This window comes from Citricoccus parietis, from assembly GCF_042433045.1.
Taxonomy (GTDB): Bacteria; Actinomycetota; Actinomycetes; order Actinomycetales; family Micrococcaceae; genus Citricoccus; species Citricoccus parietis.
The window spans coordinates 54730-238859 of sequence record NZ_JBHLWH010000021.1 but is presented as its reverse complement, the minus strand read 5'-3'; the positions used below and the strand labels follow the sequence as shown (position 1 = coordinate 238859).

At 67.5% G+C, this 184130-nt stretch carries 154 protein-coding genes, 1 tRNA gene and 1 pseudogene (1 of these 156 running past the window's edge); 80 read left to right on the top strand and 76 right to left on the bottom strand.

Features of this window, described 5'->3' with window-relative positions; genetic code table 11:
• Positions 1–488 (top strand): AMP-binding enzyme (locus ACFFIO_RS08155; RefSeq protein ID WP_446681840.1); only part of this gene is annotated, 488 nt, incomplete at its 5' end.
• 12 nt (positions 489–500) lie between these two features.
• Here ACFFIO_RS08155 and ACFFIO_RS08150 read toward each other — a convergent pair.
• Positions 501–1007 carry a MarR family winged helix-turn-helix transcriptional regulator gene (locus tag ACFFIO_RS08150; RefSeq protein WP_378041081.1) on the bottom strand — a complete coding sequence of 169 codons (507 nt, stop codon included), beginning with the start codon at positions 1005–1007 and terminating at the stop codon, positions 501–503.
• A 51-nt stretch (positions 1008–1058) separates the two neighbouring features.
• On the opposite strand from ACFFIO_RS08150, the gene ACFFIO_RS08145 reads away from it, so the two are divergent.
• The 3 genes from ACFFIO_RS08145 to ACFFIO_RS08135 are packed head-to-tail and all read left to right on the top strand — an operon-like array spanning position 1059 to position 3942.
• Positions 1059–2177, top strand: coding sequence for an LLM class flavin-dependent oxidoreductase (locus ACFFIO_RS08145; protein ID WP_378041080.1), 1119 nt, complete (start codon positions 1059–1061; stop codon positions 2175–2177).
• Positions 2174–2839: an NADPH-dependent F420 reductase gene (locus ACFFIO_RS08140; protein WP_378041079.1), complete on the top strand. Its 666-nt coding sequence runs from the start codon at positions 2174–2176 to the stop codon at positions 2837–2839. Before ACFFIO_RS08145 ends, ACFFIO_RS08140 begins: the two co-directional genes overlap by 4 nt.
• Positions 2840–2898: 59 nt before the next feature.
• Positions 2899–3942 (top strand): LLM class flavin-dependent oxidoreductase, encoded by a 1044-nt coding sequence (locus tag ACFFIO_RS08135; RefSeq protein ID WP_378041078.1) that lies wholly within the window; start codon positions 2899–2901, stop codon positions 3940–3942.
• Between the two features lie 43 nt (positions 3943–3985).
• Here the strand turns inward: ACFFIO_RS08135 and ACFFIO_RS08130 are convergent, their stop codons facing one another.
• Both ACFFIO_RS08130 and ACFFIO_RS08125 read right to left on the bottom strand, forming a co-directional pair.
• The gene (locus ACFFIO_RS08130; RefSeq protein ID WP_378041077.1) at positions 3986–4663 is read right to left on the bottom strand and encodes a response regulator transcription factor; all 678 of its coding nucleotides are present in this window, start codon (positions 4661–4663) and stop codon (positions 3986–3988) included.
• A complete protein-coding gene (locus ACFFIO_RS08125; RefSeq protein ID WP_378041076.1) occupies positions 4660–6081 on the bottom strand; it encodes a sensor histidine kinase in 1422 nt (473 codons plus the stop codon). The genes ACFFIO_RS08130 and ACFFIO_RS08125 overlap by 4 nt, the downstream gene beginning before the upstream one ends.
• Positions 6082–6247: 166 nt before the next feature.
• Between ACFFIO_RS08125 and ACFFIO_RS08120 the strand changes: the two genes are divergently transcribed.
• Genes ACFFIO_RS08120 through ACFFIO_RS08110 form a run of 3 tightly spaced genes read left to right on the top strand, consistent with a single transcriptional unit; the run spans position 6248 to position 9572 of the window.
• Entirely contained in the window at positions 6248–7396 is a 1149-nt protein-coding gene (locus ACFFIO_RS08120) for an ABC transporter permease (protein ID WP_378041075.1), read from the top strand.
• A gap of 47 nt (positions 7397–7443) precedes the next feature.
• Positions 7444–8124 (top strand): ABC transporter ATP-binding protein, encoded by a 681-nt coding sequence (locus ACFFIO_RS08115; RefSeq protein WP_378041074.1) that lies wholly within the window; start codon positions 7444–7446, stop codon positions 8122–8124.
• Between the two features lie 11 nt (positions 8125–8135).
• Positions 8136–9572 carry a class II fumarate hydratase gene (locus ACFFIO_RS08110; protein WP_378041073.1) on the top strand — a complete coding sequence of 479 codons (1437 nt, stop codon included), beginning with the start codon at positions 8136–8138 and terminating at the stop codon, positions 9570–9572.
• Between the two features lie 158 nt (positions 9573–9730).
• On the opposite strand, the gene ACFFIO_RS08105 is transcribed toward ACFFIO_RS08110, so the two are convergent.
• Positions 9731–10237, bottom strand: a complete 507-nt coding sequence (locus ACFFIO_RS08105) for a prepilin peptidase (RefSeq protein WP_378041072.1) — start codon at positions 10235–10237, stop codon at positions 9731–9733.
• 58 nt (positions 10238–10295) lie between these two features.
• Here ACFFIO_RS08105 and ACFFIO_RS08100 point away from each other — a divergent pair, with 58 nt between their 5' ends.
• Positions 10296–10943, top strand: coding sequence for a rhomboid family intramembrane serine protease (locus ACFFIO_RS08100; protein WP_378041071.1), 648 nt, complete (start codon positions 10296–10298; stop codon positions 10941–10943).
• Positions 10944–11338: 395 nt separating this feature from the next.
• Here ACFFIO_RS08100 and phoH2 read toward each other — a convergent pair whose 3' ends face one another.
• From phoH2 to ACFFIO_RS08085, 3 genes are all read right to left on the bottom strand, one after another.
• Complete coding sequence (gene phoH2 / locus ACFFIO_RS08095) at positions 11339–12637, bottom strand: RNA 5'-3' helicase PhoH2 (RefSeq protein WP_378041093.1); 1299 nt, start codon at positions 12635–12637, stop codon at positions 11339–11341.
• Between the two features lie 418 nt (positions 12638–13055).
• Positions 13056–13823 (bottom strand): YoaK family protein, encoded by a 768-nt coding sequence (locus ACFFIO_RS08090; protein ID WP_378041070.1) that lies wholly within the window; start codon positions 13821–13823, stop codon positions 13056–13058.
• A 117-nt stretch (positions 13824–13940) separates the two neighbouring features.
• A complete protein-coding gene (locus ACFFIO_RS08085) occupies positions 13941–14714 on the bottom strand; it encodes an isoprenyl transferase (protein ID WP_378041069.1) in 774 nt (257 codons plus the stop codon).
• 291 nt (positions 14715–15005) lie between these two features.
• Between ACFFIO_RS08085 and trhA the strand changes: the two genes are divergently transcribed.
• The 3 genes from trhA (at position 15006) to ACFFIO_RS08070 (ending at position 17421) form a co-directional block, all read left to right on the top strand.
• Positions 15006–15653, top strand: a complete 648-nt coding sequence (trhA, locus tag ACFFIO_RS08080; RefSeq protein WP_378041092.1) for a PAQR family membrane homeostasis protein TrhA — start codon at positions 15006–15008, stop codon at positions 15651–15653.
• 106 nt (positions 15654–15759) lie between these two features.
• A complete protein-coding gene (locus tag ACFFIO_RS08075; RefSeq protein WP_378041068.1) occupies positions 15760–16602 on the top strand; it encodes an MOSC domain-containing protein in 843 nt (280 codons plus the stop codon).
• Positions 16603–16755: 153 nt separating this feature from the next.
• Positions 16756–17421, top strand: coding sequence for an NADPH-dependent F420 reductase (locus tag ACFFIO_RS08070; RefSeq protein WP_378041067.1), 666 nt, complete (start codon positions 16756–16758; stop codon positions 17419–17421).
• 42 nt (positions 17422–17463) lie between these two features.
• Here the strand turns inward: ACFFIO_RS08070 and ACFFIO_RS08065 are convergent, their stop codons facing one another.
• Positions 17464–17904, bottom strand: coding sequence for a hypothetical protein (locus ACFFIO_RS08065; protein WP_313818259.1), 441 nt, complete (start codon positions 17902–17904; stop codon positions 17464–17466).
• A gap of 118 nt (positions 17905–18022) precedes the next feature.
• Complete coding sequence (gene mca / locus ACFFIO_RS08060) at positions 18023–18943, bottom strand: mycothiol conjugate amidase Mca (protein WP_378041091.1); 921 nt, start codon at positions 18941–18943, stop codon at positions 18023–18025.
• 307 nt (positions 18944–19250) lie between these two features.
• On the opposite strand from mca, the gene ACFFIO_RS08055 reads away from it, so the two are divergent.
• The 4 genes from ACFFIO_RS08055 (at position 19251) to ACFFIO_RS08040 (ending at position 23712) form a co-directional block, all read left to right on the top strand.
• Positions 19251–19718 carry a DUF4307 domain-containing protein gene (locus tag ACFFIO_RS08055; RefSeq protein ID WP_378041066.1) on the top strand — a complete coding sequence of 156 codons (468 nt, stop codon included), beginning with the start codon at positions 19251–19253 and terminating at the stop codon, positions 19716–19718.
• 244 nt (positions 19719–19962) lie between these two features.
• Positions 19963–20454 (top strand): transcription elongation factor GreA, encoded by a 492-nt coding sequence (gene greA, locus ACFFIO_RS08050; protein WP_378041065.1) that lies wholly within the window; start codon positions 19963–19965, stop codon positions 20452–20454.
• A 264-nt stretch (positions 20455–20718) separates the two neighbouring features.
• Positions 20719–21363 carry a GOLPH3/VPS74 family protein gene (locus tag ACFFIO_RS08045; protein WP_378041064.1) on the top strand — a complete coding sequence of 215 codons (645 nt, stop codon included), beginning with the start codon at positions 20719–20721 and terminating at the stop codon, positions 21361–21363.
• Between the two features lie 381 nt (positions 21364–21744).
• Positions 21745–23712, top strand: a complete 1968-nt coding sequence (locus ACFFIO_RS08040) for an HNH endonuclease signature motif containing protein (protein WP_378041063.1) — start codon at positions 21745–21747, stop codon at positions 23710–23712.
• Positions 23713–23760: 48 nt separating this feature from the next.
• Here the strand turns inward: ACFFIO_RS08040 and ilvA are convergent, their stop codons facing one another.
• From ilvA to ACFFIO_RS07995, 9 genes are all read right to left on the bottom strand, one after another.
• Positions 23761–24981: a threonine ammonia-lyase gene (ilvA, locus tag ACFFIO_RS08035; protein WP_378041090.1), complete on the bottom strand. Its 1221-nt coding sequence runs from the start codon at positions 24979–24981 to the stop codon at positions 23761–23763.
• Positions 24982–25061: 80 nt separating this feature from the next.
• Positions 25062–26831 (bottom strand): AI-2E family transporter, encoded by a 1770-nt coding sequence (locus ACFFIO_RS08030; RefSeq protein ID WP_378041062.1) that lies wholly within the window; start codon positions 26829–26831, stop codon positions 25062–25064.
• Positions 26828–27970, bottom strand: a complete 1143-nt coding sequence (locus tag ACFFIO_RS08025) for an aldose epimerase family protein (RefSeq protein WP_378041061.1) — start codon at positions 27968–27970, stop codon at positions 26828–26830. The genes ACFFIO_RS08030 and ACFFIO_RS08025 overlap by 4 nt, the downstream gene beginning before the upstream one ends.
• A gap of 89 nt (positions 27971–28059) precedes the next feature.
• Positions 28060–28923 carry a Bax inhibitor-1/YccA family protein gene (locus ACFFIO_RS08020; protein ID WP_378041089.1) on the bottom strand — a complete coding sequence of 288 codons (864 nt, stop codon included), beginning with the start codon at positions 28921–28923 and terminating at the stop codon, positions 28060–28062.
• An 836-nt stretch (positions 28924–29759) separates the two neighbouring features.
• On the bottom strand, positions 29760–30308 hold the full coding sequence (locus tag ACFFIO_RS08015) for a hypothetical protein (RefSeq protein ID WP_378041060.1): 549 nt from the start codon (positions 30306–30308) through the stop codon (positions 29760–29762).
• A gap of 33 nt (positions 30309–30341) precedes the next feature.
• Positions 30342–31295 carry a hypothetical protein gene (locus ACFFIO_RS08010; RefSeq protein ID WP_378041059.1) on the bottom strand — a complete coding sequence of 318 codons (954 nt, stop codon included), beginning with the start codon at positions 31293–31295 and terminating at the stop codon, positions 30342–30344.
• A 72-nt stretch (positions 31296–31367) separates the two neighbouring features.
• Positions 31368–32411 carry a hypothetical protein gene (locus ACFFIO_RS08005; protein WP_378041058.1) on the bottom strand — a complete coding sequence of 348 codons (1044 nt, stop codon included), beginning with the start codon at positions 32409–32411 and terminating at the stop codon, positions 31368–31370.
• Positions 32408–32935, bottom strand: coding sequence for a DUF6932 family protein (locus ACFFIO_RS08000; RefSeq protein ID WP_378041057.1), 528 nt, complete (start codon positions 32933–32935; stop codon positions 32408–32410). The genes ACFFIO_RS08005 and ACFFIO_RS08000 overlap by 4 nt, the downstream gene beginning before the upstream one ends.
• Complete coding sequence (locus ACFFIO_RS07995) at positions 32932–33801, bottom strand: hypothetical protein (protein ID WP_378041056.1); 870 nt, start codon at positions 33799–33801, stop codon at positions 32932–32934. The genes ACFFIO_RS08000 and ACFFIO_RS07995 overlap by 4 nt, the downstream gene beginning before the upstream one ends.
• 988 nt (positions 33802–34789) lie before the next feature.
• Between ACFFIO_RS07995 and ACFFIO_RS07990 the strand changes: the two genes are divergently transcribed.
• The 23 genes from ACFFIO_RS07990 (at position 34790) to ACFFIO_RS07880 (ending at position 68332) form a co-directional block, all read left to right on the top strand.
• Positions 34790–35422: a hypothetical protein gene (locus ACFFIO_RS07990; protein ID WP_378041055.1), complete on the top strand. Its 633-nt coding sequence runs from the start codon at positions 34790–34792 to the stop codon at positions 35420–35422.
• A 78-nt stretch (positions 35423–35500) separates the two neighbouring features.
• Positions 35501–35812 carry a hypothetical protein gene (locus ACFFIO_RS07985; protein ID WP_378041054.1) on the top strand — a complete coding sequence of 104 codons (312 nt, stop codon included), beginning with the start codon at positions 35501–35503 and terminating at the stop codon, positions 35810–35812.
• A 34-nt stretch (positions 35813–35846) separates the two neighbouring features.
• Positions 35847–36884: a hypothetical protein gene (locus ACFFIO_RS07980; RefSeq protein ID WP_378041053.1), complete on the top strand. Its 1038-nt coding sequence runs from the start codon at positions 35847–35849 to the stop codon at positions 36882–36884.
• Between the two features lie 52 nt (positions 36885–36936).
• Complete coding sequence (locus tag ACFFIO_RS07975) at positions 36937–38538, top strand: SCO6880 family protein (protein ID WP_378041052.1); 1602 nt, start codon at positions 36937–36939, stop codon at positions 38536–38538.
• Positions 38538–40055, top strand: a complete 1518-nt coding sequence (locus ACFFIO_RS07970; RefSeq protein ID WP_378041051.1) for a putative type IV secretion/conjugal transfer ATPase — start codon at positions 38538–38540, stop codon at positions 40053–40055. The genes ACFFIO_RS07975 and ACFFIO_RS07970 overlap by 1 nt, the downstream gene beginning before the upstream one ends.
• Positions 40052–41932 (top strand): type IV secretory system conjugative DNA transfer family protein, encoded by a 1881-nt coding sequence (locus tag ACFFIO_RS07965; protein WP_378041050.1) that lies wholly within the window; start codon positions 40052–40054, stop codon positions 41930–41932. The genes ACFFIO_RS07970 and ACFFIO_RS07965 overlap by 4 nt, the downstream gene beginning before the upstream one ends.
• A 10-nt stretch (positions 41933–41942) precedes the next feature.
• Positions 41943–42335, top strand: coding sequence for a hypothetical protein (locus ACFFIO_RS07960; protein WP_378041049.1), 393 nt, complete (start codon positions 41943–41945; stop codon positions 42333–42335).
• Entirely contained in the window at positions 42332–42643 is a 312-nt protein-coding gene (locus ACFFIO_RS07955; RefSeq protein ID WP_378041048.1) for a hypothetical protein, read from the top strand. The genes ACFFIO_RS07960 and ACFFIO_RS07955 overlap by 4 nt, the downstream gene beginning before the upstream one ends.
• Positions 42644–42771: 128 nt before the next feature.
• Positions 42772–43656 carry a hypothetical protein gene (locus tag ACFFIO_RS07950; protein WP_378041047.1) on the top strand — a complete coding sequence of 295 codons (885 nt, stop codon included), beginning with the start codon at positions 42772–42774 and terminating at the stop codon, positions 43654–43656.
• A 2-nt stretch (positions 43657–43658) separates the two neighbouring features.
• Positions 43659–44282 carry a hypothetical protein gene (locus tag ACFFIO_RS07945; RefSeq protein ID WP_378041046.1) on the top strand — a complete coding sequence of 208 codons (624 nt, stop codon included), beginning with the start codon at positions 43659–43661 and terminating at the stop codon, positions 44280–44282.
• 132 nt (positions 44283–44414) lie between these two features.
• Entirely contained in the window at positions 44415–45320 is a 906-nt protein-coding gene (locus ACFFIO_RS07940) for a single-stranded DNA-binding protein (RefSeq protein ID WP_378041045.1), read from the top strand.
• A gap of 163 nt (positions 45321–45483) precedes the next feature.
• Positions 45484–46008 carry a hypothetical protein gene (locus tag ACFFIO_RS07935; protein WP_378041044.1) on the top strand — a complete coding sequence of 175 codons (525 nt, stop codon included), beginning with the start codon at positions 45484–45486 and terminating at the stop codon, positions 46006–46008.
• Between the two features lie 71 nt (positions 46009–46079).
• Entirely contained in the window at positions 46080–52547 is a 6468-nt protein-coding gene (locus ACFFIO_RS07930) for a helicase-like domain-containing protein (protein ID WP_378041043.1), read from the top strand.
• Positions 52548–52636: 89 nt separating this feature from the next.
• Positions 52637–52786: a hypothetical protein gene (locus tag ACFFIO_RS07925; protein WP_378041042.1), complete on the top strand. Its 150-nt coding sequence runs from the start codon at positions 52637–52639 to the stop codon at positions 52784–52786.
• Positions 52787–53258: 472 nt separating this feature from the next.
• Positions 53259–53723, top strand: a complete 465-nt coding sequence (locus ACFFIO_RS07920; RefSeq protein WP_378041041.1) for an NYN domain-containing protein — start codon at positions 53259–53261, stop codon at positions 53721–53723.
• Positions 53720–55831 carry an N-6 DNA methylase gene (locus tag ACFFIO_RS07915; protein WP_378041040.1) on the top strand — a complete coding sequence of 704 codons (2112 nt, stop codon included), beginning with the start codon at positions 53720–53722 and terminating at the stop codon, positions 55829–55831. The genes ACFFIO_RS07920 and ACFFIO_RS07915 overlap by 4 nt, the downstream gene beginning before the upstream one ends.
• Positions 55832–55979: 148 nt before the next feature.
• Positions 55980–57956 (top strand): type I restriction-modification system subunit M, encoded by a 1977-nt coding sequence (locus ACFFIO_RS07910; RefSeq protein ID WP_378041039.1) that lies wholly within the window; start codon positions 55980–55982, stop codon positions 57954–57956.
• A gap of 44 nt (positions 57957–58000) precedes the next feature.
• Entirely contained in the window at positions 58001–59221 is a 1221-nt protein-coding gene (locus ACFFIO_RS07905) for a restriction endonuclease subunit S (protein ID WP_378041038.1), read from the top strand.
• Positions 59222–59225: 4 nt separating this feature from the next.
• Positions 59226–62216, top strand: a complete 2991-nt coding sequence (locus ACFFIO_RS07900) for a type I restriction endonuclease subunit R (protein WP_378041037.1) — start codon at positions 59226–59228, stop codon at positions 62214–62216.
• A 31-nt stretch (positions 62217–62247) separates the two neighbouring features.
• Complete coding sequence (locus tag ACFFIO_RS07895) at positions 62248–63309, top strand: 8-oxoguanine DNA glycosylase OGG fold protein (protein WP_378041036.1); 1062 nt, start codon at positions 62248–62250, stop codon at positions 63307–63309.
• A gap of 38 nt (positions 63310–63347) precedes the next feature.
• Entirely contained in the window at positions 63348–64613 is a 1266-nt protein-coding gene (locus ACFFIO_RS07890; RefSeq protein WP_378041035.1) for a hypothetical protein, read from the top strand.
• A gap of 273 nt (positions 64614–64886) precedes the next feature.
• On the top strand, positions 64887–67319 hold the full coding sequence (locus tag ACFFIO_RS07885; RefSeq protein WP_378041034.1) for a GmrSD restriction endonuclease domain-containing protein: 2433 nt from the start codon (positions 64887–64889) through the stop codon (positions 67317–67319).
• An 821-nt stretch (positions 67320–68140) separates the two neighbouring features.
• Positions 68141–68332 (top strand): CsbD family protein, encoded by a 192-nt coding sequence (locus ACFFIO_RS07880; protein WP_378041033.1) that lies wholly within the window; start codon positions 68141–68143, stop codon positions 68330–68332.
• Positions 68333–68456: 124 nt separating this feature from the next.
• On the opposite strand, the gene ACFFIO_RS07875 is transcribed toward ACFFIO_RS07880, so the two are convergent.
• Positions 68457–69044: a recombinase family protein gene (locus tag ACFFIO_RS07875; RefSeq protein ID WP_378041032.1), complete on the bottom strand. Its 588-nt coding sequence runs from the start codon at positions 69042–69044 to the stop codon at positions 68457–68459.
• Between the two features lie 312 nt (positions 69045–69356).
• On the opposite strand from ACFFIO_RS07875, the gene ACFFIO_RS07870 reads away from it, so the two are divergent.
• Together ACFFIO_RS07870 and ACFFIO_RS07865 are read left to right on the top strand one after the other, a co-directional pair.
• Positions 69357–70694 carry an AlbA family DNA-binding domain-containing protein gene (locus ACFFIO_RS07870; protein ID WP_378041031.1) on the top strand — a complete coding sequence of 446 codons (1338 nt, stop codon included), beginning with the start codon at positions 69357–69359 and terminating at the stop codon, positions 70692–70694.
• Positions 70684–72090 carry a hypothetical protein gene (locus ACFFIO_RS07865; RefSeq protein ID WP_378041030.1) on the top strand — a complete coding sequence of 469 codons (1407 nt, stop codon included), beginning with the start codon at positions 70684–70686 and terminating at the stop codon, positions 72088–72090. The genes ACFFIO_RS07870 and ACFFIO_RS07865 overlap by 11 nt, the downstream gene beginning before the upstream one ends.
• Positions 72091–72157: 67 nt before the next feature.
• Here the strand turns inward: ACFFIO_RS07865 and ACFFIO_RS07860 are convergent, their stop codons facing one another.
• The 3 genes from ACFFIO_RS07860 to ACFFIO_RS07850 are packed head-to-tail and all read right to left on the bottom strand — an operon-like array spanning position 72158 to position 76653.
• Entirely contained in the window at positions 72158–72352 is a 195-nt protein-coding gene (locus tag ACFFIO_RS07860; protein WP_378041029.1) for a hypothetical protein, read from the bottom strand.
• A 27-nt stretch (positions 72353–72379) separates the two neighbouring features.
• Complete coding sequence (mobF, locus tag ACFFIO_RS07855) at positions 72380–76069, bottom strand: MobF family relaxase (RefSeq protein WP_378041028.1); 3690 nt, start codon at positions 76067–76069, stop codon at positions 72380–72382.
• Complete coding sequence (locus ACFFIO_RS07850; RefSeq protein WP_378041027.1) at positions 76066–76653, bottom strand: hypothetical protein; 588 nt, start codon at positions 76651–76653, stop codon at positions 76066–76068. Before ACFFIO_RS07850 ends, mobF begins: the two co-directional genes overlap by 4 nt.
• 1030 nt (positions 76654–77683) lie before the next feature.
• Between ACFFIO_RS07850 and ACFFIO_RS07845 the strand changes: the two genes are divergently transcribed.
• From ACFFIO_RS07845 to ACFFIO_RS07830, 4 genes are all read left to right on the top strand, one after another.
• Positions 77684–78850 carry a glutathione-independent formaldehyde dehydrogenase gene (locus ACFFIO_RS07845; RefSeq protein ID WP_378041026.1) on the top strand — a complete coding sequence of 389 codons (1167 nt, stop codon included), beginning with the start codon at positions 77684–77686 and terminating at the stop codon, positions 78848–78850.
• A 1-nt stretch (position 78851) separates the two neighbouring features.
• Positions 78852–79421 (top strand): type 1 glutamine amidotransferase domain-containing protein, encoded by a 570-nt coding sequence (locus ACFFIO_RS07840; RefSeq protein WP_378041025.1) that lies wholly within the window; start codon positions 78852–78854, stop codon positions 79419–79421.
• Positions 79418–79720, top strand: coding sequence for a putative quinol monooxygenase (locus tag ACFFIO_RS07835; RefSeq protein WP_188803796.1), 303 nt, complete (start codon positions 79418–79420; stop codon positions 79718–79720). The genes ACFFIO_RS07840 and ACFFIO_RS07835 overlap by 4 nt, the downstream gene beginning before the upstream one ends.
• A 141-nt stretch (positions 79721–79861) precedes the next feature.
• The gene (locus ACFFIO_RS07830) at positions 79862–80992 is read left to right on the top strand and encodes an NAD(P)/FAD-dependent oxidoreductase (RefSeq protein ID WP_378041024.1); all 1131 of its coding nucleotides are present in this window, start codon (positions 79862–79864) and stop codon (positions 80990–80992) included.
• Between the two features lie 464 nt (positions 80993–81456).
• Here the strand turns inward: ACFFIO_RS07830 and ACFFIO_RS07825 are convergent, their stop codons facing one another.
• Positions 81457–82086, bottom strand: coding sequence for a CueP family metal-binding protein (locus ACFFIO_RS07825; RefSeq protein ID WP_378041023.1), 630 nt, complete (start codon positions 82084–82086; stop codon positions 81457–81459).
• A 161-nt stretch (positions 82087–82247) separates the two neighbouring features.
• On the opposite strand from ACFFIO_RS07825, the gene ACFFIO_RS07820 reads away from it, so the two are divergent.
• From ACFFIO_RS07820 to ACFFIO_RS07800, 5 genes are read left to right on the top strand one after another with little or no spacing between them, the layout of a single operon-like run.
• Complete coding sequence (locus tag ACFFIO_RS07820) at positions 82248–82952, top strand: response regulator transcription factor (RefSeq protein ID WP_378041022.1); 705 nt, start codon at positions 82248–82250, stop codon at positions 82950–82952.
• Positions 82949–84124 carry a HAMP domain-containing sensor histidine kinase gene (locus ACFFIO_RS07815; protein WP_378041021.1) on the top strand — a complete coding sequence of 392 codons (1176 nt, stop codon included), beginning with the start codon at positions 82949–82951 and terminating at the stop codon, positions 84122–84124. Before ACFFIO_RS07820 ends, ACFFIO_RS07815 begins: the two co-directional genes overlap by 4 nt.
• Positions 84125–84182: 58 nt before the next feature.
• Positions 84183–84518 (top strand): heavy-metal-associated domain-containing protein, encoded by a 336-nt coding sequence (locus ACFFIO_RS07810; protein WP_378041020.1) that lies wholly within the window; start codon positions 84183–84185, stop codon positions 84516–84518.
• Between the two features lie 50 nt (positions 84519–84568).
• Complete coding sequence (locus ACFFIO_RS07805; protein ID WP_378041019.1) at positions 84569–86758, top strand: copper-translocating P-type ATPase; 2190 nt, start codon at positions 84569–84571, stop codon at positions 86756–86758.
• Positions 86759–86801: 43 nt separating this feature from the next.
• Positions 86802–87512 (top strand): DUF305 domain-containing protein, encoded by a 711-nt coding sequence (locus ACFFIO_RS07800; RefSeq protein WP_378041018.1) that lies wholly within the window; start codon positions 86802–86804, stop codon positions 87510–87512.
• A gap of 77 nt (positions 87513–87589) precedes the next feature.
• Here ACFFIO_RS07800 and ACFFIO_RS07795 read toward each other — a convergent pair whose 3' ends face one another.
• From ACFFIO_RS07795 to ACFFIO_RS07735, 13 genes are all read right to left on the bottom strand, one after another.
• On the bottom strand, positions 87590–88000 hold the full coding sequence (locus tag ACFFIO_RS07795) for a four-helix bundle copper-binding protein (RefSeq protein WP_378041017.1): 411 nt from the start codon (positions 87998–88000) through the stop codon (positions 87590–87592).
• 1137 nt (positions 88001–89137) lie between these two features.
• Complete coding sequence (locus ACFFIO_RS07790) at positions 89138–89836, bottom strand: hypothetical protein (protein ID WP_378041016.1); 699 nt, start codon at positions 89834–89836, stop codon at positions 89138–89140.
• A gap of 31 nt (positions 89837–89867) precedes the next feature.
• Positions 89868–90578 (bottom strand): hypothetical protein, encoded by a 711-nt coding sequence (locus ACFFIO_RS07785; protein WP_378041015.1) that lies wholly within the window; start codon positions 90576–90578, stop codon positions 89868–89870.
• 9 nt (positions 90579–90587) lie between these two features.
• Complete coding sequence (locus ACFFIO_RS07780; RefSeq protein ID WP_378041014.1) at positions 90588–91571, bottom strand: transglycosylase SLT domain-containing protein; 984 nt, start codon at positions 91569–91571, stop codon at positions 90588–90590.
• A 100-nt stretch (positions 91572–91671) separates the two neighbouring features.
• The gene (locus ACFFIO_RS07775) at positions 91672–93144 is read right to left on the bottom strand and encodes a MinD/ParA family ATP-binding protein (protein ID WP_378041013.1); all 1473 of its coding nucleotides are present in this window, start codon (positions 93142–93144) and stop codon (positions 91672–91674) included.
• A gap of 125 nt (positions 93145–93269) precedes the next feature.
• Entirely contained in the window at positions 93270–93554 is a 285-nt protein-coding gene (locus tag ACFFIO_RS07770; RefSeq protein WP_378041012.1) for a glutaredoxin family protein, read from the bottom strand.
• A gap of 46 nt (positions 93555–93600) precedes the next feature.
• Positions 93601–93843 carry a hypothetical protein gene (locus tag ACFFIO_RS07765; protein ID WP_378041011.1) on the bottom strand — a complete coding sequence of 81 codons (243 nt, stop codon included), beginning with the start codon at positions 93841–93843 and terminating at the stop codon, positions 93601–93603.
• Between the two features lie 471 nt (positions 93844–94314).
• Entirely contained in the window at positions 94315–94551 is a 237-nt protein-coding gene (locus tag ACFFIO_RS07760; RefSeq protein WP_378041010.1) for a hypothetical protein, read from the bottom strand.
• 602 nt (positions 94552–95153) lie between these two features.
• The gene (locus ACFFIO_RS07755; protein ID WP_378041009.1) at positions 95154–95978 is read right to left on the bottom strand and encodes a sigma factor; all 825 of its coding nucleotides are present in this window, start codon (positions 95976–95978) and stop codon (positions 95154–95156) included.
• Positions 95960–96286, bottom strand: coding sequence for a hypothetical protein (locus ACFFIO_RS07750; RefSeq protein WP_378041008.1), 327 nt, complete (start codon positions 96284–96286; stop codon positions 95960–95962). The genes ACFFIO_RS07755 and ACFFIO_RS07750 overlap by 19 nt, the downstream gene beginning before the upstream one ends.
• Positions 96283–97053: a hypothetical protein gene (locus tag ACFFIO_RS07745; RefSeq protein ID WP_378041007.1), complete on the bottom strand. Its 771-nt coding sequence runs from the start codon at positions 97051–97053 to the stop codon at positions 96283–96285. Before ACFFIO_RS07745 ends, ACFFIO_RS07750 begins: the two co-directional genes overlap by 4 nt.
• Before the next feature lie 43 nt (positions 97054–97096).
• On the bottom strand, positions 97097–97348 hold the full coding sequence (locus ACFFIO_RS07740) for a hypothetical protein (RefSeq protein WP_378041006.1): 252 nt from the start codon (positions 97346–97348) through the stop codon (positions 97097–97099).
• Between the two features lie 139 nt (positions 97349–97487).
• A complete protein-coding gene (locus ACFFIO_RS07735; protein ID WP_378041005.1) occupies positions 97488–97691 on the bottom strand; it encodes a helix-turn-helix transcriptional regulator in 204 nt (67 codons plus the stop codon).
• A 701-nt stretch (positions 97692–98392) separates the two neighbouring features.
• On the opposite strand from ACFFIO_RS07735, the gene ACFFIO_RS07730 reads away from it, so the two are divergent.
• Positions 98393–99517 carry a tyrosine-type recombinase/integrase gene (locus ACFFIO_RS07730; RefSeq protein ID WP_378041004.1) on the top strand — a complete coding sequence of 375 codons (1125 nt, stop codon included), beginning with the start codon at positions 98393–98395 and terminating at the stop codon, positions 99515–99517.
• A gap of 65 nt (positions 99518–99582) precedes the next feature.
• On the opposite strand, the gene ACFFIO_RS07725 is transcribed toward ACFFIO_RS07730, so the two are convergent.
• The 17 genes from ACFFIO_RS07725 to ACFFIO_RS07645 form a co-directional block, all read right to left on the bottom strand.
• Positions 99583–99656, bottom strand: a tRNA-Leu gene (locus tag ACFFIO_RS07725).
• A 70-nt stretch (positions 99657–99726) separates the two neighbouring features.
• Positions 99727–101148 (bottom strand): NAD(P)/FAD-dependent oxidoreductase, encoded by a 1422-nt coding sequence (locus tag ACFFIO_RS07720; RefSeq protein ID WP_378041003.1) that lies wholly within the window; start codon positions 101146–101148, stop codon positions 99727–99729.
• A gap of 64 nt (positions 101149–101212) precedes the next feature.
• Positions 101213–102667 carry a S8 family peptidase gene (locus ACFFIO_RS07715; RefSeq protein ID WP_378041002.1) on the bottom strand — a complete coding sequence of 485 codons (1455 nt, stop codon included), beginning with the start codon at positions 102665–102667 and terminating at the stop codon, positions 101213–101215.
• Positions 102668–102744: 77 nt separating this feature from the next.
• Positions 102745–104466: a DUF501 domain-containing protein gene (locus tag ACFFIO_RS07710; protein ID WP_378041001.1), complete on the bottom strand. Its 1722-nt coding sequence runs from the start codon at positions 104464–104466 to the stop codon at positions 102745–102747.
• A gap of 53 nt (positions 104467–104519) precedes the next feature.
• Positions 104520–105437, bottom strand: coding sequence for a septum formation initiator family protein (locus tag ACFFIO_RS07705; RefSeq protein WP_378041000.1), 918 nt, complete (start codon positions 105435–105437; stop codon positions 104520–104522).
• Positions 105438–105645: 208 nt separating this feature from the next.
• Complete coding sequence (gene eno / locus ACFFIO_RS07700; RefSeq protein WP_378040999.1) at positions 105646–106932, bottom strand: phosphopyruvate hydratase; 1287 nt, start codon at positions 106930–106932, stop codon at positions 105646–105648.
• A gap of 116 nt (positions 106933–107048) precedes the next feature.
• Positions 107049–107780 (bottom strand): MazG nucleotide pyrophosphohydrolase domain-containing protein, encoded by a 732-nt coding sequence (locus ACFFIO_RS07695; protein WP_378040998.1) that lies wholly within the window; start codon positions 107778–107780, stop codon positions 107049–107051.
• Positions 107777–109024 carry an adenosine deaminase gene (locus tag ACFFIO_RS07690; protein WP_378040997.1) on the bottom strand — a complete coding sequence of 416 codons (1248 nt, stop codon included), beginning with the start codon at positions 109022–109024 and terminating at the stop codon, positions 107777–107779. Before ACFFIO_RS07690 ends, ACFFIO_RS07695 begins: the two co-directional genes overlap by 4 nt.
• The gene (locus ACFFIO_RS07685) at positions 109017–109673 is read right to left on the bottom strand and encodes a DedA family protein (protein ID WP_378041088.1); all 657 of its coding nucleotides are present in this window, start codon (positions 109671–109673) and stop codon (positions 109017–109019) included. Before ACFFIO_RS07685 ends, ACFFIO_RS07690 begins: the two co-directional genes overlap by 8 nt.
• Positions 109674–109832: 159 nt before the next feature.
• On the bottom strand, positions 109833–111194 hold the full coding sequence (locus tag ACFFIO_RS07680; RefSeq protein WP_378040996.1) for a thymidine phosphorylase: 1362 nt from the start codon (positions 111192–111194) through the stop codon (positions 109833–109835).
• The gene (locus ACFFIO_RS07675; protein WP_378041087.1) at positions 111191–111580 is read right to left on the bottom strand and encodes a cytidine deaminase; all 390 of its coding nucleotides are present in this window, start codon (positions 111578–111580) and stop codon (positions 111191–111193) included. Before ACFFIO_RS07675 ends, ACFFIO_RS07680 begins: the two co-directional genes overlap by 4 nt.
• 236 nt (positions 111581–111816) lie before the next feature.
• Positions 111817–113136: an ABC transporter permease gene (locus tag ACFFIO_RS07670; RefSeq protein WP_378040995.1), complete on the bottom strand. Its 1320-nt coding sequence runs from the start codon at positions 113134–113136 to the stop codon at positions 111817–111819.
• A complete protein-coding gene (locus ACFFIO_RS07665) occupies positions 113133–114581 on the bottom strand; it encodes an ABC transporter permease subunit (RefSeq protein WP_378040994.1) in 1449 nt (482 codons plus the stop codon). The genes ACFFIO_RS07670 and ACFFIO_RS07665 overlap by 4 nt, the downstream gene beginning before the upstream one ends.
• On the bottom strand, positions 114578–116125 hold the full coding sequence (locus tag ACFFIO_RS07660; protein ID WP_378040993.1) for an ABC transporter ATP-binding protein: 1548 nt from the start codon (positions 116123–116125) through the stop codon (positions 114578–114580). Before ACFFIO_RS07660 ends, ACFFIO_RS07665 begins: the two co-directional genes overlap by 4 nt.
• 186 nt (positions 116126–116311) lie before the next feature.
• Positions 116312–117442: a BMP family lipoprotein gene (locus ACFFIO_RS07655; RefSeq protein WP_378040992.1), complete on the bottom strand. Its 1131-nt coding sequence runs from the start codon at positions 117440–117442 to the stop codon at positions 116312–116314.
• A gap of 218 nt (positions 117443–117660) precedes the next feature.
• Positions 117661–118935 carry an amidohydrolase gene (locus ACFFIO_RS07650; RefSeq protein ID WP_378040991.1) on the bottom strand — a complete coding sequence of 425 codons (1275 nt, stop codon included), beginning with the start codon at positions 118933–118935 and terminating at the stop codon, positions 117661–117663.
• A 30-nt stretch (positions 118936–118965) separates the two neighbouring features.
• Positions 118966–120123, bottom strand: a complete 1158-nt coding sequence (locus ACFFIO_RS07645; protein ID WP_378040990.1) for a mannose-1-phosphate guanylyltransferase — start codon at positions 120121–120123, stop codon at positions 118966–118968.
• 209 nt (positions 120124–120332) lie between these two features.
• On the opposite strand from ACFFIO_RS07645, the gene sdhC reads away from it, so the two are divergent.
• From sdhC to ACFFIO_RS07620, 5 genes are all read left to right on the top strand, one after another.
• Positions 120333–120740 (top strand): succinate dehydrogenase, cytochrome b556 subunit, encoded by a 408-nt coding sequence (gene sdhC / locus ACFFIO_RS07640; RefSeq protein WP_313817660.1) that lies wholly within the window; start codon positions 120333–120335, stop codon positions 120738–120740.
• 3 nt (positions 120741–120743) lie between these two features.
• A complete protein-coding gene (locus tag ACFFIO_RS07635; RefSeq protein ID WP_313817659.1) occupies positions 120744–121229 on the top strand; it encodes a succinate dehydrogenase hydrophobic membrane anchor subunit in 486 nt (161 codons plus the stop codon).
• 67 nt (positions 121230–121296) lie between these two features.
• Positions 121297–123084: a succinate dehydrogenase flavoprotein subunit gene (gene sdhA, locus ACFFIO_RS07630; RefSeq protein WP_159549254.1), complete on the top strand. Its 1788-nt coding sequence runs from the start codon at positions 121297–121299 to the stop codon at positions 123082–123084.
• Positions 123084–123875 carry a succinate dehydrogenase iron-sulfur subunit gene (locus ACFFIO_RS07625; RefSeq protein ID WP_159549251.1) on the top strand — a complete coding sequence of 264 codons (792 nt, stop codon included), beginning with the start codon at positions 123084–123086 and terminating at the stop codon, positions 123873–123875. Before sdhA ends, ACFFIO_RS07625 begins: the two co-directional genes overlap by 1 nt.
• Before the next feature lie 211 nt (positions 123876–124086).
• A complete protein-coding gene (locus ACFFIO_RS07620) occupies positions 124087–124668 on the top strand; it encodes a dihydrofolate reductase family protein (RefSeq protein ID WP_378040989.1) in 582 nt (193 codons plus the stop codon).
• Between the two features lie 88 nt (positions 124669–124756).
• On the opposite strand, the gene ACFFIO_RS07615 is transcribed toward ACFFIO_RS07620, so the two are convergent.
• The 6 genes from ACFFIO_RS07615 to ACFFIO_RS07590 form a co-directional block, all read right to left on the bottom strand.
• A complete protein-coding gene (locus ACFFIO_RS07615; protein ID WP_378040988.1) occupies positions 124757–125428 on the bottom strand; it encodes a hypothetical protein in 672 nt (223 codons plus the stop codon).
• 95 nt (positions 125429–125523) lie between these two features.
• Positions 125524–126807: an ABC transporter permease gene (locus ACFFIO_RS07610; protein ID WP_378040987.1), complete on the bottom strand. Its 1284-nt coding sequence runs from the start codon at positions 126805–126807 to the stop codon at positions 125524–125526.
• Positions 126804–127655, bottom strand: a complete 852-nt coding sequence (locus ACFFIO_RS07605) for an ABC transporter ATP-binding protein (RefSeq protein WP_378040986.1) — start codon at positions 127653–127655, stop codon at positions 126804–126806. Before ACFFIO_RS07605 ends, ACFFIO_RS07610 begins: the two co-directional genes overlap by 4 nt.
• Positions 127656–127812: 157 nt before the next feature.
• Entirely contained in the window at positions 127813–128892 is a 1080-nt protein-coding gene (trpS, locus tag ACFFIO_RS07600) for a tryptophan--tRNA ligase (RefSeq protein WP_378040985.1), read from the bottom strand.
• A gap of 10 nt (positions 128893–128902) precedes the next feature.
• Positions 128903–129751 carry an exodeoxyribonuclease III gene (locus tag ACFFIO_RS07595; RefSeq protein ID WP_378041086.1) on the bottom strand — a complete coding sequence of 283 codons (849 nt, stop codon included), beginning with the start codon at positions 129749–129751 and terminating at the stop codon, positions 128903–128905.
• 175 nt (positions 129752–129926) lie between these two features.
• Positions 129927–130517, bottom strand: a complete 591-nt coding sequence (locus ACFFIO_RS07590) for a hypothetical protein (RefSeq protein ID WP_378041085.1) — start codon at positions 130515–130517, stop codon at positions 129927–129929.
• A 180-nt stretch (positions 130518–130697) separates the two neighbouring features.
• Here ACFFIO_RS07590 and ACFFIO_RS07585 point away from each other — a divergent pair, with 180 nt between their 5' ends.
• Both ACFFIO_RS07585 and ACFFIO_RS07580 read left to right on the top strand, forming a co-directional pair.
• Entirely contained in the window at positions 130698–132029 is a 1332-nt protein-coding gene (locus ACFFIO_RS07585) for an MFS transporter (protein WP_378040984.1), read from the top strand.
• Positions 132026–133546, top strand: coding sequence for an MFS transporter (locus tag ACFFIO_RS07580; protein ID WP_378040983.1), 1521 nt, complete (start codon positions 132026–132028; stop codon positions 133544–133546). The genes ACFFIO_RS07585 and ACFFIO_RS07580 overlap by 4 nt, the downstream gene beginning before the upstream one ends.
• Positions 133547–133602: 56 nt before the next feature.
• Here ACFFIO_RS07580 and ACFFIO_RS07575 read toward each other — a convergent pair whose 3' ends face one another.
• Together ACFFIO_RS07575 and glyA are read right to left on the bottom strand one after the other, a co-directional pair.
• Entirely contained in the window at positions 133603–134490 is an 888-nt protein-coding gene (locus ACFFIO_RS07575) for a bifunctional methylenetetrahydrofolate dehydrogenase/methenyltetrahydrofolate cyclohydrolase (RefSeq protein WP_378040982.1), read from the bottom strand.
• A gap of 138 nt (positions 134491–134628) precedes the next feature.
• Complete coding sequence (glyA, locus tag ACFFIO_RS07570; RefSeq protein WP_378041084.1) at positions 134629–135891, bottom strand: serine hydroxymethyltransferase; 1263 nt, start codon at positions 135889–135891, stop codon at positions 134629–134631.
• A 353-nt stretch (positions 135892–136244) separates the two neighbouring features.
• Here glyA and ACFFIO_RS07565 point away from each other — a divergent pair, with 353 nt between their 5' ends.
• From ACFFIO_RS07565 to ACFFIO_RS07555, 3 genes are read left to right on the top strand one after another with little or no spacing between them, the layout of a single operon-like run.
• On the top strand, positions 136245–137543 hold the full coding sequence (locus tag ACFFIO_RS07565; protein ID WP_378040981.1) for a flavin-containing monooxygenase: 1299 nt from the start codon (positions 136245–136247) through the stop codon (positions 137541–137543).
• Between the two features lie 44 nt (positions 137544–137587).
• A complete protein-coding gene (locus ACFFIO_RS07560) occupies positions 137588–138136 on the top strand; it encodes a Fur family transcriptional regulator (protein ID WP_378040980.1) in 549 nt (182 codons plus the stop codon).
• Between the two features lie 48 nt (positions 138137–138184).
• On the top strand, positions 138185–139687 hold the full coding sequence (locus ACFFIO_RS07555) for a catalase (protein WP_378040979.1): 1503 nt from the start codon (positions 138185–138187) through the stop codon (positions 139685–139687).
• Between the two features lie 79 nt (positions 139688–139766).
• Here the strand turns inward: ACFFIO_RS07555 and ACFFIO_RS07550 are convergent, their stop codons facing one another.
• Positions 139767–140312 carry a hypothetical protein gene (locus ACFFIO_RS07550; RefSeq protein WP_378040978.1) on the bottom strand — a complete coding sequence of 182 codons (546 nt, stop codon included), beginning with the start codon at positions 140310–140312 and terminating at the stop codon, positions 139767–139769.
• Between the two features lie 292 nt (positions 140313–140604).
• On the opposite strand from ACFFIO_RS07550, the gene purU reads away from it, so the two are divergent.
• From purU to ACFFIO_RS07535, 3 genes are all read left to right on the top strand, one after another.
• Positions 140605–141453, top strand: a complete 849-nt coding sequence (gene purU, locus ACFFIO_RS07545) for a formyltetrahydrofolate deformylase (RefSeq protein ID WP_378041083.1) — start codon at positions 140605–140607, stop codon at positions 141451–141453.
• Between the two features lie 37 nt (positions 141454–141490).
• A complete protein-coding gene (locus ACFFIO_RS07540; RefSeq protein ID WP_378040977.1) occupies positions 141491–142012 on the top strand; it encodes a gamma carbonic anhydrase family protein in 522 nt (173 codons plus the stop codon).
• Between the two features lie 94 nt (positions 142013–142106).
• Complete coding sequence (locus tag ACFFIO_RS07535) at positions 142107–143555, top strand: MFS transporter (protein WP_378040976.1); 1449 nt, start codon at positions 142107–142109, stop codon at positions 143553–143555.
• 7 nt (positions 143556–143562) lie between these two features.
• Here ACFFIO_RS07535 and ACFFIO_RS07530 read toward each other — a convergent pair whose 3' ends face one another.
• The 4 genes from ACFFIO_RS07530 to ACFFIO_RS07515 all read right to left on the bottom strand — a co-directional run bounded on the left by ACFFIO_RS07530 (position 143563) and on the right by ACFFIO_RS07515 (position 148252).
• Positions 143563–144927: an ABC transporter ATP-binding protein gene (locus tag ACFFIO_RS07530; protein WP_378040975.1), complete on the bottom strand. Its 1365-nt coding sequence runs from the start codon at positions 144925–144927 to the stop codon at positions 143563–143565.
• An 81-nt stretch (positions 144928–145008) separates the two neighbouring features.
• Positions 145009–145938 carry a carbohydrate ABC transporter permease gene (locus tag ACFFIO_RS07525; RefSeq protein ID WP_378040974.1) on the bottom strand — a complete coding sequence of 310 codons (930 nt, stop codon included), beginning with the start codon at positions 145936–145938 and terminating at the stop codon, positions 145009–145011.
• Positions 145935–146945, bottom strand: a complete 1011-nt coding sequence (locus tag ACFFIO_RS07520; RefSeq protein ID WP_378040973.1) for a carbohydrate ABC transporter permease — start codon at positions 146943–146945, stop codon at positions 145935–145937. The genes ACFFIO_RS07525 and ACFFIO_RS07520 overlap by 4 nt, the downstream gene beginning before the upstream one ends.
• Complete coding sequence (locus tag ACFFIO_RS07515; protein WP_378040972.1) at positions 146942–148252, bottom strand: extracellular solute-binding protein; 1311 nt, start codon at positions 148250–148252, stop codon at positions 146942–146944. The genes ACFFIO_RS07520 and ACFFIO_RS07515 overlap by 4 nt, the downstream gene beginning before the upstream one ends.
• A 186-nt stretch (positions 148253–148438) precedes the next feature.
• On the opposite strand from ACFFIO_RS07515, the gene ACFFIO_RS07510 reads away from it, so the two are divergent.
• Both ACFFIO_RS07510 and ACFFIO_RS07505 read left to right on the top strand, forming a co-directional pair.
• A complete protein-coding gene (locus ACFFIO_RS07510) occupies positions 148439–149941 on the top strand; it encodes a glutamate-cysteine ligase family protein (RefSeq protein ID WP_378040971.1) in 1503 nt (500 codons plus the stop codon).
• Entirely contained in the window at positions 149926–150954 is a 1029-nt protein-coding gene (locus tag ACFFIO_RS07505) for a DUF2332 domain-containing protein (protein WP_378040970.1), read from the top strand. Before ACFFIO_RS07510 ends, ACFFIO_RS07505 begins: the two co-directional genes overlap by 16 nt.
• Here ACFFIO_RS07505 and ACFFIO_RS17350 read toward each other — a convergent pair.
• A pseudogene (locus tag ACFFIO_RS17350) lies at positions 150940–151120 on the bottom strand (IS1634 family transposase); the annotation flags it as partial. The gene ACFFIO_RS07505 and the pseudogene ACFFIO_RS17350 overlap by 15 nt on opposite strands.
• 313 nt (positions 151121–151433) lie before the next feature.
• On the opposite strand from ACFFIO_RS17350, the gene ACFFIO_RS07500 reads away from it, so the two are divergent.
• Positions 151434–151685 (top strand): hypothetical protein, encoded by a 252-nt coding sequence (locus tag ACFFIO_RS07500; RefSeq protein WP_378040969.1) that lies wholly within the window; start codon positions 151434–151436, stop codon positions 151683–151685.
• A gap of 304 nt (positions 151686–151989) precedes the next feature.
• Here ACFFIO_RS07500 and ACFFIO_RS07495 read toward each other — a convergent pair whose 3' ends face one another.
• The gene (locus tag ACFFIO_RS07495) at positions 151990–153321 is read right to left on the bottom strand and encodes an NtaA/DmoA family FMN-dependent monooxygenase (protein WP_378040968.1); all 1332 of its coding nucleotides are present in this window, start codon (positions 153319–153321) and stop codon (positions 151990–151992) included.
• A gap of 305 nt (positions 153322–153626) precedes the next feature.
• Between ACFFIO_RS07495 and ACFFIO_RS07490 the strand changes: the two genes are divergently transcribed.
• Entirely contained in the window at positions 153627–154976 is a 1350-nt protein-coding gene (locus tag ACFFIO_RS07490; protein ID WP_378040967.1) for an MFS transporter, read from the top strand.
• An 860-nt stretch (positions 154977–155836) separates the two neighbouring features.
• Here the strand turns inward: ACFFIO_RS07490 and hrpB are convergent.
• Together hrpB and ACFFIO_RS07480 are read right to left on the bottom strand one after the other, a co-directional pair.
• Positions 155837–158563, bottom strand: coding sequence for an ATP-dependent helicase HrpB (gene hrpB, locus ACFFIO_RS07485; protein ID WP_378040966.1), 2727 nt, complete (start codon positions 158561–158563; stop codon positions 155837–155839).
• Positions 158564–158615: 52 nt separating this feature from the next.
• The gene (locus tag ACFFIO_RS07480; RefSeq protein WP_378040965.1) at positions 158616–159572 is read right to left on the bottom strand and encodes an SDR family oxidoreductase; all 957 of its coding nucleotides are present in this window, start codon (positions 159570–159572) and stop codon (positions 158616–158618) included.
• A gap of 111 nt (positions 159573–159683) precedes the next feature.
• Between ACFFIO_RS07480 and ACFFIO_RS07475 the strand changes: the two genes are divergently transcribed.
• The 4 genes from ACFFIO_RS07475 (at position 159684) to ACFFIO_RS07460 (ending at position 166292) form a co-directional block, all read left to right on the top strand.
• Positions 159684–160691 carry an NAD(P)-dependent oxidoreductase gene (locus tag ACFFIO_RS07475; RefSeq protein ID WP_378040964.1) on the top strand — a complete coding sequence of 336 codons (1008 nt, stop codon included), beginning with the start codon at positions 159684–159686 and terminating at the stop codon, positions 160689–160691.
• A gap of 26 nt (positions 160692–160717) precedes the next feature.
• Positions 160718–162736: a glutaminase A gene (glsA, locus tag ACFFIO_RS07470; RefSeq protein ID WP_378040963.1), complete on the top strand. Its 2019-nt coding sequence runs from the start codon at positions 160718–160720 to the stop codon at positions 162734–162736.
• A gap of 78 nt (positions 162737–162814) precedes the next feature.
• Positions 162815–164329 carry an APC family permease gene (locus tag ACFFIO_RS07465; protein ID WP_378040962.1) on the top strand — a complete coding sequence of 505 codons (1515 nt, stop codon included), beginning with the start codon at positions 162815–162817 and terminating at the stop codon, positions 164327–164329.
• 868 nt (positions 164330–165197) lie between these two features.
• Positions 165198–166292 carry a hypothetical protein gene (locus ACFFIO_RS07460; RefSeq protein WP_378040961.1) on the top strand — a complete coding sequence of 365 codons (1095 nt, stop codon included), beginning with the start codon at positions 165198–165200 and terminating at the stop codon, positions 166290–166292.
• A 147-nt stretch (positions 166293–166439) separates the two neighbouring features.
• On the opposite strand, the gene ACFFIO_RS07455 is transcribed toward ACFFIO_RS07460, so the two are convergent.
• From ACFFIO_RS07455 to ACFFIO_RS07440, 4 genes are all read right to left on the bottom strand, one after another.
• The gene (locus tag ACFFIO_RS07455) at positions 166440–168680 is read right to left on the bottom strand and encodes an NADP-dependent isocitrate dehydrogenase (protein WP_378040960.1); all 2241 of its coding nucleotides are present in this window, start codon (positions 168678–168680) and stop codon (positions 166440–166442) included.
• A gap of 154 nt (positions 168681–168834) precedes the next feature.
• Positions 168835–170538, bottom strand: coding sequence for a bifunctional phosphoribosylaminoimidazolecarboxamide formyltransferase/IMP cyclohydrolase (gene purH, locus ACFFIO_RS07450; RefSeq protein WP_378040959.1), 1704 nt, complete (start codon positions 170536–170538; stop codon positions 168835–168837).
• A 147-nt stretch (positions 170539–170685) separates the two neighbouring features.
• Positions 170686–171396 carry a FadR/GntR family transcriptional regulator gene (locus ACFFIO_RS07445; RefSeq protein WP_378040958.1) on the bottom strand — a complete coding sequence of 237 codons (711 nt, stop codon included), beginning with the start codon at positions 171394–171396 and terminating at the stop codon, positions 170686–170688.
• 48 nt (positions 171397–171444) lie between these two features.
• A complete protein-coding gene (locus ACFFIO_RS07440; RefSeq protein WP_378040957.1) occupies positions 171445–173115 on the bottom strand; it encodes an L-lactate permease in 1671 nt (556 codons plus the stop codon).
• 238 nt (positions 173116–173353) lie between these two features.
• Between ACFFIO_RS07440 and ACFFIO_RS07435 the strand changes: the two genes are divergently transcribed.
• The 3 genes from ACFFIO_RS07435 to ACFFIO_RS07425 are packed head-to-tail and all read left to right on the top strand — an operon-like array spanning position 173354 to position 176567.
• Positions 173354–174250, top strand: a complete 897-nt coding sequence (locus ACFFIO_RS07435; RefSeq protein WP_378040956.1) for a (Fe-S)-binding protein — start codon at positions 173354–173356, stop codon at positions 174248–174250.
• Positions 174250–175926 (top strand): lactate utilization protein B, encoded by a 1677-nt coding sequence (locus ACFFIO_RS07430; RefSeq protein WP_378040955.1) that lies wholly within the window; start codon positions 174250–174252, stop codon positions 175924–175926. Before ACFFIO_RS07435 ends, ACFFIO_RS07430 begins: the two co-directional genes overlap by 1 nt.
• Positions 175923–176567, top strand: coding sequence for a LutC/YkgG family protein (locus tag ACFFIO_RS07425; protein ID WP_378040954.1), 645 nt, complete (start codon positions 175923–175925; stop codon positions 176565–176567). Before ACFFIO_RS07430 ends, ACFFIO_RS07425 begins: the two co-directional genes overlap by 4 nt.
• A gap of 47 nt (positions 176568–176614) precedes the next feature.
• Here ACFFIO_RS07425 and ACFFIO_RS07420 read toward each other — a convergent pair whose 3' ends face one another.
• A complete protein-coding gene (locus ACFFIO_RS07420) occupies positions 176615–178294 on the bottom strand; it encodes a CYTH and CHAD domain-containing protein (RefSeq protein ID WP_378040953.1) in 1680 nt (559 codons plus the stop codon).
• Positions 178295–178333: 39 nt separating this feature from the next.
• On the opposite strand from ACFFIO_RS07420, the gene ACFFIO_RS07415 reads away from it, so the two are divergent.
• Both ACFFIO_RS07415 and ACFFIO_RS07410 read left to right on the top strand, forming a co-directional pair.
• Positions 178334–179728 (top strand): MFS transporter, encoded by a 1395-nt coding sequence (locus ACFFIO_RS07415; protein WP_378040952.1) that lies wholly within the window; start codon positions 178334–178336, stop codon positions 179726–179728.
• Positions 179725–180276 (top strand): hypothetical protein, encoded by a 552-nt coding sequence (locus ACFFIO_RS07410; protein ID WP_378040951.1) that lies wholly within the window; start codon positions 179725–179727, stop codon positions 180274–180276. Before ACFFIO_RS07415 ends, ACFFIO_RS07410 begins: the two co-directional genes overlap by 4 nt.
• Before the next feature lie 86 nt (positions 180277–180362).
• On the opposite strand, the gene purN is transcribed toward ACFFIO_RS07410, so the two are convergent.
• Positions 180363–180956 (bottom strand): phosphoribosylglycinamide formyltransferase, encoded by a 594-nt coding sequence (gene purN, locus ACFFIO_RS07405; protein ID WP_378040950.1) that lies wholly within the window; start codon positions 180954–180956, stop codon positions 180363–180365.
• Between the two features lie 52 nt (positions 180957–181008).
• On the opposite strand from purN, the gene ACFFIO_RS07400 reads away from it, so the two are divergent.
• The 4 genes in view from ACFFIO_RS07400 to ACFFIO_RS07385 are tightly spaced (at most 4 nt apart) and all read left to right on the top strand, a layout consistent with a single transcriptional unit that may run on beyond the window.
• On the top strand, positions 181009–181824 hold the full coding sequence (locus tag ACFFIO_RS07400) for an ABC transporter ATP-binding protein (RefSeq protein ID WP_378040949.1): 816 nt from the start codon (positions 181009–181011) through the stop codon (positions 181822–181824).
• Entirely contained in the window at positions 181821–182519 is a 699-nt protein-coding gene (locus ACFFIO_RS07395) for an ABC transporter permease (protein WP_378040948.1), read from the top strand. Before ACFFIO_RS07400 ends, ACFFIO_RS07395 begins: the two co-directional genes overlap by 4 nt.
• A complete protein-coding gene (locus ACFFIO_RS07390) occupies positions 182516–183199 on the top strand; it encodes an ABC transporter permease (protein ID WP_378040947.1) in 684 nt (227 codons plus the stop codon). Before ACFFIO_RS07395 ends, ACFFIO_RS07390 begins: the two co-directional genes overlap by 4 nt.
• A 4-nt stretch (positions 183200–183203) precedes the next feature.
• Positions 183204–184130, top strand: the 5' portion of a protein-coding gene (locus tag ACFFIO_RS07385; RefSeq protein ID WP_378040946.1) for an ABC transporter substrate-binding protein. The gene runs 39 nt beyond the window's last position; only the first 927 of its 966 coding nucleotides appear in the window; it begins with the start codon at positions 183204–183206; its stop codon lies beyond the right edge, outside the window.

Below are 184130 nucleotides of genomic sequence, written 5' to 3'. Positions count from 1 at the left end.
ACTTCCCCGGCGTGTGGCGGCACGGGGACTGGGTCACCGAGCTGGACGGCGGCCAGTTCATCATCCACGGACGCTCCGACTCCACCATCAACCGCGGCGGCATCCGCATGGGATCCGCCGACATCACCCAAGCCGTGGACCGCGTGGACGGGGTGGCCGCCTCCATGGTCATCGGCGCCGAGCTCTCCGGCGGCGACTACTACATGCCGCTGTTCGTGGTGCCGATCACAGGGCATACCGTGGACGAGACCATGCGCCAGGCGATCGTGGACGCCATCCGCACCCAGGTCTCACCACGCTACGTCCCGGACGAGATCATCGAGGCCCCCGCCGTCCCCAAGACCCGCACCGGCAAACTCATGGAAATCCCCATCAAGAAACTCTTCCAAGGCGCCGGACCCGAAACCCTCAACCGCGGAACCGCAGAAGACGCCACCGTCCTCGACTGGTACGCCACCCAGGCCCAGGCCTACCGGCAGGAACGGTAGCGACGCCAGGCGTCACGGCAGGTGGTCCATGGCCTCGCAGGGGTTGGAGCCGGGTTGAGCACGGTGGACGTCCATGGCCAGGCGTCCGACGAGGCTGACGAGGCTCTTCGCCTCCTCGGGCATGAGTCCGGCCAACAGGGTGGACTCAGCTGCGCCGACGCGTTGTTCGTACCGGGCGAGCAGTTCGCGTCCATGGTCGGTGGGCACGACCTTGCGGGCCCGGCGGTCGGAGGGGGCCGGGACTCGTTCGACGACCCCGTCCTGTTCTAGGTCGTCGAGCAGGTAGGTCAGCACGGTGCGGTCAATGCCCAGGTGTGCGCCAAGTGCCTGCTGGTTCGCGGGGTCGCGGTGGATCACCGCAGAGAGGATCTGGAAGCCGCGGATTCCTCCCGGCATTCCCTCGACCGCCTCCTCGAAGCGGGACTGGTAGCCGCGCAGCACCATCCCCAGGTGCCAGCCCAGATCTCCGGGCGGCGCGCTGATCGTGGTCGTGTCGACGGTCCTGTTACCTGCAGCCATAACGCCATGGTACTCCAAAGCACGAGGTTGCACAGATGTTCTGCTCAACATATGATCTGTTTAGCAACATACTTTGGAGACGGGAAGTTGGTCATGGAGCTAGGTGTCTACAGCTTTGGCGACGTACAGAAGGACCCGGCGACGGGGCGGTTGGGGTCAACTGCGGAGGCCATGCGGAATCTGGTCGAGGCCATCCGGATCGCGGACGAGGTGGGCCTGGACTACTTCGGAGTCGGTGAACACCACACCCGGGAGATGCCGGCCTCGGCTGCGGCCGTCGTGCTGGCCGGGGCGGCCACGGTGACGCAGCAGATCCGTCTGGGCAGTTCGGTCACCGTGCTCTCCACCGATGACCCGGTGCGGGTGTTCCAGCAGTTCGCCACCGTGGACGCGCTGTCGAACGGCCGGGCCGAAATCACCGCCGACCGCGGGTCCTCCAAGGAGCCCTACCCGCTGTTCGGGTTCGAGCTGGCCGACTACGACCAGCTCTACGCGGAGAAGCTTGATCTGCTGCAACTACTCAATCAGCAGGAAACCGTGACCTGGTCCGGTCGGTACCGGCCGGCGCTACAGGATGCCCTCGTCGTCCCCCGCCCGGAGAACGGCCAACTCAGACTGTGGCTGGGCACCGGGGGCAGCCCTGGCTCTTCGGTGCGGGCGGGCCGTCGTGGCCTGCCGGTGGTCTACGGGATCATCGGCGGTGAGCCTGCGACGTTCGCCCCATTGGCCGATCTCTACCGGCAGGCGGCGGCCCAGTCGAACACCCCTGCCGAGAATATTCGGGTGGGCATCGCCAATCCTGGATTCGTCGGCGAGGACGGGCAGAAGACTAGGGACGCGTGGTGGGGGCACTGGGCGACGCGGATGGAGATGATCTCCGCGCAGCGCGGATTCCCCATGATGAGCAGGGACCGCTATGAGCGCACTGCCACCGGACGCGGGGCCCTGTTCGTCGGCCATCCGGAGGAGATCGCCGAACGCATCATCGACCTGCACCGGGTGATGGGCCACGACCGCCAGATCCTGGAGATGGATTACGGCCACGTCCCCCACAGGGACCTGTTGCATTCCATCGAACTACTCGGCACCCGGGTCAAACCCCTCGTCGACGCCGAGCTCGGCACCGCCATGGCTTCCACCCCCTCAACCCCTGAAGGAGCTCCCGCATGAGCGCCACCACCACACCCCTGCAGACCATCGGCGTCCTCGGAGCGGGCCGGGTCGGCACTGCCGTGGCCCGCCAGGCCCTGACGACCGGATATGAGGTGAAGATCGCCACCGCCAAGCCCGCCGCCGAGATCGAGCTGATCGTGGAGATCGTCACCCCCGGCGCCCAAGCCGTGGACGCCGCCGAGGCGGCCACCGCGGACCTGGTCATCCTCGCCGTGCCCCTGCACAAGTACCGCACCCTGGATCCGGGTCTACTGGCAGGCAAGGCCGTCATCGACGTGATGAACTACTGGGCCCCCACGGACGGCGAGATCGACGACTTTGAACATGACCCCCGCACCAGCAGCGAGATCATCCAGGAGTTCCTGGTCGGGGCCAGGCTGGTGAAGTCGCTGAACCACATCGGCTACCACGAACTCGAAGAAGACTGCCAGCCAGCCGGAGCAGCGGACCGCCGCGCCCTAGCCCTAGCTGGGGAACACGACGACTCCAAGGCATTGGTCGCCGGATTCATCGACCGCCTCGGCTATGACCCGGTTGACGCCGGACCGCTGGCAGCCGGACGGGCCTATCAACCCGGCACCGAGATCTTCAACGGATCCCATACTGCCCCGGTGCTCCACGCGTTGCTCGCGGCAGCGCCCGCCCCAGCCTTCCACTGATCGGGCCGGCCATTCCGTCCACTGACCACCACTTCTGACAACAGCGAGGAACACCACCCATGGAAATCGGCGCCTACAGCTTCGGCGACACCCCCTTGAACCCCGATGGCTCCTCCCGGGCCACCGCGGAGGCCATCAGCAACCTCCACGCGGCCATCGTCCACGCCGATGCTGTCGGTCTGGACTACTTCGGGGTCGGCGAGCACCACACCGTGTCCATGCCCGCCTCCTCCCCCGGCGCCGTGATCGCCGCCGCGGCCGCCGCCACCCAGCAGATCACCCTGGGCAGCGCCGCCAGCATCATCTCCACCGACGACCCGGTGCGGATCTACCAGCAGTTCGCCATCGCGGATGCGGTCTCCGGCGGCGGCCGGATCGAGATCACCGCCGGCCGGGGCTCCTCCGTGGAGACCTTCCCCCTGTTCGGCCACGACCTGGCCGACTACGACGAGCTCTACGCCAACAAACTCGACCTGCTCATGACCATTAACAACGCGGACTCCGACGAGGTGACCTGGCAGGGCAAGCGTCGTCCCAGCATCCCAGGCCTGGCCGTGGTGCCCCGGCCGGTCCACGGCAGGATGCCGATCTGGCTGGCCACCGGCGGCAACGCCGGCTCCTCCGCCCGCGCCGGCCAGCTCGGCCTGCCCGTCTCCTACGGCATCATCGGCGGAGCACCCCACCGCTTCGCCCCCCTGGCCGATCTCTACCGCCGCTCCGCCGCCCAGGCCGGCCATACCGGTCAGGACATCAAGGTCTCCGTGGCGGCCCTGGGCCTGGTGGCGCCCACCAAGAAGGAGGCCCTCGAACGGATGTACCCGGGGTGGTACAACCTCAACGTCGAGATGGGCCGGTTGCGCGGCTGGCCGGCCCCGGACAAGGACGCCTACCTCGCCCAGGCCGAAGCCCCCGGGGCGTACTACGTCGGCGACCCGGACGACGTCGCAGAACGCATCGTCCACCTGCACGGGTACATGGGCCATATGCGCCACTTCCTTCAGATGGACATCGGCGGCCTGCCCCAGGAGCACTTCCTGGAGTCCCTCACCCTCCTGGCCACCGAGGTCAAACCTCGCGTCCAGCGTCTACTGGCCAAAGCCTGATCTCCGGCCGCGGCCAGAACAGCCTCCGTCGGAGCCCGGCACCTCAACCGCGGATGAGGCGCCGGGCCCGGGCCGCCGTGACCGCCTCGGTGCGATTGCCCACCCCGAGCTTGCCGAAGATGTGGTTCAGGTGGGTCTTGACGGTGGCCTGGGAGATGAACAGCCCCGCCGCGATCTGCTGGTTGGTCCGGCCGAGCGCCAGCTGTTCGAGGATGTCGATCTCTCGCGGGCTCAGCGCCGGCTCCTGCCCGCCCCCGCTGCCCAGGGCACGCCGGGCCAGGTCGGCGGGGAGGATCCAGGTCCCCGCGGCGGCCTTCACCACGGCGTCGCGCAGCTGATCGGGAGAGGCGTCCTTCAGCAGGTAGCCCAGCGCCCCGGCGGCCAGCGCGGCCTGGACATCGGAGACCGCGCCGTAGGTGGAGACGATGAGCACGGGAAGCTCCGGGTGACTCCGTCCCAGGCTCTCGGTGGCCTCGATCCCGGTGGGCCCCTCCCCCAGCTCGATGTCCATCACGACCACGTCCGGACCGTCATCGTGGGAGATCAGCCGGTCCACGGCGGCCAGCGCCTCGGCGGCCGTGGACGCCTCCGCCACCACCTCCAGGCGGTCCGCCGATTCCAGCACGGCGCGCAATCCGGCCCGCACCACCGGGTGGTCGTCCACGAGCAGGATGCGGATCGGTTCGTCCCGCTGCCTCCCATGACCTGTCATGCCCGTCATGACCGTCCTCCCCACCGCGGCACGCTGAGGGCCACCACCGTTCCGGTGGCCCCGTCCCCGCTGCGGGGCGCAAAGGCATCCTCGACGGTCAGGGTACCCGCGGCCGTGTTCGCCCGCTGCCGCATGGTGGTGATCCCGAAGCCCTCGGGCCGATCGCCACGGCCCGCGCCGTCGTCGAACACGTCCAGGGTCACCTCGTCCCGGTGCACCGCGAAGGTGACCACGCAGCGACTCGCCCGCGCATGCTGCAGCACATTGGCCAGCGCGGACTGGGCCACCCGCAGCACGATGGTCGCCGCCTCGGCACCCATGGGCGGATCGCCGGCCTCGCCGTCCGGGCCGGCGTCGGGCCCATGGAACTCGACCGCAAGGTCCGAGCCTGCCGACCGCGCCGTGTCCTGGGTGGCCCGGCAGGCGGCCACCAGCTCGGCGGTCAGGCCCGCGCCGGGACCGCGTTGCTCCACGAGGGCACGGGCCTGGGCCAGGTTCTCCACGGCGGAGCGTTCGATCTGCTGCAGTTGTCCGGCCAGGGGTTCGGCGGGATGCTGCTCCTGGGCGGCGCGGGACAGCAACACCACGGAAGCCAGGCCCTGCGCCAGGGTGTCATGCAGGTCCTGGGCCCAGCGTTCCCGTTCACGCATGGCCCCGGCATGGCGTTCGGAACGGGCCAGGTGGTCGCGGGTGGCCTGCAGCTCGGCCGCGATGCGCCGTTGGGTGCGGGCCTCGGCATAGAACAGCGAGTAGGCGGCGGACATGGCCACGGCCACCACTGCCCCGATGACGGGCCCCACCACCGCTCCGATGCCGAGCCTGCCCTCATGCCACCAGAACCCCAGGAACACCGTCACCGTCAGCAGGACCACCAGGGTGATCGCGACCGGCACGGACCGTGACCCCACCACGTGCAGGTGGAGGAAGAACAGCGGGAACGCGAGCCAGGCGAAGTCCACGTGCACCGCCATCAGGCCCAGCCAGGTGAGGGTGACGGCGGTCAGCCAGGCCAGCTGGGCCCGCACGACGATCTGTCCCTCGGCCCGCAGTGCAGGCTGTCCCCCGGTCTGCGCGCCGGGGCGCCCCGCGGCCGGATCGCCGCGGTCTCCCAGAGATCTGCGGTCGCTGAGTGAACTGTCGCTGAGTGAACTGCGGTCGCTGCGCCGCTTCTCCACCACGGTCCCGGCGAGGTAGATGAGCGCGAACACCGCGGCGAGGGAGACGATCTGCCACACCAGGCCGTGCTCTCCCGAGCGGATCGCGGGAATCAGTGACCGGACCAGGCCGATGGCCAGCAGTCCCGCCACGGTGACGTGCAGGATGACGCGCATGCCTCCGAGCAGTGCCGGGATGCGGGTGTCCTCCGAGGGGCCAGGCAGGGGACGGACGAGTCTCCTGGCCGGTGGTGTCATGCGCTCGGAACCCATGGGTGCAGGGTAGCCCGGTCCCGGCGGCGGCGGATGCCCCCGAATCAACCGAAGGGTTGACCCATCAGTGGCCGGGTGGTCGATGTGCGCTGCCGTCCGGGACGGAAGGCTGGATATCAGCCACACCGGCCATCCATCCACCGTTCCACTCCAAGGAGCCCCTCCCGTGTCCTCTCCAACGTTCCTGTCCCTGAGGGACGTCCGCTTCTCCGCGGGCCGCTTCACCCTGATGGGTACCGTGGTGGGCCTGATCAGCCTGTTGCTGGTCTTCCTCACCGCGCTGACCAACGGGCTGGCCCACCAGAACATCTCCGCCGTCTCGGCGTGGGATGACGCTGCCATCGATTCCACCGAGGTCACGGTGGCCTTCGGTGCCGCCCATGCCTCGGCCCTGGACGACGTGGAGACGGACTTCACGGCCTCCTCCGTCACCACCGACCAGCTCGAGGGCTGGCGCCAGGACACCCAGGTCGAGTGGGCCGAGCCGGTGGGCGTGGGCCAGGCCCGTGCCGATTCCGGCAGTGCCGTGACCGCTGTGACCCTGATGGGGCTGGAACCCGGCTCCCGCCTGGTCCCGGGGTCCTCGGGCGCCGCAACCGGCGCCGACAGCACCGGCGACTCCCTCGAGGACGGGGCCCTGATCAGCAGGACCGCAGCCGAGCAGCTCGGTGTCTCCGCCGGGGACGAGGTGTCCATCAACGGACAGGCCGTTCCCATCGCCCAGACCATCGAGGACAGCTGGTACTCCCACACCCCGGTGCTCTACCTGCCCCTGGAGACGTGGGCCAACCTCACGCATGCTCCCGAAGGAACCGCCTCGGTGCTGGTCGCCGGAACGGAGCCCGACGCCGGCCACCAGCCGGCCGCGGCCGCCGAGACCATCACGGTGGCCACGGACGTGGACGGCGCCCTGGGCGCCCTGCCGGCCTACTCCTCGGAGAACGGTTCGCTCGTCATGATGCAGGCGTTCCTCTACGGCATCTCCGCCCTGGTGATCGCCGCCTTCATGGCCGTGTTCACCCTCCAGCGCACCCGGGACATCGCCGTGCTCAAGGCGTTGGGCGCCACCACCGGGTGGGTCGTCATCGACGCTCTCACCCAGGCCGGGATCGTGCTGCTGGCCGGGGCCGCCCTCGGCGGCGCCCTGGGCCTGGGCGGGATCTCGCTGGCCTCCGGCGCGGTCCCGGTCCAGGTGGATGCGGCCGCCGTCGCCATCCCGGTGCTGATCACCGTGGCGCTCGGGATGGTGGCCTCGGTGGCGGCCGTCTGGCGCACGTGCCGGGTGGACCCGCTCGTCGCCCTCGGCGGCAGCTGAGCACTGCCCGAGACCCCTACCCAAGCCCCACTTCGAAGGAACCTCCCATGCTGCACCTGTCCAACGTCACCCTGACCTACCCCGACGGCGAGAACGGCACCCTCAACGCGCTCGACTCCGTGGACCTCACCGTCCCGGCCGGCCAGATGCTCGCCCTCGTGGGCCCCTCCGGCTCCGGCAAGTCCTCCCTCCTGGCCGTGGCCGGAGCGCTGGTCTCCCCCACCTCGGGCACCGTCCACATCGGCTCGACCGAGATCACCGGGGCCAGCCAGGCCGAGCGGGCCCGGATGCGGCTCAACGAGATCGGCCTGATCTTCCAGCAGCCCCAGTTGATGCCCTCGCTGACGGCCGTCGAGCAATTGCAGCTGGTCGGGGTGCTCCGTGGCCACCGGCCCCGTGCGGTCCGGGACGCGGCCCTGGAGTCGCTGGCCGCCGTCGGGATGTCCGCGGCAGCCCGACGGCGGCCCCACCAGCTCTCCGGCGGCCAGCGGCAGCGGGTGAACATCGCCCGGGCGCTCATGGGCGAGCCCTCGGTGCTGTTGGTCGATGAGCCGACCTCGGCCCTGGACCAGCACCGTTCCGCTGAGGTCATGGAGTTGCTGGCCACCCTGACGAGGGACCGGGGCACCGCGACAGTGGTGGTCACCCATGATCTGGAGTTCGTGGCGGTGGCAGACCGGGCGGTCACCCTGCGTGATGGGCGGTTGACCGAGCACGCGACGGTCTAAAGTGGGGAACCATGACCGATCTGACTTCTTCGCAGCAATCTTCCGAACAGCAGTTCCGCATCGAGCACGACACCATGGGTGAGGTCAAGGTCCCGGTTGACGCCCTGTACCGCGCCCAGACCCAGCGTGCCGTCGAGAACTTCCCGATCTCCGGCAAGACCCTGGAGCCGGCCCACGTCCACGCCTTGGCCCAGGTCAAGAAGGCCGCGGCTCAGGCCAATGCCGAGCTCGGCGTGATCGACGAGGAGCGCCGCGACGCGATCGTGGCCGCCGCGGACGAGGTCATCTCCGGCCAGCATGACGACCAGTACCCGATCGACGTGTTCCAGACCGGTTCCGGCACTTCCTCGAACATGAACACCAACGAGGTCCTCGCCAACCTGGCCACTCAGTCCCTGAAGGCCGCCGGCTCGGACGCCGAGGTCCACCCGAACGACCATGTCAACGCCTCGCAGTCCTCCAACGACGTGTTCCCGACCTCCGTGCACGTCGCCGTGACGGCGGGCCTGATCAACGACCTGAAGCCGGCCCTGGACCACCTCGCCGTGTCCCTGGAGAAGAAGGCCAAGGCCTTCGAGAACGTCGTCAAGTCCGGCCGCACCCACCTCATGGACGCCACCCCGGTGACCTTGGGCCAGGAGTTCGGCGGCTACGCGGCACAGGTCCGCTACGGCATCGAGCGCATCGACGCCTCCCTGCCGCGCGTGGCCGAGGTCCCCCTGGGCGGCACCGCCGTGGGCACGGGCATCAACACCCCGAAGGGCTTCTCCGCCCGCGTCATCGAGCTGCTCGCCGAGGAGACCGGCCTGCCGCTGACCGAGGCCCGCAACCACTTCGAGGCCCAGGCCAACCGTGACGGTCTCGTGGAGGCCTCCGGCCAGCTGCGCAACATCGCGTACTCGTTCATGAAGATCAACAACGACCTGCGCTGGATGGGCTCCGGCCCGAACACCGGCCTCGGTGAGATCGCCATCCCGGACCTGCAGCCGGGCTCCTCGATCATGCCGGGCAAGGTCAACCCCGTGATCTGCGAGGCCGCCATCATGGTCTCCGCCCAGGTCATCGGCAACGACACCACCATCTCGCTGTCCTCCACCAACGGTGCCTTCGAGCTGAACGTGGGCATCCCGGTGATGGCCGCGAACCTGCTCGAGTCCATCCGCCTGCTGGCCAACACCGCTCGCGTCATGGCGGACAAGATGATCGACGGCATCGAGGCCAATGTGGAACGCTGCTCGTTCCTCGCCGGCGCCTCCCCCTCGATCGTGACCCCGCTGAACAAGGTCATCGGCTACGAGGCGGCCGCCAAGATCGCCAAGCACTCCGTGGTCCAGAAGATGACCGTCCGCGAGGCCGTCATCGATCTCGGCTACGTGGAGCGCGGCGAGGTCACCGAGGAGCAGCTGGACTCGGCCCTGGACACCATGTCCATGACGCACCCCGCCTGACCCTGGACCAGAGGACTCCGGTCCCTGTGCCCGGGGCTCCCTGGCCGCCGCCTGCCTCTTGACGCCGGCCTCCTGACGCAGCCCGCCGTGGGGGGCAAAGACGACTAGTCGTCTTTGCCCCCCACAGCGCGTTGAGGACGGGTGTTGAGGCCAAGCGGTCAGAGGAGCAGGGCAACTGCCGTGCCCAGTAGCATCGCCGGCCCGAAGGGCAGATGCGTGGAGCCCGTGGCCCGCCGGGTCAGCACCAGCGCCAGAGCCACCACTCCCCCGGCCACGAAGCCCAGGATGATGGCCCCGAAGAGATGGTCCCAGCCGAGCCACCCGGCATACAGACCCAGGCCGCCGGCCAGCTTCACGTCCCCCATGCCCATCCCGGTGCGGCTGATCAGGTGCAGGAGCAGGATCAGCCCCAGATACGCCACGCCTCCGCCGAGCATGGACCAGAAACGCGACCAGCCGACGTCGTCCACGAGGCATGCCAGCCCGAGCGTGACGGCGGCCCCGGCGGCCAGGGTGCCGGTCCACCAATTGGGCAGGCGGTGCTCGCGCAGATCGGTGCCGGTCAGGACGACCGCGCACACGCTGAAGACGGCCAGGGACGCCAGGGCGGCTGCCAGCAGCAGCCAGTTCCCGTCATGGGCCGCCTCGGCCAGGATCGTCGGCATCCTCCCAGACTAGAACGACATACGCCCACCCCGGGGTTCGGCTCACTAGGCTGTGGACATGTCCGAACCCGTGAAGCGCCCCTCGTCACGCCGCCAAGTCATCGACCAGCTGCGGTCCTACCCCCTGTGGATCCAACGCGCTCTGCCCGTGCTCGGACTCGTGGTGGTCATGTGGGTACTGGAGATCATCGACCTGTTCCTCGGCGGCCGGCTCAACCAGTTCGGGATCCAGCCGCTCGACCCGGCGGGACTGCCCGGCATCCTGTTCGCACCGCTGCTGCACTCCGGTTTCGGCCACCTGCTCTCCAACACCCTGCCGTTCCTGGTGATGGGGGCCATGATCGCCTGGCTGACCCGCAAGTGGTGGTTGATCACGGCCGGGGTCTGGCTCGTGGGCGGGGTCGGCACGTGGTTGATCGGCGGCATGGGGACCAACCACATCGGCGCGTCCGTCATCGTCTACGGCTATGTGGCCTTCCTGGTGACCTACGGGATCCTGTCCCGGCGATTCACGGCGATCGCGGCCGCCGTCGTGGTGGTACTGCTCTACGGAGGGATCGTCTGGGGTTTCCTGCCGATCAACCCGCGCGTCTCCTGGCAGGGGCACCTCGCCGGCGCTGCTGCCGGTGTGGTGGTGGCGTTCGCCGACACCCGGCAGGCCCGCCGTGACCTGCATGAGCGCCGCAATGATGCGCTGGTGCCATAGCCGGTGCCACAGCCGGGACGCCAGCGGAGGGCGGCCAGAAGACTGCCCGATAGTCCCGGTCAAGACTGGCCAGAAGTCGATGGTGTGATTCTCAAGAAAGTGGTAGGCAACCGGGTCAAACGTCGGTATGCTGGAATCGCTTCCATCCGTGCGACACCGACTCATCACTCGTGAACCGTCGTGGAAGCGCTCTGAACTCCATGGCCTCCATCCCGTTTCAAGGGGCCATGGCTGCGGTGGATCATCCCCGGTCCCCTCATCCCCCCTCCGCGGGGACCCGGACGGATTCACCCTCAGGGGCCGCTGCACTCGTGCAGCGGCCCCTGTTTCTTTAACTCTTCTTCAGTTGCCGTCGATTGGCGCTCCACCCGGCTTTGACCCGGACGCCACCCGCGTCAGATGCTGGCGTCCTCCAGCAACTCCGTCACGAGCGCGGCGATCGGGGAGCGTTCCGAGCGGTTCAGCGTGACATGACCGAACAGCGGCTGGCCCTTCAGGGTCTCGACCACGGCGGCGATCCCGTCATGACGGCCCACCCGGAGGTTGTCCCGCTGGGCGACATCGTGGGTGAGGATGATCTTGGAGTTCTGCCCCATCCGGCTCATCACCGTCAGCAGGACGTTCTTCTCCAGGGACTGGGCCTCGTCCACGATCACCCAGGAATCGTGCAGGGAACGGCCGCGGATGTGTGTCAGCGGCAGGACCTCGAGCATGCCGCGGTCCACCACCTCATCCAGGACCTCCGTGGAGACCAGTGCGCCGAGGGTGTCATACACGGCCTGGCCCCAGGGGTTCATCTTCTCGTTCTCGGAGCCGGGCAGGTAGCCGAGCTCCTGACCACCGACGGCATACAGCGGGCGGAACACCACGACCTTGCGGTGCTCCCGGCGTTCCATGACGGCCTCCAACCCGGCGCACAGGGCCAGGGCCGACTTGCCGGTGCCGGCACGGCCGCCCAGGGAGACGATCCCGACGGAGGGGTCCAGCAGCATATCGATGGCCAGCCGCTGCTCGGCGGACCGTCCGTGCAGGCCGAAGACGTCCCGATCCCCGCGCACCACCTGGGTGTTGCCGTGCCGGTCCACGCGCCCCAGCGCCGAGCCCCGCGGGGAGGTGATCACCAGGCCGGTGTTGACGGGCAGGCCGTCGGTCTCCGCCAGGGCCACCGGCTCATTGTCATACAGGGCACTGATCTCCTGCTCCGTGGCCATGACCTCCGCCGTACCGGACCAGCCGGAGTCCTTCACCAGCTCATTGCGGTACTCATCGGCCTGCAGGCCCATGGCGGAGGCCTTCACGCGCATCGGCAGGTCCTTGGACACCACCGTGACGTCCCGGCCCTCGTCCGCGAAGTTCTTGGCGACGGCGAGGATCCGGGAATCGTTGTCCGCGCTCCGGAAACCGTGCGGCAGCACGTCCACGGAGATGTGGTTGAGCTCCACCCGCAGAGAGCCACCCTCCGTGCCGAGGGGGATCGGGGTGTTCAGGGTGCCATGCTCGATCCGCAGTTCATCCAGCAGGCGCAGTGCCTTTCGTGCGTAATACCCCAGATCCGGGTCATCCCTCTTCTTCTCCAGCTCGGAGATGACCACGATCGGCAGGATGACCTCGTGTTCGGCGAAGCGCAGGACCGCCCGGGGATCGGACAACAGCACGGATGTGTCCAGCAGGTAGGACTTCTCACCCACGCTCATCCGCTCGGCAGGCTGCGGGGTGGCCGGGGTGACGGTGGCCGGGGCGGCGATCAGATTCTCCACGGTGGACTCCAGACCGGGGCGCACGCCCCGATGATCGAGGGTGGGATGGGACGGTCCGGCCCGGGGCCGGAACGGCCCCCGCTGCGTGCTGTCTGGAGTGACGGCATACGGCCTGGCCTTTCCGATCAATCCACGGGATGCGGATGCGGAACCAGGTGGCCCGTTCGCTCCCGCCGGTGACTGATACCACCACCGTAGGCCTCCGGCCGGGGAAATGTCGTCAGGAATCCCGGGTGGCGGATTAACTCTGCATGAACCGAGAGAGACCGTTGCAGAGAGCGCCGGATCGGCCCGCGCGAGCCATTCCTACCGGTCACCCCTACCGATTCACCCTTACCGATTCACCCCTACCGATTCACGTCGAGACCCGGACCCGATGGGTGAATCGCGCCCCACGCCCCAGCGCGTCGCGGACTACCGGCGGAAGCGACGCCAACAGGATGAGGCAGGCGCCGACCATGAGGACGTTGAGCCCGAGCCACCAGTACCCGAGGGTCCCGACGACCCCGCCCACGAAGAAGAGCCCGACGAGGGTACTGAGCACGCCCAGTTTCTCCTTGTCGGCCGTGACGCCGACCTGGTCACCGTTGCGGTAGACCAGCCGCCCGAGCTCCACGGCGATATCGGTGACCATGCCGGTGACATGGGTGGTACGGACGGGAAAGTCGCGGATCTTGGTGATGAGGGCGTTCTGCAGTCCCATGGTGAAACACAACGGTGCCACCAGCACCTCCTCGTTCCCGGGACCGTCCACCGTGCCGGCGAACAACCCCATGAGCAGGATCAGCAGCCCCTCGAGGGTCAGGACGTTCGCATAGCGGCTGGACAGACGCCGACGCCGGCCCCACGTGAAGAGCACGGTGCAGCTCATGGCTCCGAGCACGAAGAACACGATGCTCAGCACACCGGCGCCGACCATGCCCCAGTTCGCGGTGACGATATTGTCCGCCGCCGAAGCGGTCACACCGGTCATGTGCGAGGTGTAGAGGCCCACCACCACGAAGCCCACCGAATTGAGGGCGCCGGCGATCACCACCAAGAGGAAGGCCAGGTGGCGATCGAACAGCGGGGTGCGTCGTGGTCCGGAGAGCAACAGGGCGTAGCGGGAGATCCAAGGCAGCATAGGTTCCACCCCATCCTGCCGAGGTGACCAGCAGGTTTCCGGCCGGTCAGCATTTCCCGAGGACTTCCCGAACGTTCCTGGGGCGACCGCCCTCACGGCCGGGGCCGGCGTCGTGCGTCAGGAGCCGAAGCGCCGCTGGCGGGAGGCGAAGTCCCGGAGGGCACGGACGAAGTCCACGCGGCGGAAGTCAGGCCAGAGGGCCTCGCAGAAGTAGAACTCGGAGTAGGCGGACTGCCACATCAGGAACCCGGACAACCGCTGCTCCCCGGAGGTGCGGATCACCAGGTCGGGGTCCGGTTGTCCGCGCGTGTAGAGGCGGCCGGAGATCTGCTCGTCGCTGAGTTCACCGGCCACCTCAGAGGCGGAACGGCCCGCGGCGTCCGCCTCCAGCAGGAGCTCCTTGACGGCGTCCACGATCTCCCGGCGCCCTCCGTAGCCCACGGCCACGTTCACGTGGACGCCCTCGGCGTCGGCGGTCCGAGCCTGGAGGTCGGCCAGGGTGTCGGCCAGCCCGGCCGGCAGCAGGTCTGGGGCACCGACGGCCTGGACCCGCACCCGGTGACCGTTGGCCAGCCCGTCCCCGAGTCGCTTCAGGGTGTTGCCGATGATCCCCACCAGCTGGGACAGCTCCTCCGGGGGGCGGCCCATGTTGTCCGTGGACAGCATGTACAGGGTGACGACCTTGATGCCGAACTCGTCGCACCAGCCGAGGAACTCGTGGATCTTCTCAGCGCCGGCCTGGTGTCCGTCCGCCGTCGTCGCCCCGGACGCCTTGGCCCAGCGGCGGTTGCCGTCCAGCACCACTCCGATGTGCCGCGGCAGCTTCTCCCGGTCGAGGCTGGAGGCCAGGCGGCGCTCATAGAAGCTGTAGAGGACGTTCGGGAGGTTCATGGGCGTCCCCTGTCTGGCTGATGGACGTGCCGCAGATCCGAGCGGCACCTGAAACGTCGTGGTGTGGAAGGTTCGTCCGTTCCTACGGTAGCGAACTGCCAGCCCTGCGGCGCACCAGTGGCCCTCCCGGTCCCGCAACCGACCAGATCTACCCACGGGTAATCCACTGTTTCCGGGAGTAGTCTGGGAGCCATGGTCCATTCCCCCTCGGGCAAACCGTCCGCAGGCCGCGCGGCTGCCGCGCCCCAGCATCACGCCAGACCCGCACGGGCGTGGCGGCTGGACCGGATCATGGATCCCGGGCATCCCGAGTTCAAGCCCCGGCTCCGAGGCATGAGCCACGCCGTCATGGCGCCGCTCACCCTGGTCGCCGGGATCGTCCTGGTGACCCTGGCCCCCACAGCGGGCCTGAAGTGGGCCAGCGCGATCTACGCGCTGACCGGCCTCCTGCTGTTCTCCGTCTCGGCCGTCTACCACCTCGTGCAGTGGTCACCGCAGGTCGCCCTCGTGCTGAAGCGCATCGACCACACGAACATCATGCTGGTCATCGCCGGCACCTACACGCCCTTGGCCCTGGCCCTGCTGCCGGAGGACAAGGCCACGCTCCTGCTGGCCGGCGTCTGGATCGGCGCGCTGGCCGGCGTCGCCTTCCGTGTCTTCTGGACCTCGGCTCCGCGCTGGCTGTACACCCCGGTCTACATCCTGCTGGGACTGGCGGCCCTGTTGTACATCGGCGACTTCTTCGCGGCCCAGGCCGCTGCCGCCGTCCTGGTCTGCGTGGGCGGCGCGTGCTACATCATCGGCGCCGTGTTCTATGCGCTGAAGAAGCCCAACTTCCACCGCGAGTGGTTCGGCTTCCACGAACTGTTCCACGCCTTCACCATCGGCGGCTTCGTCTGTCACTACATCGCGATCGTGCTGGCGGTCCTGCAGGCCTGACGTCCTCACAGCCTCACGCGCGGGCACCCTCCATCCACCAGCCATCCCATCCACCAGCCATCGGCCTGTTCCACCACGAGACGGGCAGTGGTGATTGGATGGGGGCATGCCCACCGGACTCCGCTCGCCCCGGCCCTCCACCATCTCCAGCATCCCCACCACGTCCACCATCCGCACCGGCACGGGAGCCTCTGCTGCCAGCGGAACGATCACCGCCGTGCGGGTGGGCAGCGTCCGCTCGGTGCGGTGGCGGGACGAGGAGGTTCTCACGGGCTCCTTCAAGGAACCGGTGGAGGGACCGGTGGACCTGGGACTCACCGGTCTGGCGGGCGACGAGCAGGGCGATGTGGTCCACCACGGCGGCCCCGAGAAGGCCCTGCTGTGCTACGGACGGGCCCACTACGCCGCCTGGCGGGCAGAGGGGCTCGACCTGCCGGAGGGCGCCCTCTTCGAGAACCTCACCGTGGACGGCCTGACGGAGTCCGAGGTCTGCCTGGAGGACGTCTGGGACGTGGAGGGAGTCCGGCTGCAGGTGACGCAGTCACGGCGCCCCTGCTGGAAACTGTCCTCCCGATGGGGCGTCCCCGACCTGGCCCGCCGCGTGCAGTCCACCGGCCGCACCGGCTGGTACCTCCGGGTGCTGACACCGGGGACCCTGCAGGCCGGTCAGGTGATGAGGCTGGTCGAGCGCAATCCGGGCGCGGTGGACCTGGCCGAGCTGTCCCGCGTGATGAACGTGGACAAGGGTGATATCCCGGCCATCGAGCGGATCCTGGCCTCCCCCGGCGTGCCGGGGCGGTGGCGGACCACCCTGCAGCGGCGCCTGGAAGTACACCGGGCACGAACGAACGGCGCGGGCAGCTCGGACGGTGGGGGCGGCCCGCGCAGCCCAGGCGACTCGGACGGCCGGCTCACGGACGAGGAGGACACCGACCGGTTGCGGGAGTGACCTCAGCCACGGCAGGAATACCCATGCCGCCCGCTTGTGTTTCCTTCAGTGAACTCTGACTCGAGAACCAACTCGAGAACCATCGGTATCGCACGCCGCGCTCCGGCTCGGGCGTGAGCCACCGCATGTGACGTACCCACGGCAAAGGAATCCATGACGACCACGGCAGTCACCCCCGGCAGCATCGGCATCCTCGGCGCAGGCCGAGTCGGGGCCGCAGTGGCCCGCCGGGCGGTCGAATCGGGCTGCGGGGTCCGCATCGCCACCGCCAGACCCGCCCGGGAGATCGAGCTGCTGGCCGAGATCGTCACGCCGGGCGCCGTCGCCGTCGATGCGGCGGAGCTGGCGGAGACAGACCTGACCGTCATCGCCATCCCGTTGCGGAGGTACCGGGATCTGGACCCGGCGCACTTTGCCGGCCGGACCGTCGTCGACGTCATGAACTACTGGGCCCCCACGGACGGCGAGCAGTCGGATTTCGAGCGGGATGCCCGCTCCACCAGTGAGATCATCCAGGACCACCTGCACGGTGCCCTCCTGGTCAAGTCGCTGAACCACATCGGTTACCACGACCTGGAGACCGATCACCGGGCCTCCGGCGCTGCGGACCGCCGTGCCCTGGCCGTCGCCAGCGATCATGAGCCGTCGCGTGCGCTGGTCGCAGCCTTCATCGACCGGATCGGCTTCGATGCCGTCGACGCCGGCCCGCTCGCCGCCGGGCGTGCCTTCCAGCCCGGGACGGAGATCTTCAACGGCAGCCATTCGGCGGTGCAGTTGCGTGGCCTGCTGACCGAGGCCTGCGCGGTGGCCGGCGTCTGACTGGCGCCCCGTCTCCACTGCGGCGCCAGCCCGGCTCGGACCTCAGTCGCGGCCGGAGTCCGGGGCCTTCGGCTCCGGTGCGGGGCTGTCGAGGTAGCCCGGGTACTTCTTCTGGAGCCGGGCCCGCTGGAGATCGACGTCGGAGGCGGCTCGCGAGTCCGGGTCCACCTCGTCGTGGGGATGGCGCACATCTTCTGGCAGGTGCCCCTGGTAGCGCTCGACGAGCATGTCCTCGGCCTGCGAGGACCGGTACTGCACCCGCCGGACCGACCGGACCATGAGGCGGATGACCACGATGGCCATGGCCACCATCAGTGCCGTGAACAGGAATCCCTCAATGCCGGGCGTGACCTCAGTCTGGTCGAGTCCGGGACGCAGCGTCGGTTCCTGCACCCCGGGCAGCGGCTGTTCCGAGGCCTCGCCACCACTGCTGGACGCGGGGGCGGCAGATGGGGATACGGCAAGGGGAAGGAAGGCGATCACGGTCACCCAGTCTACCGTCCCCACACGACGGGCCGGCCCGCGGCAGCGGGCGGCCGCCCTGCGGCAACCGTGCGGCCAGCACGCGGCCGACGCACAGCCGATACCGGCCGGCGTCGGGTCAGCGCAGTCCGGTGAAGAGGTCCGTCTCCGGCAGTGTGGTCTCCACGCGCGAATCGATCAGCACGTAGTCCTCCCACGGCCAGGTCCGCCGCAGCAGGGCATTCGGCGTGGCGAAGAATTGGCCCTCCGGATCGATCTGGGTGCGGTGGGCACGCAGGGCGTTGTCCCTCTGCTCGAAGTAGTCGGCCACGTGGATCTGGGTGGTGACCTGGTGGCGCGTCAGCCGGAATCGAGCCGGGGCGGTGGCGGACGGCACGTCCTGCTCGGCCGCCTGGGCCTCGGCCCGCTCCTGCTCTTCCAGGAGCTTGCGGAACCACTCGAGCCGCTCCGTGTACGGCGATTCCTCGCCCGCCTCCAGGTAGGCCTCGTGCAGGGCCCGGTACTTGTCCGGGTTGAAGGCACGGTCGTAGTAGAGCTTGGAGGGGGTCCAGGCCTCCCCGGTCCCGGGATACCGCTCCGGGTCCCCGGCGGCCCGGTAGGCCTCCACCGTGACCTCGTGGGATTTGATGTGGTCCGGGTGCGGGTAGCCACCGATCTCGTCGTAGCTGATCAACACGTGCGGACGGAACTCACGGATCACCCTGACCAACGGGGCCGCCGCCTGTTCCAGGGGGAGGGTGCCGAAGCTGCCGAAGGGCAGCGGGGGCATCGGATCACCCTCGGGCAGTCCGGAGTCCATGAAGCCGAGCCACCGGTGCTCGATGCCGAGAGCGGCCCCGGCCTCCTGCATCTCGGTCCGCCGCACGCCGGTGATGTCCCGGTCCAGGCGCACCGTGTCCCCGTAGCCCGGGTTGAGCAGGTCCCCCCGCTCACCCCCGGTACAGGTCACGACCATGACCTCGGCTCCGGCGGCCTCGTAGGCGGCCATCATGGCGGCGCCCTTGGAGGATTCGTCGTCCGGGTGGGCATGGACGGCCATCAGCCGCAGACCCTGGGACGCCGGCACTCCCCCGGCCTCGGGGACGGCATGGTGTTCTTCCGGCTCGACCGAGCCGTACGACGTCTGCCCCACGGACACCCCGAATTCCGGCGCAGCGATGCCGTCCCGGTGCTCCGGGTCGTCCAGGTTGGTCGGGTTCGTACTGCTCACGTGGCCTCGGCTGCTTTCCCGTCCCGGAGGTCACCCGCCGGTGTGTGCGGGGGTTCGGGACGGCATGTTCGGGGACCGGTCGGTCCGGGGAATGAACTGCGGTGGACGGTGACGCGCCGGGATACCATGGAGTGATATGACTTCTACACTCCAGACCTCGGCGGAGCCTGCTCCGGTGGACAGCCTAGCGAACCGGTATGGGCGTCCCCAACGGATCCGCCCCTCGTTCGCTCAGCGCTGGGGAAAATGGATCGCCGCCGCGGCCCTCGCCCTGGCCGTGGGGGTCATCGTGTGGTTCACCGCCTCAGCCAACGCCCAGACGCTGGGTTGGAAGGACGTCGGTTTCACGATCGAGTCGCCCACGCAGGCCTCGGTGCGGTTCCAGCTCACCAAGGACCCTGAGGACACGGTCCAGTGCGCCATCCAGGTGCTCTCGGAGGAGAAGGCCGTGGTCGGCTGGCGTACCGTCACCATCGGTCCGGAGCCGGCGTCCGAGGACTCCAGGCCAGCGGGCACCCCGACGTACTACGACGTCGACCTGCGCACCGATGCGCTCGGCGTCAATGGCGGCGTGAACGCGTGCTGGTTCCCCGAGGACTCATGAGACGCACATCACCTCGAATATGACGTATCTGAAACACATCCGTTAGAATCAAGAGCAGTACGTTTCAACCCCGCCTGTCGGGGGCCTCCCGTGGAACACCGGGTGGCTCCGCCGGCGGGGTTCTTGCATGATCGCCCCCCGGGCCGCACTAGGCGGCTCAGCATCATGCGCGCGGCAGCACCGGCAGTCCCTCAGTGGCGTACCGGATGGCCGCTGACGAGCAATTCGAAGGAGACACGCGTCCATGAGCAACACCGATAGCGCTCCCTGGCTGACCCAGGAGGCCTACGACCGCCTGAAGCAGGAACTGGATCAGATCTCCGGACCCGGCCGTCAGGAGATCATCGACCGCATCGAGCAGGCGCGCGAAGAGGGTGACCTCAAGGAGAACGGCGGTTACCACGCCGCTCGCGAGGAGCAGTCCAAGAACGAGGGCCGCATCATCGAGCTCAAGCGACTGCTCGAGACCGCCCAGGTGGGCGCTTCCCCGGAGGACAACGGCGTGGTGGAGCCCGGCATGGTCGTGGAGGCCAAGATCGCCGGCGACCTGGAGGCCTTCCTCTTCGGCAACCGCGAGATCGCCGATGACAAGGACTCCATCACCGTCTACTCCGAGCGCTCCCCGCTGGGTGCCGCCATCCAGGGCTCCAAGGTCGGCGACAAGCTGACCTATGCCGCCCCGAACGGCAAGGACATCGCGGTGGAGATCGTCTCCGCCAAGCCGTACAAGGCCTGATTGTCACGCGGGCGGACCTGGCGCTGACAGCCTGGTCCGACCGGCAGGGCCCGTTCCCTGCACACCGCTTTCCCGACGGCGGTGCACCGGTTCCCCGGTGCGCCGCCGTTCTCGTGGGTGAGGTTGCTGGTGGGTGAGGCTGCCGGTGGGTGAGGCTGCCGGTGGGGCGGGTGGCCTGCCAGGTGAGGCGGCGGGTGTGGCGACGGATGACGTAGCGGCCAGCGGAACGCGACGGCCAGCCCGGTACCTTGTTAGGCTGGTGGCATGCTCATCGTCGAAGAGATGTTCCTGCTGCTCACCAAGGACCACGGGACGGCCAGCCGAGCGCGGGGATACCGCCGCTATGGTCTCGCGGCGGCCGCCCTCGCCGACCTCGCCGAGCTCGGGACGATCGAGATCGCCCGGGAGGGCAAGGACCCGCAGGTCACGGTGGTGCGGGCCGGGATGACCGGCCACGCTCCGCTGGATGCCGTCCTGCCGGCCCTGGACTCGATGTCGGGGCAGAAGATCTCCACCCTGGTGGGCCGTTCCCAGCTCGACCCGGACACGGCCGTGGGCCGGAGCCTGGCCCGGCAGGGCATCGTCACCGAGGAGTCCCGCTTCCTCGGTGGACCTCACTTCATGACCACCAGTCCTGCCCCGGAGATCGCCCTGCGTGAGCGGCTGGGCCAGGTGCTCACCGGCGACCGTCCGGCCACCCTCGCCGAGGCGACGGAACTCGGCCTCCTCAAGGCCCTCAACGTGGCCCACGGTCTATTGGGCCCGGCCCGCGGCCAGATGGATCGGCGCGAGCTGTCCCGGCGCATCGAGGAGATCTCCCATAGCGTTCCGGCCGTGGAGGCCGTCAAGCGCCGAGTGGGCCCCTTCACCGCGTCCACCATGGCCACGGTCGTCACCAACGCTGACTGAGAATCCACAGACCCCGAGCCCGTCCCGCCTCGGTCCTCATTCAGTCCCGAGCCCAGGCCTCATCCCAGTCCTGGCCCCAGGCCTCATCCCAGTCTTGGCCCCAGCCCTCATCCCAGTCCTGACCCCAGCCCTCATCCCAGTCCTGACCCCAGCCCTCGCCCCAGTCCTGACCCCAGCCCTCGCCCCATTCCTGGGCAACCGAGTAAGCCTCTCTTGGTCCGCCTCGTCCTCCACGCTGTCCTCCACACCGCGCAGCTTGAGGCGTGCCAACCACATCTCGAGCCCTCAGCGCTAAACTCGTCCGCCACTCGTGTTCGAATACCAGTACTAGTCCATCATGGCTGGTGGAAAACGGTTCAAGGGCACAGGACGGGAGGGTCGATGGCAGATAGTGATGAGCTGGCTGAGCTGCCCCTGCCCGAACTATTGGCGCAATCCCGCGCCTTGGCCGCCGAACTCTCCTCTCGATTGGCTGACCCAAGACTGGCGGACCGATTGCCCCGCCTCCGGCGGCACCCGGCAGAAGACCGTAGCGCTGACTGGGGCCTCTACGCCCATGCGGACCGTCCCACCCCTGAGGTAGACGGTTCGGGGGACTCAGACGATTCCGGCAGAGCCGGGCAGCGGGGCGGGGACATGCACATCGGCGGAGCTTCAGACTCCGGGGACGCCTCGGTCATCGACGATGAATCGGGCAATCATGAAGATGAGGACTCCCCCTGCAGCGAGAACGTGGCCGGGTCCTTGCCGGAGTTGCATGTGGGCGTGGAGGCGCTGGCGCGCGCCATCGACTCCGCGCGGACCGCCCTGGCCGGGCACACTGACCGGATTTTCGAGGCACATCAACTTCGGGAGGAAGTGTTGGGCATCCCGCCCGGAAAGTGTGCCTTCAGGAACGGCGCAGAATACTTGCGCGACCTCTTGCGGATCGACCGTCGCGAGGCGAAAGCCCGGCTGGCCCGGGCCGCCCACACCATGGCGTCGCTGACACTGGACCGAGCCACCGTGATACCCGCCGATATGCCGGTCCTGTCCGAGGCGGTGCAGAAAGCCGAGCTGGGCGAAGCAGCGGTGGACATGATCGTGGGAACGATCGCCTCCGCCCAACGCGAGGCCGTCCTGGCAAACACGGCTCCCGGAACGGTAGACGGCCTTCTCGCGGACGGTGAACGGCTGCTCGTCGCCCAGGCCCGGGATCTGGATCCGGACACGCTGAGAAAGGTCTGCACTCACTGGCGGCAGCGTTTCGAAGCCGTGGTCAATCCAGACGGTTCCGAACCGACCGACGACCAGCTCAAGGCCATGCAGGGCCTGTTCTACCGCGGCCCGGGCAAGGGGCTGCATCAGTGGACACTGCTGGCCAGCGACGCACAGCATGAAGTCCTCAAGACGGTGATCTCCGCTGCATCCAGCCCCCGGAAGACTCGCTCTGACTGCAGGACGGACCCGAAGGGTCGAAACCATGACCACATCGGCACTGGCACTGGCACTGGCACCAACACCAACGATGCAGACTGTGCAACCGAACTGGCCGCGAATGAGGCCCTCGACGGACGCCGCCGGGCTCAGCGAGAACTCGACGGGCTCGTCAGTGCTTTGACGGGCGCGCTGGCCCTGGTCGGTATCGGTCCTGAGACGGGCATGGACGCGGACGGCCGCAGCATCGGGAACACCAACCCGACGGGCAACGCCCACCCTGGACCCAGGGGCCGGGCCCGGCCCCAGATCATGGCGGTCATCGACTACGAAACCCTGTTCGCCCGATTCGGCACTGCGGACGACGTGCATGTCGACGAACGGACTCCACGAAGCGGCTCGAACGAATCATCCGGACACCTCGGCCCACCCGGCCCATCTAGTCCACTTGGTCCACTTGGTCCACCGAGTCCACCGAGTCCACCGGGACGCCATGATCGGACGATCTCGACCATGTCCTACGTGGGAGACGTCAATCCACAGACGATCCGACAGCTCGCGTGCGAGGCCGATCTGATCCCGGTCGTGCTGGGCGGCAGCGGCGAGGTCCTGGACGTGGGCCGCTCCAAGCGGTTGTTCACGCCTCAGCTCAGGCGCGCCATCACCGCCCGGGACGGTGGTTGCACGGCACCCGGTTGCTCGATTCCGGCACCGTGGTGCGAGGCCCACCACATCCACCACTGGGAGGACGGTGGTCCGACATCGGTGGAGAACGGAGCACTGCTGTGCTCACACCACCACCACGCCGTTCACGCCGGAGCCTGGGAGATCTCCGTCCGCCGGGGCATCCCGTGGTTCGTCCCGGCCCGGTATCTCGACCCCGAACGGCGGCCCCGCCGCAACTTCTATTGGCGTCCCGGTCTGGCGGCTTAGACATGGTGCCCAAGGGTCAGGATGCGTGGGCCGCTCAGAGGAACCCGGCTAATGTTGCACGATCGGCTGGTAGCCGGAGGAGCGCAACCGGCCCAGCACCTGCTCCGAGTGCTCGGGTCCGCGGGTCTCCATGTCGATCGTGATCGTCACGTCCCCCATGCTGAGTGAGCCGCCGATGCGGCTGTGGTCCACCCGGGTGACGTTGGCCTCGGTCTCGGAGATGATCCGGGAGATGTTGGACAGCTCGCCGGGACGGTCTCGCAGGGAGATCTTGACGGTCAGGTAGCGACCGCCCGCGGCCAGGCCGGACTGGATGACCTTGAGCATCAGCATCGGGTCCACGTTGCCGCCAGAGAGCAGTGCCACGGTGTGCTGGGACTCAATCCCGAGCTCGGCCAGCTTGCCCTCCAGCAACGCGGCCACGCCCACCACGCCGGCGGGCTCGACCACCATCTTGGACCGCTCCAGCAGGAACACCAGGGCGTTGGCGATCGCGTCCTCGGATACGGTGACGACTCCGTCCACGAGTTCCTTGATGATCTGGAAGGGAATCTGGCCGGGCTTGCCCACGGCGATGCCGTCGGCGATGGTCGAGACGTGGGAGAGCGGCACCACGGCGTCTGCGGCCAGCGACGGCGGATAGGCCGCGGCGTTCTCCGCCTGGACGCCGATGATGTTGATGTGCCGGCCCTGACGGCGGGCCATCTCCTTGACGGCCACGGCCACGCCGGCGAGCAGGCCGCCGCCACCGATTCCCATCACCAGCGTGTCCACCTCCGGATCCTGTTCGAGGATCTCCAGGCCGATCGTGCCCTGGCCGGCCACCACGTCGGCATTGTCGAAGGGATGGATGAAAACCGAGCCGGACTCGTCCGCATACCGCTGCGCCTCGGACAGGGCCTCATCCACGTTGTTGCCGTGCAGCATCACCTCGGCGCCGTGATCCTTCGTGGCCTGCAGCTTCGGCAGCGCCACGCCGCGGGGCATGAAGATGGTCGCCTTGATCCCCAGCTTGGATGCTGCCAAGGCCACCCCCTGGGCGTGGTTGCCGGCGGACGCCGCCACGACCCCGCGAGCACGCTCGTCCTCGGAGAGCTTGGCCATCCGGACGTAGGCGCCGCGCACCTTGAAAGAGCCGGCACGCTGCAGATTCTCGCACTTGAGGTGAACCACCGAGCCGGTGAGCCGGCCCAGGGCCCTGGAGTGGTCCAGCGGCGTGGGGACGATGACCCCGTCCAGCAGTCGCCGGGCCTCCTCGATGTCCGCCAGGGTGACGGGAAGTCCCGGGAATTCCGCGCGGTCCGCAGCCGTACCCGTCGCGGTATCTGCACTGCTCTGGGGGGTGGTGGTCACTGTGGTCCTCCGTTTCGGTCCGGCCGGCGGCCGGAGTGGTCCATCCCCGTATTGTCCTCCCCCGCGGACCCTCTGCCGCGAAGATTGCCCGCAGTGCCGGTTCCGGGGTCGGCTGGGGCACCGGTATCAGCCTCTGGGCCGACACCGAGTCCAGCAGTGGGGCCACCACCGGGGCCGGCGTCGAGACGGTCCTTGGATCTGGCACCGGGGCGGGCATCAGGGTCAGCATCAGGCTCGGTGCCGGCACTCGCGGCGCGATCCCTGCGGAAACGGCCAGGCAGGAAGCGCGAGCGGGACTGTGACCGCTTGAGCTGGCGGCGAGCCTGACGTCGCCGCTTGGCTGACAGGGCACTCTCGGCGGCGCTGGGAGCGCCGCCACCAGCGCTGCCGGATGCTCCGCCGTCGCCGGCGTCACCGTCGCCACCGGATCTGCTGGATCCGCCAGCACCACTCGTGGCCCGGCGGACCACGCCGTCGATGGTCACGTAGGCCCGGCCCCAGGGCCCCTCGAGACCGGCGGCTCGATCCTTGAGCCCAGCGGCCCGGTCCTTGAGCCGGGTATCACGGTAGTCCGAGGCTGCCGCGGGTTCGGGTTCGTTCTCGAGCCATGGCTTGGCGTGGAGGTATTTGATGGTGGAGTTCAGGAAGGCCATCAACGGCACGGCAAAGATCGCACCGACCAGACCCATCACCGCGGTGCCCCCGGCCACAGCCAGGAACACGGCCAGCGGGTGGAGGCTGACCGCACGCCCCATGACCAACGGCTGCAGGACGTTGCCTTCGATCTGCTGGACCAGGAGCACCACGCCGAGCATGATCAGGGCGTTCACCCAGCCGTTGGCCACGAGCGCCAGCAACACAGCCACCGCGCCGGTCAGGAAGGCACCCACGAGTGGGATGAACGAGCCGAAGAACACCAGCACACCGAGGGGCAGAGCCAGCGGCACGCCGAGGATCAAGGCACCCAGGCCGATGCCCAGGGCATCCACGAACGCCACGAAGATCTGGACCCGGACGTAGCTGCCGAGGGAGGTCCAGCCGACATCTCCAGCGCCGTCGATGGCGATGCGATGGCGGGCGGGGACGAAATTCAGGCAGAACCGCCAGATCCTCCTGCCGTCATAGAGGAAGAAGATCAGCGCGAAGACGGCCAGCACCGTGCCGGCGGCGAGGTTGCCGGCGGTGGAACCGAAGCCCAGGGCACCCGAGAGGATGGTCTGGCTGTTGTCCCGGACCGCCTCGCCGAGGTCCGAGAGGATGTCGTTCCATTGGTCCGTGGTGACGCCGAAGGTCTCCAGCCAGGCGACGATGCCCTGGACGCCCACCACGATCTGGTCCCGCATGTCCGTGAATCCCACGGCGAGCTGCTGGCCGACGAGGGTGAGCAGGCCCAGGACGACGACGATGAATCCGAGGATGACGCCGGTCACAGACAGTCCCCGCGGGAGGCCCCAACCCACGAGCCGCTTGTGGATCGGCGCGAGGAGGGTGGACAACAGGGCCGCCACGATCAGGGGGATGACCAGTAGGGAGACATGGCTCAGGAGCCAGATGCCGGCACCGGCCATCGCCAGCACCAGCAGCACCCGCCAGGACCAGGCGGCGGCCACCGTCAGCCCATAGGGGACGTCGGCGGCCACCCGGTTGGCCTGGCCGGGCGCGGTCAGGAGGGGGTCCGGCACCCGGGCCCCGGGCTGGGGGCCCGGGGTTTCGGGCAGCCCGGGAACCGGAGCGTCCGGCGCCCCGGACTCTGGGCGAGTGCTCAACGGACTGCCTCCTCAGCGTGTGGACGGTCGTGTGAAAGGTGAGAGGAACGGATCAGTGGACGGTGGTGCGAGATGCCCCAGGCGGCGCCCAGGTGCTCCCCCGGATCGATCCACACCAGTCCGTCGCCGCTGTTCAGTGCGTTGGCCGGAGCCGTCATCGGTTCCACCGCCACCGCCCGGTGACGGCCGGGGAACCGGTCCGTGAAGAAGACGTGGACATAGTCGAAGGCCGGGTCCGTCCAGAGCTCCACGCTACGCCCATCCGGCGCGGACAGCGTGTGGTGGTGGCGGCCGTCGTCGCCGGGCTCCAGATCGGTGAACGCCGCGTCGAGGAGGCCGATGCCCACCTGCCGGCCCTCACGGAAGTCCTCGGCCGTTTCCTGGACCGGTACCGTCCCGGTGGGGATGAGCCGATCATCGGACAGCACCCGGGTGGCCGCCCGCAGCGTCAGGACCAGCTGCTCGCTGGGAACGTCTCCGATCCGCAGGAAGGGGTGGGCGCCGAAGGCGACCGGGGCCGGCCGGCCGGAGTGGTTGGTGAGCTGCTGGTGGACGGTGAGGGCGCCGTCGTCGTCCAGGGTGTAGGTGACCTGGTGGGTGAGGCGGAACGGGTAGCCGTGCTGGGGGTGGATCTCGCCGCGCAGGACCACCCGGCGTGCCGTCTGCTCGGCCGGGACGAAGGCGGTGTTGCGCAGCAGTCCGTGACTGGCGTTGGAGCGGGATGGTTCCGTGAGGTCGAGCTGCTGGGTGGCGCCGTCCAGCGCCCAGCGCCCGTCCCGCACGCGGTTGGGCCACGGGGACAACTGGATGCCACAGGCCGAGGGCGGGATCTCGTCCGCGCCGTAGGTCTCCACCAACTGCGTTCCGTCCACCTCATAACGGCGCAGGGCACCGGCCAGCGAAGTGATGATGGCCTCGGCTCCGCCGTGGCGCAGCACATACTGGGTGCCCGTCGCGGCAGTCCCCCCGAACGGCAGCCCGGCAGGCTGGTCGGCAGTCCCCCCGAACTGCTGCTCGACAGCCTGGTCGGACGGCTCACCGGAGGGCTGGTGGGACGGCTCACCGGAGGGCTGGTGGGACGGCTCACCGGAGGACAGGCCGGAAGACAAGCCGGCAGGACGGTTCTCAGACTCGTTCATGGCTCCATTAACCCAGAATCGGCTGGCTCCGCCCGGATTGTTCCTCCCGGACGGAGCCAGCCGATGGCTGTGGACGGTTCAGTGCGTGATCAGTCGTTGCCGCGCAGGATCGCCAGGATGCGCAGGATCTCGACGTAGAGCCACACCAGGGTCACGGTGAGACCGAAGGCGGCGGACCACGAGTACTTCTGCGGGGCCCCGGCCTTGACGCCCTGCGTGATGGCGGTGAAGTCCATGATCAGCGAGAACGCGGCCAGGAACACGGCGAGGAGGCCGATGCCCAGGCCCAGCAGCGGGAACTCGCCGCGGAGGCCGAACATGGCGTCGGTGACGCCGAAGAGCATCAGGAAGAGGTTGACCACGGAGAACAGCGCGTAGCCGATCATCGCGACCATGAAGATCTTCACGGACTTCTTCGAGACGCGCCACTTGCCGGAGGCGAAGAGCGCCAGGGTCACCGCGAACACGCAGAAGGTGGCCAGCACGGCCTGGACGGCGATGCCGGGCCACATCTGCTCGAAGACGCCGGAGATGCCGCCCAAGAACAGGCCTTCGGCCGCCGCATAGAGGAGGATCAGCACCGGCGAGGGCTCGCGCTTGAAGGAGTTCACCAGGCCGAGCACGAGGCCGACGATCGCACCGGGCAGCATGAGGGCCGGCATGTTCCAGCCGACGGCGGCACCGACCACGACGAGCAGCAGGGTGATGACGGTCTTGGCGATGACGTCGTTGTAGCTCATCCGGCCCGTGTCAGCGGGACCTGCGGCGGGCTGGGCGTACATCTGCTCCAGCTGCTCCGGGGTGTACTGCTGGCTCGGCTGGCCCTGCGGCACCCGCTGGCCGAACTGCGGCTGCTGGGTCTGGCCCTGCGAAGCCTGGCCACGGGAACCGCCCTGGTACCAGCCCGGCGCCTGCTGCGTGGCGGCGCCACCCCGGCCGTCACCGGAGTGCATCTGTTCCTGGAAGTTCTTGCTGTTGAAGACGGGGTTGGCCACTGGCCATCTCCTCTGCTGGTCGCGTGCGGTCCACGGTCGTGCTCTCCGGCCCGGGTGGCCCGGCATGGACGTGATGGGGACTGCTGTCAGTCTATCTGCCGAACCTGAAAAGCAACCTGACAACGGACGGCGGCCCCTTCCCTCCGCTGACGGCGTAACAATCATTGGGGGCGAACAACCGTGCCGGTGCCGGGCGGATGTCCGGACAGTGCCCCCAGTGGGACTCGAAACCTCCCCAGACCCTACACTGACGCGGACTTCCGCCTGATTCCGCGGTTTGCGATGCAGTGAGATTAGTGGAAATCGGAGCAATTGTGGGCAAATTGTGGGCAAAACGTGGGCACGACCACGAGCGCAGGTCATAGGTCACGTCGGACCATACGGACGAACCCCTCCAGGTCTCCACGCCCTGGAAGTCCCCTTACCGAATGCCCATCGAGAACCGGGACGGCCGCCTGACCATCCGGGTTCGCACCACCTGGAAGGAGTGAACCACTAACCAGGTTCGACCTGGGTGGGTCGAAGTCGAAGAAGGGCATCCGTACTGTAGTCATGCCGCGCAGCCTGGAGAAGCGGGACGCCGCCCACAGGGAAGTCCGGGTGTCCCTTGACGCTGATCAAGTACGGTCAATTTCTGTACGGTCGTCCGGACGGCTCTCCCCTGCAGGGTCCGTACTTCCAAAGGGAAGTCTGGCAGCCACTGCGGGGCCGCCACGCGGCCAAGGACGCCGTGTCGAGGTACGGGGGCAGATCCGGCCCGGCCCGCAGGACCTACGCCATACCCACGCCTTGGGCTAGGCGGCCTGGCCTCTCTGCCGGCTGTCGCGGGCGGCGCGGGCCTCGGCGCGAAGGTCTTCCTTGTGGATGTCGTAGGCGCGGTTGAGCCGCTTCAGGCACATCATGACCAGCACGAAGATGTGAGCTAGCAGTGTGACGAGGACGCTTCCGAGGAGACCCCAGCCGATGATGTCAAAGAGAAGTGCCAGCATGGTCGATGCGCCGGAGACGATGACCGCGTACTCGCAGTTGATGAAGAGCTCATCGATGAGTGCGGGGGCTCGGAGGTCGGTGAGGGGGCGTCGTGTTGAGACCTGGCGCCGTAGGCCGAAGACGAATGTCGTCAATGCGAGGAAGAAGCCGAAGAGGATGGCCAGCCCTGCGAGGAGGTTGCCGAAAGGGAAGTCTGTGTCAGCGAAGACCTGCCAGACGCCGAAACCTGCGCCCAGCAGGACCGGGGCGATGAAGTTTGCCAGCAGCTCCGGGAAGGGCATGCGGCCGTTGGTGTTCCTCAGGGTCGCGAAGTGGGCCTTGAGAATGGGGCGAACGTCACTTCGGAGTTCCACGAACACCTTCCCTGGTGTGATCCTTGAATCGGTTCAGCGGGTCCACGCGTAGTCATACTGTAATTGCCATCGCTGGTAATAGGAACGCGCGGTTTCGTCGATCGTATCGACCAAGGCGGTCTCGTTAAGCGGCGGTTCCCCGGGTGGCGTGAGCACGACGCGGATCGAGGGTGTCTTGGTCTTGCCGACGATGAACTCTCGGCTCTTCTCGCCATCGCCGACCTTCAGTCGGACTTCGTCGATGTCTTCGTCGGTGGCATCGTCGATGCCGAGATAGGCGAGGGCTGAGTCGGGTTCCTCGCGGAATAGGGTCCAGAGGCGCTTCGGGAGATATCGGTTGCCTTTGACGGGGGCAATGCTGCTGGCATAAGTGACTGGAATGCCACGTAGTGGTGATTCCGCGGCCACGTCCTGTTGATGGTCGTATCGCACGATGTGGATGTCCTCCAGGTTGGCAGCAGCCAACCAGGCTTCGGACTCGGCGACGGTGGGAGTCTCGAGCACGAGGTTGGCATCGGCGCCCTTCTTGCTCTTTCCCGCGACCAGGGTGCGGGCATGCGCTTTGAATGAGTCGATGACTCTCTCGCCGCAATTGTCGTGGCGCTGGCGCTCTGTGAAGAACAACCCGCGGTCGTGACCCGGAGGGAGGAGGAAGGCGCAGCGAGTCCGGACAGTGCTCGCGTCGTCGTCGCGGGTTTCGTATTGGCCTGCGTGGTTGGAGACATCGATGACTTTCTCGCCTGCCATGCCGTAGTGCCCGGTGCGCATCTCCACCAGCACCAGCCGGTTTCGGCGGATGACCGTCGGCTTTGTTCCGTAGGTCTTCTTGGTGCTGTCCTTGAAGTGGTCATCCGGAAGCGATCGTGCCCAGGATTCGAACTCGTGAAGTAAGTCCACCCCCTTCACATCTGAGAGGTTGAGCAGCGGCTTGGGCTGGTGGCTGACATTCCCCAGTACCTCGCGGTAAGTCATCGTGCGGTACGGCATGCTGCTCCTTTATCTATTCGCCCGAGTCTTTGCGAGGCGCCTCATTGATCTTGCTACTGGCCTGCGGGAGTTTTACCGGTCCGACTCAGGACTAGTTTCGTCGTCCGTGGCCTCGTCCTTCTCGTAGAAGTCCTCGGGGATGGCGTTGGCCAGCACGCTGATGGATTTAAGTGTGTATCTGGTGGGCCCGTCCTCGCCGCCCTTCTGCCGGGCGTCCAGGGTCACACGGACGTATTTCTTTAGCGCCGCGTATGAATCATCGAGCAGATTCTTGGGTACCCGTCCGGAGATCAAGGTGCCGTCCTTGAGACGAAGGTCGAAGTTCGTTCGGACGTCGGAGTAGGTCAGCCACTCGCCGTCGAAGTCGGCTTCCTGCTCGTCCAGACCCAGGTACTTGATGACGTGCTTCAGGTGGCGTGCATCGGTGGGGAGAACTGTCACTGGCGGCGTTTGCGGCGTGCGGTCGGAGACCTCGACGGTGGCCTGGAGCTCGTCGCACTGGCTGACGAATCGGTTGATCGCAGACACCGAGTTGCGGGGGAGCGCCAGCAAGGCCTCCTCGAGCTCCCGCTGATGCTCGATCGGAATGTTCACGGCCTTGCTGACCACGTCAAGGATCCGGTCGACGGCAGTCTCGGCCGGTGACTGCACCTCATCGACGATCGGATGGACGGACTGCCCCTCGATGACCTTGCCTTGTCGATGCGGGCGCTGGTCGATATCTCCGGACGGCTGGCACACGAGTTCGACCACGACGGAGCCGGCACTGGCCGGGATCAACAGCATGCCGAAGCGCTCGCGAATGGGATCTGTGATGTCCTTGTAGGGCTTCTCTAGCGAGGAGTTGACCAGGTGGACGACTGCGTCGTTGAGTGCGGTCAGACCTTTGAGGATGGCGCTGGCGGGCCCGGTGTGGCCTTTGATAGCGCCGTGCTCAAAGTGCACGCGCAGGCCCTTGCGTTCCACTAGCCATTCGTCGGTGGCGTGGTCGAGCAGTGAGGACATGGAGCCGCGGAGGCTCTCGGTGAGCCAGTCGTCGGTCTCGGGTAGTTGGTCGTAGCTGTGGCGGAGGTCGCGAACGAAGTCTCCGATGCCGTTCTGCTCGTAGCTGTTCACGGGAGCTTCACCTCCAGGTATCCCTTGGTCGCCATGCCGCTGGTGCGGCTCCTCTGCCACCATTCTCGCCAGTACATCTCGTTTGTCTGACAGTGGTCGAAGTGCGTGTGTCCAGGGCTGACGATCACGAAGCCATAGATGTCTAAGGATACGGTGCGACCCAGCCCGGGCACGGGCGTGGTCTTGTACCGATCCTTAGGATGGATGAAGTTCGCGTGGGCGTGCTTGGCGATCTCGGCATCCGGGCGGGAGGCCTCATAATCCATAACGGGAGAGACGTCGATGTCTGCGGGCACGCGCTTCGTGGTGGTGAAGGACCCGTCCACGAGAACATGGGGGATGACCAAGCCGTGGCCCTTTAGGAGTTCGAGGTAGTCGGCGAGGTCCTGGAGCTGGCTGCTGCGTTCCGGTTGGTCGCTGGCGGCGAAGCACGATTTGAAGTCGTCCCATTCGATCCTGTAGCACCCGGGTGCTAATGCACGATGGTCGCCACCAATGTCGGACCAGGGAGGAGCCCAGCTCACGACTCATCACCGGTTGCTGATTCCTGACCCATCATTACTTTAAGAGCCCGCCAGATCGGATCGACCTCCGCGTCTGCGAGGGGTGGGTACTTTCCCGAAGCCCCAGCCGCGCCTCTTGAACTTGTTGCACTTGCTGCGCTCGCCGATCTTGTCCATGACTGCCGGTGCTCGTTCGTTGCCGGTTCCCATGACCCATCAGGGGCTAGAGTCCCGGGTGCCGTAGTCGATCTCGCCAGGGCCAGCGGGGCGGCCTTGGGATGGGAGAGGGTGCCCATCAGCGTGTGCTTCTCGGCGACTTCCTCGAAGACGGCGATAATGAGGGCGACGTCATGCTCGGCTGGTGGTGTGCCCGGTTCGAAGGTCACCGTCGCGGCTGGTTGGAAGATGTTCACACCGTCGGCCTTCTGTCCTTCACTAGGAGCTGGGACATCCCCTGGCTCCTGATCAGTAGCCAGGCTAGCGACGTGCTCACGGACGTCGTCCACGGTGATGTACTCGCCGTTGGCCTGTTGGCGAGAGGTGCTGGGGTCTTTGGGGTTGTGCTGGGCCTGGGGGCTCTCGATCCGTCGGCTGATCTCGTCGAACAGTTCCTCGTTGGAGACTGCTTCGAGGTCAACGACGTTCACCGTGGTGGGGAGTCTCATCGCCGCGGCGACACTGGCCAGCATTTTCTCGCCATCGGCTCCGAACGTTTTGGCTAGGCCCTGGATGGTCTCCTGGTCCGACCTCTGGTTCAGAGATGGGCGGTTGTCTCGGAGGGTGGCGCTCATGACTCGTCGGCTTGGGCTGCCGTTCCTCCCGACGTTGGACTGCCTCCAGCCCTCCTCTTCCGGCATGCGCTGAACGAACTGTCGGTACTCGTGCATGGCTTCACTCTCGGGACGAATGGGAGCGTGCGCCAGCCGGCAGACTATACAGAGCCAATCGGTGCCAAGGCTGGAGGCGAACAACTTTTGTCAAACAGCGTAGGCGACGAGGGGCGAAAACCCCCATGACAACACGCAACAAGGGGCGTGAGCAGGGCGTCATGACTCCGATTCCACCGTTTGGGGCAGTCGAGTTCGCTGAACGGGTGTCTCTCGTCAGGGGTTCCCGACTTTCCGTTCTGGGGTACCCAGTCGATCCGTTCTCCGATGAAGTGATTGCTCGCGAAGTATTGGGTGGGGAAGTATGAGAATCCTAAGTTCCGGACCCGCACGTTGTCGCGTTCAGGGCCCGACGCGCGGCTTCTTCCCGCCGAAAGGTCTCGAGAGCGACTGGGCATTCGACATCAACAGTGTCGCCGCCGGGAACACTTTCCTTCGTGACGCGGACTACCTCGTCGTCCACCGTCAGGATCATGCGGACTTAGACCGCTTCGTCATCTCCCCAGTTGGTGAAGGTGTAGAGACCTGGCTTCTGCCAGCCACCTTCCCAGTGGACGTTGCTCGTGTCGCCCTGGCGCAGCTCGGCCAAGCCTCGTGGAGTAGATGCCTACTCAGGGATTCACCGCTGACCTCCAGTCCGAGCCTCGGTGAGAGCGCACAGCAGGATGACATAGACGTCCCAGTCTGCGCGACGTTCCGGAACACAAGATTTGTCATCGCATGTTTGGCACCACGGTGCACTTCTCGACGTTCTCCCTGCTCTCGATAACGCTGCTGAGTTTCGGTAAGGAGCGAATTGGCGCACTACGTCGAAGTCCGCCCCGACGGTGCTTCATCACGCAATACAGCTCGTGAGATGAGCTGGGTCGGGCACTTAGCCTGACCGAGCATCAGGACGGACCGCGAAGCGTGCCGTCCATTGACATCTGACACATACCTTCGCGGAGCGGCTCGAACTGTCCTCGAGAACTCACATTCGGAGGACACCATGCTCGACGGAATTGATCCCTGGGGCCTGGACGGGCCGGACGGACTGAACGCAGTGGCCGCCACGTTCTTGGGCGCGGCCATCATCCTGCTGGCCATCGGAATCGCGATTGGGTTGGTCCGTTGGGTGGGCGGCAAGGCCGCCGGTTCGTCGGACAGCTCCCGAAAGGGACTGCAAATGGTGAGCGCGGGCGTGCTCGGTGCGGTGGTGCTGGGCTCGATCGGCGGGGCGGTGCAGTGGGGGTCCTCGATGGGGACTTCCTCGTTGTTGCCCGCGGCCGCTCGTCCCGGCCAGGTCGTCGTCGAGCGCAAGGCGCCCAAGACGACGTGTACCTCCCAGGCAGTCCGGAACTTCCTCAACGAAACCGAGCCGCCGTCCAATGAGCAGCGGTACGCGCTGGCTTCAAAGGTCATCGGTCAACCGATTGACTACCGGATCACCGACGAGGGGCAGCAACCGCAGATGCGGTCCCTGAAGTGGTACCCGCCCGGTCCGGATTGTTCCAGCGAGAACCAGACCGCAGCCGATTGCACTGAGGTGGAGATCGGAATCGAGAGCAACGGGATTGGTTTCGGCGGGGTGGCCGCCACAGACGTCCGGACGGTCACTGCCGGCGACGGGTGCGCTACGTAGTCGCCATAAGGTTCCTGTGCCTGCAAGGGGCATAGGAGTGATGCCCTGTGACGGGGCCCGAGGAAAAGGAAACGAACCATGAATGCACTGACGTCTCTGTCCGTGATGGCCAGCGGCTACGACCCCGGCGTGAAGCCGAACCTGGACGCCCCGTGGATGCCGGAATTGCAGAACATCGGCGGGATGGTGCTGGGCACGGCACTGGTGTTGTTCGTCATCGCGATAGGCGTAGGGCTCGCCGTGTGGCTGTTCGGCAAGATCGGCCCCGGCGGCGGCCGCGCCCAGGAGGGAGGCCTGAGCATCCTGCTGTGGGGCGTCGTCGCATCCATCATCATCGGCTCCCTCGGCGGTCTGATCGCCTGGGCCACCGGCATCCCGGTGTTCGCCTGAGCCTGACTGACCGACACCGAGGGAAGGAGCAGCCATGAACCTGATGGAACCGATGCAGGCGTTCCTGCGCGATGGCATCCTGGGGTTCGCCACGGCGGCCTGGGCCTTCATCCGGGACTCGTTCTCGGCCGGGTCCATGACCGGTGAGTGGTGGATGACCATCGTCGGGGGCACGGTCGTGGTGAACGTGGACGGTCAGGCGGCCACCACGATCGAGCACCCCGGGATGCTCAACGTGATGGTGCTGGCCATGATCCCCTTCCTGTTGATCTTCGTGGCCGTGCAGGTGATCTGGTCGGTGTTCCGGTCCTCCACGGCCGGGGTACTGCGGGCACTGACGGTCGCGGTGGCTTCCGTGCCGGCGGTGTATGTGGTCGCCGGGCTGATGTTCGTGGTCCTGGGTGCGGTGGACCGGATGAGCCTGTGGATCCTGCAGGCCGGGGAGGCCGGCGGGGAGGAAGCCGCACTGGGATCCATCCTGCACCTGTTCGGCCTGACCTACGATGCGGCCAACGGGCAGGTACTGATGGATGAGAACTACGCCCAGTGGCAGATGGCCACGAACACCGAGAATCCGGGCATGGCCATCGTCCCGTTCTTGGTCGGGCTGATCATCGTCGGGGTCTGCCTGCTGTTGATGCTGATGATGATCTTCCGTCTGGTGGCGATCGTGGTGTTGACCGCGATGATGCCCGCTGCCGTGTTCTCCCTGAGCCTGGAACCGGCCAAGGCGGTGTTCTCCCGGTGGCTGTCGGTGGTCTTCGCGTTGATCCTGGCCAAACCGGCGGCAGCACTGGTGGTGAAGATCGGCATGGTCGCCGCCTCGATCGGCACCGACTGGGTCCAGCTGGCCGCCGGAATCGTGCTGATCGTGATGGGCGCAGCCATGCCCCTGCTGATGCTCACCATGGTCTCGTTCCTGACCGGCGGGGCCTCCGACTCCATGGAACGCTCCGCGGTGTCCAGCGGCAACACCATGATGCGCCAGTCCACGAACGTGGTCCGCGGCGGGGCGCGCAAGGCCGGACAGATCACCCGCCCAGCCCGCACGGCCGCCCGACTCGGCCGCTAGCGACCCACCCCCACCAGAGACCGCAAATCTGCGAGAGAAGGACAACGTAGCCATGGCCCAACAGACACTCGAACAGCAATTGGACTCCCCGTGGGACGGGGCACGCTTCGCCCGGGAACGCACCACCGGGGTGCTGCTGGGGCTGAGCTGGTCCCAGGTCATCACCCTCGGGGTGGCCTTGGGGTTGATGCTGCTGCTGGTGTTCACCGGCGGCTTCCCCCGCGGGCTCTTCACCGCCCTGGTCCTCGGTGCGGTGGCCGCCGGGGTCGTGGTGCCCAAGGTGATGGGCCGGCCTTTGATCGGTTGGGCCGGGTTGTGGCTGCGCTACCTGGTCCGTGGGGCCCGGGACCAGCTGACCTTCGTCCGCCGCGAGGACACCGACGATGGCGAGACCCCCACCGAACCGTCCTCCCCGGTGCTCTCTCCCGGGGAAACCAGCACTGCCCGGGATGAGGCCGGGCGGATCAAGCCCGGGTCCGGTTCCCGGTTCCGGTTGCCCGGGGAGGCCAACGAACTGCGCGTGTACACCCTGCCTGGTGGGGCGGGGTTCGTCTACGACCCGCGCCGGGGTGAGGGCATCGTGTGCGCGAAGATCAACACCTCCAAGGCCTTCGCCCTGGAGTCCTTCGACGCCCAGGAGGACCGCACCGCGAACTGGCGCGAAGCCATCTCAGCGATCGCTCGGATGCCCGGGGTGGCCCGCGTCCAGCACGCGGACCAGACCACGCTGATCTCCGGGTCCAAGGTGATGGAGTTCTACAATGCCAAGGGCGCCGAGGCCACCGGCGAGGGCCGACCCAGCGGGGAGGCGGTCAACCCGTTCCTGCACGCGGCCTTCGTGGAGCTGATGGCCGAGGCCCAGGACATGCCGGTGCACGAGACGTGGATGACGGTGGTCCTCTCCCGGGACAAGGTCGCCAAGCGCATCAAGTCCCTCGGCGGCGGCCTGTCCGGGTTCATGAACCTGGCCCTGTCGGTGATGACGACCATTGAGGGCACTCTGCCGGCCTCCGGGACCACCGTGCAGGCCTGGCACTCCCCCCGGTCTTTGGCCGCCCTGGTCCGTTCGGCGTTCGATCCGCGGGCGTCGGTGGTCATCTCGGAGCGTTCCGGGGACTGGGTCGGGGTCGCCCCCGGTTCGGCCGGGCCGATGGCGATGGAGGTCTTCACCGACCATGTGCGCACCGACGGGTACCTGCACCGCACCTATAAGGTCTCGGAGTTCCCCCAGTCCCAGGCCCGCCTCGGGTTCTTGGAGCCGTTGATTTTCGCCGGGGACTTCCGGCACACCGTCTCGGTGGTGTGGGTGCCCCGCGATGCCCGGGGGGCGTTGAACCATATCCAGCGGCGCAAGGCCGACTGGCGGACCACGACCCGGCTGTTGGACAAGCTGGATAGGCCTCACACCCTGGAGCATGATCGGGAACTGGAGGACATCGACCGGGAGGAGACCGAACTGGTCGACGGTCACGCCCGACTGGACCTGGCGGTGCTGATCACCGTTACCGGCGCCGACGAGATGGAGCTGGAGGCCAACTGCTCGGACGTACTGGCCCGGGCGGTCAACGCCAACTGTGAGTTGCGTGTGGCGTATCTGGAGCAGGACTCGGCGCTGCTGGCCGCGGCGCTGCCCTTCGGAATGGTGGATCTGTGATGACTAAGACAACGAGCAAGCGCCAGAAGATCGAGGTCTTCGACGTCTACGAGGCCAACCGGGCGGACAAGCGGGCCTCGGCCACCTCCACCCGACAGGTGATCAAGGACCTCAAGGCCATCCAGGACCAGACCACCGAGACCACCGGGGACTTCCCACGGCCCACGTGGGGTCGCGGCGGTCAACGCCGGCCGAAGTCCCTGCACGGAACCGGGATCCTGCACACGCGTGGGGTGCCGACCACCGCCCACACCGGGGCCACCGCGTACCCGTATGTGGCCGGGACCTCGCTGGGCGCCGACGGGCTGTACATCGGCCGGGATCTCAACGGCGGCGGCGCGTTCTGCTTCGACCCTTGGCGGTTGTATGAGCGCGGGGTCATTTCCGGGATGAGCATGATCCTGTTCGGCCAGATCGGCACCGGAAAGTCCTCACTGGCCAAGTCTTTCGCAGTGCGCCTGGTCCAGGCCGGCCGCAAGCTCTCGGTCGCCTCGGACAAGAAAGGTGAGTGGACCCGAGTGGTCCGCGCCCTGGGCGGGTCGGTGATCCAGGTCGGACCGAGCATGGGAACCCGGCTTAATCCCTTGGATCCGGGTACCCGGCCCTCACTGAATGCCCAGGGTGAGCCGCTGACTGATGAGGGGTGGGCGCTGATGGTCCGCACCCGGCGCATGGCCATCCTGGTCACCCTGGTGCGGATCCTCACTAACCGGGAGTTGTCCCCGGCCGAGCACCACGTGCTCTCTCTGGCCATGGACACTGGAGTTCAGGCGGCACAGGCCAAGAGCACGGTGGTGGTGATCCCCGATGTCATCGACGCCCTGGAGGCCGCCAAGGACCACCCGGATCAGTTGGTGGCCGACGCCTCTTCGGTGATGGCGATGACCCTGCACCGGATGACGACCGGGGACCTGGCCGGGATGTTCGACGGGGAAACCACCGCGTACTTTGACGCCGATGCCCCGGCGACCTCGATCGACACCTCCGCCCTGCAGGGGGCCAGCCCCGAGGCGGTCCGGGTGGTCAACGCCTGCTCGGGAGCGTGGACCGAGGCCATGGTCACCACCAGTGACGGCGGGCAGCGCCTGGTGATCTACGAAGAGGGATGGGACAACATCTCCTCCGAGGCAGATCTACAGCGCATGGTCGAATCGTGGAAACTGGCTAGGGCCTATGGCATCTTCAATGTGCTGATCCTGCACAAGGTATCCGACCTACAGATGGCCGGTGACGTCGGATCGAGGATGGCCGCGATGGCCAAGTCCCTGCTGGCCGACGCCGACGTGAAGGTTATCTACCGCCAAGACCGCTCCACGCTGAAACTCACTACCGACGAGCTCGACCTCTCTGACCGGGAACGGTCTCTGCTCAAACACCTGGGCAAGGGGGTTGGCCTGTGGCGGCTGGGTGGATCCAGCTTCGAAGTGAAGAACGATCTGACCCGCGTCGAGTTGGCGCTGTTCAACACCGATGAACGCCTCGTCACCACCACCGCTGAGAGGCAGGCTCGGGCATGAGCTGGAACGCGCAGAACCGCCAGTCCACCACCGGGGCGGACACCAACGCCCTGCCGTTGGCGATCCTCGGGGTGATCTGCGTGTACGGGGCTTACGTGCTCGTCGGGGCGCTCACCAACCGGGCCGTGTGCGGAACGTTGGCATGGCCGGAGTCCATCGTGGCCCCGCTGGGGTTCGTGGTCACCGGCGACGGGACCGCCTTCGGTTCGGCCGCCGGGTGCTCCGCGCCCACCGGAACCCTCATCGCCGCGTACATCGGCCTGGGGCTGCTGCTGGTGGTGTTGGTCGGGGCCGGGGCGTATGCGTGGATGCGGTACCGACAGTCCGACAAGGCCTTCATCCGGTCCATCCGGTGGCGTGAGGGCATGGCCCGCGGCCCGGAGATCCGCCGGGCGGTCGGCGCGGGCGCGGCCCGGAAGAAGGCCAAGAAGGTGCGGCCGAGTGTGAAGCACCCCAAGCCGGCCGACGCGGCCCTGCTGTTGGGCTCGGCCGAGGGCTCGGCGGTGTGGAGCTGCCTGGAGGAATCCGTGGTGCTGATCGGCCCGCCCCGCTCGGGTAAGGGCCTGCACCTGCTCATCGGGGCCATCTTGGACGCCCCGGGCCCGGTGATCACCACCAGCTCGCGGGCCGACAACCTCGCCGCCACCGCCAGCCTCCGCGCGGCCAAGGGGCCGGTGGCCCTGTTCGACCCCCAAGGACTCACCGGGCAGCCCACCACCCTGAAGTGGTCCCCGATCACCGGGTGCGAGGTCCCCCGGGTCGCCAACCAGCGGGCCACCTCCCTGATCAGCTCGTCTGGGCTGGGGTCGTCCTCGACGAACGCGGAATGGCAGGCCCCGGCGGTGACCATCATGGAATGCCTGCTCCACGCCGCCGCGCTGGGCAACCGGACCGTGGATGACCTGATGCGGTGGGGCAACAACCCGGCCGAGGCCAAGGAGGCGGTCAAGATCCTGGCCGAACACTCCGGCGCCGCCTCGAACTGGAACCTGGTGCTCCAGGGCATCATCGACGGCGAACCCAAGCTGCTGCAGAACAAGTGGTTCGGCGTGGAGGGCGCGGTCAAGGGCCTTTCCGTGCCCGAGGTCCGCGAGGTCCTCAAACCCACGAGGGTCGAGGAGACCCTGGACATCGATAAGTTCCTGTCCGAGAACGGGACGCTGTACATCGTGGGCACCAAGACCGGCGGGTCCTCCGCCGGCCCGTTCTTGATCGCGATGATGGACTCCATCACCGAACGAGCTCGCGAGATGGCGGCCAAGTCCCCTGGCAACCGGCTCGACCCGCCATTGACGCTGGTGCTGGACGAGATCGCGAACATCGCCGGGGCCTGGCCCGGACTGACTCAGATCATGGCAGACGGCGGCGGTGTGGGCATCAGCGCGTTCGCCGTGTTCCAGTCCCTGGCCCAGGCCCGAAACGAGTGGGGCGAACAACCGGCCACCGCCCTGTTCGACGCCGCCACCGTGAAGATCCAGCTCGGCGGGGCCTCCAACGTGACCGACCTGGAGCTGTTCTCCCGGCTGGCCGGTCAACGCCAGATCACCCGGACCTCGACATCCCACGGCAAGGACTCGTCCTCGACCTCGGAGCAGCTGCACGACACCGAGGTGCTCACCGTCTCCGAACTACGCCGCCTGCCCTTCGGCTGGGGGCTGCTGCTGAACCGCAACGGCCGGCCCATCCTGATGCGCATGACCAAGTGGCCCGACCGCAAGGACGCCCAGCAGATCGCCGCCGCCGTCAAGGCCTACAACGCGGAGTTGGCCGCCGAGCTCACCGGCGGGGCCGAGGTGCTGTCCTCCACCCCGACCAGTGCCGATACCGCCGAGGCTGGGCACCTCAGCGACTGGGCCGCTTCCGTGCCGGTGCGATGAGGACCGGCCCATGGCACGACTCTCACTGACCCGCACCGGCTCCACCGACTACCGGGCATACCTGCGATCCCCGCAGTGGGGGTTCCGGCGGGTGCGCTGGTTCCGCGACGCCCGGGCCCGGGGCTGCGAGCCGGCCTGCCCGGTCTGCCAACTCACCCTGACCGAGGCCGGCACCCTGGACCTGCACCATCTGCGCTACGACGGCGTCCGGCGCGAGACATCCACGGGGGCCTGGAAGGCACAGGAGAAAGATGATGATCTGATGCCGATGTGCCGGGCCCACCATGAACAACTGCACGCTTTCCTGGATGCGCGTAAGGAGTACTTTGGCTGGGACCGGCGCCGTGCCACCGTGCTTATCGTCGTCAGGATGATCCGCCGCCACCGAAAGAAGACCCCATGACCACCAGTGCCCCCGTCCCCGGCTCCACCGAGCCGCTGAACTGCGAACTGTGCCAGCGGGTCTCCGTGCTGGCCTTCCACACCACCAGCACCGATCTACTCGACCGCGCCGCATGTCGCCGCGCCGACGGGGACGGGATGTGGCTGTGCTCGATCTGCGAGGAAGCCGTCCACCGCTGGATGGCCGAACACGCGGGCGAAGGCTCCGCCCAGGCCGCGGTGGACGAAATGATCCAACGGCTGCTGAAGCTGATCGACGAACCACCACGGAAGTACCGCCGCCAACGCCGCCCCGACGCCGGCGCCTGACCCTCGAGTGAGCCGCCGCTGATCCCCCTCCCGCGCGACATACACCACTGCGCTCCGGCTCCGAACTGTCTCCGAGCAGGCCATAGGCCTTGCCGGATCAGACAGCAGCGATGAGGAGGGCGACACCGGTGACAGGCAACCCGTGGGTGGACGACGAAGACGACGACACCTGGCTGAACCAGAAGATCCCCGGCCCCGAGCAGACCGACGGTGAGGCAGCGGCTTCCCCGCTGCCGTACCTGGACCCGGAGGTCGAGGCCGCCCTGGCCGCCGAGGGGCCCCCGGAGTGGCTGGGCACCCGGTGGCGGACGATCGAACCCGGACAGCAATGGGACGCCTGGAACTGGCTACGCCGCTGGGTGGACTGGTTCATCCGCGAATACCGGCTGACCACCTCCGATGTCCCGGCGTGCTGGTACCGGCACCCGGATTTAACCGCCGAGCTGTATGCGGCGATGTGCATGGAGTACAAGGTCTGGGAAGAAGGTGCTCCCGGGCTGGCCCCGATGATGATGTGGCACCCCAACGTGGCCCAGCTCCGGACCCGGCTCAAGGAGATGACCCACGAGGCCGGCTGCGTCCAGGCCGGTGGCCATAAGGAACCGGTCGCGTATTCCGGCACCGTGGGCGCCTACGAGCTGGACTACGACGAGGACGACTGGATCACCGCGGCCTCGACCATCCGCACCGAAAAGGTCATCGACCGCCCCACCACCGGGGTGAGGATCATCCGGGCCCGTGCCGTAGACACCGACGGCGTCGAGCACGGGTCCTCTGACCCGTTGGGCCTGCGCGCCCGGTCCGTGGCCGAGGTCGGTTCAGTGCTCCTGGCGTACACCTCCGCGACCCCTGGCCAGGCCGGGGTCGCGGTGAACATCACCGGCGGACCCGAGGACCTGACCGTGGTCTGGGAGGAATCCCCCGACGGGACCACGTGGGCCGACCTGAACACAGCAGAGGACGAAGAGGCCCTCCACCAGGGCGCTGATTTCAGCACCGACGAAAGGCAATGACTGTGACGACTGACCAGCTGGAGCTCCGGGCAGACATTGAATGGTTGAAGAACGTAGCCGGGATGGAGGAGGCTTCCATTGCCGAATGGGACACGGCCGCGTGGGAGCAGTGGTCGAAGGCCATGCACGCCGACCCGCACGGCCCCAATCCCAGCGTCCCGGCATGGATGCAACCGCTGCTGACCCGGTGGCATGTCGACTTCAGCGCACCCTTCCCGGCCGTGGCCCAGCTGTGGCCCACCGGACACGACTGGTTCGCTGAAACCGACGCACACCCAGAGCTGACGCTCACCGTTGACGAAGCCTGGGACGGTCCGGCACCGAGCCTGGCCCAGGTCCGACAAGCGTGGCAGTACGCCGCCTCCCAAGGGGCGACCCCGTTGGTGAATCTCACTGTGGTCCCGGCGGCCCCGTGGGGTGAAGCCGTCGTGGGCCAGATCGAGGCGTTCTACGTCGTCACGCAGACCCCTGCCTTGGACACCGGCGAGGGGCTGGCGCGAGTCCTGGACGCCCCCGGCTCGTCCAGGACGACGCCCTTCCCGGACGTGACGCAGCTGATGCACCATGCCGGTCTGCCCGCCCCTGGCGCTGAGGCCAGCTTGCACGCCTGGGAATGGATCTACTGACCGGCCCAGGCACCACCAGGAATAGCGGGGGCCGGACACCGTGTGTGTCAGCACGGATAGGCGTGATCACTGTCGAACTGAAGGTACGACGTCGGCATCGGGTTGGCGGTGGCGAACAACAGGAGGTCGATCATGGTGGCAGAAGAACGGAACGTTGAAGGCGTGATCGTTGGTGTGGAAGTGGAAGGGGAAGATCGGCAGAGCACGGCGTTGATCGAGACGGACGACGGGCTCCGCGTGGAGGCCGCCTTCAGCCACGATGATCTTGTGGCTCCGGAGTTTTTCTGCGAAGGCACGCGGATCCGTCTGGATGAACCGGTGCAGTACGTGTATGGGGATACGGTGCAGGGCCCAGATGGGGAAGTGATCGACGTGGAACCTCAAGACCGGACACCGTTCGTGCGACCCAAATCTGCCGAGTGGGTCGACGGCATCGGCCAGGCCCACGCCCTGGCCGTGGATTCGCGCCAGGTGGCGACGGCCGAGACCACTCAACGAGACAAGGAGCGAACCATGACAAGCGTGGGGAAGAAGACGGTCCAGGGCAATCTGACGGCGGACCCTCGGCAGGTCCAGACGAAGGCCGGCCAGGACATGGTCGTGTTCAAGATGGCCGAGAATCACCGTCGGTTCAACGAGAGCTCCCGGCAGTGGCAGGACGTCGATCCGACGTTCTACGACGTCGCGGTGGACCGGGACCGGCTCGGAGCCAATGTGCTGTCCTCGCTGCACAAGGGCGACCGGGTGACGGTTTCTGGGAACTATCAGGTGGGTGCCTACTCCACGAGTACCGGCCAGCCGGGGCTCAACCACCGCATCTGGGCTGAGGACGTGGCCGCGTCGATGCAGTACAACCCCGTCACGGTGCTGCCCCGCGAGCAGAACCGGGGCCGGGATTCGCTGAGCCAGTTCGCTGGACAGGCCGTGGATCAGGGTCTGCAGCCGGAGAAGATGACGCCGGAGTCGTTCACGAGCTGGGCGGCACAGAACCCGGTCAAGGTACCGGGCGCACAGCAGGGGGCCGGGGTTTCCCGGTAGCCGGACCGTTCACTCACCGTCGCTCGGCGGCCGGGGGCTTGACTGCTTTCCGGCCGTCGTGCAGTTATGTCAGTCAGGAGTCCTAGCGTGGCGAAGCGAAGCAATCAGGTTGCCGGTCAGATCTCGGTGTTGGACCTGCTGGCCGAAATGGAAGGAACCGAGGATGCAGAACGGGACGATGCGGGAGGACAGGATGCGGGACGGGACGATGCCGGATCCAATCGAGGACCCGATACCGGAGCGAGCCAGCCAGTTCCTGGCCGGGGAGCAAGCCCGGTGGGAGACGGACCGGTCGGTGTGGCAACACCCGCACGAGGCGACGCCGTACGGGCACTCCCTGGTTCAGACCTACCAGACGGCGCACCCGGACGGGGAAGTGACGGTGATCGACCTGATGCTGGGCCTGGACCAGTACCAGGGCGCCAGCCAGGACTTCGAGGACTACCTGATGGGGATCGTGCAGTCCCGGGCGATGCAGCTGGCCCCGGACCGGGTGGAGCCGGCGGAGGCCGAGGCCCTGTTGACGCTGCCGAAGCGGGCCCAGCTGCGGGTCTTCGACCAGTTGACGGTGCTGGCGGAGCAGGTGTTCGACTGGATGCGGTCCCAGGGGATGGACCCGGTACCGGGAGCGAACCGGCTGCCGGAACTGGTGACCGAGGCGGACCGGAAGCGGGCCGAACAGGACTGACCGGGTCCCCGGTCGATTGGACCGGGGGCACCCAGCGCCCGGCCACCGCGACCCGCCGGTTCCTGGCGAACGTGGCGGCCCTGCAGACCGTGGCCGAGCTTGAGGGCGCCGGACGGTACGCCACCATGCAGGACCAGGACGAGCTGTCCCGGTGGTCCAGTTGGGGGGCGCTGCCGGAGTTCTTCGACGACACCGCTGACACCTTCTCCGCCGAGGACCGGGCCTTGGTGCGGGAGTTGCTGGGCCCGGAGGGATGGGAGCAGGCCAAGGCCACCACCCTGAACGCCCACTACACCGACCCCGCCCACGCCCAAGCCATCTGGGGGGCACTGTCCCGGGCCGGGTTCAAGGAGGGAAGGGTGCTGGAGCCGGGGTGCGGGTCCGGGGAGTTCATCGGCCAGGCCCCTGCCGGCACTGACATGGTCGGGGTGGAACTGGATGCCACGACGGCGCGCATCGCCGCCCACCTGCATCCCTCCCACGAGGTCCACGCCGCCGGGTTCGAGCAGGTCCGCCTGGGTGAGGACAGTTTCCACGCGGTGGTCGGCAATGTCCCGTTCGGCTCGTTCCCGGTGGCCGATGCCCGGTACAACGGGCAGAACCTGTCGATCCACAACTACTTCATCGCCAAGTCCCTGCGGCTAACGGCCCCAGGCGGGTATGTGGCGGTGATGACCTCGACCTGGACGATGGACGCCCAGCGGGCCTCGGCCCGCCGGGAGTTCGCCCGATACGCCGACCTGGTGGGCGCAGTCCGCCTGCCCAACGGGGCCATGCAGGACAGTGCCGGTACGGACGTGAAGACCGACGTACTGATCTTCCGGCGCCGCGAGCCCGGGGCCACAATCGACCAGGACGCCATCGCCGCCTGGGTGGAGCCCGCGGTGATCGAGGCCCCCGACCGCGACGGGGAAATCCATCAGGTGCCCGCCTCGGCGTACTTCCGTGACCACCCGGAGAACGTGCTCGGTACCCTGCGGGCGGCAAGTGACCCCTGGGGTGGGATGTCCTACCGCGTGGACCCACCCACCGGGGACCTCTCCGCGCTGCTTGCGGAGCGGTTGGGTGCGGTGGTCGATGAGGCCGCCGCCCACGGCCTGGGCTACTCCCCCGACCCCCGGCCCGTCGAGCACTCCCCGGGGCTGCACTTCCCGCCGGTGGCCGAGGCCGCCGTGGGCCATGTCCGCTTCGACCCGGCCGCTCAGGGCTTCGCCCGGTACGGGGCGCAGCTGGAGTGGGCGCCGGTCAAGGTCCCGGCGTCCCGGGCCGTGGAGGCCCGCGCCCTGCTGGTGCTGCGGGACCAGGCGGTCCAGGTGATGCGCACCCAGTCCGAGGGACAGGGCCAAGAGGCCGCCGAGGCCGCGCGGGAGAAGTTGCGGTCGGGCTGGCAGCAGTACGTGAACGCCTATGGGCCGATCAACCGATCCGAGGACATCTGGAAGACACCGAGTGCGGCCGAACTGCGCCAACGGGTGAAAGAACTCGAAGCTGAGTGGCGGGCCACCCTGCCCGAGGATGGGGAGATGGACCGCTCCGAGGTCCCCATTCCGGACGAGCTGGCCGCCGCATGGCAGGAGCAGGCCACCGAAAAGATCCTGACCGCCCGGCGCCAGCCGCACCTGGAGTTCCTCTCCGGGGATCCCAAGCTCGGCCTGCTGCGCGCCTGCGAGAACTTTGATGAGCAGGAGCAGACCGCCGGGCCGGCCGCCCTGCTGACCCGGGACATCATCGAGTACCGGCCCCGCCCTGAGCGGGCCGAGTCGGTGGAGGACGCCATCGCGATCAGCCTGGACGAGACCCGCACCGTGGACGTGGACCGGGTGGCCGGGCTGCTGAGCGTGGACGCCGACGAGGCACAGACGGTCATGGCCGGGCACGTGTTCACCGACCCCGAATCCGGGGTACTGACCCCGAAGGTCACCTACCTCTCCGGCAACGTCCGGGCCAAACTCGCCGCCGCCCACGAGGCGGTTCAGAACGGCGGGGAGTACGCGGTGAACGTGGCTGCCCTTCAGGCGGTGCTGCCGGCGGACGTGGACATCCGCGACGTGGTGGTCAACCCCGGCGTGCACTGGGTCCCGCAAGACATCTACGAGGACTTCGTCCGGGACACCTTCGAGGTCGCCACCGAGGTCAAGTTCAACCCGGCCGTCGAGGCCTGGGAAATCGCCTCCCCCAAGGGCGGGTTCTCTCCTAGCGTGCGGTACCAGTGGGGCACGAACAAGCGCACCCCGGCGGCCCTGCTGGCCGCGACCATGAACTATAAGTCCGTGGTGGTCCGGGAGAAGGACGCCGACGGCACCTACCGCAAGGACGAGGCCGCGACCACCGCCGCCCGAGAGAAGGTCGAGGCCCTGCGCGAACGGTTCAACGTCTGGGTCACCGAGGACCCGGCCCGCGCCCAACGACTGCAGAGCCTGTACAACGAGGCGTTCAACTCGATGGTCGCCCCCGACTACGACCAGATGGGGCAGGCGCTGGAGTTGCCCGGGCTGGCCGCCGACCGGACCCCGTACTCCTACCAGCGCTCGGCCGTGGCCCGGGCGGTGAACGAACCGGCCGTGCTGCTGGACCACGTGGTCGGGGCCGGCAAGACCGGCACCATGGTCATGGCCGCGATGGAACTGCGCCGCACCGGCATCGCCCACCGCCCCGCCATGGTCGTCCCGAACCACCTGGTGGAGCAGATCAACCGGGAGTTCGTGGAGTGGTACCCGGACGCCAACGTCCTGGCGGTGCCGACCGGGCTGAGCGTGGCTGGTCGGCGGGATTGGATGGCGATGGCCGCCGCCGGGGACTGGGACGCGATCATCATGCCCCAGACCGTGTTCGAACGCGTCGAGATCGACCCGGCCAAACGCGCCGAATGGCTCCAGGAGCAACTCACCGAACTCGATGAGCTGATCAAGGACGCCGAGGCGGGCATGTCGGTCAAGCGGGTCGAGGCCGCCAAAAAGCGGGTGGAGGCCGCCTACGAGAAGGCCACGAGGATCACCGACCCGGGGATCACCTTCGAGGAGACCGGCATCGACTACCTGTTCGTGGACGAGGCCCACCACTACAAGAACCTCGCCCGCACCTCGGATTTGGGCGAGTTGGCCTGCCCGGGCTCGAACCGGGCCACCGACCTGGACTTCAAGCTCCGCGCCCTGCGCGAACGCAAGACCCTGTCCGCCGAACGCGCCGGGGTGGCCACGTCCACGTATCTGCCGGCGGTCGCGACCTTCGCCACCGGCACCCCGGTGTCCAACTCCATGTCGGAGATGTGGGTAATGCAGCACTACCTGCGCCCGGACTTGTTGGAGGCTGCCTCGGTGGACACGGTCACCGTGTGGGGTCAGCAGTTCACCAAGTCCCAGACGACGTTGAAGCCGAAGATGACCGGGGACGGCTTCGACCAGGTCACCAAGATCGGCAAGTACGTGAACATGCCCGAACTGATGGGCCTGAACCGCACCTTCACCGACACCGTGCAACGCGACCAGTTGGAGGCCACTCTGCCCAGTGTCCTCGGCGGGGACCGGATCCTGGTGCGCCGTGAACCCTCCGACCAGGTCCGCGACTACATCACCGACCTCGCGGACCGCATCTACCAGCTCTCCGGGTTCCCCGAACCGGGGGCGGACAACATGCTCAAGATCATGGGCGACGGGCGCAAGGTCGCCCTCGACGGCCGCCTCGTCGGCCTGGACCCCGACTTCGACGGCGGCCGCGCCGTCGCCGTGGTCGAACAAGTCATGGAAGTCCACGAACGCACCAGCGACCGGCAATACCAAACGGCCACCGGGGAGGTCTCCGAGGTGCGTGGCGGACTGCAGATCATCTTCTGCGACCAGTCCACCCCGAGGCCAGATCAGTGGAACATCTACCACGAGTTGCGCGACCAACTCGTGGCCCGCGGCATGAGCCCCGAGCGGATCGCGTTCATCCATGACGCCGACACCGACGAGGCCCGCCAAGAGATGTTCACCCAGGCCCGGGACGGGCAGCTCTCGGTGATCATCGGGTCGACGGCGAAGATGGGCACCGGCACGAACATCCAGCGCCGGGCCATCGCCCTGCACCACGTGGACTGCCCATGGCGGCCGGCCGACCTGGAACAGCGCGAGGGCCGGATCATCCGGCAGGGCAACCAGAACACCCAGGTGGAGATCTACTCCTACGCCACGGAGAAGACCTTCGACGTGGCCAGCTGGGACATGATCGCCCGCAAGGCCCGCTTCATCGGCCAGATGAAACGCGGCGACCTCCAAGGACGTGAGGTCGAAGACGCCGTCGCGGACCTGGAGTTCAGCGCCTCCAAGGCCGCCGCCGAACTCTCCGGCGACCCACGGATCGAGCAGCTGGCCACGCTGCAGATGCGCATCGAACAGCTCACCAGCCTTCAGGCCTCCTGGCGTAACCAACGCTCCGCCACCCGGGCCGAACTGCGCATGAACCAGAACAGGGTCACCCACCTGCAGGGCATGCTCCCGCGACTGGAGGCCGTCACCGAGGCCGTCACCTCCACCGAGGCGGACCGCTTCCGGTTCACCCGCTCCGACGGCGCCGGTACCTCCGACCGGATGGTCGCCGGACAACTCATCGCCGCCGCGTTGCGCCGCCAAGCGGCACGCGCCGACCGCCTGGACTTCCTCGACGCCACCGAGCCCGAACCCCTCGGCACCCTCGGCGGGGTCCAGCTCGGGGTGGTCCGGTCCGGGAACACCGTGCAGCTGATCCCGATGGGCCTGCCCTCGGTGCACAAGTCCTGGCCGGTCCCCAAGCTCCTCGGGGAAGACATGGGACCCCGGTCTGCCGTGCAGTCCGCCGAGGCCTTCGTCGCCGGCCTGGGCGGGGAACTCACCCGTCGACGGGCCGAACTGGCCAAGCTCACCGAGTCCATCCCCGCCGTGGATCAGGCCCTGACCCAGCCCTTCGAGCACGCCGACGAACTCGAGAACCTCAAACGCGAGGCCGCCGGGCTGGCCGAGGACATGGCCCCCACCACCGAGGGGACCGACGAGGTTCCGGTGGAGCTCTCCGGCCAGCAGCTGGCCAAGCTGGGCGACCTGGAACGCACCGACCACCGGCAGGGAGATGTGTGGAACGTCGGCAAGGCGTATTGGCGCGTCGGGGTTCACACGGACGAGCGCACCGGAAGGTCTCATGCGGTGTGCTGGCCGGCCGAGGAAGACCGGCCGGCGGACCTGGCGGCGGCGACCCCGGCGTTCTCCGTGCTGCGGTCCGGGAATCTCATCGCCCGCATGTCCGACCAGCTCAGGCCCGTCGAGCGGGAGATGCTGGAGTTGGACACCACCCGCCACCAGCGCGTGGACCACCTCTGGCAAGTCCCCAGTCAGACCGGAGTCCGGGTCCGCGTGCAGGACCGGGACGGGGGCATCGTCGAGGGCACCATGGACGACCGACAGCACCTCCAAACGGACTCCGGGGAACGGATCCGGGTCAACGACCTGGACACCGGACCGGGCATCATCCTGGTGGACGCCACCAGCCCGGAGCAGATCGCCGCCGAACAGGCCGCCGCGGCCGCCAAGGCCAAGCAGCGCACCGCCCACGACTTCCTCCCCGGCGAAATGCTCGGGGAGGACATCGAGCACTTCGGCTATGCCGGAGACGTCGTCCGTATGGACAACTCTGGCTACGGCAGCTTCCGCCCCGTGGCGGTCAGCCCCGACACCGGGCGCATCCGCGAGTCCACCCCCTGGCGGGTGGAGTCCCGCGAATGGAAGACCACTCCCCCACTGCGGCTCACCGAGGACCAGAGGACCATCCTCTACGGTTCCGCCCGGTTCACGGTGACCATCGAGGACCTGCGCCCCGGGGACGTCGTGGCTGCCACCGACATCGACAACCACGCCCGCACCAAGGAACCAGTCACCATCACCGGCATCAGCGGCGACACCACCGTGAACCTGCGGTACCGCAACGAACAGGTGACCGGGGAGGGCAAGAAACGTTCCGAGAGTGAGGTCACCGTCCTGGACCGCACCCACGGGGCGCTGACCGGCCACGAACTCCTGGCTCTCGCCCGCCCCGAGGCGGACCTGCCGCCACGTATGGCGCTGCGGGAACTGGCCCACCAGGAACCGACCGGACAGCACGTCCTAATCGACCTGCCCACCAAGAGCGAACTGGCCGGCGGACTCATCCCCGGGCGACTGCAGAACGTGGAACAGGAGCAAAAAACCGGGGCAATGGGACGACGGATCACCGTCAACCAACTCGTCATCGAGACCTCCGACGGGGATACCCTGCGCATCCCCGCGCCAAGCGGCGGACATGCCACCGTGGTGGATCAACCGGTGAGCCTGACCGAGTTGCGCCTGGCCCCGGTCCCAGAAGCCACGCCAGAAATTCAGCAGACGAAGACCGTTCCGGCGGGCACCACCGTCACCGGGGACGTCTACCAACGCTCCACCGGCACCGAATCGGAGCCTGCACCGCAGCCACGGCAGTCACCGCAACCGGACCCGGCCCTCGCCTACCAACTGCACGCCACCCCAGCCGTCACCAGCGCCTCGCGGGGTCTGGCATGAGGCCCGGCCGCGCAAATACGCCCCTGAGGTGTCCCTGTGATGGGTGAGGGTGGAGTGGCGGAACGGGAACGAGCCAAGGGGGCACTGGCTTGGGCACCGCAGAACTGATCGGCTGGACAGGACTGGCCGTAGGCTTCGCCGGAGTTTTCGGCATCTTCGCCACGAACCGCGCCCTGCGCAGGCTGATAACCCTGGCGATGAGCGCCTGCCTGATGGTCTTCGCCCTCCGTCGAGCTTAAGTGCTCGCGGGTACGTGTCACCTGGACGGAGCGTACGAAGCTGACCTTCGCTACCACGCCAGTTTGCCCCGCAAGCGCTCTAGCGGGATGAAGTGGTAACTCGATCCATGCCTGTTCTCCGCGCACAGCGTTGTGAGCCAGAAGATCCACCCCAGGTTGGAGCATCCACGATGCGCCGCGAATCCCTTCTCTACTCCGCCACCCCGCGTCACCAATGCGGAACCGAACCCATTCGAGGGTGCTAGAAATGGTCTGTGAATTGTAGCCAGCGACTCGATGCGACACCGTCTAACGTGTGTGAACCCATTCACCTTGCGTAAATCGACTGGATAGGTATAAGCTAGCAAAACTAGATCAGAAGGGAGGCTCGCCGGGAGCCCCTCCATATCGGAAAGGCAAGATCATGATGAGGAACACCTGCCCCTACGGGGCTCCCAACGCCCGCGACTTGTGCGGACGGACTCTTTACTTGGTGGACATCGAGAACATGGTGGGCAGTAGTGCCCCCACGCGTAGCGAGGTCGCCCAGATCGAACGTCGCATTTGCGCTGCAGTGCAGCCCTGTGCGGGCGACCACACCGTGGTCGCGGCCAGCCACCACAACGCATTGGCAATGAGTCTTGGCTGGACCGGAACGGCCCAGCGAAAGTGGCGCAGTGGGATCGACGGGGCCGACTTGGCTCTCCTGGAGGCAGTCGCTGACATCCCTTGGATCGCCGAGCGATATCGCCGGGTCGTCATTGCCTCCGGGGACCACGCGTTCACCTTCGCTGTCGCGTCGCTTCGAGCCGCCGGCGTGGAGGTCATCGTGATTCGCCCTGACATCGGGTTTTCTTCCGCCCTGCGCCGGGCAGCGGGACCCAACGTGGTCTCCCTGGGCTCGCGCCCCCCCGCCAACGTCGTCAACCTGTTCACTCACACGAAGGACGCAGCATGAGCACGCCCGCCACCCTCACCCTCAGCGCCAGCGACATCGCAAAGCTGGCCGACGTCGGCCGCTCCACGGTCAGCAACTGGCGCAACCGTTACCCGGACTTCCCACAGCCTGTCGCAGGAGATACCACCAGCCCCCGCTTTGCAAAAACGGAGGTCGAGCAGTGGCTTGAGGACCACGGCAAGAAGGTCAAGGACATCTCCCTCGGCCGGCATCTGTGGAGTGCGATGAACGGTATTCGCGGCGCTATTGAGGCCGAGGAAGCCGGAGCAGTTGCGGCCGACCTGATCGTCTGGAGATACGTCTCCGACCGTGAAAGCGACGGCTTCGATGACGCGCTACCAGCCGAGACGCAGTGGTCCCAGCTGGTCGGTTCGGGCATGTCCCGGGACATGGCGGAACTGATCCGCAAAGGCATGTGGGCCTATGAGGAATCACATCCAGAACCTGCGCCTCTGTTCAACGCAATTCATTCCAGCTCCCCCGGTTACGATCAGGCACGCGACCAGGAGTTGCTGCTGAGTCTGGCGCTTCCCGTGGTGGATCACCTTGGGCTCGAGCAGTTGGAAGAGGCCTTTGAGAGCTTCCAGGACCAGATCACCCGCTCGGTGCGACGCGGTTACGATTCGGCGGCCACCAGTGACACGTTGGTGAACCTCGTGGCGACCCTCGCCAGTAGCATTCCCGGACCGGTGCATGACCCCGCCGTGGGCTCGGGCCGGATGTTGATGGCCACGGCTCGTCACGGTGAGAATCGGACTGCACTCACCGGTCAAGATATCGATCCCCGTGCCGTCATCCAAGCGAACCAGCGCGCCTTGCTCGCTGAACACGCTCGGGTCGACCTCCGGCACGGTGACGTCTTCGCGGTGAACCACTTCGACCAGGCACTGGCCCAAGTCGTGGTCATGGACCCGCCTTACGGGGTGAGGGGCCACAACACTGAGCACCTCTACCTGGACCCCCGTCTGCCCTATGGCACGCCACCGAAATCCAGCATGGACTTGGCCTGGCTCCAACTGGCCACCTGGTATCTCGGGACAGGAGGACGCGCGTTCGTGCTCCAGCCGGCCGGCAGCGCGTTCCGGGGCGGGGCTGAGGCAAAGATCCGTGCTGCCATGCTGCAGGCCGGAACCATCGAGGCCATCATTGCTCTGCCCGCCGGGTTGGCTTCCCACACGCGGATACCGCTGAACCTGTGGGTCCTTGCGCGTCCCGGAGAGGTCAGCGACGCAGACCGGGTCCTGATGATCGACCACAGCGAGACCAAGGACATCGACCCCGATGCCCTTACCACGGCCCTGCAGGACTGGCGAGAGAACCGTACCGTTCCCACCGCTTTACCCGCCGAAGCCGTCTCCATCGCCGACATCCTTACGGTCGCGGATAAGACCGATGTGAACCCGCGCCGATGGCTCTCCTCTGGTATGGACGCACCGGATTTGGAGAGCGTGCGGTCAACGGTCGAGTCACTCCACCGCGCCGCGGCCAGCACCCGAAAGCTGACCAAGCTCACGGCTGGATCCATAGCAGCCGGCACGCAACCTCCGAAGCTCGTGTCTATCACTGACCTGGAAAAGGCCGGCAGTCTCGAGGTCCTGCGGACCCGCGAAACCATCCGAGATGCCGACCGTGGCACGGACGGCACCCCCATCGTGTCCGGCGCGTGGATCCGTGGGGACGCCGAAACGCGCACGGTCGAGCTCGGCCTGTTCAAGACGACCCCGACTATCACTCAGCCCGGTGATGTCCTGCTGCAGAACACCGGCGGACTGGCCGCCCGGGTGGATGCTGAGGGTGGGCGCGTGCTCACCAGCAACAGCTTCCACCTGCTGCGTCCCCTCAGTGACAACTTGCGCCCTGAGTTCCTCGCGGAGTTCATTGTCAGCGCACACAACCGAAGCCAGGCACAGGGCGCCGCCATCCAACGCATCCGCCTGCAGGATTTGAAGGTTCCGCTGCTCCCGGTGGAGCAGCAGGACAGCATTCTGGAACGTCTCACCGAGGTCCGCACCCTGCAGGAATCCGCCACCGGGATCCTCGACGCAGCTCGCCAATCCCGAGACGCCCTCGTCGATGCAACCAGTGCCGGAACCATCAGCATCGGTTAGTCCCCGGCGGCGACGCCACCTGGCATGCCCGCGCGGGCGTGCCAGGTGTTCACGAGGCCGCCACGGACACCAAGCCTGCCAGCGGCTGGTCTGGAATGTCCTCCCTGACGACTAGGGTCAAGTCGTACTAGCTCAACGAAGGGAAGCAATGGCACCGAAGGGATTCGCGGACAAGGTTTCGTTCGTGTGGAAGGTGGCCGACAAGCTGCGGGGCACTTTCAAGCAGCACGAGTACGGCTCGATGATGCTCCCCTTGCTCGTGCTTCGACGCATGGATGCGGTGCTGTCACCGACCAAGGACGCGGTCCTGGACCGGGCCGTGGCCAGCGGTGCCCTGCAGGCCGACCGCAAGAGCCTGGGGAAGGCTGTTGACGAGGGCGTTGACATGCTCCTCAAGCGCGCCTCGGGCCAGCGGTTCTATAGCCTCTCCCCCCTGACGTTCGCTTCGATGCTGCAGAACGACAAGGAGCTGGCCGAGCAGCTGGCCAGTTACATCCGGCGGTTGTCCCCGGACGCGTACGCGGTGATGGAGGCCTACAACCTCGACGACAAGATCACCCGAATGGACCGCGCGGGCATCCTCTATCCCGTTGTGGCGGACTTCGCCGACCTGGACCTGCGCCCATCGGTGGTCAGCAACGAGGCGATGGGTTACATCTTCGAGGAACTGCTGCGGAAATTCTCCGAGATGAGCAACGAGACCGCGGGCGAGCACTACACCCCGCGAGAAGTCATCGACCTCATGGTCGAGCTGCTCCTGCACGGACGCACCCACGCGGAACTGACCGAAAACCCCAAGCCGGTCCGCACCGTCTACGACCCGGCCGCCGGCACCGGCGGGATGCTCATGGGCGCTCTGCACGGCATCACCCAAGCCAACCCCGACGCCAAGGTGCACGTGTACGGGCAAGAACTCAACGCCGAGACCTGGGCGATCGCCCAGTCCGACCTGATGTTGCAGGACACCAATCCCGAGCAGATGGCCCCGGGGAACTCCCTGACCCAGGATGCTTTCCAGGGGAAGAACTTCGACTTCGTGCTGGCCAACCCGCCCTATGGGGTGGACTGGAAGTCCTACGCCAAACCCATCAAGGACGAGCACGAAAAGCAGGGCTTTCATGGCCGCTTCGGCGCCGGTCTTCCGCGAATTTCGGACGGGTCGCTGCTGTTCTTGCAGCACATGCTGTCCAAAATGAAACCCGGCGGTTCCCGGGTGGGCATTGTCCTGTCCGGATCACCGCTGTTCTCAGGCGCCGCCGGCTCCGGAGAGTCGGAGATCCGCCGCTGGATCCTCGAGCAGGACTGGCTCGAAGGCATCGTCGCCTTACCGGACCAGATGTTCTACAACACCGGCATTTCCACCTACGTCTGGATCCTGTCCAACGACAAGGCCGCTGATGACCGCGGTTTGGTCCGCCTCATCGACGCCCGGCAGATGGGCACGAAGATGCGCAAGTCCCTCGGCGACAAGCGCAAGGAACTCACCCAGGACGCGATCGCCCAGATCGCCCAGCTCTACGGCGGGGCCAAGTCCGAGTTCGCCGATGACCCCAAGGTCAAGGTCCTGCCCCGGGAAGAGTTCGCCTTCCAACGCATCACTGTTGAACGGCCCCTGAAGCGAAGGTGGGAAGTCACTAGCGCGGCCGTCGCCATTGAGCCTTTTGACCAGTACACCCACCTCGTCGGGCGACGCTTCGACACCGAGAAGACCTTGCTCGCCGAGGTCGGGAATCTGACGGCGAAGGAGAAGAAGACCTTCGCCACGGCCTGCGCGGTCACCGACCCCGGCGCACCCGTAATCACCAAGCGCAATGGGACCCTCGAACCGGACCCAGATCTGCGCGACCAAGAGAACATTCCCGTTCCTGCTGGTTTCTTCGACCTCGAAGACGCAGCACGCGACAAGGGACTGCGAGAGTCAGCCGAGGCCCACCTGATCAGGGAAATTCACCCCCACGTCCCCGACGCATGGGTCGACCACACCAAGACCAAGGTGGGTGTCGAGATTCCCTTCACCCGCAAGTTTTACGCCTACGAACCGCCGCGTCCGGTTGATGAGATCGCTAGAGAGATCAAGCAGCTCGAGGAGGAGATCCAGGGTTGGATGACAGGGCTGGGGCTGTGACGACTGTTTCATTGCGTCACGTGGCCGATGTGTGGACCAGCAGCGTGGACAAGCACACGGTCGAAGGCGAGCTGCCCGTGCAGCTCTGCAACTACACAGATGCCTACAAAAGGGACCTCGTGCGGCCAGGGCCCGACCTTATGCGGGCGACAGCCACGGCCGATGAAGTTCGTAAGAACCGGCTCCGGATCGGTGACACGGTTTTCACCAAGGACTCTGAAGATCCCAAGGACATCGGCATCTCAGCATTCGTCGATGGAGAGGCCGACGACTTTGTCTGTGGCTACCACCTTGCCATTGCGCGTCCGTTCGAGGCCACCCATCCGCGCTTCCTCAACTGGGCCCTGAGAGCGCGGCCAGCCCTCGACCACTTCAGCGCCCACGCGGCAGGGATCTCCCGGTATGGCATCTCTATCTCTGATCTGCGTGCCGCACCCGTTCCGCTGGTAGACGTTGAGCAGCAGCAGCGAATTGCAGATTTTCTTGACGACCGCGTCTCCCGAATCGACCGAATCATCGCCGTCCGCCGCGAGCAGGTGAAGTTGGTGAAGGCTGCTCAACTTGAAGCCGTTCGGGTGAGGACCACAATGGGCCGATCGCGCTCAACGCGGCTTAGCGGCGTGGACTGGATGCCGACCATTGGCAGCGATTGGCAACTCTGGCGAATCGGACAAGCGTTTGAAACTGGCAGCGGCACCACTCCCAAGTCCGACCGCCCGGAGTACTACGGCGGAGACTTCCCGTGGGTTACGACCTCCGATCTGCGTGACCGGCCCATCGCCTCGGTCCCACGATCCGTGACCGAGGCTGCCCTTCAGGATTATTCCGCGCTGCGAATCTTCGCGCCTGGAACACTGCTGATTGCCATGTACGGGGCAACTGTTGGACGACTGGGTCAGCTCGAAATCCCGGCGTGCGTCAACCAAGCTTGCTGTGCACTGATCGAACGAGGTCCCGTTTCGGCAGATTTCGCCTTCTACTGGCTCTTGGCCCATAGGCGGGAAATCATGGGCCTCGCCTCAGGAGGCGGCCAGCCCAACATCAGCCAGGAGATCGTTCGCAGTCTGCGAGTCCCTACACCTCCACGCTCACTCCAAGACGACCTGGTGCAGGAACTCAAGCAGCGCCAGAACGAAACGAACGCAGTACTTACCGACCTGAGCGGTTCCATCGACCGCCTCGCCGAGTACAAGTCCTCCCTGATCACAGCCGCTGTGACGGGAGAATTGGACGTGGCGACTGCTGGTTCCACTATTCCGGGGTGATCAGGTGAGCAACACGACTGAGGCGACGTTCGAAGGCAACATCGAGGCGCGCCTGCTTTCGCAAGACTGGGACGCGGTGCCTGCGTCATCGTACGACCGTGATCTCGGCCTGTTTCCGGAGGAAGTGATCGCCTTCGTCCAGGAGTCCCAGCCCAAGGCGTGGGACACCCTTGTTGCCCGTCACGGGGGTGAGGCCACCGCGAGGCAGCGGTTCCTGAAGGTCGTCGCCGACGCCATCGACCACCGTGGGACGATCAGCGTCCTGCGGGGCACGGTGAAGGACTCTGGGGTGACGGTGCGGATGTGCTGGTTCAAACCGGCCAACACCCTCGCCCCCGAGCTGCTGGAGCGGTACGCCGCCAACCGGCTCGCCGTGGTCCGCCAACTGCACCACTCCGAGTCCAACCCCGCCGATTCGCTCGACCTAGTGCTGGTGGTCAACGGAATCCCCGTCGCGACCGCGGAGCTGAAGAACCCCTTGACCGGGCAGGGGCTGGAGCAGGCGATGGCCCAGTACCGCACCGACCGCAACCCCCACGACAAGATCTTCGCCAAGCGCACTCTCGTCCACTTCGCGGTCGACCCGCACCAGGTCGCGATGACGACAAAACTGGCGCGGCAGGACACACGCTTTCTGCCCTTCAACCAAGGTTCAGCCGGCCCCGGGAGTCCGGGGTCGGCAGGCAATCCGGCCAACAACGGCTACCAGAGTGCGTACCTGTGGGAGCAGGTGTGGGACCGCGATGCCTGGCTAGAGCTGCTGGGCAACTTCATCCACACCGAGAGCGGGCGAGTTCTGTTCCCACGCTTCCACCAGTGGCACGCCGTCCGGTCCATTCTCGCCGCCACCTACGCTGATGGCGCCGGTGTCGATCGGCTGATCCAGCACTCGGCCGGGTCGGGCAAGTCGAACACCATCGCGTGGACGGCGCACTCCCTCTCCCGACTGCACGACGCGACTGATCAGCCGATTTTCGACAAGATCGTAGTCATCACCGACCGTCGCGTGCTGGACAGGCAACTGCAGGACACGGTGGCCGGACTGGACCATACGCCAGGCACCATCGTGCGCGTCGACCAGCACTCCTCCCAGCTGAAGGAGGCGCTGGAGGGCAACGCCGCCCGCATCATCATCACCACGCTGCAGAAGTTCCCCGTCGTTGCGAAGATCGCCGCCGAGGAGGCCGCAGAGGGGGAAGCGAAGGGCGTGGCCGGGCGCAGCTTCGCGGTCATCGTGGACGAGGCGCACTCCTCGACCACCGGGGATGCGGTCAAACAGCTGAAGACGGTTCTCTCCAGTGGCGAGGGCGCCCTCGAGGAAGCGGAAGCTGTAGAAGCCGCAGCCGAGGCCGCCGACGAACCCGACGACGTCCTGTTGGAGAGTGCCCGAAAGCGGGGCAAGCAGAAGAACCTTTCCTTCTTTGCTTTCACCGCCACTCCGAAGCCGAAGACCCTGGAGACCTTCGGTCAGGCCGGCCCGGACGGGATCAAACAGCCCTTCCACACGTACTCGATGCGCCAAGCCATCGACGAAGGATTCATCCTGGACGTGCTGGCGAACTACACGACCTACGCGACTTACTACAAGCTCGCCACGGCCAGTCCACGTGTCGATCCGGAACTGGACTCCTCCAAGGGCCGGGCGGCGTTAGCACGGTTCGCCTCCCTGCACCCGTACATGATGGACGCCAAGGCCGAAGTGATCGTCGAGCACTTCCGACAGAAGACCGCCCACAAGATCGACGGACACGCCAAGGCGATGGTTGTCACCCGCTCCCGACTGCACGCGGTACGCACCCAGGCCGCCATCCAGGAATACATCCAGCGCAAGGGATACGACCAAGGACCGCACCCCTTGCGCGCCCTGGTCGCGTTCTCCGGAACGGTGACCGACCCGGACGCGCCCGAGCTGGCCTACACCGAGTCCATGCTGAACGGCTTCCCCGAGTCCCAACTGCCCAAGCGTTTCCGCGAGGACTTCCAGGTATTGGTCGTCGCGGAGAAGTACCAAACCGGATTCGACGAGCCGCTGCTGCACACGATGTACGTCGACAAGAAGCTCTCCGGGGTCAAGGCCGTCCAGACGCTCTCGCGGCTCAACCGGACCCATCCGGGCAAGCAGGACACCTTCGTCCTCGACTTCGCCAACACCGCGGAGGAGATCCAGGCCGCCTTCGAGCCGTTCTACGAGCAGTCGCTAGCCCAGCCGACCGACCCGAACGTGCTGTACACGATGGAGCACGATCTGATGTCCGCCGGCGTGCTCGCCGTGGACGAACTCACAGCGGCCACGAAGGCGCTGCTGTCGAACGAGCCGGCCGAGCAGCCGGTGATCTACGCCAATCTCCATCCCGCGGTGGGGCGGTTCTTGGCGCTGGAGGAAGAGGATCAAGCAGAGTTCCGGGCGTCCCTGACGCACTTCTGTCGGGCGTACGCGTTTGTCGCGCAGGTCATGCCGTGGCCGGACGCGGATCTGGAACGGCTCTTCCTTTACGGCAAGCTATTGCTGCACGAACTGCCGGCGCTGGATTCCGACCCGATGCCTCAGTTGAGCCAGTCGGTGCAGCTGACTCACCTGCGGTTGGCCGTCACCGGTGAAGGAGGCATCGCTCTGGCAGCCTCCGAGGAACCGGGAAGCGCCTTGCCGGGCGAGGGCAAGGGGACAGCGACCGACCCCGTGCTCGACAAGCTGTCCGCACTGATCGAAGTGATGAATGAGAAGTACGGCGCGGACCTTGGTGAGGCCGACAAGGTCTGGATCGACCAGCAGCGGACCGTCGTCATGGAAGACGACGAGATGGCCGTGGTGGCGTTGCACAACGATCGCAACCAGTACCAGCTCGTGCTTGAGGAGAAGGTTAAGGAACTCCTCCTCGAACGCCATGAGAAGAACGGTGAACTGTTCAGTCAGTTCTTCGCCAACCCGGACTTCCAACAGATGTTGCTGGGCTACCTCGGCGGCACGTACGACGAGTTCCGCCGGAGGGCGAGCTGACATGACGGGTATCCCCAGGACACGCGGAGGGGTGGGCACCGAGGCGCAGGTCAGCGACGTCATCGAACTTCTCGAGGGGAAGTTCCCTGGTGGTGCACCAACCGATGAAGACGTGCGGCGGCAAGGTTTCCACTGGTCCCCGGCACAGTGGCGCAAGCGGTGGCCATCAGAACTGGCGCTGCCGGAGCAACTCCGTGACGAGGCACTGACGAGGCCCTACATCACCCGTCAGGACGTCTTCGATCGTGCAAGAAGGGTCGAGACGCCCTCCGATGCTGTCGAGCTATTCCTGCTCATGGCCGCGTGGGGCACCGGCACCAAAGCCCGCAGCATCGCCCGCGTCGCACTCGTCCTGCATCAGGACCGTGCTTTAGAGAAGCTTCTGTCCTCCCACCAAGCAGTCCTAGAAGGAGACGCGGTCGAGGCCTACCGCCGTTTGTACTCCCGGGACCATGACCGCATCAAACACTTCGGGCCCGCGTTCTTCACCAAGTGGATCTATTTCTGCTCCTACGACACCTGGGATTCTCGTCTTGCTCCTCCGCCGCTCATTCTGGACAAGCGGGTGGCCGAGTCGCTGGACTGGCCGACGCATGGATGGTCAGCGGACACATACGGTGAGTACCTCAACCTAGCGACCACCGTTCGTGACGCCTGGGCGCCGGGTGAGCCGACACACGTCATCGAGTACGCATTGTTCCAACCGCAGAAGATTGGTACGCCGATACGGGCCACTACCGACCGCTCTTCGCGAAGGACAACGACCCTGGAACGCGATGAGGACGGAGCCGCCCCTGAGGAAATCGAGTGGGCTTTGGCGTACAACGCGTACGAGCGGTTGGCGAAGAGCCCGAACGATCTGGGGCGTCTTTTGGAGCCGGCGCGGGACGGCTTCCTCACCACTGGCTGTGTGCCGGAGTGGTGTGGAGTCGATCTACTGCGGGGGTGGGCGTTCTACCTGGTGCGCGAAGACTACTTCTCCGGCGGTGGAACACTGGGACGCGAATGGCAGGCCGTCATGACCTCATTAATTAACCACCCTGCAGGACGCGGAGAAGACCTACCGCCCAGGGCCGGCCCTCACAGTGATTGAGAAGGTCGATCCATGGCGCTGTCCGGAACAATGACCACATGGAGACTAGGAGCGAACTTGCCGCTGTCGAGCATGGCGACGTATGGCTGATCAGCGGCGAGGATGCGACCGTCGCGTCAGTGCTAGACGAGATCGGGGTGATGAAGGACGGGTCCGGCGGCATCCTGACGGCATCGGTAGCCCATCGCGTCAGCCAGGCATGCGGACTAACCGCCCAACTCCAGGCGCACAGCGGGCGATGGGTGAAGCTCACGGAAGACAGCGCCGCCCGCCTGCGGCAGCTGGCCGCAACGAATAAGCCCAAGGACGGCGTGCTCAGCGGGGTGGTCCGGGGGAAACATGGACGCATCGACCAGCATGTCCGGTTCTCCATGCCCAACCGCGGCATGGTCAATCCCCTCGTGTTGTCCAACGTGGCCACCCTGGCGGCGTCGTTCGCTGCCCAGGCTGCTGCCGAGGAACTCCAGGACACCCTTCGGGGTATCGAGGAAAAGATCGACGCCCTTGCCGAGGACCGCCGCACCGAGCTGGTCGGAGCCACCCGCGGCGTGACCCAGGTCGTCGCCGAGGCATTCACGCTCTACCAACGCACCGGCGAACTCGGCTCCGCTTCCTGGGACAAGGTACAGTCCCTGCAGCCTGACGTCTTGTCCACGTGGCACCGCGGCTTAGAACGTATCCGCTCCGAAGCCTCTCGTGCCGCCGAGGCCCGCCTCACGGACCGAGACGACATCCTGGACACCCTGGCGAATCAGCTGCTGCCGCTCTGGTTGCCCGTACTAGGCCAATGCCTGGTGACCCTTTCCCGTTTCCGCGTACTGGAGCAGGCCCGCGTGGAGAGCGTGGAACCCCACCTGGCGGAACAACATCGTGCGCTGGTCGTCGAGCGAAACCACCAGTTGCTGGACGAGCTCCAAACGATCCTCGGTGAGGTCCTCACCCATGCGGCTACGGCTATTGACGTTCCCGACAGGCTTCGGGTGGCCCACCCGGTGCAGGTGTCCCGACTCCACGCAGCCGCCAACAACGTCCAGACCCAAATCCGTGACTTCGGCTCTCAGGTCAACTGGTTCGACGACCAGCTCGCCTCTTGGGAAAACAAGGGATGGGCGGCCTCCATCCGGGACCTCGCCCGGACCAGCAACGAATTGGCAAAAGGCGTTGCTGCCCGGTCCTTCGAAACCGCGCGAAAGATCCAATTACCGCGCCAATCCTTGAAGGGCATCACCAATCTGGGGCCGAAGGCCCTGGGGCGGGGTAAGTCTAGGAAGGATGACGCCGGCCGGACAGACCTAGAAACCTAAGGTGCGCTTGTCCGCATAGAACGAGTCTGCGTTCGGCCGCCTTACCGGAGGTGCCCAACCACAGGGTCGGGACGACACTGGCTCAACCTCCGGTTAGAGCACGGACCGGCCCCGGCGCCTCCCACCTGAAGCTCAGACCGGGTGTCATTTCCACGGGCTGCGTGCACCACCGCCCGAACGTCTCACCTTCTCCATGCCCCTGCCTGGCTCGATTAGCGGGGCCGACATCCCGCCCGCGGGTGTGTGCCAAAGCTCCGCCGATACGATGAGTGAATGAAGGGAAGCATGGTCGCTTTATACACGCTGTTCGCATCGGTGGATCGAGAGATCGTCATTCCCGTCTACCAGCGAAACTACGACTGGCAGCACAAGAACTGCGAACGGCTTCTCGCGGACCTCACCGCGGTGATCAAAGAGGACCGGCCCAAGCACTTCTTCGGTTCAGTCGTCGTCAATCCGGAAACGACCTGGAGCTTGGTTGTCATTGACGGCCAGCAACGCCTCACCACCATCAGCGTCCTTATCCTGGCGCTCATCCGACTGGTGGAGGACGGTTCACTCAAGACCGCCGACGATGACCTCGCCACGAAACTGCGCAAGTTCCTCCTCAAACAGGACCACCCCCACGAGCCGACTGTCCGCCTCAAGCCGGTCAAGGACGACGCCACGGCGTACGCCCGGCTCTTCGGAGCGGAGAAGGACTTTATTGCGTCGTCGAACATCACCTCGAACTACCGGTACTTCCTGAAAAACCTTCCCCTGCAGGGCCTCGACGCCGACCAGTTGTGGAAGGCGGTCTCCCGCTTGGAGATCATGCATCTCGACCTCGAGAAGCACGACGCACCCCAGCAAATCTTCGAATCCCTGAACTCCACCGGACTAGCGCTGTCGGAAGCTGACAAAGTACGCAACCTAGTCCTCATGGACCTGCACACGACCGAGCAGAATCACGTCTACGAGCACTACTGGAACCGGATCGAGAAGAACGTCGACCACGCCACCGACGAGTTTCTCCGCTGGTACCTGGTCACCAAAACCTCCACGACGCCGAAACTAGACGACGTCTACGAGGCCTTCAAGACGTTCGCCGCCAAGCAGGGCACCAAAGGCGCCGAGCTACTCGAGGATGTAAGAGACCACTCCGAGCACTACCGGGACATCCGGAACAGCACGGTCGGAACGACAATCATTGATCGCAGACTCCGACGGCTCAACATCCTGCGCGCCGACGTCGTCCTGCCGTTCCTCATGCCAGTCATCGCCGAACTACGAGTCGGGACCCTGACGCCCGAAGACGTCGCGGACGTCCTCAACATCCTGGAGTCCTACCTGTTCCGGCGGATCGTCTGCGATGTCCCCACCAACACCCTGAACAAGCTCTTCGCCGGGATGTACCGGGAAGTGCGCAACCTGCGTGGACCAGCGGATTCCTTCGCTGACGTCTTCGCCTACTCGCTGCTGCGCCGAGATGGCACAGCACGGTTTCCCGGCGACGAGGAGTTCCGCTCCGAGTTCGAGCACCGAAACATGTATCGCATAAATCGTGAGCGCCGCCTCTATCTCTTCGAATGTTTGGAGAACGGAAGCTCTAAGGACGCCCTCGACGTGGCCACCCGCCTGGCCGACGGCGAAATCAGCATCGAACACGTGATGCCGCAGTCGCTGAACGCAGCCTGGCGCGATGCACTGGGCGAGAGCGCGGAAGAGATCCATGGGGAATGGCTCCACCGCATCGCCAACCTCACGGTGACCGGGTACAACAGCACTTACTCCAACCTGCCATTCCCGGAGAAGAGGGACCACCCGGAAGGTTTCGCGGCCTCCCCCTACCGCCTCAATCACGGCATCCGGTCGAACTCCACCTGGGGCCTTACTGAGTTGAAGGCCCGCAGCACGCAACTCGCAATCTGGGCGCTGGATTACTGGGCATCACCAGCCACCACCTTCGAGCCTCCGAAGAAACAGCTTCCCGAGATGCCGCTCGGGGAGGAGACGGACTTCACGAACGCCCGAGCCGTGGCCTTCAACTTCAACGGAGTAGAACGAGCGGTCTCCAGTTGGCGCGACCTCACCTCACAGGTGATTCGACTGCTTGATGAGGTCAACCATGAGGCCCTCTTTGCCGCAGCCGAGAAGAGCACCTGGTTCACCGTCGGACAGGAGCTGCCGGACTCCCAGGTCGAAATCATGCCGGGCCTGTCCATGGACATGAACAACAACACATGGACGAAGACGCAGCAGCTTCGGGCCATGTTCAGCGCAGTCGGAGTCAGCCCAGATGAGCTCACACTGTACTTTCCTGCCGATGAGCCCCCGGAGGCCGCCGCACCCTCCCCCGCCGCGGCCGACGACGAAGCTTCCCATCCGTTCGCCGAACTAACGGCGTTCATCGATATCTTCGAAGAGCGTTCCGGCCAGCATCTCGCTCCAGCCGACAACGCCCAGCTGATCGAACAGTTCCTGACTGCCTTGACCCCTCACCAGCGTCCCGACTTCATGACACTGCTAGGCATGAACGCGCTCCAATTCAGCGCCAATGAAGAACGACTCGCCACGGCCACCACGGACCAGCTACTGGCACTCATCTCCGCGAAGGCAGTCGAACAGGAGTCATTCAATCCACTCGCCCTGCACTCGGCAATCATGGATGGCACCCTGCTCGATTGGCTGCGACGCTTGGACGCTCGTGCACTGTCCTTAGTCTGATGGCCGGCCCTGGACGCCCAACAGGGAATGACGGTGGAGTTAGACGTGTCGGCGGCCGCGTAGATAGGGTCGGTCGCCACCGAGCGTGCGCCGGTCGTAGCCGAGGTGCTCGTGGTGCTCGAGAATCTGTCTCCCCGCCCTCCGCTGCACGAATTCGACGAGGTCCCCCACCGCGGAACCGGAGACCCCGTTGATTTCCCGCGACCATACTGGTGCCATCACGCTTCGCCCTACTTCGCAATCCCGCGGCATTGATTCGCGATGAGCATCGTCGAGCCTCTTATGTCGGCCATTTATCGTGTCTCAATAAACGTTCCTTTGATGAGACGTGAAACCGGGACGCTGGACCGCTCTTGACGGTTGGCCGAACTCCCCCGGTTTCTCCAGAAATTCGCGGGTGCAGCAACCGCGTCATCTGGTCTCATTTGCCTGTCTCGTTCGCTGGTGTCTTGATGAGCTGGGAACTACCGAGTTGTTGAGACAAGCAACGGGTGCCAGGGGCTGGGGTATGCGCGTTACCGCCAGAAGGAGATGACCGCCACGCCGCAGCCGATGAGCGGTTGGCGATGCTCGCGCCTATAGGGACGTGCCCTCGAGCCGCACGGCCACGCCGCTGGTGTCACTTCGCCCGGTGGCTCGGTTCTCGACAAGATGGCGCCTCGAGCCTTGCTGTTGGACCGGACGAAGCGGCGCTCCGGACCGCCCCCGACGGTCGCCAGGGTGCGCGTTCGCCATGGAGGAAACGACGGACCGGAGGGTTTCCCGCGGAGGCAGAGAGACATATGGTCGAAGGACTTGATCGCCGACAGAAGGGAGTGCCCATGGGACTCGGAGACAAGATCAGCAACGCGACCGACAAGGCGGTCGGAGGTGCCAAGGACAAGCTTGGCGATGCCACCGACAACCCCGATCTGCAGGCAGAGGGCAAGGCCCAGAACACCGAGGGCCACGCCAAGCAGGCCGGCGAGAACGTCAAGGACGCTGCCAAGGACGCCAAGGGCGGCCTGATGTAGTCAGGCACACCCTCTGAACCAGCGGCTGCGGCCCCGGAACCCGTCATGGGTCCGGGGCTGCAGTGCATTCGGGGCGGTGGTGGGTCCGCCGCAGGCGCCAGCCCGCACGACCCGGCGATACGAGCTATGTCGAGACAGGAAGGTCGCGGATGCGCCGGTAGAGCGTGGCTCGGGACATGCCCATGTCCCGGGCCACCTGAGCCGCGGGCCGGCCGGCCTCGACCAGGTGGGCGGCGCTGCGGATCTGGGAGTCAGTGAAGGTCTGTCGCCGTCCGCCGAGGTCCTGGCCGGCGGCGCGGCGTTTGGCCACGGAGTCGGTGATGCGTTCGCGCTTGATCTCCAACTCCATCTGAGCAAGGGCGGCCATCACCGTGAAGACCATGGAGCCCATCGGGGTGTGAGTGTCGACGTCTCCCCCGCCCAGGTTCAGCACCCGCAACCCGGCGCCCCGCTCCCGGAGCGTCTCGGCGAAGGCGAGCATGTTCTGCGTGGACCGGCCCAACCGATCCAGGGTGGAGATCACCAGGGTGTCCCCCTCCTGGAGGGCAGTCACCGCCTTGTCGAACTTCGGCCGGGAGGCCCGGGCACCGGATACCCCGTGATCGACGTAGAGATCATCGCGGCGGACCCCGGCCGCCAAAAGGTCCTCGACCTGCCGGTCGGCATCCTGTCGCCGGGTGGAGACCCGCGCATATCCAATGAGCTTGCCCATAACCACCCCGAGTGTCTCGCAACCGACGTTGACTACACGATTCTAGCCACGAGGTTCCGATACATAGTTGCGAGAATCGCCGAGGGTCAGTAAAGGCCGGAAATCCGCACTCTGCTTTGCGCTCACGCAAACAGCCATGAGACGTCTTGTAACCCATGGATTGCGAGACAGGTCGAGCTGAAATTGACCCGGATTATCCAGGAAGCAGCGACCGGCTGGGACGGCTCCAAATCACTCATCTGCTGGGTGTTATCTCCTTGACGGCGGGCCCGCGTCACCTCCGGTATAGAAGCGGGTGCCTATGCTCGGCACATGCCCTGGACTCCACTTCATGCCGCGCTCGGCGAGAAATCTACCGAACTGACCTTCGAGATGTTCCAGCGAGCTGTCGCTCAGCGCATTGAGGAGACAGTGCAGCTGGATTGGAAGGGACAGATGCCACTGACCTCTGGAGCGCTTGCGGAGAAGCGTCGGGAATCGGAGCGTTATGAGCTGGCAAAGGACATCGCCGCGATGGCTAACACGGGTGGTGGCATGATCGCCTACGGGGTCAGTGAGACGAAAGTCGACGGTCGGACAGCAGCGGGTGGTCTCGTTGGGGTATCTGCTGTGAGTGAGGATGACAAGAAGCGCATTCACCAGCTCGCCTTCAGCATGGTCCACCCGCCGGTGAGTGGATTGGAGCTCAGGGAAATTCTGCCTGAAGGGCGAGCGGACGGCGGCGTCCTGGTACTGCTTGTGCCGGACAGTCAGGACGCACCTCATCTTGTGGTTCAGAAGGGCGACGGCGGGTTCTTCCACGCGCCTTGGCGAAGTGGAGCCGAGACCTTCTTTATGACGGAGCGCCAACTGGCCGAGGCGTACCGGCTGCGGCAGCAGATGAGGCACCAGGGTGAGACCCAAACCGGTGACCTATTCAGCCGGTTTCTTGAAGCCGTAGGAGCTACCCAAGACTCTGGGGATCCGATCTGGGTAGTGGGGGTCGCCCGTCCGCTAAGGCCTCTGGACGACGCTCAACGTGTCCCGCCAAGTGGAGTAGAGCGAGTCGTTTGGGCTGCACGAGAATATCCATGGATTAAAGATGAGATGAAGCCGCTGATTGAAGCGACAGAGGGCCCTGTTCGTCGCGGCTACAGGATGCACCATCTAACCCGTGAACGCACGGTCTCCCATCTCCTCGAGGGGGCATCGAGCAGGCGGATCGGGGCAAGGGTCGAAGTACACGGGGATGGGACCTTGGCTGTGGGGATCACGCGTGACGGGGTTCTGGGACGTGAGGTTGCTGACCCCGGTCATGTTCCATGGCGGGACCTGGAACTGGTCGGCTTGGATTTGCTGGCCATGATTCTGTCACTGCAGCAGGCAGGCGGACCGAAAACCGACTATGAAATGCAGATTGGGCTCTCACGCCATACGGAGGTTTTCAGGACGAAGGAGCCGGGCGATGACGCACGGTACGCTCCATTCCGGGAGGAGGAGCGTGTGCGGGGATTCCGGCCCATTCGCGGCCTAGTTGTCACGCAGCATGGTCGCCGAGAACTCATCGAAAGTGCGTGCGTTGTGATTGACGATGCGGTAAGTCAGACAGGTGCCACAATGACTCACACCCCTAGCTGGTTGGACAGCCAGTTGCATTTGGATGAGTGGTGAATACGGCAGCTACATCGAAGATCGAGGTCTGAATGAGCATTCAGATGGAGACAGTGTTGTTGACCTAGAGATTGGTCACCTGACGCCGTATATCGAGCATGCGAAACTGGGGGGCATGTCGTCCCTACCCCTTGATGACGGACGTGGGGTTTACCCGCTTAAAGGCAGACCCCGGTTGCCTTCCGACAGCGGTACTGCCCTGTTAAGGCACCTGATGCGGGCATTCCTCGAAGTGCACAAGGACATGCAGGTCACGATGTCTCGCAGACAAGGACGTATCAGCGAGACTGCATTCTCTGTTCAAGAGTTGCATTCACGCGACATGGACCTGCCCGCCAGTTTCGCACTGATCCCCTTGAAGGGTGATCAACTGGCGTTCGGCCTGATCGCTGAAGATGAGAGGCGAGCTGACGAAGGCCGCGAAATTTGGAACGGCCCCCTAGACAAGGCGCTGGAGCGTCTGGAGGCCATGCTGTCGTTCGAGTGGAGAGCGGTGATCGCTCCCGTTACGGACTACTCGCCGCCCGCCGCGCTCGACCACGAGTACTTGCTGGGCGGCCTACACCTTGTGCCCAATGGCCGTCCGTATGCGCGGCTCAAGCGGGCGATGCCCCGTGGGATGCTCCAAGGAGGGGAGGTTGAGCTGCTCCATCCTGTGATCGTCACTGGATCGGCCAATTCGCATGACTGGGGTACGGCTCGAGTCGATGCCGATGAACAAGTGGTGCGCTTGTGCACAGCTTTGACTGTTGCGACAGGCGAATACTGGGAAGTCCTGGAGTCTTCTCAAATGCGGGAGTATGCGGAGCCAATTCCAGCAGCTGAAATCGAGTTCTTGGACGGTGAGATCACACAGGACTGGGCTCCGCCGACCTTGCTGTCTGCCATGCCCATCGGCGACGAGGCGTATGTCCGCATAGCTGAGGACGATGCCTATGGGGCGCTGTGCTCGGCCCTGTACAACGCATGTGCGGTCGAGCACACGAGCCCGTCCTTGGCGCATGTGGCGTTCGTTGGCATCCTTGAGACGATCGGCGGTCAATGGGTGGAGCTCGACACCTGCAAGACATGCGGGTCCCAAAAGGGTTCGGCCAAGAGATTTCGGCGTGCCTTGAAGGAGGCGTTCCCTCACTGGAGCAACCGGGAGCGAAAGCCACTGGAGCAGCAGTATGAACAACGGTCGAAGACCGCCCATGAAGGCCGCCTGTTCGCGGGTGAAGATCGCCTCTCACGCGTCATGGACTTCTTCCAGTCAGATCCCACGGACGAGTTCAAGTTCCAAGGGGTGATGCCCATAAAGATGGCGGCTATCGAACTTCTCCGGGACCACGCGATGCCGCGATTCGAGATGGAATATCCACAAGAAGCGGGTGAAGCAGACGAACATCCCGCCTAACGTTCCAGGCTGCGGTCGACCCGACGCAACTGCTGGCATGATGCGATGGTGGAACAGTTGACGCCGCTCAGCTTCTTCGTTCAAGCGCGCTCGTGATACGCCGGAGATAGCCGACGATGACGAGCAGCATGCCCAGCAGCATGACGACGTTGACGAACCCCTCGGCCCCCAGGCCCGAGATGAAGCCGAAGACCGTGAGGGCGCCGCCGATGGCGATCATCGCGCTGTAGTTGGCAAACAATCCGCCCTGCTTTTCTTCCATGTCAGCAGGCTAACCGGCACGGCGAACTCACCGATCCCAGTCCTGGGGGACTCGATCACGGCTGGTCGTTGACTGCTCGATGTCATCCTCCACGGGCCAGCGTGCAGTCGCAACCGGCTCGAGGTTGATCCAGTTGTCGGACAGCCCTGACACCAGCGCATCGTGGCGGGCCTCGGGACCCTCCGGTCGGTTCTCTTGGGTGGGGTGGAGGGCAGCGTGAGCGGCGTGGTGGTAGCGGGCGGTGTTGTCCTTCTCGGTGGGGGCTTTACCCAAGGAGGTCTCGGCGTCGTCCTGCCCGGACACGGCCCGCCACACGAGCACGTCGGCGGCCGCCGCGCGACGGGTTGTCGGGTCGGGGTGGTGTTGGGTGAGCTCGTCGTACCAGGCGGGCGGGTCGGCCTCGATCCGGTCCAGCCTTCCGTCGAGCTCCCGGTGAATCCGTGCCACGAGGTCGGCGGTGACCTCTCGCTGGCTCTCCGGCTGGCGCTGCGGAATGGAGAGCGGCGCGTCCTCGGTGCGTGGGGTGCAGCGGGCCAGGATCTCCGGCATGGCATCCTCGGCCTCGGCGTTGCCGTAGTGGTGGATGGCGGGGTCGGCCTTGACCAGTTGGGGCCAGGTGGCGGCATCGGTCAGCCGGGCCACGGTCTCGGGGTCATCGCCGTAGTTGTCCAGTATCCACTGGTGGGTCCGGGCGGAGCGGGCGGCCCAGTTCAGGTAGTCGAGTTCGTGCACCATCCGGCCCAGGTCGTTGGACCAGGCCCGTTGTTGGTCGCGGACCTCGTGGGCGGTGTGCTCGGCGGACTCGCGCTTCAGGACGCCCTCGAGGACGGTCACCGGACGCTCGGCCGGTGGGGTCTCGGTGAGTAGCCCCCACTCGTCCGGGGAATGTGCCTCGTGATCGACGCCGAAGTCGACGTAGGCGTGGTTCGCCTGCCGGCCGCGGGTCATCGCCACGTAGAACAGTTCCCGGGACAGTCCGGCCTTGGCCACGGCGTGGGCCGAATCCACGGTGACGCCCTGGGAGCGGTGCGCGGTGGTGGCGTAGCCGAGTTCCGTGGAGGAGGCCAGGTAGTCCGGGTCCAGGGTCACCGCTCCCCCGGTGTTCTCGTTGCGGGCCATGGCGGAGCCGTCGGGGTTGATCCCGGTCAAGGTCAGTCGGGTGCCGTTGGCGATGAACGCCCCGGTCTCATCGCGCAGGGACCTGTCGTTGCGGCGGGCCAGCACCAGGTCCCCGGCCCCGGCGGTGGCCTCCCCGCGCAGGATGACGGCCTGTGCGACGTCCACGTCACCACTGGCCACCAGGTCGGCTTGGGCGCGGGTGTTCAGCTCGGCCACGGTGGCGTTGTCCGAGGCGATCAGGATCGTAGACAGCCCGGCTCGCTTGTCCGCCAGCCATGCCGAGTACGCAGAGTCGGCCGCGTCCTCCCCCGGGGCCCCGTGGATCCGGCCATTCGCGGCGTACTCGCTGAGCACGTCCGGGTCGCCGGTGCGCAAGCGCAAGGAGGCCTCCCGTTCCCACTCGTTCCGGAACCTCCACACCATGTCCAGGCGTTCGGGGTCGGCCTTGCGGTCCATCCACCCGAGGAACCCGCCGGCGTCCACGGCCTCCAGCTGGGCCGGGTCCCCCACCAGCAGCACCTTGGCTCCGGCGGCCTCGGCCTGCCGGGCCAGTTCGCCCAGTTGGGCGGTGGAGACCATGGACGCCTCGTCCACGATCAGCAACTGGTTCTCGGCCAGGGTGTAGCGGGCCTGGGCGGCGTGCTGTTCGGCCAGCTTCGCCCCCAGGCGTTCGATGCTTGCGGCGGTGCGGTTACTGGGGCGCTGGGCCTGGAGCTGGTGCAACCGGGCGGTGAGTTGTTGCACGCGCTGGGCGCGGCGGGCCGCCCCGTCCCCCACGGATTCGTAGAGCCACTTGGTGGTGTTCTCGGTGGCCACCCCGAGTTCGTCCCCGAGGACCCCGGCGGCCACCGCCGAGGGGGCTAAACCGACTACGGAGGACTCCCCGTGGGTGTCGGACCACAGCTGGGCGACGGCGGCCATGGTGGTGGTCTTGCCGGTCCCGGCCGGACCGATGATCGCCTGCACCGCACGGGGGGAGGACAGGACAGCCGCAGTGGCTCGGGCCTGATCCTCGCTCAGCAGGTGACCGGCAGCGGTGGCCACCTGCGTGACCTGTTCGGTGACGGTGTCCGGGGACAGGCGGGGTCCGACTGCGGTGGTGGCGCGTCCGATGAGGTAGGCCTCGTCGTCGATGACTTGCCGGGCGGTCCACAGTCCGGCCTTGCGCTGGTGGTCGAACACCGAGTGGCCGTGGTGGGCCACGGCAGGGTCCTCGGTGTCCGGGGCGATGGAGCGGCTGGGGGTCAACTGCACGGCCAGGGCCAGGGCTGTGTCCACGAGCCGGTCAGTGGCCGCGTGCCGGTCGGCCGCGGTGCGGTAGCGCACCACGCGGGTGATGCGTTCGGCCGATGCGGTCACGTTGGCGCGGGTGAACGTGGCCCGCCGGGTGGCCGCGTCGGCCAGTATCCAGGTGGCCAACTGGCCAACGACCTGGTCGGTGAGCTGGTCGGGGGTGATGGTGGTGTCCGCGTGGCCGACGGCGTTGGCCACCACGGTGGCCGGGTCGTGGCCGGTGGCCAGAGATCTTTCGCGCCAGCCGACCATCTTCTCCGCCAGGGACAACGACTGGTCCTGTTTCGGGGTGCGGGTTTCCAGGGTGGCCTGCTGGCGCAGTTGCAACACGATCGCCGCTGGGGGTTGGCGGTCATGGGTGGCCACCCACGCGGCCACCAGTTCGTCCTTACGGGCCTCGATGTCCCGGGAGCGGGTGGAGAACTCGGTGATCAGGCTGTCCGGGACCCCGGCCAACTCGACCCGGTGGCTGGTGGTGTCCGGGCTCTGTCCTCCCGGCCCGGACATGTCCTCGGCCGTGGCCGCCGCGACTGCGTCGGCTAGCTGTTGGCCGTCCTCGGAGCGGGATTCCGGTAGGGCGCCGATCTGCAGGTGGAGTCGGTCGAACAGCAACGAGTTGTAGGTCTCGGAGATGGCCACCACATGCCGGTGCAGGGTGTAGGAATCCAGGGTGGCCCACTGGCCGTCCAGTACCCGTTGGACTCGGTTGGAGATGACGGTGTGGGTGTGCAACTGGGGGTCCCCGGCGCGGGAGTCCCAGTGGTCGAATTGGCTGGCCACCAGCCCAGTCACCGGCACGTGCGCGACCCCGCCGTGGCCGGCCCTTGATTGGAGGACGTTTGTCTCGACCCAGGCCAGGGTCTCGTTCATCGCCTGCTGGTGGGCCTGCTGGATCTGGCCCTGCAACGAAGGTCCGGCCACGGCCCACAGGGCGGACACGGACTTTGGCACCGAGAAGGTCAGGTCGAACCCGGCCACCGCCTCCCGGGTGGCCTTGGCCGCCCGTCCGGCCGGGGTCTGCGCCTCCGCCGGGGTGATCTGGCTGGCCATCGGTGCCCGGCCCAGCAGTTGACCGGTCTCCGGGTCGCGGGCCTGTTCATAGAGCATGACCGCATCCACCCGGGTGACCTTTTGTCCGGGGGACAGGGAGGTCCCGGCCAGACCGGCCCCGACCCAGCGGCCGGCCGGGGCCTTGGCCTCGGTGTAGTAGCCGGTCAGGTTCTGGCGTCCGTGATGATGCTCGTCGCCGGTGGCCACGGAATCCAGGTAGTAAGCGATGGACATCTTCGAGATCGAAACGGTCACGGGACAACCCCCGCCGTGGCCGACTGCCCGGTGGCCGGTCCGGCCGCTGGTCGGGTCACGGGGGCCCGGCCCCGGTGGCCGGACGGGGTGGCCACGGCCTGCCGGAACCTTGTCCAGGTGGCCAGGATGTCCTTGTCCACGGCCGCGGCCGATTGGCCGCCGGTGGCCTTGTAGAGCCGCTTGCACAGAGTGTCCCACTGCCGGACGACACCTTGAAGTTGCTGGCGCTCGGTCGCGGCCAGCTCGGCGGACTCGGACAACTCCTGATACTGCGCGACCAGCTGGGCGTATCGGTCCTGCACGCTGGCCAACTGGTCACGCAGGCAGGTCACCTCAACCGTTGTCACCCGGGCTTCGGACGTTGCCGACCAGTTCCGGCGCAGCACGGACAGTTCCCCACTGACCGTAGCCAGCTGGTCGCGGACAGCGGCGGTCCGATTGGCCTGACCGGCGATGGCCTTAGCTGACGACCGACGTTCGGCGGCCAACTTGACCCGCAGCTCGGCCATTTGAAGGTCACGGGCCCGGAGCCGGCTACGGCTTTGAGCCAGTGCCGTCTCGGCTTCGACCAGCTGAGCGGACACGACGGCCAACCGGTCCCGGACAGCTAGTCGCGTACTCGCAGCCGTGGCCGAACGGTTCCGGAGTCGGACCCCGGCTTTCTGGCATGCGCCATCACAGAACCGCTTGTTCCTCCGACTGCCCTCCGGCAGCCGCTCTCCGCAGCTCTCGCACCGCCGGCTGTCCGTCTCGGCGGGCCGGCCATGGGCTTGGCGTCGGCAGTCCTCATCGCAGTAACGGCGGTTTGCCCGGGCGCCCGCGGGCAACGGTCGAGTGCAGTACTGGCACCTGCGCACTTGCGTTTCCATGCCGTCAGTTCGCAGCGAGAGCGCACTTGCGTATGTCAGATTCCCGGACACAATGTCCGAGAGTGCACCTTGGTGCCAGACGTGTGATGGACAATTTCCTGTTCTGGGCGTCTACGCGGAACTCCTGTTGGACTAGTGGATCAGCGGCCCGAGCGGGGCATAGATCGTCGGCATAACATGGTGGACTTGGCCCGGGGGCAATCGGGCAGGATCGGTCTGGAGTTCGCAGTGAAGGCTTGCGGAGATACTAAGATTTCGTGGCCGCAGATCCCCGGGTCGCTGCGGTGATCTCGGACAATGGGAGACAGCCGTCATCCCTTCAAAGGTCCGACGATGACGCCGCAAAGCCTGTCCACGTGTGTGTCACAAAGCGGCCCATCATCGGACAGACCACCGGACGGTTCATACGGGAACTCACGCGAGGCCTGATCCCGTTCGTGCACGTCAGCAATGATGCTGCCCGGTGATGGTTGCGGTACCGGCTCATCATCAGAACCGCTGTCAACGTCACGATGATAACGAGCACAAGGACGAATGGCGCGACCACCGCAAGCGTGTACAGAGCGTATGCCTTGGGATCGAGCAGCGGACCCGGGCACTATCCCGGCTCGATCGCTACACATCAACTCAAGGCGAGCCCCTTGACACGTGGTTCCTGGGGGGCGTTTGCTGTCTAGCGATGGGGCCGGCGTCGGAGAGGCCTTGCCAGAAAGACATCGAGCAACACAATCGGATCGGAGTAGACATGAAAGCAGTGGTGTACGAGGGACCCCGTCAGGTCAGCACGAAGGACGTCCCGGACGCGAAGATCGAGCGACCCACCGATGTCCTGGTCAGGGTAACGACGACGAACATCTGCGGCTCGGACCTGCACATGTACGAGGGGCGGACCTCCTTCGAAGTAGGCCGGACGTTCGGTCACGAGAACATGGGGGAGGTCATCGAAGTCGGTAGTGGCGTGGAGAAGGTCAGGGTCGGAGACCGGGTTGTGCTCCCGTTCAACATCTCGTGCGGATTCTGTAAGAACTGCGAACGCGGCCTGACCAACTACTGCCTCACCACCCAGCCTGACCCGTCTGCCGCCGGAGCGGCCTACGGATTTGCAGACATGGGCCCCTACGGCGGCGGCCAGGCCGAGCTGCTCCGGGTGCCCTTCGGCGACCACAACGCACTGCGCCTGGGCGAGGACGCCGAGGAGAAGGAGAACGACTACGTCATGCTCTCCGACATCTTCCCCACCGGCTACCACGCCACCGAGATGGCCGGCGTGATCCCGGGCGACAGCGTCGTGATCGCCGGGGCCGGACCGGTCGGGCTGATGGCCGCCCTGTCCGCGACGATCAAGGGCGCCGCGAAGGTCATGGTGGTCGATCGCCACCCCGACCGGCTCGCGCTGGCCGAGCAGATCGGAGCGATCGCCATCGACGACTCCAAGACCGACCCCGTGCAGGCCGTGCTGGACGAGACCATGGGGCTCGGAGCCGACCGTGGCTGCGAATGCGTGGGCTACCAGGCCCACGATCCCCAGGGCAACGAAGACACCGCCGCCACGCTGAACATGCTCATCAACTCGGTCCGCTTCACCGGAGGAATCGGCACCGTTGGCGTGTTCGTCCCCCAGGACCCGGGGGCCAAGGGCGAATTGGCCAAGCAGGGCAAGGCAGCCATCGACTTCGGCACCCACTGGTTCAAGGGACAGACCATGGGCAACGGTCAAGCCCCGGTCAAGAAGTACAACCGCCAGCTGCGAGACTTGATCGCGGCCGGCAAGGCGACCCCTTCCTGGATCGTCTCCCATGAAATCTCGCTGGACCAAGCCGCCGACGCCTACAAGAACTTCGACTCCAGGTCCAAGGGTTGGACCAAGGTCCTCATCAAGCCCGGCATGTCAAACGGAAAGGAGGCAAACTGATATGGCAGCAGATCTTCAGGGCAAGAGGGTCGCGATCCTCGCCGCCGACGGAGTCGAACGCGTTGAGCTCGAGCAACCCCGCGAAGTACTGGACCGCGCGGGCGCTCAGACCGAGGTCCTCTCGATCCACGACGGCGAGATCAAGGCCCGTAAGAACGACCTGGATGAAGCGGGCACGTTCACCGTCGACGGGCTGGTCGCCGACGCCTCGGTGGGCGACTACGACGCCCTGCTGCTTCCCGGCGGCACGGTGAACCCCGACCAGCTCCGGGTCGACAAGGACGCCGTTTCCTTCGTCCGCGACTTCGTCGAGAGCGGCAAGCCAGTGGCGGCGATCTGTCACGGGCCGTGGACGTTGATCGAGGCTGGCGTGACCGCCGGCCGCACCCTGACGTCGTTCCCGAGCATTCGCACCGACCTGCGCAACGCCGGCGCCGACGTCGTCGACCAGGACGTGGTGGTCGACAAGAATCTCATCACCAGCCGCTCGCCGGAGGACCTGCCGGCGTTCTCCGAGGCGATAGTGTCCCAACTCGCGGGCACCCCGACAAAAGAAGAGGAGAAGTCATGAGTGTGACCAAGGGATTGCTGGTCAGGTTTGACGCGTTGCCCGGGAAGGAGGACGACGTGAAGGAGTTCCTTGACAGCGGCCGTGCGCTCGTTGAGGACGAGCAGGCGACCACCGCGTGGTTCGCGATCCGCCTCGGGCCGACCTCGTTCGGGATCTTCGACGTGTTCCCCGATGACGCCGGACGTGACGCCCACCTGTCCGGCCCTGTTGCGGTGGCTCTCGGCGAGCAGACCGGCGCGTTGTTCTCCGAACCGACGATCGAGAAGCTCGACGTACTGGGCTCCAAACTCCCCGCCTGACACCACAGACCGGGAGTACTGGCCCAGAGAGGAGGGGTCGCTGCGCGCGGTGACTTCGGGCTTACACAGCCCGCTGACGTCGTGGCAGCGGCCCCTTCTCTTGCGGTCTATCGCTCATCACCAACAGATCGAGGAACCGCGATGACAGGTACTGACGACGGCGTTGCCACGACGCGTTCACCCGAGGTAGCAGTGATCGGGGGCGGGATCGTCGGTCTGTCGACGGCGTACGCGCTGCGGGAGCAGGGCGTGCCGGTGCGCTTGTACGAGGCTGGTCTGCCCGGGACGGGTCAGTCCGCAGGCGAGGCGCGGATCTTCCGGCATGCCCACGACGACCCGCGACTCGTCGCTTTCGCGCGCGAAAGCCGGGGCGTATGGGATGAGTGGGCCGAACACTTCGACGTCGAGCTGGTCTCCTCAGACGGTGTCCTGGCGATCGGAGACAGCGCCCTGGCGCGGCTGCGGGTGCTCGACCAGGTCGGCGGCGTGGAAGTGCGCGAGATCGACGCGGCCGAGGTCGCCCAGCGGATGCCCCTGCTCGCTGGGTACTCGGGGCCAGCGGTGCTCGACGAGTCGGGCGGCGCGATCCGCACTCGCGCCGCGATCACGGCACTCACGGGTGCCCTCGCAGATGCGGTCACCACCGGTGAGGTCATCTCCATCGATCCCCGCGCCGACGGGACGGTCGAGGTGCGCAGCGTCACCGACCGGGCTGTCTACTCCAAGGTGGTCGTGTGCGCCGGCCGCGAAACCGCCCGCCTGGCACGCAGCGTCGGCCTGTCGCTGCCGGTTCGCCTTGCCGCACACGTCCGGCTGACCTTCGACGTGAAAGCCGCCGCCCCGGCACGAGTTGCGTGCTTGCAGGACAGCAGCGGCGTCTTCGGCGAAGTCGGCGTCTACGCGACGCCGCTACCGGGCAACAGCAGCTATTCGGTCGGACTCAGCGAAACCGTCGGCGTCCGCGACGACGGAACGTTCATCGACCCTGCGGCGATTCGATCGCTGGACGAACGCGCACGCGAATACGTGACACGGGCGCTGCCCGGTCTCCACCCAGAGCCGCGCGACTTCCTTCACTGCTGGGTGACCGACCTCCCATGGAGCGAGGACGGCGTGGCCGTGTGGGAGGCAGACTCTGTCATTTTTGTGGCCGGTCACAATCTGTTCAAGCAGGCACCTGCGCTGGGTCGCGCTCTTGCCCGGGCTGCGACCGGCGGCGGTCTCGCCGCCGACCTCACGCCCGCCGCTCGCCTCGGCGAAGCCCTGCGATAGTTCGCCTGACCCCAGAACGGACGCACTCAATGGGTAAACGTCTCCTCGTCGAGGACAACGGCAGCCCGCCCTGGGTCAACCCAAAAGTTGCGGCTGGACAACAGTCACAGGCTCAACCACCTTGTCATGGGGTGTCTTCATCGTGAGGATCGGTACGCGGAGGTGCCGCAGCGGGATCCCCTTACGAGGCAGGGTAGAAATTTACGCGCTGGCGTTTCGTCCTGGCGACGCCTGTCAGTTTCGGAAGTCGACGGCAGCATCAGGAGCCGGCTGCACGACATGCCAGGGGCGGTGCTGACACCGCCCACAAGGAGATTCTCTTTTGGACGGATAGGTCCGCCCGCTGCTTTGGAGACCTGCTGCTGTGGTGGGCCAAAGACCCTCGGATGCCCGTGCCTCCGCTGGGCTTGCAGGAAGTTTTCGACGGCACCCTGTCGACACGGCTTCCCCGGATGCGCGGTGGTTCAGGTCAGGTGCAGCGTGGTGAGGCAGGTGGGTCCGTCGGGTCCGGAGTCGAAGGGCGTGCTGGCGGTGGTGCCCTCGGCGGTGATGGTGACGGTGCCGGTGAGGTCCCGGGGGATCCAGACCCCGGTGAAGCCGTTGGCGTAGGTGGTGGTGTCCTCGTCGACGAGGATCTGACCGGTATCGGTGGTCACGGTGAGGTGAGTGGGGGCATCGACGAGCTCACCTTGGCAGCCGCCGAGGTTGTGGTAGTAGCACTCGTGGGTCTGGGTTCGGTAGGGCGCCGCGGAGAGGTAGAACCGCCCGCCGGTGAGGGGCACGGTGACCTGCTCGGCGTCGTCGGCGAGGACCACCTGGTCGTAACCGACGGAACCGGTCAGGGCCAGGGGGCGCTGCTGGGGCACCCGGTCCAGGGCGGTGACGGCGTCCTCGGCGGTGGCCGCCTGGATGCCATGAGCGGACAGCAGCTGACGGGCCTTCTCATCGAGGGCGTCCGCGGTCCCGGCGGTGCCGGCCGTGTCGGGTGCCGTCGAGGTCGGGGGCTGGGCCTGGGGGGCGCAGGCGATCAGGGTGCTGGTGCCGAGCAGGGCCAGGCCGCCGGTGAGCAGGGTTCTGCGGGTCAGGGTGGTCACGGGGTCCTTTCCGCCTCGCGGCTCATCGCGAGGACCAACCCTCCATTCTGCCCCGATCGGCCGGGGTGGCCGAGGCGGAGTGTTTGAAGGTTTCGCGAAGATTGCCCCGACCCGGGCCTGCCTCGGGGTCTGGACTGGTTGGGCGGGGAGAGACTGGTGGCATGGAACCTGGGAGTGGTCCTGCCCATGAGGCGGGGCGGGTACTGGTGGTGGATGACGAGAAGCCCCTGGCCGGGATGGTCGCCACCTACCTGGCCCGTGCCGGCTATGACGCGACGGTGGCCCACACCGGCCCTGAGGCGCTGGAGGCCGTCCGCGCCGGGGCCCCGGATGTGGTGGTGCTGGATCTGGGGCTGCCGGGACTGGACGGGGTCGAGGTGTGCCGGCGGCTGCAGCAGTTCTCGGACTGCTATGTGCTGATGCTCACCGCCCGCGGGGACGAGGAGGACAAGCTGGCCGGGCTGGCCGCCGGCGCCGATGACTACATCACCAAACCCTTCAGCGTGCGCGAGCTGATCGCCCGGGTGGCCGCGGTGCTGCGCCGGCCGCGCACCTCCGTGCACCCCGGACCGGCCCGGGTGTTCGGGGAGCTGACGGTGGATGTGGCCGCCCACCAGGTCCGGGTGGGCGGGGATCCGGTCGGGCTGACGCGCACCGAGTTCGAGTTGCTGGCGGCCCTGTCCGCCCGGCCGCACCAGGTACTGACCCGCCGGCAGTTGATCGACACCGTCTGGGACCCGGCCTGGGTCGGGGACGAGCGGTTAGTGGACGTGCACATCGGGCACCTGCGCCGCAAGCTCGATGAGGACCCGGGACGCTATATCGACACCGTTCGCGGGGTTGGCTACCGGATGGTGGCCCGGTGAGCCGGGGCCACGGACCCGGCCTGGCCCGTCGCTTCTTGGCCGCCCAGTTGCTGGTGGTCGCGGTCAGCCTGCTGGCCGCGGTGGTCGTGGCGGTAGTCGCCGGACCACCGATCTTCCACACCCACCTGGTGATGGCCGGACGCGCTGAGGGTTCGGCGGAGCTGGTGCACGCCGAACAGGCCTACCGGGAGGCCAACCTCATCGTGTTGGGCGTGGCCCTGGGCACCGCCCTGGTGTGTGCGTTGCTGGTCAGCGCGTGGTGTTCGCGGCGCATCCGCCGACCGCTGGACCGGTTGAGCACCGCGGCGCTGGGCATGGCCTCCGGCCGCTACGGCACCCGGGTCCCGCCCCTGGGCGCCGGGGCAGAGGTCGAGGCGGTGGCTGGGGCGTTCAACACCATGGCCACCCGGCTGGAGCGCACCGAGGACACCCGCCGGCGGATGCTCTCAGACCTGGCCCACGAACTGCGCACCCCGGTCTCGGTGCTCACCGTCTACCTCGACGCCCTCCAAGACGGGGTCGCCACCTGGGATCAGGACACCGGGGAGCTGATGGCCGGACAGTTACGGCGGCTGGGCCGGCTGGTCGAGGACATCCACGACGTCTCCCGCGCCCAGGAAGGCCGCATGATCCTGGACCGCGCCGAGCTGGCCGTGGACGAGCTGTTCGCCGAAGCCACCGAGGCCCACCGCGAGGCCTTCGCCGCCAAGGGCGTCGGCCTGAGGATCGAGGTTGCCGACGTTGGCACCGCGGAAGTGGACCGGCAACGAATCGGTCAGGTGCTGGGCAACCTGCTGACCAACGCGCTGCGCCACACCCCGCCCGGTGGCACCGTCACCCTGCGCGCCACCGCACACCGGCCCGGGCGCCTGGCCCTGACGGTCACCGACACCGGCGAGGGCATCGCCGGCGAGCACCTGCCGCAGATCTTCGAACGCTTCTACCGCGGCGACACCGCCCGCGACCGCGACCACGGCGGCTCCGGGATCGGCCTGGCCATCGCCCGCGCCCTGGTCGAGGCCCACGGCGGCACCCTCACCGCCGCCTCCGACGGCCCCGGCCGCGGCGCGACCTTCACCGCCGACCTCCCGCGCCACCACCGCCCACTGACTGGCACCCCCGGCGGCGCCACCACGCCCTTGCCAGATACCCCCCAGGGGTATATACCCTAGGGGGCGTATACAGAGCCGGCAATCCCCGCCGGCGCCCACGAGTTTCGAGGAGCACCCCATGCAGGACACGACCCGCACCCCGCTGCCGATGGCCACCACCGGTTGCGCCTGCTGCGCCCCCGCCGCCGAGTCCACTGCCACCACCACGGTGCAGGCACCCGGCGTGACCGGGGCGCCCGCCCCTGCCGGCATCTCCACATACCCGGTGGAGGGCATGACCTGTGGGCACTGCGTCACCTCGGTCACCGAGGAACTCTCCGCCCTGGACGGGGTCGCCACGGTGGACGTGGACCTGGTGCCCGGCGGGGTCTCCACCGTCACCGTGACCGGCCCGGTGGCCCCCGCGGCCGTGCGTGCGGCCATCGAGGAGGCCGGTTACACACCGGCCTCCTGACTCCCCTGAATACCTGGCCCCGCGAGAGGGGCCCCCGCGGAAGGACCAACATGAGCACCCCCGACCACGGCCACGGCCACGGCCAACACGATCACCCTGCGGATGCCGACACGCATGGGCAGGCCATGCCGCAGGGCCATGCCCACTCGGCGCTGGACGAGGATCACCAGGTCCACGACCACGGCAAGCACGCCGGGCATTCCACCGCGATGTTCAAGAACCGGTTCTGGGTCTCGCTGGTGCTGTCGATCCCGGTGGTGTTCTTCAGCCACATGGTCGGGCAGCTGCTGGGCTACCACGTCCCGCAGTTCGTCGGCTCGGCGTGGATCGCCCCGGTGCTGGGCACCGTGATCTATTTCTACGGCGGTGCCCCGTTCCTGAAGGGCGGGCTGACCGAGTTGCGCGCCCGCCAGCCCGGGATGATGCTGCTGATCGCGATGGCCATCACGGTGGCCTTCCTCGCCTCCTGGGTCACCTCCCTGGGCATCGGGGACCTGATGCTTGACTTCTGGTGGGAGCTGGCCCTGCTGGTGGTCATCATGCTGCTGGGCCACTGGATGGAGATGCGCGCCCTGGGCGCGGCGTCCTCCGCCCTGGACGCCCTGGCCGAGCTGCTACCGGAGGAGGCCGAGAAGATCCCCGACGACGGCGACGTCCCCGTGACCGTGTCGATCGGTGAGCTGGCGGTCGGGGACACCGTGTTGGTCCGCTCCGGGGCCCGGGTGCCCGCCGACGGCACCCTTGTCCAGGGCACGGCCGAGTTCGACGAGTCGATGATCACCGGTGAATCCCGGGCCGTGACCCGCACCGTCGGGGAGCGAGTGGTGGCCGGGACCGTGGCCACCGACAACACCGTGCGGGTGCGCATCGAGGCCGTTGGTGCCGACACCGCCCTGGCCGGGATCCAGCGGATGGTCGCCGACGCCCAGGACTCCTCCTCCCGCGCCCAGGCCTTGGCGGACCGGGCCGCGGCGTTGCTGTTCTGGTTCGCCCTGGGCGCGGCGGTCATCACCGCGATCGTGTGGACCGTGATCGGCCAGCCCACCGATGCGGTCACCCGCACCGTCACCGTGCTGGTGATCGCCTGCCCGCACGCCCTGGGCCTGGCCATCCCGCTGGTGATCGCGCTCTCCACCGAGCGCGCCGCCAAGGCCGGGTTGCTGATCAAGGACCGGATGGCCCTGGAGAGGATGCGCACCATCGACGTGGTCCTGTTCGACAAGACCGGCACCCTGACCGAGGGTGCCCACGCCGTCACCGGTGTCGCCGCGGCGCCCGGCATTTCCGAGGCCGAGCTGTTGGCCTACGCTGCCGCGGCCGAGGCCGACAGCGAGCACCCGGTTGCCCGGGCCATCGTCACGGCCGCCACGCACCATGCCGAGGCCATCCGACTGGGCCTGCGCGGCACCGGGTTTCAGGCCGCCACTGGGCGCGGGGTCAAGGCCACCGTGGCCGGGGCCGAGGTCCTGGTCGGTGGGCCGAACATGCTGCGCGAGCTCGCCCTGGACACCCCCGAGGCCCTCACTGTCGACATCCGGTCCTGGACGGACCGCGGGGCCGGGGTGCTGCACGTGGTGAAGGACCGCACCGTCATCGGCGCGATCGCCGTCGAGGACCAGGTCCGCCCCGAGTCTCGGGCCGCCGTCGCCGCGTTGCACGCCCGGGGGGTGAAGGTCGCGATGATCACCGGCGATGCCCGCCAGGTCGCCGAGGCCGTGGCGCGGGATCTGGGTATCGACGAGGTGTTCGCCGAGGTGTTGCCCCAGGACAAGGACACTAAGGTCACCGAGCTGCAGTCCAGGGGATTGAGCGTGGCCATGGTCGGGGACGGCGTCAACGACGCCCCGGCCCTGGCCCGCGCCGAGGTCGGCATCGCCATCGGCGCCGGCACCGACGTAGCCATGGAGTCCGCCGGGGTGGTGCTGGCCGGTAACGACCCCCGGGCCGTGCTGTCCATGATCGAACTGTCCCACGCCAGTTACCGCAAGATGGTCCAGAACCTGGTGTGGGCCACCGGCTACAACGTGATCTCCGTGCCGCTGGCCGCCGGGGTGCTCGCCCCGATCGGGTTCGTTCTCTCCCCCGCGGTCGGCGCGATCCTGATGTCTGCCTCCACCATCGTGGTGGCCCTGAACGCCCAGCTGCTGCGCCGGATCGACCTGGACCCGGCCCGTCTGGCCCCTCCCTCCACGGGGGACCGGCGCCCGGCCGGGCAGCCCGCGGCCGTCCCCGCCCGCTGACACCGAGTTCCCCGACCCCAACCCACGAAGAAAGGCACCCACCATGAACAAGACCACCACCCTGGCCGCCCTGACGTTGGCCTCCGCCCTGGCCCTGACCGGCTGCGCCACCGGCACCGAAGACGAGAACGCCGGCTCCGAGACCACTGCCACCAGTTCAGCGCCGGCCACCTCTGAGGCCACTGCCACCGATACCGCGACCGCGTCCGACCCGGCGACCGGTACCGCGACCGGTGCGGCGGAGGAAATCTCCGCCGAGCACAACGATGCGGACGTGATGTTCGCGCAGATGATGATCCCGCACCACCAGCAGGCGATTCAGATGAGCGAGATCATGCTGGCCAAGCAGGACCAGGACCCGCAGATCCGCCAACTGGCCGAGCAGATCAAGGCCGCCCAGGGCCCGGAGATCGACCGCATGAACGCCATGCTCAGCGCCTGGGGCCGGGAGCCCATGGGCATGGGAGACATGGATGACATGGGCGGCATGGACCACGGCTCCGGGTCCGGGATGAGCGGGATGATGAGCCAGGAGGACCTGGATCGGCTCGAGGCCGCCACCGGCGACGAGGCCGCCCGCCTGTTTCTGGACGGCATGATCGAACACCACAAGGGGGCCGTGGACATGGCCCAGGGCGAGGTCGACAACGGCCAGAACCCCCAGGCCGTGGCCCTGGCCGAACAGGTCATCACCGACCAGGAAGCCGAGATCACCCAGATGGAGCAGATGCTCCAGGAGCTGCCTGCTTCCTGAGCGGCACGTCCACACCACCATAGGGAAGGGGACCCGTCCAGCGAACGGGCCCCCTTCCCTATGGTCCATGGGCGGTGTTAGCCGAGGGAGGCGAGCAGTTCGGCGCAGGCCTGTTCGCACCGCCGACAGGCCTCGGCGCACACCTTGCAGTGCTCGTGCATGTCCGCGTGGGAGGCGCATTCGTCCCCGCAGGTCTTGCACGCGGTCCGGCAGGCCTCGAGCAGGGCGCGGGTGGTCTCCACGTTGTTGCCGGTCTGCCGGGACAGCACCCGGCCCGTGGCGGCACAGATGTCGGCGCAGTCTAGGTTGAACCGGATGCACTGCCTCAGCTCGGCGACCATGTCCTCGGCCAGGCACGCATCGGCACAGGCGGTACAGGTCTGGGCGCACTCAAAACAGGCCTGGATGCATTCGGCCAGCTTCTGCCGGTCGATGCTCCCCACGTCCTTCGGGTAGGTCTCCAGCATTGAACTCACGTGATGGGTCATAACATCCTCCTTCGTCGGTCCAATCGGTCAGACGGACCGGCCGCAACCGGGCCGCCACGCGACCCACCGTAGGAGGCAGCCGGGGACGGAATGAAGACGCCGTACCTTGAAGATCCCATGAAGATTCCCGAACGCGTGCCTTTCGTCAGTAAATGGCGGGATTCTTCGGGCGCTTCGTGGCGGTCGCACTGACGAGCGATGGCCAGCCGGGTTACGGCCCCGCAAGCGGAACCTACAGCGGGCGCTCGGACACGGCCAAGCCTAGTTGGTCTTGTTCGTCCCGCAACCAGATCCCCTACCGGCCGTCGACTTCCGCAACTGACGGCCAGGGGCGATTCAACTCAGCTTGTCCGCGGTCTCCAGTACCTTCGAACACGGCGCTTCCCACCGCCGTCAACAGCCGCACTTTCCCAGGCGGCCAGACACGCAACTATTGGGGCAGAGAAATTGGGAACCGTCACGAAGTCAGTCGCCGTTCAGCTCACCACCGCCGGCATGCCGATGCGAGTACAGATCGAGGGTCGGGTTTACACCGTGGCCGCCGAGCCATTGCACTGGTACGAGCGACGCCAATGGTGGACTGAAGAGCATCGGGCCGAACGAGGCCGCGGCGCTGGCTTGGTAGACCACGAGGTCTGGCAGCTTCAGGTACAGCTAAGCCAGCGGGCGCCCCTTCACACCATCGAGCTCCGGCGGCACGAGACATCCGGGCGATGGGAACTCATCCGGATCCACGACCGCGGTGAGTACCGGGCAATTTCGTGACGCTTCGAATTCGTTCCCAACCGCACCAGCGCCCAGGCCAGCCCTGGTCGTCCTGGCGGTGGGTGCAAGACCCGGGCCAGCAGAGGCCGGTTGACGGCGACCTGCAATAGAGGGCGGGTAGCCCCAGCACCGCGCATGCCGATTGCCGTCCTGTTGCTTATGGGACGCATGCACTGTCGTCCAAGACCATGCTGTCCCGAGCGCGACGGCTGAATGCACATTCGCGACGTTGGCGGCCAAGGGCGGCGACCTGCACCCCCCCCCCCCCCCCCCCCCCCCCCCCCCCCCCCCCCCAAAAAAAAGAATTCTGTGCTTGAAGTCGTGAACCTGCTGGTGGCCAACGGACGCCAGACCGTTGGCGTTAAGCGTGATTCAGACGGAGAACCCAGCTGAGGAATCGTCGGACCGGTCTGGCCAAGACATGCCGGACCACTCCCACGCGTAGTACACCGTGTCGGGGCTGATAGCGGTATTGAGCGCGGGCATGCATCCTGAGCCGCTTGTTGGGTAGGGGGTGATGCCACCAAAGATCTCGGCAATGTCTACCACCAGAGTGGAAACGTCGTCGGCAACGTAGAGCGCGCTCAGTCCACAAATGACGGTCCCGCTATCCCGCCCAGCACCTACATCGGCGTGAATGACGGCCTGAGCACCTCTCGTCCGTGCCAGGTCCACGGCCTCGCGCATCATCGTTGGCGTGATCAGATCGGTGAAAGGATTTTCCAAGACAAGCTGGGGGTGCTCATCGGCCAGAGCGAACCAGTCGATCCGATGGTCGATACTGGTGAGCCAGTGCGGTGCGGGGTCGGAACCCGGATGCCGAAACCAAGTCGCGTTGAGGATGTCGCGCAGCCATTCTGGCACGCAGGTCGTCGGATGAAGGTAGTCACCGGTCCCGGAAACCGCATGGTCGGCGGCGGTGATGGCGTTTCGGACCTCTAGCGCGGCTGCCCACTGTTCGCGGGTCCACTGGCCGATGTAGCCGTGCGGATCGATGTCGATCTTGTTTTCGAAGATCAGCCACGCCAGGTACTTATCCAGTTCCCCAGATGGCTGCTGGTCCTTGATCACGGTGATCCTTCCGGCCGGTATGGGCATGGTGTCACTGGAGCTGTTCTTCGGTCCAGTTCTCGATGACGAATCCGGTGTCGTCTTGACTGACCTGGAATGTCATGTACTTCGGCCCGGCATTGAGTTCAAAGTCGTTGTCGGCTTCCCAGGACCAGTGGACGACGACGTAGTACAGCGTGGCTTCGCCGTGGGGGTAGGTGTCGGTGATCTGTACTCGGGGGGTGCTGGTCGCGTCGTGCTCGGCTGCGGCCCACCAGTCCGGCGGCAACACTGGCTTGGTCGGGACGACGAAGATGTTCTCGTACTCCTGAACGAATAGGGGCAGGGCCCTGCGGTATGCGTCGGTCGGCGATTGATCGGTTGTGGTGTCCCAGGTGGTCATGGTGCGCGCCGCAGTCGTCACCAGTTCTTCGGCAGTCATTCCCTGCCGGCTCAGGCCGCCCGGCGAGGACGAAGACGTGGCCGGCGACCCGGTGGCGTTGGAAGTGCTGGCTGGCTCGTTGGTCTGCCAGGCACGTCTAGTCGTCGGCGGTGACGTCGAGGACGGTATGGAGGACTGAGTTGGTGAAGGTTTGCCTGGGCCTGTGGGCGTGGTGGTGGCCGACTCGGATGCCTGCGTCTTCCTCGCGGCCGATTCGGGTAATGAGATGCCTGAGACGAACAGGACGATGGACCCGACGATGATCAGCAGGCCCACGGCAACTACGGCGGTGAGGGCGAGTGTGGAGCGGGTGGATCGCATGGAGGCGGATCACTCCTGAGTGTTCGGGGTGATGCGGATGTATCCGGGGACGTCGCCGATGGGGGTGGTGGTCACGGAGTAGGCGTTGGGGGTGTCGAGGTTGTAGTGCTCGATGACGGCGGTGTCGTTCTGGACGGCGGCAACGAAGCCGACGTGGCCGTAGGCGCCACCGATGTCGTTGTACCCCCACCAGGCGATGTCTCCGGGCTGAGGGGTATCGGCGTGGAAGGTGATGCCATCGACCCCGGTGAGAATGTCCTTCCAGGAACCGGCTCCGGACTGGCCGGGCCCATAGTTCACTCCGAGTGACGCGAAGGTGAAGGGTGGCTCGCCTTGATCGGGGGTCCATCCCATGGCCCGGTTGATACGCCACATCACGAAGTCGGTGCACTGGCGCTGGGTGTGCCCGAAGACGCTGCGGGGATGGCCCCAGCCGTCGACGCCGGCGGGCTGACGATAGGGGTAGTCGTCTTCTCCGACTCCCTCGAGCTTCATGGCGGCCAGGGCGGCGCAGACGTCGGCTCTCCTGCTGCTGCCTGCGGCATTGGTGATGCTCTGGACGTATTGCTGGGTCTCCTGGAACGGCGGAACGCCATCGTGCTCTGCCACGGCACCGGGCCCGGCGTTGTAGGCGGCAAGGGTCATCCGGAGGGCCTCGTCTTCGTCTTCGGCGAGGGCAGAGACCTGGGTGCGGAGATGCTTCATGTATCGGCCTTGCGCCGCGATGGCGGCGTGGGGGTCGAAGGGGTCGGCCCCGTTGCCCCACCCGGTCCAAGTGGCGGGCATGAACTGGGCCATCCCCTGCGCCCCGGCCGGGGACACTGCGTTGGCGTCCCACCCTGATTCCTGGTCGATCTGGGCGGCCAGGATGGCCTGTGGGATGCCGGAGTTGGCAGAGGCGTCGGCGATGTCCTGCCGGTACTGCTTGGGGATGGGCTCGGTTCCCGTTGCGGGCCGGCAGACGCCACCGGCGGTGGCCGGACTGGTGCTCACGGCCAATGGTAGGAGAAGCATGACGGTACCGAGGACCAGCCCCACCAGACTCAGACCGACAAGGCCGGTGAAAGCGGCAGCCTTGTTGAGCATCGGGGGGTTACATCCCCTCAATGACGTGGGCAGTGGCCCTCAAGTAGGCCTGCCTGGTGTCGGCCGAAAGAGCCTCCCAGTTGATCTGTCCGCCGTCGTCGAGGGCGCGATCGAAGGGTATGACCTCGACGGCGCGGACGAGGCCTGTGAGGGTGTCGGTGATGTCCTGAAGGCGCTGTGGTGAAGCAGTACGTGGTTGGGTGACGATGGCCACGGCGTTGGTGAGCTTGTCGGCGTATCCCTGGTTGCGCAGTGCATCGATGGTGGTGAAGGCCCGGCGGGCAGCGTCCTCCTTATTGGAGATCGCGATGACCAGCACGTCAGCGACATCGATGGCTGCCTGCCATGTGGGGGCAGTGGAAGCGTTCCCGGTGTCCACAATGGCAAGACCGTAAAACTGGCGCAGTGCGGTGTGCATCATCCGAAACGCGCTGGCGTCGATGACCTCCTTGTTGCCCGCTTCGTTCTGGGAGGCCAATACGTGGAACTTGTTGTCGCCCTGGGGACGCACGTAGCCGGCCAGTTGGTCGGCGTGTTCGGGGGTGGTGAAGTCCTCGATGCGTTCCAGCAGGTCCAGTGCCGTGTGGGAATGGGCTGCCGACAGGGCGCGGTCGGCCAAGTTGCCGGAGTTCTCGTTATTGTCCCAGGCCAGGATCATGCCGCCCCGGATTCGGCCGAGGGTGGCTCCGAGGAGGTAGGTTGCGGTGGTCTTGGAGGCCCCGCCCTTGATGTTTACGACGACGGCGGTGCGGTGGCCGGCCAGTCCCTGCTGGATGGTGGTGTGAAGGCTGCGTGTGTGCCGTTCAGCCGCACCGGGAGCGAGGGACAAGCCCAGGGCATAGTTGATTGTTCCCTGCCATCCTCTCCGGGCCGGGGCCAGGAGCTGTCTGCGGGTTTGTGTGCGCGTCGCGAAGGCCTGCGCCGTCGATACCGGATGCTCTTCGTGCAGCAATGTCGGCATGTCTTCGTCGACGTGCGGCACCCAGCGTGAGGCGACTAAGGCTGCGTCGTCGTGCGCGTCTGCGAAACCTCTGCCTTCTTGTTCGATGCGTTGCACGGCGTTGGAGGCCGGAGTGTACTTGTGGGGAAGAACCCCGGGCAGGTCACTCGCAATAGTCACTTCGTGGCCGGCCTTTGTTGCGACAGCCTGGCCAACACTCTCCAAAGTGGCCGTTGTTGTTACCGGAGACAGGCGGCCAGCGGCGTCAACCAGCTGCCAGTCCGTGTATTCCAGCAAGTAGTCCGCGACCTCAGAGACCGGGGCTGGAGCTAGTTGGCCCGCGTCCAGGGCCCATCGTCCCGGCTCAAAACTGGAGTCGGACTCGTGCCGCATGGCCAGTGCCAGCACGGGAGTGGATTGGTGTGACCGTCCAGCGATCAGTGACATCGCCTCGGCCAGGCTCCCAGCAGTGACGCGGGTACCGGTTCTGTCGATCAGAGTCACCTTGGCGGTGAGGGTCAGGGCGCTGACCGGAGTCATGGTTAGTCTCCTTCAGTTCGAAAGTCTGTCACGACAGGTTCGGTGGTTATTGGCCCGGCGTGTACCACAGGACTTGCCGCTGACCATCGGTGACCGACCACGCATCGTGTGGATGGCCGAAGCGGTCAGGAGATCTCACGTCCAGGAGGGGCCACGGCCACCGCCTGGGTAGCCGTGGCCGCGCGCACCTCGGCAACGGCCTTCTCGAGGCGGTTCGGGTTGAAACCGGTAAACCGTTCGCCGGGAGTCTCGATGACCGGTATCTGCTGAAATCCGTCAGCACGAAGTGTGGCGAGCTTTGCCTGGTTCTCATCCAGGTCAATGAACTCGTAAGGGACGTCCCTCTTATCCAGAAATCGGGTAGCCGCCGCGCATTGGACGCAGGCTTGGGTGCCGTTGACGGTGATCATGTTGTCCTCCGCGGGGAACAGTGCTGACTGAATGGTCAAGGTGGCCTCAAAACAGTTCTTCGGTGACAGCAGGCTTGTGCGCGGCGATGGTGGCGGTGGTAAGTGCCATGAGGTCCTCGACGTCAAGACCCTTATCCGTCGGGTTGCTCAACCACCACCCGGCACGAGTCAACGACTTCGCAGCCTCGATGACTTGTTCAGCGTTGGCCGGCCGGAACTGGGCTGAGGTCCGTGGTCTCGGCGTGGCCGAAGGTAGAAGCGTGTTCTTGAACATTTTCGCGATGACCATGGACGTTCCTTTGCTCGGATGCCACCAGTTCGGACACGCCGGCAACGATGTGTGTCGATGTGAACAGAAAGAGGACCGTCTAAGGTCCCTGCCGGGCCAATCCCGTCTTCGACGGCGAAGCTCGGGGCGACTCCGGCAATGACCTTCTCGGAGCCGGTCTTGGCGCTTGTCGCGGAACGGCTCCCCGGTGTAGGCAAGACCAGCACAAGAACAGTCAGCCCGCCGGGGCGTGTGTCCTGTTTGAACGCATCGGAAAGGAGCCGAGCAATGTCGTGGCCTGTGCACACGGACCCTCATCAGGGAGCGGTGAGACGGCAGCTCGGGGAGGAGCACTGGCCATAGTTCGTCGTGGTTCATTCGAGCTCGCTTCGGTCTCCGGTGAGACGGCACGGAGAAGGCGGCAGAGAATGATGCGTTCGCCCTCTCAGATTGTTGACACCCCAGAGAACGGCCCACCGTGTAGAAATCACCTCAAGATGCCGCAGCCCTACGCAGCACCGTGATCAGCAGCCAGATGCCACCGCCAACGCCGATGTACCAGAGGAAGACCTGGTCCTGAAGAATGGCGAACCAACCGAAGAGCCCAAAGGCCAGAGCCAAGAACGCCAGGATCTGGACTAGAGCCAGCGTGAAGCCGACAGGGCGAGTGGCAAACGAGACCAGGATGGTCGCAGCCGCGGCGAAAGCAACAATGTAAAGCCAGATCATGACGGCCTCCCTTGTTCGATCTTGTGAAGGTCCCCACGCTTTCACCGGCCACGGACAAGCTAGCGCCCCGAGCAAGCCCCGGTTGGCTTCGACGAGTGGATGGACGGGAGAGGGTTCTAGGTGTAGGAGGCCTGGCCGATGGGCGTCGTAAGTGGATGGGTGCAGTGAACACGACCGGCGAGATTGGCAACGTTCTTGCTCGGTTCACAGCCGGAAAACTCCATGAAATATCGCCAAGACAGACGGTCAACTTTGAATTCAGTTGGCGATCCCCTCGCCTACGCGCTGCGCTTCGGATGACGTGTTCCGCAGCGGCGCAAGCGCCCTTGCGCTGTGGGGGAAACAAGGGAGCGCAGGAAGTGCCTTACCGGGTCAGAGCAGGAGGAGCAGGAAGAGCAGTGCCCAGCCGAGCAGGACGGTCACGGCGAGAACCGCTAAGACTGCCCGCCCGCGTCGGGTGCTGACCCAGGCCGGGACCCGATCAGCTATAGCGTCGGGCAGGGTGGCGTCCACTGACTGACGGATCCACGCTTGGCGGGCCTTGCGGCCCTTGCGGGGATGTCGCTGGGAGACATGGAGGGATCGACGGAACCGGGAGAGCATCACAGGCCCCCGGGGAATAGCTGGTCCTGGTCCATTGCAGGGCGGCCCCCGTATTCGAAGGTCCACGCCGCGACCCTCGCCAGGTCCCGGATGCGTGCCCAATACTGCCGAGTGGTGTTATATGGCGCCCCGGTGACTTTAGCCAAGTCGTGCGCGTCTACGGCTGTGACGCCTCCAGCCTCCAGTGCAGCGCCCAGGTACGCGAGTGCGTGCCGGCCGATCGCACTGGGCACGCTGGCTGCCGTGTCGACGATGGACCGGGCGTTGTCGGGAGCATCGAGCGCGGCGCGGATGACTTGGGCCATGGTGATGACTTCGCGGGAGGATGCCCGGAGGGCATCGGCTGAGATGCCGAGGTCTGCGCTGGCCGCCGTGGTGTCTCCGTCGTAGACCAGGTGCAAGCGCAGAAAGGTCTCCACCCGGTGCTCATCCGTCCCGAGTGCGTCCTGGACGAGGTGCAGGACGCCCAACACGTGCCGGAGCTCGTCAGCAGCCTCTACGCGGCGGGTGTCGTCGTTCACGCTTCCGTGAACGGCGGTGTCGCCGCGGGCGGCGGTGATGGCTTCTAGGCTGTCGGCTTTGCCGCCGTTGCATTGGAAGCCGTGGCTGGCGGTTCGCCGGTAGTGGTCGTGGGCTCGGCGTCGGGCGACGACGCGGCACAGTGTGGGCCAGTCGCCTCGGGCCGGGTCGAAGTTCACGGTCTGGAGGGATAGCCAGGTGTCTTGGAGGAGGTCGTCGATGTCTTGGATGGGTCCGCCGTATTGGCGGACCATGGCCGCGACGACGGGCCGGATGGTCTCGAGGTCTACCTGGATTGTGTGCATCGGGTGGTCTCCTTCCGGGTGGCCCGGATGTTGGACTGCTCGGCGAGGTGCTGGGCGAGTCGGGCAATGCTGAAGTGCTGGTGGGCGGCCTGGTCGAGGTCTGGTAGGGCCAGGCTGTGGGTCCAGCAGCCCGCCCCTGTCATGCCGTGCTCGGCGAGGGCTTGGACTTGGGTGTCGGTGGCGGTGGTGCCGGCGGCGTTCAGGGTGTGCAGCAGGTCGCGGGTGCGGTGCTCCAACGTCGGGGCCGGGAGGGCCGTGACGGTGGCCGGCAGCGGGGACTGCACGGCGGGCGGCTTCCGGGTGCTCATGCCACGGCCGCTTTCGGTTGCCAGCCTGCGAGTGAGGCCGCAGTGAGGACCTGGCGGCGAACGGAGCATTCCGGGCCGAGTTTGGCCGCGGCGCGTTCCATCAGGGCCAGGTGCTGCATCGGCCGGGCCTGGAGGAAGGCGCTGGCTGCGGCGTAAGTTTCCGTGTTGACCCCGTCCACCGTCTGTGCGCCGGAGTTTTCCACAGGCGCTGGTGAGGGTGGCTGGGACTCAACCAGTTCATCCTCGCTGTATTCCTGTAGTGGTTCCTCAGTCCTCCTAGGGGGCACCGTTTCGGTGGGGCTCAACCCACCGAAACGGTGGGGCTGGTGGGGCACCGTTTCGGTGGGGCTGAGGGGCACCATTTCGGTGGGGCTGGACTGAGGTCGCGGGTCCTGCCTGTGGACAACCGACCACATGGTGACCGGCCACCCGGTGGCACCGCGGGTGACTGTCGGGGCCGCCGTCGTCATCGGATCCAGGGCCAGGGCGTATTCGGCCCGACTGCCCTGACGGGCAACGCCGTTCGGGACGATGGCACCAGCACGCTTCAGGCTGGCCGTCACCCGACGGAACTGCTCGGCGGCGCTGTCCGGGCTCGCCTCCGGATTCAGGCCGAGGTGCCGGGCTCCGGCCTGCCAGCCGCCGAAGTAGACCGGCGGGGTGCCAGAGTCCAGGGCAACCAGTGCCATGAAGGTCAGCAGGCGGTGGTCGCGGTGGCCCAGATGCTTCCAATAGTTGGAGACCAACAGGGCATTGGACGCACCCATCAGCGGCACTCCTGGGCTCCGCCGTTCCAGTGTGAGGCCGCGGTCACGTCGTCAGCCCCAGGATGCCCAGGGCCACGACGACGACATCGAGGTCGTCACGTAGCTCACGGGCAGCGGCGAAGCGGTGCCCCCCAGTGGCATCCTCGGGGACCACCACCTCAACGTCACCGGTAGGCGTCCAGATCGAGTACACGTCCCCCGACCGAGGGCCATAAGCGGTACGGCCGCAGGGGTCTAGGGTGAAGCCGGGGGGTGGGGTGATACCCAGATGTTCGGTCGCGGTAGAATAGGTCATGGTTCCGGACTCCTGATTGGTGGCTGGTTCCGAAGGGCGTTCGCAGGTCTCCCCAGACGTGTGCGGACGCCCTTTCTCGTGCTGGCGGTCCTTGCCGCATTGTCTGCCACGTTGCCGCTGGCGTGTGACTTCACACTTCTCAAGCACTGGCGTGCTCTCCCGTGCGGGTCCGGGTCTGGGCTTCGAGCCATGCCTTCACATCGCTCCCGCGGTAACTGACATTGCGACCGATCTTGATGAAAGCCGGCCCCTGTCCTACATACCGCCAGTAGGCCAAGGTATTCACCGTGCTGCCCAGATACTCTGCAGTAGGGCCGGGCTTGTATAGCTGATCTTCTTCCATCACGCTTCCTCCATATGACTCATCATGATCTCTTAGCACTTATGTTGATAGCTTAGGCATGCACTTGATGGATTGCAAGAGGATAAGTGGGCCATCATCTTGATGTGTCAAAATGGTGTCCATGGCCGAACCTGCATCAAACAAGAGAAATCCACTCGGACCTACGGGGCAGACTGTGCGATCGAATGTCGCCCGGCTGCGCGGAGGGATGCAGTACAAGCAGCTTTCAGAAAAGCTCGCCGAGCTTGGACGGCCCATTCCCACACTCGGCCTGCGGCGAATTGAAGACGGTGAACGTCGTGTAGATGTTGACGACCTCATGGCCCTAGCGGTGGCTCTAAACGTCAACCCAGCGGCACTATTGCTACCGGCCGAGGACAGAGGCGTGCCAGTGGAGGCAACTGGAGTTGGCTCGGTCGGCTTCGACGAACTCTGGAGATGGGCGGACGGCATCAACACTCTCCGGCCCCCCGCGCCCACCTCAGACAGCGCATTGGAAAATGCGCTCCGTGCACAACTTGAAGTCGCAGACTTCAGGAACCGAGTTCGGCCACCCCTCCATCGAATTGAGAGTGGCGAAAGAGCCACAAGCCAATCAGACGAGGCGCCGCCTGTGGATGAGGTTCTGCGCTCTCTGCGAGAAGCGACGGAGACCATCGAGCGTTTGCAAAAGCAGGAGCCACCCCAGGAGGCCGGGAACCGTGGCGACCGTTGAGGCATACGAGACGAAGGCCGGGCGCCGGTACCGGGTGCGGTATCGGACGCCGGAACACCGTAGTACAGACAAACGAGGGTTTCGTACGAAGCGGGACGCGGAGGCATTTGCGGCCACCGTTGAGGTGTCGAAGTTACGGGGCGAGTACATCGACACGGCCGCTTCCAGGACCACAGTGGGGCAACTCGGTCCGGCATGGCTGGGCAGGCAATCACACCTCAAGCCTTCGTCCTTGCGGCCCGTAGTGGGCGCCTGGCACGTCCACGTGGAGAAACGCTGGGGCAACGTCGCGGTCTCAGACATTCGACGAACGACCGTACAGCAGTGGGTGGCGGATCTCGGCGGAGTGCGAGCGCCGACGACCGTGATTCGGGCACACGGAGTGCTGGCATCGATCTTGGATGACGCAGTCGACGATCGGCGCCTGCTGACGAACCCTGCCCGAGGAGTGAAGCTGCCGCGGAAGGCCAAGAAGCCTCACGTGTATCTGTCACACCGCCAAGTACACGACATCGCGGAGGCGTCGAAACACCCTGAGCTGGTTCTCACGCTTGCATACTGCGGCCTGCGTTGGGGCGAAGCCGCAGGCCTCCAAGTGAAGCATCTGGACATGCTGCGTCGCAGAATTTTAGTGGAGCGGAACGCCGTAGAAGTCGCCGGAGTGTTCGAAGTCGGCACACCGAAGGGTCACAAGCGGCGGTCAGTGCCATTCCCTCGCTTTCTGGCAGAGCGCCTGGCGAAGCAGTGTGAGGGCAAGGGCTCGGATGCCCTGGTGTTTCCAGGGCATCACGGACAGTTCCTGCGGCAGCCTCGCGTGCGCAGCGGGGCAGACGCGGAGACTCGAGCCCGAGACTCGTGGTTCTCAGCCGCGCTCCACGATGCCGGAGCACCACGGGTCACGCCGCACGACCTCCGACACACGGCGGCCTCGTTCGCCGTGTCGGCCGGCGCGAATGTCAAGGCTGTGCAGAGGATGCTCGGGCACAGCTCCGCGGCAATGACGCTGGACGTCTACGCGGACCTGTTCGAAGACGATTTGAATGCCGTCGCCGACCGGCTGGATGAGGCTGTTTCGGCGCAGATTGTGGGCAAAACGTGGGCAAGCGACTGATCTGGCAAGCCATGAAGGCCGCTACTCCCCCGGAATCTCGAGGGAGTAGCGGCCTTTTCTAGGAGTGCCCCCAGTGGGACTCGAACCCACAACACAGAGATTTTAAGTCTCCTGCCTCTGCCAATTGGGCTATGGGGGCCAGATGCGACAGCGGCCCGGACCCCCTCAAGGGTACCGGGCCGCCATGGAGCCGAAGCGTACTTCGAAACCTACTTCGAGGACTTCGAGGACTCCAGCACCTTCGGGTTGTCGAAGCGGCCCGGCTTGAGCTCGCCGCCGGCTGCCTCCAGGAAGGGGTTGTGCGGGTTCTCGAGGCCCTCGATCGGCGTGGTGTCGCGGCCGAAGACCACGGACAGAAGCCAGTCGGAGACCACGCGAGCCTTGCGCTCGTACGTGGGCATGGCCAGGCCGTGGTAGCCGCGGTGGGCCAGCCACGCGGGGACGCCGCTGAGCTTGAGGCCCATCGGGTTGCCGACGCCCTTGCCGAAGCCGAGGCCGGCCACGGCACCGAGGGACTTGTGGACGTACTCCTCCACGGCACCCTCGCCGAAGCGCACGGCCAGCAGGTTGGCGGCGAGGCGCTTGGCCTGGCGCACGGCATGCTGGGCGTTGGGGACGCAGTGGCCGCCGGGGCCGTCACCGGTCAGGTCCGGCACGGCGCACACGTCGCCGGCGCCCCAGGCGCCTTCGAGGACCCCGCCGTCACCGTCGGAGATCTGCAGGGTCGGGGTGACCTCGATGCGGCCGCGCTGCTCGACCGGGAAATCGGTCTGCTTGGCCACGGCGTTGGCGGCCACGCCAGCGGTCCAGACGAGGGTGTCGGTCTCGAAGGAGCCGGCGTCGGACTTGTCCTGCATGTTGATGAGCTTGAGGACGCCGCCCTCGGCGCCGGCCAGGGAGGTGTTGAGCAGCACCTCGATGCCGCGGGACTTCAGGTGCTCCACGACCTCGACGGCCTGGTCCTCGCCGACCTCCGGCATGATCTTGCCCATGGCCTCGATCAGGACGATGCGCGCATCGGACTGGGCCAGGCGGGGGTTCTTCTTGATGACGGACCGGATCAGGTCCTCCATCTCGGAGATGGTCTCGACGCCGTTGAAGCCGCCGCCGACGACGGCGAAGGTCAGGGCGCGGCTGCGGGCCGCGGCGTCGGTCATGGTGGAGGCGATCTCGAGGCGGTCCAGGATCTGGTTGCGCAGCTGGACGGCCTCCTGCACGGTCTTCATGCCGATGCCGGCCTCACCCAGGCCCGGGATCGGGAACACGCGGGTGGTGGCGCCGGCAGTCATGACGACGTCCTGGTAGGGGATCTCGAACTCGGAGCCGTCCTGCGTCTGGACGGTGGCGGTCTTGCGGGCGTGCTCCACCTTGATGACCTTGCCCTGGACGATCTCGGAGTTCTTCAGGTGGGTGCGGTGGTCCACCACGATGTGCCGGGGCTCGATGTTGCCGCCGACGACCTCCGGCAGGAACGGCTGGTACGTCATGTACGGGTTCGGGTCCACGAGGGTGACGACGCCGCCACGCTCCTTGACCTTCTTCTCCAGGTTCTTGGCGACATACAGGCCGGCGTAACCGCCGCCGACGATGAGGACACGGGGCTTCGGGGACAGCTGCGGAGTGATTGCCATGACCCCCAGCCTAGACCCGCTCACCACACTTCGTGAAATTTTTCACAAAGTCACAAAGTTCTCGCTACTGGGATCTGCGCTGGCGCAGATACAGCACCACGGCCGTGGCCGCCAGCCCGGCGACCACGAGGCCCGTGCCGATCACGAGCGCCGGCTGCAACCGCGGGACAGGGTCGGCCGGGGCGGTGGCCTGCGGCAACTCCGTGGACAGCGGGTCCGGGGTCGACGTCGGCCCGGCGGGCTCCCCGCTCGGGGTCGCGGTGTGCGTCGGGGCACCGGAGGACTCGGCGCGACGGTGCACGCGGATCCAGTCTGCGATGGTGTCCATGGGATTGCGGTCCACGGCGCCGACGTCCGCCGTCACGGCCGCGGCGGCGTCGATGATGCCGTGACCGTAGACCGGGTCCTCGCCAGGAACTCCGGCATCCTCGGCCGTGGTCAGGATGCGGTGAATGACCTGGTGGGCGGGCATCTCCGGGTACTCAGACCGGATCAGGGCGGCCAGTCCCGCCACGAGCGGGGCGGCACCCGAGGTGCCCGCCCACTCCTTCCGGTCACCACCCGGCACGGCGCCGACCAGTGGGTCGGCCGGTGCGGCCACCCCGATGGAGATTCCCTCCGTAGAGGAGTCCCAGCTGGCCGTGCCATCCGCGTTGAGGCCCGCCACGGTCAGCACACCGGGGATGGTCGCCGGGGCCCCTGCGGTCAGGGTTCCGGAGGCGCGGTTACCGGCAGCAGCCACCACCACCACGTCGTTCTGCTCGGCGTGCAGGAAGGCCCGGTCCCAGCTCTCCGGCCAGTCCTGGCTGGTGGAGCCGAGGGACATGTTGATGACGTCGGCTCCGTTGTCCACGGCCCAGGTGACGGCCTCGGCGATCTGGTCCTCCGGGGACGGGCCACCGGGGTTGCTGGCACCGAGGTGGACCGAGATGGACAGCAGTTCGGCCCGGGGAGCGACCCCCACGATCCCGTCCGGCCAGGCGCCGGTGGCCCCGTCCGGAGTCGGCGTGCTGGAGGCTGCGGAGGGGCTCGGGCTGGGTGCGGTCTCACCGGAGGGCAGAGTCGAGGGCGTCGGTGTGGCCTTCGCGGAGCGGCGTTCCTCCTCGGCCCGGCGCAACGCGGCCTCGTTGTTCCCGCGGCCGGCCAGGACCGAGGCCACCAGGGTGCCGTGTGCGGCCATCTCCCCGACCGGTTCGGTGCCGGATTCGTTGCCCGCACCGGAGACATCGATGCCGCCGACCACCTGGCCGCTCAGGTCGGGATGGTCCGCGTCGATGCCGGTGTCGATCACCGCGACCGTGACGCCCTCGCCCTGGCTGGTCCCCCACGCGTCACGGAATCCGTACTCGTCCAACCAGTACTGCCGGTCCCGCCATTCATCCGCGGAGGCGGCGGGCAGGGCGGACCAACTCACCGCACCGGACTCGGTCCAGCTTCCGGACGGAGGCGGCAGCAGCACGGGTCCGGCGACGAGGGCCGCGGTGAGCACGGGGACGGTCAGCACGGTGGCCAGGGGCACAGCGGTCAGGCCGGAGGGGCCGAACGGTCGACCGCCGAGGCGCGGGGCCCTCCCCCGCCGTCCTGACCGACGGCCGCTCATGCCGTCTGGGACAGGGCGATCCCGTCCAGGATGTCGTGCTCGGACGTGATGGCCGTGGTGACCGATCCATGGCCGGCGTGCGCCACCCGGCGCAGGATCATCGACCAGATGAGGGCGCCTGCCCCGATCACGTCCACGCGGCCCGGGTGCATGTAGGGCAGGGCGGCCCGCTCGTCCCGGGTCGCGGCGAGCAGTCGCCCGGCGGTGTCACCGATGACGTCCACGTCCAGCTCCGTGGCGTGGATGACCCCGGGATCGTAGGCGGTCAGGCCCAGCGCGGCGGCGGTCACGGTGGTCACGGTCCCGGCCACACCGACGACGGCGGCCACCTCCCCCAGCGGGACGCTCGCCTCGACCTCGTCCAGGACGGCCTCGATATCCTGCACCGCCGTCTGGATCTCGGCATCGCTCGGCGGATCGGTCCGCAGATGGCGTTCGGTGAACCGGACGCAGCCCATCCTGACGCTGAGGGCGTGGGTGACCTGCGGCCCTGTAGGGCCGGCCAGTGTTCCGAGGACGAACTCGGTGGATCCGCCGCCCAGGTCCACCACCAGCACCGGCCCGGAGGCCGCATGGCTGGCTCGACTGGCAGGGGAGGTCTGGCTGGTATGGCTAGCCTGAGGGCGCTCGGCGGTGTCGAGGGGGCGCGGGGCCAGGACGGAGGCCGCGCCGGCGAAGGACAGGGCCGCCTCCTCGTCCCCCGTGATGATCTCGGGTTCCACGCCCAGGCGTTCGCGGATCCCAGCGGTGAAGTCGGCGGCGTTGGCGGCGTCACGGCTGGCGGAGGTGGCGACGAACCGGACGGAGGTGGCTCCGAGGTCGCGGATGATCGCGGCGTAGTCCTCCGTGGCGGCGAAGGTGCGCTGCATGGCAGCCTCGGACAGCCGGCCCGTGGCGTCCACTCCCTCACCCAGCCGGACCACGCGCATCTCGCGGTGGAGATCCACGAGCCGGGGAACAGCCGCGCCGCCGCCGGTGCCGGGCTGATCCGTCGGCTGATCCGTCGACTGATCCTTCGGTGATTCGAAGCGTGCCACGAGCAGGCGGATGGAGTTGGTTCCGCAGTCGATCGCCGCGACGGTCCTGCCCGGCCGGCGTGACGCCGCGCCCTGCACGGGGTTCTGCTCCCCGGCGAGCCGCTTCACGTGGCGGCTGAGGTCCTTGCTCGGCACGGGTGCCCCGGGGTCCCAGGCGCCGGCACACCAGCAGGTCTCCGCGGTCCAGTCATCCCGCATGCGTCCGAGCGCCTCGTCCCCGAGGGGGTTCACGCCGGGTCCGGCGGCCAGCGAGTGGCCCACCAGGACGTGCAGGCATTTGACCCGTTCGGGCATGCCGCCGGCGGAGATGCCGGAGATCTCCGGGACCTCGTCCGTGCCGGCTACCCGGCCCACCCGGTCACGCTCGGCCAGGTAAGCCTCGTGCGCGCTCCGGTAGCGGGCGGACAGCTCGTCATCCTGCTGCAGCCGTTCGGACATCTCGGCCATCACACCGGACGCCTCCAGCCGGGAGACGGCGGCCGTCAACACGGGGTGGGTCAGGTAGAACGTGGTGGGAAAGGGGATGCCGTTGGACAGTCGTGGAGCGGTGGTGGCCACCAGCGGATTGCCGCACACGCACCGGGCCCCGATCTCGACCACATCACGGGCAGGGCGGTTCAGTTGCAGGCTGATGGTGTCCAGGTCCTGCTGCGTGGGGGTGCGGTCCAGGTTCTGCGTCATGGTGATGATCTTGCCTCAGTCGGTGCGTCGATGCCGGTGACAAGTGCTCCAGCCTAGTCGGTCCCGGCACGCACCACGGAGTCCAGCAGGGCATCCGCCCACGGCATGTCCTGGTTGACCTCGCTCGGACTGGCCGGCGGTGGCACCGGGTCCTCCACGGCCTCATCGCCGCCGATGACCATGTAGGTCTGCTCACCGGGCATGACGAGGTTGAAGCGTTCGCGCGCCTGCTGCTGGATGTAGGCCGGGTCCTCCCAGCGGGCGATTTCGCTCGTGAGATCCTGCTGCAGCTGCTGCTCGGCGGCGATCTCCTCCTGGACGGCGCGGAGCTCGGCCTGCTGGTCCAGGAACACCCGCAGGGTCGGGGCCAAGAGCACCGCGGCCACGAAGAGCACCACCAGGAAGGCCACGGAGCGGCCGGTGAGGTTGCGGGCCGGAACGGGTTCGACCGGGACCAGGGCCGGGCCCGACGTCGACGTTGCCGCCGAAGGAGTTCTGGCGGAGCTCCGCGCGCGGGCACGGGGCACGGACCGGCGCAACAGGTTGCGGCGTTCGTCGGCACGGCGCTGCCCGGGAGTCGGTTCCGATGACGGACCGGCCGAGGTGTCGTCCGGATCTGTCGCGTCGTCCGGTGCTGTCGCGTCGTCCAGGACGGCTCCGGGTCCGTCCGGGGCCTCCGCGTCGGCAGATGCCGGAGAGCCGCCCGGCGCCCGGTCAGCGGACCGCCAGTCGGTGGACCGTCCGTCGGCGGACGCCCGGTCCACTGACTCAGGGGATGCGGGAGATTCGATGGATTCGGCGGACTGGCGCGACGGGGCCGCGTCGAGGGGGATGACCTTGGCGGAGTGGCCTCCCACCAGGTGCGGCGTCGAGCCGGGCCCGGCGGTGCCCGTGCGCCGGGCGGCGCCGGCCCCCACCTCGGCCAGCTGACGCTGGGAGGTTTTGGGGACGCGCGGACGACGAGTTGCCACCAGTACCTCCGTGCCCATCCTGAACAAGACGTGTGAGACCGGGCCATCTCCCCGGTCCCTCTGACGATAACGGCTGAGCCGCCCGGCGTCGGGACAGCGCGCCGAGCGGTTTCCCGGGCGTTTGCCGGGATTTCGCCGTTAACCACCGCGACCCCGCCCCCGGTGACCCGGGAACGGGATTGCGGGAACGGGGTTGCGGGCCAGCCGGTCAGGCGCGGGCGGTGAACCGCGGGAAGGCCGAGACACCCGCGTAGATCGCGGAGTCGCCCAGCTCCTCCTCGATGCGCAGCAGCTGGTTGTACTTGGCCACCCGGTCCGAACGGGCCGGGGCGCCGGTCTTGATCTGGCCGGCGTTGGTGGCCACGGACAGGTCGGCGATGAAGGTGTCCTCGGTCTCGCCGGAGCGGTGGGAGATCATGCAGTGGAACTGGTGGCGCTGGGCCAGGGAGATCGCGTCGAAGGTCTCGGTCAGGGAGCCGATCTGGTTGACCTTGACCAGCAGGGCGTTGCCCGACTGCTCGTCGATGCCCCGCTGCAGGCGCTCCGGGTTGGTGACGAACAGGTCGTCGCCCACGAGCTGGACCGTGGCCCCCAGGGACGTGGTGAGCTGCTGCCAGCCCTCCCAGTCGTTCTCGTCCAGCGGGTCCTCGATGGAGATCAGCGGGTAGTTCGCGGCCAGCTCCTCGTAGTACGCGATCATGTCCGCGGCACTCTTCTGCTCGCCCTCGAAGGTGTAGGTGGCGTTCGAGCAGAACTCGGAGGAGGCCACGTCCAGGGCCAGGGCGATGTCCTTGCCCGGGGTGTAGCCGGCCTGCGTGATGGCCTCGGTGATCAGGTCCAGGGCGGCGCGGTTGGACGGCAGGGACGGGGCGAAGCCGCCCTCGTCTCCCAGGCCGGTGCCGAGTCCGCGCTCCTGCAGGACCTTCTTGAGCGTGTGGTAGACCTCGGCGCCCCAGCGCAGGGCCTCGGAGAAGCTCGGAGCACCGATCGGGGCGATCATGAACTCCTGGATGTCCACGTTCGAGTCGGCGTGGGCGCCGCCGTTGAGGATGTTCATCATCGGCACGGGAAGCACGTGGGCGTTCGGGCCGCCCAGGTACTTGAACAGGGAGAGGTCCGAGGAGGCGGCGGCCGCGTTGGCCACGGCCAGCGAGACGCCGAGGATGGCGTTGGCGCCCAGGGTGCCCTTGTTCTCGGTGCCGTCCAGGTCGATCATCAGGGTGTCGATGAGACGCTGATCAGTGGCGTCCTCGCCCTCCAGCTCGTCCGCGATGTTCTCGATGACGGCGTTGACGGCACCCAGCACGCCCTTGCCGAGATAGCGGCCCTGGTCACCATCGCGGCGCTCGACGGCTTCGAACTCTCCCGTGGAGGCACCGGAGGGCACGGCGGCGCGACCGAGGGAGCCATCGGTCAGCAGCACCTCCACCTCAACGGTGGGGTTACCGCGAGAATCGAGGATTTCACGGGCATGGATGGCGTCGATCAGGGCCATGTGCGGTCTCCTTTGAAGACTGTCGGTGGGTAGAGCGTCAGGTCCGGTGTGGCTTGACGGTCCGGGTGGGCGCCGTGGCGCAGGTTGCGGTACCGCGGGGGCGATGCGGGTTCAGCCTAGCCCGTCGGGTCGGTTCCCGAGAGGTCGTGACGGAGCGCGGCCAGGTGCTGGCGCAGCGCACGCTCCGGGTCGAGCCCCGCGGCGCGGGAGCGCTGGACCAGCCGGAACAGCTCGGCGCCTAGCTCCCGCTCGTCCTGCAGCACCATCGGATCCAGGCCCGAGGGCGGCGGGCCGGGTTCCGGCAGCGGGTCCACCGGCTGCCGGGCGGCCCGGTCCACGACCTTCGCGGCGGCCGCCAGGGCGGGCAGGTGGGCGGGGACCTCGGTGAAGGCGGCATCCGCCTCAGCGGCCCCGACTGCGCGCTCCACCGTCTTGATGCGTTCCCAGTTCTTCTCGATGTCCTCCAGTCTCGCGACCGCCAGGTCCTGCGGCTCGCGCAGGGACCCGTCGGCATGGAAGACGTGGGGGTTCCGGCGGATCATCTTGTCCGTGATGGCCTGGGCCGTGCCGTCGAAGGTGAAGCCACCGGCCCCCTGGGCGATCGCCGCGTGCAGGACGACCTGGAAGAGCACGTCCCCCATCTCGAGCCGCAGCTTCTCGTACGTGCCGTCGGTCAGCGCCACCTCGGGCCAGCTGGCCGGCGGCGCGGACTCGATCACCTCGACGGCCTCGTACGCCTCCTCGATCAGGTACTCGGTCAGCACGGCATGGGTGAGCCGCCGCGTCCACGGGCAGTGCTCCCGCAACTGGGCGACCACCCAGACGAGCCGGTCGACGGCGTCGCTCACGCGTCCTCGTCGTCGAGGGCCTCCAGGCGCACGGGGCCGTCTGCCGTCCCACCGCTGGAGATGACCTCGCCCCATGCCTCCACGAGCAGCTCGGCCAGGGCCTCGCGGTCCTCGAGGGGCAGGAAGGCGGCCTCGGCGGCGTTGAGCTGGAAGTCCAGCAGCTCCTCCAGCGAGTAGCTGAAGACCTCCGCGATCAGGTACAGCTCGTCGGTGAGGGAGACCCCGCTCATCAGGCGGTTGTCCGGATTGATGGTCACGCGGAAGCCCAGCTGGGCCAGCATGTCGATCGGGTGGGTGGAGACCGTGCCGCCGTAGGCCGCCACGGCGCCGGTCTGCAGGTTCGAGGACGGGCAGATCTCCAGGGCGATGCCGCGGTCACGGACCCAGGCGGCAGTGGCACCGAGGTCCACGAGGGCGTTGTCCTCGCCGACCTGCTCACCGTTCTCGTCCACGGCGTTGAACTCCACCGTGATGTCGTCGGCGATCCGCACGCCGTGGCCGAGGCGCAGGGCGCGGCCGTTGACGAGGGCGTCGTTGATGGACTCGAGGCCGTCCGACTCACCGGCGTGGACGGTGGCCGGGAAATGCTGGCCGGCCAGCCAGGTGAAGGCCTCGGTGAAGCGCGAGGGCGGGAATCCGGTCTCCGGTCCGGCGATGTCGAAGCCCACTGCAACGGAGCCACCGGAGCCACCGGAGCCACCGGAGCCACCGGCACCACGGTGGCGCACGGCCAGCTCGGCGATCTCCTGCGAGCGGTCGTTCTGGCGCATGGCCGTGATGAGCTGGCCGACGCGGATCGGGGCTCCCCCGGTCTCGGCGTTCTCCACGCCCTCGTCGAGTCCGGCCTGGACCGCCTCGACGGCCTGGTCCAGGCTCAGCCCGCCGGCGGTGTGCTGTTCGGGGGCCCAGCGGACCTCGGCATAGACGATGCCGTCCTCCACGAGGTCCTCCACGAACTCGCGGGCCACCCGCTGCAGCCCCTCGGTCGTCTGCATGACAGCGATCGTGTGGTCGAAGGTCTCGAGGTAGCGCTCGAGGGTGCCGGAGTTCGCGGACTCGGCGAACCACTCCGCCAGCGCATCGGCGGTGTCGGCAGGCAGCTCGTGGCCGATCTGTCCGGCCAGGTCGAGGATGGTGGCCGGTCGCAGGCCCCCATCGAGGTGGTCGTGGAGGCTGATCTTGGGCAACGCTGCCAGATCGACGTCGAGGGGCGAGGGGGCGGAGAATTCGATCGCGTCAGTCACGTGGCGAGTCTACGGTAGCGGCCTCGGCGCGCAGTCCCCCGCCGGCCGCCTGCTTCCGTTCCGCCAGCCGGAGCAGGATCCTCTTCAGGATGAGGTCCACCACCCAGCCGATAGCGGCCGCGGCGACCAGCGCCACGATGATCTGCAGCAGCGTGTTGTCCAGCCAGCCGGCGGTCGCCCGGGCGATCCCGATCGAGTACGCCGACCAGAGGAACGCGGCGAAGACGTCCAGCAGGGTGAACCTCAGCCGCGGGTACCCGGTGGCCCCGGCGGTGTAGTTCACCGCCACCCGCCCGCCCGGGATGTACCGGGCCGTGCAGATCACCAGAGCGCCGTGTCCGTCCAGTGCGGTGCGGGCGGTGGCGACGGCCCGGACCACGCTGCGGCTGCGCATCCAGCGGAACCGGGTGATGCCGATCCCCCGTCCGAGGGCAAAGGCGATCTGGTCCCCGGTGATCGCCCCGAGGGCACCGATCAGCCAGACCCACCACAGGGAGACGGTGTCCTGGGTGCCGGAGATGGAGGCCAGTGCCACCAGCACGGACTCTGAGGGCACCACGGGGAAGAACCCGTCGATCGTGCAGAGCAGGTAGACCGCGAGCAGGATCCACCACTGCCCGGCGGCATGGAGGACCACGTCTTCGATCATCTGGAGCACCCGTTCAGCCTAGGCGACTTCGAGGCCCGGGACCGCACTCTTCCCGGCGGTTCCGGGCCTTCTCAGGGTCTGCTCAGGGTGTTCCGGGGCCAGCTTCAGGGTGGTCCCGGACCGGCTTCAGGCTGGGCCGGGGTTGCCACGGGGATGACGTCAGTCGATCCGGTCGATGATGAGCGGGCGCGGCACGAATGATGCAGCCTCCGCCGATCCCGCCGGGGCGATGGAGTGGCTGCCCTCCAGCGCGGACAGGGCACGGTCGAATTGCTCCGGGGTGTCCGTCAGCAGGGTGAGCAGGGGCTGTCCGGCCTGCACGGAGTCCCCCGGCTTGGCGTGCAGGCGTACCCCGGCCGCGTCCTGGACCGGGTCCTCCTTGCGGGCCCGGCCGGCGCCGAGACGCCAGGCGGCCAGACCCACAGCCATGGCGTCCAGGCGGGTCAGCACGCCGGACTCGCCGGCGGTGACCACGTGGGACTCCCGTGCCGTCGCCATCGGGGCGTCGGCGTCCCCGCCCTGGGCGGTGATCATCCGGCGCCACACGTCCATGGCGCGGCCGTCGGCCAGGGCCTCGGCCGGGTCCACCCCGGTGATCCCGGCACCGGCCAGCATGCGGCGGGCCAGCTCCACGGTCAGTTCCACGACGTCGGCCGGCCCCCCGCCGGCGAGGACCTCCACCGATTCGGCGACCTCGATGGCGTTGCCGGCAGTCAGGCCGAGCGGGGTGTCCATGTCCGTCAGCAGGGCGGAGGTGTTCACGCCGGCGTCCCGGCCCAGGTCCACCATGGTCCGGGCGAGTTCGAGGGCGTCGGACTCGGTCTTCATGAAGGCGCCGGAGCCACACTTGACGTCGAGCACGAGGGTGCCCGTGCCCTCGGCGATCTTCTTGGACATGATCGAGGAGGCGATCAGCGGGATCGCCTCCACGGTGCCGGTGACGTCCCGCAGCGCGTAGAGCTTCTTGTCCGCCGGGGCCAGTCCAGAACCGGCGGCACAGATGACGGCACCCAGGGAGGAGAGCTGGTCCATCATGGCCTCGTTGGACAGGTTGGCCTGCCACCCGGGGATGGCCTCCAGCTTGTCCAGGGTGCCGCCGGTGTGGCCGAGGCCGCGGCCGGACAACTGGGGTACGGCCACGCCGTACACCGCGACGAGCGGTGCCAGCGGAAGGGTGATCTTGTCCCCCACGCCACCGGTGCTGTGCTTGTCCGCGGTCGGCTTGACGCCGCCGTCGGGCCCGCGCAGCTGTGAGAAGTCCATCCGCTCGCCCGAGGCGATCATCGCGTTCGTCCAGCGGGCGATCTCCGGCCGGTCCATGCCGTTGAGCAGGATGGCCATGGCCAGGGCGGACATCTGCTCGTCCGCCACGACACCGCGGGTGTAGGCATCCACGACCCAGTCGATCTGCCCGTCGGAGAGCCGCTGGCGATCCCGCTTGGCCCGGATCACCTCGATCGCGTCGAACGGCTCGGCGCGGTGTCCGGCTGGGATTGTGGTGACGGTGGGCTGCGGGGTCATCGGTTCCCTCCCGGGTTGTCGGTCGTGGCCGTACCGCCACTGAGGTGCGTCATGTCGGCCGGACCGAAGGCGTGGGGCAGGACCTCGTCCATGGTCAGTTCTCCGTCCGGGCCCATGAGGCGCATGCCGGGGGCGTGGAATTCGTAGAGCAGCTGGCGGCAGCGGCCACACGGCATGAGGACCTCACCGTTGCCGTCGACGCAGTAGAACGCCACGATCCTGCCGCCCCCGCTCATCTGCAGGTTGGACACCAGGGAGCACTCGGCGCAGAGCGTGAGGCCCAGGGAGGCATTCTCGATGTTGCAGCCGGCCACCACGCGGCCGTCCTCCACCAGGGCGGCGGCGCCCACGGGGAATCGGGAGTACGGCACGTAGGCGCGGGTCATCGCAGCGCGGGCGGTGGATTCCAGACGCTGCCAGTCGATGCCCGATCCGGTGCCGGTGATGCGCGGCAGGGATGCCGTCAGCGGGATGTCGTCCTCGAACGGGTCGCTGAACGCATTGCCGGACCCGTGGTCGTGGTGTTCCACGCTCACTCCTTCATTCTTCCTTGGCTGTTCCAGGCTGTTCCTGGCTAGGCCGGGCAGTTCCTGGCTGTTTCCGGCTGTTCCCGGCTATTCCCTCACTCCTTCACATAGGGGGACCCGGCGGCGGCCGGGCCCCGGGACCTGCCGACCAGGCCCGCCACCACCAGGACGGTGACGAGGTAGGGCAGCATCGCCATGAACTGGCTGGGGACCGGTGTGCCCAGGATGGCCAGAACGTACTGCATGTTGGTGGTGAACCCGAACAGGAGCGCCGCGAAGAAGGCCCCGATCGGGTTCCAGCGGCCGAAGATCACGGCGGCGAGGGCGATGAACCCCTGGCCGGCGGTCATCTCCTTCGAGAAGGAGGAGGAGGACACGAGCGTGAAGAAGGCGCCGCCCATGCCGGCCACGGCACCGCCGAGCAGCACGTTGATGTACCGGGTGCGGATCACGTTGATGCCCACGGTGTCCGCGGCCTTGGGGTGCTCGCCGACGGCCCGCACGCGCAGGCCCCACTTGGTGTGGAACAGGCCGAGGTACAGGGCGATGACGATCAGGTACATGCCGTAGCCCAGGATGGTCTGGTCGAAGAGGATGGGGCCGATGATCGGGATGTCCGCCAGGAGTGGGATCCGGATGCTCGGGAAGTGCGGCGGGGAGTTCAACGCCGAGGAGTTCGAGGACAGCACGGTGCTGAACAGGAAGCTGGTCAGACCGGCCACCAGGACGTTGAGCACCACGCCGACGATGATCTGGTTGACCAGGTAGCGGATGGCGAACACCGCCAGCAGCACGGACACCAGCACTCCGGCCACGACGGCGGCCACGAGGCCCGCCCAGACCGAACCGGTCACCGATCCGGTGACGGCTGCCGTGAAGGCGCCCGCCAGCAGCTGGCCCTCGATGGCGATGTTCACGACGCCGGCCCGTTCGGAAAGCACACCGGCCATCGAACCGAAGATCAGGGGGATCGCCAGGGTCACGGAGCCGGCGATGAGGCCGGTGAGGAACACCGTGGTGGTGTTGGCCGCGCCGACCACCCACACCAGGAACCCCGCCACGAACAGGGCCGCGAAGACGGCGGAGACCCAGCCGCTGACCGTGCCGGAGCGGCGGACCTGCAGGAAGCCCCACACCGCCAGGGCGGCCAGCAGGAGGGTGATCGTCCAGCCCGCGGCAATGGTCGGGACCACGATGTCCGGGATGTGGATGGCGTCGGCATCGGTGGAGATGCGGAACGTGGCCGACTTGCCCGAGGCGGTCAGGGCGAAGACGGCCAGGGAGACCGCCGCCAGCACCGCGAGCGCGATCGGCGTGGTCCAGTGCCGGACGATGTCCGTGGCGGGCCTCTGCGTCGTCGGAGCGGCTGGCGCGGAGCCGGCAGGGCCGCCGGGAACGGTCGCGGTGGTGCTCATCGCCGGTCGCCTTCCGCCGGGGTGGTGGTACTGGGGTCTGCATCAGCCGGGTCCGTGGATCCTGAGTCTCCGGCCGCCACCCCCACGGCATCGCCGATGGTGGCGGAGTCGGCCGGGGCGGCGTGGCCGTCGGCGGACGCGGTGGTCGCCGCGACGGCGCCGGCGAGGGCCGGCTGGGTGACCGGATCCGCCGTGGTGCGGGCCTGCAGGGCACCGGGCGCCGGCAGGCGGAAGATCATCCGCACCAGGGGCGGGGCGGCGATGAACAGCACAATCAGCGACTGGATGATGAGCACGATGTCGATCGGCACGCCGGTCTCGGTCTGCATCGTCACGCCACCGGCGCGCAGCGCGCCGAACAGCAGCCCGGCCGCGAACACGCCCCACGGGCTGGAGCGGCCGAGCAGGGCCACGGTGATGGCGTCGAAGCCGAAGGACCCGGCGACGTCCGTGTTGAGCATCTTCTCAGTGCCGGACACCTGGCTCATGCCGGCCAGGCCGGCCAGGCCGCCGGAGATCGCCATGGCGACCACGTACATGCGCTTCACGGACACACCCGCGGTCCGGGCGGCGTCGGGATTGGCACCCACGGCACGCAGCTGGAAGCCGACGGACGAGCGCTTCATGAGCCACCAGGCGAACACGGTGGCCACGAGGGCCACGACGAAGCCCCAGTTCAGGCGGAAGCTGTCACCGAACAGCAGGGGGAAGACCGCCGTCGACGGCAGGAAGTCGGAGACCGGGTTGGTGGAGCCCTCCCGCTGGAGGACGGGGGTGTACAGGAAATACGTGACGAGATGGATGGCCACGTAGTTGAGCATGATGGTCAGGATGACCTCGTGAGCACCGGTGAGCGCCTTCAGGAAGCCGACCACGGCGCCCCACAGGGCACCGCCGAGGATACCCATGATCAGGACCAGCACCAGGTGCAGGCCCGCGGGCAGCTGCAGGTGGACGCCGAACCAGGTGGCGAACATGGCCCCGAAGATCATCTGGCCCTGGCCACCGATGTTGAACAGCCCGGAGCGGAACGAGATGGCGATGCCGAGCGAGATGATGATCAGCGGCGTGGCCACGGTCAGCGATTCCATCAGCGGGTAGATGCCCTCGCTGAAGGTGTCCCCGCGGTAGTTGAAGATCGCGCCGCGGAACAGGGCGGCGTAGGCGGAGGCCACGGCCGACCAGGCGGCGGCCAGGGTGTCCACGGGGCGGCTGAAGAAGTATCCGGCCGCCTCGAGGACGTCCTCGTCCGTCAGGATGATCAGCAGGGCGCTGATGACCAGGGACAGGATGATCGCCAGGACGGTGACGGTGCCGTTGCCGGACAGGACGTCCCGGAACGAGAATCCGTTCGGGGCACCACCCTTCCGGCCCGATGCTCCGGCTCCTCCGGACTGGGGGCCGGGCGTGGACGCCGGCGTGCTCTCGCTGGTCACGGCGCTCATGCCGTTGCTCCCTTCGGGGTGGTGTCCGGGGTGGTGTCCGGTTCGGTACCCGGGGTGATGCCGGCCATCATGAGGCCCAGGTCGTCACGCGAGGTGTCCCCCGGCACGATCCCGATGATGCGGCCGTGGTACATCACGGCGATGCGATCGGCCAGGTCGAGGACCTCATCGAGCTCGGTGGAGACGATCATCACCGGGGTGCCCGAGTCCCGTTCGCGGATGATGCGGTCGTGCAGGAACTCGATGGAGCCGACGTCGACCCCGCGGGTGGGCTGGGAGGCGATGAAGAGCTTGAGGTCGTCCACCAGTTCCCGGGCCATGACGACCTTCTGCTGGTTGCCGCCGGACAGGGTGCCGACGGGCAGGTCCACGCCCTGGGTGCGGACATCGAATTCGGTGACGCGCTGCTCCGCCAGGGACCGGATGGCCGCCGGGCTCAGCTGGAAGCGGTTGCCGACGGGGGCCCGGTCGAAGCGGTTCAGGACGAGGTTCTCGGCCACGGAGAAGGACCCCACCAGACCGTCGGTGGAGCGGTCCTCCGGCACATACCCGACGCCGGCCCGGATGACCTGCTTGGTGGTGCGGCCGAGGATCTCCTCGCCGTCCAGTCGGATGGACCCCTGGGCCTTCTGCAGGCCCATGATGGCCTCGGTGAGCTCGGTCTGCCCGTTGCCCTGCACACCGGCCACGGCCAGGATCTCGCCCTGGCGGATACCGAAGGAGACACGGTCCACCAGCCGGACGCCCTCCGGGCTCAGCACGGTCAGGTCGGACACCGTGAAGGTCTCCTCGCCCAGCTGCGGGGCGGACTTCGTGGTGCTCAGCCCCACGGCGCGGCCGACCATGAGGGCGGCCAGTTCGGACTGGTCCGCGTCCGGATCCGCGGTGCCGACCATCCTGCCGCGGCGCAGCACGCTGATCACGGTGGAGATCGCCTTGACCTCGCGCAGCTTGTGGGAGATGAACACCACGGCGGTGCCGTTGTCCCGCAGCCGGCGGATGATGTCCAGCAGCTCGTCGGTCTCCTGGGGGGTGAGGACGGCGGTGGGCTCGTCCAGGATCAGCACGCGGGCCTCGCGCACGAGCGCCTTGATGATCTCCACGCGCTGCTGGACGCCCACGGGGAGGTCCTCGACCAAGGCGTCCGGGTCCACGTGGAAGCCGTACTCATCCGAGATCTCGCGGATCTTCCGGCGGGTGGACTCGAGGTCCAGGATGCCCGCGGCACGCGTGTGCTCATCGCCCAGCGCCACGTTCTCCGCCACCGTGAACACGGGGATCAGCATGAAGTGCTGGTGCACCATGCCGATGCCGGCCCTCATGGCCTCACCGGGGCCGCTGATCCGCACGGGCGTGCCGTCCACCAGGATCTCGCCGGAGGTCGGCTCGTAGAGGCCGAACAGGACGTTCATCAGGGTGGACTTGCCCGCGCCGTTCTCCCCCAGCAGGGAGTGGACCTGGCCGGACTCCACCGTCAGGTCGATCGAGTCATTGGCCGTGAAGGCCCCGAATTTCTTGGTGATGCCGCGTAATTCGAGTTTCACCGTGCTCCAGCCATTCTGGCCCGGGACAGGCCATTGCTTCGGGTCGTTGTCGTTCCATCCATGATGCTCGGTCCCAACGGGATCTGAAGAGGACATCATCTCAGGGTCTTCATCTCAGGGTATTCCCGGCGGACATGACGGTGGGGCGGCCCGCAGGCCGCCCCACCGCATGGGCCACCGTGGTGATCAGACCTCGGGCGAGTAGTCCGAGTTGACCTCGATGGAGCCGTCGATGATGCCGGCCTTGATCTCCTCGAGCTCGGCCTTCATCTCATCGGAGACCTCGGCGTCGAAGTCATGGAACGGAGCCAGGGCCACGCCGCCGTTCTCCAGCGTGCCCACGTAGGGCTCACCGTCGAACTCGTCCGCCAGGTCGGCCTCGATGACGTCCTGAACGGCCTGGCCCATCAGCTTCACCACGGAGGTGAGGATGACCTCGCCCTGATCAGTGGTCTCGTAGCCGTCGGAGTCGACCCAGATGACCTTGGCCTCCTTGCCGCCGGCGTTCGCCTCGGTCACGGCGTCGAGGGTGCCCAGGCCCACCGGCCCGGCCACGGGCATGATGATGTCCGCGCCCTCGTTGATGAAGTTGGTGGTGTTGGTCTTGCCGGCGGCCTGGTTCTCGAAGTCGCCGGTGAAGGAGCCGGTCTTGGCCTCGCGGTTCCAGCCCAGCACCTCGACCTCGGCGTCCTTCTGCTCGTTGTAGTACTCGACGCCGGCGGCGAAGCCGTCCATGAAGATGGTCACGGTCGGGATCTCCGCGCCGCCGTAGGTGGCGACCTTGCCGGTCTCGGATGTGCCGGCGGCGAGGTAGCCGGCCAGGAAGGAGCCCTGCGCCGTGTCGTAGATCAGGCGCTTGACGTTGTCCGGGAACTCGGGATCGGTGACGTCCACGCCCATGAAGTGGGTCTCGGGGTTGTCGTTGGCGATCGGCTTCATCGTGTCGCCGAGCAGGAACCCGACGCCGATGATCATGTCGCAGTCGGCCTGCAGCATCGACGTGATGTTCGGGGTGAAGTCGGACGGGGAGGTGGACTCCGCCTCGTTGGTGGAGATGCCGAACTCCTCCTCGGCGGCCATCAGGCCGTCGTGGGAGGACTGGTTGAAGGAGCGGTCATCGAAGCCGCCCTGGTCGGAGACGATGCAACCGGTGTAGTCGGAGTTGTCAGTGTCCACGGCCGGGGCGTCGGACGCTGAGCCTGCGGTGGCGCCGTCCTCTTCCGGAGCGGCGCCGCAGCCGGCCAGCAGAAGGCCGGACATGCCGAGCACGGCGACCGGCAGGAGAGCCTTACGAGACAGGGGGGAGGCAATGCCCATGGTGATCCTTAGGTGCGAGGGTGGGGGCTGGAACGTGGGGATCCGGCCGCGAGCCGGTGATCTCGGCCCAGGTCCGGACGGGTCGAGATCGATCCGTTCCACGGATGTCCGCGCCCTTCAGACGGACAGTTACCCGGGAGTTTACCCAAAGTTGGCAAGAACCGCTTCAGAAGTGCGCTACGTTTCTGCAACGTCTGCACCACTTGCGCCGTTCAGCCCTACTGAACTCCGGACAGAGCCCGCAGCGCCGCCGCCGTGAAGATGCGCATGCCGACGCCGATGGCGCGCTCGTCCGGTGCGAAGTCGCCCATGTGCAGGTCATAGACCGGACCGCCCGGGGTCCGCGTCCCCAAGCGCAGCATGGCCCCGGGGACCAGCTGGGTCATCCAGGCGAAGTCCTCCCCGCCCATGGACTGCGGGGTCAGCTGGATGGCCCGGGACCCGAGCTCATAGCGGGCCGCATCCTCGATGAGGTCGGTCTCGGCCTCCGTGTTGACCACCGGCGGCACCCCCCGGATGTGTTCGAGATGGACCTTCACCCCGAAGGGCTGGGCGATCTGCTGGACCACGTCGTCCAGCAGGTCCCCGGCCGATTCCCACACCTCGGCATCCAGGCAGCGCATGGTGCCGGCGAGGTACCCGGACCCGGGGATGGCGTTGGGCGCCGCGCCCGCATTGATCTGGCCCCACACCACGGAGACGGCCGAGCGGACGTCGATCCGCCGGTTCAGCACCGCCGGGACCTGGACGGCGATCGTGGACAACGCGTAGACGAGGTCCTCCGTCAGGTGCGGCCGGGAGGTGTGTCCGCCGCGGCCGGACAGGCTGATCTTGATGGTGTCGGCCGCCGAGGTGATGGCGCCGATCCGCGTGCCGATCGTGCCGACGTCGAACCGGGGCTCGCAGTGTGCCGCCAGGATCCGCGGGATCCCCTCCAGGGTGCCCTGCCGGATCACGGACAGGGAGCCACCGGGCAACCGCTCCTCGGCGGGCTGGAAGATGATGCGGATGCGGCCGGTCAGGCCCTCGGGTCCCCCGAGGGCGTCGAGCTCCGGCTGGCCGAGTTCCCCGGCCGTGCGCGTGACCACCCGATGCAGGGCGAGCGCGGTACCGACCATGACGGACGTGTGGACGTCATGTCCGCACGCGTGTGCGACGCCCGGGTGCCGGGAGGCGTAGTCCAGCCCGGTCAGCTCCGAGAGGGGAAGGGCGTCGATGTCCGCACGCAGCCCCAGCACGATCGGCCCCTCGCCGATGTCCACGTAGGCGCCGGTGTCCTCGAGCTTGACCGGCGAGAGCCCGGCCTCGGTCAGGGTCTGCAGGATCCGTTCCGTGGTCCGGTGCTCGTCATAGGACAGTTCCGGATGCGCGTGGATGTCCCGGCGGAATTCCACGACCGAGGGCTCGAGCCGCTGGACCAGGGGGGTCACCCACGGCAGTCCGGGATCGTCGAGGACGGGACGGGCGCCGGTGGAACGCTGGCTGTCGTTCATCCGAATGATGCTACCGGGGCTCTGATGGGCTCAGAGGACGTCGTCGTCGCCGTGTGCCTTGAGGGACTCGACGGCCTGCTTGACGGACTGGGCGTGCTCCGTGGTCGTGACCAGCAGGGCATCCGGGGTGTCCACGACCACGATGTCCTCGACACCGATCAACGCGATCACCCGCGCGGTATCGGTCACCACCACACCGGAGGCCTTGGACGAGTACACCCGCGGCGTCTCACCGATCACGGTGATGCCGGAGGCCCGCTTGGCCGGGTTCAGGCGGGCGATCGCGGCGAAATCGCCCACATCATCCCAGGTGAACCCACCCGGGATCACGGCCACGTCCCCCGCCGCAGCAGCGGGCTCAGCCACCGCATAATCCACCGCGGTCTTCTTCAGTCCGGGCCAGACCCGGGCCATCGTCTCCGCCTGGGCGTCCGTGCCCCAGGCCTTCGCGATCTCCACGACGCCGGCATGCAGCTCCGGCTCATTGACCGCCAGGTGATGCAGCATCAAGGACACCGGGGCCACGAACATGCCCGCGTTCCACAGGTACTCCCCCGAGGCGACATACTCCTGGGCCACGGCCTCAGCCGGCTTCTCCACGAACGCGGCCACGCCCTTGGCGTGAGGTGCGCCCTTCACGGCCAGGGCCTCGCCCTGCCGGATGTAGCCGAACCCGGTGGCCGGATGCGTCGGCTTGATGCCGATGGTCACGATCTTGCCGGTGGCCGCGGTCGCGACCGCCTCCGCCACAGCCTCCTGGAACTCCTCGACCGGGCCGATCACCTGGTCCGCGGCGAAGGAACCCATGATGGTCTCCGGGTCCCGCTCGAACAGGATGGCCGCGGCCAGCCCGATGGCCGCCGCCGAGTCCTTCGGCTCCGGCTCGAGCACGGTGTCCTCGGAGGCCAGATCCGGCAACTGTTCCCGCACGGCGCCCTCGTGAGCCTGACCGGTGACCACCATGACCCGATCCCCGGCCAGCGCGGCCAGACGATCGTAGGTGGCCCGGATCAGGGTCTGTCCCGAGCCGGTCAGATCATGCAGGAACTTCGGCGCGGCGGCCCGCGAGAGCGGCCACAGCCGCGTCCCCACGCCCCCGGCAGGAATCACTCCGTAGAAGCGGTCGAGTCCCGGGGTGTCAGAGAGGTCCACGGCGGCGAGGCCATCCAGTTCAGGGTCAGTCGTCACACCGGACAGCATAGGTGACCGCCGTGCCGCGGCCCGGCTCCGCCCCGCCTCCGTGACCCGTGCCACACCGGGAACCATGCGGGTCAACAATAGGGAACATAACGTCAAGAAGGACTAGTCTGTCGTGGAGGAATGCACTCGCACCGGCGTTCCCTTTGTGCCCATCGGACGTGGCACAGGCGCCCTTGCAATCCCTGGGAGGTAAAACAGTGTCTACTGCGACATCAGCGCAGGCCCCGGCGAAGTCCGGCCGTGGGACCCTCTATCGCGGCAACGAAGGTCAGTGGTCGTGGGTCATCCACCGGATCACCGGCGTCGCCATCTTCTTCTTCCTGCTGGTCCACGTGCTGGACACCTCGCTGGTGAGGGTCTCGCCGGAGGCGTACAACGCGGTGCTCGGCACCTACAAGAACCCGCTGATGGCCGTCGGAGAGGTCGGCCTCGTGGCCGCCATCGTCTACCACGCCTTCAACGGCCTGCGGATCATCCTGGTCGACTTCTGGAAGGGCGGGACCAAGCACCACAAGAAGATGCTGTGGGCCGTGGTGGTCCTTTCCGTCATCACCGTTGGCGCCTTCGCCATCCGCCACCTGATGCTTGCCCTCGGAGGTCACTGAGCCATGAGCGCCACCGTCGAATCAACGATCGCAGCCCCCCGCACGGGGCGTATCGACCCGAAGTACACCCGGGACAAGGCCAAGAGCGGCAACTTCGAGATGCTCGCCTGGCTGTTCATGCGCCTGTCCGGCGTGGTCCTGGTCGTGCTGATCTTCGTCCACCTCTTCTCCAACCTCATGGTCGGGGACGGCATCAACGGCCTGGACTTCGGCTTCGTCGCCGGCAAGTGGGCCGATCCGTTCTGGCAGTTCTGGGACCTGGCCCTGCTGTGGCTGGCCATGCTGCACGGCACCAACGGCGTCCGCACCATCATCAACGACTACGCCGAGCGTGACGGCGTGAGGTTCTGGCTGAAGATGGTCCTCTACGCGGCGACCACGGTCATCATCGTGCTCGGCACCCTGGTGATCTTCACCTTCGAACCGTGCCTCGTCGGCGCCGACGGAATGCTGCTGGAGTCCACTCCCGCGTTCTGCGAGACCCTCTGACGCCCTGACGCACCCCCCACTGAACCACTGAATTTTCTCGAGTACTCGAGCAGAAGGAACTCAACGAATGCAGGTACACAAGTACGACGTCGTGATTGTCGGTGCCGGCGGCGCCGGCATGCGCGCGGCGATCGAATCCGGTCAGCGCGCCCGCACAGCGGTGCTGACCAAGCTCTACCCCACCCGTTCGCACACGGGTGCGGCCCAGGGCGGCATGTGTGCCGCCCTGGCCAATGTCGAAGAGGACAACTGGGAGTGGCACACCTTTGACACCGTCAAGGGCGGCGACTACCTGGTGGACCAGGACGCCGCCGAGGTCATGGCCAAGGAGGCCATCGACGCGGTGCTCGACCTGGAGAAGATGGGCCTGCCCTTCAACCGCACCCCGGAGGGCCGCATCGACCAGCGTCGCTTCGGCGGCCACACCCGCGACCACGGCAAGGCCCCGGTCCGCCGCGCCTGCTATGCGGCCGACCGCACCGGCCACATGATCCTCCAGACGCTCTACCAGAACTGCGTCAAGCACGACGTCGAGTTCTACAACGAGTTCTACGTCCTGGACGTGCTGATGGTGGACGAGCCGGGTACCCGCCCGGACGGGACGCCCTTCACGCAGAAGCGCGTGGCCGGCGTCGTGTCCTACGAACTGGCCACCGGCGAGCTGCACGTCTTCCAGGCCAAGTCCGTGGTCTTCGCCACCGGCGGCGCCGGCAAGGTCTTCAAGACCACCTCCAATGCCCACACCCTGACCGGTGACGGCATGGCCATCGCCTACCGCAACGGCCTGCCACTGGAGGACATGGAGTTCATCCAGTTCCACCCGACCGGCCTGGCTGGCCTGGGCATCCTGCTTTCCGAGGCGGCGCGTGGCGAGGGCGGCATCCTCCGCAACTCGGACGGTGAGCGATTCATGGAGCGCTACGCGCCGACCATCAAGGACCTCGCGCCGCGAGACATCGTCGCCCGGTCCATGGCCGAGGAGGTCCGCCAGGGCCGCGGCTGCGGTCCGAACAAGGACTACGTCCTGCTCGACCTGACGCACCTGGAGCCGGCTCACATCGACGCCAAACTCCCGGACATCACCGAGTTCGCGCGCACCTACCTCGGTGTGGAGCCCTACACCGAGCCGGTCCCGGTCTTCCCGACCTGCCACTACGTGATGGGTGGCATCCCGACCAACATCAAGGCCGAGGTCCTCCAGGACAACGACACCGTGGTTCCCGGCCTGTACGCCGCCGGCGAGGTCGCTTGTGTCTCTGTGCACGGCTCCAACCGCCTCGGCACCAACTCGCTGCTGGACATCAACGTCTTCGGGCGCCGTGCCGGCATCTACGCCGCCGAGTACGCCGCCACCGCCGATTTCGTGGAGCTGCCGGAGAACGGCGAGGCACCGACGGTCGAGCACATCGAGAACCTGCGCTCCGCCACCGGCACCGAGCGTGTGGCCGAGCTGCGAGCCCGTCTGCAGGATGTCATGGACGCGGACATGCAGGTCTTCCGCACGGACGAGTCGATCCGCCGGGCCCTGGCCGAGATCGAGTCCCTGCGCGAGCGCTACGAGAACGTCTCCGTGCAGGACAAGGGCAAGCGGTTCAACCTGGACCTCTTGGAGGGCCTGGAGCTGGGCTACCTGCTGGACATGGCCGAGGCCATGACCGTGGCCGCCCTGCACCGCAAGGAATCCCGCGGCGGACACTACCGCGAGGACTACCCCGATCGTGACGACGCGAACTGGATGGCGCATTCCATGCTCTACCGCGACCCCGACTCCGAGATGGAGGGCGTCAAGGGCATCCGTTCCGAGACCAAGCCGGTTGTTGTCACCCGTTACCAGCCGATGGAGCGTAAGTACTGATGAGCACCACGATCAACGAACCCGCAGAAGGACCCTCGAAGGTCGATCTCGGCGCCCAGGGCGGCGGAACCGGTGAGATCCCGAGCTTCGACGTCACCCTCAAGGTCCGCCGCTACCTGCCGGAGACGTCCGAGGACGCCTACTGGGACGAATGGACCGTCACCATGTACGGCACCGACCGCGTGCTGGACGCCCTGCACAAGGTCAAGTGGGACATCGACGGCACGCTGTCCTTCCGCCGTTCCTGCGCGCACGGCGTGTGCGGCTCCGATGCCATGCGCATCAACGGCCGCAACCGCCTGGCCTGCAAGACCCTGCTGAAGGACCTCGACCTGTCCAAGCCCATCCTGGTGGAGCCCATCAAGGGCCTGCCGGTGGAGAAGGACCTGATCGTGGACATGGATCCGTTCTTCCAGTCCTACCGCGAGATCATGCCGTTCCTGGTCAACAAGGGCCCGGAGCCCACCAAGGAGCGCCTGCAGTCCGCCGAGGAGCGCGAGCGGTTCGATGACACCACCAAGTGCATCCTCTGCGCCGCCTGCACCTCGTCCTGCCCGGTGTTCTGGACCGATGGCCAGTACTTCGGTCCGGCCGCGATCGTCAACGCCCACCGCTTCATCTTCGACTCGCGCGACGATGCCGGTGACATGCGTCTGGAGATCCTCAATGACAAGGAAGGCGTGTGGCGCTGCCGCACCACCTTCAACTGCACCGAGGCCTGCCCGCGCGGCATCCAGGTGACCAAGGCCATCGCCGAGGTCAAGCAGGCCGTGCTGGCCGGATCCTTCTGATCCAGCCCGCCGTGCCACACCGGGGGTAGCCACTCCCCCGCCCACGCCGAAGCCCCCGGGATGAATCCCGGGGGCTTTCGCGTACCCGACGCGTGCCCCCCTTCGTTCGATCCGGGCGACGGCACAGTCCGGCTCGAACCGCGGCCCGGTCACCTCGAGACCGAGCTCGTCGAGTCGCTACTATGAGGCACCCCCAGCAAAGGAGTGCCCCATGGGCAAGGTTGTCATGTACAGCTCGGTGTCGGTGGACGGCTTCATCGCGGACGACAGCGACCAGCCCGGACCGCTGTTCGACTGGTTGTCCAGCGGTGACGTCCCGTTGGACGAGAGCGGCGAGCTCAAGGTGTCGCAGTCGTCCTACGACTACACCCGGCCGTACTGGGACCAGATCGGGGCGACCATCGTCGGCCGCCACGTCTTCGACCTGACGGACGGCTGGGACGGGACTCCTCCGAGCGGGGTCGACCACGTGGTCGTCGTGACACACCGGCGGAAGCCCGAGGGCTGGGATCCCGAGGCGCCATTTCACTTCGTCGACGGCATCGAGGCAGCCGTGGCCACAGCGCAGGAGCTGGCCGGTGACCGCATCGTCGAGGTCGCCGCCGGCGACGTCGGTGCCCAGGTGCTGGCCTCGGGCCTGGTCGACGAGGTGCGCATGGACGTCGTACCCGTGGTGCTCGGGTCCGGCAAGCGCTACTTCGGGTCGGTCCACGCGCAGCATCTGTTGGAGGATCCCGACGTGGTGATCCAGGGCAACCGGGTGCTTCACCTGCGCTATCGGGTGCGCCGTTGAACGATCCGAGCACTTAAACACCAATGCGGGCAATCCCCACCGGTGGGGATTGCCCGCAAGGCGGTTCGAGCCGCGGGTCAGTGGCGGATCAGTGGCGGGAGTTCACGTAGGCGTTGCTGTCCTTGGAGAACGCGGTCACCAGCCACCAGATGTTCACCAGCACGAAGACCACGGTGATCACCAGGGTCATGATGCCCAGGCCCGGGGCCGCGGACATCATGGTGCCGATGCTGATCAGACCGTAGAGCGTGAACAGGGTGCCCAGGGCGGCGAAGACCGTGCCGAGGATGCGGGCCCAGTTCTTGCCCTTGCGCAGACCGAAGTACACCAGCAGGTAGACGACGACGGCGATGACCAGGGCAACCACGGCGGTGACCATGACGAATCCCATGCTCATCTCAACGATGTCCTCGAGTTCATCCCGCGGGATGCCCATGCCTTCCTGGGCGTCCAGCTGCTCCTCGAGAATGGCCTCATTCCCGGCGGTGAGGAAGCTGACGATGGAGGAGACGACGTAGATCGCCAAGGACACCAGCGTCAGCATCTTCAACCGGCCCCAACTCTTGGGCTCGGCCATGGGCTGGCCGACCTCACCGGGGTTGTAGGCGCCGGTGCCGTACTTGGAACCCTGCTGGTCGGGAGCGGCGTAGGGCTGCTGGGCCGGGGTCCCATAGGGCAGCGGGCCCGGTGCGGCCGGCGGCTGCTGGCCGGGCTGCTGAGAGGCTGGGTTGCCCTGGGGCTGTTGCGGGTTGTCGGTCATGAGATATCCCCTCTCGTTGCGGCGGCCATCGGTGCGGCCACACTGGTATTCGTCTGGTTCGAACGTTGGATGGGTGGAAACCTGTCACCGGCGGACTACTCGTACCGCAGGGCCTCGATCGGGTCCTTCTTCGCGGCACGGGCGGCCGGCATGGTGCCGGCCAGGAACGCGATCGCCAGGATCAACGCGACGATCAGCAGGATGGACACCGGGTCCACGGCGAACAGGCTCAGCCCGGCCACGCCGCTCAGCGGGCCGTTGACCAGCGCGGCGTTCCCGATCACACCGACGAGCACGCCGAGCCCCACGCCGATCACGGAGCCCATCACGCCGAGCATGACGGCCTCGGTGGAGAAGAGCCCGAAGACCTTCCCTCGGCCCATGCCCAGGGCCTTCATCAGGCCGATCTCCCGGGTCCGCTCCTGGACGGACATCAGGAGGGTGTTGACGATGCCGAAGCTGGCGGCCAGCAGGGCGATCAGCGCGAAGCCGTTGAGGACCCAGGTCACGGTGTCGATGATCCCGGTCAGGACGCCCAGCTGGTCCTCCAGTGTCAGGCCCATCAGGCCCTCGTCACTCAGGGACTGCTTGATGGCCGTCTCGTTGGCCTCGAGGTTCTCCACGGTGGCCACGGCCTGCACGTAGTTCTTCGGTTGCTCCACGTCCAGCCCGGAGGTCTGCACGTCGTTCAGCTCCTCGTTCAGGGCGCTGGACGGCATGGGGCTGCCGCCGACTCCGGAGATGGCCTGCTGGGAGACGCCGACGATCTCCGCCTCGACCGTCTGCTCCTGCTGGGCCATGTCCTTGAGCCCGATCGTGACGGTCTCGCCGAGGACCTCGTTCGGGTCCTCGGTGCCGAAAGCCGAGAGCCAGGTCTCCGGCACCGTGAGCTCCATGGCCTGCGGGTCCGGCGTGGTCCCGGCCTCCATCTCCATGCCGGCGGCGTCCGAGGGGAAACCCAGGGACTGCAGCACGAACTGGTCCCCGTCCGCCGTCTCCAGGTAGTCGGCGGTGACGAAGACGATGGGTTCCACGTCGGTGATGCCGTCGATGTCCTCGATCGTGGCGATGTCGTCCTCGGTCAGCATCTGCATACCGAACTCGCCGGTGGCAGCGGCTTCCTCGGGATCGTACTCCTGGGGTTCGCCGTTGGTCGGCATCTGCTGGGACGGGTCCATCCCGGGCATGACATAGATCTGGTTGGTCTGGCCGAATCCGGCGACCATGGAGTCGACGTACTTGTTGATGCCGGCGCCCAGGCCCGAGGTGAGGGTCAGGGTGAAGGCACCGATGACGATCGCGATGACCGTCAGGAAGGTCCTGGTCTTGGACCGCATGGTGTTGCCCAGCGCGGTCCGGACGACGTCTACGTTCCTCATGCCTGTCCCTCCCCGGTTCCGGCGCCGGTCTCAGCGTCCTGACCGGAGGCCGGCTGCCCGTCCACCGGCGCGGGCGCGGCGTGCTTGCCGTGTCCGCCCACCTGGCGGGAGCCCTCACGGGAGGCCTGCCCGACGCCGGCCCCGGCGGCCTTGGCCGTCTCGCCCCGGTCGTCGGCGACGATGAGGCCGTCCTGCATCAGCAGGCGGCGATCGCAGCGGGAGGCCAGGTCGTCGTCGTGGGTGACGACGACCAGGGTGATGCCCCGGTCGCGGTGCAGCCCGAAGAGGATGTCCTCCACGACCTCGCCGGTCGCAGTGTCCAGGTTGCCGGTCGGCTCATCGGCGAACAGCACGGTCGGCTGGTTGATGAGGGCGCGGGCGATGCAGACGCGCTGCTTCTGTCCGCCCGAGAGGTCGTTGGCCTTGTTCTTGGCCTTGTCCGCCATCTCCAGCTGCTCCAGGACCTCCAGGCCGCGGCGCTTGCGCTCGGAGGCGGAGACGCCGGCGATCTTCAGCGGCAGGATGACGTTCTCCAGCACCGTCTGGTTGGCGTTGAGGAAGAACTGCTGGAACACGAAGCCGAAGGTGTCATTGCGCAAGGCGGAGACCTGGGCGGGCTTCAGCTGACTGACAGGGCGGCCGCCCATGGCCACCACGCCGGAGGTCGGCTCGTCGAGCAGCGCCAGCAGGTGCATCAGGGTGGACTTGCCAGAGCCGGACTTGCCGACGATCGCCACCGATTCGCCCTCGTGGATTTCGAAGGTCAGGCCTTTGAGGGCGTCGAAGCGGGATTCTCCTCGCCCATAGACCTTGACCAGGTTCTCTGTCTCGAGAACGGGTGCTGACATGGGGGACCTTTCGTGGTGACTGCCGTCGGGGTGGGTTTCCACGCCAGTATGTCAGGTCCCTCCCGCCCGAGCAGCGCCGGAACGGGCAATCGACCGAACTGATGACACGTGTCACGGGTGCCCGTGACACGTTTCAGCGCTCGACCGGCACGCGTCTTTAGCGGCTGGGCGGCTGGAAGCCCATCTTCGAGTACACGTCGGCGAGCACCGGCCCTGCCACTTCGCGGGCCTTCAGGGCCCCCTGGGACAGCAGGCGATCCAACTCGGCCGGATCGTCCAGCAGCTCCAGGGCGCGGGTACGGATCGGGGCCAGCCGCTCGACGACGACCTCGGCCAGGTCCACCTTGAGGTGCCCGTACATCTTGCCGGCATAGGCCTCCTCCAGCTCCGGGATCGTCCGCTCGCTGAAGGCGGCGAAGATCGAGAGCAGGTTGGACACCCCCGGCTTGGCCTCGCGATCGAAGCGGACCTCGGTGCCGTCATCCGTCACGGCGGACTTGATCCGCTTGGCGATGACCTTCGGATCGTCGAGGAGGTTGATCAGGCCGTTCGGGGACTCGGCCGACTTGGACATCTTGGACGTCGGGTTCTGCAGGTCATAGATGCGGGCGCCGTTCTCCGGGTAGAAGCCGGTGGGCACCACGAAGGTCTCGCCGAAGCGGGAGTTGAACCGCTGGGCGAGGTCCCGGGTCAGTTCCACATGCTGGCGCTGGTCATCGCCCACGGGGACGCCGTGCGGCTGGTACAGCAGGATGTCCGCGGCCATCAGCATGGGATAGGCCAGGAGCCCGACGCCGGCCGCCTCCGCGCCCTGCCGCGCCGCCTTGTCCTTGAATTGCGTCATCCGCTGCGCCTCGCCCATCCCGGTCATGCACATCAGGATCCAGGCCAACTGCGCGTGCTCGGGCACCTGGGACTGGACGAACAGGGTGGAGCGTTCCGGGTCGATGCCCCCGGCGATGAACTGGGCGGCCGCCACGCGCGTGCGCTTCACCATGTCCTCCGGGTCCTGGGGCACCGTGATGGCGTGCAGGTCCGGGATGAAGAAGTAGGCGTCGAAGTCGTCCTGGACGGTGACCCAGTTGACCAGCGCACCGAGGTAGTTGCCCAGGTGAAGCGAGTCCGCGGAGGGCTGCATGCCGGACAGCACGCGGTGACGGGTGCCGGCGCCGGCCAGGTGGGCCGTCTTCGCGGTGTCCTGGGCCAGGACGTCAGCCGGGGTGGGAATGGTGGTCATCGCGTGATCCTCAGAACTGGTAGTCGACCACGAGGGGCGCATGGTCGGAGAAGCGGGTGTCGTAGCTCGGGGCACGGTCCACCACGGCGGCCGTGGCCTTGGCGGCCAGCTCCGGGGTGGCGGCCTGGTAGTCGATCCGCCAGCCCGTGTCGTTGTCGAAGGCCTGACCGCGCTGGGACCACCACGTGTACGGTCCGTCCACGTCTCCCGCCAGCTCACGGTGCACGTCCACGTAGCCGATCTCCTCACCGAAGAACCGGTCGAAGTAGGCGCGCTCCTCCGGGAGGAAGCCGGCCTTCTTGGTGTTGCCCTTCCAGTTCTTGATGTCCCGGGTGGTGTGACCCACGTTGAGGTCCCCGGTGACCACGGCATAGTCCTTCGTGGCCTTGAGTTCGGGCAGGTACCGGATCATCTCGTCGAGGAACCGGTACTTGTCCACCTGCTTGGGGGTGTCGACGACCCCGGAGTGGACGTAGGCGGAGACCACCGTGAGGATCTTGCCGTCCGGAGCCACCAGGTCGGTCTCGATCCACCGACCGGAGTCATCGAAGTACGGGTCCCCGATGCCCACCCGGGCGTCCTGCGGTTCCAGCAGGGTGGCGATCGCGACGCCGGCCCGGCCCTTGGCTGCGGCGGCGGTCTCCACCACATGCCAGTCCTGACCGGTGATCTCCTCGAGGAGATTCTCCACGACCTCCTTCGGCGCGCGGACCTCCTGCAGCGTCAGGATGTCGATGCCGCGGCCGGCGAACCAGACGCCCATGCCCTTGCGGTGGGCGGCGCGAATGCCGTTCACGTTCACGGTGGCGAGGCGAAGCGCGCCGTCCGCCTTGGGGGCGTGGGCGTTCGCGTGGACCACGGGTGCTGGCTGGCTCTCGGTCTGACGGTCGGGCTGGGGTGCGGTATCGGCAGAAGTCACGCGTTCCAGCCTATCGCCGATCCGTCCCGCAGTGGGTGCCGCAGTGGGTGCCGCAGTGGATGCCGCGGCAGAGACGGCTCTGCGGCAGGCAGGACGGGTTGGACGTGTCAGGAGATCAGTTGATGACTTCCCCGGTGATCGGCCCTTCGGTCCCCGCGGCCCTCGCCGTCCCAGACTTGCCAGATTTGCCAGGCTTGTCTTCGCCCTTGCCTTCGCCACTCGAGGGCGCGGACGACTCCTTGATCATCTCCCGGGCGTTGGCGGAGGTGATGTGGATCGTCTCGAGGGCGCGCGCGATCATGTCCGAGTCCGAGTCGGCGCCCTTGGACAGCTCCTCGGTGACCACGCGGGTCTGGACCTGGACGATCTTGAAGGAGTGGTCCAGCTTGGTGTCCCGCATCGGGTCGGACGCGCCACTTCCAGCCGCGCCGGCCTGGCCCGAGGTGCGGGAGGACGCGGAGGAGGAGGAGGAGGAGGAGGAGGAGGACGGTGGTGTGGACGGCGTGTCCGCCGCACCGACGCGCGGGGCGAGGGAGGCGGAGAGGTCCTTCATCCGGCGGTCCACCGACCGCGCACCGCGGCGCACGCCGAGGACCACCAGGGCGGCCAGCGCGAGCCAGCCGGCGGAGATGACCACCAGCAGCCATCCGATCACGTCATTCTGGTTGGCGGCGAAGAGCAACGCCACGAGCAGCACGACCACCATGACGGCGAACGTGATGCCACTGCCCTTCGCGCCCCAGCCCCTGCCCTTGGCGGCACCGGGACGGCCGGGCTGACGGTCGGTTCCACTCTCCACTGCATCCATGGGGTCGATTATCCCGCATGTGACGGCGCGTGGTGTCCCGGCGGGGGTTCTGATCGCCACCGGCTTACTCTGGGTCTCATGTCCCAGTCGCCGCGCCGCACCGCCAACCGGGGTCCTCTCTCGACTCCGGGCGGGTCAGCCGTCCCTGGCGGGCTCTGGAACCGGGGCTTCGTGCTCGCCTGCCTGGCGAACATCATGATGTTCTTCAACGTGCACTTCCTGCTGTCCACCGTGGCGGCCTACACGGTGGCCCGGTTCGCAGTGGGCGACTCCGTCGGGGGCGCCGTGGCCTCCGTCTTCATCGTGGGCACCCTCATCTCCCGGCTGCTGGCCGGCCCCCTGATCGAGCGCTTCGGCGCCCGCCCCCTGTTGCTGGTGGGGTTCGTCGCCTTCATCGTGGCCCCCCTGCTCTACTGGGCCTCCGGTGCGGTCTGGGCACTGTTGCTCGTGCGTGCCGTGCACGGCCTGACCTTCGGGGTCTCCTCCTCCGTCATCGCCGCGGCCGCCGTGAACCGCGTACCTGGGACGCGGATGTCCGAGGGCACCAGCCACTACTCGTCCTCCACGCTGATCGGCGTGGCCGCCGGGCCAATGGTCGGACTGGCCCTGGACGGCACGGGCTTCGGCACCGTGGCCGTCATCGCCTCGGCCGTCTCCCTGGCCGGCCTCGTCATCGCCCTGTTCATGGACGTGCGTCCCCGGGAGTCGGAGCCTGCCCTCGAGGCTCCCGAGGCTCCAGAGGTTCCGGCGGTGGTGGAGACCGATGGTGCCGCTGCGGTGGTGACTGAGGAAGCCGCCGAGTCAGCCAGCGCACCTCCCGAGGCCGCGCGCCCGTGGTGGGCCCGGTACGTGGAGCCCGGCGCGGCCCCCACCGCGGCCATCGGGGCCCTGTACTCGCTGGGCTACGCGGGCATCGTGACCTTCCTGGCCACCTTGGTCTCGGAACGCGACTTCGGCACCGTGGCGAGCCTGTTCTTCGCGGTCTACGCCCTCACCGTCCTGGTCTCCCGGCTCTTCACGGGCCGGCTGATGGACCGCAAGGGCGCCAATATCGTGATGATCCCGGCGTTCCTGCTCTTCGCGGCCGGCTTGGCGACCATCGCCGTGGCCGGCACCGTGGTGGCCCTCATGGCCGCGGCGGTCCTGGTGGGCCTCGGCTACGGTCAGCTGCAGTCCGCAGGACAGGTCATCTGTGTGACCCGGGTGCCCCGCGAGCGCGCCGGCATGGGTGCCTCGACGTACTTCCTGGGGATCGACGCCGGCATGGGCCTGGGCCCGCTGCTCGCCGGGGCACTGGTCCAGTGGTGGGGCACCACTGGCCTGTACTGGGTCCTGGCAGGGTTCCTGGTGGCCCTGGTCCCGGTCTACTGGCTGGTCCAGGGGCGCCACCTTCAGCGGGGACTGTCATGACGGCACAGCACCCCGCGCCGCGGCCGGCCCAGCCCGCCGGCGGGAACAGGATCCTCGTGGTACTCCTGGTGCCCCTGTTCATGTCCCTCATGAGCGTCAGCGTGGTCAACGTGGCCCTGCCGGCGATCGAGGGCGGCCTGAACGCCAGCTCCGCCGATCTCCAATGGGTCCTGGCCGGCTACGCCCTGTCCTTCGGCGTGGTGCTCGTGGCGGCCGGCCGTGCCGGCGACCTGTGGGGGCGCAAGCCGATCTTCATTGCCGGCATCCTGCTGTTCACCGTGGGATCGCTGGCCTCCGGCCTGGCTGTGGACCCGCTCATGCTCAACCTGTCCCGCGTGGTGACGGGCCTGGGGTCCGGACTGCTCAATCCCCAGATCATCGGCATCATCCAGAACGTCTTCCACGGCCGGGCCCGGGGACGTGCCTACGGACTGTTCGGCACCGTGGTGGGCCTGGGCGTGGCCATCGGGCCGACCATGGGCGGGGTGATCCTCGGCGCCCTCGGCCCCGAGTGGGGATGGCGCACCACCTTCCTGATCAACGTCCCCTTCGGCGTGCTCTCTGCCGTCCTGGCCGCCGCCTGGCTCCGCCCACCGGCTCGCGTCCGCTCCGAGGAGGCCCGGCGCAGTCTGGGGGCCCTGGACCCGGTCGGGGCCGTGCTCCTGGCTGCCGCCGTCGTCTGCCTGATGGTCCCGTTCATCCTGCCCGGCACGTGGCTCCTGCTGGCCGCGGCGGCGGTGCTGCTCGGGGCCTGGTGGCTGTGGGAGCAGCGCATGAAGGCGCGGTTCCCGGTCACCGGACGCGCGCCCATGGTGGACCCGGCCCTGTTCCGCATCCCGTCGTTCAGCTACAGCACGGTGGCCACGGCCTTCCTGCTGGGGGCCATGCCCGGGCTGTGGGCCGTCCAGGCCATCGTGACGCAGCAGGGGCTCGGATACTCGGCCCTGGCCGCCGGGCTGACCTCGCTGCCCACGGCGCTGGCGGTCATGGTCCTCTCACCGTGGATCGGCAGCCATGTCCACCGCCGCGGGCCCCTGTTCGTGGTGGTCGGCGCGGTGCTGGCCCTGGGGGCGGTGGCCCTGGGCATGGTCGCGTTCCACCAGATCGCCCTCGGGGTCTGGCCCTTCTGGACCCTTGCGCTCTGCCTGTTCCCCTTCGGTCCGGCCCAGGCGTTGCTGATGACCAGCTCCCAGGTGCTGACCATGCACGAGGTCCCGCCCCGCGCCGCCGGGGCTGCCGGCGGCGTCTCGCAGACGGCCCAGCGCGTGCTGACCGCCATCGGGTTGGCCGCGGTCACCGGCGCGTTCTATGCCTCCCTGGCTGCGTCCGGCACCGATGCCGCCACGGGCGGTGCTGATGGCACGGCCGCTGAGGCGGCCGCCGTGGCCGTCTCCTATGGAGAGGCCGCTGACACGGCCCTGCTGGTGGTCATGGGGCTCCTGGCCGTGACCCTGGTCGCGGGCGTGCTCGACTACATCCGCCGGTACCGCGGCGGCACCCTGGTCCTCGAGGACTGAGCTCAAGGACTGAGCTCAAGGACCGGGTACGAGTACTCAGCTGGGCTGGGCCGGTGTCAGTCTCGTGCGGCGACGGCCCGCTCGGCCGCCTCCACCACGTTGGCCAGAAGCTCTACCCGGGTCATCGGCCCGACGCCGCCGGGGTTGGGGGCCATCCAGGCCGCCTTCTCGGCCACGGCCGGATCCACGTCACCGGTGATCCTCGCCTTGCCGTCTTCGCCGGTGACGCGGGAGACGCCCACGTCCAGCACGATCACGCCCTCTTTGACGTCCTCGGGCTTGACCATGTGGGCCACGCCCGCGGCGGCGATGATGACGTCCGCCCGGGCCAGCTCCGCCTTGAGGTCCTTCGTCCCGGTGTGGGCCAGGACCACGGTGGCGTTGACATCCCGGCGGGTCAGCACGAGGCCGGCCGGACGACCGATCGTCACGCCACGGCCGATGACCAGCACGAGCTTGCCGGCCAGCTCGATCCCATAGTGCTTCAGCAACTCCACACAGCCCTTCGGCGTGCAGGGCAACGGCGATGTCAGCTCGCCGCCCACGGAGGCGACCAGCCGGCCCAGGTTCATCGGGTGCAGGCCATCGGCATCCTTGTCCGGGTCGATGGCCTCCAGGATCCGGTCCGTGTCGATGTGCTGCGGCAGCGGCAGCTGGACGATGTACCCGGTGCACTCGTCATTGGCGTTCAGCTCCTCCACCACCGCGAGGAGTTCTTCCTCCGTGGTGGAGTCAGGCAGGTCACGGCGGATGGAGGTGATCCCCACCTCGGCGCAGTCACGGTGCTTGCCGGCCACATAGGACTGCGAACCCGGGTCCTCCCCCACCAGGACGGTCCCCAACCCGGGCACCACACCCTGGCCACGGAGTACCTCGACGCGTTCGGTGAGATCCTTCTTGATGGCGGCGGCAGTGGCACGGCCATCGAGCTTCTGTGCGGTCACGGCGGTTCACGCTTCCTTGCGGGGGTCGACCAAAATGAATACCTATCACCATAGTGATCGGTGTGGCGCCTGTCACCAGGACGGCACCACTCCGATACATGGCGGGGTGCTACGGCTCCCGCTGGGGAGCCGCGGCGATCACCAGCCCTCGAGGCCCTCGTACAGCGGGAAGTCCTCGGCCAGCTTCTGCACGCGGGCTCGCAATGCCGGCACGTCCGGGGACGGCTTCAGGGTCTGGGCGATGATGTCCGCGACCTCGGTGAACTCCGTGGCGCCGAAGCCGCGGGTGGCCAGTGCAGGCGTGCCGATGCGCAGCCCGGAGGTGGTCATCGGCGGACGCGGATCGAACGGGACCGAGTTGCGGTTCACGGTGATGCCGACCTCGTGCAGCAGGTCCTCGGCCTGGCGGCCGTCGAGTTCGGCGTGGCGCAGGTCCACGAGGATCAGGTGCACATCGGTGCCCCCGGTCAGAATGGAGACGCCGTGCTCGGTCACGTCGGCCGCGGTCAGGCGCTCGGCGAGGATCTGGGCGCCCTCGATGGTGCGGCGCTGGCGCTCGGCGAATTCTTCGGAGGCCGCGATCTTGAAAGCCACGGCCTTGCCGGCGATCGCGTGCATCAGCGGCCCGCCCTGCTGGCCCGGGAAGACGGCGGAGTCGATCTTCTTCTTGTACTCCTCCTTAGAGAGGATGAATCCCGAGCGCGGACCGGCCAGCGTCTTGTGCGCGGTGGAGGTCACGACGTCGGCGTGCGGCACCGGGTTCGGGTGCAGTCCGGCGGCCACCAGGCCGGCGAAGTGGGCCATGTCCACCCAGAGCTTGGCCCCGACCTCATCGGCGATGGAGCGGAAGGCCTCGAAGTCGAGCTGGCGGGGGTAGGCGGACCAGCCGGCCACGATCATGGTCGGCTTGGCCTCCAGTGCCTTCTCGCGCACCTTGTCCATGTCGATCCGGTAGGTGTCCGGATCCACCTCATAGGCGGCGATGTCATAGGTCTTGCCGGAGAAGTTGAGCTTCATGCCGTGGGTCAGATGCCCGCCGTGTGCCAGGGACAGGCCCATGAGGGTGTCACCGGGCTGCATCAGGGCGGTCATCAGGGCCACGTTGGCCTGCGCGCCGGCATGCGGCTGGACGTTGACGTGCTCCGCTCCGAACAGGGACTTGGCCCGCTCGATCGCCAGGTTCTCCGCCACGTCCACGTACTCGCAACCACCGTAGTAGCGGCGGCCGGGGTAGCCCTCGGCGTACTTGTTGGTCAGGACCGACCCCTGGGTCTCGAGGATCGCCCGTGGGACGAAGTTCTCGGAGGCGATCATCTCCAGGGTGTCCCGCTGGCGGCCGAGCTCCTGACCCAGGACGGCGGCGATCTCAGGATCGACCTCCGCCAGGGGCTGGGTGTTCAGCCCGGCCCCGAAGGTGGTGGCAGTGGTGGTGGCGGACTGGGAGGGCGCGGTGTTCGGCTCTGTCACGGAGGGCTCCTGCTGGCGTAGTCACGTTCGTTGGCCGCCGCCGGACCCAGGCGGGCGGTCCGGAGGCCTGCACGGTCCGGCCGCATCTGACTGCCGCCGGTGTCCGTGTTCGCCGCTTCCCGGTGGTGGTCCACCTTCGCCAGTCGCGGCCTGCGTCCCCATCGTAGCGCGGGCACCCGCACGTGTCGGCACCATGGCGGGACCGGCAGCGTGGCGGAACCGCCAGCGGGAGCCCTGCCGGAACACTCCGTCGGAATACGCACGGCGGCCATGGCGCTGCACTGGGGGTGAGCACCTCTGAGAGTTCGTCCGCGCGCGAGCTGCTGGCCGTCGTCGTGATCGGGGCCGGGCAGGCAGGACTGAGCGCCGCCGGGCAACTCCTGCGCAAGGGCCTGGAGCCCTGGGAGGACTTCGTGGTCCTCGACGCGAATGACGGTCCTGGCGGTGCCTGGCGCCACCGCTGGGACTCCCTGACCTTCGACGCCGCGCATGGGATCCACGACCTGCCCGGCCTGCCGTTGGAGACCCCGGACCCGGCCGAGCCGGCCAGCCGGGTCGTCTCGCGGTACTACGGCACCTACGAGCAGGACCTCGGCCTGCCGGTGGTCCGCCCCGCCAAGGTCGAGTCGGTGGTGCACCACGTGGAGCAGGGTGCCCCGACTCCGGAGACGGCCCCGAACGCGGCCCCCAACGCGGCTCCGAGTGAACACGGCACCTTCACCGTCACCACCGCGGACGGCCGCACGTGGCGGGCCCGCACGGTCATCAATGCCACGGGCACCTGGGACAGCCCGTACATCCCGTACTACCCGGGGATCGCCGAGTTCACCGGCCGTCAGCTGCACACGAGGGGGTTCACGGCGGCCGAGGACTTCACGGGACAACGGGTCCTCGTGGTCGGCGGCGGCACCTCCGCCCTGCAGTTCCTCCTCCAACTGGACGCGGCCGGGGCGCACACCGTGTGGAGCACCCGCCGCGCGCCGGACTGGACGGACCACTTCTTCGACTCCTCGTGGGGCGTGAACGTGGAAGCCTCCGTCTCGGCCCGCACCACCATGGGCCTGCCGCCGCTGTCCGTGGTGGCCGCCACGGGCCTGCCCGTCACGGACCAGTACCTCGCCGGCCTCGCCTCCGGGGTGCTCATCAGCCGGGGCCCGCTGCGCCGGATCACCTCCACCGGGGTGGTCCTGGACGGTCCCGGGCCCGACGGCGGCCCGGTCCCCTCCCAGGGGCCCGTCGCCGATCGACTGCTCGCCTCCGGCGGCGCAGCGGCCGGCGGGCTGGTTCACGTGCCCGCCCTGCCGGGCCGCGCCTGCACCGCCCTGACGACCGAGGACCCGCTGACCACCTGGGAGACGCCGGTGGACGTCATCCTCTGGGCGACCGGGTTCCGCGCCTCCCTGGACCACCTGTCCCCCGTGCACATCCGCGAGCGCGGCGGCGGCGTGGTGATGGCGGCGGACGGGGTGTCCGTGGCGAAGAGCCCCGGACTCTTCCTGGTGGGCTACGGCGCCTCCGCCTCGACGATCGGGGCCACCCGGGCGGGTCGACGGGCCGCCGTGGAGGCAGTCAGAGCCGTGAAGTAATGAGAAGTAATTATGAGTAACTCAGAATATGCAATACTGGGGCCATGACCCAGAGCACCCCCGCCGAGACCCCTGACCGGGAAGGGCGAGCCCTCACCGGAGCCGCCCCCCTGGCCTGGGCCGCCCGCATGCGGTCGGCGGGGCTGCGGGTCACCAAGCAGCGGCTCGCGGTCCTGGACGCCCTGCACGAGTCCCCGCATGCCACGGCGGACACGGTGCTGGAGCACGTGCGCCAGAGCCTGCCGGGGATCACGGTGCAGTCCGTCTACACCGTGCTGCACTCCCTGACGGGCGCCGGCCTGCTCCGCCAGCTGGACCTGGCCAACTCGCCGGCACGGTATGAGACCCGGGTGGCGGACAACCACCATCACGCCGTCTGCACCGAGTGTGGGCGCATCGAGGACGTCGCCTGCGCCGTCGGCCATGCGCCCTGCCTGCATCCCTCCGAGACGCACGGCATGACCATCCGGATCGCCGACGTCGTCTATCAGGGCCTGTGCGCGGACTGCGCATCCGCTCAGCCGGCGCAGCCCGCGCGGCCCACCGGGAACCTCGAGATCCCCACCAAGCCCCGGGAAGCCCGCCAGGGCTGACCGGTATCCCACCCACCCAACCCGACACCACCCCTTGAAGGAGTACTGATGACGGAAACGACCCCGCACGGCACCGGTTCCACCACTCAGGCCGGCATCCCCGCCGTCAGCGACCGCAACTCGCTGACCGTGGGCGCCAACGGCCCCATCGTCCTGCACGACCACCACCTGGTGGAGACCCTGGCGCACTTCAACCGGATGAACGTACCCGAGCGCCGTCCGCACGCCAAGGGCGCCGGCGCCTTCGGCACCCTGGAGATCACCGAGGACGTCTCGAAGTGGACCAAGGCCGACTTCCTGCAGAAGGGGAAGAAGACCGACATGCTGGCCCGCTTCTCCACCGTGGCCGGCGAGCTGGGATCCCCGGACACCTGGCGCGACGTGCGCGGCTTCTCGCTGAAGTTCTACACCGAAGAGGGCAACTTCGACATGGTCGGCAACAACACGCCGGTCTTCTTCGTCCGCGACCCCATGAAGTTCCCGCACTTCATCCGCTCCCAGAAGCGCATGCCGGACTCGGGCCTGCGTGACGGCACCATGCAGTGGGACTTCTGGACGCAGAACCCGGAGTCCGCCCACCAGGTGACCTACCTGATGGGCGAGCGGGGCCTGCCCAAGTCCTGGCGCACCATGAACGGGTACTCCTCCCACACCTACTCGTTGGTCAACTCCGCCGGCGAGCGCTTCTGGGTCAAGTGGGCCTTCGAGTCCCAGCAGGGAGTGGAGAACCTCTCCAACGCAGAGGCCGAGCGCCTGGCCGGTGCAGATGCCGAGTACCACCGCCGCGACCTGCGGGATGCGATCGCCGAAGGCAACTTCCCGAAGTGGGACCTCTACTTCCAGATCATGCCGTACGAGGAGGCCAAGACCTACCGGTACAACCCCTTCGATCTCACCAAGATCTGGTCGAAGAAGGACTACCCGCGGCACAAGGTCGGCACCATGACCCTGAACCGCAACCCGGAGAACTTCTTCGCCGAGATCGAGCAGTCCGCCTTCTCCCCGGCCAACATGGTGCCGGGCACGGGCAACTCCCCGGACAAGATGCTGCTGGGCCGCAACTTCGCCTACGCGGACGCCCAGCGCTACCGCATCGGCACCAACTTCCAGCAGCTGCCGGTCAACAAGCCGATCAACCCGGTGCATACCTACAACTTCGAGGGCAACATGTGGTACGAGCACACCGGTGCTCGCTCCATGTACGCCCCGAACTCCTTCGGTGACTCCTGGTCGGACGAGACCGGCCCGGTGGACAACGGCTGGGAGGCCGACGGCGCCCTGACTCGCGAGGCCTACACCCTCCGCGAGGACGACGGCGACTTCGTGCAGCCGGGCATCCTGATCCGCGAGGTCTTCTCCGACGCCCAGCGCGACCAGTTCGTGGACACCGTCTCCGGCGCCCTGGACGGCGTGCAGGAGCCGGTGCTGTCCAACGCCTTCCAGTACTGGAAGAACGTGGACGCCACCATCGGCCAGCGCATCGAGGACGCGGTCAAGGCCAACACCGATGGCGCCGACGTCCCGGGCATGGGCGTCGACCGCGACCGCTAAGGTCCGCCAGTCCCCCGGCCGGCGCCGGACTCCCGACGCCGGCCGGGGGGTGCATGGTCCCGTGGGCCCCGTTCCGATGTCAGGAGCGGGGCCCTCGCGCGTCGCCGTCGAGGGGCGTGTCCGCCGCGTGCTTCCCAGAGGCATCTGCGGGGCGGTCGTCAGTGGCGGCCCCGGGGTGCTCCCCCGGAGCCGGATCCCGTTCGACATTCCGGACCGCCGGCGCCGCTGCCTCCCCTTCAGACCCGGCAGTCTCAGCGCCGTCCAGCCGGTGCCCCTCGCGGTCGGTCCGCACCTCCGGGTCCAGCCGGTCCGCCTCCTGCATTTGGGCGTCCAATGCACTGCGTGAGGATCCCGCGGTCCGCTCGCGCTCTTCGGCCTCAGACCGCAGTTGCTGGGCCTCTTCCTCCGCCGCATCGGCATCCTTGCGGACGGCGGAGGCCCGCTTCTCCTCGGCGAGAGTGCGGCCCTGCTGCCGAGCTGCATCACCGCGGAGGTCTTCCGCCGCCCGGTGGGCCGCCTCCCGCCGCCGGTCCCGACTCCGCTTCGCCCACACGATGGCAACGGCGATGATGATGAGGGCCACCACCACGCCGATGACCAACCACAGCATCTGCTGGCTGTCCATGACCTGTCCTTTGCTCTCGCTGACGGTGCACCCGCCGGACGGCTCCGGAGCCGTCCCGCTGCTGCCGCCCACTGTGCCATAGGGTGGCCTGGGGGCCGAGGCCTGGGCCACCCGCCGCCCAGGAGCGCCGTCCTGGACCCTCTTGGGGTACCGCGCTTCCCCGGACAACAATTTCGTGCTCGGTGACCCAAATCACTATGGAGATAGGTATGCTTTCCCCATGAACGCTTCTACCCCTGCCACCGCGTCCAACGCCGCCCTGGCCGGTTCGGCCGAGATCACGGGCCACCCCATGGTCCTGTCCCTGTCCTGCAAGAACAGCCGCGGCATCGTGCACGCCGTCTCCGGCGCCCTGCTCTCGGTCCAGGGAGACATCACCGACTCCAAGCAGTTCGACTCCCCGGACACCGGCACCTTCTTCATGCGCGTGGAGTTCACGACCCCCGAGAGCCGCGAGACGGTCGAGGCAGCCCTGGAACCGGTCCGCGAGGAGTTCGCCATGGACCTCGGCCTCTGGGAGGCCTCCCGCAAGACCCGCACCCTGGTGATGTGCTCCAAGGACGGCCGTACCCTCAACGACCTTCTCTTCCAGCAACGCGCCGGCACCCTCTCCGTCGAGATCCCGGTCATCGTCTCAAACCACCTCGAGCTCCAGCCCATGGCCTTCTTCTACGGCATCCCCTTCATCCACATCCCCGTGGCCAAGGACGCTGACGGCAACAGCAACAAGGCCGAGGCGGAGGCCAAGCTCCTGGACCTGGTGGCTGAATACGACATCGAGCTCGTGGTCCTGGCCCGCTACATGCAGATCCTCTCGGACGACCTCTGCCGCAGGCTCGAGGGCAAGGCCATCAACATCCACCACTCCTTCCTGCCCTCCTTCAAGGGCGCCCGCCCCTACCACCAGGCCCACGAGCGCGGCGTCAAGCTCATCGGCGCCACCGCCCACTACGTGACCGCCGACCTGGACGAGGGCCCGATCATCGAACAGCAGGTCCAACGCGTCACCCACGCCCAGTCCGCCCGTGAATTCGTCATCCGCGGCCGCGAGGTCGAAGGCTCCACCCTCTCCCGCGCCGTCAAGTGGCACGCAGAGCACCGGGTCCTCCTCGACGGCAAACGCACCGTCGTCTTCGACTGACGGTGATCAGGTGTGCCCTGGCACGTACGCTGTTGCCATGGCACACCTGATCACCGTTTCCGGTTCGACGCCGGTCGCCCACGAGTCCTGCTTCCTCGCCCCCACCGCCACCCTGTCCGGTGACGTGGCCCTCGCAGCCGGGTCCTCTGCCTTCTACGGCGTCTCGGCGCGCGGGGACAGCGCACCCATCCGGGTCGGCGAGCGAACGAACCTGCAGGACAATGTGGTCCTCCACGCGGATGCTGGCTTCCCCTGCACCCTGGGCCAGGACATCTCGGTGGGCCACGCCGCCGTGGTCCACGGCGCCACCGTGGAGGACGGCTGCCTGATCGGCATGTCCGCCACGGTCATGAACGGGGCCGTGATCGGGGCCCAGTCCCTCGTGGCCGCCGGCGCCCTGGTCCTCGAGGGCACCGTGGTCCCGCCGCGGTCACTCGTGGCCGGGGTCCCCGCCAGGGTCCGCCGTGAACTCACCGAGGACGAGCTCGCCTCCCTCGGCAGGAACTCGGCGACCTATGTGCGCTTGGCCGCGGCGCACCGCGACGCGACCACGCCCTAGGCCCGCTCTTGCTGAGACTCTTGCCGAGACGGGGATCGAGCGCGTCGTGCGCAGGGCCTCGAAGGACAGGACCTCGGAGGACAGGGCCCCGGACGTGAGCATCGCGCACACCGCCCGATCGAGGCAGGACCGGCCCGGGCGGGTGGTCGGGGTGCTGGCCCTGGCCGGCATGTCCGCTGCCTTCATGCAGACTCTGTTGATCCCGATCCAGGGTGAGCTGCCGCGGCTGTTGGATGCCAGCCGTGAGGACACGGCGTGGGTCATCACCATCACGTTGTTGGTCTCGGCCGTCTTCACCCCGATCTCCGGACGGCTGGGGGACATGTTCGGCAAGCGCCGCGTGGCCTTGGTGTTGATGGGCATGCTGGTCCTGGGTTCCCTCGTGGCCGTCTTCTCGGCCACCGTGGTCCCACTGATCGTCGGTCGCGGGCTGCAGGGTCTGGGCATGGGAGTCATCCCGTTGGGGATCTCGATCGTGCGGGATGTCGTTCCCGTGGACCGGCTGGGATCATCGGTCGCCCTGGTCAGTGCCACTCTGGGGGTCGGCGCCGCCTTGGGCCTGCCGGTGAGTGCCTTCGTCACTGAACACTTCGATTGGCATGTGTTGTTCTGGGTGGCAGCCGCCCTGGGCCTCGTCGTCCTGATTCTCATCGCCTGGCTCGTCCCCGAGAGCCGGGCGCGGACGGGCGGCCGCATCGACGTCATCGGCGTTCTCGGACTGGCCATGGGGCTCTCCGGCGTTCTCCTGGCGATCTCACGCGGCAATGAATGGGGCTGGTTCTCTCTGCCCACCCTGGGACTGCTCTTCGGAGGAACGTTCGTCCTGCTGGTGTGGGGCTGGCTGGAACTGCGCATCCCGGCACCCCTGGTCGACCTGAGGGTGAATGCCCGGGGCCCGGTCCTGATGACCAACCTGGCCTCGGTCGCCATGGGCTTCGCCCTGTTCACCTCGCAGATTGCCTTCCCCCAATTGCTCGTGATCCCCGTGGATGCCGGCGGGACCGGGGTCAGCCTGCTCCAAGCCAGCCTGGTGCTCATGCCCTCCGGCCTGGTCATGCTGGCGATGTCCCCGGTGGCCGGCCGAGTCGAACGCCGCTGGGGTGCCCAGCCTCTCTTGGTCGTCAGCTCGCTGGTCATCGCCCTCGGCTACGCCGTGGCCATGCTGGCGCCCGTCCAGATCTGGTCCATCCTCCTGGTCAATCTGCTGATCGGGGTGGGCATCGGCTTGGGCTTCGCCGCCATGCCCACCCTCATCATGCGTTCGGTCCCCACATCTGCCACGGGGGCCGCCAACGGCTTCAACACGCTCATGCGTTCCCTCGGCACGGCCACCGCCTCGGCCGTCATTGCCACCGTTCTCGCAGGGTCCATAGCGGGGTCCGCCGAGGGGCACGCCGGCGCGCTGTATCCCACCACCGGAGCGTTCCAACTCGCGTTTCTCCTGGGCCTCATCGCCGCCCTGGCCTGTGCCGTCCTGTCTGCCCTGATCCCGCGGCAGATGGACCCCCCGAGGGACGTGGAGTCGCTCCCCGGGCCGGCGTGAGCACCCCTCAGGTGTCTTTGGCTGCGGCCAGCTCGATCTCGCGCTCGCGTTCCTCCGTGGCCATCCGCGTCAGTTCGGCACCCGCTTCCGCGTCACGGGTCAGGTTCTCCCCGGATTCCGGGTCGAAGATGTGGATGCGAGACGTGTCCACCCAGAGTTCGGTGGGCTGGCCGGGGCGCACCCGGGACTCCGCGGACAGGGTGGTGACCACTTGCGGTCGCAGCTCGTCGGCGTCCATCTCCGCGGCGAGGTCGGACAGCAGACGCCGGACCTTCTCGTCCGGTTCGAACTCGATGTAGCCGTACTGCTCGTGCCCCAGCCATTCCAGGTGGGACAGTTCCGCCGTGAAGACCGCGCCCTTGCCCTTCTTGGCCTCGTCCACGAGTTGAGCATCCTCGAAGAACTCGGGCCGCAGTCCGATCATGAGCAGTTCATGGCCTTTGGCCACGGCGGCCTTCTCCGCGGAGATGGGGATGTCACCGATGGGCGAGGAGAGGACGGCACCGCCCGATCCCCCGGCCCCACCGGCACCCTCGGAGCCCTCTTTGAGCGTGGCGGGCAGGAAATTCATGGACGGGGAGCCGATGAAGCCGGCCACGAACAGGTTCACGGGCTGCTCGTAGAGTTCGCGGGGGCTGGCCACCTGCTGGAGTTCACCCTTCTTCAGCACCGCCACCCGGTCCCCCAGGGTCATCGCCTCGGTCTGGTCATGCGTGACGTACACACTGGTGACGCCGAGCCGGCGCTGCAGCTGGGCGATCTCGGCGCGCATCTGCCCGCGCAGCTTGGCGTCCAGGTTGGAGAGCGGCTCGTCGAACAGGAACGCGTCCGCCTGGCGGACGATCGCCCGCCCCATCGCCACGCGTTGCCGCTGACCGCCGGAGAGGTTCGCGGGCTTGCGCTCCAGGTGCTCGGTCAGTTCGAGCATCTCGGCCGCCTTGCGCACCCGGTCATCCACCGACCCGCCGCCGGCCCCACCGGGGCTCCGTCCACGGGATCCGCCGTTGGATCCGCCGTTCGCTCCCTCGGTGGAGTCACCGTTGGAGCCGCTGGACTTCTTGGCCAGACGCAGGGGGAAGGCGATGTTCTCGTACACCGTCAGGTGCGGGTAGAGGGCGTAGTTCTGGAACACCATGGCCAGGTTCCGGTCCTTCGGCGCGGCCTCGTTCATCCGCGTCCCGTCAATCTGCAGCTCCCCGGACGTGATGTCCTCCAGCCCCACGATCATCCGCAACAGGGTGGACTTGCCACAGCCCGAGGGCCCCACCAGGATGACGAACTCACCGTCGGCGATGTCAAGGGACACATTGTTCACGGCCGGGAAGCCGTCGTCGTACTTCTTGACGATGTTGTTCAGGGTGATGGAGGCCATCGGTGCTCCCTTTCTCTGCTTGTCTTGCGTGCTCTGCTTGTCTTGCGTGCTTTGCGTGCTTTGCGTACCTGTGTTTGCGGCTCAGCCCTTCACCGCACCCGAGGTCAGGCCGGCGACGATCTGCTTCTGGAAGAGCATGACCAGCAGCACCACGGGGATGGTGACGATGATCGCCGCGGCGGAGATCGCGCCGGTGGGCGATTCGAACTGGGAGGCTCCGGTGAAGAACGCCAGCGCGGCCGGCACGGGTCTGGCCGCCTCGGTGGAGGTCAGCGAGATGCCGTAGACGAAGTCATTCCAGGCGATGAAGAAGGCGATGATGGCGGTGGTGAAGACCCCGGGCAGGGCCAGCGGGACGATCGCCTTGCGGAACGCCTGCAACGGGGTGGCACCGTCCACCTGTGCGGCCTGTTCGAGCTCCCACGGGATCTGCTGGAAGAACGCGGTGAGCGTCCAGATGGAGATCGGCAGCGTCAGAGACAGGTACGGGATGATCAGACCGGGCCACGTGTCATACAGGCCGAGCGTGCGCCACATGTTGAACAGCGGCGTGACCAGGGAGATCACCGGGAACATGGAGACCATCAGAGAGACTGTCAGCACCACCTTCTTGCCCGGGAAGTCCAGGCGGGCGATCGCGTAGGCGCACAGGGTGGCCAGCACCACGGCGATGGCCGTGGCGATCACGGAGATGCCGATCGAGTTCCACAGGGCGGTGAGGAACAGTTGGCGGGAGTCGCCGACCAGGATCTCCTCGTAGTTCACCGTGGAGGGTGTGGTCGGCAGGAACTGCCCGTTGGACAGGTCCCCCGGGGTCTTGAAGCTCGTGGCCAGGATGGAGGCCACGGGGAACAGGCACCACACGGCCACGATGACGGTGAGCACCCACCAACCGATGGCGGTGTTCCGCTTGGCACGGTTGGCCGTCTTCTGGCCCTCCAGCTCCTCAGCGGTCGGGTCCGGCTCGCGGGCGGCGCGGCCGGCCGGGACTCGGGTTGCTTCGACGCTCATTTGCGGCCTCCCTTGGATCCGGCCAGGTCAACGTTGAAGACCTTGATGGCGACGAAGGCGATCAGGGCCACACACAGGAACAGCACCACGGAGATGGCCGAGCCGAGCCCGATCTCCAGGCGGCTGATCGAGGTGCGATAGGCGAGCAGGGAGAGTACCTCAGTGCCGTACGCGCCGTTGGTCATGATGAAGATCGAGTCGAACACGCGGAACGCGTCCAGGGCCCGGAACAGCACGGCCACCATGATGGCCGCCTTCATGTTCGGCAGCACCACCCGGCTGAGCCGTTGCCACCAGTTGGCACCGTCCACGGAGGCCGCCTCGGAGAGGTCCTCCGGGACCTGGGCCAGCCCGGCGAGCAGGAGCAGGGAGATGAAAGGCGTGGTCTTCCAGATCTCCGAGAACATGATGATCACGAGCGAGGTGCCACCCTGGGCGAACCAGTTGAGCTCATCGTTGAACCCGGGCAGCCAGCTGAGCCAGTTGTTCACGTACCCGGAGTCGATGCTGAACATGTAGTACCAGGCATAGGCCGAGACCACGGTGATGATGCCGTAGGGCACCAGGATCACGGTCCGGACCAGGCCGCGGGTGGACTTGATGGCCTTGTGCATGATCATCGCGAGGATGAATCCGAGGATGAGTTCCACGAAGACCGTGACCACGGTGATCAGGACCGTGACCCCCAGGGCACTCCAGAACACCCCGTCCGTGAGGATCGTTGCGTAGTTCCCCAGACCGATGAACTCCCGGTCGGCCGGGGCCGTCAGGCGGTAGTTGAACATCGAGTCCCAGACGGCCTGCGCCACGGGGTAGAAGATGACGGCCACCATGATGACGAAGGCGGGGCCGGCGAGCCACCACCCCAGGCGGGCCTCGGCCTTCGCGCGTTCGGAGGTCGGCGCCTTGCGGCGGCCGCGGGAGCCACCCGGGGGCGCGGAACCTCGGTGGGGATCCGCCGGATCCGCCGGGTCGACGGCGGGGACATTCGTGGGAATGGCACTCACAGCAGGGACTCCCCTCGCAGGACTTCCATGATGAACTGGCCGGCCTCGGCCGGTGTGGTGTCCGGGTCAACGGCGCCCGGCGGGGTGAACCGCTGCTGGATGGCCGTGGACACCTCGTTGTAGTACGGCGTCTGCGGACGAGGCGCCGCCAGTTGCAGGGATTCGCGGATGGTCGGGGCCATGGGGAACGAATCCTCCACGGCCGGGTCGTCGAACGCGCTCGCGCTGGAGGGGGGATTGCCGTTGGTGATGAAGTACTCGGTCTGGTGTTCCGGGGTGACGATGCACTCGATCGCCTCCCACGCCAGCTCCGGGTGCTCGGATTCAGCCCCCACCCCGAGGTTGATGCCTCCCAGCGGCGGGGCCGGCTCCTGGCCCTCTACCACCCGGGGGTACAGGGTCCAGCCGATGTCCTCGGGCAGGTCCTCCGGGAGTGCCCCGTCCTCCACGGCGGCATTGGTGGCGGGCCAGACGAACGGCCAGTTCACCATGAAGGAACCGCTGTCCCCCTGGAAGAGCAGCATGGCCTCGTTCTCCTGCTGGGTGGCCAGGCCTGGCCCACCGAGGCCCTCCTGGCCGATGGTGGAGATGATCTGCGCCGCCTGGCGACCGGCCTCCGTGTCGAGTCCCGTCTGGACGTCCGCGGCGGAGGCCTCCGGGTTCTCGAGGATGTGCCCGCCGGCGGACTCGACCAGCGCGTTGAGCCACACGGTCATGGACTCGGCCCGTGCCCCCTGGACGCCGAGTTCCTTGTCCTGGTCCCGGGCGACTTCGATCAACTGATCCCAGGTGACCGGTTCGTCCATGTTCAGCCCCGCCTCCTCGACCACTGACTCGCGGTACCAGAGCAGCTGGGTGTTCGCCCAGAACGGCACGGTGACGAGGTTGTCCTTCCAGGTCGCCCCGGCCAGCGCCCCCTCCAGGGTGTCCTCGGTGGTCGAGGAGGCCACGTCCTCGGGGACCGGCGCGAGGAATCCGGGCTCGGCCAGCTCGGGGATGAAGGGCGGGTCCAGGGACATGATGTCCATCGAGGTGTCCCCGGCGGCCAGCCGCCGGGTGAGCTGCTCACGCTGGGAGGCGGCGTCAGTGGGGAGGATGGACGTCTCGATCCGGTAGGCCCCGTCTGCCGCCTCGGTGCACTGTTGCGCGATGGTGGCCTGGCCGCCGTCGTCCGGGTTGGTGTACCAGGTGAGGACCGGGGTGTCCTCCGCTGGCCCGCAGCCCGCCAGCACCAGGGCTGCCGTGGCCACCACTGCGGCGCTCGCCAGCCGGCGGGTGTGCCTGCCACTCGGTCGGGATTGCCTCATCAGTCGCGTACCTCCGGTCCGGTTCCGTACCACGGTGCTGCGGCCAGGGCCGATGATCCGTGTCCCACCGTGACCTGCGTCCCGGGCCGAGGACTCGCCTCGCACCTGTGAAGCAGGTCACTGTGACGTGAGCATATGCCCGCCGCGGGTGTTTCCCAAGGGTTCCGGTGCCTTACGCTTCATCCCATGGGCACCGAGGTCGAGTCGAGCACCTATTCCCGGTCCGAGCGGACGCGGTACCGCGAGCGGCTGGAAGGATCACTGCGGGAGCTGAAGGACTACCTTGCCGGCAGCGACTTCTCCGGAGCGGGGCGGATCGGCCTGGAGCTGGAACTGAACCTGGTGGATGAGACGTCCCAGCCGGCGCCGCTGAATCGCCAGGTCCTGGACGCCATCGACGATCCGGCGTTCCAGACGGAACTGGGCCGGTACAACATCGAGCTCAACCACCCGTCCCTGACCATCCGTGAGCGCGGACTGCGCGATCTCGAGGAATCCCTGAAGGCGGAACTGGACCGGGCGGACGAGCGTGCCATCCGTGCCGGGGCGCAGCTGTACGCCATCGGAATCCTGCCCACCCTGGACGGGGAGGACCTGGCCGGCGAGGACTGGATCAGCGAGGGCAACCGCTACTCGGCGCTGAACGCGGCGATCCTTGAGGCCCGCGGCGAGGACATCCTCATCGACATCGACGGGCCCGAGCACCTGTCCTACTACGCCCGGGACATCGCCCCGGAGTCCACGTGCACCTCCATGCAGCTGCACCTCGAAGTGTCCCGCGAGCAATTCGGCCCGGTATGGAATGCGGCGCAGGCGATCGCCGGGCCACAGGTGGCCCTGGCCGCGAACTCCCCGCTGTTCCTCGGCAGCCTGTTGTGGGCCGAGTCCCGCATCCCCGTGTTCCAGCAGGCCGCGGACACCCGGGGGCCGGAGCTGGCCCGGCAGGGGGTGCGGCCCCGCGTCTGGTTCGGTGAGCGCTGGATCGAGGGCATCGAGGACCTGTTCGAGGAGAACATCGCCTTCTTCCCGGCGCTGCTGCCGGAGATGTCCGGCGAAACGGGCACCACGGCGGCCGGGGCGCCGAAACTCGCCGAGCTGCTGCTGCACAACGGCACGGTCTACCGCTGGAACCGGCCCATCTATGATCCCGGCAAGGACGAGAAGAGGCACGACGCCGGCACCTCGCCGGCGCTTCCGGCGAACCTGCGTGTGGAGAACCGGTTGCTTCCGGCCGGTCCCACGGTCGTGGACATGGTCGCCAATGCCGCCTTCTTCTTCGGCCTGGTCAAGTACCTGGTGTCCACGGAGGAGAACCCGTGGCAGCGGATGTCCTTCGCGGTGGCGAGGACCAACTTCTACGAGTGCGCCCGGCACGGCCTGAACGCCTCGGTGTACTGGCCCGGCTACGGGGACGTCCCCGTCACGGAGCTGCTGGACCGGCACCTGCTGCCGGCCGCCCGGCACGGGCTGGAGCTGCTCGAGGTGGAGGACGACGTGGCGGATCACTACCTGGCAGTGCTCACCGGCCGAACCCGGACCGGCCAGAACGGGGCCACGTGGATGACGCGATCCCTGGGCCGGTACGAGGAATCGGGTCTGGCCCGCGGCACGGCGCTGGCGCGGATGGTGGCGGAGTACGGGAAGCACATGCGCGGCGGGAATCCCGTGCACACGTGGCCGCTGCAGTAATGGACACCGCCATCCACCGTGGAGAGCTTCCCCCGTCCGAGGTCTACCGCCGCTTCGCCCGGATCGAGGCGCACGGCAGTTCCGACGTCTACGAGGATTGGGCCGCGAACGTCGCCGAGGACGCAGAGGTGCTCGAGCTGGTGGCCGGACTGCCCCGCACGAAGCGCCAACCCAACCTCGTGTTCGCCGCGGCCCGGCTCCACGGCGCCGCCGGGACGTACGCTTCGTTCCGGTCCACCCTCGTGGAGCGCTGGGGCACCATTCGAGAGACCATCCTGGCGCGATCCACCCAGACGAACGAGGCGGCCCGGTGCGCGGTGCTGCTGCCATTCCTGGCCGAGCTGCCGCAGCCCCTGGCCCTGCTTGAGGTGGGCGCCTCCGCCGGTCTCTGTCTCCTGCCGGACCGCTACTCCTATCGGTACAGCGACGGCCCCCGCCTTGACCCGGCCGACGGGCCGTCCGAGGTGATCATTGACTGCCGCCTCGGCCCGGGCAGCGCCCCTCCGCGGGCCCTGCCAAAGGTCGCGTGGCGGGCGGGGATCGACCTCTCCCCCGTGGACGTCGAGAACGCCGAGGACTGCACCTGGCTGGAGACCCTCATCTGGCCCGGACACGTTGATCGACGCGACCGGCTCCGGTCCGCGCTGGCCATCGCCCGCCGCGAACCACCCCGGGTTATCGCCGGCGACCTCAACGAGGCCCTGCCCGCCCTGGCCGCCGAGGCGCCGGCCGACGCCACCCTGGTCGTCTTCCACACGGCCGTGCTGGCCTACCTCGACGAGGCCGCCCGCGGTGGTTTCGTCGACCTTGTCAACAGCCTGCCGGGGCACTGGATCAGCAACGAGGGGCCCGGCGTCCTCCCGCAGCTCCCCTCGCTTCCCGAGTCTGTTGCCCCGGGCGAGTTCGTGATCACCGTCGACGGCATTCCCCGGGCCACAGCCGATCCACACGGCCGATCGGTCACCGGCATCCACCCCCTTGGTGGCGTCATCGGTGTGCAGTTCGAGGTTTAAGGCCATCTGACCAACCTGGATCTTCTCCCGCGCTACCTGCTCCAGGGCGGCCAGGGTCACCTCGTCATGAGCCGAGATGCTCGACAATCTGACGCACCCCACGGCGCTTCTCCACGAGCTGGACCGCGGTCGCTCCGGACGCGATCTTCACCCGCCGGATGTACATCCAAACAGCCTAGAACCCCCCGACCGTTAGTGCCCACCCAGCAACCAAGAACCCCAGAATGGCGCGGGACTAGGCACCCAAAACGACCGAATCGCCGAACAGTGAGCCAAGTCGGGAGGAGCCAAATCAATTATCAACGTGTAACGGCCGAGGCCGGGGGTTGGGCCCGTCGAGAACCCGCTCTACCTATGCCTTCCACTGTCGAGGAACCGGATCCTGGAGGACAGCATGACAACGACGAGAGCGCCGGTCGTCGCCGGCGTGGAGGAAACCGGCTCCTAAGGTGCCGGACTGGCCCGTAGCCTGGCAAGCCATGGCTCGACGCCTGGAAGTGCTCTGCCCGAACCGACAGGTGCGACGTCAGCGGGGCAAATCCGATGAGAGCGACGCCTACATCGCGGCCGAAGCCACCTTGGCGGGAACCGCAGATGCGGTACCCAAGGACGGCAACGGACCCATCGAAGCGATCCGGGTGGTCCTGGTGGCCCGGGCCAATCTCCAACTGCCGCAGACCCCGGGGCGTGGGCGCGGTCAATGCCGCGCAGCTGCTGGTGTCCGGCGGTGACAACCCCGACCGGCCGCACTCTCGAGGCCGCCTCAATCGCGGAGGCGATCGGCAGGCCAACAGCGCCCTACCCCGTATCGCCGTGGTCCACCTGCACATGAACGTGCGGAGCCGTTCCTTTGCCTCCATGTTCTTTTTTTGCACATCGTGAGGTCTCGGTAACCCTCTGGGCTCTCCCCCGCTGCCTTCGGCTCGGGATCTTTCGAAGACCGCCTTGCCCATCGTGTGGGAGGGCGCGGCGGGCGGGATGGTCCGGAGCCGGCGGGAGTACTCGTACAGAGCATCGCTGAGCGTACGGTTCGGTTCAGGCATCGACTCCGGCTGTGGCCCAGGAGCCGCGCAGAGCCTCACGGAGGGTCTGTGGTTCCTCGGGGTAGTCCTTCCGGAAGACGTCGAGTTTCTGGAGTTCGGGAACGACATGGTCCACGAATTGCTCCAGCCCGTGCGGCAGGATCGGCGCCTGGATCGCGAATCCATCGACGGCGCCGCGGTGGTACCAGTCGGCCATGGACGCGGCGATCTGTTCGGGGGTGCCGATGACGTATTGGTGTCCGCGGGTGGAACCGAACGCCTTCTGCAGTTTGCGCAGGGTGTTGTGGCCCTCTGCCACCAGTTTCTGGATCTTCATGTATCTGCCGATCTGGCCTTGGAAGGCCCCGTCCGGCAGTGGGGGTAGCGGCTCGTCGAAGCCGTGCTCGGTGAGGTCCAGGCCGGTGAAGTAGGAGACGAAGTCCGCCACCTGCGCCGGCAATACCAGCTCCTCGAGCTCCTGGAACAGCTGGTGGGCCTCCCGTTCGGTGGAGCCGATGAACGGCCAGATCCCCGGCAGCAGCTTCACCTCCTCCGATTGGCGGCCATGGGCCTGGGCGCTGGCCCGAAGGTCGCGGCGGAAGTCGTAGGAGGACTCGAAGGTCTTCTGGACCGAGAAGACGACGTCGGCGAACTCCCCGGCGAAGTCCAGCCCGGCGCTGGAGCGGCCGGCCTGGAACAACGCCGGCCGGCGCTGCGGGGAGGGCGCCAAGTTCAGCGGGCCGCCGGCCCGGAAACGGCCGTGTTCCTTGGCACCGAAGTCGATCTTCGTCACGTCGGCGTAGAGCCCCCTGTCCTGGTCCCGGACCAGGGCATCCGGGGCCCAGGCCTCGAGCAGGTCCAGCACGGTGCGGGTGAAGTCCGCTGCCGTGGCATAGCGAGCATCGTGGTCCGGCAGGGTGTCCTGCCCGAAGTTACGAGCCTCGACATCCAGGGACGAGGTGACGATGTTCCAGCCGAACCTGCCGTGGGAGACGTTGTCCATCCCGCTGATGAGCCGGGCCAGGTGATAGGGCGGATAGAAGGCGGTCGAGGCGGTGGCCACCAGTCCGATGCGGCTGGTGTGCTGGGAGATCGCCGCCAGCATGGTGATGGGCTCGATGTACTGCAGGGAGTTCACCGAGACGTATTCGTTCAGGTAGAGCAGGTCGGCCAGGAAGAAGGAGTGCATCTTGCCGCGCTCGGCGATCTTAGCCAGCTCGATGTAGTGCTCCGGCGAGGTCTCTGCTGCATAGGCCGGCGCCAGCCGGTGCCGCCAGGCGGATTCGTGGTGTCCGGCCCCCAGGGGAAACGCGTTGAGAATCATGCCGTCGATGGCCGCTTCCATGGATATCTGCCTCTCGTTGCGACTGACGCCGGACCGGCTTCACCCGGTGCGGCCACCTGCTGAGTCTTCTCCTTCGTACTCAGCACTGGCGAACCCTGCGTCTTCGACGCACCCCTGTGTGACGTCCGGTGACCCCTTGTTGCGTCACATAGCGCCGTGTCAGGGCCGGAACGGATCCAAAGCCCGAGCATGACTCCCTGTGACCCGGCATGGGCGGAAGGGGGCGTGGCGGTGTTGGCTGGCCGATGGCCCGTTCCAGCAACGAGCCCCAATGAGCCGTGCACCGCAGTCCAGGAGGTCCGCCCGTGAGCCATCCCGTAGCGCCAGTCGCCCCCGTGACGCCCAACCCGTCTGAAGCGGACGTCCGGGCCTCCCGCCGCCGCCTGCTGGTGGGCTCCTCCGTGGGCCAGTTCGTCGAGTGGTATGACTTCCTGGTCTTCGCCACCCTGGCCACTCTCCTGGCCTCGAAATTCTTTCCGAGTGAGAATCCCGCAGCGGCCTTGCTGGGGGTCTTCGCCGTCTACGGGGCCGGGTTTCTGGCCCGCCCGCTCGGCGGGATCTTCTTCGGCCGCTACGGGGACAGGATCGGCCGGCGCAACGTCATGGCGGCCACCATCCTTCTCATGGGCGCCTCGACGTTTCTGATCGGCCTGCTTCCCACCTACGAAGACGTCGGGATCCTGGCGCCGGTCCTGCTCATGACCCTGCGGCTGGTCCAGGGCTTCTCGGCTGGCGGGGAGGCCTCCTCCATGGGCCCGCTGGTCATCGAATCCTCCCCGGTCAACACCCGAGGCTTCTGGATCGCGATCGTCTTCGCAGCCTCCTTCCTGCCCTCCGCCGTCTCCGGGTTCTTCGTCCTGGGCCTGACCGAGGCCTTCGGCGCGGAGGCCTTCAACGCCGGCATCTGGCGCGTCCCGTTCTTCGTCGGCGGGGTGCTGGCACTGGTGGGCCTGTTCATCCGCCTGCGCTTGGAGGAATCAGAGGACTTCCAGGAGGTGTCAGCCGCGGGCGGCATGTCCAAGACGCCGCTGAAGGACACCACCACCGGTCACGGGCGGGCCGTCGTGTTCGTCTGCCTGATCATCTCGGTGCTGGCCGTCTCGGCCTACACCGTGCACAGCTACATGTTCTCCTTCCTGGCCAGCACGGTCGGTATGGAGCAGGTACCGGCCATGCTGAGCACCTCCTTCTCCGTGCTGGCCGTCGTGGTGGGCCTGCCGCTCTGCGGCAAGCTGGCCGACCGCTGGGGCCGCCGGCCCATGATGTACACGGGAGCGGTGTTCCTGGCCGTGACGGCCCTGCCTGCCTACCTGCTCTGCACCACCGGGACGTTTTGGGGCGCCTTCGCCGGACAACTGCTGGTCTCGGTGGGCATCTCGATCTTCGGCGGCGGCGGGTACGTGACCCTCTACGAACTGTTCCCCACCTCCGTTCGGTCCACCGGCATCGGACTGTCCTACAACGTTGGCTATGCGATCTTCGGCGGCACCATGCCGTTCATCAGTCAGCTGCTGGTCAACTCCACCGAATCCGCTCTGTCCCCGGCGTTCTACCTGATCCTGGTCTGCGTCGTCTCGTTATTCGTTATCAAGGCATTGCCAGAGACCAAGGGGCAGACTCTGAACAGGTCGGCCTTCGACCACGTCCAGGTATAGCGGTCACGAAGCCACTCTTGGGCGCCACACCCCCGTCGACGGCTACCTGCTCGAGCCGGAGGACTAACGTGCGAGGCCGCCGGTGGCCCTCCCGGTCCATTCCTGGTCTGCGTCTTTTCATCCGGTGCATCGGTGCTTGGGTAAACCAAGTCCGGGCCTTAACCGCGCAGCTGCTCGCCCTGGCCCGAGATGGGGAGCCCAAAAGGCCCCGTTCAACCGATTCAATCAGCCCGGCATCGACGAGTCTGACTCGGTAGCCCGTGCTCCCAGTCGTGGGAGTTGCCGCCAAGAGGTTTCGAGGGCATACATTCCCATGGCGGGTCTGACATGCCGCTGGAGGAAATCTACGTCCTGACTGAAGGTACGGACCGCATGAGCGTAGACGGCGAAGAATACCCGGCGCAGGCCGCGAAGCGGTATTCGCCAAGATCGGAACCATGCACGACCTGCGCAATACCGGCGAGGGCCCGCTCAGGCTCCTGGTGGTGTGGGGAAGCCTCAGCCATCCGGCTACTCCGCCTTCGGTTCAACCAAGATGGCCCGACTGCCCAGAAACGAACCCCCGCAGCGGGTAGGCGAAGTTCGGTAAGTCGACGGAGAAACACACCACCGTAACTCGCGGAGAGACCACTTCTTTCACGTTCGGATTTTCACTCAATCATGTGTGTAAGGGCAGATATACCCTCTTTCACACCACCCGCGGCGATGCGGACGCACTGTCAGATTGGGTAGGCGACCCGGACCCTGGACAGATGTGTACGGCAGGTCTTGAACATGGGTGGAGAGGCCGTGGCTTACGTGTGAGCCAGTTCGAGAGGTTCCGGGTGCTCGACTATGGACAGGAAGGGGCATGCCTGCCGTCACCGTCTGCTCCCCGGCTGCGTCCCGTTCTGATTCTTCTTCGTCCTCGCCGTGGCCGGTGCGGTCCAGGGGTCCTCGGGCCACGGGTGCTTGGGGTAGCGCCCCCGCATCTCCGCTCGGACCTGGGCGTAGGGTCCGGACCAGAACGAGGCCAGGTCTCCGGTGACGGCCAGGGGCCGGCCCGCCGGGGAGAGCAGGTGGAAGACCACCGGCACCCGGCTGTCCACCAGTCGCGGGGTCTCGACCAGCCCGAAGCACTCCTGGAGCTTGACCGCCACCACCGGCGTGCCGGCGCCGGGAAGCGCCGCACCGGAGTCAGCAACACCGGGACCCGTGGCACCTGGGGCAGCGGTGTCCGCCGAATCCACGGCCGGGTAGTCGATCCGTGCGGTGCGGCCGCTGGGCACGGGCAGTCGCTCGGGGACCAGCTCGTCCAACCGCACCGCCTCCGGCCACGGCAGCAGCCGGCGCAGGGCGGAGGCCAGGTCCAGCGATCCAGTTTTGGCTCCGCCGGCCAGCTTCTCCACCTCGGGCGCGAGCCAGTCCTCCCAGCAGGCCGCGAGCGCCAGTGAGGACATGCCCGGCCACGGCGCCCCCAGCGTACGGTGCAGCAGGTCCAGCCGGCGGCGGAGTGCATCGGCCCCGGGGCTGGCCTCGGCGGTGAGGCCGAGCGCCTCGGGCCCCCGCTCGGCCAGCAGGCGCACGACGGCGGCGCGGCCGGACTCGCGGTCGGGTGCCACCGGTGTCTCGGACAGCAGGATCGCGCCCACCGCCTTCACGGCCCGGCCGACCACCCGGCCGTCCTGCCACGTGGCGGTCCGCTCCTCCCGATAGAGGGGCCCGGCGAGCTGTTCGGCCAAGTCGGCATCCACGGGGGCCGCGGCCCGGATCACGGCTCCCGTGCCGGCCGCGGCCCTCCCCTCGGCGCGCGAGACCTCGGCCACGGCCAGCCACTCCGCCCCGGCCAGCGGGCTGCCCGGCGGCAGCGAGGCCCGGGTTCCCGAAGCCAGCAGATAGATCCCGCCCGGTGTCCCTCCGCCGGCCCCCGAGGCGTCCGGGACCCGTCGCGCCAGGCGTTCGGGCCAGGCGAGCCCGACGACGGCACCCATCTCCGACTCCCGCGGCACCCGGGTACTCCCCGAGTCCGCCGGATCAGCACGGCCGGCCAACCGCTCGAAGCGCTCGGTCTCCCGACGCCACCGGCCGGCCTCGGCGTCGCCGCGACCCGCCGCACGCAGCCGCTGCAGGGACACCGTCAGGTCGGCTCCCTCGGGCCGCACGTCGGACGAGACCAGGGCGACCAGCTCGGCAGCGGCACGGGCACCCACCAACCGGCCGCCGTCGAGCAGGGCACGGGCCAACCGCGGCTCGGCGGGGATCGCGGCGAGGCGGCGACCGTGGTCGGTGGCGCGGCCGGCGGGGTCGATGGCGTCCAACGCGGTGAGCGTCTCCAGCGCCTCGGCCAGGGAGGCCTCCGGCAGCGGCTCCGGCAGGACGAGCCCCTCGCCGGCGGGCGCACCCCAGCAGGCCAGTACCAGGGCAGCCCCGGTGAGGTCCGCGACGGCGGCCGCGGGCGTCGGCTGCGCGGGTGCCGTCCCGTAGGTGCTGCGGTCGTAGCAGCGGACCACGGTACCGGGTCCCAAACGCCCGGCACGGCCAGCACGCTGGTCGGCGGAGGACTGCGCGGCGGCCACCGTCACCAGTCCGGTCATGCCGCGGGCGGCGTCTCGGCGAGGTTCGCGGGCCAGCCCGGCATCCACCACGAGCCGCACCCCCGGCACCGTCAGCGACGACTCGGCCAGGGAGGTGGACACAATGATCCGGGGCCGGTCAGAGGCGGAGGGTTCACGCCCGCCGACGGCCCGGTCCTGCTCGGCGGCCGGCAACTGACCATACAGGGGCAGGATCTCGGTGCCGGGGGCCAGGTCCCGCAACCGGGACACCGTCTCCGCGACCTCGCGGGCCCCGGGGACGAAGACGAGAGCATCGGTTCCCGGCTCGGCCGCGCGGACCTCGGCATGGGCCTCGGCGGCGCACCGGGCGACGTGCTCGAGGAAGTCCCTGCTCACCCCGCGCAGGTCCTGGCGCCGCCCGGAATGCGGTCGGTAACGGATGTCCACGGGGAACAGGGCGGAGGGACAGTCGACCACGGGGGCCGGGACGGGCCGGCCGGTGCCCTCCCCCAGACGGGCGGCGAACTGCGCCGCATCCAGGGTCGCGGACATCGCCACGAGCAGCAGTTCGGGACGCAGCTGGGCCACCTCACCGAGCATGCCGAAGAGCAGGTCCGTCTCGAGATCGCGTTCGTGGACCTCGTCCAGGATCACGGCGCCGATGCCGGCCAACTCGGGATCACGCAGCAACCGGTTGACGAGTACGCCGGGGGTCACGAACTCCACCAGCGTCTCCGCGCCGGTCTGGCGTTCCCCGCGGACCACATAGCCGGACCGGGTCCCGACGCCGGTCCCGTCCAGGGCCGCGAGACGGCGGGCGGCGGCGCGGGCCGCCACCCTTCGCGGCTGCGTGACGATGACCTTCTGCCCGGCCAGCAGGTTCGCCGCGGCCGGCGGCACGAGCGTGGTCTTGCCGGTGCCCGGCGGCGCCTGCACCACAGCGAGGCGCTCCGAGACCAGAGCCCGGCGCAGGTCCGGCAGGGAGTCGCCGAAGACCAGGCCTGCACCCAGTCGATCGAGGTCGAAGGGGCCGGACCGGGTGCGGGAACTCATCCTCCCATTGTGGACCGCTCGCCGTGGATCGGCCGGACGAATCCCGCGTGGATCAGGGCGTGGGGGTGCCGCCGTTGGCGTTGAGGGTGTCACCGGTGACGTAGCTGGACTCCCCGGAGGCCAGGAACACGAACGCCGGGGCCATCTCCACCGGCTGACCGGCACGACCCAACGGGGTGTTGTGCCCGAACTCCGGCAGCTTCTCCTTGGGCTGTCCGTCAGAGACCTGCAGGACGGTCCAGACCGGGCCCGGTGCCACGGCGTTGACGCGGATGCCCCGTTCCGCCACCTGCTGGGCCAGGCCCTTGGTGAAGTTGTTGATCGCCGCCTTCGTGGAGGCATAGTCGAGCAGGTTCGGCGACGGCTCATACGCCTGGATGGACGTGGTGTTGACGATGGTGGAACCGGGGCCCATGTGTTTCAGGGCGGCCCGGGACAGCGTGAACATGGACATGATGTTGATCTGGAAGGACTCGTGCACCTGTTCATCGCTCAGGTCCTCCAGGGAGTCGGAGATCACCTGCTTGCCGGCGTTGTTCACCAGGATGTCCAGCCCGCCGAGCTTCTCGACGGCGGCGTCCACGACTCCCTCCCGGTACGGCCGGTCCATCAGGTCCCCGGGCAGCGCGGCCGCGGTCCGTCCGGCTTCCTCGATGGCCTCGACCACACGCCGGGCGTCCTCCTCCTCGGCCGGCAGGTAGGCGATCGCCACGTCCGCTCCCTCCCGGGCGAAGGCGATGGCGACGGCGGCGCCGATCCCGGAGTCGCCCCCCGTCACCAACGCCTTGCGGCCGACCAGGCGGCCCTGGCCCCGGTAGGACTCCAGGCCGATGTCCGGCACCGGTTCGGTCTTCACGTCCAGTCCGGGCTCCGGCTGGTCCTGTTCCGGTGGGGAGATCTTCGGGTGCCGGGTCGTCGGGTCATCGGCGGCGAGCTGGCCGGCCCCCGCACCCCCACCACTGGCGTTGAGGTCGGCCTGGTTCTCTGGGTGGTTCGCAGATCCGTTCATGACCCCGACCCTAAGGACCTGCCCCAGCGGCATCAAGTCATCACCCGCGCACCATCCGTATGCCGCGCGCGAACTGCCCGGCCGGGCTGCCGGTTGTGACAGCATGGCGGCATGACCGAGTCAGCTGCCGTGAGCCCCGCCATCACCGGACCCGATCGGGTCCTGTTCTACCCGCCGGCCGATGCCCGCCGAGACGGCCCCTACCGGGACGCGCACGCCGGACCGGCGCAGGCCGCGGCCGACGTCGGCGGTTCGGTGGTGCCGAGCGACGCTGACGCACCCTACGGGGACGGGTCCGCGACCGCCCTGGTGATGGTGTACCCGGTGCCGGTCGAGGACGTCGAGGCCATCCTGGCCGCCAACCCGTCGCTCGGATGGATCCAGCTCCCGTTCGCCGGCATCGAACGGTACGTGCCGCTGATCCGGGAGCGGACGGACCTCCAGTGGACCTCCGCGAAGGGTGTCTATGCGCCGCCCGTGGCCGAGCACGCCCTCGCGCTCACGCTCGCCCTGCTGCGGGACCTGCCCGAGCGGGTCCGCGCCACCGGGTGGGGCCCCGGGGGCGGCACCACCCTGAACGGGCTGAACTGCGTGGTGGTCGGCGGGGGCGGGATCGCCCGCGAGTACCTGCGCCTGCTCAAGACCTGGGACACCACCGTGACCATGGTCCGGCGGACCGACGACGAGGTGCCCGGGGCAGACCGGACCGTCACGCAGGACCGGTTGGACGAGGTCCTGCCGGGCGCCGACGTCGTGATGATCGCCGCGGCCGCCACGGACGAGACCCGCGGCATGATCGGGGCCCGGCAACTGGAGCTCATGGACCCCACCGCCATCCTGGTCAACATCGCCCGCGGAACCCTCGTGGACACCGATGCCCTGGTGGCGGCGCTGGCCGCCGGGTCCATCCGCAGTGCGGGACTGGACGTCACCGACCCGGAGCCGCTCCCGGACGGGCACCCGTTGTGGGCCGAACCGCGCTGCCTGATCACCCCGCACACGGCGGACACCCCGCAGATGTGCATCCCGTTGATCAACGCCCGCAGCGAGCGGAACCTCGCCGCCCGTGCCGAGGGTTCCGCACTGGAGGGACGGGTGGACGCGGAGACGGGGTACTGACCGCCAGGCCCCTTAGGCTGGGGGTCATGAGATCCCCCGTGCAGGACTACCTTGACCGGTTGGTCGACCAGATCCGCCCCGTGGACGAGGGCACCACCTACCAGGCCGTGCCCTCGGCCGCCGCCATGGACCGGAACCTGTTCGGCCTGGCCCTGACCACCGTCGAGGGTCACTGTTACGCCTCCGGGGACGCCGAGCATCCGTTCTCCCTCCAATCGATCTCCAAGGCCTTCACCTACGGCATGGCCCTGGAGGACCTCGGCCCGGACAAGGTGCACGAGAAGATCGACGTGGAGCCCTCCGGCGACCCGTTCAACGAGATCTCCCTGCAGCCGGGCACCGGCCGCCCGGACAACCCCATGATCAACGCCGGGGCGATCACCACCACCTCGCTCATCAAAGGCCGCGGCGGGCGCGACCGCATCGGGCGGATCGTGAACACCTTCTCGGACGCCGCCGGACGGGACCTGAAGGTCTCGGAGCCCGTCTTCAAGGCCGAGGACAAGACCGGCCACCGCAACCGGGCCCTGGCCTGGCTGCTGCGCTCGTTCGGGATCCTCGAATCCGACCCCGAACCCTCCTTGCAGGACTACTTCCGCCAGTGCTCCATCCTGGTCACCGCCAAGGACCTGTCCATGATGGCCGCGACCCTGGCGAACCAGGGCGTGAACCCGGCCACCGGTGAACGCGTCTTCTCCCCGCAGGTGGTCCGCTGGGTGCTCTCGGTCATGTCCACGTGCGGGATGTATGACGACGCCGGCAATTGGGCCATCGAGGTCGGCCTGCCGGCCAAGTCCGGGGTCGGCGGCGGGCTGCTCGTGGTGGTGCCCGGGCAGATGGGCGTCGGTGTCTTCTCCCCGCCCCTGGACGAGCACGGGATGTCCGTGCGCGGCGGCATGGCCATCAAGCAGATCGCCACCGATTTCGGCCTGCACTACGGTGACGTCCCGCCCCTGGGCCGCTCCACCATCCGGGCCCGGTACGACCTGTCCGAGGCGCCCTCCAGCGTCCCCCGCAGCGTCGAGGCCCTGCAGGCCCTCGAGGTGCACGGTCCGGAATGCCGCATCATCGAGATCGGCGGTGACATCGGCTTCGCCGAGGCCGAGACCCTGGCTCGCGCCGCCGTCGGCCTGCCCGCCTCCGTCCGCACCCTCGTGGTGGACGTGCGCAAGGTGGACGACTTCGGCAAGGCTGCAGCCCGGATGCTCACCCATGTGGTGCGCAACTTCCTGGAGGACCGCCGCGACCTGATCCTCGTGGACGACGACACCGCACTCACCCAGTCCCTGCTGGACTACGCGGCGGACACGGAGGACGGGATGCTGCCGGACCCGATGCCGGAGACCACCACCTGGTCCACGCCAGCCGTGTCCACGGTCAGCGGAGCCGGAACCTCCGCCGGGAACGCCGGCGGAGGTGCGGTCGACAGCTTCACCTCTGATGCCGCCGTCTCTGACCTGGCCCCCGCCGATCTTGACGGGGACGGCACGGTGGAAGCCGCCGTCGAGCCCGAATTCCGGTTGTTCCTCTCCCGGTCCCTCGCCCTGGAGTGGATCGAACAGCGGATGCTGGCCCGCCATGCGCCCGACCTGGTGCCCACCGGCGACCAGGAGCCGACGAGGTCCCCGCTCCTGGAGATGCTCAACGAAGAGGACGCCCTCACGCTGTCCGCGTTCATGGAGACCCGCAATTACCGGGCCGGGCAAGTCATCCGCCGGGCGGGGCAGCCGTTCGGCGGGATCTACTTCATCACGGCGGGGCAGGTCGAGCTCACCAGCCAGGGCTCCGGCGGCCGGCGCTACCGGCAGGCCTACCTCTCCCCCGGCATGATCTTCGGCGAGATCGCCCTCGGCCAGGCCGGCCGGCAGCTCACCACGGTGCGCGCCATGGGTCCGGTGACCACCCGGGTGCTCACGGCCCAGGTGATCTCCGCCCTCGAGGAGTCCGATCCGCAGCTGGCCATCAAGCTGTGGTCCGCCCTGGCGCGGGACGCCTACACCTCCGTGGAGCAGATGAGCAGGGAGTCCGGCGCCCGCTTCGAGTGACCGAATCATTGACCCTCGCATCCCTTGCGGGCCACACTGCGAACACCCGTGTGACCTGTGCAGATGTCGGAGGCAGCCATGAGCACCACCACGCCGGACGTACCCAGCGCCCCTCCTGAGGAGGGCGAGGGCGAACTCAAACGGGTCCTCGGCCCCAAGCTGTTGCTGCTGTTCATCGTCGGCGACGTGCTGGGTGCCGGGATCTATGCGGTCACCGGTGAGATGGCCGGCATGGTCGGCGGCATCCTGTGGTTGCCGTTCCTGCTGGCCTTCGCCGTGGCCACGATGACCGCCTTCTCCTACCTGGAGCTGGTCACCCACTATCCGCAGGCGGCCGGGGCCGCGCTCTATACGCACAAGGCCTTCGGCATCCACTTCGTCACCTTCCTGGTGGCCTTCGCCGTGGTGTGCTCCGGCATCACCAGTGCGTCCACCTCGGCCAACGTGCTGGCGCAGAACTTCTTCGGCGGGCTGGAGGTCAACGGCTGGATGGGCGAGGCCAGCCCCGGCGCGGTGATGGGCGTGGCCCTGGGCTTCATGGTGCTGCTGGCGTTGATCAACCTGCGCGGGGTGGGCGAGAGCATCAAATTCAACGTCGTCCTGACGCTGGTGGAGATGACGGCCCTGTGCATCGTGATCGGAGTGGGCTTCTTCGCGATGGCCCAGGGCGGATCGGACCTGAGCCAGATCTTCGTGTTCCAGGACAACAATGACAAGGGGCTCTTCCTCGCCGTCACCGCCGCCACCTCCATCGCGTTCTTCGCCATGGTGGGCTTCGAGGACTCGGTGAACATGGTCGAGGAGACCAAGGACCCCGTCCGCATCTTCCCCCGGACCATGCTGACCGGCCTGGGCATCGCGGTGCTCTTCTACATGCTGGTGGCTGTCTCCGCCGTGGCCGTGCTCTCCCCCACCGAGCTGTCCAGGATCGGCGAGGCCGAGGGAGAGGCGTTGCTGGAAGTGGTGAAGCAGGGCTCCCCGGGCTTCCCCGTGGACCGGATCTTCCCCTTCCTGGCGGTGTTCGCCGTGGCCAACACCGCCCTGATCAACATGCTGATGGCCAGCCGGCTGGTCTACGGCATGGCCAAGCAGAACGTGTTGCCGCAGCCGCTGGGCAAGGTGCTGAAGGTTCGCCGCACCCCGTGGGTCGCGATCATCTTCACCACCATCCTGGCCCTGTTCCTCATCTGGTACGTCGCCAGTGACCCCGAGAGCAACATCGTCACCAACCTCTCCAGCACCACCGCCCTGTTGCTGCTCTGCGTCTTCACCGTGGTGAACGTGGCCTGCATCGTGCTGCGGCGCCGGAGGGGTGCGGACCCCGAATCGGGCTCGCACTCGAAGAGGGCCTTCAACTCCCCCACCGTGCTGCCCTACCTCGCGGGACTCTTCTCCCTGTTCCTGGCCGGGCCCTGGGTGGAGCGGGATCCCGTCGTCTACCAGATCGCCGGCGGGCTGATGGTCCTCGGCATCGCCCTGTGGGTGCTCACATACTTCCTCAACAAAGCCAGTCACCGGAAGCGGGGCGCACCGGTCGGGGACGTCCTGATCGGCCAGGACGAGGACCTGCCACCGCGGCCGCCGGGACGGTGACGACGGGAGCAGATGAGCTAGACCAAAGTGACTCCAACTGCCTTGAGATGCGCGACCCGCCAGTGGATCCACGCAACTCATTCTCTTTCGAATGCAATGAGGCATACACAAGCCTTGACCATAAGTTCCAACGAGTGCCATGTCCGTCGGCCTCAACCGACCTCTTCAAGCTTGAGGTTGAACGTTTGGACCGTGAGTTCCGAAGACCGATAGCCCGGTGATATCGATCGACGGAGACCTCCAACGGCGGGTTCTTGCGAGATTCGACTGGCGAGCTGCCGACCTCATCCATAGGTGGGAGGACAACGCACCGGTCCGCAGAATCGTTTACTCCATGATGTCGGTTTCTTCGATGCCGGCGTCGTCGTTGACCAGCCAAAAACCGTCTGCCTTGTGGCTTCAGTAGCGAAGGATCACAGTGGCCTTGAGCACCCAGTAGTACAGCATCACCACCGCTCGTCGGCTAAAAATCCCGGGTCAGCATACACTTCTAGCGCGGTTCATGGTCTGGCTAGGTAGACGGTCATTTCGGCCGCTATCGTGGCCCCGGCGGCGGCATCCAGGAGAAGCCTGACGACCACGGCAGGCACTGTCTGTACCGAACCCTGTGGGCAGGGACATCGTTCGGCTGCCCTGTGGGCGTGCGTGGCCACTCGCCCTTCCGGTCAAAAACCGTGCCACAGAATCCAGAGGGAACTACTTTATGCACTCATCGAGTAAGAGGTCCAGGATAGGAGTCCGTGACCAGCTTCGAGCTAATCATCGGCGGAGAAGGAAATGGAAAAAAAGCATTCAATCCAGGACCACTGATGATCACCTCGGGAATCCGATCCGCAAATGGTGGGGAATTGTTGTAGGTGGATGCTTCATGAGCCTCGCCGTAACATTTTCAATCAATCACTTATCGAAGCCGCCTCTGGATGGACAGAGCCCGGTCGGATGGTCTTTCGACAACTTGAAACCCATTCCGCTGGCAACAGAACATGTTCTCGGGCTCTTCGCAGTACTCGGAACGATTGTCGTCGCAATCGCACTCGGCCAGAGCAGCGCCACCGAGTCAGCCCCACAAGATGCCGTCGAGGTTGCGAGAAAGAACGAGAATCTCACCAAAACGACCTCCCTCCTCGGTCTCGGAGCGATGGTCACGTCTTACATATACGCCGTTGGACACATCGCTTCGGGCCCCGCCGAGGAGTCGGTAGCGACGCGAGTGTTTTGGGCCCTTGCAATGGTTGGGGCAGGACTAGCCATTGCCTTCATAGCCGTCCACGCGCCACGACGCCGATCCGACTTGAGCAGAATCGTCGAGGACTCACTACCCGCACTTGAGCTCCGCCAAGGCGACCTATATATAGATGCTCTTCTCAGATGGAAAGAAGACACAAATGTGCCAATGAGAGCCCCCAGACTCCTTATCGCAGCGCTAGCGGCTGTCGTGTTTCCGTCATTCTGGTCCGTCGCGTACCTAAGAACCGTCAACAACATATACGGCGATCCAAGTGCCGAAAACCTTGCAGAGAGCATATTCAGCATCGCGTTCATCTCACTTGTTTTTCTGTGGGTAACCATGATGTTGACTACCGCATCCTTTGGCATGTGGATGTGGGGGCTGCCGTTCTGGTGGTCGATCGCCATGATTGGATTGACAAGCGCCATGGGCGTGATCCTAGCCGGGAGCGGTTCGTACTACTGGTCATTCGCATGGATTTCGATTTTGTATATAACCTGCGTCTTCTGGCTTTTTCTGATTCGCATTTATCCATCGAATAGGAAACTTAGGACGTTGTTGATAATTGTCAGCTACCCGGTACATGATCTCCGCAAGTACTACCTGGCCTCGTCGAATTCCTATAGGAAGCGTGAGATCGAACGCCTCCAGGCCCAGGTCCAGGTGCAGGTCCAGGCTTCACCAGTTTCTGGAGGTACGCGACCCTCCGACCCCAGCAGAATCAGCTTCGATTAGTCGCGTGAAGCAGTGGATTCCGCCGTCGTGCTAGGGCCTGGAAGACGGGAGAGGCCCGCCCTGCCCGGACATGGGGGCAGTGCGGGCCTTACTCTCGACCGCTGATGTTGAGTGTGGCCGCGAACAGCCACTGTCATCGGTGAGTGACTATCGGGCCAGCTTGGCCACGATCGCGTTGAGGGTGGCGGACGGGCGCATGGCCTCGAACACCTTCTCCTTGGACGGGTAGTAGTAGCCGGCGATCTCCACCGGGGCACCCTGGACCGCGTTGAGCTCGTCCATGATCTTCTGCTCGTTCTCGGTCAGGTCAGTGGCGATCTCCGTGAACTTGGAGGCCAGTTCGGCGTCCTCGGTCTGCTTCGCCAGCTCCTGGGCCCAGTACATGGCCAAGTAGAAGTGCGAACCGCGGTTGTCGATCTCCCCGACCTTGCGGGAGGGGTTGCGGCCTTCCTCCAGGAAGGTGCCGGTGGCGCGGTCGAGGGTGTCGGCCAGCACCTGGGCGCGGGCGTTGCCGTGAGAGACGGCCTCGTGCTCGAAGGACACGGCCAGTGCCAGGAACTCGCCGAGCGAGTCCCAGCGCAGGTGGTTCTCCTCGACGAACTGCTGCACATGCTTCGGGGCGGAGCCACCGGCGCCGGTCTCGAACAGGCCGCCGCCGTTGATCAGCGGGACGATCGAGAGCATCTTGGCCGAGGTGCCCAGCTCCAGGATCGGGAACAGGTCGGTCAGGTAGTCACGCAGCACGTTGCCGGAGACCGAGATGGTGTCCTCGCCGCGGCGGATGCGCTCCAGGGTGAAGGCGGTGGCCTGCTCCGGGGCCATGATCTCGAGTTGCAGGCCCTCGGTGTCGTGGTCCTGCAGGTACTCGTTGACCTTGGCGATCAGGTTGGCGTCGTGCGCGCGGTTCTCGTCCAGCCAGAAGACAGCCGGCGTCTGGGAGGCCCGGGCACGGGTGACGGCCAGCTTGACCCAGTCGCGGACCGGGACGTCTTTGGTCTGGCAGGCACGCCAGATGTCCCCGGCCTGGACGGCGTGCTCGATCAGCACAGCGCCGGAGCCGTCGACGATCTGGACGGTGCCGGCTGTCTCGAGGACGAAGGTCTTGTCATGCGAGCCGTACTCCTCCGCCTTCTGCGCCATCAGGCCGACGTTCGGGACGGTGCCCATGGTGGTCGGGTCGAAGGCGCCGTTCGCACGGCAGTCGTCGATGACGACCTGGTACACACCGGCGTAGGACGGGTCCGGGAGCACCGCGAGGGTGTCCTGCTCCTGGTTGTCCTTGTTCCACATGTGGCCGGAGGTGCGGATCATGGCCGGCATGGAGGCATCCACGATCACGTCCGAGGGGACGTGCAGGTTGGTGATGCCCTTGTCCGAGTTGACCATGGCCAGGTCCGGGCCGTTGGCGTAGCCGGCCTCGATCTCAGCCCGGACACCCTCGGCGACCTTCGGGTCCAGGGAGTCCAGACCGGAGAGGATCGAGGCCAGCCCGTTGTTGGCGGACAGGCCGGCAGCGGCCAGCTCGGTGCCGTACTTCTCGAACAGCGACGGGAAGAAGGCCTTGACCACGTGACCGAAGATGATCGGGTCGGAGACCTTCATCATGGTGGCCTTGAGGTGGGTGGAGAACAGCACGCCCTCGTCCTTGGCGCGCGCGACCTGGGCGGCGAGGAACTCGTCCAGGGCTGCGGCGGACATGAAGGTGCCGTCGATGATCTCGCCGGCGAGCACCGGGAAGTCGTCCTTGAGCACCATCGCCTGACCGGACTGACCGGCGTCGCCGGAGCCCTCCACGAACTGGATCCGGATGGTGCTGTCTTCGTCGATGACCACGGACTTCTCGTTGTGGAAGAAGGCGTCGGCGGCCATGGTGGCCACGTTGGTCTTCGAGTCGGCCGACCAGGCGCCCATCGAGTGGGGGTGCTTCTGGGCGAAGTTCTTCACGGCCTTCGGGGCGCGGCGGTCCGAGTTGCCCTCACGCAGGACCGGGTTCACGGCGGAGCCCTTGACCTTGTCATAGCGGGCCCGGGCGTCCTTCTCCTCGGCCGTCTTCGGCTCGTCCGGGTAGGCGGGCAGCGCGTAGCCGCCGGCCTGCAGCTCGGCGATCGCGGCCTTCAGCTGCGGCACGGAGGCGGAGATGTTCGGCAGCTTGATGACGTTGGCGTCATCGGTCTTGACCAGCTCTCCCAGTTCGGCGAGGGCGTCGTTGACCTTCTGGTCCTCGGGCAGCACGTCATTGAAGACGGCCAGGATGCGCGCGGCCAGGGAGATGTCCCGGGTCTCCATGCCCACACCCGCGGTCGAGGCGAAGGCCTCGACGAGCGGCAGGAGTGAGCCGGTGGCCAGCATGGGAGCCTCGTCGGTATAGGTGTAGATGATCTTCGACATGAAGCGTGGTTCTCCTCGCAGGGCGCGCCGGTGGGCACGGCCCGAGTCGTCGTGATGGGTGAATCGGCCCCCAATCTACCGGAATGGCGGGCGCGGCCACCTCACGTGACCGGCCCGCCACCGCCGCCGGGGGTTTCGTGTGAGCCGTGGAACCTCAGCCGTGGAAGAAGTGCCGCGCACCGGTGAAGTACATGGTGACGCCGGCAGCCTCGGCCGCGGCGATGACGTCCTCGTCTCGGACGGAGCCACCCGGCTGCACGACGGCGCGCACGCCGGCGTCGATGAGGATCTGCAGGCCGTCGGCGAACGGGAAGAAGGCGTCAGAGGCCGCGACGGCCCCGTGGGCCCGCTCCGGCGCACCGGTGCCGCTCACGTTCTCCGCGCCACCCGCCGTCGTGATCTCGGCGGTGATCTCCTGGGCGCCCGTGGAGGCGGCCCCCAGGGTGTTGGCCCGCTCCACGGCCAGGCGGCACGAGTCCAGGCGGTTGACCTGGCCCATGCCGATGCCGACCGTCGCTCCGCCGCTGGCCAGCAGCACGGCGTTGGACTTGGGCGCGCGCACGGCCCGCCACGCGAAGGCGAGGTCGGCCAGGGTCTCCGGGTCGGCGGCCGGGCCGGCTGCCAGGGTCCAGGTCTCGGGGTCGTCACCGGCGGCGTCCACCGCATCCCGGGCCTGCAGCAGCATGCCGCCCGAGACCTGCTTGTACTCGATGCTCTCCCGTCCGGTGGCCTGGGCGAAGCCCTCCGGCAGGCGCAGCAGACGGATGTTCTTCTTGGCCGAGAGGATCTCGAGGGCCTCGGCGGAGAAGGACGGCGCGATGACGACCTCCGTGAAGATGCCCTGGACGGTGTTCGCCATGCCGGCGGTGACCTCCCGGTTGGCGGCGATCACGCCACCGAAGGCGGAGACCGGGTCGCACTCGTGGGCCTTGCGGTGGGCCTCGGCGATCGCATCCTCCCCGGACTCGGCGGCGACGCCGACGCCGCAGGGATTGGCGTGCTTGACGATGGCCACGGCCGGCTGGTCGAAGTCGTAGGCCGCACGCAGGGCGGCGTCAGCGTCCGCATAGTTGTTGTAACTCATGGCCTTGCCGTGCAGGAGTTCCGCCTGTGCGATGCCCGGGGCGGCCCCGTCCTCCACGTAGAGGGCCGCCTTCTGGTGCGGGTTCTCCCCGTATCGCAGCGTCTCGGCGCGCTGCAGGGTCACCCCGGCGTAGGGCGGGAAGAGGCTGGCCTCAGCGGTGTCTTCGTCGGTCTCGAACTGGGCCGCCGTCCAGGCCGCCACCGCATTGTCATACGCCGCGGTGTGGGCGAAGGCCAGGGCCGCGAGCCGGCGTCGTGCCGGGAGGTCGAAGCCGCCCTGCTGGGCGGCGGAGACCACGTCGCCGTACTTCGCCGGGTCCACGACGACGGCCACGGACGGGTGGTTCTTGGCCGCGGCCCGGACCATGGAGGGGCCGCCGATGTCGATCTGCTCGACGACCTCGTCCTGGCCGGCACCGGAGCGGACCGTGTCCACGAACGGGTAGAGGTTCACCACCACCAGGTCAAAGGGCTGGATGTCCATCTGTTCGAGCTGGGCAACGTGGTCCTCGCGGCGGCGGTCGGCGAGGATGCCGGCGTGGACCATCGGGTGCAGGGTCTTGACGCGGCCGTCCAGGCACTCCTGGAAACCGGTCACCTCGGAGACCTCGGTGACGGGCACGCCGGCGCCCGCGATCCGCTGGGCCGTGGAGCCCGTGGAGACGATCTGCACGCCGGCGGCGTGCAGCCCGGCGGCCAGCTCCTCCAGACCGGTCTTGTCGTAGACGGAAATCAAGGCCCGCTTGAGCGGGACGCGGTCGAGCTGGATGGTCACGTCGGGAACTCCTGGGATCAGGTCGGGGCGGGGACGACGCCGGCCGGGCGCGTTGATCGTGCGGCCCGACGCCGGAACCAGTGTAGGCCGGTGGAGCGGCCCCGCGGTGGGGATGAACCGGAGGGGTACCGAGGCACCCCCAGCGCCTCAGCGGTGGTCGCTCAACCCGTAGAACCAGGTGATGTGGTGGCGTAGCGCCTCGGCTGCGTCTTCTCCGCGCCGCTCCTGAACCGCCCGCAGAACCCCGCGGTGCTGTTCCTGGAGGGTACAGCTGACCTCCGGCCAGCGCTCGAGCCCGGACACGGTCTCCTGGACGTAGCCGATGGTGGCTTCGCGCAGGGACGCCATCATGGTCTCCACCACCACATTGCCGGCCAGGGAGGTCAACAGGATGTGAAACTGGGCATCGCTGGCGTGGAACCTGTCAGCCGGCAACCCAGGAGCGTCCATCTCATCCAGCAACCGGTCGGCCTCCTCCAGGATCCGCCGCCGTTCCGGGGAGTCCGGCCGCTTCTCCGATTCCAGGGCTGCTTGGGTCTCCAGCAACAACCGCGCCTGAACGATGTCCCCGATCGGCAGGGCCTGCGTGGCGATGTGCATCCGCAACGCCCACGCGAGCGCCGTCGAGGGTTCGGAGATCACCACGGCCCCGGCCGATGGGCCGGACCCGGTGGTCGATCGGACCAGGCCCATGGCGTCAAGCACCCGGATCGCCTCTCGGACCGAGGCCCGGGAGATCTCGAACTGCTCGGCCAGGTGGCGCTCCCCGGGGAGTTTCTCGCCGACGCTGATCACGCCCGTGCGCAGCTGGTCTTCAAGCCAGGCAAGGATCGCCGTATAGGCGCGGGGTGCAGGCACGGCGTTCTTCTCCTGGGGTGACGGGACTGCTGACCAGTCTAAGAGGACTCAGGCCGCGGGCAGCATCCCCGCCAGCACATTGGACTGCAGGAAGACGATGGTGCACAGCAGCAGCAGGAGACCGACCGACCACCAGATCACCGACTTGAAGATGGCCGATTCCTTGCCCTCCATGCTCACCGCTGTGGCCGCGATGGCCAGCGACTGCGGGGAGATCATCTTGCCGACCACGCCACCGGAGGTGTTGGCCGCTGTCATCAGGTGGGGGTCCAAGCCTGCTTCGATGGCAGCGGTCTTCTGCAGGTTGGCGAACAACGCATTGGCAGAGGTGTCTGAACCGGTTACAGCTGTGCCCATCCACCCCAGGACCGGAGAGAAGAAGGCGAACGCCGCACCGAGACCGGCGACCCAGGTTCCCATGGCGATCGTCTGGCCGGAGAAGTTCATGACGTAGGCCAGGGACAGCACGGTCATGATGGTCAGGGCTGCGAACCGCATCTTCCAGAACGTCCGGCCGATCTCCATCACGGCGTTCCCCCAGGACAGCCGGAACCTGCCCTGGGCGTCGAAGACCGTATAGACCACGGCGACGATCAGACCGGCGATCAGCAGCAGCGTCCCCGGGCTGGAGAGCCACTGGAAGTTGTAGACGGTGTTGGTGAGGGGCTCGCCCTCCGGGTTGAGCAGGCGGCCGTCCAGCCCGGGCCACGGGATCGCGACGTCCGTGTCCCCCAGAGCGGCCGGGATGTCCACCCCGGCCTTCCACAATTTGGCGATGCCGAAGACCACGACCACCAGGATGTAGGGCATGACCGCCATCCACACGCGTACCGGGGCCAGATTCCCCGTTGCGGCGGGCTTCTCCACGCCCATGCGTTCGCGCACGGCATCGGCTCCCTTCGGCTTCCAGAATCGCAAGAGGACGACGGCGGCAGCCATTCCGGCCAGCGCGGCGACAACGTCCGTCAGTTCATAGGAGAAATGTGTGGCACTCCACCATTGGGCCAGGGCGAACGTGCCACCGATGGCCAGGGCAGCGGGCCAGGCCTCCCGCAGGCCACGGAATCCGTCGATGATGACAAGCAGGAAGAACGGGACCAGGAGGGCCAGGAACGGGGCCTGGTGTCCGACGACGGCTCCGATGTCGGCCGGGTCGAGATTCGTCAGCACTCCCGCCGTGGTGATCGGGATGCCGATGGCACCGAAGGCCACAGGCGCGGTGTTCGCGATGAGCACCACGGTGGCGGTCTTCAGGGGCTTCAGGCCGAGGGCCAGGATCATCGTGGCCGTGATGGCCACGGGCGCTCCGAAGCCGGCCAACGCCTCCAGCAGGCCACCGAAGCAGAACGCGATGAGGATGGTCTGGATGCGCAGGTCACCACCGCCGATCGTGTCGAAAATGGCGCGCATGTCCTCGAACCGTCCGCTGAGGACGGTCACCTGGTAGAACCACAGCGCCAGGACCACGATCCACACAATGGGGAACAGGCCGAAGACTGCGCCCTGGGTGGCAGACAGCAGAGTGAGGTCCCATGGCATGCCGAAACCGATGACGGCGATGACGATGGCCACGACCAGCGCGGCGGCACCGGAGACATGCGCCCGGGCCTTGGCCCCGAGCAGCATGACGAAGAAGGTGATGAGGGGCAGGGTGGCGACGAGTGCCGAGAGCGCCACGCTGCCTCCGATGGCATCGGTGGTCGCGGTGAAGGTGTCCACGCGTGTCTCCTGGAGTGGGTGGGTGCGGGAAGACCCGCGACTATGTGGTCTGACCACTGTGGTCAGGCCACAGAGGTTATATGTTCCGCGTCACAGTCGTCAATCCCTTCGAACGCGCTTCCGGTCGCGCCCCCTGCGCGCCCCACCACCCCGTTGTGTGACCCGCATCATGGTGTTAGTGTGGTCTGACCACAGGCTTCAAGTCATGCCTGCACACTCCCCTGTTCTCGGAGGTCCCATGAGAATCGCCCTGTTCGCCACCTGCATCGTGGATGCCCTGTATCCCAAGGTCGCCCTGGCCACCGTCCGCATCCTCGAACGGCTCGGCCACGAGGTGGTGTTCCCCTCCGGTCAGGGATGCTGTTCGCAGATGCACGTCAACAGCGGGTACCTGGACGACGCACTGCCGGTGGTCCGCAACCACGTCCGGGCCTTCACCGCCGCCGACTATGACGTCGCGGTGGCCCCGTCGGGTTCCTGCGTGGCGTCGCTGGGGCATCAGCAGCCGATGGTCGCCCGGGCCGGTGGGGACGAGGGCCTGGCACGATTGGCCGAGTCCGTGGCCGGCAACACCTATGAGCTGTCCCAGCTGCTGGTGGACGTGCTCGGGGTGACCGACGCCGCCGGACAGCTGGGCTCCTGGTTTCCCCACACCGTCACCTACCATCCGTCCTGCCATGGGATGCGGTTGCTGCGGCTGGACGACCGGCAGAAGGACCTTGTCCGATCCGTGGGAGGCCTGGAATACGTGGAGCTGCCGGACGCTGATGAATGCTGCGGCTTTGGCGGCACCTTCTCGTTCAAGAACCCGGACGTCTCCGCCGCGATGGCCGAGGAGAAGATCGACAACATCGTGTCCACCGGCGCCGAACTGTGCACAGGCGGCGATGCCTCCTGCCTGCTGCACCTGGGCGGGGCGATGTCACGGCGCGGCACCGAGGCGGCCACCGTGCACTTCGCCGAGATCCTGGCCTCCACGCAGCAGAACCCGTTGGAGATCTCCGGACCGGTGGAGTTGTCCATCCCGAGCCCCTCGAGCCGGAGACGCTTCCCCCCGTCACGGCCCTCCACTCCCTCCACTCCGTCCACCGCCGCGTCCACCACCGCACCCACCGCCGATCGAGGAGTCCTCTGATGAGCCGAACCGCCCTGGGGATGCCCACCGTCCGCCCTGTCCACGGACAGGGCAACCTGCACGCCGACGTCGATTTCCCCACCGCTGCCAAGGAGGAAATGGCCAACACCCAGATGCGGGCGAACATCCGCCATGCCACGCACACGATCCGCGGAAAGCGGTCACGGGTGGTCGAGGAACTTCCGGACTGGCAGGAGCTGCGCACCGCCGGGTCCGCCCTCAAAGAGCAGGTCATGGCCGACCTGCCGGAGTTGCTGGAGCAGTTCGAGAAGAATTTCACCGCGCGCGGCGGCACCGTGCACTGGGCACGCGACGCCGCCGAGGCGAACCGGATCATCACGGAACTGATCGAGGCCACCGGCACCACGGACGTCATCAAGGTCAAGTCGATGGCCACGGCGGAGATCGACCTCGAGCGCCATCTCGCGGAGCACGGCATCACCGCCACCGAAACCGACCTGGCTGAGCTGATCGTGCAGTTGGGACACGACCGGTCCTCGCACATCCTGGTCCCCGCGATCCACAAGAACCGCCATGAGATCCGGGACATCTTCCTGAGGGAGATGCCGGAGACCGACGACAGCCTGACGTCCGAGCCGCGCGATCTGGCCGAGGCCGCCCGGGCTCATCTGCGGGAGAAGTTCCTGACGACTCGCGTGGCGGTATCCGGAGCGAACTTCGGGGTGGCCGAGACCGGGACGCTGACCGTGGTCGAGTCCGAGGGCAACGGGCGGATGTGCCTGACCCTGCCGGACACCCTCATCACCGTCATGGGGATCGAGAAACTGGTCCCCACCTTTCAGGACCTGGAGGTCTACCTGCAGTTGCTGCCCCGCTCGTCCACGGGCGAGCGGATGAACCCCTACACCTCGATGTGGACGGGAGTCACACCGGGAGACGGCCCGCAAGACGTGCACGTGGTCCTGCTGGACAACGGTCGCTCGGCCGTCCTGGCCGACCCCGCGGGCCGGTCGGCGTTGCACTGCATCCGCTGTTCAGCCTGCCTGAATGTCTGCCCGGTCTACGAGCAGGCGGGCGGCCACGCCTACGGTTCCACGTACCCGGGGCCGATCGGCGCGATCCTCTCCCCGCAGATGACCGGGATCACCGCCGCGGAGAACTCCTCCCTCCCGTACGCGTCCTCCCTGTGCGGGGCCTGCTATGACGTCTGCCCGGTGAAGATCAACATCCCGGAGATCCTGGTGCACCTGCGTGACGAGGACGTCCGCACCCGGCATGGGGAACGGCCCACGACAGAGGCGCAGCCCGCGAAGGAGGCCTCCACTGTGGCCCCGGAGCCCCCCGCACAGAAGTCGTCCACCGGCCTCGCCGGACGGCTCTTCCGGCGACTGCCGCGGATGCCCTCCGAGATGGACGTGATGATGAAGGGCGCCTCCACCGTGATGTCCTCCGGCCGTCGCATGGCGCTGGCCGAGAAGGCCCTCCCTCTGGGCCGCGCCGTGGCGGGCCGGGACCGGGCCATCAGCTGGCTGCCGGGGATGGCCGGCGGCTGGACCGACGAACGGGACATCCCGTCCCCGCCCCGGGAGTCCTTCCGCAACTGGTGGGCCGACCACGCCGCGGAAACCGAGGAGCGGGTCAACCAGGACGGCGGCTTGCGCGACATCCCAGAGCCCGACCGGGCGGACCACACCGACGAGGAGGACAGCCCATGAGCACCGAGGCGAAATCAGAGGTTCTGGCCCGGATCCGTGGGGCCCTCCAGGACTCCCCGGAGGCACCGCAGGTCCGGAGGGTCTACCGCCGGACCTCGGGACGGCCGGCCGCCGAGATCCGGGAGATGTTCGAGGACCGGCTGGTCGACTACAAGGCCACCGTCCACCACGAGAACACCACGACACTGCCCGAACGGATCGCGGAACTGCTGGGGCCCTCGGCCCGTTATGTGGTTCCTGAGGGGTTGGACCGGAGTTGGCTCCCCGGAGACACCGCCGGGCGCCGGGTGCTGGTGGAGTCCCGGACTGAACGTGCTGGGACAGTCCTGAGCGTCCGGGACCTCAACGAGGTGGATGCTGTGGTCACGTCGTCCACCGTGTCCTGCGCGGAGACGGGGACCATCTTCCTCAGCGGGCGCCCCGAGGAGGGGCGCCGGGCGATCAGTCTGGTCCCCGACCACCACATCTGCATCGTCCCGGCAGCATCGATCGTTGAGTTGATCCCGGAGGCGCTGGACCGGGTGGAACCCACCGCGCCGATCACCATGATCTCCGGCCCCTCGGCCACCTCGGACATCGAGCTCGAGCGCGTGGAGGGGGTCCACGGCCCCCGCCGGCTGGACGTCATCCTGCTCACCTGACCAACCGGGTCACCCAGAACCCTGGCGTGCCTGCGAAGCCGGTTCAATCAGGCCTTCGACGCGCCGTCTGCCGTGGCCTCAACGTCGTCCGCATGCCGGTGCGCCAGCTTCTCCACCAGGTGCTCGGCCGCGGTCTCGGTGCGGGCCTGCACGGCGAACTCGGCTGCGAAGAGCACCCCGTAGCCAAAGGTGTCCTCATCCTTCCGGGCCGCGACCTTTGAGGTGGCCAGCACGTGCTCCTGGAACATCACCGAGTCCCGGTGCTCACCGAGGGCCTCCTGGAGCTTCTTGGCAGTCTTCATCCGAGCCACGAGTTCGGTGCCGAGATCCAACCCGGTCGCGTCCTGGACCGCCTTGACGGCGTAGCGCAGCCGCTTGGCCTCCTTGCGCACCTCGTGCATGAGGTGGATGCGACGGGCCTGGTCCTGCTCACTGCCGACGGCGGCGGCGAGCGCCAGCACGGAGTCCACCTGCGCGGTGGCCAGGGGCACCATCGCGTCGGCCGCAGCAGTGTCCCCCTCGGGCAGCTCCGGATGCAAGGGCAGGGTGAGCGCGAAGGCATCGAGCCGGTCCAGGACCTCGAAGTACCAGCTGCTGCGCATGCGCTTGACCTGCTGGGCATGCGCAGCCTCGTAACGTTCAGCCTTCACGCCCCGCAACCGCTTGACGGTCTTGCCGGGGATCATCTCGGCGATCGTCCCCTGGGGGCCGCCGGGCAGCGCGGCGACCTTCTCCTGGACCTGATCCCGCACCACCTCGGCGTCACGGGCCACGGACAAGAGCTTGCCGAGCTTCTTGAGGTCCCGGATCACGGTTTCCGTGGCCTCCGCCTCCAGCAGCGGTGCGTAGGTCTGGAGCAGGGAACGCAGGGTGCGGCAGGCCACCCGGTACTGGTGCACGGAGTCCTCCACGTCGCGGCGGACCAGCGGATCCCAGCCCTTGAGGATCTTCAGCTGGGTGCGCACCGTGGCGGCCAGGACCGCACGGACCGCCGGGGCGCCGCCGTCGTGGTCCTCCGTGGTGCCGGTCCCGGCCAGCGGGGCGAGGGGATCCATCGGGTCCACGGCCTTGCCGACCACCTTCTCCACCTTGGATCCGACCCCGGAGGGCCGTGCCCCCGCCGGCTGGAGGACCTGCCCGACGGCGTCCAGGAAGGCATCCGTTCCGCCCGCCGAGGCGGCGACCAGGCCGGCGTCGACCACCTCGACCTCCCATTCACGCCAGTGCTGGACCCGGGATTCGGTGCGGAAGCCCACGGCCATGGCCGCCACCTGGTCGTCGCTGACCTCGGCCAGCCGGCGGCCCTGACCGTCCAGGAGGTCCACCACGGAGCGCAGGGTGTTCAGCCGGGCGATCGGCACCAGCTGCTTGCCGCGGACGTGGACCTGGACGAGGTCCAGGATGCGGGTGGGCACGGAGACCGTGATCGGGCCGGCAGAGATGTCCGCCGCGTCGTCCTTGCCGAGCGGGGAGTGCAGTTCGAGCCGGCGTTCGCCCTTGCCGATCTTCACGTGCCAGCCGGCATCCGTGCCGCCGGTGCGCCGCCGTAGGGTGACGTTGTTGGCGGAGAGGTCCCTCTCGGCCGTGTCGAAGTAGATGGCCTCGAGGGCCATGGGCGGTCGATACCGCACCTGGGCCACGCCGCCCACGCCGTTGAGACGGGGCAGGGAGGCCTGCCCGTCCACGTCATACTTCCGCTCGATCTCCACCTGCACTGTTTCACCCATGGGCCCATGATCTCAGAGACACGGTGGAACAATGGCCGGGTGAGTCCAGAGACCAGACCAGATGCCCGCACCGACCGGCCCTCGGCGCTGCCCACGGGCGAGGAGATCGTCCAGAACCTGCCCTGGCGGTGGAACACCCAGGGGCGGGTCTTCCTCATCGGCGGCCTCGGCTTCATGTTCGATGCCTGGGACGTCTCGCTCAACGGCGTGCTCATCCCGCTGCTACGCGAGGAATGGGGGCTGACCGCCGGGCAGGCCGCCTGGATCGGGACCGCCAACCTCATCGGCATGGCCCTGGGCGCCTTCGTCTGGGGCACGGTGGCGGACAGGATCGGCCGCAAGAAGGCCTTCACCGCCACCCTGCTGATGTTCTCGATCTTCACCCTGGCGGGCGCCCTGACCGGGGACATCGGCTGGTTCGTGCTGTTCCGCTTCCTGGCCGGATTCGGGCTCGGCGGCTGCATCCCGGTGGACTACGCCCTGGTGGGCGAGTTCACCCCGCGGAAGCAGCGGGGCACCGTGCTCACCGCCATGGACGGCTGGTGGCCCATCGGGGCCGCCGCCTGCGGTTTTCTCTCCGCCTGGATGGTGGCCCAGTGGGGCGACTGGCGGCTGCCGATGCTGGCGATGGTCCTGCCCGCCCTCTTGGTGTTCTTCGTGCGCCTGCATGTCCCGGAGTCCCCGTTGTTCCTGATCCAGCAGGGCCGGGAGAAGGAGGCGCGCGCCGTGATCGACGGGATGGTGCGCCGCACCGGGGCCGAGGAACGGGCGTATGTGATGCCGGCCGTCCCGGAGCCGAGGCGGCTGACCTTCGCCTCGATGGGCCAGCAGCTGGCCGAGCTGTGGAGGTACTCGTGGCGCATCACCACAGTCGCGTGGGCCCTGTTCTTCACCCTCATGCTCGTCTACTACATCGCTCTGCAGTGGCTGCCGACGTTCCTGATCGAGGCCGGGTACGAGCAGTCCCGCGCCTTCATCATGACCGGTGCCATGGCCGCCGTCGGGCTCTTGGGCGTGGTGGTGGCCGCCTGGCTCGTGGAGAAGACCGGGCGCAAGTGGCTGCTGGCGCTCACGGCCGTGGTGTCCTCGTTCCTGCTGGTCGTGCTGGCCGCGCTGTTGGATGTCCCGACGGCGGTGCTCCCCCTGGTGCTCGCGTTCGGCTTCGTGGTGCAGGTGGCCATCCCGGTGCTCTACACCTACGTGTCCGAGATGTATCCGACCGAGCTACGGGGATCAGGCTTCGGCTGGGCCTCGGCCGTCTCCCGCATCGCCGCCGGGGTGGGGCCGCTGGTGTTCGTGGCCTACCTGGTGCCGGCCGTGGGCCTGGCCTGGTCCTTCGTCGTCACGGGCGTGCTGGTGCTGGCGGCCTGCGTGCTGATGATGGTCCTGGCCCCGGAGACCAAGGGCCGGGAGCTGGAGGTGACGGAGGCGTGAGACGGTCCCGGCGGACCCGGACCCAGTGGGGCACGTACAGCGGCTCGCTGATGTTGTACCGGCAGGTCACGGCTCCCAGCGCCCACGACCCCGTCAAACTGTCCGGGTTCATGATCGGCGTGTCCATCGCGGTCGCGGCACTGGGGGTGCTGATCCTCGTCATGTCTGGCTCGATGATGCTCCAGGGCGAATTCTCCGCTTCGGGAACCGGGCGGTCCGGGTGGATCACGCCGCCGATCGCGTTCCTGCTGGGGTTGGGGCTGGCCCTGTCCCCCATCGGCATCGTCTGGCAGGAACGCCACTTCGGGCGGGCCCGTGACCGCAGCGAGGAGACCTGGGGGTCGGTCCTGTCCCTGGCGCCGGACCACGTGTTCTTCCACGAAGGTCCCGCGGAGGGCTTCTACCCGTGGCGACAGGTGACTCCGGAGCTCTGGGCGTCGGAGCCGCGGGAGGTCGCGGCCGTCGTCGGGCACTATCTGGAGCATCCCGAGGACCGCCCGGAGCTAGGTACCGGCCCCTCCGTGGAGCGTGCCCTGTCCCTCTCCTGAACTCCTGAGCGCTCCCGAATGTGGAGCGGATGCTGACGTCCTGACAGGCTTCAGGCGGAGCACTGAGGAGCCCGGTTCGTCTCGCTTCAGGCGCGGGAGACGTAGTCCTGCGGGGTCCGCCCGGCTGCCAGCTCGCCGAGGACCGTGAGCAGCAGCTGGCGCTCCTGGACCTTGATGCGCTCGTGCAAGGCCTCTTCGGTGTCCGTGTCGAGGACCGGCACGGCGGCCTGGGCCAGGATCGGTCCGGTGTCCACGCCGGCGTCGGCGATGTGCACGGTGCAGCCGGTGACCTTGACGCCGTAGCGCAACGCGTCCCGCACGCCGTGGGCGCCGGGGAAAGCCGGCAGCAGGGCTGGGTGCGTGTTGAGATACCGGCCCTCGAACGCGGTGGTGAACTCCTCCCCCGCGATCCGCATGAAGCCGCTGGACAGGACGTAGTCCGGCGCATAGGACGCGGTGGTGACAGTCAAGGCGTGATTCCAGTCGGCCCGGTCGCCGAACTCCGAGAAGTCCACCACGAAGGTCTCGATGCCCGCCGCCGCGGCGCGGGCGAGGGCTCCGGCGCCGGGATGATCCGCGCCCACCGCGGCGATCTCCACGTCCAGGGTGCCCGCCACCACGGCGTCGATCACCGTCTGGAGGTTGGATCCGGAACCGGAGGCAAGAGCCACAATGCGCATGGAATCCATCCTAGGGCGGCACGGGCGGCCCAGGTCCCAGTAGGGTTGGCGCATGATCTCCTACGGATCCGTCACCAAACGCTTCCGTGACGGCACAGTGGCCGTCGACGATTTCAGCCTCTCCGTTCCACGGGGCTCGCTGACCGTCCTGGCCGGCTCCTCGGGCTGCGGCAAGACGACGCTGATGCGGATGGTCAACCGGATGGTCGATCCCAGTGAGGGACGGGTCGCCGTGGACGGGCAGGACGTGGCCGGCCAGGACCCGGTGGCCCTGCGCCGGCGGATCGGCTACGTCATGCAGAACTCCGGGCTGCTCCCCCACCGCACGGTGGGCCAGAACATCGCCACCGTGCCCCGCCTGACCGGCATGGACCGCTCCGCCGCCCGGAGGAAGGCGGCCGACATGATGGACCTCGTCGGGCTGGCCCCGGAACTCGCGAATCGCTACCCCGCCCAGCTCTCCGGTGGGCAGCAACAACGCGTGGGCGTGGCCCGTGGGCTGGCCGCCGACCCGGAGATCCTGCTCATGGACGAACCCTTCGGGGCGGTGGACCCACTGGTGCGTGCTGAACTTCAGCGCCAACTGGTGGACCTGCACCATCAGCTCGGCACCACCATCCTCTTCGTCACCCATGACATGGATGAGGCCCTGACCCTCGGCGACCACATCGTGCTGTTGCAGGCCGGCGCCCGGATCGCCCAACAGGGTACCCCCAAGGACTTCGTGTCCGCCCCCGCCAGTGATTTCGTCCGGGACTTCCTGGGCCTGGACCGCGGCCAGCGCACCCTGCGCCGCGAGACCGCCGCGGACGGCTCGGTCCTGCTGGTGGACCCGCACGGCCGGCCCGCCGGGGTGCTCTCCGAGTGAGCTGGGTCCTGGACAACCTGCCGCTGATCCTCGACCGGTTGTGGGCCCACGTGGCCACCTCCCTGCCGGCGATCGTGCTGGCCCTGCTCATCTCCCTGCCCTTGGGATGGCTCGCCCACCGCTACCGGCCCCTCAACGGCCCCGTGCTCACCGGCGCCGGGCTGATGTACGCCCTGCCCTCCCTGCCCCTGTTCATCGTGCTGCCGGTGCTGATCGGCACGGGCGTACGGGACACGGTCAACGTGGTGGTGGCCCTGACGCTCTACGGGGTGGCCCTGATGGTGCGCAGTGTGGCCGACGGCCTGGACGGGATACCACCCGAGGCCCGCAGCGCGGCCACGGCTTTGGGCTACCGGCCCCTGCGGCGGTTCCTGGCGGTAGACCTGCCCCTGGCCGGGCCGGTGATCCTCTCGGGACTGCGCGTGGTGGCCGTCTCCACCGTGTCCCTGTGCACGGTGGGGGCCGTGCTCGGCATCCCCTCGCTCGGCATGCTCTTCACGGACGGCTTCCAACGCGGCATCCTCGCGCAGATCCTCACCGGAATCGTCCTCACCGTGGCCTTGGCGCTGGTCCTGGACCGCCTCCTCGTCCTGGCAGGCCGGCTGCTCATGCCCTGGGCCCGCACCCCGTCCCCCCGGGCCAACCGCCGGTCACACCCGGACGATCGAGCTGAACGGGCGGCGAATCCCTCATGAACCAGCTCTGGGATGCCCTCCTCTGGTGCCTGGACCCGACGAACTGGCGGGGTCCCTCCGGCCTCGGCGCCCGCTCGCTCGAACACCTCGGCTACACGGCGCTGGCCCTCGTCATCGCCTCCGTGATCGCCGTCCCCGTGGGCTGGTGGGTGGGACACACGGGCCGCGGCCGCGGAATCGCCGTGGCCGTCTCGGGTGCCGCACGCGCCCTGCCGACCCTCGGCGTCGTGACGCTGGTGGGACTGATGCTGGGCATCGGGCTCGCCGCCCCCATGACCGCTTTCGTGGTGCTCGCTGTGCCCTCGATCCTGGCTGCGGCCTATGCCGGCTTCGAGGCCGTGGACCGGCAGGTCGTCGACGCGGCCCGCGCCCAGGGCCTCACCGAGGCCCAGGTGCTGTGGCGGGTCGAGGTACCCCTGGGGCTGCCCCTGCTGATCGGCGGATTGCGCTCTGCTGCCCTGCAGGTCATCGCCACCGCCACCCTGGCCGCCTACGTGGGGGCCGGTGGATTGGGCCGCTACCTCTTCCTCGGGCTGAAGACGCAGGACTACGCGATGATGCTCGGCGGCTCCCTCATCGTCGTGCTGCTCGCGATCGTGCTGGATCTGCTGTTCGCCGCCGCCGGCCGGGCCGCCGTCCCCCGCGGGGTCCGGGTGGCGCGGCAGGGTCAGGCCCAGTAGGTTCATGTCCATGACTTCGCAGCCCCGCCGCTCGCCCTTCGCCCACCGGTCCCTGCTCGCCCTGGCCGCCGTCTCCGCCGTGGCGCTGACGGGTTGCGGCAGTTCGGACCCGCTCGGTGGCGGTGCCTCCGGCTCTGCCGGCGGGGAGAGCGGCGACGGCGGCGGTGCGGGTGACGCGATCGTCATCGGATCCCAGCAGTACTACTCGAACGAGATCATCTCCGAGCTCTATGCCCAGGCCCTCGAGGCCGAGGGATTCACCGTGGAACGCGAGTACCAGATCGGCCAGCGCGAGGTGTACCTGCCCGAACTCGAGTCGGGGGCGATCGACGTCATGCCCGAGTACTCCGGCAACCTGCTCCAGTACTACGACGCGGAGTCGACGGCCAGCACGCCCGAGGACATCCACGCGGCGCTGGCCGAGGTCCTGCCGGAGAACCTGCGCGCCCTCGAACCGGCCGAGGCCACGGACCAGGACTCGTACAACGTCACCCGCGAGTTCGCCGAGGAGCATTCGCTCACCACCCTCGCTGACCTGCAGAACGTGGACGAGCCGCTGACGGTGGCGGCGAACTCCGAGTTCGAGACCCGCCCCTATGGCCCGGAAGGACTCAAGGAGGTCTACGGGGTGGACGTCAGCCTGGTGCCGGTGGAGGACTCGGGCGGCCCGCTGACGGTCAAGGCCCTGGTGGACGGAGATGTCCAACTGGCCGACATCTACTCGGCCGACCCGTCGATCCAGACCCAGGACCTGGTGACCCTGGAGGATCCGGAGAACCTGGTCCTGCCGCAGAACGTCACGCCGATCGTGTCCGAGGCCGTGGACGAGGACGCGGCCGCCGTGATCGAGGAGGTCAACGCCCAGCTCTCCGCCGAGGAGCTCATCGACCTCAACCGCCAGTCCGTGGAGGACCAGGCCTCGAGCGCCGAT

Coding starts and splice junctions, on each gene's coding strand:
- ACFFIO_RS07835 (WP_188803796.1), top strand. CDS start 79,418: ATGAGTGTGACCAAGGGATTGCTGGTCAGGTTTGACGCGTTGCCCGGG.
- ACFFIO_RS07980 (WP_378041053.1), top strand. CDS start 35,847: ATGAACCTGATGGAACCGATGCAGGCGTTCCTGCGCGATGGCATCCTG.
- ACFFIO_RS07960 (WP_378041049.1), top strand. CDS start 41,943: ATGGCACGACTCTCACTGACCCGCACCGGCTCCACCGACTACCGGGCA.
- ACFFIO_RS07970 (WP_378041051.1), top strand. CDS start 38,538: ATGACTAAGACAACGAGCAAGCGCCAGAAGATCGAGGTCTTCGACGTC.
- ACFFIO_RS07890 (WP_378041035.1), top strand. CDS start 63,348: ATGGAGACTAGGAGCGAACTTGCCGCTGTCGAGCATGGCGACGTATGG.
- ACFFIO_RS07585 (WP_378040984.1), top strand. CDS start 130,698: ATGTCCCAGTCGCCGCGCCGCACCGCCAACCGGGGTCCTCTCTCGACT.
- ACFFIO_RS07820 (WP_378041022.1), top strand. CDS start 82,248: ATGGAACCTGGGAGTGGTCCTGCCCATGAGGCGGGGCGGGTACTGGTG.
- ACFFIO_RS08045 (WP_378041064.1), top strand. CDS start 20,719: ATGCTCATCGTCGAAGAGATGTTCCTGCTGCTCACCAAGGACCACGGG.
- ACFFIO_RS08100 (WP_378041071.1), top strand. CDS start 10,296: ATGTCCGAACCCGTGAAGCGCCCCTCGTCACGCCGCCAAGTCATCGAC.
- ACFFIO_RS07435 (WP_378040956.1), top strand. CDS start 173,354: ATGAGAATCGCCCTGTTCGCCACCTGCATCGTGGATGCCCTGTATCCC.
- sdhA (WP_159549254.1), top strand. CDS start 121,297: ATGCAGGTACACAAGTACGACGTCGTGATTGTCGGTGCCGGCGGCGCC.
- ACFFIO_RS07775 (WP_378041013.1), bottom strand. CDS start 93,144: ATGACTCCGGTCAGCGCCCTGACCCTCACCGCCAAGGTGACTCTGATC.
- ACFFIO_RS08110 (WP_378041073.1), top strand. CDS start 8,136: ATGACCGATCTGACTTCTTCGCAGCAATCTTCCGAACAGCAGTTCCGC.
- ACFFIO_RS07940 (WP_378041045.1), top strand. CDS start 44,415: ATGGTGGCAGAAGAACGGAACGTTGAAGGCGTGATCGTTGGTGTGGAA.
- ACFFIO_RS08140 (WP_378041079.1), top strand. CDS start 2,174: ATGAGCGCCACCACCACACCCCTGCAGACCATCGGCGTCCTCGGAGCG.
- ACFFIO_RS07865 (WP_378041030.1), top strand. CDS start 70,684: ATGAGTGGTGAATACGGCAGCTACATCGAAGATCGAGGTCTGAATGAG.
- ACFFIO_RS07985 (WP_378041054.1), top strand. CDS start 35,501: ATGAATGCACTGACGTCTCTGTCCGTGATGGCCAGCGGCTACGACCCC.
- ACFFIO_RS07465 (WP_378040962.1), top strand. CDS start 162,815: ATGAGCACCACCACGCCGGACGTACCCAGCGCCCCTCCTGAGGAGGGC.
- ACFFIO_RS07685 (WP_378041088.1), bottom strand. CDS start 109,673: ATGATCGAAGACGTGGTCCTCCATGCCGCCGGGCAGTGGTGGATCCTG.
- ACFFIO_RS07475 (WP_378040964.1), top strand. CDS start 159,684: ATGACCGAGTCAGCTGCCGTGAGCCCCGCCATCACCGGACCCGATCGG.
- ACFFIO_RS07965 (WP_378041050.1), top strand. CDS start 40,052: ATGAGCTGGAACGCGCAGAACCGCCAGTCCACCACCGGGGCGGACACC.
- ACFFIO_RS08085 (WP_378041069.1), bottom strand. CDS start 14,714: ATGAACCTCCCGAACGTCCTCTACAGCTTCTATGAGCGCCGCCTGGCC.
- ACFFIO_RS07560 (WP_378040980.1), top strand. CDS start 137,588: ATGACCCAGAGCACCCCCGCCGAGACCCCTGACCGGGAAGGGCGAGCC.
- ACFFIO_RS07420 (WP_378040953.1), bottom strand. CDS start 178,294: ATGGGTGAAACAGTGCAGGTGGAGATCGAGCGGAAGTATGACGTGGAC.
- ACFFIO_RS07830 (WP_378041024.1), top strand. CDS start 79,862: ATGACAGGTACTGACGACGGCGTTGCCACGACGCGTTCACCCGAGGTA.
- ACFFIO_RS07990 (WP_378041055.1), top strand. CDS start 34,790: ATGCTCGACGGAATTGATCCCTGGGGCCTGGACGGGCCGGACGGACTG.
- ACFFIO_RS07480 (WP_378040965.1), bottom strand. CDS start 159,572: ATGAACGGATCTGCGAACCACCCAGAGAACCAGGCCGACCTCAACGCC.
- ACFFIO_RS08115 (WP_378041074.1), top strand. CDS start 7,444: ATGCTGCACCTGTCCAACGTCACCCTGACCTACCCCGACGGCGAGAAC.
- trpS (WP_378040985.1), bottom strand. CDS start 128,892: ATGACCACCATTCCCACCCCGGCTGACGTCCTGGCCCAGGACACCGCG.
- ACFFIO_RS07910 (WP_378041039.1), top strand. CDS start 55,980: ATGGCACCGAAGGGATTCGCGGACAAGGTTTCGTTCGTGTGGAAGGTG.
- ACFFIO_RS08125 (WP_378041076.1), bottom strand. CDS start 6,081: ATGGGTTCCGAGCGCATGACACCACCGGCCAGGAGACTCGTCCGTCCC.
- ACFFIO_RS07760 (WP_378041010.1), bottom strand. CDS start 94,551: ATGATCTGGCTTTACATTGTTGCTTTCGCCGCGGCTGCGACCATCCTG.
- ACFFIO_RS07915 (WP_378041040.1), top strand. CDS start 53,720: ATGAGCACGCCCGCCACCCTCACCCTCAGCGCCAGCGACATCGCAAAG.
- ACFFIO_RS07860 (WP_378041029.1), bottom strand. CDS start 72,352: ATGGAAGAAAAGCAGGGCGGATTGTTTGCCAACTACAGCGCGATGATC.
- purU (WP_378041083.1), top strand. CDS start 140,605: ATGGTCCTGTCCCTGTCCTGCAAGAACAGCCGCGGCATCGTGCACGCC.
- ACFFIO_RS07750 (WP_378041008.1), bottom strand. CDS start 96,286: ATGAGCACCCGGAAGCCGCCCGCCGTGCAGTCCCCGCTGCCGGCCACC.
- ACFFIO_RS07495 (WP_378040968.1), bottom strand. CDS start 153,321: ATGGAAGCGGCCATCGACGGCATGATTCTCAACGCGTTTCCCCTGGGG.
- ACFFIO_RS07995 (WP_378041056.1), bottom strand. CDS start 33,801: ATGCACGAGTACCGACAGTTCGTTCAGCGCATGCCGGAAGAGGAGGGC.
- ACFFIO_RS07735 (WP_378041005.1), bottom strand. CDS start 97,691: ATGGAAGAAGATCAGCTATACAAGCCCGGCCCTACTGCAGAGTATCTG.
- ACFFIO_RS07755 (WP_378041009.1), bottom strand. CDS start 95,978: ATGCACACAATCCAGGTAGACCTCGAGACCATCCGGCCCGTCGTCGCG.
- ACFFIO_RS07845 (WP_378041026.1), top strand. CDS start 77,684: ATGAAAGCAGTGGTGTACGAGGGACCCCGTCAGGTCAGCACGAAGGAC.
- ACFFIO_RS07605 (WP_378040986.1), bottom strand. CDS start 127,655: ATGTCAGCACCCGTTCTCGAGACAGAGAACCTGGTCAAGGTCTATGGG.
- ACFFIO_RS07425 (WP_378040954.1), top strand. CDS start 175,923: ATGAGCACCGAGGCGAAATCAGAGGTTCTGGCCCGGATCCGTGGGGCC.
- ACFFIO_RS07400 (WP_378040949.1), top strand. CDS start 181,009: ATGATCTCCTACGGATCCGTCACCAAACGCTTCCGTGACGGCACAGTG.
- ACFFIO_RS08105 (WP_378041072.1), bottom strand. CDS start 10,237: ATGCCGACGATCCTGGCCGAGGCGGCCCATGACGGGAACTGGCTGCTG.
- mca (WP_378041091.1), bottom strand. CDS start 18,943: ATGGCCGTCCATGCCCACCCGGACGACGAATCCTCCAAGGGCGCCGCC.
- ACFFIO_RS07620 (WP_378040989.1), top strand. CDS start 124,087: ATGGGCAAGGTTGTCATGTACAGCTCGGTGTCGGTGGACGGCTTCATC.
- ACFFIO_RS08025 (WP_378041061.1), bottom strand. CDS start 27,970: ATGAACGAGTCTGAGAACCGTCCTGCCGGCTTGTCTTCCGGCCTGTCC.
- ACFFIO_RS07840 (WP_378041025.1), top strand. CDS start 78,852: ATGGCAGCAGATCTTCAGGGCAAGAGGGTCGCGATCCTCGCCGCCGAC.
- ACFFIO_RS08075 (WP_378041068.1), top strand. CDS start 15,760: ATGCCCACCGGACTCCGCTCGCCCCGGCCCTCCACCATCTCCAGCATC.
- ACFFIO_RS07870 (WP_378041031.1), top strand. CDS start 69,357: ATGCCCTGGACTCCACTTCATGCCGCGCTCGGCGAGAAATCTACCGAA.
- ACFFIO_RS07710 (WP_378041001.1), bottom strand. CDS start 104,466: ATGACGCAGAACCTGGACCGCACCCCCACGCAGCAGGACCTGGACACC.
- ACFFIO_RS08010 (WP_378041059.1), bottom strand. CDS start 31,295: ATGCCGTACCGCACGATGACTTACCGCGAGGTACTGGGGAATGTCAGC.
- ACFFIO_RS07720 (WP_378041003.1), bottom strand. CDS start 101,148: ATGGCAATCACTCCGCAGCTGTCCCCGAAGCCCCGTGTCCTCATCGTC.
- glsA (WP_378040963.1), top strand. CDS start 160,718: ATGAGATCCCCCGTGCAGGACTACCTTGACCGGTTGGTCGACCAGATC.
- ACFFIO_RS07625 (WP_159549251.1), top strand. CDS start 123,084: ATGAGCACCACGATCAACGAACCCGCAGAAGGACCCTCGAAGGTCGAT.
- ACFFIO_RS07615 (WP_378040988.1), bottom strand. CDS start 125,428: ATGACCGACAACCCGCAACAGCCCCAGGGCAACCCAGCCTCTCAGCAG.
- ACFFIO_RS07885 (WP_378041034.1), top strand. CDS start 64,887: ATGAAGGGAAGCATGGTCGCTTTATACACGCTGTTCGCATCGGTGGAT.
- ACFFIO_RS07880 (WP_378041033.1), top strand. CDS start 68,141: ATGGGACTCGGAGACAAGATCAGCAACGCGACCGACAAGGCGGTCGGA.
- ACFFIO_RS07745 (WP_378041007.1), bottom strand. CDS start 97,053: ATGGGTGCGTCCAATGCCCTGTTGGTCTCCAACTATTGGAAGCATCTG.
- ACFFIO_RS07765 (WP_378041011.1), bottom strand. CDS start 93,843: ATGGTCATCGCGAAAATGTTCAAGAACACGCTTCTACCTTCGGCCACG.
- ACFFIO_RS07875 (WP_378041032.1), bottom strand. CDS start 69,044: ATGGGCAAGCTCATTGGATATGCGCGGGTCTCCACCCGGCGACAGGAT.
- ACFFIO_RS07800 (WP_378041018.1), top strand. CDS start 86,802: ATGAACAAGACCACCACCCTGGCCGCCCTGACGTTGGCCTCCGCCCTG.
- ACFFIO_RS07455 (WP_378040960.1), bottom strand. CDS start 168,680: ATGTCGAAGATCATCTACACCTATACCGACGAGGCTCCCATGCTGGCC.
- ACFFIO_RS07555 (WP_378040979.1), top strand. CDS start 138,185: ATGACGGAAACGACCCCGCACGGCACCGGTTCCACCACTCAGGCCGGC.
- ACFFIO_RS07675 (WP_378041087.1), bottom strand. CDS start 111,580: ATGACCCGCGCCTACGTGCCGTACTCCCGATTCCCCGTGGGCGCCGCC.
- ACFFIO_RS07430 (WP_378040955.1), top strand. CDS start 174,250: ATGAGCCGAACCGCCCTGGGGATGCCCACCGTCCGCCCTGTCCACGGA.
- ACFFIO_RS07460 (WP_378040961.1), top strand. CDS start 165,198: ATGAGCCTCGCCGTAACATTTTCAATCAATCACTTATCGAAGCCGCCT.
- ACFFIO_RS07540 (WP_378040977.1), top strand. CDS start 141,491: ATGGCACACCTGATCACCGTTTCCGGTTCGACGCCGGTCGCCCACGAG.
- ACFFIO_RS08145 (WP_378041080.1), top strand. CDS start 1,059: ATGATCTGTTTAGCAACATACTTTGGAGACGGGAAGTTGGTCATGGAG.
- ACFFIO_RS07500 (WP_378040969.1), top strand. CDS start 151,434: ATGGCTCGACGCCTGGAAGTGCTCTGCCCGAACCGACAGGTGCGACGT.
- hrpB (WP_378040966.1), bottom strand. CDS start 158,563: ATGAGTTCCCGCACCCGGTCCGGCCCCTTCGACCTCGATCGACTGGGT.
- ACFFIO_RS08090 (WP_378041070.1), bottom strand. CDS start 13,823: ATGCTGCCTTGGATCTCCCGCTACGCCCTGTTGCTCTCCGGACCACGA.
- ACFFIO_RS07580 (WP_378040983.1), top strand. CDS start 132,026: ATGACGGCACAGCACCCCGCGCCGCGGCCGGCCCAGCCCGCCGGCGGG.
- ACFFIO_RS07805 (WP_378041019.1), top strand. CDS start 84,569: ATGAGCACCCCCGACCACGGCCACGGCCACGGCCAACACGATCACCCT.
- ACFFIO_RS08150 (WP_378041081.1), bottom strand. CDS start 1,007: ATGGCTGCAGGTAACAGGACCGTCGACACGACCACGATCAGCGCGCCG.
- ACFFIO_RS08130 (WP_378041077.1), bottom strand. CDS start 4,663: ATGACGGGCATGACAGGTCATGGGAGGCAGCGGGACGAACCGATCCGC.
- ACFFIO_RS07530 (WP_378040975.1), bottom strand. CDS start 144,927: ATGGCCTCCATCACCCTGAACAACATCGTCAAGAAGTACGACGACGGC.
- ACFFIO_RS08070 (WP_378041067.1), top strand. CDS start 16,756: ATGACGACCACGGCAGTCACCCCCGGCAGCATCGGCATCCTCGGCGCA.
- ACFFIO_RS07810 (WP_378041020.1), top strand. CDS start 84,183: ATGCAGGACACGACCCGCACCCCGCTGCCGATGGCCACCACCGGTTGC.
- ACFFIO_RS07955 (WP_378041048.1), top strand. CDS start 42,332: ATGACCACCAGTGCCCCCGTCCCCGGCTCCACCGAGCCGCTGAACTGC.
- ACFFIO_RS07650 (WP_378040991.1), bottom strand. CDS start 118,935: ATGAACGACAGCCAGCGTTCCACCGGCGCCCGTCCCGTCCTCGACGAT.
- ACFFIO_RS07770 (WP_378041012.1), bottom strand. CDS start 93,554: ATGATCACCGTCAACGGCACCCAAGCCTGCGTCCAATGCGCGGCGGCT.
- ACFFIO_RS07525 (WP_378040974.1), bottom strand. CDS start 145,938: ATGAGCGTCGAAGCAACCCGAGTCCCGGCCGGCCGCGCCGCCCGCGAG.
- ACFFIO_RS07515 (WP_378040972.1), bottom strand. CDS start 148,252: ATGAGGCAATCCCGACCGAGTGGCAGGCACACCCGCCGGCTGGCGAGC.
- ACFFIO_RS07610 (WP_378040987.1), bottom strand. CDS start 126,807: ATGAGGAACGTAGACGTCGTCCGGACCGCGCTGGGCAACACCATGCGG.
- ACFFIO_RS07680 (WP_378040996.1), bottom strand. CDS start 111,194: ATGACCCCGCAGCCCACCGTCACCACAATCCCAGCCGGACACCGCGCC.
- ACFFIO_RS08040 (WP_378041063.1), top strand. CDS start 21,745: ATGGCAGATAGTGATGAGCTGGCTGAGCTGCCCCTGCCCGAACTATTG.
- ACFFIO_RS07785 (WP_378041015.1), bottom strand. CDS start 90,578: ATGCGATCCACCCGCTCCACACTCGCCCTCACCGCCGTAGTTGCCGTG.
- ACFFIO_RS07550 (WP_378040978.1), bottom strand. CDS start 140,312: ATGGACAGCCAGCAGATGCTGTGGTTGGTCATCGGCGTGGTGGTGGCC.
- greA (WP_378041065.1), top strand. CDS start 19,963: ATGAGCAACACCGATAGCGCTCCCTGGCTGACCCAGGAGGCCTACGAC.
- ACFFIO_RS08020 (WP_378041089.1), bottom strand. CDS start 28,923: ATGCACTCCGGTGACGGCCGGGGTGGCGCCGCCACGCAGCAGGCGCCG.
- ACFFIO_RS07935 (WP_378041044.1), top strand. CDS start 45,484: ATGCAGAACGGGACGATGCGGGAGGACAGGATGCGGGACGGGACGATG.
- ACFFIO_RS07740 (WP_378041006.1), bottom strand. CDS start 97,348: ATGACCTATTCTACCGCGACCGAACATCTGGGTATCACCCCACCCCCC.
- purN (WP_378040950.1), bottom strand. CDS start 180,956: ATGCGCATTGTGGCTCTTGCCTCCGGTTCCGGATCCAACCTCCAGACG.
- ACFFIO_RS07390 (WP_378040947.1), top strand. CDS start 182,516: ATGAACCAGCTCTGGGATGCCCTCCTCTGGTGCCTGGACCCGACGAAC.
- trhA (WP_378041092.1), top strand. CDS start 15,006: ATGGATCCCGGGCATCCCGAGTTCAAGCCCCGGCTCCGAGGCATGAGC.
- ACFFIO_RS07975 (WP_378041052.1), top strand. CDS start 36,937: ATGGCCCAACAGACACTCGAACAGCAATTGGACTCCCCGTGGGACGGG.
- ACFFIO_RS07795 (WP_378041017.1), bottom strand. CDS start 88,000: ATGACCCATCACGTGAGTTCAATGCTGGAGACCTACCCGAAGGACGTG.
- ACFFIO_RS08135 (WP_378041078.1), top strand. CDS start 2,899: ATGGAAATCGGCGCCTACAGCTTCGGCGACACCCCCTTGAACCCCGAT.
- ACFFIO_RS07635 (WP_313817659.1), top strand. CDS start 120,744: ATGAGCGCCACCGTCGAATCAACGATCGCAGCCCCCCGCACGGGGCGT.
- ACFFIO_RS07655 (WP_378040992.1), bottom strand. CDS start 117,442: ATGGGCATTGCCTCCCCCCTGTCTCGTAAGGCTCTCCTGCCGGTCGCC.
- ACFFIO_RS07590 (WP_378041085.1), bottom strand. CDS start 130,517: ATGGTGGTCGTGCTGCTCGTGGCGTTGCTCTTCGCCGCCAACCAGAAT.
- ACFFIO_RS07665 (WP_378040994.1), bottom strand. CDS start 114,581: ATGAGCGCCGTGACCAGCGAGAGCACGCCGGCGTCCACGCCCGGCCCC.
- ACFFIO_RS07510 (WP_378040971.1), top strand. CDS start 148,439: ATGGGCACCGAGGTCGAGTCGAGCACCTATTCCCGGTCCGAGCGGACG.
- ACFFIO_RS07670 (WP_378040995.1), bottom strand. CDS start 113,136: ATGAGCACCACCGCGACCGTTCCCGGCGGCCCTGCCGGCTCCGCGCCA.
- eno (WP_378040999.1), bottom strand. CDS start 106,932: ATGGCCCTGATCGACGCCATCCATGCCCGTGAAATCCTCGATTCTCGC.
- ACFFIO_RS08055 (WP_378041066.1), top strand. CDS start 19,251: ATGACTTCTACACTCCAGACCTCGGCGGAGCCTGCTCCGGTGGACAGC.
- phoH2 (WP_378041093.1), bottom strand. CDS start 12,637: ATGAGCGTGGGTGAGAAGTCCTACCTGCTGGACACATCCGTGCTGTTG.